Origin of the sequence: Kineococcus rugosus (assembly GCF_050871975.1) — a bacterium.
In the GTDB taxonomy this organism is placed as follows: Bacteria; Actinomycetota; Actinomycetes; order Actinomycetales; family Kineococcaceae; genus Kineococcus.
On the sequence record NZ_JBJLSJ010000004.1, the window covers coordinates 1 to 163442 of the forward strand.

Here is a 163442-nt window from a genome sequence, read left to right on the forward strand (position 1 = left end):
GTTACAGAGCCTCCCCCCAGAAGTGCTCCGACACCGAGGCCCCCACCGCACGGGGGTCCCGGGGCCGCCCGCCCCCGCGGGTCAGCAGCGCCCGCGCCACCAGCCCGCGCGTGTGCTTGGCGTGGTGCGAGACGACCTTGCCGCCGGCCACGACGCGGACGGCGACCGTGCGGGCCGCGGTCTCCGCGTCCGGCACCCACGCCGCGGCGTACGTGCTGGACCGGCAGTCCACGACGACCCCGGCCGGGTGCAGGACCTCCGTGAGGTGCCGTCGCCAGAACGCGGCCAGCGGGCCCACCCCCGGCAGCGACGTGCCCATCGACAGCCGGTAACCGGGCACGCGGTCGCGCGGCTGCAGGACCCCCCACAGCGCCGAGACGACGAGGACGCGGCGCGCGGCGCTCGCGGGCAGGGAGGGCAGGTCGAGGGCGTCGTACAGGACGCCGGTGTACACCTGCGCGGCCCGCGCGGCCGGGCGGGTCCGCAGCGTCGTGTTGGCCGCGACGACGTCGCGCAGGCTCGCCCCGACCCCCAGCAGCTCCGGCGCGTCGGGCCGAGCGGACACCTCGACGAGGGCGTCGAGGACCTGCTCGCGGGCGGCCGTCAGGTCGGGGTGGGACAGCGCGTCGAGACGGACCGCGGCGCCGCGCGGCGGCCCCGCCCACTTGGTCTCCGACGGGGGGAGCAGCACGAGCACGAGGGACGAGGGTACGGGTTCCCCTCCGACGCCGACGCCGACGCCGACGCCGGCGCGGCGATGGCCTAGGGTGTCCGGCGGACGAGTCGGCCGGGCGGCCGCGTCGGCCGGGGTCCGCCCCGGCCGCCGAGGAAAGTCCGGACTCCACAGGGCAGGGTGGTGGCTAACAGCCACCCGGCGTGAGCCGCGGGACAGTGCCACAGAAAGGAAACCGCCTCCCCGAGCGATCGGGGCGGTAAGGGTGAAACGGTGGTGCAAGAGACCACCAGCGCGCTGGGTGACCAGCGCGGCTCGGTAAACCCCACCCGGAGCAAGACCAGACAGGCAGCGTTCGAGGGCGGCCCGCCCGAGCTGCCGGGTAGGTCGCTTGAGGCGTGCGGCGACGCACGTCCTAGAGGGATGGTCGCCACCGCTCCCCCGGGAGCGGTACAGGATCCGGCTTACAGGCCGGCTCGTCCCCCCGCTCCTGCGCCGGTCACCACAGCTTGCCGCGCCAGCTCAGCCCCTTGAGCAGCCGCACGCTCACCCGGCCGGTCGAGGACACCGTCGCCCGGCCGAAGCGCTTGGACACGCTCAGCCCGGACCGGCCGGCGTTCAGCCGCACGCCCCTGCCCAGCGCCTTGGACCAGCGGAACGAGAACGGCACCGCACCCACCCACTCCCTCGAAGGACCTCCCGCCGATCCTGGCACGGGTCAGGCGTCCGCCGCCGGGGGACGGCGGTGCGCGCGCCACAGCCGGAGCAGCCGGGGGCTGTCCGGGGCCGGGTGCGCGGGGCAGACGACCTCGTGCCGCACCCGCGCCCCGACGGAGTCCTCGTCGTCGGGGTCGTGCTGCGGGACCGGCTGCGCCCGGCCCGCCACGACCCGCCAGCGCTCCTGCGCCGGGACGCCGGCGGCCAGGACCGGTTCCTTGGCCAGCCGCACCGGGGCGCCGTCGGGGCCGGGGTAGCGGTGCACGGCGTGCCCGCAGGCGGGGCAGTCCTCCTCGACGTACGGGCGCTCGGCGGCCCGGCGCTGCATGCGGCGCACGTGCTCCAGCACGGCCGAGGTCTGCTGGCCCAGCGTGGGGGGCAGGTCGGCGGCCTCGACGACGGGCGCGGGGCGGACGGCGGGGCGGGCGGCGAACCGTTCCCGGCAGCTGGCGCACACCGCGATGCGCACGCCCAGGCGCTCGGCGACCTGCACGTCCGCCTCGTCCCCGCCCGTCCCGCAGAACGCGCAGACCTCCTCACCCGCCACGGCCCCAGCATGCCCGGCACGGATCCCCGCCGGCGCGGGTGGTGCCTGGGCCGAGCGGGTGGCAGCGCCCCGCAACGCCTCCCCGTCCCCTTGCGGTGACGCACAGTGGTCAGGAGAGCAGTTCGCCCCGCACCAGGAGGATCCCCCGTGACCGGCCAGCCGTTCCGCGACGACCGGGCCCACCGGCCGGCCGAGGTGCCGTTCTTCGCCCCCGCCACCGGGGACTTCCCCCCGCAGCACCAGCCCGCGGGCGGCGCGCCGTTCGGCGCCGTCCCCACCGCCCGCTTCGGGAGCCCCGGCGGCCCCGCCCCGGCGCCCGCGCCCGTCGTCCACGGCCTGCAGCCGCTGGCCGGCCTCGGCAAGGCCGCCGTCGTGCTGGCCGGGGTGGTCGCGGCCACCGACGTGCTGTCGGCGCTGACCGCCTTCGCGGCGGACACCTCGCTGGTCGCCGCCGTCGCGACGCTCCTGGTCGGCCTGGCGTTCTTCGCCGCGCTCGTCGCGAACTGGGTCGTGGTCGCGCTGTGGCTGACCCGGGCCCGCGCCAACGCCGAGCGCCTCGCGCCGGGCGCCCGGCACCGCCGCCACCGCCTGTGGGCGTGGTTCGGCTGGATCGTCCCGATCGCCTGGCTGTTCGTGCCGCACCAGGTCGTCGCGGACGTGTGGGCCGCCTCGCGGCAGCACGCGCCCCGGGTGCCCGCGCCGCGGCTGGGGCTGTGGTGGGGGCTGTGGCTGGCGGGCCTGGCGGCCTCCAGCCTGAGCTTCCGGCTGTCCACGCAGGGGCTGGAGCAGGCCTCGACGGCACTGGGACTGGTCTCGGCGCTGCTGTGGACGGCGGCCGTCCCCGCCTTCGCCGGGGTGCTGCGCGCGATCACCGCGGCCCAGGCCCCCGGCCGCGGCTGAGGCGGCCGGGGCCCGGCCGGGGACTTCAGGCCCGCAGCGCGGGCACGACCTCGCGCTCGAACAGCTCCAGGCCGGAGGTGTCCGTCGCGATCTCGGGGAAGTAGAAGTTCGCGTACCCCAGGCCCGCGGCCACCAGCGGCCGCAGCTTCTCGACGATCTGCTCCGGGGTCCCCACCCCGGCCGAGGCCGGGCCCAGGCTCGCGGCCTCGCGGTCGGCGGCCTCCGGGCTCACGTGCCGGGCCAGCACGTCCCGGCGGGCCGCGACCCGGTCGGCGACCTCCTTCTCGTCCCGCCCGATCGCCACGTTGTAGTCGGCGGAGCGGGTGATGGAGGAGAAGTCGCGGCCGACGTCCTCGCAGTGCCCGCGCAGCACCTCCGACTTGTGGGTGAACCCCTCCAGCGTGCCGTCGAAGTTCGTGAAGTCGGCGTACTTCGCGGCCGTCCGCAGCGTCTTGCGCTCCCCGCCGCCGGCGATCCACAGCGGGATGCCGCCCGGCTGCAGCGGCAGCGGCCGGTTGAGGGCCCCGTCGGTCCGGTAGTGCTTCCCCTCGAACGTCGAGGTCCCCTCCGTCCACAGCTGCCGCATGATCTGGACGCCCTCGTCGAGGCGGGCCAGGCGCTCACCGGCGGAGGGGAAGCCGTACCCGTAGGCGCGCCACTCGTGCTCGTACCAGCCGCCGCCGATGCCCATCTCGACGCGGCCGCCGGAGACGACGTCCACGGTCGTGGCGACCTTCGCCAGGTAGGCCGGGTTGCGGTAGCTCATGCAGGTGCACATCTGCCCCAGCCGGATGCGCTGCGTCGAGGCGGCGAAGGCGGCCATCAGGCTCCACGCCTCGTGGGTGGCCTGGTCGGTCGGCTCGGGGACGGTGTGGAAGTGGTCGAAGACCCACAGCGAGTCCCACACGTCCCCGGCGTCGGCGCGTCGCGCCAGGCCGCTCATCACGTCCCAGTGCCGGGCCGGCTCAACCTCCGTGAGGTCGTGCTTCCAGCCCTGCGGGACGAACAGTCCCAGCCCCAACCGCGGCGTCGCGTCAGTCATGCCCGGACCCTAGGGCCCCCGGACCGGGTACCGGAAGGCCCCGGCCGGGGAACGTCCTCAGGGGACCGGCGCCGAGGCCAGCGACGCCGCCCCGATGATCCCGGCGTCGTTGCGCAGCTGCGCCGGCACGATGGGCGTGCGCAGGTCCAGCAGCGGCAGGAACTTCTCGTGCTTCTTGCTGACCCCGCCGCCCACCACGATGAGGTCCGGCCACAGCAGGTCCTCCACGTGGGAGTAGTAGCGCTGCAGCCGCTTCGCCCACTGCGACCACGACAGGTCGTGCCGCTCGCGCGCGGAGTCGGCCGCCTTCTTCTCCGCGTCGTGCCCGTCGATCTCCAGGTGCCCCAGCTCGGTGTTCGGCACGAGCTTGCCGTCGACGAACAGCGCGCTGCCGATCCCCGTGCCCAGGGTCGTCACCAGCACGACCCCGCGGACGCCCTTGGCCGCCCCGAACTGCACCTCGGCGAACCCCGCCGCGTCGGCGTCGTTGACGACGAGCACCTTGCGGCCCAGCGTCTCGGAGAACAGCGTGCCCGCGTCGGTGCCGATCCAGGAGGCGTCGACGTTCGCCGCGCTGCGGGCGATGCCGTGCTGGATCACCGCCGGGAAGGTGATGCCGACCGGGGTGTCGGCGGGGACGTCGAAGCCGGCCAGCACCTCGGCCACCACGGGTGCGATCGCCGCCGGGGTTGCCGGCTGCGGGGTCTCCAGCCGGACGCGCTCGGCGGAGAACGCCCCCGCGGCCAGGTCCACCGGCGCGGCCTTGATGCCGGAACCGCCGATGTCGACGCCCAGCCCCCTCACCGCCACCGCGGGCTGCGGCGCCCGCCGCGTCGTGCGGGGGCGGCTCGCGCTGGTGGACTGGGCCGACGGGTCGTTGGTCGTCTCGTTCACGCCAGGAGACTAGGGCGACCCACCCCCGGCGGCCACGCCACCGCGCCGCCGGTCAGCGGCCGTACCCGCCGGTGTCCTTCGGCAGCACCACCCACAGCGCCAGGTACACCAGCACCTGCGGGCCCGGCAGCACGCACGACAGCACGAACAGCAGCCGCACCACGTTGGCCGACAGGCCGAACCGGCGGCCCAGGCCGGCGCACACGCCGGCGATCAGCTTGCCGTTCCTCGGGCGGGACAGGACGGGGGTGCTCACGGCGGGCTCCTGGGTGGTCGGGGTGGTTCCGTACGCCCGTCCAACGCACGGGCGCCCCGATCGGTTGCGCCCGTCCCGTGCGCGCGCCGTCAGGGGAGCGTGAGGATCTCCGCGCCCGTCTCGGTCACCACGATCGTGTGCTCGAACTGCGCCGTCCGCCGGCGGTCCCGCGTCACCACGGTCCAGCCGTCCTCCCACATGTCCCACTCGTGGGTGCCCAGCGTCAGCATCGGCTCGATCGTGAACACCATGCCCGGCTCCATGATCAGCCCGTGCTGGGGCGCGGCGTCGTAGTGCGGCACGACCAGGCCGGAGTGGAACGCCGGCCCGACCCCGTGGCCGGTGAAGTCGCGCACGACGCCGTAGCCGAAGCGGGCGGCGTACTTCTCGATGACCCGGCCGATGACGTTCACGGCCCGGCCCGGCGCCACCGCCTTGATCCCGCGCATCGTCGCCTCGTGCGTCCGCTCCACGAGCAGGCGCGACTCCTCGTCCACGTCCCCGCACAGGAACGTCGCGTTGGTGTCGCCGTGCATGCCGTCGAGGTAGGCCGTGATGTCGATGTTCACGATGTCGCCGTCGGCCAGCACCGTGGAGTCCGGGATCCCGTGGCAGATGACCTCGTTGAGGCTGCTGCACAGCGACTTCGGGAAGCCCCGGTAGCCCAGCGTGGAGGGGTAGGCGCCGTGGTCGCAGAGGAACTCGTGCCCGATGCGGTCCAGCTCGTCCGTCGTCGTGCCCGGCACGACGTGCTCGCCCACCAGCGCCATCGCCCGCGCCGCCAGCTGCGAGGCCCGGCGGATGCGCTCGACGCCCTCGGGGTCGATGACGTGCGAGCCGGTGTACTGCGCGGGGGCGGGCCGGTCGACGTACTCGGGGCGGGCGATGCTCGCCGGGACCGGCCGGCGCGGGGTGGTCGTGCCGGGCACGAGGGTGCCCAGCGGTGCGGTGGAGGTCCCGGTGCTCATGGGCACCGAGTCTAGGTCGCGGCCCCGGGCGCGTGGTGCGCCCCGGACCCCGGCGGGCCAGGATGCCGCCATGGGCACGCAGTGGTTCTACGACACGAGCACCGGCCAGGTGCAGGAGCTGGAGAGGAAGGGGCAGGCCAAGGACCTGCTCGGTCCCTACGCGAGCCGGGAGGAGGCCGAGCAGGCGCTCGCGCGCGCACACGCCCGCACCGAGGAGAACGACCGCCGCGACCGCGAGGAGGACGACTGGTGAGCGGCGGCCGCGCCCCGGGCCGGCCCTGAGCCGGGCCGGGCGGCGGCCGGGGGAACCCCCGGGAGCACCCCGACGTCGTCCGGGGTGACCCGCTACGTCCGGGGTACGGGCCGCCGCGGATCCTCCACCGAGGGGTGGATGCCCGCGGCCGCACGGTGGGTCAGGATCGGGGGACCGCACGTGACGCCCCGGACCGCACCCGACCTAGGATCGGTGCACGCCCGGGGAGGCGCGGGTGGACCGCATGTCGAGGACGAGGGGAACCGCCTGATGTCGGAGTCGCTGGACCTGAGCAAGCCGCTGAACCCGCCGGCCGCGGCCGCACCGGCCCCGGCGGTCAGCGACCTGCAGCTGACGCCGCCGGCCCCGGTGCCCGTGGTCGCCGACGACACCGCCGAGGGCATGATCCCGCTGGACGAGGCGACCCGGGTCGAGCTGAACCGCAAGGCCCAGGCGTTCGTCGCCGACCTCGCCGCCCAGGACCCGCGCAGCCCCGCCTTCCAGAAGAAGGTCGACGACATCACGCGCATGGGCGAGCAGGAGGTCCGCTCCTCCGCGCAGGTCTCCAACCGGATGCTGGAGCGCCCGCAGTCCAGCCTCGCCGGCGCCAAGGGGCAGAAGGCGTCCGGGCCCGGCGCCGACGCGCAGGTGAAGGTGGCGAGCACCCTGCTGGAGCTGCGCCAGACCGTCACCGCCCTCGACCCCGGCCGCGCCGACCTCAAGGGCGTGAAGAAGATCCTCGGGATCATCCCGGCGGGCAACAAGATCCAGCGCTACTTCGAGCGCTACGCCGACGCCCAGTCCCAGCTCGACGCCATCATCAAGGCCCTCGCCAGCGGGCAGGACGAGCTGCGCAAGGACAACGCCTCCATCGAGTCCGAGAAGCAGAACCTGTGGACGACGATGGGCAAGCTCACCGAGTACGCCACGCTGGCCAAGGCGCTCGACGCCGCGACGGTCACCAAGATCGACGAGCTGCGGGCGACGAACCCGCAGGCCGCGGACGCGCTGACCTCCGACGCGCTGTTCCCCATCCGCCAGCGCCACCAGGACCTGCTGACCCAGCTGGCCGTCAGCGTGCAGGGCTACCTCGCCCTGGACCTGGTGCGCAAGAACAACATCGAGCTCATCAAGGGTGTGGACCGCGCCCAGACCACGACGGTCGCCGCGCTGCGCACCGCCGTCATCGTGGCGCAGGCGCTGGCGAACCAGAAGCTCGTCCTGGACCAGATCAACGCCCTGAACACCACGACGAACCAGATGATCCTGTCGACCTCGGAGATGCTCAAGCAGCAGACCGGGCAGATCCACCAGCAGGCCTCGTCGTCCACGATCGACGTCGCGACCCTGCAGAAGGCCTTCGACAACGTCTTCGCGACGATGGACGCCATCGACACCTTCAAGCAGCAGGCCGTCGTCAGCATGGCCAGCACCGTCGACGCGCTCGAGGGGCAGGTCCACCGCTCGCGGTCGTACCTGGAGCGGGCGCGCAACGGCGAGGGCGGCCCGGGCCCGGCTCTCGAGGGCCCCCGGTGACCCCCGAGACACCCTCGCGGTCCCTGCGGCGGGCCCGGCCCGCCGCGGTGCACGGGCACGTGGTCCGCCGGGGGGCCGCGCAGGCCCCGCCCGAGCTCGTCGCGCGCCGGCTGCGCAGCCGCACGTGGCGGGCGGCGAACTCCTGGTGGCTGGCGATCCCGGCCGTGGGGCTGCCGTGGCTGTCGTTCCTCTACATGGGGCTGCGCGCCCGCCGCCCGCAGTGGGTGCTGGCGGCCGTCGCGTACTTCGTGCTGTTCGGCGGGGCGGCGACCGGCCTGGGGGTCGGGATCGCCGCGGACGCGACGTTGTGGACGGTTCTCGGGGCCCTGGCGGGCACCGGGGCCTGGGGCCTGGGACTGGTGCACTCGATCATGGCGAACTCGGCGTGGCTGCGGATCAAGGCGGCGTTCACGGGGGAGGAGCTCACCCCCGCCCCGGCGCCGGTGGAGCCCCCGCCGCCGGCCGACCCGGTCCAGGCGCTGCAGCAGCGCCTGACCGAGGTCGTGGGCACCGCCAAGCGCCACGGCGGCCGGCTGCCCGACGGCGCCGTGCCCGCGGTGCGCGAGATCGAGGACGTGCTCGGGCCCCTGCTCGCGCACGTCGCCCGCCGCGGCGCCGAGGTGGAGGAGCTGCACAACCTCGAGGCCATCGTCACCGAGTACCTCCCGGGCGCCCTGGGCCACTACCTCGACCTGCCCGAGGACTACGCGCTGACCAACCGCGGCCCGGGCGGGGCGACGCCCGCCGAGGAGCTCGTCAGCCAGCTCCAGCTCCTCCTGCAGGGGGCCCGCGACCTCCAGCGCGCCGTCCACGACCAGGACGCGCGCAAGCTGTCGGTGCAGGGCAGGTTCCTCGACGCGAAGTTCCGGCGCTCGGACCTGGACCTGTAGGAGGACCGACGTGGGAGTCGAACTCGGCAAGGGCCTCGACGAGGGCGGGGAGGGCCGGGCGCGCGGGCGCCTCGACGCGCCGCCCCCGGTGCCCGCGGGAGCCTCCCCGGCGCGCACGACCCCACCACCGGCGCCGTACGTGAAGCGCGAGCCCTCGGTGCCGCCGCCGCCCGAGGAGCCGGCCGGCGGGCTGACCCCGCACGCGATGGGCCTGGCCAACGCGGTCTGGGTGGCGGCCTGGATCATCTCCTTCAGCCAGGGGTGGGTCGGGCTCGCGCTGGCGCTGCTGTTCACCCAGGGCGCGGCGATGGGCTACCTCAAGCACCAGGGCGTGCCGTGGGCCGGGCACGCCGCCGAGCGGCGCGCCCGCCGCCTCGAGCGCCACCGCGCCCGGGCCCTGCGCCGCGCGCCCGCTCCCGTGGCGGCGGCGGACCCGCCGGAGCTGCCGGACCCGCTGTCGGCGGCCGAGCGCGCGCTGGCCGGTGCCGTCGTGCGCGCCGAGACCTCCGGCGGCCGGATGGACGCCGAGGCCGTCGCCCTGGTCCGCGAGGTCGACCGCCTGCTGCGGCCGCTGCTGGCGCAGACGCGCACCCGCGAGACCGACCCGCAGGTCCTGCACGACCTGCGGACCCTGGCCGGTGAGCACCTGCCGCGCACCGTGGACGACTACCTCGTGCTGCCCGGCGACTACGCCCACGAGCACCGCACCGCGGCCGGGACGACACCGGCCGACGAGCTGCGCAGCCAGCTGCAGCTGCTCGTGGAGGGGTGCCGCCAGCTGCGCGAGGCCGTCCTGGCCCGCGACGTGGACCGCCAGCAGCAGCAGAGCCGGTTCCTGGAGGCCAAGTTCCGCAAGAGCGACCTGGACCTGTGAGAGCGGGGGAGGAGCCGTGGGCGTCGAGCTGAGCCGGCCGGAGGAGCCGGGCGAGCCGCGCGAGGAGCGCCGGCGGGTCGTGCTGCCCGACCGCGAGGTCGAGGTCGTGCGGCCCGAGGACCTCGAACCGCGCCTGGGCGGGAACCTGCCGGTGTTCGGTCGGGTCTCGGACGTGCAGTTCCAGCTGTTCCAGTTCGTCGGGCTCGGCGGCTGGATCGTGATGTACGCGTACCTGCCGTGGTGGATGGGCTTCCTCGCGATGTGGGCCTGGATCGCCCTCGTCGTCGCGTACGAGAACGAGGCCCACCGCCGTCGCCGGTTGCGTCGGCACTACCGCCGCGCGCTCAAGTACGGCCTGGCCGTCCTCGCGCTGCCCGCTGAGCCCGCGCCCCGTCGCCGCGAGCGGGCCCCCGAGCCGGCCGCCGCGCCCGTCGCGGCCGCCCCGCGGGTCAGCGCGGCCGAGAAGGCGCTGGTGGCGACCGTGCGCCGCGTCGACACCAGCGACCGGTTCGAGCGGACCGACGTCGTCCTGGTCCACGAGGTCGCCGACCTGCTCGGCCCGCTGCTGCTGCGGATCGCCGAGCGCGGCGGGGACCCGCAGGTCCGGCACGACCTGGAGACCCTGGCCGCCGAGCACCTGCCCCGCACCGTCGACGACTACCTCTCCCTGCCCCCCGACGTCGCCCACCGCGCCGGCGACGGCAGCACCCCGGCGCAGGAGCTGCGCAGCCAGCTGCACCTGCTCGTGGAGGGGTGCCGGCAGCTGCGGGACGCGGTGCTGGCCGCCGACGTGGACCGCCAGCAGCAGCAGAGCAGGTTCCTGGAGACCAAGTTCCGCCGCAGCGACCTGGACCTGTGACCCGCCCGCCGGGCCTCCCGCGCGCCCACCGGGTGCGGTAGGAAGGGTCCATGACGCTCGACGTCCAGCTCGTCGGCTCCACGACCCAGATGGCCGTGGTGACGCTGCGGCCCGGCCAGACGGTCTACTGCGAGGCGGGCAAGTTCCTCTTCTCCTCCGGCGACGTCGTGATGGAGACCAAGCTGACGGCGCCCAGCGACCCCCACGGCAAGCCCGACGGCGGCGGGCTCGGCAGCCTGCTGCGGGGGGCGGCCAACGCGGGCAAGCGCGTGCTGGCGGGGGAGTCGTTCGCCTTCCAGCACTTCCACACCCCCGGCGGCGACGGCCTGCTGGGCCTGGCCGGGGTCCTGCCCGGCGAGATGCGCGTCCTGGAGCTCGACGGCGGCACGACGTGGTTCGCCGAGAAGGACGCCTTCGTGGCGGCCGAGGCGGGCGTCCACTTCGACATCGCCTTCTCCGGCCTGGGCCAGGGCGTCATGGGCGGGGAGGGCTTCATCCTGGAGAAGTTCACCGGCCGCGGGTCCTTGATGATCGCCGGCGCGGGGGACTTCATCGACATCAACCCCGCCGACTACGGCGGCACGATCCGCGTCGACACCGGCTGCATCGTGGCCTGGGACGACCGCATCACCTACGGCGTCGAGACCGTCGGCCGGCTCAACCGGCAGGGCATCATGAGCGCGGTCTTCGGCGGCGAGGGGCTGACCCTGGCGACGCTGCGCGGCAACGGGCGCGTCATCCTGCAGTCGGTCACCATCGAGGCCTTCGCCAAGGCCCTCGTGAAGAGCAGCGCCAAACCCGACCAGCAGGGCCTGGGCGCGCTCGGCGGCCTGTTCTCCGGGTCCCGGGACTGACCGGGCACCCCGGGGCACTTCCCGGGGCCGGTGATCGTTGGACCGCACGTCGGAACACCACGACGACAGCACAACCACGCAGAAGGAGCGACACACCATGGGCGTCAGCCTCAGCAAGGGCGGCAACGTCTCCCTCTCGAAGGAAGCGCCGGGGATGACCAAGGCCGTCATCGGCCTGGGCTGGGACGCGAACTCGTTCACCGGTTCGGAGTTCGACCTCGACGCGCAGGCCATCATGGTCGGCCCCAACGGCAAGGTCCCCAACGACGGGTTCTTCGTCTTCTTCAACCAGCTGAAGTCCCCCGAGGGGTCCGTCGAGCACACCGGCGACAACCGCACCGGTGAGGGCGAGGGCGACGACGAGCAGATCAACGTCGACCTGTCGCGCATCCCGGCCGAGATCGACAAGGTCGTCTTCACCGTCGCCATCTACGACGCCGACACCCGTAAGCAGTCCTTCGGCCAGGTCCGCAACGCCTTCATCCGCGTCGTGAACGCCGAGGGCAACACCGAGGTCGCGCGCTACGACCTGTCCGAGGACGCCTCCACCGAGACCGCCATGGTCTTCGGCGAGCTGTACCGCAACGGCAGCGACTGGAAGTTCCGCGCCGTCGGCCAGGGCTACGCCGACGGCCTGCGCGGCATCGCGACCGACTTCGGCGTCAGCGTCTGACCCACCCCTCCCGCGCCGCGCGTCGTCCCCACCGGGGGACGACGCGCGGCGTTCTCCCGTGCGCGCGCCGGGCCCGGGATGAGAGGGTCGTCCCTGCTGCACGTCAGGCCCGCACCGGGCTCCGATCGACAAGAGAGTTCCCGTGATCCTCAAGACCTACCGCTGGTCGTTCATCGTGACGGCCCTGGGCATCGTGCTCGCGGCGTGGTACGGGCTGTCGGCCCACCTGGGCATCGGCCAGGCCGTCGCGCTCGTCCTGATCCTGTCGATCCTCGAGATCAGCCTGTCCTTCGACAACGCGGTCGTGAACGCCACGATCCTCGAACGGATGAGCGACTTCTGGCGCAAGATCTTCCTGTCGGTCGGCATCATCATCGCCGTCTTCGGCATGCGCCTGGTCTTCCCCATCGTGCTGGTGTGCGTCACCGCCGGCCTCAGCCCCGCCGAGGTCATCCGCCTCGCGCTGGCCGGCGGCGAGCCCGAGACCCCCGGGACCTACGGGTACGAGCTCAACCAGGCGCACCCGACCATCGCCGCCTTCGGCGGGATGTTCCTGCTCATGCTCTTCCTGAACTTCATCTTCGGGGAGAAGGAGCACCACTGGATCGGGCCGGTCGAGCGCCTGCTGGAGCGCGTCGGCAAGCTGGAGTACGTCCAGGTCATCGTGGCCGGCGGCGTGCTGCTGATCGTCGCCGAGACCTTCGCGACCGACCACGGCCGCACCGTGCTGGCCTCGGGCCTGGCCGGCATCGTGACGTACCTGCTGGTCAACGGCCTCGGTGAGCTGTTCAACGTCGAGGACCACCTCGAGCACGGGGAGCACCCCGACGGCGCCGACGCCGCCGCGGCCGGCGGCGGGGCCACGCCGGTCCGCAGCGGGCCCACCACGGCCGCGAAGGCCACCGGCAAGGCGGCGTTCTTCCTGTTCCTGTACCTGGAGGTCCTGGACGCGTCGTTCTCCTTCGACGGCGTCATCGGGGCCTTCGCCATCACCTCCGACCCGGTCATCATCGCGATCGGCCTCGGCGTGGGCGCCATGTACATCCGGTCCATGACCGTCCACCTCGTCGAGGAGGGCACGCTGGCCCAGTACCCGTACCTGGAGAACGGTGCGCTGTGGGCCATCGGCGCGCTGGCGACGATCCTGCTGCTGAGCATCGAGGTGCACATCCCCGAGGTCGTCACCGGGCTCATCGGCCTGGCCTTCATCGTGGCCTCGCTGATCAGCTCCATCCGCTACAACCGGGCCCACCCGGAGGAAGCGCACGTGGAGACGCACGCCGTGCACAGCTGACCGGCGTCGGGACGGACGGGGACGGGACGGGGGATCGGGAGGGGACGGCGGGTGAGCGGGACCGGGGGACAGCCGGCGGAGGCGGTCCACAACTTCCTGGGGCACCCCGTGCCGCGTCGCAGCACGCGCACGCTCGCCGACCACCTGCACCCCCGTCCCGCCCCGGCCCGGCCCCCGCGGCCGGCACCGGCTCCCGCCGCCCCACCCGCGACCCGGCCCGCTCCCGCGCCGGCGCCCCCGCCGGCCGCGGTCGTCGGGCGGGCCCGCGCCGCGGAGCGCCGCGTCGTCCTGGACGACGAGCGTCCCGTCCTGACCATCCCCGCGGCCGAGCGCGGGTCGGGGACCCTGCGGTTCACCCTGGAGTGGGACCAGCTGGTCACCGCCTCGGGCCTGCACCGCTCCACCGACCTGCACCTGGGCTGCTTCTGGCAGACCCGCGACCGGCACTCCGGCGCCCTGCAGTCCCTCGGCGACCTGCTCGCCGCCCCCGGCTTCGGCGCCCGGCAGGTCCTGCGGCTGGGCGCGCGCGGCGAGCAGACCGGGGAGGAGGTCCTCGGTGACGCCGCCCACCTGGGGCTGATGCGCCGGATGTTCTTCTACGCCTACGCCGTGGGGCCCCGCCCGCCGGACTACGCGCGGCTGGCGCCGCGGCTGACCATCGGCCGCCGCGGCGGGGGCAGCGTGCAGCTGTGGGCGCAGGACCCGCCCCCCGGGGCCCGCACCTGCGTGCTCGCCTCCCTGCACGACGTGGGCGGCGACCTCGTGGTGCGCCGCGAGAACGACTTCTTCCCCGGCCCGGCCCGCGAGGCCGGGCTCGCCCACGGGTTCGACGACCTCGACTGGAACGCCGAGGGCACGATCCCGCGGGCCTCCTGACCCCGACCACCCACCACCCGAGGAGAACCCGTGGCCGTCAGCCTCACCAAGGGCCAGAAGCTGTCGCTGAGCAAGTCCGGCGGCGGTGAACTCACCCGCGTCTTCATGGGTCTCGGCTGGGACGCCGTGGCCAAGGGCCTGTTCCGCAAGAAGGCCGTCGACATCGACCTCGACGCCAGCGTCCTGCTCTTCGACGCCCGCGGGAAGGTCGTCGACGAGGTGTGGTTCCAGCAGCTGCGCAGCAAGGACGGGTCGGTCACCCACACCGGGGACAACCTCACCGGCGAGGGCGAGGGCGACGACGAGGTCGTCTACGTCGACCTGCCCGCCGTGCCCGCCGCCGTCACCACGCTCGTCTTCGTCGTCTCCAGCTTCACCGGCCAGGACTTCTCCCAGGTCCAGAACGCCGTCTGCCGCCTCGTCGACGCCGCCGGGCCCACCCCCGTCGAGCTGGCCCGCTACGCGCTGTCCGACGCCGGCCCGCACACCGCGCAGGTCATGGCGAAGCTGACCCGCGAGGGGTCGGGCTGGGCGATGACCGCGATCGGCGCCCCCGCCAACGGCCGGCACATCCGCGACCTGCGCGACGCCGTCGCCGCGCACGTGTAGGACGCGCGACGCACGTGCGGCACTTCTCCACCCTCGACCCCGGACAGCACCGGCGGCTGTTCCTCCACCCCCCGCGGGCGCTCGACCTCGGCGCCGGCCGCGACGAGCTCGCGGTGGCGCTCGGGGCGACCCTGTACTGCCCGGCGACGCGCGAGCGGCTGGCCGGGGACCTGCTGAAGCTGGCCGGCCGCGGCGTCCTGTCCGCCGTGGCCTGCCTGGAGGACTCCGTGCCGGACGACGCCGTCGCCCGCGCCGAGGAGGTCCTCGTCCGGGAGCTGGCCGGGCTGGCCCGCACCCCGGCGTGGGTCGACGGGCCGCCGCTCATGCTGTTCGTGCGCCCGCGCACCCCCGAGCAGCTGCTCAGGGTCGTCGAGCGCGCCGGCGTCGGCCTCGACTGCCTGCTGGGGTTCGTCGTGCCGAAGTTCGGCGGCGCCGGGCAGCCCCCGCCCAAGGAGTGGCTGCAGGCCGTGCAGGCGGCCTCGGACCGCGCCGGGCGCCGGTTGTGGGCGATGCCCGTCCTGGAGAGCCGGGACATCGCGCACCTCGACACCCGGCAGGCGGCGCTGTTCGCCATCCGCGAGGTCCTCGACGCCCACCGCGACGTCGTCCTGGCCGTCCGCACCGGGGCCACGGACCTGTCCGCGGCCTACGGCCTGCGCCGCCCGCGCGGGCAGACGGTGTGGGACGTGCGGGTCGTGGCGGACGTGCTGGGCGACGTCATCAACGTCCTGGGCCGGGCCGACGGCACCGGGTACCCGATCACGGCGCCCGTCTGGGAGCACTTCAGCTCCGGCGAGCGCGTCTTCCGGACCTCCCTGTCGGCCGGGCCGTTCGCCGAGGGCGCCGAGGAGCTGCGCGAGCAGCTCATCGCCGACGACCTCGACGGCCTGGTCCGCGAGCTCGTCCTGGACCGGGTCAACGGCCTGCAGGGCAAGACCGTCATCCACCCCTCGCACGTCGCGGTGGTGCACGCCACGTCGGTGGTGACCCACGAGGACTTCTCCGACGCCAGCGACGTCGTGGCCCAGTCCGGGGGCGGGGCGATGGCCTCGTCGTACCGCAACAAGATGAACGAGGCCGGCCCGCACCGCGCGTGGGCCGAGAGGGTCCTGCGGCGCGCCGGGGCCTTCGGCGTCGCCCGCGAGGACGTGTCCTACGCGCACCTGCTGCAGGCCCAGGACGAGGCGTGGCGCGCCGTCCGCGCCCGGGGGGCGGACGCGTGAGGGGCACCGGCACGGGGGCGCCGACCGGGGCCTGGGTCGCCGACCGCCTCGGCGTCCGGGTCCACGGCGGGCCCGGCGTCGACGGCCTCGACGTCCACGACCTGCTGGGGCTGGCGCTGCGGCGCAACCCCCGCCGCGCGCACCTGCTCGTCAGCCGCGTCCTGGGCAAGCACGTCCCCACCGACCCGCGCCTGGTGCGGGCCGCGGGCCTGCGCCTCGGCGCGCAGGTCGCCGCCGTGCTGGGGTTCCCCGACGCCCCCGGGGCCGGCACCGGGACCTGGCGGGCGGCCCTGGACGGCGACCCGGTCGCCACCAGCGCCGTCCTGGCCGGGGCGCTGCGCTGCCCGGCCCGCCCCGACGCCGTCGTGGTCGGCTACGCCGAGACGGCCACCGGGCTGGGTCAGACCGTGGCCGAGGCCCTCGGCTGCGCCGGGCTGCACTCCACCCGCCGCGAGGTGCCGGGGGCGGTCGACTGGGCCGGGTTCGAGGAGGAGCACTCGCACGCCACCGGTCACCGCCTGCTGCCGGCCGACCCGGCCGTGCGGGCGGCGCTGGCCGACCCCGAGGCGCCGGTCGTCCTCGTCGACGACGAGCTGTCCACGGGCCGGACGGTCGCGAACACCCTGCGGGCCGTGCACGCGCTCACCGCGCACCGGCACTACGTCGTCGCGGGCCTGGTGGACCTGCGCTCGGCGGCCGACCGGGAGCGGCTGGCGGACCTGGCCGCCGAGCTCGGCGCACGCGTCGACGTCGTCGCGCTCGCGCGCGGCGGGGTCGACCTGCCCGCGGACGTCCTGCGCCGCGGCGCCGAGCTCGTCTCGGGCGTGCAGCCGGTCGTGCCGGCGGCGCGCCCGGAGGCCGCCGCCGAGCCCGTGCGGGTCGACTGGCCCGCGGGCCTGCCCACCACGGCGCGCTTCGGCACCGCCGGTGACCACGGGCTGCGGCTGAGCGGGGCCGACCTCGTGCGGCACCTGCTGCCCGAGCTGCCCGCGGGGGCCGAGGTCCTGGTGCTGGGGACCGAGGAGCTGATGCACGCCCCCCTGGCGGTGGCGACCCAGCTGGCGGAGCGGTTCGCCGGGACGGTGCGGTTCTCCTCCACGACCCGCTCACCGGTCCTGGCCGTCGACGACCCCGGGTACGCCGTGCGCGGGTCCGTCGCGTTCGCCTCCCACGACCCCGCCCAGGACGGCCCGGGCGTCCGGTACGCCCACAACGTCGCCCGCGACCGCCCCTGGGACGTCGTGCTGCTCGTCGTGGACTCGGCCTCGGACCCGGCGGCGCTGCACGCCCCCGACGGCGCGCTGGCCGCGCTGGCCCCGCACGCCGGGCGGCTGCTGCTCGCCACCCTGCCGGCCGACCGCTGGCCCACCGACCCCGTGAGGAACCCCGTGAGGAACACCGAGTGAACCTGCCCCCCGCCCTGTCGGGACCGCACTTCGGGTCCTACGCGCCGGACGAGGTGAGCTGGTTGCTCACCGACCTGTCGCACGCCGAGCTCGAGGCCCCCGCCGAGGAGCGCGAGGAGGCCATCCAGAGCGGCGGCGCGCACTACGCCGAGTCGCTGCCGGTGGAGTACCAGCCCAGCCCGGAGTACCAGCGGCTGTTCCTCGACGCGCTGGCGCGCGGGGCCCGCCGGGTGGCGCTGGGGGTGGGGGTGGTCGCCGAGCTGCTGCGCGCCGAGCGGGGCGAGGACCTGCTGCTGGCGTCGCTGGCGCGGGCCGGGACGCCGGTGGGGGTCCTGGTGCGGCGGTGGGCGGCCCGGCAGGGGCTGCACTGGCCGCACGTCGCGGTGTCCATCGTGCGCGGCAGGGGCATCGACGAGGTGGCGCTGGCCTGGATCGCGGCGCACCACGACCCGGCGCGGGTCGTCTTCGTGGACGGCTGGACGGGCAAGGGCGCCATCGTGCGGGAGCTGTCCGCGGCGCTGGCCCGGTTCCCCGGGTTCAGCGACGACCTGGCCGTGCTGGCCGACCCGGGGCGGTGCGTGCGGACGTTCGGGACCCGCGAGGACTACCTCGTCCCCTCGGCGTGCCTGAACTCGACGGTGTCGGGCCTGGTCTCGCGCACCGTCCTGAACGACCGGCTCACCGGCCCGGGGCAGTTCCACGGCGCGAAGTTCTACGCCGACCTCGCCGGGGCGGACCTGTCGAACCGGTTCCTCGACGAGGTGACGTCCTGGTTCGACGACGTCGCCGCCGAGGTCCCCGCCGCGGTGGAGGCGGTGCGCTCGGGGGACCGGGAGGCGGCGTTCACGGGCTGGGCCGAGGTCGAGCGGGTCAGCGAGCACTACGGCATCGGGGACGTGAACCTCGTCAAGCCGGGCGTGGGGGAGACGACGCGGGTCCTGCTGCGCCGCGTCCCGTGGCGGGTCCTGGTCCGGCCGGCGGCCGAGCTGACCCACCCCGACGACCTGGCCCACGTCCGGCTGCTGGCGCAGCAGCGCGGTGTCGCGGTCGAGGAGGTCCCGGGCCTGGCGTACTCGGCCATCGGCCTGATCCACCCGCGGTTCACCCGCGGGGCCACCGGCGCGGACGGCAGGGCCGTCTGATGGGGTTCCTCGCGGCCAGCGACCTGGACCAGACGCTGGTGTTCTCGGCGCGCTCGGCGCAGGCCGACGTCGCCTCGCTCGTGCCCGTCGAGGAGTACCGCGACGCGACGATCTCGTGGGTGACGCCCGCGGCGTGGTCGCTGTTCGCCGACCTCGTCGCCTCGGACCGGTTCGTGCCGGTGACGACGCGCACGGTGGAGCAGTACCGGCGGATCCGCTGGCCGGTGCGCCCGCCGCGGTTCGCGGTGTGCGCCAACGGGGGCGTCGTCCTCGTCGACGGCGAACCCGACGCCGCGTGGGCGGCCGCGGTGCGCGGGCGGCTGGCGGGGTGCGCGCCGCTGCCGGACGTCCTGGCGGCGCTGACCCGGCTGGCGCGCGAGCTCGTCGCCGTGGTCCCGGGGTCGCAGGAGCCGTCGGTGCGGGAGGTCCCCGGGTTGTTCGGGTACGTGGTGCTGCGCGACGGTCAGCGCGCGGCGCTGGAGGGGGCCCGGCTCGGGGAACTCACCCGGCTGCTCGACGGCTGGGGTTTCACGGTGTCGCTGCAGGGCCGCAAGCTGTACGCCGTCCCGCGGCCGCTGACGAAGTCCGCCGCGGTCGCCGAGGTCGTGTCCCGCTGCGGCGCGGAGGGTTTCGTCGCGGCGGGCGATTCGCTGCTGGACGTCGACCTGCTCGTCGCGGCCCGCGCGGCGCGCCGTCCCCGGCACGGGGAACTGCTGCGGACCGGGTGGGAGCACCCGGGCGCCGAGCTCACCGACGCGGTGGGGGCGGCGGCCGGAGAGGAGATCGCGCGCTGGCTGCTGGCCGCCACCGCGTGAGCAGCACCCCGGCCGCCGCGACCGCGGCCAGGCCGACGGCCCAGCGGACGGCCGGTCCGCCGGGCGGGTGGACCAGGACCTCGGCGAGCGCCCCCAGCGGGACGACGAGCCGGGCGAGCAGCCCGATCGGCCCGGCGTCGTGCAGGCGGGTCCCGGCCAGGCCCAGCAGCGGGCAGCACACCAGGGCCGCGGCCGCCCAGAACGGGAACCGGCCGGCGGCGGCGGTGAACGGCACGCCGCGCACGGCCGCGTCCACGACGTAGAACGACGCCAGCCCGATCGTCCCGGACAGCCAGCCGCCCACCGCCGCCCGCCACGGCGTGCGCAGGACCGCACCGGCCAGGACGGCGAGCCCGGCCCAGGCGAACCCCGCGTTCAGCACGAGGCCGGCGGTGCGCAGCGGGCCGGGGGCGCTGTCCAGGAGGGCGTTGAGGGCGCCGAAGGCCACCGCGACGGCCGGCACGAGGATCACGTCCCGGACGGTACGCAGCTCAGGGCGCCGCGGCGGGCCCGTGCGCCGGACCGGCCGCGCCTCAGCGCGAGATCTCCACGAGCACCGACAGGTGCCCGGCGCCAGGCACGGTGACGAGGTCGGCCCCGGGGACCGCGGCGGCCAGCCGGCGGGCGTGCGCGACCGGGACGACGAGGTCGGCCTCGCCGTGCACGAGGACCACCGGGGCGGTGATCGTCGCGAGGTCGAACCCCCACGGGGTCACGAGGGCGACGTCGTCGTCGACCTCGCCGCCCGGCCCGCCGGCGGTGGCCTCCTGCACGACCGTGCCGAACCACCCCCAGGGCCCGTCCAGCGCGGCGAGGTCGTCGGCGGTGAAGTCGGGCTCGCCGGGTGCGAACCCCTCGCGGGCCGCGCGGCCCTCCAGGGCCCGGGTGAGGGTGGCGCGCGAGGCCGGGCCCATCCCGGCGAACCAGTCCTCCCCGGTGAAGGGGGCCGGGCCGGAGACCGCCAGGACGGAGGTGACCCGGTCGGGCAGCAGGGCGGCGGTGGCCAGCGCGTGCGGTGCGCCGCCGGAGTGCCCGACCGCGCGGCAGGTCGCGACGCCGAGGTGGTCCAGGACGGCGCGCACGTCGGCGGCGACGTCGGCGACGGCGCGGCCCGGGGTGCGCGGGGACCGGGCGTAGCCGGGGCGGTCGACGCCGATCCAGCGGGTGGCGGTCTCCCGCCACGGCGCGGGTGGTTCCCCCGTGCCCGGGGTCCCGCCGTGCCAGAGCACCACGTCCCCGGAGCCGTCACCCGAAGCACCGGGGTCCGTGCCGGTGTCGTGGATCCCGAGGGTGCGCCCGTCGGGCAGGCGGAGCTCGGTGCGGGTCACGCTGCGGGTCACGGGAAGAAGGGTTCCACCGCGGCCCGCCCGGCGTCCAGGTCGAACCCCCTGGCCCGCAGCCAGTCGTCGTCCCAGTACGTGTCGAGGTAGCGGTTCCCGTCGTCGCAGACCAGCGTCACCACCGACCCGGCCCGGCCCTCCCGGCGCATGCGGTCCACCAGCCGCAGCGCGACCGACAGGTTCGTCCCCGTCGAGGCGCCCGCCCGGATCCCGGTGCGCTCGAACAGGATCCGCATCGCGGCGACGGACTCGTCGTCGGGGACGGTGAACACCTCGTCGATGACCGAGGGCACGAACGACGGCTCGACGCGGGGCCGCCCGATGCCCTCGATGCGCGAACCGCGCCCGGTGACCGTCCGCGAACCGGTGCGCCAGGCCTGCGCGAACGCCGAACCCTCCGGGTCGGCGACCGCGAGCCGCGTCGCGTGCTGGGCGTACCGGCAGTAGCGGCCGATGGTCGCGCTCGTCCCGCCGGTGCCGGCGCCGACGACGATCCACTCCGGTTCGGGGTGGGGTTCGAGGGCCAGCTGCTCGAAGATGGAGCAGGCGATGTTGTTGTTGCCGCGCCAGTCGGTGACGGTCGAGGCCATCGCGAACTGGTCGAGGTAGAACCAGCCGTCCTGCGCGCCGAGGTGCTCGGCGGCGGCGTAGACCTCCCCGGGGTCGTCGACGAGGTGCAGGCGCCCGCCCTGGCGCCGGATGAGGTCGAGCTTGGCGGCCGACGTCTGCGCCGGGACGACCGCGACGAACCCCAGGCCGAGCAGCCGCGCGAAGTAGGCCTCCGAGACGGCCGTGGACCCGCTGGAGGCCTCCACCAGCGTCGTCCCGGCGGTGATGTCGCCGTTGCTGAGCCCGAACAGGAACAGCGACCGCGCGAGCCGGTGCTTCAGCGACCCGGTGGGGTGCGTCGACTCGTCCTTGAGGTAGAGCCGCACCCCCCACTGCGCGGGGAGGTCGAACACCCGCAGGTGGGTGTCGGCGCTGCGGTTGGCGTCGGCCTGGACGACGCGCACGGCGTTGTGCACCCAGTCGCGGTCCTCGTGCGAGCTCATCGGGTGACGGTACCGGCCCTCCGCGACCGGGGACGCAGCTGTCCCCGACCGCGGGGGGCGGCAGGCTCACCGGGCTACTTGATGGCCCCGCGGGTGACGCCGCTCATGACCCACCGCTGGGCCAGGACGTAGACGAGGATCGTCGGCGCCATCGCCATCAGGTAGGACGCGAAGGCGACGTTGTAGTCGGTGCTGAAGGCGCGCTGGAAGATCTGCAGCAGCACCGGCAGGGTCTGCATGTCGGCCTCGGCGGTGATGAGCGAGGGCATCATGTAGTCGTTCCAGCTGGCCAGGAACGCGAAGATCCCGACGGTCGCGTTCATGGGGGCCAGCAGCGGGAAGACGATCCGCCAGAACACCTGCCACGTCGAGGCGCCGTCGATGCGGGCGCTCTCCTCCAGCTCGTCGGGGATGGACCGCAGGAACGCGGAGTACAGCAGCACGCTGAACGACATCTGGAACATGATGTGCAGCAGGACGACGCCGCCGGGGTTGTCCAGGCCCAGCGTCGCGGTGAGCTTGACCTGCGGCAGGGCCAGGACGGGGAACGGGATGAACATCGCCGCGAGCAGGTAGACGTAGGAGTACCGGAAGAGCTTGTGCTCCCAGTTGCGGACGATGGCGTACGAGGCCCAGCTGGCCAGCAGCAGGCAGCCGATGACGCTCAGCGCGCTGATGGCCGCCGAGATCGCCAGGCCGCGGCCGAACCCGGTGAGCGTCCACCCCTCGGCGAAGCTGCCGAAGTTCAGCGGCCACGGGAAGTCGAACCCGGAGCCGGCGACGGCCTCCTCGGGCGTCTTCAGGGCCATGGCGACGGAGAAGTACAGCGGGACGAGCACGGTGAGGGAGCAGACCCCGAGGACGATCGTCAGCGCCCAGCCCTTGCGGGGCTTGCGGCCGACGACGGCCAGGTCGTGGTGGGTGCGGGTCGTGGTGGGGATGGTGGTCGGGTCGATGGCGGTCATCAGAGCTGCACCCCTCGGCGACGGATCAGCTGCAGTTGCAGGATCGAGATGACGACGGTGAGGACGAAGAACACCAGGGCGTTCGCCATCTGGTAGGAGTAGTCGCCGTTGGTGAACCCGGAGAAGATCACCATCGAGACGCTGCGCGTCGCGGTGCCGGGGCCGCCGTCGGTGAGGCCGACGATGATGTCGTAGGTGCTGAGGAAACCCTTGAACCCGAGCACGGTGTTGATGATGACGTACCCCCACATGAGCGGCAGGGTGATCGAGAAGAACTGCCGCGAGGCTCCCGCGCCGTCGAGGGCGGCGGCCTCGTAGACCTCGTCGGGTACGGCGAGCAGCCCGGCGATGTAGATGATCATCGCGCCGGGGACGGCCTGCCAGGTCGTGACGATGACGACCGCGAACCACGCCCAGTCCGGGTTGGCCAGCAGGCTGGTCTGCAGGGCGGGGACGGCGTCGAACACCTGCGGGATCGACGTCGAGAACAGGTAGTTGAACACGAAGGCGATGACGATCCCGGACACGACCATCGGGATGAAGAAGACGCTGCGCAGGAACGTCTTGGCGTGGATCTTCGCGTTCAGGCCCAGCGCCAGCAGCAGGGCGATGACGTTGGTGAGGACGACCGTGACGAGCGCGAAAAGCAGGGTGAACCCGTAGGCGTCGCGGATGTTCGGGTCGGTGAACAGGACCCGGAAGTTGGAGAACCCCACGACGTCGAAGTCGCCGAACCCGATGTAGTTCGTGAGGCTGACCCCGGCCCCCAGCAGCGCGGGCACGGTGATGAACAGGGTGAACAGGGTGATCGTCGGCAGCAGGAACAGGTAGAAGGTGGGGTCGACACGCTTGCGGGGCCGGCGCTGGACCGCGAGGCGGTCGGCGGCGGTGCCGGTCGTGCGGGTGGTGGTGGCCATCGGGACTCCGTCGTCGTCGAGGGGTGTCGCTCGGCAGGGGGGATCAGACCGCGTCGCGTGCGGCGAGGCGCCCCCAGTCCTCGTCGAGCCGGCGCAGCATGGTGTCGGAGTCGCCGGTGAACACGGCGTCTTGGACGTAGTTCCCCACGGGGACGCCGGGCGGGATGTAGGTGTTGGCGCCCTGGTAGATCCGGCCCTCGGCCAGGCTCGCCTGCAGGCCCGCCATGCGCGGGTCCGTCTGCGGCGGGGCGCCCTTGAGCGGCGACGTGGCGAGGTTGTCGCCGTTGTACCGGCCGATGACGTCCGGCGACATCAGCCACGACACGAACGCGCGGGCCTCCTCCTGGTGCGGGGAGGACTTCGGGATCCACAGCGACAGGTCGAGGTTCACCCGGGTCCGGGCCTCGGCGGGGTCCTCGGTGGCCGGCATCGGGAAGGTGTCCACCGGCAGGTCGGGGTCGACCTTGGAGACCTCGTTGAGGGCCCACGGCCCCTGCAGGTACATGGCGGCCTCACCGCGCCCGAACGCGAGGTTCCCGTCGGGGTAGGTGCGGCTGGCGTTGTCGGGGTTGGCGTGCCGGGAGAACTCGACCATCTTGCGGCCGGCCTCCCCGAACGTCTCCAGGAACGTCACGTCCTCGCCGGACTTCAGCGCCTCGTAGAACGCGGCGACGTCGGCGGCGCTGCCGGTGGTGTAGTCGAACAGGCCCTGGGCCAGGGTCCACACCTCGGCGGAGGTCAGCTCGACGGGAACGACGCCGTTGGCGGCGAACGTCTCGCAGGCCGCGATGAGCTCGGACCAGGTGGTGGGGACCGCCACGCCGTTCTGCTCGAACAGCGCCTTGTTGTAGAGGACGCCGGCCGCGGTGATCGAGTAGGGCAGGACGCTCGTCTCGCCCCGGTGGTTGGCGAACTGGTCCACGAGGTCCTGGTACTGCGGGTCGACGCTGTCGGCCTCGGGGGTCCCGGCCAGGTCGACCAGGACGCCGGTGGAGACGAACGAGGCGGTCTCCAGGTTGTAGTTGAACATGCCCACGTCCGGCGGCGCGCCGCGGACGAACTGCGCGGTCAGCGACGTCTGCGAGGAGTCGTGGACGACCCAGATGTCGCTCTGGGACCGGTTGAACTCCTCCACCAGGCCCGAGACGTACTCGATGACCTCGGTCTTGGACTCGAACAAGCGGATCGTGGTCCGGCCCTGCGACCCCGCGGGCGCGCCGCAGGCGGCCAGTCCCGCCGTCGCGGCGGCGGCGCCGAGGAAGGTCCTCCGGCTGGTTCTCGATGGCACGAGCGGTCCCTCCGTCGAGTTCCCGCGCGGGCACCGTCGCCCGCGCGGGTCGTGCGGATCCCCCAGGGGGATCAGGCGGGCTCGTCCTCGAGCCACACCGTGGTGTCCTGGGGGACCAGGTTCCCCCGCAGCGGTCCGCTGCACAACACGACCCGCCCGGCGGGCAGTTCCACTCCCGGGTGGGAGAAGTTCGTCAGGACGGTCCAGCCACCCGGACGGGTGAAGGTCACGACGCCCTCGGGGGAGGGCAGCCAGGTCAGGTCGTCGCCGGTCCGCAACCGGCGCCGCGCGGCGAGGGCCTGCCGGTAGAATTCCAGCGTGGAGCCCTCCACGCCGTCCTGGCGGTCGACGGCGACGTCGGCGAACCACGACGGCTGCGGCAGGTGCGCGCCGCCGGACCCGAAACCGTGCGAGGGGCCGGCCGCGGTCCACGGGATCGGGACCCGGCAGCCGTCGCGGCCCTTCTGCTCGCCGCCGGAGCGGCGCCACGTGGGGTCCTGCAGGGCGGCCGGGGACAGGTCGGCGACCTCGGCCAGCCCCAGTTCCTCCCCCTGGTACAGGTAGGTGCTGCCGGGCAGGGCGAGGATGAACGCCGTCGCGGCCCGGGCGCGGCGCAGCCCGCCGTCGGCGTCGGGGACGGGGTCCTTGCCCTCGGACAGCAGCCAGGCGTTCTCGTCGGTCCCCGGCGGTAGCGCGTAGCGGCTGGCGTGGCGCACGACGTCGTGGTTGGACAGCACCCACGTCGAGGAGCTGCCGGCCTCCTCGGCGAACCGCAGGTTGTCGGTGACGACCTCGCGGAAGGCGGCGGCGTCGAAGTCGGCCTTGAGCAGGTCGAAGTTGAACGCCTGGCCCAGGCCCTCGGGGGAGGCGTAGCGGGCGCGGCGGTGCGCCGGGACCCAGGCCTCGGCGACGGCGGTGCGGGGCGGGTCGTAGCGGTCGAACAGCTCGCGCCACTGCGCGTAGACCTCGTGCACCTCGTCGCGGTCGAACAGGGGGTGCGAGCCGTCGAGGAGGCCGGCCAGCTCGGCCTTCGACGGCAGCGGCTCGGTGAGGTCCTTGGTGAGGGCGTGGGCGACGTCGATGCGGAAGCCGTCGACGCCGCGGTCGGCCCAGAACCGCAGGGTGCGCAGGTGGTCGGCGCGCACGTCGGGGTGGGCCCAGTTCCAGTCGGGCTGCTCGGGGGCGAACAGGTGCAGGTACCAGTCGCCGTCACCGACGGGTTCCCACGCCGGCCCGCCGAAGGCCGCGGTCCAGTCGCTGGGCGGCAGCTCGCCGTCGGCGCCGCCGCCGCGGCGGAACACGTACCGCTCCCGCTCGGGGGAGCCGGGCCCGGCGGCCAGCGCCTCCCGGAACCACGCGTGCCGGTCGGAGGAGTGGTTGGGGACGATGTCCACGACGAGCTTGATGCCGGCGCCGTGCAGCGCGGCGACCAGCTCGTCGAACTGCTCGAGGGTGCCGATGCGGGGGTCGACGTCGCGGTGGTCGTCGACGTCGTAGCCGCCGTCGGCCAGGGCCGAGGGGTAGAAGGGCGAGAGCCAGACGGCGTCGACGCCGAGCCGGCGCAGGTACGGCACCCGGGAGGTGATGCCGGGCAGGTCGCCGACGCCGTCGCCGTTCGAGTCGGCGTAGCTGCGCGGGTACACCTGGTAGACGACGGCCTCGCGCCACCAGTCGTTCGGGTTCGTGCTCACGCGGATCTCCGATGATCGACACTTGATCTGGGGCCTAAATCTAAGGGCTGGCTAAAGTGTGCCCAGCCGGTGGGAAGGGGTCAAGGGGTGGCGCAGGGGGTTTCGGTCACGCGGCGGCTGCGCGACGACAACGCGCTCGCCGTGCTGCACCACGTCTGGGACCTGCCCCCCGCGCCGGACGGCTCCGAACCCGGCGTCACCGGCACCGACCTCATGGCCGCCACCGGGCTGTCCCGCGCCACCGTGCACGACGTCTGCGACGAGCTCATCGGCCGCGGGTGGCTGCGCGAGCTGCCCAACGGCCGCGCCGCGGGGGACTACACCAAGGGCCGCCCCGCGCGCCGGTACGCCTTCGACGTCCTCGCCGGCACCGTCGTCGGCGTCGACGCCGGCCAGCACCGCATCGCCGCCCGCGTCGCCGACCTGCGCGGCCGGACCCTGGCCGAGGCGGCGCAGACCGTCGACCACGACCCCGCGCGCACCCCCGCCGCCGACCGGCTCGACGCCGTCGGCGCCACCGCCCGGCGGGCGCTGGCCGCCGCCGGGTCCCCGGCCGTCCTCGCCGTCGCCGTCGGGGTCCCGGCCCCCGTGGCCCCCTCCGGGCGCACCGAGTTCACCGGGAACCCGTACTGGCGGTTCATGAACCCCGACCTCGCCGCCCACCTGGCCGACCGCCACGGCTGGCGCGCGCTCGTCGAGAACGACGCCAACCTCGCCGCCCTGGCCGAGGGGTGGCTGGGCAGCGGCCGCGGGGTGCGCAACCAGGTCACGCTGCTGGCCGGCGAGCGCATCGGCGCCGGGGTCGTCGACGACGGCCGGCTGCTGCGCGGCGCCCGCGGCGGCGTCGGGGAGATGCGCTACCTCGACATCGTCGAGGGCGTCGGGTCGGCCGACGGCCTCGGGAAGGTCCTGCGCGACCTCGTGCGCGCCGCCGGCGGGACCGGCGCCGCCGAGGACGTCGTGGCCGCCGCGGAGGCGGGGGAGGAGCTCGCCGGGTCGCTGCTCGCGGTCGCCGCCGAGCGGCTCACCCGCGTCGTGGTCTCGCTGGCCAGCCTCTTCGACCCCGAGCGCGTCGTCGTGGCCGGCGGTGGCGCCGGCGCCGGCGGGGTCGTGGACCGCGTCAACGCCGCGCTGCCCCGGTTCCTCGACGAGCCGCACCCGGTGGTCGTGGCCTCCACCCTGGGCCGTGACGTCGTCGTCCTCGGGGCGGTGCGCCGGGCGCTGGACGAGGTGCGCCGCGACGCCCTCGTCCTGACCCTGGAGCGCTGAGCGCGCTCAGAAGGAGTGCTCGGGCCCGGGGAAGGAGGAGTCGCGCACCGCCGCGGCGTACTCCCGGGCCGCCGCGTCCAGCTGCCCGCGCAGGTCGGCGAACTTGCGGACGAACTTCGCCGTCCGGTCCGACAGGCCCGCGAAGTCCTGCCACACCAGGACCTGCGCGTCGCAGCCCGGACCCGCGCCGATGCCGACGGTCGGGATCGCCAGGGACCGGGTGACCTGCTCGGCCACCGCGGCCGGGACCATCTCCAGCACCACCGAGAACGCCCCCGCCTCCGCGACCGCGCGGGCGTCGGCGAGCACCTGCTCGGCCGCCTCGCCCCGGCCCTGCACGCGGTACCCGCCCAGCGCGTGCTCGGACTGCGGGGTGAACCCGACGTGGGCCATCACCGGCACCCCGGCCGCCACGACGGCCCGCACCCGCGAGGCCGTGCGCAGGCCGCCCTCCAGCTTCACCGCGTGCGCGCCGCCCTCCTTCATCAGCCGCACCGCCGAGAGCACCGCCTGCTCGTCGGAGGCCTCGTAGGAGCCGAACGGCAGGTCCGCCACCACCAGCGCGTGCGGCGCCCCGGCCACCACCGCCCGGGTCAGCGGCAGCAGGTGCTCCAGCGTGACCGGCAGGGTGCTCGACATCCCGAACACCGTGTTCGCCGCCGAGTCGCCCACCAGCAGCACCGGGATCCCGGCCTCGTCGAAGACCTGCGCCGTCATCGCGTCGTAGCTCGTGAGCATCGCCCACCTCTCCCCGGCGTCCTTCCACTCCCGCAGGTGGTGGACGCGGGTCCGGCGCCGCCGCGCGGGGGCCTCGGTGGCGTACGGCACCTCAGCGCTCCCCGGTCGTCGCGGCCGAGTGCACCGGCTCGACCGCCCGCGGCTCGCGCCAGCGGTTCGTGATGGGCAGCCGCCGGTCCCGGCCGAAGGCCTTGAAGGAGATCTTCGGGCCCGGGGCGAACTGCCGCCGCTTCCACTCCGCCCGGTCGACCAGCGTCACGATCGAGTCGACGAGCGTGCCGTCGAACCCGGCCGCCAGCATGTCCGCGCGGCCCTTGTCGCCCTCGACGTAGTCCTCCAGGATCGCGTCGAGCACGTCGTACGGCGGCAGGGAGTCCTGGTCGACCTGGCCCGGGCGCAGCTCGGCCGACGGCGGCTTGGTGATGGTGTTCTCCGGGATCGGCGGCCGCTCCCCGCGCGCCACCGCCTCGGCGTTGCGCCAGCGCGACAGCTCCCACACCAGCGTCTTGGGCACGTCCTTCAGCGGTGCGTACCCGCCGACGGAGTCCCCGTACAGCGTCGAGTACCCCACCGCGAGCTCGCTCTTGTTGCTCGTCGCCAGGGTCAGGTGCCCCTCCTGGTTGGCCAGGCCCATGATCGTCGTCCCGCGCACCCGCGCCTGCAGGTTCTCCTCCGCGACCCCCTGCAGCGGGACCGTCGCCAGGAACGCCTCGACCATCGGCGCGATCGCGAACTGCCGGTACTCGAAGCCGCAGCGGTCGGCCAGGTCCCGCGCGTCGTCCTGGGAGTGCTGGCTGGAGTACGCCGACGGCAGCGAGATGCCCACGACGTTCCCCGCGCCGATCGCGTCGCAGGCCAGGGAGGCCACCAGCGCCGAGTCGATGCCGCCGGAGACGGCGATGACGACCGAGCGGAAACCGTTCTTGCGCACGTAGTCCCGCAGGCCCAGGACGATCGCGGCGTGGACGTCGGCGACGTCGGGCAGCGGCTCGTGCACCGGCGCGGTGCGCGGCTCGTACGCCGGCACCGGGTCGGTGCTCACCGTGACGCGCGCGATGCGCTCCTCCCAGCCCGGCGTCCGCACCGCCTCGGGCAGGTCCAGGTCCGTCACCACCAGGGACTCCTCGAACTGCGGCCCGCGCGCCAGCACCGTCCCGTCCGCCGCGACGACCAGCGAGTCCCCGTCGAAGACCAGCTCGTCCTGGCCGCCGACGGCGTTGACGTAGGCGATCGGGCAACCGGCCTCCGCCGCGCGCCGCGCGACCAGCTCCAGCCGCACGTCGTCCTTGTTGCGCTCGTACGGCGAGCCGTTCAGGACCGCGAGCAGCCCCGCCCCGGCGTCGTCGGCCATCTGCACCGGGCCGCCGTCCTGCCACAGGTCCTCGCAGATCGCGATCGCCACGTCCACCCCGTGCACCCGCGCGACCAGCAGGTCGTCGCCGGGGGTGAAGATGCGGTACTCGTCGAACACGCCGTAGTTGGGCAGGTGGTGCTTGGCGTAGCGCCCCACGACCCGGCCCCCGTGCAGGACCGCCGCGCAGTTCTGCGGCCGCCCCTTCCCCTCGTGGTGGTCGACGTACCCCACCACGACCGTCACCTCGCCGTGGCCGTCGTCGGCCAGCTCGGCCGCCAGCCGCCCCACGGCCCGCCGGGAGGCGTCGACGAAGGACCGCCGCAGCGCCAGGTCCTCCACCGGGTAGCCCGTGACCGCCGTCTCGGGGAACAGCACCAGGTGCGCGCCCTCGCGCGCCGCCCGGCCCGTCCACTCCCGGATCGCCGCGACGTTCCCGTCGAGGTCGCCGACGGTCGTGTCGATCTGGGCCATGGCCACGCGCAGCTGGGGCATGGCACCAGCCTAGTGAGCCCGCCGCGCGGGCCCCGGCGCGGTCCGGCCGCGGCGCGGACCCGGGGTGCGGGACCGGCCCGGTGCCCCGGTGCGCGATGATGACCGCACCGACCCGCGCGGGGCAGCGGGGACCGCGCGGTCCCGGCGAACGGAGCGAGCAGAGAGGGTGCCATGGACCGCCAGCAGGAGTTCGTCCTCCGGACGCTGGAGGAGCGGGACATCCGCTTCGTCCGGCTCTGGTTCACCGACGTCATCGGGACGCTGAAGTCCGTCGCGATCGCCCCCGCCGAGCTCGAGGGCGCCTTCGGCGAGGGCATCGGCTTCGACGGCTCGGCCATCGAGGGGCTCAGCCGCGTCTCGGAGTCGGACATGCTCCTGCAGCCCGAGCCGTCCACGTTCCAGGTGCTGCCGTGGCGCTCCAGCGACGAGCACCAGGGCACCGCGCGCATCTTCTGCGACATCCTCACCCCCGACGGGCAGCCGGCGCGCTCGGACCCGCGGTTCGTCCTCAAGCGGGCCCTCGACAAGGCCGCCCAGGCGGGCTACACGTTCTACACGCACCCCGAGATCGAGTTCTACCTCTTCAAGGGGCCGCTGGAGCGGGGCCAGACGCCCGAGCCGGTCGACTACGTCGGGTACTTCGACAACCACCCCGGCAGCACCACGACGGACTTCCGCCGCACCGCCATCTCCACGCTGGAGAGCATGGGCATCTCGGTCGAGTTCAGCCACCACGAGGGCGGCCCCGGCCAGAACGAGATCGACCTGCGCTACGCCGACGCCCTGACGACCGCGGACAACATCATGACGTTCCGCACCGTCCTCAAGGAGGTCGCGCGCGACCAGGGCGTCTACGCCAGCTTCATGCCCAAGCCCCTCGCCGGGGAACCGGGGTCGGGCATGCACACCCACCTGTCGCTGTTCGACGGGGACTCCAACGCCTTCTACGAGGCCGGGGCGGAGTACCAGCTCTCCCGCACCGGCCGGCAGTTCATCGCCGGCATCCTGCGGCACGCCGCCGAGATCACCGCCGTCACCAACCAGTTCGTGAACTCCTACAAGCGGTTGTGGTCCGGCGGGGAGGCGCCCAGCTACATCTGCTGGGGGCACAACAACCGCTCCGCGCTCGTGCGCGTCCCCATGTACAAGCCGTCCAAGGGGCAGTCGGTGCGCGTGGAGTACCGCGCGCTGGACTCCGCCGCGAACCCGTACCTCGCGTTCGCCCTGCTGCTCAGCGCGGGCCTGAAGGGCATCGAGGAGGACTACGAGCTGCCCGACGGCGCCGAGGACGACGTGTGGTCGCTCACCGACGCCGAGCGCCGCTCCATGGGCATCGAGCCGCTGCCGCAGAGCCTGGAGCACGCCATCTACGTGATGGAGCGCTCCGAGCTCGTCGCCGAGACCCTCGGCGAGGGCGTCTTCGACTACTTCCTGCGCAACAAGCGCCAGGAGTGGGCCGACTACCGCGCCCAGGTGACCCCGTTCGAGCTCCAGCGGTACCTCCCGCTGCTGTGAGCGCCCCGCGATGAGCACCCCGGGCCGGCGGTCGTCGGCGGCCGCGCAGCTCGTCCGGGCCGGGTTCGCCGACCCCGAGCGCTCGCTGCGGCTGCTGCGCGACCCCGCCCTGGCCGGGGTCGTGCGGGCCGAGGGCGAGGCCGAGCTCGCCGCCGGCACCGGCGCGCTCGTGCGGGCGCTGGGCCGGACCGCCGACCCCGACCAGGCCCTGCTGGGCCTGGTCCGCTGGGCCGAGGCCCTCACCGCCGGGACCGACCGCGACACGCCCCCGGCCGACGCCGAGGTCGTGGCCGCCGCGCTCGACCTGCTGCGCGGCGGGGACGCCCCCGGGGCCGGCGGCACCCTCGCCCGGCTCCTCGGCGTCCTCGGCGGGTCGGTGGCCCTCGGCGACCACCTCGTGCGCCACCCCGGGCACTGGACGGTGCTCGTCTCGGCCGTGCCGCCGGACCCCGGCGAGCTGCGCGCCGAGCTGCTCACCGCCGTCGGCGCCGACCCCGGCGCCGCCGTCCCCGTCGCCGACCCCGGCCGCTGCCCGCGCGCCCCCGAGGACGAGCTGCGGATCGCCTACCGCCGCCGCCTGCTCGGGCTCGCCGGCCGCGACCTCGCCTCGCCCGACCCGCTGGCCGTCCTGCACGTCACCTCCGCCGAGCTCGCCGACCTCGCCGCGGCGGCCCTGGAAGCCGCCCTGGCCGTCGCCCGCGCCGAGCTGCCCGGCCACGACCCGGCCACCGGGCCCGGCTCCCACCGGGCCTGCCGGCTGGCCGTCATCGGCATGGGCAAGACCGGCGGCCGGGAGCTGAACTACCTGTCCGACGTCGACGTCGTGTACGTCGCCGAACCCGCGCCCGGGGCGGCCGAGGACGACGCCCTCGCCGTCGGCACCAAGCTGGCCGCCGCGCTGCAGCGGATCTGCTCGACCCCCACCGGCGAGGGCTCCCTGTGGGAGGTCGACGCCGCGCTGCGTCCCGAGGGCAAGGCCGGCCCGCTCGTGCGGACCCTGGCCAGCCACGTGGAGTACTACCGCCGCTGGGCCAAGACCTGGGAGTTCCAGGCCCTGCTGAAGGCCCGTCCCGTCGCCGGCGACGCCCACCTCGGCTGGGACTACCTCACCGCGATCGCCCCCATGGTGTGGAGCGCCAGCGAGCGCGACGGGTTCGTCGCCGAGGTGCAGGCCATGCGCCGACGCGTGGAGTCCCTCATCCCCTCCAAGGAGGCCGACCGGCAGCTGAAGCTGGGCTCGGGCGGGCTGCGCGACGTCGAGTTCAGCATCCAGCTGCTGCAGATGGTCCACGGCCGCAGCGACGAGCGGCTGCGGCGCAGCGCGAACACCCTCGAAGCCCTCGAGGCCCTCGCCGCCTACGGCTACGTCGGCCGCAGCGACGCCGGCGAGCTCGACCGCGACTACCGCCTGCTGCGGTCCCTGGAGCACCGCATCCAGGTCCACCGGATGCGCCGCACGCACGTCCTGCCCACCGCCGAGACCGACCTGCGCCGCCTCGGGCGGTCCCTGGGGCTGCGCCCGGACCCCGTCAAGGCCCTCGACGAGGTGTGGCGCGGCACCCGCCGCGACGTCCGGCGGCTGCACGAGAAGCTCTTCTACCGGCCGCTGCTGACCGCCGTCGCCAAGCTGCCCGCCGCCGACGCGCGCCTGGACGCGCAGCTGTCCACCGAGGCCGCCCGCGAACGGCTCGCCGCCCTCGGCTACCGCGACCCGGCCGGCGCCCTGCGCCACCTGCAGGCCCTCACCGGCGGGGTCAGCCGCCGCGCCAGCATCCAGCGCACCCTGCTGCCCGTCATGCTCGGCTGGTTCGCCGACGGCGCCGACCCCGACGCCGGGCTCCTCGCGTTCCGCCAGGTGTCCGAGGCGCTCGCCGGGACGCAGTGGTTCCTCACGATGCTGCGCGACGCCGGGGCCGCCGCCGAGCGCCTCGCCTACGTGCTCTCGGCCGCGCGGATGCCGACCGAGCTGCTGCTGCGCTCACCCGAGGCCGTCGCGGTGTTCGCCGACGACGACCGGCTCGCCGCCGAGGACGTCGACGAGGTCATCGCCGACGCCGAGGCCGCCGCCGGGCGCCGCGACGACCTCGACGCCGCGGTGCTCGCGGCCCGCGGGGTCCGCCGGCGCGAGCAGTTCCGCACCGTCGTCGCCGACCTCGTCGGCGCACGCGACCTCGCCGGGGTGGGCCGGGCCCTGGCCGACGCTGACCAGGCCGTCCTCGACGTCGCGCTGCGCCGCACCCTGCGCGAGGCCGAGCGCCGGTCCGGGCGGCCGCTGCCCACCCGCGTCCTCGTCGTCGGCATGGGCCGGCTCGGGGCGGGGGAGACGGGGTACGGCAGCGACGCCGACGTCCTGTTCGTCCACGACCCGCTGCCGGGCGCCGACGAGACGCACGCGCAGCAGGTCGCCACCGAGGTCGTCGCCGACCTGCGCCGCCGGCTGGGGGCCGCCGGACCCGAACCCGCGCTGGAGGTGGACGCCGACCTGCGCCCGGAGGGGCGCAACGGCCCGCTGGTGCGTTCCCTGGACAGCTACCGCGCCTACTACGGGCGCTGGTCGCTGTCCTGGGAGGCGCAGGCGCTGCTGCGGGCGCGCCCGGTCGCCGGCGACGCCGACCTCGGGGAACGCTTCCTGGCCCTCGTCGACCCGCTGCGCTGGCCCGCGGGGGGCCTGTCGGAGACCGACGTCCGCGAGGTGCGGCGCATCAAGGCCCGCGTCGAGGCCGAACGGCTGCCCCGCGGCGCCGACCCCGCCCGCCACCTGAAGCTGGGCCGCGGCGCGATCTCCGACGTCGAGTGGACCGCGCAGCTGCTGCAGCTGCAGCACGCCGCCGAGCACGAGGGGCTGCGCTCGCTGTCGACCCCCGGCGCCCTGCGCGCCGCGGCCGCGGCCGGGCTGGTGTCGGCCGAGGACGCCGACGTGCTGCTGACGGCGTGGGACCTCGCCTCCCGGGCCCGCAACGCCGTCGCGCTGTGGCGCGGGAAGCCCGGCGACTCCCTGCCCACCCAGGCCCGGGACCTGGACGGGGTGGCGCGCATGTTCGGCTTCGAGCCCGGCAGCTCCCGGGAGTTCGAGGAGCTGTACCTGCGCACCACCCGTCGCTGCCGGGCCGTCGTCGAACGCGTCTTCTACGGCCGCAGCGAGGTCTGAGCCGTCAGGGGCGCAGGAGCGGCACGACGTCGGCGGTGAACTGGGTCAGGAACCGGGACTGGTCGTGGCCGGGGGCGTGGAACACCAGGTGGGTGAACCCGGCGTCGACGTACTCCTGCACCCGGGCGGCGACCTCGGCGGGGTCGGAGGAGACGATCCAGCGCCTGGCGACCTGCTCGATGGGCAGCTCGTCGGCCAGCCGGGCCATCTCCACGGGGTCGTGCACCTGCGACTTCTGCTCCGCGGTCAGCGACAGCGGCGCCCAGAAGCGGGTGTTCTCCAGCGCCCGGTCGGGGTCCTCGTCGAAGGACAGCTTGATCTCGATGGTCCGGTCGATCCGGTCCTCGCCGCGCCCCGACGCCTCCAGCCCCTCCCGCAGCGCCGGCAGGAGCGTCTCGGAGTACAGGTCCATGCCCTTGCCGGAGGTGCAGATGTACCCGTCCCCGGCGCGGCCGGCGTACTTGGTGACGCCCGGCCCGCCGCCGGCGACGTAGATCGGGACCGGCTGCTCGGGGCGGTCGTAGACGGTGGCGTCGTGCAGGCGGTAGTAGTCGCCCTCGAAGGTGACGCGGTCCTCGGTCCACAGCCGCCGGATGAGCCGGACGGCCTCGCGCAGCCGGGCGAAGCGTTCCTTGACCTCGGGGAAGTCGACGCCGACGGCGTGCTCGTTGAGGGCCTCCCCGGTGCCGACGCCGAGGATCGCCCGGCCCGGGGCCAGGACCCCGAGGGTGGCGAAGGCCTGGGCGATGACGGCGGGGTTGTAGCGCAGGGTGGGGGTCAGGACGCTGGTGCCCAGCTGCACGCGGGACGTCTTCGCCGCGACCCACGGCAGCCAGGTCAGGGCCGAGGGGGCGTGCCCGTCGACGTGTCGCCAGGGCTGGAAGTGGTCGGAGATCCACACCGAGTCCAGGCCCTGCTCCTCGGCCTGCACGGCGAAGTCGGCCAGGGCGCCGGGGGTGAACTGCTCCGCGGACGCCTTGTAACCCAGCTTCAGAGGTTGACCGTGCGTGTCCACTGCTCGGCTCACGTTCTCCACCTTCTCCTCGTGCGGACGGCTGTGCGTACTGCGACAACCTACGGCCGCCCACCCCGCGCGCCCGACCGGGTTCCCCGGGGGTCAGGAGTTCGCGAACGCCACGTCGCTGATGGCGGTGCGGTCGAACCGCCCACCAGCGCCCGGACGGGTCACGTCCTCGATGGTGAGGTCCACCGACGTCGCCTCCACGGGCGTGACCGTCAGCCGCTGCACCCCGCGGTCACCGTCGCGCAGCGTCTGCCGCACCGGGACCGGTCCCGTGGCGGTCCGGAACGTCCACGTCACCGCGGTGATGCGCCGGCCCTGCGCGTAGCGGTCGGTCCCGTCGTACGGGTCGACCTTCGCGAAACCGTTGACCAGCCCGACCTCGGTGAGGCGGACCGCGCCGTCGAACGTGAACGTCAGCGTGGACCCCGTCGCGTCGCCCTCGGTCCGCCACGCCGTCGACGGCGAGCCGTCGAGCACGTTCTCGACGTCGTAGCCGGTGGTGCGCCCGGCGGCGTCGGCGCTGTCGGGGGAGGTGCTGGGCGCGCTCGCCCCGGTCGGGACGACGGGCCCGACGGGGTGGGTGGGCGCGGGGGCCGGGGCGCTCGCCACGGGCTCCACCGCGGGGACCGGTGCCGGCGCGGACGCGGTGGCCGACTCGGTGGCCGGTGCGGTGGCCGGTGCGGCGCTCGGGGAGGCGGCGACCGTGCGGGCGCTGTCGTCGGCAGGGCGCAGCAACCACCACAGGGACACCGCGACCGCCGCGACGAGCCCGAGGGCGAGCGCCGCCACCACGGGCCACGACCGGGAGCGGGCGCGCGGTGCGGTGACGACCTCCAGCCGTTGCGGGGCGACCGGTTCACGGCGTTCACCGCAGGTCCAGCAGAAGGTGTCGGCCTCGCGCATGCCGGCGCGGCACGCACGGCAGGTGGTGGTCGTCGGCACCGGGCACCCCGTCCTCGGGTCGTGTCGAAGCGGCGACGTCCTGTCACCGGAGATCCACAAGATACTCCCGGTGGTGGCACCCGGTCAGCAGCCCGACGCGCCCGGTCAGCGGCCCGGCCGCGGGGTGGCCCGCGAACGCCGAGGACCCCCACCCCCGGGAGGGGGTGGGGGTCCGGGCGACTCACCGCGGCAGCGGGCGCAGCGGGGGATCAGATGTCGTAGTAGAGCTCGAACTCGTGCGGGTGCGGGCGCAGCCGGATCGGGTCGATCTCGTTGGTGCGCTTGTAGTCGATCCACGTCTCGATGAGGTCGGCGGTGAACACGCCGCCCTCGAGGAGGTACTCGTGGTCGGCCTCGAGCGCGTCCAGCACGGACCCGAGGTCGTAGGGGACCGTCTTGATGTTCGCGTGCTCCTCGGGCGGGAGCTCGTAGAGGTCCTTGTCGACCGGGTCGGCCGGCTCGATGCGGTTCTTGATGCCGTCCAGGCCGGCCATCAGCTGCGCCGCGAACGCCAGGTACGGGTTGGCCGACGGGTCCGGCACGCGGAACTCGATGCGCTTGGCCTTGGGGGAGTTCCCGGTGATCGGGATGCGGATGCACGCCGAGCGGTTGCGGGCCGAGTAGACCAGGTTGACCGGGGCCTCGTAGCCGGGGACCAGGCGGTGGTAGGAGTTCACCGTCGGGTTCGTGAAGGCCAGCAGCGACGGCGCGTGGTGCAGCAGGCCGCCGATGTACCAGCGGGCCAGGTCGGACAGGCCGCCGTAGCCCTTCTCGTCGTAGAACAGCGGCTCGCCGTTCTTCCACAGCGACTGGTGGCAGTGCATGCCCGAGCCGTTGTCGCCGAACAGCGGCTTGGGCATGAAGGTCACGGTGTGACCGTTGCGCAGCGCCACGTTCTTGATGATGTACTTGAAGAGCAGCAGCTGGTCGCCGGCGTTCTTCAGGGTGTCGAACTTGTAGTTGATCTCGGCCTGGCCGGCGGTGCCCACCTCGTGGTGCGCGCGCTCGACCTGCAGGCCGGCCTTCTCCAGCTCCACGACCATCTCGTCGCGCAGGTCCGAGAAGTGGTCGATCGGGGCGACGGGGAAGTACCCGCCCTTGTAGCGGGTCTTGTACCCGAGGTTCCCACCCTCCTCCTTGCGGCCGGTGTTCCACGCGGCCTCGATGGAGTCGATGTGGTAGTACGACTCGCGCTGGTTCGTCTCGAACCGCACGTCGTCGAAGATGTAGAACTCGGCCTCGGGCCCGAAGAAGACGGTGTCCGCGATGCCGGTGGTCTTCAGGTACGCCTCGGCCTTGGCCGCGATGTTCCGCGGGTCGCGGCTGTACGCCTCGTTCGTGAACGGGTCCACGATCGAGTGGTTGATGACGAGGGTCTTCTCCTTCCGGAACGGGTCCAGGAAGGCCGACGTCGGGTCCGCGATGAGCTTCATGTCGGACTCGTGGATGGCCTGGAAGCCGCGGATCGAGGACCCGTCGAACATCTGGCCCTCGGACAGGGCGTCGACGTCCACCGTGCCGGCGGGGACGGTGAAGTGCTGCATGACACCGGGCAGGTCGCAGAACCGGATGTCGACGAACTTCACGTCCTCGCGCGCGATGAAGTCGACGACCTCTTGGGCGTTGCTGAACATCCAACCTCCAGGAACGGATCCGGCCCGGGTGTCGAGCCGCCGCGGACGCGCCGACCGTAGGGGCACGATGTTTCGTGCTCGTTACGCCGGCGTTTCCGCAACCTTACCGACGCGTCAGATCGGGCGACAGGGTGGACCGGGGGGCCCGGTGGACGGCACGTACCCTGGTGCCGTGGCCGACCCGACGACCAGCCAGACCCCCGAGCCCCCCGCCGGTGCCCGGCTCGGGCTGCCCGCCACCGGTCGCGGCGCCGTCGCGGGCTGGGGCCGACGCGTGGTCGGGCTCCTCGTCGACTGGGCCGTCGCGACGCTCATCGCGCGGGCCTTCCTGACCGGCCTGGGCCGGGACCTCGGCCCCCTGCTCGTCTTCCTCGCCATGCACGTGCTGCTCGTCTCGACCGTCGGCATGAGCATCGGCCACGCCGTCGCCGGTCTCGCGGTGCGACGGCTCGACGGTCGGCCGGTGGGCCTGGCCCTCGGCGCGGCCCGCGCGGTGCTGCTCACCCTGGTCATCCCCGCCGTCGTCTTCGACGGCGACCGCCGCGGGCTGCACGACCGCGCCTCCCGCACCGTCGTCGTCCGCCGCTGACCCCGGCCCCGACGCACGGAGCCCCCGACGCACGGAGCCCCCGCGACCGACCGGCCCGCGGGCCGGTGGTCACGGGGGCTCGACGCCTCCCGGCGGGTCAGCGCCCGCGCATGGCCCGGCGGTCGGGGCGGGCGTTCATCGGGTCGATGCCCTTGGGGACCGGCGGCCGGATCCCGCCCAGGGCCCGCAGCCGCTTCTGCACGGCGGCGACCTCCTGCTTCGTCAGCTGCGGCTTGAGGCGCTGGACGCGCGAGGCCAGCTTCCGCAGCGGCACCTCGCCCTCCGAGCCGCCGTCGCCGACGGTGAACAGGTGGACCGGCACGTTGGGGACGACCCGGGCGACCTTGCGCCGCTCCGCCTCCAGCAACCGGCGGACGCGGGTGGGCGGGCCGTCGCCGACCAGCACGATCCCGCCGCGCCCGAGGGCCCGGAAGACCATGTCCTGGTTGCGGGCCTCAGCCGCCACCGGCTCCTGCTCGACCGTCCAGCCCCGGCGGATCGAGGACAGCGCCGCGCCCGCGGCGCCCTTCTGGCCCTCGAGGTTCATGTAGGCCGCGCTCTCGGCGCGCCGCCCCAGCACGAACATCGCCGCCAGGACGCCCAGCAGCACGCCCAGGATCGTGAAGTAGATCGGGTGGTCCACCAGCAGGCCCACGACCAGCCCCAGGACGATCGGGCCCGCGAACGCCAGCAGCAGCCACCACTTGGCCGACGGGTCGACCCGCACGGTCATGTCGTAGACCTGCTTGAGCTGGCGGGTGCGCTTCCACCGCTGCTTCTTCGGCTTCGGCGCCGCTGTCGCGCCGGCTTTCTCCCGTCGTGCCATGAGGGCAAGGATAGGCCCGCACGGCCGGCCCCCGGTTCAGCGGGCGAGCAGGCTCGAGGCCTCCTGCGCCGCGGGGGACTCCTTGTCCAGGTGCGCCAGCTGCTCGGGGATCGCGACGCCGCGGTGGCGCATGGCCTGCGCCCACAACCGGCCCGCCCGGTAGGACGACCGGACCAGCGGGCCGGCCATGACGCCCGCGAAGCCCATCTCCTGCGCGGCCTGCGAGAACTCCACGAACGCCTGCGGCTTCACCCACCGCTCGACCGGGTGGTGCCGGGGCGTCGGGCGCAGGTACTGGGTGATCGTGATGATGTCGCAGCCGGCCTCGTGCAGGTCCCGCAGCGCGGCCAGGACCTCCTCGTCGGTCTCGCCCATCCCCAGGATGAGGTTCGACTTCGTCACCAGCCCCGCGTCCCGGCCGGCGGTGATGACGTCCAGGGACCGCTCGTAGCGGAAGGCCGGGCGGATCGACTTGAAGATGCGCGGCACCGTCTCGACGTTGTGCGCGAAGACCTCCGGCTGGGCGTCGAAGACCTGCTGCAGCAGCTCGGGCCGGCCGTTGAAGTCCGGGACGAGGATCTCCACGCCCGTGTGGAAGTCGCCGTCGGAGTTGAGGGCGTGGGTCTGCCGGATCGTCTCGGCGTACAGCCACGCCCCGCCGTCGGCGAGGTCGTCGCGCGCGACACCGGTGATGGTCGCGTAGCGCAGCCCCATCGTGCGGATGCTCTCGGCGACCCGGCGGGGCTCGTCGCGGTCCAGCGGCGACGGCTTGCCGGTGTCGATCTGGCAGAAGTCGCAGCGGCGGGTGCACTCGGAGCCGCCGATGAGGAACGTCGCCTCGCGGTCCTCCCAGCACTCGTAGATGTTGGGGCAGCCCGCCTCCTCGCACACCGTGTGCAGGCCGCCGGACTTCACCAGGCCCTTCAGCTCGGTGTAGTCCGGCCCCGTGCGGGCCCGGGTGCGGATCCAGTCCGGCTTCCGCTCGATCGGCGTCTCGGCGTTGCGCGCCTCGATGCGCAGCATCCGACGGCCTTCCGGTGCGATCGTCACCCCACCAGCGTACGTGGCGGTCACGACAGCGGCGTCCACCCCCGCCCGTCCACCCCGCCGGGCACGTCGGCCGCCGGGTCGTACGGCGTGCGGGTCAGCCGGAAGCTGGCCAGGTCCAGGTGCGACACCGCGCCGTCGCCGCCGCGGACCGGGCGCAGCAGCTCACCGGCGTAGTAGTGGTCCAGGCCCCGCCAGACCTGCTCGCCGGCCACCACGCGCTCGCGCACGAACCGCGACCCGCGACCGGACCCGTGCATCCCCGCCAGCTCGAACCCCGTGGCGCTCGCGCGCACCAGCAGCGGCGCCGGGCCCCAGTACCAGGGCCCCACCAGCTCCAGCACGTCGGCGGGCACCTCGCGCGGCACCCACGGCACCGGGGGGTGCGGCTCGGTCTCCCGCAGCGTCGACAGCAGCCGGGCGGGCAGGTCGCCGAAACCCGTCGTGGAGTTCGTCAGGGCGATCACCGCGTCACCGGTGGCGACGTCGACGCGCAGCATCGCCACGAAGCCGGGCATCGACCCCGAGTGCCCCGCGAACCGCCGGCCCCCGGCGTTCCACACCTGCAGCCCCAGCCCGTAGCCGCTCGCCCAGGCCCCGCCTCGGGTGTCGTCGACGCTCTGCGGCTCCCACATCGACTCCACCGTCGCGCGCTGCAGCACCGGTGAGTTCCCGGCCACCACCACCGCCCAGCGGGCGAGGTCCAGGACCGTCGACCAGATCTGCCCGGCCGGGGCCATCGCCCCGGCGTCGTGCTCCGGCTCGGGCAGGACGACGTCGGCCCACGGGTGCACCGCCAGCCCCTGCGCGGCCGGGGCCTGCGGGCGCAGCGACGTGCGCGCCATGGCCAGCGGCTCCAGGAACTGCGCGTGCACGACCTCGTGCCACGGCGCCGACCGCACCCGGGCGACGAGCTCACCGAGCACGCCGAACCCGACGTTGGAGTAGTGGAACCGGGTCCCCGGGCGGTGCCGCACGGCCCCCTCGCCCAGCAGCGGGACCAGCGAGGCCCAGTCCCCGCCCGGCGTCCGCTCCCACCACGGGCCGTCCGTCTCGGCCTGCACGCCACCGGCCTGCCCCAGCAGCTGACCGACCGTGACCCGCCCCACGCCGTCGGTCAGCTCCGGCAGGTGGGCGCGCACGGGGTCCTCCAGGCCCACGAGCCCGTCCTCCACCGCCCGCAGGACGGCCGCGGCCACGAACGTCTTCGTGATCGACCCGATGCGGTACTGCGTCTCCGGGCCCGGGTCGCCCGGAACCCCCGTCGTGCCCGCCGCCCCGGTCCAGACCAGCTCGCCGTCGCGCACCAGCCCGGCCACCACCGAGGGCAGCCGGGACGCGGACTGCGCACCGGAGAGCAGGTCGTCCAGGGTGCGGGCCGTCGAGGGCAGCAACAGGGTGGTCATGGACCGACCCTGCCAGAGGCCGCGCCGGGACGACGCGACAGGATGCCGTCGTGGACCTGCGCATCTTCACCGAACCCCAGCAAGGCGCCAGCTACGAGACCCTGCGCCGCATCGCCGTCCGGACCGAGGAGACCGGGTTCTCCGCGTTCTTCCGGTCCGACCACTACCTCACGATGGGCGGCGACGGGCTGCCCGGCCCGAGCGACGCCTGGACGACCCTGGCGGGCCTGGCCCGCGACACCACCTCGGTCCGGCTCGGCACGCTCGTCACCTCGGCCACGTTCCGCCACCCCGGCGTGCTCGCGATCCAGGTCGCCGGCGTCGACGAGATGTCCGGCGGCCGCGTCGAGCTCGGCCTCGGGGCCGGCTGGTACGAGGCCGAGCACACCGCCTACGGCATCCCCTTCCCGTCCGTGGGCGAGCGCTTCGACCGCTTCGAGGAGCAGCTCGCCCTCATCACCGGGATGTGGGCCACCCCGGTGGGGGAGACGTTCGACTTCCGGGGCCGGCACTACGCGCTGGCCGACTCCCCGGCGCTGCCCCGGCCCGTCCAGCCGAGCGTGCCGATCGTCGTCGGCGGCGCGGCGCGCCCCCGGGGAGCCGCGCTCGCGGCGCGGTACGCCACCGAGTTCAACGTCCCCTTCAGCTCCCCCCGGGAGACCTCCGAACGGTTCGAGCGGGTCCGCGCCGCCTGCACGGCCGCCGGGCGCGACCCGCAGGACCTGACGTACTCGGCCGCCCTGGTGCTGTGCGCCGGCCGCGACGAGGCCGAGTTCACCCGGCGGGCCGCGGCCATCGGCCGGGAGCCGGCGGACCTGCGCGAGAACGGGCTGGCCGGGACCGTCCCGGAGGTCGTCGACGCGATCGGCCGGTACGCCGAGGCGGGGGTCGAGCGCCTCTACCTGCAGGTCCTCGACCTGTCCGACCTCGACCACCTCGACCTCGTCGCCGGGCAGGTCGCGCCGCAGGTGTGACCGGTCAGCCCGGAGGCGGCGGGGTCGGGCCCGCTCCCGGCAGGTCCGCGCCGGGCAGCAGCTCGGTCACCACCGCCGCCGCCTCCGGCACCCCGACCCGCCGGCCCGCGCGGGCGCTGAGCGACGTCGCGCCCGCGTCCGGCAGCCCGCACGGCACGATGCGGCTGAAACCCCGCAGGTCCGTGTCGCAGTTCAGCGCGAAACCGTGCATGGTCACCCCGCGGGCGACCCGCACCCCGATCGCGGCGAGCTTGTTCTCCGCCCGCCAGCCCGGGGCCAGCGGCTCGTCCGCCGTCCATACCCCGGTCCGGTCCTCCACGCGGTAGCCCTCGACGCCGAACCGCGCCGCGACCGCGATGAGCAGCTCCTCCAGCCGGCGCACGTACCCCACGACGTCCAGCGCCCCGCGCAGCCGGACGACGGGGTACCCCACGAGCTGACCGGGGCCGTGCCAGGTGATCCGCCCCCCGCGGTCCACGTCCACGACCGGGGTCCCGTCGTCGGGACGTTCCCAGGAGTTCGTGCGGCGCCCCGCCGTGTACACCGGCGGGTGCTCCAGCAGCAGCACCGTGTCCGGGGCGTCGCCCGCGACCACCTGGGCGTGCCGGGCCCGCTGCAGCTCCCACGCCTCGGCGTAGTCCACCAGTCCCTCGCCGAGCCGCACCGGCTCGACGACCAGCTCCGCCACCCGCGTCACCCCCGCAGGTCCCGCGGTTCGACGCGCGTCTCCACGACCCCCTCGGGCCCGCGGCGCACCACGTAGGCGCCCTTGCCGGGGACCTCGGTGACGGCCTCGACGAGCTCGGTGCCCCGGTACACCAGGCCCACGCCGTCGTCGCTGCAGTGCGTCTCGCCCAGGACCCCCGACGCCACCAGCTCGTGCACGAGCGGACGGCGGCGCGCCTCGGAGTCGTAGTGCACCCCGTTGCCGTACGGCAGCAGGCCCAGCCCGTCCGTCACCGGGCGCAGCACCGGGCCGAAGGAGTCCGTGGTCCCGCCCTCGAACCAGCAGATCGACCCCGCGGACACCCCGCCGAGCACCACCCCGGCCTCCCACGCGGCGCGGAACGCCTCGCCCAGCCCGTGCACCCGCCACACCGCGAGCAGGTTCGCGACCGACCCGCCGCCGACCCACACCACGTCCGAGGCCAGCAGCTGCCCGGCCGGGTCCTCGACGCTCGGCATCGGGAACAGGTCCAGGACCGTCGTGCGGAAACCCGCACGCTCCCCGGCGGCGTGGACCTCCGCGGCCCACGACCGCTGGTCCCCGGCCGCCGTCCCCAGGTACGTCAGCCGCGGCGCCCGGCCGACCGGGACCCGGGCCAGCCCGGCCGCCAGGTGGACCGTCCCGGCCCAGTCCACGCCGCCACGGTCCCGGCGGACCAGGCCCCCGGACGTGGCGACGATCGTCGGCCGCTCAGCCGGCACGCTTGAAACCGTTGCGGCCGAACGCCTTGGTCAGCACGGCGTCGGCCGCGCGGCGACCGGACACCAGTGCCCCCTGCAGCGAGGAGTTCTCCCGGTGGTCACCGGCCACGAACACCCCGTCCCCGACGTCGACGGGCTGCGGACCCTCGAACGGCGGCGCCACGACCGGCAGCGCGTGCGGCAGCGCGTGCGCCGCGACCCGCGTCCACGCCGCCGTGTTCACGCCGTACACGCGGCCCAGCTGCCGGCGGACCTGCTCCTCGACCGCCGAGGAGACGTCCGCGCCGAGGACCTGCGCGCTCACCAGCGCCCGGTGCTCCGCGCCGGCCCGCAGGTACTGCGGGGCCACCTCCGAGATCACCGCCGAGTTCACGACCGGGCCGGTCCGGTCACCGTCGAGGTGCAGGAGCTTCGCCCGCGACGACGGCGCCGGCGACGTCGCCGCCCCGAACCAGAACGTCGAGATCGCGTGGCTGCCGGGCACCCGCAGCGCCGGGACCAGGTGCCCCGCCGCGTGCGCGTCGGTCGCCACCACGATCGCCTCGCAGTTCACCCCGCCGCCGGCGGTCTCCACCACCAGGGACCGGGGGGCCAGGCCGATGTGCCGGACCTCCACGCCCGTCACGACCGTGCCGGCCGGCAGGGCCGCGGCCATCTGGTCCGGCACCGCCTGCATCCCGCCCGCCGGCAGCCCCGGGGTGCCGCGCAGGAAGGTGCGCACCAGCAGGTCGACGAAGCGCCGCGACGTCGTCCCCTCGGCCTCCCCGACCACCCCGGCCAGGAACGGCTCCAGCACCGACCGGCGCAGCTCGCCGTCGACGTCCGCGGCGTCCAGCGCCTGCGCCCACCCCGTGTCCGGCTCCTTCAGGGCGGCGGCCGAGGTCGTCCCCAGCACCCAGCGCGCGGCGGCCGCCTTCTCCTTCGCCGTCCCCAGCGGGAAGCGCAGGGCGTCCAGCACCGCCCTCGGGTGCCGGCGCGGGTCGCGCAGGGTGCTGACGCGGCCACCGCGGTGCACGGCGACCCCGGCGTCGAACGGCTGCAGGTCCAGGGCGTCCAGGTCCAGGACCTTCACGACCTCGGGGTAGGCGGGGTTCAGCAGCTGGAACCCCCGGTCCACCCGGAAGCCGTCGACCGTCTCCGACCGCACCCGGCCGCCCACGGCCTCCGCCGCCTCCACGACCAGGACGTCGACGCCGGCGGCGCTCAGGTGCCGCGCGCAGGCCAGGCCGGCGAGGCCGGCGCCGATGACGACGACCTCGGCGGAACCCCGCAGCGCGGCGGGCGGGTGGTGGATGTCGGGAAGGGAGCCAACGGTCACGCCCCAGAGCGTATCGAGCCTGTGGACAACGAGCGCGGCAGTCCCCGCCGGTGCGTCACCCTGTCCCGGTGACCCTCACCGACCCGACCACCGGGCCCCTGCGGCAGTGGCGGCGCGACGCGCTGGCCGCCCTGGGCGACGACCCCCGCCGCCGCCCGCCCGTCGTCGACGGGTACGCGGTGGGCCGCCTCGTCGGGGCCGGCGGGTCGAGCGTGGTGTGGGCCGGCACGGGCGCCGACGGCGTCGAGCGGGCCCTGAAGGTGCTCGCCGCGCCGGAGGGTGCCGCTCCCGACGCGGACCTGCTGGCCGAGCTGTCGATGCTGCGGCGCGTCCGGCACCCGCGCGTCGTGGCCGTCCACGACATCTCCACCGACGCCGCGGGGCGCCCCGTCCTCGTCCTCGACCTGGCTCCCGGGGGGTCGCTGGCGGGGGTGCTCAGCGGCCGCCGGCGGCTGTCGGCCGGGGAGGTCTCCGGCCTCGTCCACGTCCTCGGGCCGGCGCTGGAGGACCTGCACGCCGCCGGTGTCGTCCACGGCGACATCGCGCCCGGCAACGTCCTGCTCGACGCCCGGGGGGAGCCGCTGCTGGCCGACCTCGGCGTCTCGCGCGCCCTCGGTCGCCGGCACGGCAGCGTCCTGGGCACGCCGGGGTTCGCCGACCCGGCGGCGCTCGCGGGGGAGGGGGTGGGCGCGGCCTCGGACGTCTACGGCCTCGCGGCGCTGGCGTGGTGGGCGCTCACCGGCGAGGCGCCGTCCGCCGCCGGCGTCCTCGGAGCCCGGTCCGCGCACCGCCGCGCGGTGGCCGGGCTGCCGGCGCAGAACGCCGCTGCGGTCCTCGCCGCGCTGCGCGAGGGGCTGCACCGCAAGCCGTCGCGCCGGCCCACGCCCGGCGAGCTCGCGACCGCCGTGGTGGCCGCGGCGCGTCCGCGCGCGGTCCGCGCGGCCGTGCCCGCAGCGACCGGGGTCCCCGGTGCGGTGCCGGGTCAGGGGTCGTGCCCCGACGCCGACGGCGGGACCGGGCCGGCTCCGGCGCCCGCGGCGGTGACGCGGCGGGTGCGCTCGGCCGCGCCGGTCGTGGCGCCCCCGCCGGCCAGTGCCCGGCCCGCTGCCGGAGGACGCCCCGCTGCCGGAGGACGCCGGTCCACCCGGTCCACCCGGTCGTCGCGGCGCCGGGTGCGTCCGCTGCTGGTGGCGGCGGTGGGGGTGCCCCTGGTCGCGGGGGCCGGCCTCGTCCTCGCGCTGCGCGGGGACGGTGGTGGCGCGTCCCCGGCGGCCGCACCCGTCGCGGCCGAGGCCGTGGCGGACCGCGCGCCGGCCGAACCCGCCGCGGCCGGGCCGGTCACGGTCGAGCCGCCGGCCGGAGCCGCGGCCGGGGCGGCTCCGGCCTGGGAGCCCACGGCCGCGGACCGGGTCGGGGCCGAGGTCCTGAGCGGCGACGACGCCCTCGCCGTCGTGTCGGAGCTGGCCGACCGCCGGGCGCGGGCGTTCACCAGCGGACGGGTGCAGGCCCTGGACGAGGTGGACGTCCCCGCCGGCCCGGCCCGGGCGGCCGACGAGGCCGCGCTCGCCGAGCTGGCCGCCACCGGGTCGCGGTTCGAGGCCCTCGCCTTCGACGTGGTCGCCGCCCGTGAGCTCTCCCGGGACGGTGACCGCTGGGTGCTGGAGGCCGACGTCACGACCGGTGAGCACGTCGTGGTCTCCGCGGCCGGGACCCGGTCGCGGGTGCCCGCGGGCGAACCTCGGACCTCGGTGCTGACCCTGCAGCGCGTCGCGGGGCAGTGGCGCGTCGCCTCGGTCGGCTGAGCGCCCCGGTCGGCCCGTCTCAGGCCTGCGCGAGCCAGGCGGTCACGGCGGGCACGTCGGGGTGGCGGAACCCGAACCCCGCCTCCAGCAGGACGCGCGGGACGACCCGCTGGCTGCCCAGGGGCTGAGCGGCGAACTCGCCGAGCGCCAGGCGCAGGGCGGCGGCGGGCACGGGCAGCACGGCGGGGCGGTGCAGCGCCGCGCCCAGGGCGGTGGTCAGGGCCTGGTTCGTGGCCGGTTCGGGGCAGACGAGGTTCACCGGCCCGGACACGTCGTGGGTGAGCAGGAACTCCAGCGCCGCGAGCTCGTCCGGCATGGTGATGGGACTCCACCACTGCAGCCCCGAACCCAGCGGTCCCCCCAGGCCCAGGCGGAAGAGGGTGAGCAGCTGCCCGAACGCCCCGCCGACGGGGTTGGCCAGCAGGCCCGTGCGGGCCAGCGCGACCCGGATCCCGGCGTCGGCGGCCGGCGCGGTGCACCCCTCCCACTCCTGCACGACGTGGGCGAGGAAGTCGTCCCCCCACGGGGAGGACTCGTCGAGGACGGTCGACCCGCCCTCGCCGTAGGCCCCGATCGCCGAGGCGTTCACCAGGACCCGCGGCGCCTGGTCCAGGCGGAGCAGGGCCTGCACGAGCGTCGCGGTGGTCGAGACCCGCGAGCGCAGGATCGTCTCCTTGTACCCCTCGTTCCAGCGGCGGTCGCCGACCCCGGCGCCGGACAGGTTCACGACCGCCTCCACCCCGCGCAGCGCGGCGGGGTCGAGGGAGCCGGTCGCGGGGTCCCACGTCACCTCGTGCGGTTCACGCGCGGGGCGCCGCACGAGGGTGAGGACGTCGTGGCCGGAGCGGCGGAGGTGGGCGACGAGGTGACGGCCGATGAGGCCGCTGGCCCCGCTGACGACGGTGCGCACTGGGACTCCTGGGGCTGGAGGGGAGGGGGAGACGGAACAGCCCCGTCCCTCGCAGGAGGGACGGGGCTGCCGGTGGGACGGTGGGCGAGCCTCAGAGACCGAGGTCGCCCTCGAAGGCGCCGCCCTCGACGCGCTTCTTGACGGTCTGCAGGAAGCGGGCCGCGTCGGCGCCGTCGACGATCTGGTGGTCGTAGGACAGCGCCAGGTACATCATCGAGCGGATCGCGATGGTCTCCTGGCCCTCGGCGTCGGTGAGGACGACGGGGCGCTTGACGATCGCGCCGGTGCCGAGGATGGCGACCTGCGGGGCGTTGAGGATCGGGGTGTCGAACAGGGCCCCGATGCTGCCGGTGTTGGTGATGGTGAACGTGCCGCCGGACAGGTCGTCGGGCGTGATCTTGCTGGCCCGGGTGCGGGCCGCGAGGTCGGCGATCTTGCGGGCGAGGCCGCCGAGGTTCAGGTCACCGGCGTCCTTGATCACCGGGGTGATCAGGCCCTTCGGGGTGTCCACCGCGAGGGAGATGTTCTCGCTGCCGTGGTAGACGATGTTCTCGCCGTCGATGCTGGCGTTCAGCGAGGGGTGCTGCTTGAGCGCCTCGACCGCGGCCTTGACGAAAAACGGCAGGAAGGTCAGCTTCGCGCCCTCGTTCGCCGCGAAAGAGTCCTTGGCCCGCGCGCGCAGCCGCGCGATGCGCGTGACGTCGACCTCGATGACGGTGGTCAGCTGCGCGGAGTTCTGCAGCGACTCCTTCATGCGCTGGGCGATGACCTTGCGCAGCCGCGACATCTTCTCGGTGGTGCCCCGCTTGGGGGAGACCTCCACGGCCGGGGCGGCCGGGGCGGACGACGACGGCGCTGCGGCGGGGGCCGGCGCGGCGGTCTTCTCCGCGGCCTTCTCCGCGGCGGCCTTCTCCGCGGCCGCCTTGGCCTTGTCCGCGGCCTCCTGGACGTCCTGCTTGCGGACGCGGCCGCCGACGCCGGTCCCGGTGAGCGAGGACAGGTCCACGCCGAGCTCCTTGGCGAGCTTGCGGACCAGCGGCGTCACGTAGGTGCTGCCGCCGGTGGCCTGCGCCTGCGGCGCGGGCGCGGCGGGGGCCTCGGCAGCGGGAGTCGCCGGGGCGGCGGGCTGGGCCGGGGCGGCGGCCGGTTCGGCGGCGGGGGTGGCCGACGGCTGGGTCGCCGCCTCGGCCTGGGTCCGCGCCGCTTCGCGCTCCTGGACCTCGTCGGCCAGCGACTCCTCGGCCGCCGGCGCCGCGGCCGGTTCGTCGGCGGGGGCCTGCGGAGCCGGGGCGGACTGGGCGGACGCGTCACCGATGCGGGCCAGGTCGGCGCCCACTTCGGCGGTCTCGTCCTCGCCGACCAGGACCTCCAGCAGGGTGCCGGCGACCGGGGAGGGGATCTCGGTGTCGACCTTGTCGGTGGACACCTCCAGCAGGGGTTCGTCGACCTCGACGGTGTCGCCCACGGACTTGAGCCAGCGCGTCACGGTGCCCTCGGTGACGGACTCGCCCAAGGCCGGCATCTTCACGGCCTGCCCGGCCCCCGAGCCGCCGGAGACGGCCGGCGCCCCGGCGGCCGGCTGCGCCGACGGCTCGGGCTGGGTCTGGGGCTCGGGCTGGGGTTCGGGCTGCGGTGCGGGAGCCGGTTCCGCGGCGGGAGCCGGGGCGTCCGCGGAGCCGCCCTGCTCGGACTCCTCGCCGATGCGGGCCAGGTCGGCGCCCACCTCGGCGGTCTCGTCCTCGGGGACCAGGATCTCCAGGAGCACCCCGGCGACCGGGGAGGGGATCTCGGTGTCGACCTTGTCGGTCGAGACCTCCAGCAGCGGCTCGTCCACGGCGACGGTGTCACCGACCTGCTTCAGCCACCGCGTCACGGTGCCCTCGGTCACGCTCTCGCCGAGAGCGGGCATCTGCACCGAGTTCGACATCTCTACGGTTCTCCTCACGGACGGTTCCGGCGCCCGTGGACGCCGCGGGTTCAGGGTTTCGGACGAGTGCCCGGGGGCTACGAGTGCGAGTGCAGGGGCTTGCCGGCCAGCGCCAGGAACGCCTCGCCGAGCGCCTCGTTCTGCGTCGGGTGCGTATGGACCAGGGCCGCCACGTCCTCGGGGAACGCCTCCCAGTTCACGATGAGCTGGGCCTCGCCGACCTGCTCGCTCATCCGCGAACCGATCATGTGCACGCCCACGACCGGACCGTCCTTCTGCCGCACCAGCTTCACGAAGCCGGTGGTGCCCAGGATCTGGCTCTTGCCGTTGCCGCCGAGGTTGTACTCGAGCACGTCGACGTCGCCGTGCTTCTCCCGGGCCTTGGCCTCGGTGAGCCCGACCGAGGCGATCTCGGGCTCGCAGTAGGTGACCTTCGGGATGCCGACCTCGTCGACGGGCTGGGGGTCGAGGCCGGCGATCTCCTCGGCCACGAAGATGCCCTGCGCGAACCCGCGGTGGGCCAGCTGCAGACCGGGGACGATGTCGCCGACGGCGTAGACGCCCTCGACGTTCGTCCGCAGGCGCTCGTCGGTCAGGACGAACCCGCGGTCCATGGTGATGCCCTGCTCCTCGTACCCCAGGCCGGCCGTGTTCGGGCCGCGGCCCACGGCGACGAGCAGGAGGTCGGCCTCGAACGTCTTGCCGTCCTCCAGGGTCACCACGACGCCGGAGTCGTTCTGCTCGACGCCCTTGAACCGGACGCCGAGGGAGAAGGCGATGCCGCGCTTGCGGAAGGCGCGCTCGAGGGCCTTGCTGATGGCCTCGTCCTCGAGCGGGGCGAGGTGGGGCAGGGCCTCGACGACGGTGACGTCGGCCCCGAAGGAGCGCCAGACGCTGGCGAACTCGACGCCGATGACCCCGCCGCCGAGGACGACGACCTTGCGCGGCACCGAGTCCAGGGCCAGGGCCTGCTCGCTGGTGATGACGCGGCCGCCGATCTCCAGACCGGGCAGGCTGCGGGAGTAGGAGCCGGAGGCGAGCACGACGCTCTTGCCCGTGTAGCGGACGCCGTCGACCTCGACGGTGTTCTTGCCCACGAGCCTGCCGGTCCCGGCGACCAGTTCGACCTTGCGCGACTTCACCAGGCCCTGCAGGCCCTTGTAGAGCCGGGCGATGACGCCGTCCTTGTACTTGTTCACGCCGGCCATGTCGATCGAGTCGAACGTGGCGCGGACGCCGAACGCCTCGGACTCCCTGGCCGTGTCGGCGACCTCGGCGGCGTGGAGCAGGGCCTTGGTCGGGATGCACCCGCGGTGCAGGCAGGTCCCTCCCAGCCGGTCCTTCTCCACCAGGGCCACGGACAGGCCCAGCTCGGCGGCGCGCAGCGCGGCGGCGTAGCCCCCACTGCCTCCCCCGAGGATGACGACGTCGTACTCCTGCTCGGCGGCACCTGCCACGAAATGCTCCTGAAGTCGGCTGTGCTGGTGACTGCTCCTTCGCGATCCTCTCACTGCGCCCCGGCGGGGGCGCGAGGGGGTGCGTGGTGGGCCGCGGGGCCGTGGGACGGCACCCGCCGGAGCCGGTGCCCGGACGCGAGAACGGCACCTCCCGAGCTCGGGAGGTGCCGTTCTGCGTGGCGTCGTGGCCGGGTGTCGGGGGGTCGACGTCGCGACGGGCCGCGGGGCTGCGCCCCCGGTCAGCGCTCCTTCTCGGCGGTGGTCGACTCCTTGCGGGCGACCGCGCTCTCCTTGCGCTCGACGGTGGACTCCTTGCGGGTCACCACGGACTCCTTGCGCGTCACCACGGACTCCTTGCGGGTGACGACCGACTCCTTGCGGGTGACCACGCCCTCCTTGCGGGCGGTGGAGGACTCCTTGCGCGCGGTGGACGACTCCTTGCGCTGGGTCTCCTGGACCGTCTTCCCGAGGCCGGGAGCGGTCTTGGTGACCGTCGTCGCGGAGCCGGGGGCCGCGGTGGCCGAGGCCGCGCCGAGCCCACCGCCGGCGATGACCGCGGCCGCGGTGAGGGACAGGGCCGCGCGGCGGGCGAAGGTCTGGACGGACTGACGCGTGGACATGGTGCCTCCGTGACACGTGCTCCGGTGCACACCGGGAGCTTGGGTGAGGGAGCCGAGCGGGTCGGCGGTGACGCCCCCGAACTAGGCCGTCACGGTGAGCATATATCTAGTAGCTGAACGTGCACGACGGGTGAGGGGTGAGGATCACCCGTTCGGCCTACTGGCGCTCCTGCGGAGCGGAAAGAGCCGCGAAACGGCTTCCCCTGCACGCGTTCTCGTCCCGGGAACGTTCCCAGGACGAGCTCGCGCAGGCCCCCGGCCCCTCAGGCGCGCGCGTGGTCCTCGGCCAGCGCCACCAGCGTGCGGACCGCCACGCCGGTGCCCCCGCGGTGGGTGTACCCCCACGGCTCGCCCGTCGCGAAGGCCGGGCCCGCGATGTCCAGGTGGGCCCACGGGATCGGGGTGCCGGCGGCGGAGTCGCCCACGAACTCGCGCAGGAAGACGGCCGCGACGAGCATCCCGCCCGCGCGGTCCCCGATGTTGGCGAGGTCCGCGACGGGGGAGTCGAGGGTCGCGCGCAGCTCGTCGGGCAGCGGCATCGGCCAGAACGACTCGCCGGCCCGCTCGGCCGCCGCCAGCACCGCGGCGCGGAAGGTGTCGTCGTTGCCCATGACCCCCGAGACGCGGTTGCCCAGCGCCACGACCTGCGCGCCGGTGAGGGTGGCGACGTCGACGATGGCGTCCGGCTGCTCCTGCGAGGCCGCGACGAGGGCGTCGCCCAGGACGAGCCGGCCCTCGGCGTCGGTGTTCAGGACCTCGACCGTCGTGCCGCCGAACATCGTCAGCACGTCGGAGGGGCGGATCGCCGTGCCCGAGGGCATGTTCTCGGCCACCGCCAGCCACCCCGTGACCTTGATCGGCAGCTTGAGCTCGGCGACCGCCCGCACGGCGGCCAGCACGGCCGCGGCGCCGGACATGTCGCTCTTCATCGTCTCCATGCCGGCCGCCGGCTTGATCGACAGCCCGCCGGAGTCGAAGGTGATGCCCTTGCCGACGAACGCCAGGTGGCCCTTCGCCCGCGCCGGCGCGTGCTCCAGCACGACGAGCCGCGGGGGGCGCGAGGACCCCTGCCCGACCCCGAGGATCCCGCCGTAGCCCCCGGCGGCGAGCGCGTCCTCGTCCAGGACGCGGACCGTCACCCCGGTGCCCTCGGCGGCCCGGACCGCGGCGTCGGCCAGGTCGGCCGGGGCCAGGTCGGCCGGTGCGGTGTTGATCAGGTCCCGCGCGGTGTGGACGGCGGCGGCGACGACGGCGGCGCGGTCGACGGCGGCCCGGAGCGCCTTGTCCCGCGGCTTGTCGACCAGCAGCGTCACCTCGGCCACCGGTTCGCGGGTGGCCGCGCGGTAGCGGGTGAAGGCGTAGGCGCCCAGCGCGGCCCCCTCGGCCACGGCGGCCGCGGTCGCCGCGTCCGGCAGCGGCAGCGCGAGGGCGACGCGGCGCGACCCGGCCAGCGCGCGCACGGCGGAGCCGGCGGCGCGGCGCAGCGTCTCGAGGTCCGCGTCGGTCCCGAGCCCGACCAGCGCGACGAGGCTGGTCGCCGTCCCGGCGACCCCCGGGACCAGGTGCACCTGACCGGCGTCGCCGGTCGCGCCGAGCGCCGCGGCGCCGTCGGCGAGCGCACCGCGCGTCGCCCGGGGCAGGTCCTCACCCCCCAGCAGGACCGGCGCGGTGGACTTCGCGCCCGCGGGTGCCGGCACCAGGCCCAGCACCAGGGCGTCCACCGACACGCTCTTGACCGACTTGCTGCTGAGGAGGAGACGCGGCACCCCGGCACCCTAACGTGACCGTGTGCGACAGGGCAGAGGGCCGGGACGGGGCGGGTCGGCCGGCGACGGTCGCGACGGGTGCGAGGAGGAGGTCCGGCCGGGGGTCCGGTGGCGGGCGGTCCGCGCCGAGGACGCCGCGGCCCTGTCGCGGATCTGCCGCCTCACCGGCGACGCGGGCCGCGACGCCAGCGACCTGACCGCCTTCCCCGACCTGCTCGGCGACGTCTACGCGGCCCCCTACGCCCACCACGAGGCGGCCTTCGGGACGCTGGTCCTGGACGAGGAGGGCCCCGCCGGGTACGTCCTGGGGTGCCTGGACACCGCCCGCTTCGAGCGCTGGCGCGCCGACCGCTGGTGGCCGCCGCTGCGCGAGCGCTACCCCCGCACCGGTGACCGCCCCCTCGACGCCGGTCTGCTGCGGTCCGTCCACGAGCCGGTGGTGCCGTCCCCGGTGTGGACCGCCTTCCCCTCCCACCTGCACGTCGACCTGCTGCCGCGCCTGCAGGGGCGGGGGGTCGGCCGGGCGCTGATCGAGCGGTTGTGCGGCCAGCTCGCGGCGGCCGGGTCACCGGGGGTGCACCTGGGCGTGTCGGCCGCCAACCCCGGCGCGGTGGCGTTCTACCGCCGCACCGGGTTCACCGAGCTCGAGGCCACCGCGACCGGTCACACGTTCGGGCGGGTGCTCTCCCCGGCGGGTCCGGCGGCGGCTCCGGGCGAGGGTTCGGGCTCGGGGGCGGGGGGAGGCTCGGGCGAGGCGCCCTGATCGTCCGGCCCGGCGAGGGCTCCGACGGCGACCGGGTCGGGCTCCGGGGCGGGCTCCGGGGCGGGCTCCGGGTCGGGCAGCGGGGGCAGCTCGGCCTCGTCGGCCTCGGCCAGCGCCTGCGCGGCCCGCAGCACCGGCAGCGCGGTCAGCGCCCCGGTGCCGCCGCCGCGACCGGCGCCCAGGTCCAGCAGGGGCGTCAGCTTCAGCCGGTCCACCGCCAGGGCCTGCGCGGGCTCGGCCGTGGCGGCACCGACCTGCCACCACTTCTCGGCCCCCGGCACGCCGCGGGAGGCGACCAGCGCGGCGGCCACGCCGACGGTCCCGTCGAGCAGCACGGGCGTGCGGCGCGCGGCGGCCCGCAGCAGGAACCCGACGGCCGCGCACACGTCGGCGCTGCCGACGGCCTGCAGCACCGCGGTCGGGCGGGTGGCCAGCTTGCGGGCCCGGCGCACGGCGTCGCGCACGGCCGCGGTCTTGCGCATCCACGCGTCGTCGTCGACGCCGCTGCCGCGCCCGACGACGTCGACCGCGCCCTTGCGCAGGCAGACCGCGACGAGGGTCGAGGCCACGGTCGTGGCGCCCGCGCCGAGGTCGCCGAGCAGCAGCAGGTCGACCCCCGCGTCGACGGCCGCGTCGGCCACGGCCGCCCCGGCGCGCACCGCGGCCTCGGTCTCCTCGGTGCTCAGCGCGTCCTCGACGGCGATGTCCCCGGAGGGCCGCACAGCCCGCTCGATCACGCCGGCCGGCACCCCGGACGGCCCCTGCCCGCCCCAGTCGACGCCCACCGCGTGCACCTCGACGGGCACCCCGACCCGCGCGGCCAGCTCGGCGTGCGGCCCGCGGCCGGCCACCAGGTCGCGCACGGCCCGGGCCGTCCAGCCCGGCTCCAGCCGGGAGACGCCGCGGGCGGCGACCCCGTGGTCACCGGCGAACACCACGAGGCGGACGCGGTCGACGGGGCGCGCCACGTCGCGGTCCTGCGCCCCGGCCAGCCAGCGGGCCAGCTGGTCGGCGCGCGAGGCCGGCAGCAGCGGGGCCACCCGGCGCGGCCGGGCCGCGGAGGTGTGCGGGGACCGCAGGCCCTCGGCGATCTCGCGCAGGTTCAACGGCCGCGGGCCGTCGGTCATCGGGACTCCTCGGGGACGGGACCGGCGTGTGCTCCCGGCATGCTCCCACCCCGTCCGGCCCCACCCGGTTCCCTCCCGTCCCCACCACCCGGTGGAGGGTTGTCCGACCGGCGGCCCCCGCCTACCGTTCCGGGTACCCGGGTCCGCCGGGGGGCCCGACGGGAGGTCACCGGTGTCGGCAGGTCCGTCCAGCGCGCGCGAGGACTGGCTGGCGTCCAGCGCCGGCGGGGTCGAGGGCACCCCGCTGCCCGGCGCCCGCGAACTGGTGTCCTCCTCGTGGTGGCGCGCGCGCAGCAGCGGCCTGGACCCCGACCGGGTCCTGCCGCCGGTGCTGGCCGACGCCGCTGACCTGCGGGCCCGCCGCGAGGCCCACCCGCTGGCCGCGGTCCTGCCGACCGCCCGCCACCTGCTGCTGGCCGAACCGCTCGGGGTGCCGGTGCTGATGGCCGTCAGCGACCGGGACGGCACCCTGCTGTGGGTCGAGGGCGACCCGGGGCTGCGCCGGGCCGCCGAGGCCATGGCCTTCGTCGAGGGCGCCCGCTGGAGCGAGGACGTCGCCGGGACGAACGCCCCGGGCACGGCGCTGGCGCTGAACCGCCCCGTCCGCGTCCGGCGCGGCGAGCACTACGCGACGGCCGTGTCGGGGTGGAGCTGCTCGGCCGCCCCGGTGCGCGACCCGCTGACCGGGCAGGTGCTCGGCGTCCTCGACCTGACCGGCGGTGACGACCTGGGCCGCGAACGCGCGCTGGAGCTCGTCCGCGCCGCCGTCGGCGCCGTCGAGGGGGAGCTGCGCGTCGCCGCGCTGCGCCGCCGGCTGGTCCCGCGGGCCGCGGACGCCCCCGCTCCGCCGCGGCTGACCGTCCTGGGGGCCGTTCCGGCCCTGGAGGCCGCCGGGCAGCGCCGGCCGCTGTCGCTGCGGCACAGCGAGCTGCTCCTGCTGCTGCGCACGGGGCCGGCCGGCGGGCAGTCGGCCGCGCAGCTGGCCGCCGACCTCGACGACCGCGAGCTGGCCCCGGTCTCGGTGCGGGCCGAGGTGCACCGGCTGCGGGCGGCCCTGGCCGAGCGCACCCGCGGCGCGCTGGACGTGTCCCCGGCGCCGTACCGGCTGCTGGGGACGCTGCGGTGCGACGCCCTGGACCTGCGGGAGGCGCTGCGCGCCGGACGGACCCGCGAGGCCGTGCGGGCCTGGACGGGGGACCTGCTGCCCGGTTCGGACGCCCCCGGCGTCCGCGACCTGCGCGAGGAGCTGCGGACGGAGCTGCGCTCGGCGGTCCTGGAGGGCGACGACGACCAGGCGCTGCTGGAGTTCTCCCGCACCGCCCCCGGGCGCGGGGACGCCGTCGTGGCCCACGACCTCGTCGCCCGGCTGCAGCCGGGCGACCCCGGCCGGGCCGAGGCCGTCGCCCGCCTGCACCGCCTGCGGGGCTGACCACCGCCCCCTGCAACGCGGTTGCAACGCGCCCCGCCGCAGGCTGGGACCACGGCGACGGAGCAGTCGCCGGTCCCTCACCGTGGAGGTCGCCATGACGGTCTACGAAGCGCCCGGACGCCCCGGCAGCGTGGTCCAGTACCAGGACCGCTACGACCACTGGATCGGCGGCGAGCGAGTCGCCCCCGCCGAGGGCCGCTACTTCGAGAACCCCAGCCCGGTCACCGGGCAGGTCTTCACCGAGGTCGCGCGCGGCACCGCCGCCGACGTCGAACGCGCCCTGGACGCCGCGCACGCCGCGGCCCCCGCCTGGGGGCGGACCCCGGTCGCCGAGCGCGCCCTGGTCCTGAACCGCATCGCCGACCGGATCGAGCAGAACCTCGAGAAGCTCGCGGTCGCCGAGACCTGGGACAACGGCAAACCCGTCCGGGAGTGCCTGGCCGCCGACCTGCCCCTCGTGGTGGACCACCTGCGCTACTTCGCCGGGGTGGTCCGCGCCCAGGAGGGCGGGATCTCGCAGATCGACGACGACACCGTCGCCTACCACTTCCACGAACCGCTCGGGGTCGTCGGGCAGATCATCCCGTGGAACTTCCCGCTGCTGATGGCGGTCTGGAAGCTGGCGCCGGCGCTCGCGGCCGGGAACGCGGTCGTCCTCAAGCCCGCCGAGCAGACCCCGGCGTCGATCATGCTGCTGATGGACCTCATCGGCGACCTGCTGCCACCGGGGGTGGTGAACGTCGTCAACGGGTTCGGCGCCGAGGCCGGCAAACCGCTGGCGAGCAACCCGCGGATCCGCAAGATCGCCTTCACCGGTGAGACGACGACGGGCCGGCTGATCATGCAGTACGCCAGCCAGAACCTCATCCCGGTCACGCTGGAGCTCGGCGGCAAGAGCCCGAACATCTTCTTCGACGACGTCGCGCGCTCGCGCGACGACTTCTACGACAAGGCCCTCGAGGGGTTCACGATGTTCGCCCTCAACCAGGGCGAGGTCTGCACCTGCCCGTCGCGGGCGCTCATCCAGGACGGCGTCTACGACACCTTCCTCGCCGACGCGCTGGAACGCACGAGGGCCGTGAAGCAGGGCAACCCGCTGGACACCGGCACGATGATCGGGGCCCAGGCCAGCAACGACCAGCTCGAGAAGATCCTGTCCTACATCGACATCGGGCAGAAGGAGGGCGCGAAGCTGCTCACCGGCGGGGAGCGCGCCGACCTCGGCGGGGAGCTGTCCGGCGGGTACTACGTCACGCCGACGGTGTTCGAGGGCGACAACTCGATGCGCATCTTCCAGGAGGAGATCTTCGGTCCCGTCGTCTCGGTCGCGCGGTTCGGCGACCCCGACGACGCCCTGAAGATCGCCAACGACACCCTCTACGGCCTCGGGGCGGGGGTGTGGTCCCGCGACATCCACCTCGCCTACCGGATGGGCCGCGGCATCCAGGCCGGCCGCGTCTGGACGAACAACTACCACGCCTACCCGGCTCACGCGGCGTTCGGCGGGTACAAGAGCTCGGGCATCGGGCGGGAGAACCACCGCATGATGCTCGACCACTACCAGCAGACGAAGAACCTGCTGGTCAGCTACTCCACCTCCAAGCTCGGGTTCTTCTGAGGTGCCCGTCGGTCTCACCCCGGAGGCCGCGGACGAGCTCCGCAGCCTCCGGGCGCGGCACGGGGAGCTGATGTTCCACCAGTCCGGCGGGTGCTGCGACGGCAGTTCCCCGATGTGCTTCCCCGACGGGGAGTTCATCGTCTCCGACGCCGACGAGTTCCTGGGCGACGTGCGGGTCCCGGCCCGCGACGGGGCGCAGGCCTTCACGGTGGGGGTGTGGATGTCCAAGGAGCAGTTCGCGCGGTGGTCGCACACCGAGCTCACCATCGACCTGGTCCCCGGCCGGGGCGCGGGGTTCTCCCTGGAGGCCCCGGACGGGGTCCGGTTCATCGTGCGCTCGGACCTCTGCCGCGTGTGAGCCGGCGCCGGGTGGGTAGCGTCCTGCCGTGACCGAGACCGTGACCGACCCCGTGACCTTCGCCCTCGTCGGCTACGGCGGGGGAGCCCGCTACTTCCACGCCCCGATCATCGAGGGCGCGGTGGGGGCGCGGCTGGGGTTCGTCGTCACGACGAACCCCGAGCGCGCCGCGCTGGCCCGGGCCGAGCACGAGGGCGTGCGGGTGGTGGCCTCGATGGCCGAGGCGGCGGCCGCGGGCGCGCGGGCCGTGGCGATCTCGACCCCGGCCGCCACCCACACCGCGCTGACGGACGAGGCGATCGCCCTGGGCCTGCCGGTGGTGTGCGACAAGCCGTTCGCGCTGGACGCCGCCTCGGCCGGGCGGACGATCGAGGCGGCGCGGGCGGCGGGGGTGCTGCTGTCGCCGTACCAGAACCGCCGCTGGGACTCGGACCTGCTGACCGTGCGTCGGGTGCTGGCCGACGGGGAGCTCGGGGACGTGGTGCGCTTCGAGTCCGCCTTCGAGCGCTGGGACCCGACGGACCCGCCGGCCGCGGGGGGCGGGCTGCTGCGCGACTTCGGGGCGCACCTGGTCGACCAGGCCCTGCACCTGTTCGGCCCCGCCCGGTCGGTGTCCGCCCAGGCCCGCGGCGCCGACGGCGCGGAGACGGACTTCCGCCTCCAGCTCGAGCACGTCGGCGGGGTGCGGACCGAGCTGTCGGGGTCCTGGAAGCAGTCCCTGCCGGCGCCGCGGTTCCGCCTGACGGGCACCCGGGGGACCTTCGTGCTCGACTCGCCCATCGACGTGCAGGAGGAGGTCCTGCTGTCGGGCCGCACCCCGCTGTCGGAGGGGGCGGCGTGGGGCGCGGAGCCGCGCAGCCGGTGGGGCGCCCTCGCCCTGGCCGGCGGCACGGTGCGGCGGGTGCCGTCCGAGCCGGGGCGCTGGCCGGACTTCTACACGGCCTTCGCGGCCGCGGTGCGCGGGGAGGGGCCGGTGCCGGTCGACCCGTGGGACGCGTTCGGCACCTGCGTCGTGGTGGACGCGGCCCGCGCCTCCATCGCGGACCGCGAGGTCGTCCATCTCAAGGATTGAGACAGCTGTCTCGGATCTTGGAAGGCCGACGGGTGGGGCGTAGGATCCGCGTCACACCCGGACGGCGACGGCGACCCCGGTGCACGACCCGGGTGTAGCCCGCCCGGCCAGGACGACCCCTGGGACGGCACCCCACCCACCGTCGTCCCCGAAGGTTCCTGGAGTCATGGGCCCCGCTTCGACCTCGGCGCAGACCGCCGCGCCCGCCGCCACCAACCCCGTCGGGAAGGTCGCGGCCGCCAGCCTCATCGGCACCACGATCGAGTTCTACGACTTCTACGTCTACGCCACCGCCGCCGTGCTGGTGTTCCCGGCGCTGTTCTTCCCCTCGGGCAACGACACCGCCGCCACCCTCGCGTCGCTGGCCACGTTCGCCATCGCGTTCGTCGCCCGCCCGATCGGCTCGATCTGCTTCGGCCACTTCGGCGACCGCATCGGCCGCAAGACGACCCTGGTCGCCGCGCTGCTCGTGATGGGCGTCTCGACCGTCCTCATCGGCGTCCTGCCCACCCACGCCAGCATCGGCAACCTCGCCCCGGCCCTGCTGTGCCTCCTGCGCTTCGGGCAGGGTTTCGGCCTCGGCGGGGAGTGGGGCGGTGCGGCGCTGCTGGCGACCGAGAACGCCCCGGCCAACCGGCGGGCGCTCTACGGGATGTTCCCCCAGCTCGGCGCCCCCTTCGGGTTCATCATCGCCAACACCCTGTTCATCGTGCTGGCCACCAACATGAGCGACGAGACGTTCATGTCGTGGGGCTGGCGGGTGCCGTTCCTGCTCAGCGCGCTCCTGGTGGTCCTCGGGCTGTGGATCCGGCTGAGCCTGTCCGAGACGCCGATCTTCGCCAAGGCCCTGGCCGAGAACAAGCAGGTCCGCGTCCCGGTCGCGGAGACGTTCCGGCGCAGCGGGAAGATCGTCGTCCTGGGCGCCTTCTCGGTCATGCTCACCTACACGCTCTTCTACCTGACCACCACGTGGTCGCTGAGCTACGGCACCAAGACGCTGACCTACGAGCGCCAGGACTTCCTGCTGATGCTCTGCGTCGCCGTCGTCTTCATGGCGATCGGGACCCCGCTGTCGGGGATCCTGTCCGACCGCTTCGGCCGCCGCCCGGTCCTGGCCACCGCGATGGTCGGCGGCGCCGTCGTCGGCCTGCTCACCGGACCGCTGCTCGGGTCGGGGGAGACCTGGAAGGTGATGGTCTGGCTGTGCGCCGGGTTGTTCTTCATGGGCCTGGTCTTCGGGCCGATCGGCGCCTACCTGCCCGAGCTGTTCCCGACCAACGTCCGGTACACCGGGGCCTCGCTGGCCTTCAACTCCGGCTCCATCCTCGGCGCCTCGCTCGCGCCGTACACCGCGGTCAAGCTCGCTGCGGCGCACGACGTCAGCTGGGTCGGCTACTACCTCGCCGGGACGGCCGTCGTCAGCCTCATCGCGCTGGCGCTGCTGCGGGAGACCCGCACGGCCTCCATCGGCTGAGGCCGACTAGGCTGCAGGACGTGGCCGGTGGTGGAAGCGTGTACAAGACCCTCTACCGGCACGTCCTGACCCGCATCGACCCCGAGGTCGCCCACCACTGGGCGTTCGCCGGGATGCGCCTGTCCGGCCGCGTCCCCGTCGCCCCGCAGGTGCTGCGCAGGGCGTTCGTCCAGGACGACGAACGGCTGCGCACCCGCGTCCTCGGCATCGACTTCCCGACCCCCCTGGGGCTGGCGGCGGGGTTCGACAAGAACGCCACGGGCCTGACGTCGCTGGGCCACTTCGGGTTCTCCTGCGTCGAGGTCGGCACCGTCACCGCCCTGCCCCAGCCGGGCAACCCCAAGCCGAGGTTGCACCGGCTCGTCGCCGACCGCGCCGTCGTGAACCGCATGGGTTTCAACAACGACGGCGCCGAGGTCGTCGCCAAGCGGCTGCGGCAGTTCCGCGCCGCCCCGCCGGCCCACCCCGTCGTCGTGGGCGTGAACATCGGCAAGAGCAAGGTCGTCGACGAGGCCGACGCCGCCGCCGACTACGCCACGTCCGCGCGGCTGCTGGCCCCCTACGCCGACTACCTCGTCGTCAACGTCTCCTCCCCGAACACCCCCGGCCTGCGGGACCTGCAGGCCGTCGAGAAGCTGCGCCCCGTCCTGACCGCCGTCCGCGAGGCCGCCGACGCCGCCGCGCACCGGCGCGTCCCGCTGCTCGTGAAGATCGCCCCGGACCTGTCCGACGAGGACGTCGACGCGGTCGCCGACCTCGCGGTCGAGACGGGCCTGGACGGCATCGTCGCGACGAACACCACGATCGGCCGCGAGGGGCTGCGCACGCCCGCGGCCGAGGTCGCGGCCGCCGGTGGCGGGGGCCTGTCGGGGGCCCCCTTGAAGGAGCGCTCGCTGGCCGTGCTGCGCCGGCTGTCCGCCCGCACCCACGGGTCGCTGGTCCTCATCGGGGTCGGGGGCATCGAGACCGCCGCCGACGTCGCCGAACGCCTCGAGGCCGGTGCCTCGCTGGTCCAGGCGTACACGGCGTTCATCTACGAGGGTCCGGGCTGGGCGCGGCGCGTCCTCGCCGAGCTGGCCGCCAGCCGCACGCGGCGGGAGACCGACCGCTAGACCGGTCCGCTCCGGGTTGTGGGGGCGTCCCCGTCGGGTGAGAGTCAGTTGCCCCGACGAACCCGCCCGAGGAGAGCAGTGACCGACGCCACGTCCGCACCGCCGGACCCGAACCGCTGGCGCGCCCTCGCCGTCTGCCTCGCCGTGGGGTTCATGACCCTGCTGGACGTCTCCATCGTCAACGTCGCGCTCCCGTCCATCGAGGGTTCCCTCGGCGCCGGCCCCAGCCAGGTCCAGTGGATCGTCGCCGGGTACGCCCTCGCCTTCGGGCTGGTGCTCGTCCCCGCCGGCCGCGTAGGGGACCTGTACTCCCGGCGCGCGATGTTCCTCGTGGGCCTGGCGGCGTTCGTGCTCACCAGCGCCGTCGCCGGTCTCGTCCAGGACGCCTGGCAGCTGTCGGTGGTCCGCGTCCTGCAGGGGATGTCGGCCGGTCTGGTCAACCCGCAGGTCCTCGCGCTGATCCAGCAGCTGTTCACCGGCGCCGAACGCGGCCGCGCCTTCGGCGCCTTCGGCACCACCATCGGGGTCTCCACAGCCGTCGGGCCGCTGCTCGGCGGGGCGATCCTGGCGGTCTTCGGCGAGGCCGAGGGGTGGCGCGGGGTGTTCCTCGTCAACGTGCCCCTCGGGCTGGTGCTGCTGCCGCTGGCCCGGCGGTGGCTGCCCGCGCCCCCGCCGCGGCAGCGCGGCCGGCTGCACCTGGACGCCGTCGGGCTGCTCCTGCTCGGCGCCGCCACCGTCGTCGGGATGCTGCCCTTCGTCCTCACCACCGGCCGCGACGACGCGCCCTGGCGCTGGGCCCTGCTGGCGCCGGGCCTCGCGCTGCTGATCGCGTTCGTCGGGTGGGAGCGCCGGGAGGGGCGCCTGCGCCGCGACCCCGTCGTGCCCGGCGCCCTGGTCCGCACACCCTCGTTCAGCGTCGGGGCCGCGGTGGGCATCGCCTACTTCGCCGGGTTCACCGGCATCTTCCTCGTCGTCACCCTGTACCTGCAGTCCGGGCTGGGCTTCGCCCCGTGGCAGGCCGGGCTCGTCCAGACGCCCTTCGCGGTCCTGTCCGCCCTCACCTCCCAGGTCGGGGGACGGCTGGTCTCCACCCGCGGGCGGACCGTCGTGGTCGTCGGTCTCGTCCTCGTCGCCCTCGGGCTGACGGCCGCGGACGTCGTCTCGGCGGCCGTCCAGGGCACCGCGGGGGCGATCGCGCTGTCGGCGTGCCTGGCCCTCACCGGCGCCGGCAGCGGGCTGGTCATCTCGCCGAACCAGACCCTCACGCTGGCCGACGTCCCCCGCTCCGTCGCCGGGGTGGCCGGCGGCGTCCTGCAGACCGGGCAGCGGGTCGGCTCGGCGGTGGGGGTCGCCGCCGCCACCGCCGTCTTCTTCTCGGCCCTCGCCGCGGACGGCGGGACCGGGGGGGAGGCGGCCGTCGGCGAGGCCCTGTCGCACGGGCTGCGGGTCTCCCTCGGCCTCGTGCTGCTGTCCCTGGTCCTCGCCGCGGTGGACCTGCGGCGCCGCACCGCGCCGCGCGACGGCGACCACGACGCGCCGGTCGCCAAGCACCGGGTGCACTGAGTAGCGTCGCCCGGGTGAGGGCGACGCAGTGGACGTGGACGTACGAGGACGCCGAGGGCCGGCCCGTCGAGGCCGGGGGGACGGTGTTCCCGACGCAGTCGGACGCCGAGACCTGGATCGGCGAGGCGTGGCGCGGGCTGCGCGAGCAGGGCGTCGAGAACGCGCACCTGTGGGCCGACGGGGCGAGGGCCTACGGCCCGCTGTCCCTGCGCCCGGCCGACTGAGCGCGGCCGGCCACCCCCGGGTGGCCGGCCGCGCCGACGGGCCGTCGATCCTCGCGGGTCAGGACGGACGTTCGGTGGGGGTCCCGGCCGCGGTGCGGCCCGGGTCGCGCTCCACGACGTCGCCGAGGACGGCGTCGATCTTGGCCATCAGCTCCTGGGGGATCCTCACCCCGGACGCCTTGACGTTCTCGTGCACCTGCTCGGGGCGCGAGGCGCCGATGATCGCCGCGGCGACGTTGTCGTTCTGCAGCACCCACGCCACGGCCAGCTGGGCCATGGACAGCTGCAGCTCGCTCGCCACCGACTTCAGCTCCTGGACCCGCGACAGCACGTCGTCGCGCATCCAGCGGCTGATCATCTGCTTGCCGCCCTTCTCGTCCGTCGCGCGGCTGCCCTCCGGCGGCGCCCCGCCCGGGGTGTACTTGCCGGTGAGGACGCCCTGCGCGACGGGGGAGAAGACGACCTGCGAGATCCCCAGCTCCTGGGAGGCCGGGACGACCTGCTCCTCGATGACCCGGTAGAGCGCCGAGTACTGGGGCTGGTTCGAGATGAGCTGGAACCCGAGCTGGTCGGCGAGCTCACGACCCCGCCGCAGCTGGTCGGCGGTCCACTCGCTGACGCCGATGTAGAGGGCCTTGCCGGAGCGCACGACGTCGGCGAACGCCTGCATCGTCTCCTCGACCGGGGTCGACACGTCCCAGCGGTGGGCCTGGTAGACGTCGACGTGGTCGGTGCCCAGCCGGCGCAGCGAGCCGTTGATCGACTCCAGGATGTGCTTGCGGGACAGGCCCGAGTCGTTGTGGCCGCGGGGGCCGGTCGGGAAGTAGACCTTGGTGAGGATCTCCAGGCTCTCGCGGCGCTGCCCCTTCAGCGCGGTGCCCAGGACCGTCTCGGCCGCGGTGTTGGCGTAGACGTCGGCGGTGTCGAAGGTCGAGATGCCCGCGTCGAGCGCCGCGTGCACGCACGCGACGGCCGCGTCGTTCTCGACCTGCGAGCCGTGGGTCAGCCAGTTGCCGTAGGTGATCTCCGAGATCTTCAAGCCGCTGCGGCCGAGGTGTCTGAACTCCATGGTCGCGAACCTAACGCCAGACGCCTCAGACGGCGAGGGCCGCCTGCCGCGCGCGGTCCACCGTGGTCGACCGCGCCGCCAGCAGCACGCGCGTGGCGCCCGCCGCGGTCAGGGCCGCCCCGCCGAGGTGCAGGACGACGGCCAGGCCCGGCAGGCCGTCGAGGCTCTGGTAGAGGCCGAGCGCGGCCTGGGCCGCGAACAGGGCCAGCAGGATGCCCGCGCGGCGGGCGACCAGCGCGTCCCCGGCGCGGCGGGCCACCACCACCACGAGGGCGGCCAGCACCAGCGCGAGGACGGCGGCGACCCCGTGGACCACCGTCACCAGCGTCCAGTCCACCGGGATGCGGTGGACGCTGGCGCTGTCGCCCGGGTGCGGGCCGGCGCCGGTGACGACGGTGCCGACGACCACGACGACGCCGGTGACCGCGACGAGCCACCGCGCGAGGCGGCGGGTGGCCGGGGCGGGGGCCGGGACCACGGAGCGGTGCGCGATGTCGTAGCTGACGGTCGCCGAGACGAGCAGCGCGATGGCGGCGATGAAGTGGGCGGCCACGACGTACGGGTTCAGGCCCGTCAGCACCGTGATGCCCCCGACGACGGCGTTGAGCAGGACGCCCAGGAACTGGCCCCAGCCCGACCACAGCAGGGCGCGGTGCCGCGGCCGCTGCAGCAGGCAGGCGATGATCACGGCGCCGACCGCGAGGCAGATGACCGTCGTCAGCATCCGGTTGCCGAACTCGATGGCGCCGTGCACGCCGGTGTCGACCGTGGCGGAGGTGAACGAGTCGTCGGTGCAGCGCGGCCAGGTGGGGCAGCCCAGGCCCGAGCCGGTGACCCGGACGACACCGCCCGTGACGATGATGAGGATGGTGACGGCCAGAGCGGCCGTCGTCGTCCAGCGGACGGCGCGGGAGTGCGTCACGGTTCTGTCCGGTCCTGCTCTGCTCGGTGGTGCTGCGGTCGGGTCAGCTCGGGTGCGCGCCGCGGGCGACCATCGGCACCGGGCGGCGCATGCGACGGATCTGCAGGGCCCGGGTCACCCCGTAGGAGACGAGCCCGCGCTCGGGCTCGGGGAACTTCTCGGCGACCCGGCGGCGGACGCGGCGGCCGAGCACCACGCTGTCGATCACCACGACGGCGAGCATCCCGTAGATCAGGGCCGTCGTGGCCAGCACCAGCGACGTGGAGCCGAGGGGCTGGGCGACCATCGACAGCACCAGGGAGATCCCGGCGATGATGAGGAAGTACTCCCCGACGTTGCGCCGCGCGTCGACGACGTCGCGCACGAAGCGCTTCTGCGGGCCGCGGTCGCGCAGCGGCAGGTAGCGCTCGTCCCCGGTCAGCAGGGCCGACTGCATCCGGGCCCGCTCCTCGCGCTGGGCCTCGCGGCTCAGCTTCTGGGCGGCCTTGCGGTCGGCGGGGACCAGGGGCCGGGCGTTGCGGGCCTGCGCCTCGCTGCGCCGGGGCGTCGGGCGCCCCTTGCCACCGACCTTCGTCAGCTCGACGGCGGGGGCCTCCGCGGTGGGGGCTGGCTTCTCCTTCGAGCGTCCGAACACGAGATGAAGGGTACGTCACCGGACGGGGGCCGGGACCGGGCCCGGCGCCCCGCCGGAGCGTTCGAGTAGCGTCGCGCCCGTGAGCGACCAGACCCCTGCCGACGACCGCCTCGAGTCCCTGCGCGCGGCCTCGGCGGCCCAGGACGCCGCGACGCGGGCCGACCTGGAGGCCCTGGTGCGGATCCCGAGCGTGTCCGCGCGCGCCTTCGACGCCGGGCACGTGCACGCCAGCGCCGCGGCCGTGGCCGAACTGCTGCGCGGCGCGGGGCTGCCCCGGGTCGACGTGCTGACCGCCCGCGCGGGGGAGCTGGAGTCGAACCCGGCCGTCGTGGGGCACCGGCCCGCCCCCGCCGGGGCGCCGACCGTCCTGCTCTACGCCCACCACGACGTCCAGCCCCCGGGCCGGGAGGAGGACTGGTCCAGCCCGCCCTTCGAGCCCACCGAGCGCGACGGCCGGCTCTTCGGCCGCGGCGCGGCGGACGACAAGGCCGGGGTCATGGCGCACGTGCACGCGCTGCGCACGCTGCTGCCCACCTGGGGGCCCGACGACGGCGTCGGCGTGACCGTCTTCGTCGAGGGGGAGGAGGAGATCGGCTCCCCGACCTTCGCGGCCTTCCTGGCCGAGCACCGCGAGGCGCTGGCCGCCGACGTCATCGTGGTGGCGGACTCGGGCAACTGGCGCGTGGGCGTGCCGGCCCTGACCACGACCCTGCGAGGGCTCGTGGACTGCGACGTGACGGTCGAGGTGCTCTCCCACGCGGTCCACTCCGGCGTCAACGGCGGCCCGGTGCTGGACGCCCTCACGGTCCTGGCGCGGTTGATCGCCACGCTGCACGACGAGAACGGCGACGTCGCGGTCGACGGGCTCCACGGCTCCGCCGCGCCGGTCGTCGACCTGGACGAGGCGACCTTCCGCGCCGACGCGGGCGTGCTGCCGGGGGTCCGGCTGGCCGGCACGGGCACCGTCGCCGACCGGCTGTGGACCAAGCCGGCGATCTCCGTCATCGGCCTGGACGCCACGCCGGTGGACCGGGCCAGCAACACCCTGGTGCCCTCGGCCCGCGCCAAGGTCAGCATGCGCATCGCCCCCGGGCAGGACCCGTCGGCCGCGATGACGGCGCTGCGCCGCCACCTGCTGGCCAACGCCCCCTTCGGCGCCCGGGTCCACGTCGCCGACGGCGAGGAGGGCAAGGCCTTCTCGGCCGACACCTCCTCGCGGGCGCACGCCGTGGCGCGCGAGGCGCTGAGCGCCGCCTTCGGGGCGCCCGCGGTGGAGATGGGCATGGGCGGCTCGATCCCCTTCGTCGCGGACCTGTCCGCCGCCTACCCGGCGGCCGCCATCCTCGTCACGGGGGTCGAGGACCCCGACTCGCGGGCCCACGGGGCCGACGAGTCCCTGCACCTGGCCGACTTCGCCCGCGCCTGCCTGGGCGAGGTGCTCCTGCTCGACGGCCTGTCCCGCGAGTCGTAACCTCGTCGGGGAACAGACCGCGGCTGGCCGCGGTTGCACCCGACGACAGCCCCGCGATCGCTTCCGGAGACGATGCACATGACCTCCACCACGGACACGACCCCCACCCACGGGGTCCTGCTGACCGACGTGGCCGCGACCAAGGTCCGCACGCTGCTCGAGCAGGAGGGGCGCGACGACCTGCGGCTGCGCATCGCCGTGCAGCCCGGTGGCTGCTCGGGCCTCATCTACCAGCTCTACTTCGACGAGCGGACCCTCGACGGGGACGCGCTGCGCGACTTCGACGGGGTCGAGGTCGTCGTGGACAAGATGAGCACCCCGTACCTCGACGGCGCGACGATCGACTTCGCCGACACCATCGAGAAGCAGGGCTTCACCATCGACAACCCGAACGCCGGGAGCAGCTGCGCCTGCGGTGACTCCTTCAGCTGACGGTCCGTCCCGCACCGCGGCCCCCGTACCCCTCCCGGGTGCGGGGGCCGATCGCGTGTGGGGCGCGCCCTTCCCCCGCACGCCGCCCGGCCGCTCCCGCTTCGACGTGGGCCCGGCGCGGTTCGGCTTCGAGGACCTGCGGACCGAGGAGGGGGAGGACCTCGTCGCCTCCGGCGGTGACCTGCACCCGGCGACGCTGCTGGACGCCTACCGCCACGGCTTCTTCCCCATGGGGCTGGGCGGGGGAGGCCGCGGGCCCCTCGGCTGGTGGTCGCCGGACCCGCGGGGCGTCCTGGTGCCCGGCCGGGTGCACGTGTCCCGGTCCCTGCGGCGGTCGCTGCGCCGCTTCGAGGTGCGGCTCGACACCGCCTTCGACGCCGTGGTCGCCGGCTGCGCCGACCCCGCGCGCCCCGGCGCCTGGATCACCGGGGGGATCGCGCTGGCCTACGGCCGCCTGCACCGCCTGGGCTGGGCCCACTCGGTGGAGGTGTGGCAGGACGGGGAGCTCGTCGGGGGGCTGTACGGCGTGAGCCTGGGCGGTCTGTTCGCCGCCGAGTCGAAGTTCCACCGCGTGACCGACGCGTCCAAGGCGGCCGTGGTGGCCCTGGCCGACGTGCTGGTCGCCGACGGCGTCGGCGGCCGGCTGGTGGACGTGCAGTGGCGCACCGACCACCTCGCCACGCTGGGGGTCGAGCAGGTCCCGCGCAGCGCCTACCAGGCGATGCTGAGGACGGCCCTGGCCCGCCCGGTGCCCCCGCTGCTGGACGGCCCGGAACTTCCTCGGACTTGACGCGCCCCGAACGGCCGATCGCCTACGACGGGGGGTAGTCTCTCCTCGGAGGGACGAGCCTGCCCAGGACCGACGCGTCACGGACACAGATCGTCCCCGTTCACTGCACGCACGTGGGAAGGCCGACGTTGGGCACGCGAGACTCGGGCGCGACGCGTCGTCGCCGTCCCCCCAAGGCGCTGGTCGCCGGCGCCCTCACCGGGGGCGCGGCGCTGTTGTTGACCGGTTGCGCGGGGGATTGGCCGGACGCCTCGGCGAGCAACTTCTTCCTCCCCGACGACAGCATCGGGGCCACGGACATGACCGGGCGCATCTCGGCGCTCTGGGACGGTTCGTGGATCGCCGCGCTGGTGGTCGGCGTCCTCGTCTGGGGGCTGACGATCTGGTGCGTGGTGGCCTACCGCCGCCGCAAGAACGACCCGGAGCTGCCCGCGCAGGTCCGGTACAACATGCCGATCGAGATCCTCTACACGATCGTCCCCGTCATGATGGTCGGGGTCCTCTTCTACTACGTGGCGCGGGACCAGCAGGCCATCCTCGACACGTCCAAGGACCCCGCCGTCACGGTCCAGGTCGTCGGCAAGAAGTGGTCCTGGGACTTCAACTACCTCGAGGGCAACGGCGAGTCCGCCCAGCCCGGGGTCTACGACACCGGTCGCCAGGCCGACCTCACCGGGCTGCCGGGGGTCGAGGAGTCGCTCCCGACCCTCTACCTGCCGGTCGACGAGACCGTGGAGTTCGAGCTGTACTCCCGCGACGTCATCCACTCCTTCTGGGTCCCCGCCTTCCTCATGAAGATGGACATGATCCCGGGCAGCCCCAACAAGTTCCAGGTCACCCCCACCAAGGAGGGCGACTTCAAGGGCAAGTGCGCCGAGCTCTGCGGCGAGTACCACTCCGAGATGCTCTTCAACGTCAAGGTCGTCTCGGCCGAGGAGTACCAGCAGCACCTGGACGACCTCGCAGCGGCCGGCCAGACCGGCTCGCTGCCGACCACCCTGGCCGGTGACGAGGAGCTCGCCAACGTCCAGGCCGACTCGGTCCACTCGAACGAGGAGGAGAACTGATGGCTGCTGAGAGCCTCGACCTTCCCGGCACCGCGGCGCGCGTGACGTCGCGCCAGCCGCTGGGGGCCGTCCTGCCGCGCTCGCGCGGTCGCGTCATGGCCAACTGGCTGTCCAGCACCGACCACAAGGTGATCGGCAACCTCTACTTCGTCACCTCGTTCATCTGGTTCCTCCTCGGCGGGATCATGGCGCTGCTCATCCGCGCCGAGCTGTTCGAGCCCGGCATGCAGGTGTTCGCCACCAAGAACGAGTACAACCAGGCCTTCACCATGCACGGCACGGTGATGCTGCTGCTGTTCGCGACGCCGCTGTTCTCCGCGTTCGCGAACGCGATCATGCCGCTGCAGATCGGCGCCCCGGACGTCGCCTTCCCGCGGCTGAACATGTTCGCGTACTGGCTCTTCCTCTTCGGGGGCCTCATCGCCGCCGCCGGGTTCATCACCCCCAACGGGGCCGCGAGCTTCGGCTGGTTCGCCTACGCGCCGCTGTCCGACGTCGTCCACTCCCCGGGGCTGGGCGGCAACCTGTGGGTCATGGGCCTGGCCTTCTCCGGGTTCGGCACGATCCTCGGTGCGGTCAACTTCATCACCACGATCATCTGCATGCGCGCCCCGGGCATGACGATGTTCCGGATGCCGATCTTCACCTGGAACACGCTCATCACCAGCGTGCTGATCCTCATGGCCTTCCCGGTCCTGGCCGCCGCGCTGCTCGCGCTGGCCGCCGACCGGATCATGGGCGCCCACGTCTTCGAGGCCGCCAACGGCGGCCCGATCCTGTGGCAGCACCTGTTCTGGTTCTTCGGGCACCCGGAGGTCTACATCATCGCGCTGCCGTTCTTCGGCATCGTGACCGAGATCTTCCCGGTGTTCAGCCGCAAGCCGGTCTTCGGCTACAAGGGCCTCGTCTTCGCGACGATCTCGATCGCCGGCCTGTCGGTGACCGTGTGGGCGCACCACATGTACGTGACCGGCAAGGTCCTGCTGCCGTTCTTCTCGTTCATGACGATGCTCATCGCCGTCCCGACCGGGGTGAAGTTCTTCAACTGGATCGGCACGATGTGGCGCGGGTCGTTGACCTTCGACACGCCGATGCTGTGGAGCGTCGGGTTCCTCGTGACCTTCCTCTTCGGCGGTCTGACCGGCGTCATCCTCGCCGCGCCGCCGCTGGACTTCCAGCTGTCGGACTCCTACTTCGTGGTCGCGCACTTCCACTACGTCGTCTTCGGCACGGTCGTGTTCGCGATGTTCGCCGGCTTCTACTTCTGGTGGCCCAAGCTCACCGGCAAGATGCTGCACGAGGGCTGGGGCAAGCTGCACTTCTGGCTGCTGTTCGTCGGGTTCCACTCCACCTTCCTCATCCAGCACTGGCTGGGTGCGGCGGGCATGCCGCGCCGCTACGCCGACTACCTCGTCGGTGAGGGCTTCACGACGATGAACCAGATCTCCACGATCGGGTCCTTCATCCTGGGCCTGTCCTTCCTGCCCTTCCTCTGGAACGTCTACCGGACCGCCCGCTTCGGCGAGAAGGTCACGGTCGACGACCCGTGGGGCTACGGCGCCTCCCTGGAGTGGGCGACCTCCTGCCCGCCCCCGCGGCACAACTTCACATCCCTGCCGCGCATCCGCTCCGAGCGTCCCGCCTTCGACCTGCACCACCCCGAGGTCGCGGCGCACGACAACCACGACGGTGGCGGCAACCTGCTGGATGCGGTGTACGGCGGCTCCGACCGTCGTGGCCGTGAAGACGTTCACGAGGGGCGCTGACACCGATGAAGCCTGAAACCTGGCTGTTCTCCGGCGGGATCCTCTTCTTCATCCCCGTCGCCTTCGTCTACGGACTGCTGACCCGCTGGGACGAGTGGGTGGGCTTCATCGCCCTGCTGCTCACCGGTGGTCTGGCCGTCCTCGTCGGCACCTACCTGACCATCACCGCCCGCCGGATCGACGAGCGGCCCGAGGACAACCCGCGGGCCGACATCTCCGAGGGCGCCGGCGAGCAGGGGTTCTTCTCCCCGCACTCGTGGTGGCCCTTGTACCTGGCCGCCGGCGGGGCGATCGCCTTCCTGGGGGTCGCCGTCGGGTGGTGGCTCTGGCTCATCGGCGTCGTGATCACGATCCCGATGATCGTCGGGTGGGTCTTCGAGTACTACAAGGGCGAGCACGCTCACTGAGCTTCGTCCGCGAAGGGCCCCGCACCACGGTGCGGGGCCCTTCGGCGTTCCCGGGCCCTGCAGATCACCGAACCGTGACCTGCCGTCGTGCAACAGGGCGGGTGCGCGCCGCGTCCTGTCTGTGGACCGCCGGGGTGCGAGGATGGCCGGTGGGGAGAGCACGAGGGGGCGTCCGCGTCCCGGGGGAGACACGGTGATCAACAACTTCAGGTCGTCGATGCGTCGACGCACACTGGTCGCGGCGCTCTTGACGGCGGCGGCCGCCCCGGCCGTGGCCGGCTGCCAGTCGAAGTCCGGAGCCGAGGGGACGACGCCGGCGAGCACGCCGGACGCCGCACCGGCCCGGATCACCGTGAGCCCGGCGAACGCCGCGCTCGACGTGCGTCCCGACGCGCCGGTGACCGTGACGGTCACCGACGGCGAGCTCACCGAGGTCACGGTCACCGCCGCCGACGGCACCACCGTGCCGGGCACCCTCGACGAGCCCAGCGGGACGTGGACCTCCTCGGCCGGCCTCACCGTCGGGACGGCCTACTCCGTGCACGCCGTGGCCACCGACCGCTCGGGACGGCCCACGACCCAGGACTCCACCCTGACGACGCTCACGCCCACGCAGACGGCGTTCCCCGCGGTCGCCCCGCTGTCGGGCAAGGAGGTCGGCGTGGGCATGCCGATCATCGTCACCTTCGACGCGCCCATCGCCGACGACCGTCGCAGCGCCGTCGAGCAGAACCTCACGGTCACCGCCTCGCCGCAGGCCGTCGAGGGCTCCTGGAACTGGCGCTCTGACACCAAGGTGGAGTTCCGGCCCGCCGACTACTGGCCGGCCCGTTCCGCGGTCCACCTCGACATCGACCTGGGGGGGATCGAGGTCTCCCCGGGCGTGTGGGGCACCACCCGCGACATCGACTTCACCATCGGCTCCGCCATGGTCAGCACCGTCGACATCGCCGCCCACACCCTGACCGTCACGCGGGACGGGGAGGTCCTCAGGACGATCCCGGTCACCCTCGGCCAGTCCGGCAGCGGTGGGAAGTTCGTCACGCGCAGCGGGACGAAGGTCATCATGAGCCTGGAGGAGTCGCGGGAGATGAACTCCGAGACGACCGGCATCGGCCAGGACGACCCCGACTACTACAACGTCGACGTGAAGTACGCGCTGCGCATCACCAACTCCGGGGAGTTCCTGCACGCCGCACCGTGGTCGGTGTCGTCCCAGGGGAGGGCGAACGTCAGCCACGGGTGCACCGGCATGAGCACCGAGGACGCCAAGTGGATGTACGACCACTCCAAGGTCGGTGACGTCGTCGTCTACACCGGCAGCGACCGCGGCATCGAACCCGGCAACGGCTTCAACGTGTGGAACGAGACGTACGAGCAGTGGCAGCAGGGCTCGGCGTTGCGGGCTTGAACCGGCCGGGTCGGGCCAGGTCGGTGCGCCGGTTCTGGCGCGTCGCCTTGGCGGTCGCCACCGTCGTGGCCGTCGCGGTGCTCGTCCGGCGGCTCGAAGCCGCGGACCTGGGGGAGCGGTTGCGGTCGGCGGACCCGGCCTGGCTGGGGGCGGCGGCGGTCTGCGCCCTCGTCCCGCTGCTCGGCAACGTCGCCTCGATGACCGCGCTGTCACCCGTGCGGCTCCCCGTGGTGCAGACCACCCTGGTGTGGCTGGCGACGTCCTTCGTCAACCTGGTGACGCCCTCCAGCACCGGCGGGGTGGCGCTCACCGTCCGCTACCTGCAGCAGCGGGGTCTGCCCCTGGCCGTGGCCGCCACGACGATCGGCATCGTCCAGTCGACCTCGTTCGTCGTGACGGCGGTGCTGATCCTCGGCTGCCTCGTGGCGGCCGGGCGCGACCCGGACACCGCCGTCCCGCTGCCCTGGCCCGTCCTGGGCGGTGCCGTCGTGGTGGTGGGCGTGCTCGTGCTCGTCGCGCGCCGGTGGCAGCGGGCACGGGCCGTCGTCACCGCCAAGGTCGTCGAGCCCGTCCGGGCCGAGTGGCCGGCGTTGCGGCGCGCCTTGACCCACCCGGGGCGGCTCCTGGTGGCGCTGCTGGGCCACCTGGCGGTGCCGCTGGGGTTCGCGGCCACCCTGGCCTGCTGCGCGCGGGCCGTGGGCGGGGAACCGTCCGTGGCGCTGCTCGTGCTGGTCGTCGTGGGAAGTTCAGCCGTCACCGCGGCCGTCCCGGTCCCGGGAGGCATCGGTGCCTCCGAGGCGGCGCTGGCGGCCGGGCTGGTGGCGACGGGCGTGCCCGCCGAGGCGGCGCTCTCCGCCGCCCTCCTGCACCGCGCGCTGACCTTCTGGTTGCGGGTCCCGCCCGCCTGGCTCGCGCTGCTGTGGCTGCGCCGGCGCCGGGCGGTCTGACCCCCCGGCCGGGTCGGTGGACCGCCGCGCGCCCGGGCGACGAGCGGGCGTGCGGCGGTCCGAGGACGGCCGGGTCAGGCCGTGAAGCTGGAGATGTCCCCGACGTAGCGGGTGTGGTCGGCCGGGATCGGCTCGACGGCGGCCAGCGCGACCTCGGCGGCGAACTCCGCGACGTCGTACAGCTTGCCCGCGGCCTCCTTGCGGGTCGCCAGGGCGCCGGGGTTCGAGCGCTCCAGCAGGGTGGCCGTGATCGTGCCCTCGATCATGTCACCGGAGACGACGACGAACTCGACCCCCGCGGCCTCGATCGTCGGGATGAGGGCGCGCAGCGCGTCCTCCCCGGCCCGCTTGCTGCGCGCGACGGGCTCGTACTCCGGCATCGTCTCGACGGTGTTGATGAAGTGCGCCTGGTGGCTCGTCACGAAGACGATGCGGGAGCCGGGCGCCATGAGGGGGAGAGCGGTCTCCAGCGCGTTGACCTGCGCGTCCCGGTTGAGCTGCATGGCGTAGTCCTCCGCCATGCCCTGCTCCATGCCCCCGGAGGCGTTGAGGAACAGCAGGTCCAGCCCGCCGAGCTCCTCCCGCACCCGGTCGAACATCGCGGTGACCGACCCGGCGTCGGTGAGGTCGGCGCCGACGGCGATCGCCTGCGCATCGGCCTCGGTGAGGGAGGCGACGAGCTTCTCGGCGCGCGGCGCCTTGCTCCGGTAGTTGATCACGACGGACGCGCCGGCCTCGGCGACGTAGGTCGCGGTCTGGGCGCCGATGCCCCGCGAGGAACCGGTGACGAGGGCGCGCTTGCCGGAGAGGCTGCCAGGGGCGAGGGGATTGGTCACGGGGTGGGAGCCTAACTGCTCGAAGGGGTGGGTCCTCCACTACAGAGGGGCCCCGAGCCGGTGGCTGGGGCCCCTTCTGTCGTGAGCTGATCAGCCGTGCGTCGTCTGGGACGTCGTGATGGCCGGGTTGCTCGCACGGTCGATCTCGTCGACGTGGCCGCCGCCGATCTCACCGTGGTGGTCGTGGTGCGAGGCGGCCAGTTCGGCCGGCGTCACCGGTTCGACGCGGTCCTCGAAGTAGAACTTGGAGAGGCGACGCTGGATCTTGCCGAACAGGGTGTTCGGGTTACCGGCGTCGACGCGGTCCTCGATCTCCATCGGGCGCAGGACGTCGTGCTGGACGAGGGTCCAGCGCTCCAGGTCCGTCAGGGGGGCGTGGACCTCGATGAACTCACCGTGCGGCAGGCGCACGATGCGGCCGGTCTCGCGGCCGTGCAGGGCCTTCTCCCGGTCCTTACGCTGCAGCCCGAGGCAGATGCGCTTGGTCACGACGAACGCCAGGGCCGGCAGCGCGAACACGAGGACGCGCAGGGTCCGGGTGATGTCGTTGATCGACAGCTGCATCATGTGGGCGACGATGTCGTTGCCGCCGGAGATCCACAGCAGGACGTAGAACGTGAGCGCCATGACGCCCAGGGCCGTGCGGGTCGGCTGGTTGCGCGGCCGGTCCAGCAGGTGGTGCTCACGACGGTCGCCCGTCGCGGCCTGCTCGATCCAGGGGTAGAGGACCATCACGCCCATCGTGAACAGGATCACCACCGTGGTGGGGATGAAGATGTTCATCGAGAAGGTGAAGCCCCACAGCGTGAACTCGAACCAGCCCGGCATGAGCCGGACCGCGCCGTCGAGCCAGCCCATGTACCAGTCCGGCTGCGAACCGGCGGTCACGGGGGAGGGGTCGTACGCGCCGTAGGCCCAGATCGCGTTGATCTGCACCAGCGCCCCCAGGGCGGCGATGACGCCGAAGACGATGAAGAAGAACCCGCCGGCCTTCGCCATGTACACCGGGAACAGCGGGAAGCCGACGACGTTGTCCTCGGTCCGGCCGGGACCGGGGTACTGGGTGTGCTTGTGCACGACGACCAGCATGAGGTGGACGGCGATGAGCGCCAGCAGGACGGCGGGCAGCAGCAGGATGTGGATGGTGAAGAACCGCGGGATGAAGTCGGTCCCGGGGAACTCACCACCGAACAGGAAGAAGCTGATGTAGCTGCCGACCACGGGCACCGCGAGGATGATCGCCTGGGCGATGCGGATGCCGGTGCCGGAGAGCAGGTCGTCCGGCAGCGAGTAGCCGGTGAAGCCCTCGAAGACCGCGAGGATCGCCAGCAGCGCACCGATGACCCAGTTGATCTCGCGCGGCTTGCGGAAGGCGCCGGTGAAGAACACGCGGGCCATGTGCACGATCGTCGCCGCGACGAAGACCAGGGCCGCCCAGTGGTGGATCTGCCGCATGAGCAGACCACCGCGGACGTCGAACGACAGCCGCAGCGAGGACTCGTACGCCTCGGAGACGTGCTGGCCGTACAACGGGATGTACTGGCCGTAGTAGGTCGTCTCGGCCGCGCTCGGTTCGTAGAAGAACGTGAGGAACGTGCCGGTGAGCAGCAGGATCACGAAGCTGTACAGCGTGATCTCGCCCAGCATGAACGACCAGTGGTCGGGGAAGATCTTGCGGGCGAAGCCGTTGACGACCTTGCTCGCGCCGACGGTGTCGTCGGCGAAGTTGGCGACGCCGCCGGCCGCCTTGTCGATGGTGCTCATCCGCGCTCCCAGAAGCTCGGGCCCACGGCTTCGTGGAAGCCGCTCGTCGCCACCAGGTACCCCTCGTCGTCAACCGCGATGGGCAGCTGGGGGAGAGGACGCTTGGCGGGGCCGAAGATCACCTTGCAGTCCTGCGTCAGGTCGAAGGTCGACTGGTGGCAGGGGCACAGCAGGTGGTGGGTCTGCTGTTCGTACAGGGCCACGGGGCAGCCCATGTGGGTGCAGATCTTGGAGTAGGCGACGGTGCCGTCGACCCCCCACTCGTTCTGCTTCTCGGTGAGCAGGCCCGCGTCCAGCCGCATGATCAGGACGGCCGACTTGGCCTTCTCGTTGAGCGGGTGGTCGACCTCCTCGATGCCCTCGGGCAGGACGTGGACGACCGAGCCCAGCGTCACGTCGGCGGCACGGATGCGCCCGCCCTCGGGGTCCTTGACCAGGTAGGTGCCTTCCTCCCACATCGTGACGGAGAGGTCGTCGCCCGGCAGCGGACCGGTGTCGCGGAAGAAGAAGACCGCGGGGATCGGGAACAGGGCCAGCGCGCCGATGAGCGTGTTGCGGATCAGCGGGCGGCGGCCCAGGCCGGCCTCCGCCGCACCCTCCTTGAGGATGGCGACGGCTTCCTCGCGCTCGGCGGTCGTGCCGCGCTGACGGTGACGCATGTCGATGCGCTCGTCGTCGGGCATGAGCGTCTTGGCCCAGTGCACCGCGCCGATCCCGAGGGCGAACAGCGACACGAACATCGACAGGCCGATGGCCTTGGTCGACAGGCTGACCTGCTCGAAGCTGCCGTCGTACTTGATCGCGACGATCGAGACGATGATCCCGATGGAGCCGAGGATCGACAGCAGCAGGAAGAAGGCGACCTGCCGCTCGGCGCGCCTGGCGGCCCGGGGGTCGGTGTCGCCCATGCGGTGCTGGTGCGGCGGCAGACCCGGGTTCTCGAAGCGGTCGGGAACGCCGCCCCCGGGCTTCGCCAGGGTGGTCCCCGGCTGCCCGTGCGCCTCGTCGGCGCGTTCGATGTCGCTCATGCTCCCTGCCCGTCCGGTTCCTTCGCGTTGTAGCCAGTGGTGGTGCTCATCAGGAGGACTTCATCCCCAGCCAGACCGAGACGCCGATCAGCGCGCCGATGCCCGCGATCCAGGCGACCAGGCCCTCGGAGACGGGGCCCAGGGAGCCCAGCGTCAGCCCGCCCGGGTCGACGCGGGTGTTCTCCCCGCCGCGGTCGGTCAGCCAGGCGATGATGGCCGTCTTGTCCTCGGGGCTGATGTTGTTGTCGTTGAAGACCGGCATCGACTGCGGGCCGGTCTGCATGGCCTCGTAGATGTGCTTGGCCGAGGTGTTCGTCAGGTCGGGGGCGTACTTGCCGGCGGTCAGCGCCCCGCCCTTGCCCTGCGAGTTGTGGCACATGGCGCAGTTGGTGCGGAAGATCGCCGCGCCGCGGGCGACCTGCTCGTCGGTGACGTCGTCGGTGGCGAGCTGCTCCGCGGTCGGGATGGCCGGGCCCGGGGCGAGGGAGGCGATGTACGCCGCCATCTGGTCGATCTGCTCCTGGGTGAAGCGGACCTTGTCGACCTCGGGGGCCTGCGCGCCCGACTGGGACAGCGGCATGCGGCCCGTGCCGACCTGGAAGTCGACGGCAGCGGCGCCCACGCCGATGAGCGAGGGGCCGGCGTTCTTCCCCTCGATCACGGGGGCGCCCTCGGCGTTGACGCCGTGGCAGGTGGCGCAGTTGGCCAGGAAGAGCTTCTTGCCCGCCTCGATGTCGTCGGCGGACGCGGTCGCGGTGGTGGCCTGCGCCTCGCGGGGAGCCAGGGCCGCGTAGAGGCCGCCGACGAGGAGGAGCGCCAACGCGATCAGCACGACGACGGCCATGGGGTGGCGCCGCCGGGCGCTGAGTGCGGTGAGGGTCCTGGTCACGGTGCTGGTGCTCGCTTCCTACGGGGCGTACGGGCTCTGCTGGTGCCCGGGACGGATCGGGCGGGCGTTCGTTACTTGAGGATGTAGATGACCGTGAACAGGCCGATCCACACCACGTCGACGAAGTGCCAGTAGTACGAGACGACGATGGCGCTGGTCGCCTCCTGGTGACCGAAGCGCTTGGAGGCGTACGACCGGCCGATGACCAGGAGGAACGCGACCAGACCGCCGAAGACGTGGATGCCGTGGAAGCCGGTGGCGAGGATGAAGACCGAGCCGTAGGCGTTCGTGGCGATCGTCAGGCCCTCGTGCGCCAGCTCGGCGTACTCGAAGACCTGACCGGCGACGAAGAGGCCGCCGAAGATGTAGGTGAGGATGAACCACTCCTGCATGCCCCACTTGGAGAACTGCAGGAGGCCGCCGGTGCGGCGCGGCTGGAAGCGCTCGGCGGCGAAGACGCCGAACTGGCACCAGAACGACGAGATCACGAGGATCGTCGTGTTGACGCTCGAGAACGGCACGTTCAGCAGCTCGGGGCCGGACTCCCACAAGGCCGGGGCGACGGACCTGATCGTGAAGTACATGGCGAAGAGCCCGGCGAAGAACATGAGTTCGCTGGACAGCCACACGATCACGCCGACCGAGACCATGTTGGGCCGGTTCACCGACCCGTGCGCCGGACTCGGGGTACTGCTCTGGACAGCCTGTGCACTCGCCACGTCGCCAATCATGCCCCACCCCTGCCGGGGTCCGCTGCCCGGCCCACCGACAACGTGTCGTAGATCTCCGTTCCGCCGTCCGGGGGAGGTTCCCGCACGGGTGTGCAGACCCCGTGTCGAGGGCGCGGAGCTGCGCAGGACGTGCGTGCGGGAGTCCGCGGTGAGGGTCGCCTCACCCGGTGAGGTCACGGATCGATCACGATTCGTCCGCGCCCTCCCGGGCGCGCGTCACGGCCCGTCCCGGGGGATCAGTAGGGTCGGGGCGCTGCGGCCGCCGCAGGTCCACCGACGCAGGGAGCCGACGACGCCATGACCACCGCCGCACCCACCTGGGCCGGGCTGCTGACCGAGCTGGTGGCCGGCCGCGACCTCACCGCCGACCAGGCCGGCTGGGCCATGGACCAGGTCATGCGCGGGGAGGCCAGCGACGTCCAGCTCGCCGGGTTCCTCGTCGCGCTGCGCGCCAAGGGCGAGACGAGCGCCGAGCTGGCCGGGCTGGCCGAGGCGATGCTCGCCCACGCCGTCCCGCTCACCGTGCCCGGTCCCCTCGTGGACCTCGTAGGCACCGGCGGCGACCGCGCCCACACCGTCAACATCTCCACGATGGGCTCGCTCGTCCTCGCCGGCACCGGCCGCCGCGTCGTCAAGCACGGCAACCGCGCCGCGACCTCCTCCTCCGGGTCCGCCGACGTCCTCGAGGCGCTCGGGGTGCGGCTCGACCTGCCGCCGCGGCGCGTGGGGGAGCTGGCCGTCGAGGTCGGCATCACCTTCTGCTTCGCCCAGGTCTTCCACCCCGCCATGCGCTACGCGGCCGGCGCCCGCGGTGGCCTGGGCATCCCCACGGCGTTCAACGTCCTCGGGCCCCTGACCAACCCCGCCCGGGCCGGGGCCGCGGCCATCGGCGTGGCCGACCGGCGGATCGCCCCGCTCGTCGCCGAGGTCCTGGCCGCGCGCGGGACGCAGGCGCTGGTCTTCCGCGGCGAGGGCGGGCTCGACGAGATCACCACGACCGAGGCGTCGCTGGTGTGGGTCGTCGACGCCGGGGCGGTCGTCCCGCTGCGGCTCGACCCCGTCGCCGACCTCGGGATGGCCCCGGCGACCCTGGCCGACCTGCGCGGCGCCGACGCCCGGTTCAACGCCCGCGTCGTGCGCGACCTGCTGGCCGGGGCGACCGGCCCGGTCCGCGACGCGGTCGTCCTGAACGCCGCCGCCGCCCTCGTGGCCAGCGGCGTGCGCGCCGAGGGCGCCGGCGACGTCGCCGCGTCCCTCGTGGAGCACCTGCGCGAAGGGGTGCGCCTGGCCACCGAGTCCCTGGACTCCGGGGCCGCGGCGGACGTCCTCGACCGGTGGGTGCGGGCCTCGCGCTGAGGCGCTCAGTCGAAGCCGAGGGCGAAGGCGGACTCCAGGTCGTGCCGGGAGTAGGCGCGGAAGGCGATGTTCGTCGTCGTCGACACCACGCCCTCGACCCGGCTGATGCCCCCGGCGATGACGTCGGCGAGGTGGTCGTGCTCGCGCACGCGCACCATGACGACCAGGTCGACGTCCCCGGTCACCGAGTAGACCTCGCTGACGCCGTCGAGCTCGGCCAGGGTCTGGGCGACCTCGGGGATGCGCCGGCCGTCGCAGGCCACGTTGACGATGGCGGTGATCACGCCGGTGAGGTTACCGGTGCCGCCGTCAGGCGGCTCCTCGCCCAGCCCGCCCCCCGCACCGGGCAGGCCCACGGCGCGACGTCGGGGTCCTGCACGGAGACCAGCCGGACGCCGGGCTGCTCCAGCCACCCCAGCAGGACGTCGGTCTCCTCCACCAGCAGCCCGGGGCGCCCCGGGCCCGGCGCCGGGACCACCTCGCCGGTGGCCCGCAGCGCCTCGATGTGCGGGAGGGGGTCGGCGCCGCGCGGCGTCAGGCAGGTCCCGGCGAGCCGGCCGTACCGGATCAGCACGACCTCCCAGCCGCCCGTGGGCCACCCCGGGGTCGGGGCACCGCGCCGGGCGGCGACGATCTCGGGGCTGCGCGCCAGCGGGTCCCGCCGCTGGGCCCGGTCGGCCGCCGTGAGGAACGCCTCCAGCCGGTCGCGCGCCGAGGCGGCCTCCTCGTAGCGCTGCTGCTCGGCGAGCGCCCGCAGCCGCTCCCGGCCGCGCTCCAGCGCGAGCGCGGCGTCGGCGCGCAACGAGCGCCGCACCGCCTCGACGACCTCGCCGTAGGACGCGGCGTCCTGCCCCCCGCGCTCCGCCCCCAGGCAGGGGGCGCCGCAGCGCCCGATCTCGGCCAGCACGCAGGCCCCCTGGCCGTCGGCCCGGGGCGCCTTGGGGATCTTGCGCGTGCACTGCCGCAGCGGGTGCACCTCGTGCAGGGCGGCCACCGCGAGCTCGGCCGTGGCCGCGGACCGGAACGGCCCCAGGTACTCCGCACCGTCGCGCGCGTCGTCGCGGACCTGCTTGACGAGCGAGAGCCGGGGCCAGTGCTCGGCCGTCAGCTTCACCCAGGTGACCTTCTCCGGCTGCTTGGACCGGCGGTTGTAGGGCGGGGAGTGCTCGGCGATGAGCCGCAGCTCCCGCACCCGCGCCTCCAGCGGCGTCTCGCACACGACGGGGACGACGGTCGTCGCCGCCCGCACCATCTCGGTCATCCGCGCCCGGGTCTCCGAGGCGGTGAAGTACGACCGGACGCGGCGCTGGACGTCGACGGACGTGCCCACGTACAGGACCCGGCCCGACCCGTCGCGGAACTGGTAGACGCCCGGTGCCGACGGCAGCCCCACCGCCAGGTGCTTCTTCGCCCGCCGCGCGGGGCTCACCGTCGTCGCGGTGAAGGCGCGCAGGTCCTCGTAGGTGTGGACCCCGCGGCTGCCGACCCGGCCCAGCAGCGCGTGCAGGACGTCGACCGTGGCCCGGGCGTCGTGCAGGGCCCGGTGGTCCGGGGTCGTCGACGTCCCGAAGAGCCGCGCGAGCGTCCCCAGCTTCCGGTTCGGCGCCTCGTCGCGGTCGACGAGCTGACGGGCCAGGGCGACCGTGTCGACCACCCGGGGCCCGGGCCACGGACGGCCCGTCAGCTCGCAGGCGGCCTTGAGGAAGGAGACGTCGTACGGCGCGTTGTGCGCCACCAGCACCGCGCCCCGGTCGAACCCCGCGAACTCCAGGAAGCTCGGCAGCACCTCGCGGGTGCTGGGCGAGGAGGCGACCATCCCGTTGGTGATGCCGGTCAGCACCTGCACGAACGCGGGGATCGGGGAGGCCGGGCGCACCAGCGTCTGGAACTCGCCCAGCACCTGCCCGCCGCGCACCTTCACCGCGCCGATCTCGGTGATCCCCGCCCCGGACGGCGGCCCGCCCGTCGTCTCCAGGTCCAGCACGACGAACGTGCAGTCCGCCAGGGGCTGCCCCAGCTCCTCGAAGCTGATCTGGACGCTCGTGGGACCGGCGGGCACAGCAGGACGGTAGGCGAGCGGTCCGACACGACCCCGCAGCGACACGGCGGCGACCCGGAGGCGACCCGGCGGCCGCCGTCCGGCGACGGTCCTCGAACGCCTGTTCGGGGTCGTGTCGGAGGTGGCTGCTCGAATGCGCAGCACCGGTCGCCAGGGCCGGTCCTGACGAGCTGGAGGTCCCGATGCCCGACGACTCGGCGAGCCGCGACTCGGTGCTCATCGACTGCGACCGCTGCACGGCCCGCCCGCTGGCCTGCTCCGAGTGCGTCGTCTCCGTCCTGCTGGGGATGCCCGGCCCGGCGGTGCTGGAGGCCGAGGAGGTCGGGGCGGTGGAGGTGCTGGCCGCCTCCGGCCTGGTGCCGCCGCTGCGCCTGCGGACCGACCGCCGGGCGGGATGATGTCGCCGTGCCCGCCGGACCGCCGATCCCGCGACGGTCCCTGCTGCTCGCGCCCCTGCTGCCCGCCGGGTGCTCGGCGCCGGGACCGGACGCCCGCGGCCTGCTGGCCGACCGGGGCCGGGCGCTGCTCGAGCGCGACCTGCCCGCCGCCGCCCGCGGCTACGCCGCCGACGACCGGCCGGCGCTGAGGCGCCACGACGCGCGGGCGCTCGCGGCCGGTCTGGTGGAGTGGTCGGTCGAGGACGTCCGGGTCGCCGGCCGGGACGTCACCGGGCTGCTGCGCGTGCGCGTCGAGGGCGAGGGGCGCGCCGTCGCCGGGGCCTTCCGCGCCGGCTGGGACGGCGAGCTGCACCTGGCCCCGGGCGCCCCGCAGCCCTGGGACCTCGGGGACGTCACCGCCGAGCGCGTCGCGGGGGGCGTCGTCCTGCACGTCGGCCGCACCGGCGACGTGGGGCGCCAGGTCGCGGCCGACCTCCCCGCGGCCACCGCGCGGGTCGACGCGGTGTGGGGCCCGGGCTGGCCGCGCGGGACGGCCGTCGTGGTCGTCCCCACCGCCGCGGACGTCACCCGGCTGGCCGGGGCCGGCGACGGCCTGGACGCCGTGGCCGTCGGCCTGGACGCCGCGCTGCCCGACGGGGCCCCGGCCGGGGTGCGCGTCGTGCTGTCCACCGAGCGCTTCGCCGCGCTCACCGGGCAGGGGCGGACCCTCACCCTCACCCACGAGCTCGTCCACGTCGCCACCCGCGCGACGCCCCGCCCGGCCGGGGCGGTGGTGCCGCGGTGGCTGATCGAGGGGTACGCCGACCACGTGGCGCGGCTGGGCACCGACGTGCCCGCCCCCGCCCTCGCCGCGGCGCTGCTGCGGGCCCCGGGCCCGCCCCGGGTCCCCGCGGACGCGGACTTCACCGACCCCGCGCGGGCGCAGGTGGCGTACGCCGCGGCGTGGACCCTCGTGACGTCCGCGGCGCGCGCCGGCGGCACCGGCACGGTGACCGCCCTCGTGCGGGCCGTCTGGACGGGCACCCCGGTCGCCGACGCCTGCCCGGCCGTCCTGGGCCGGTCCTTGCGGGACGTCGTCGCCACCTGGCGCGCGGACGTCGCGGCCGACCTGGTGGGGTGGGGGCCGTGAGCACGCTCGTCGTCACCAACGACTTCCCGCCCCGCACCGGTGGCATCGAGTCCTTCGTCCACGCCGTCGTCCGGCGGCTCCCGCAGGCCGGCGGCGACCGGGTCGTCGTGCACACCGCCCGCCAGCGCGGTGACGGGGCCACCGACGCCGCGCTCGCCGCCGCGGGCATCACGGTGGTGCGCGACCCGTCGCCGCTGATGGTCCCCACCCCCGCCATCACCCGGCGCGTGCAGCGCACGGCCCGCGAGCACGGTGCCGACCGGGTCTGGTTCGGGGCCGCAGCCCCCCTGGGCCTGATGGCCGGAGCCCTGCGCGCGGCCGGGGTCGGGCGCACCGTCGCCACGACCCACGGCCACGAGGTCTGGTGGTCCACCCTGCCGGGGTCGCGCACGGCGCTGCGGCGCATCGGGGAGCGCAACGACACCGTCACCTACCTCGGGGAGTGGTGCCGGTCCCGGATCGAGCGTCCGCTGAGCGCGCCGGCCCGGGCGCGGATGCGCCGCCTCACCCCCGGCGTCGACGTCGAGGTGTTCCGCCCGGACCCCGACGCCCGCGAGCGGGTCCGGGACCGGTACGGCCTGGGGGAGCGCCCCGTCGTGGTCTGCGTCTCGCGGGTCGTGGCCCGCAAGGGGCAGGACGTCCTCGTCGCGGCGCTCCCCGCGATCCGGCGCGCGGTCCCCGGCGCGGCGCTGCTCGTCGTGGGCGACGGCCCGCACCGCGCCGCCGTCGAGCGCCTCGCTGCGCGGCACGGGGTCCGCGAGCACGTCGTGCTGACCGGGGCGGTGCCCTGGGAGGAGGTCCCCGGCCTCTACGCCGCGGGCGACGTCTTCTGCATGCCCACCCGCACCCGCCTGGGCGGGCTCGAGCCGGAGGCCCTGGGCATCTGCTACCTGGAGGCCGCGGCCTGCGGCCTGCCGGTCGTCGCGGGCGACTCCGGCGGGGCCCCGGACGCCGTGCTGGACGGGGTCAACGGCGTCGTCGTCGACGGCCGCGACGTCGAGCGGGTCGCCCGCGAGGTCGCCGGGCTGCTGCGGGACCGGGAACGGGCGCGGGCGTACGGGGCGGCCGGGCGCGAGTGGGTCAGCCGCCGCTGGGGGTGGGCGGAGCAGACGCGCCGGCTGGCGGAGCTGCTGGCCGGGCGCGACGTTCCGGACGACCCCGCGGCGGGACCGGGCCGCTGAGGGCGCCCGCCGAGGCCGCCACGGCCAGCAGCAGCAGCGCCCCCACCAGCCAGAACTGGTTGTAGAACGCCTGCTTGTTCACCAGGTTCGCCACCAGGAGCACCGCCGCGCACCACGTCAGCAGGCCCGCGAGCCCCACCGGCCGGCGGTGCAGCGTCACGACCGCCGCGGCCAGCACCCCCAGGACGGCCAGACCCACCAGCGGCAGCGGCAGGCGCACGCCGGTCTCGTTCAGCACCAGCGTGTACAGCGTGTCGGCGAACCGCAGCGGCTCCAGCCGCAGCATCGTCAGGACCGTGTCGTGCCAGAACGCCCCGAACCCGGTGACGACCCACGGCGCCACCAGCAGCCCGGCCCCGCCGGCCGCGACGACCGACCGCCGCCACCCGAACCGCGGCCAGGCCGCCAGCAGCGGCAGCAGGGCCACGACGTGCTGCTTGCCGGCCAGCGCCACCGCCAGCGGCACCACCGACCACCAGGCCCGGTCCGTCCGCAGCAGCCACGCCCAGACCGCGAGCCCGACGAGGACCGTCGGCTCGGTCCAGGCCTGCTCGACCAGCGTGCTCGACCCCGGCGCCAGCAGCAGCAGGGCGGCCGCCGCCACGCCCCCGCGCCGCCAGCGGCCCACCGCGGCCACGGCCAGCGCGCTCACCAGCACCAGCGCCAGCATCGCCCACCGCACGTCCCCGGCCAGCCAGCGGCCCGGCGCGGCCAGCACCGCCGTCCACGGCAGGTAGGCGAACGCGTCGGAGATGCCGGGCGAGCCCACCCACTGCCGGCCGTAGAAGGACTCCCCGCGCCCCAGCGCGTCGGACGCCTGCTGCAGGATCACCCACACGTCGATGCGGGGTGCGGGGTCGCCGACGACCACGAGCGCGCCGACGGTGACGGCACCGGCCGCGGCCACCCCCAGGGCCAGCAGCCGGGAGGCGCCCCGGCCCGGCAGCAGCAGCCCCGCCACCGCGAAGCACGCGACGCCCAGGACGAGCTGCACCACCGACAGGGTCGCCGCGGTCACGTACGAGAACGGCGTGAGCCCCAGGTGGACGAGCCCGACGACCGCGAACACCGCCGAGGGGACCCACCCGCCGGAGCGGGGGGCGGGGGTGTCGCGGTCGTCGCGGGCCGTCCGGGCCAGCGCGACCACGACGGCCGCCACGACGACGTACCCGGCGACGATCCACCACCGGTAGCGGACCACGCTGTGCGTGGCCAGGGCCAGCAGCGCCGTCCACGCCGCGAGGGCGCAGGTGTCGCGGCGGCTCACCGGCGGACCCGTCCGAGGCGCCTCACGAGCTGTAGATCGCCTCCACCTCAGCGGCGAGGTCGTGCAGCACCTCGAAGCGCTTCACCTTCTGCGACGGCGTCAGGTAGCCGTTCTCGACGGTGAAGTCGTGCTCCAGCACGCGGAACCGGCGGATCGACTCCGCCCGGCTGACCGACTCGTTGGCCTTGTCGATCGCCGACTGCACCGCGGCCAGCACGTCGGCGTCGGTGCGCGCGCGGGTCAGGTCCAGGCCGTGCTTGCCGTGGTTGGCGCCCCAGGAGGGCAGCGCCTCCTCGTCGAGGGTCACGAGGCAGCCGACAAAGTGCCGGCCGTCGCCCACGACGACGGCCTGGGAGATCAGCGGGTGCGCCCGCAGCCGGTCCTCCAGCGCCGCCGGCACGACGTTCTTGCCGTTGGCGGTGACGATGATCTCCTTCTTGCGCCCGGTGATCGTCAGCAGGCCCGCGTCGTCGATGGACCCGAGGTCACCGGTCCGGAACCACCCGTCGGTGAACGCCTTGGCGGTCTCCTCGGGCCGTCCGCGGTACTCGGAGAAGACCCCCACCCCGCGGGCCAGCACCTCCCCGTCCTCGGCGATCCGCAGGTCGGTGCCGGGCAGCGGCGGGCCGACCGTGCCGATCTTGATCCGGGACGGGCGGTTGACCGCCAGCGGGGCGGTCGTCTCGGTCAGCCCGTACCCCTCCAGGACGACCAGCCCGGCCCCGCGGAAGAAGTGCGCCAGGTGCTCACCCATGGGGGCGCCGCCGGAGACGGCGTACTCGACGCGGCCGCCCAGCAGCGCCCGCAGCTTGGAGTAGACGAGGCGGTCGAACAGCAGGTGCCGCAGCCGCAGCGCCGGGGAGGGCCCGCCGGTGTCCTGCGCGCGCGACCACGCGTCGGCGGTCGCGGCGGCCTGCTCGAAGATGCGCGCCTTGAGCTTGCCGCCCGCCGCCGCCTTCTGCTCGGCGCCGTTGTAGACCTTCTGGAACACCCGCGGCACGGCGAGGATGAACGTCGGCCGGAACCCGGCGAGGTCGGTCAGCAGGTCCTTGGCGTCGGCGGTGTGCCCCACCCGGATGCGGCAGACCAGGCACAGCGCCTGGATGTAGCGGGCGAAGACGTGGGCCAGCGGGATGAACAGCAGCGTCGCGGCGTCGGGGCGGCGCAGGACCTCGGGGATGGCGGCCTCGGCGTTGCGGGACAGGTCGAGGAAGTTGCCGTGGGTCAGCAGGCAGCCCTTGGGGCGGCCGGTGGTCCCGGAGGTGTAGATGATCGTCATCGCGTCGCCCGGGCCGGCGACGGACCGCGCCCGGTCGACGTCGGCGTCGGGGACCTCGCGCCCGGCGGCGCGCAGCTCGCCCAGGGCCCCGGCCTCCAGCGTCCAGACGTCGCGCAGGGCGGGCAGCCGGTCCCGCACGGCGGCGATCCGGGCGGCGTTCTCGCCCGTCTCCACGAAGCAGGCCACCGCCCCGGCGTCGGACAGGATCCACTCGATCTGCTCGGGGGCGCTGGTCTCGTAGACCGGGACGGTGACCGCCCCGGCGAACCAGCCGGCGACGTCCACGACCGTCCACTCGTAGCTGGTCCGGCCCATCACCCCGATGCGGTCGCCGGGGGAGACCCCCGCCGCCAGCAGCCCCTTGGCCACCGACGTCACGTCGGCGAGGAACTCGGTCGCGGTGACGTCGCGCCAGCTGCCGTCCGCGGTCTTGCGGCTGGCGCTGACGTGCCCCGGGTCCTGCTGCGCGGTCTCGACCACGCAGTCGGTCATGTTCCCGGACGTGGCGGGCGGGACGAGCGGGGGCTCGCTGCTGCTCGGCACGGTGGTTCCTCCTGTTTCGCTCTCGCTGCCCCGCGAGGTCGCGATCGTTCCGGCGCCGCCGAGGCCAGCGGGTGCGGACGACCCTACCTGCGCGGACGCGTCGCACCGTTGCGGCGCAGCAGTCGCACTCGACGGCCTCAACGCGCGGACCTCAAGGTGCGGTTCCCGGGCGCCGATGACCCCCCGGTGAGCCAGGACCAGCGTCACGAGCCGACGGTCTCGTTCCTCGACGAGCTGTTCCCCGGCGGCGCCGGGGACCTGCCGCTCGTCCCGCGCGGCAGCGCCCGGGACGCGACGACGACGTCGGCCGCCTTCGGGGGCGTCGACGTCGGCCCGCCGGTGAGCCGGCTGAGCCCGCCGGACCCTCTCCCCGAGCCGGCGCCCGAGCCGGCGCCCGGGCCGGGCCCCGGGTCCGCGGCGCTCGCGGCCCGCCCCCAGCGGTGCCCGTCCTGCGGCGCCCGGGCCCGCGCCGAGCAGGACTGGTGCTCGCTGTGCCACACCTCGCTGCTGCCCGCCCCCGCGGCGCCCGCGCCCGTCGGGCAGCGCACCCCCGCCCCCACCGACCGGGCGGACGAGGCTCCCGGCGAGGTCCCCGGACCCGCTGCCGCCCGGGTGGTCGAGGGCGAGGACGGGCAGCTCGCCCTTGACTTCGGCCCCGCCGCGACCACCGGTGCCCGGGCGGTCCTCGACGAGGACGAGGTCGAGCGGATGCTGGGCGCCCTGGCCCGCTCCGGCGGGGCCGGGCCGCGGGGCCTGGGCACCCGCAGGGCGAAGGTCCTGCTGGCCGCCGGCGGGGCGCTCGGCCTGAGCGCGCTGCTGCTGGGGGCGATGACCGTCCTGGGTGCGGTCGTCGGCTGATCCGGGCACGGCCGCGGCGCGGTGACCCGGTAACCTCGCCGGGGCTGCGCGCTCGCGCGGCCGCCCTGCGCTGCGGGGCACACGTCGCAGGGAGAACCGCACCGGCATGGTCGAGCAGAACCTCCTTCCCCCCGCCCTGCCGAACGCGGTGGGCGTCGACATCGGCGGCACCAAGATCGCGGCCGGGGTCGTCGACCAGCACGGTGAGATCCTCGCCCAGACCCGGCGCGAGACCCCCGCCTCGCACTCGTCGGCGATCGCCGACGCGGTGGCCGACGCGGTCGCCGAGCTGCGCCGCACCCACGCCTTCGGCCCCGTCGGCGTCGCCGCCGCCGGGTTCGTCGACGCGACCCGCCGCAACGTCGTCTTCGCCCCCAACCTGGCCTGGCGCGACGAGCCCCTCGCCGACCACCTCGAGGCCCGCGTCGAGGCCCGGGTCGTGGTGGAGAACGACGCCAACGCCGCCGCCTGGGCCGAGTACCGCTTCGGCGGCGGGCTGGACGAGCACGGCAACGCCGTCGACGACCTCGTCATGCTGACCCTGGGCACGGGGCTGGGCGGCGGCATCGTCACCGGCGGGGTGCTGCAGCGCGGCGCCAACGGCGCCGCCGCCGAGCTCGGGCACGTCCGGGCCGTCCCGGGGGGCCGGGCCTGCGGCTGCGGGAACTCCGGCTGCTGGGAGCAGTACGTGGCCGGGAACGCGCTGGTCCGCGACGCCCGGGACCTGCTGCGCTCGGGCGACGACGAGGGCAAGGTGCTGCTCGAGGCGGTCGGCGGCGACCCCGAGAACGTCACCGGCCCGGTCATCACCCGCCTCGCGCAGGCCGGCGACCCCGGCTGCGCCCGCCTCATCGCCGACGTCGGCCGCTGGCTGGGGGAGGCCGTGGCGAGCTTCGTGGCGATGCTCGACCCCGAGGTCGTCGTCATCGGCGGGGGCGTCTCCAGCGCCGGTGACCTGCTGCTGGGGCCGGCGCGGATCAGCCTGGCCGAGAACCTGTCCGGCCGCACGCACCGCAAGCCGCCGCCGCTGCGCACCGCCCGCAAGGGCAACGACGCCGGGATCATCGGCGCCGCCGACCTCGCCCGCCTCTGAGCCCCCACCCCCCGGAGCCCGCGATGGCCACCGCCCGCACCCCCCGCACGCCCGGTCCGCTGCGCCGCCGGCGCGCGCCCGACCCCCGGCGCGTCGCGCTCCAGCAGCGGCTGCGGCAGCAGACGCGGCGCGTCTTCATCGGTGACGGGCCGGCCGTGGGCGTCGACATCGGCGGCACGAAGGTCGCCGCCGGCGTCGTCGACGGGGAGGGCCGCGTCGTCGCGCAGCTGCGCCGGGAGACGCCGACGACGAGCCCGCAGGGCGTCGAGGACACCATCGCCGAGGTGGTCGAGGAGCTCGCGGCGCACCACGACATCGTGTCCGTGGGCATCGGCGCGGCCGGGTTCGTCGACGCCGAGCGCGCCAACGTCCTGTTCGCCCCGCACCTGGCGTGGCGCAACGAGCCGCTGCGCGAGGCCGTCGAGCGGCGGGTGCGGGCCCGGCTGGGGCGGCGCGTGGGCCGGCGCACGGTCGTGGAGAACGACGCGAACGCCGCCGCGTGGGCCGAGTACCGCTTCGGCGCCGGGCGCGGGGAGTCCCGCCTGGTCTGCGTGACCATGGGCACCGGCATCGGGGGCGGCATCGTCACCCAGGGCCGGGTGGTGCGCGGCCGCTACGGCATCGCCGGCGAGTTCGGGCACATGATCGTCGTCCCCGGCGGGCACCGGTGCGAGTGCGGCAACCGCGGCTGCTGGGAGCAGTACGCCTCCGGCAACGCGCTGGTGCGCGAGGCCCGCGAGCTGGCCCGGTCGAACTCGCCGGTGGCCCACCACCTGCTGGAGCTGGCCGGGGGCAACCCCGAGGCCATCACCGGCCCGATGGTCACCGACGCCGCGCGGGCGGGCGACCCGGCCGCCGTGGAGCTGTTCGAGGACGTCGGCCGCTGGCTCGGGATCGGCGTCGCGAACCTCGCCGCCGCGCTGGACCCGGGCACCATCGTCATCGGCGGCGGGGTCTCCGACGCCGACGAGCTGCTGCTCGGGCCGTGCCGCGAGGCCTACCGCCGCACGCTGACGGGCCGGGGGTTCCGGCCCGAGCTGACGATCTCCCGCGCCAGCCTGGGACCGGCCGCCGGCCTGGTGGGGGCGGCGGACCTCTCCCGCGGCTGGGGCTGATGCACCGCGCGGGGGGCCGGGCGGTCGCGCCCCTGCGGGTGGCGACGTTCAACGTCCGCGAACTGCTCGACGACACCGACGCCGTGCGCCGGACCCTGCGGTCGCTGGCCGCCGACGTCGTGTGCCTGCAGGAGGTCCCCACGCACCCGCTGGCCCGCCACCGGCTCGGTGACCTGGCGGCCGCGACCGGTCTGTGGGTCGCCGCCGCCGGACCGGCGGGGGCGGGGACGGCCGTCCTGACCGCCGCCCGGGTCGACGTGCGCGCCGGGTCGGTGCGGTCCCTGCCGACCGCCCGGCGGCGGGGCTGGAGGCCGGTGCGCCGCCGCGGGACCGCGGAGGTGGCCGTGCGGGTCCCGCTGGCCGGTGGCTGGTCCACCGACGTCCTGGTCCGCAGCGTGCACCTGGGGCTGGAACCCGGTGAGCGGTTCGACCACGCGGTGCGGCTGCTGCCCGGGACGCCCGTGGCCGGCCCGGTGGGCCCGTGGTGCCACGCCCCGACCGTGCTGGCGGGCGACCTCAACGAGCAGCCCGGCGGTCCCGTGCACCAGCGCCTGTCGACCGTCCTCGTCGACACCGCCGAGGTCGTGGACGCCGCCGCACCGACCCACCCGGCCGCGGCGCCGCGGCGCCGGCTGGACGTGGTGCTGGCCGACCGGTTGCTGACGGTGGTGTCGGTGCGGACGCCGGGGGAGTCCGCCCGCGCGAGCGATCACCTGCCGGTCGTGGCGGACCTGCTGGTCCCGGCCCCCTGACCGCTGCGGCGGGGTCTCAGACGACGGCCCCGTCGTCCTCGTCGTCGTCGCGGCGGCTGGGCAGCCGGATCACCAGGGTCGCGAAACCGGCGACGAACACCCCGGCGGTGATCGCGGTCACCAGCGCCGGCACGTCGTCCCAGCCCAGCGCCACGACGAGCAGGAACAGCGGCGCGCCGACCACGGCGATCCACGCGGCCCAGCCGACGACGTCGCGGGGCAGCGGGGCGGGGTCGGCCGGGACGAAACCCTCCTCGCCGAGCGCGCGCAGCTCGGCCGGCTCGTCCTCCTGCGGTCGGCGGGGGGTCGCGAACCACTCGGGGTCGGGCACGTCCCCGGCGTCCGGGCCCGCGGGAGCGGCGGGGCGGATCAGCCGCGCCCGGTCCTCCGGCCCGTCGGCGCTGCCGGGACCGTCGGCGTCGTCGGCCAGGTGCCGGGGGGAGGGGTCCTCGTCGTCCTCGTCGTCCTCGTCGTCCTCGACGTCCTCCTCGACGGGGTCCTGCGCGTCGTCGCGGGCGTCGTCGCCGGCCTCGTCCCGGGGGGCCGCGCCGTCCTGGCGGGGACGGTCCGGTTCGACCGGGTCCTCGCCCCAGCGCGCGACGATCTCCGCGAACGCCGCGTCGACGTCGAGGGGGCCGGAACCGTCGTCCGGGGTCGGGGGCACGCTTCATCGTGGCACGCCGGGGGCGGACCGGTCGAGGTCTGGGCGTGGCGGAGTGCCGCGCGGCGGGCGCACCCGCCGGTAGCGTTCCACCGGTGCCCCGATTCCCGGTCCTGTACTGGCCGATCAAGCTGCTCGTCGCCGAGCCGCTGGTCACCGCGGTGTTCCGGCCCTGGGTCCGCGGGCTGGAGAACGTCCCCGCCACCGGCCCGGTGATCCTGGCCAGCAACCACCTCTCGGCCGCCGACACGGTGCTGCTGCCCACCGTCGTGCGGCGCCGGGTCACGTTCATCGCCAAGGCGGACCTGTTCCGCGGCAAGGGCGTGCGCGGCCGGCTGACCGCGGGGCTCATGCACGGCATCGGGCAGCTGCCCGTGGACCGCTCCGGGGGGCGGGCCTCCTCGGCCGCCATCGACAGCGCCGTGCAGGTCCTGCGGGACGGGGAGCTGTTCGGCATCTACCCCGAGGGGACCCGCTCGCGGGACGGCCGGCTGCACCGGGGCCGCACCGGCGTCGCGCGGATCGCGCTGCGGTCCGGGGCCCCCGTGGTCCCCGTCGCCATGATCGGCACCGGGGACCTGCTCCCGTCGGGCCGCCTGCTGCCCAAGGTGCGCCGGGTCGGCGTCGTCTTCGGCGAGCCGCTGGACTTCTCCCGCTACGCCGGCCGCGAGGACGACCAGTTCGTCGTCCGCTCCGTGACCGACGAGGTGATGGCCGCGATCCAGCAGCTGTCCCGGCAGGAGTACGTCGACGTGTACGCCGAGCGCAGCGAGCTGCGCGCGGAGCTGTCGCGCGGCACCGGCGTCCCCGAACCCCCGACCACCTCCGCCGGCGGCCCCGGCGGCCGCGCCGCTCCACCCGTTCCCCCCGGTCCCGCCGACGGCGACGCGCCGGGCCCCGGCGGCGCGCACGGCTGATCGCGCGGTGGCACGCTGGAGGCGCACCTGACGGGCACGCCGGCGACGACGCCGGGGAGCGGGGGAACGGGCATGCGGGTCGGGATCCTCACCGGGGGCGGCGACTGCCCCGGTCTGAACGCGGTGATCCGGGCGGCGGTGCTGGCCGGGACGCAGCGGCACGGCATGGAGTTCGTCGGGTTCCTCGACGGCTGGCGCGGGGTCCTGGAGGGGGACGTCACGCCCCTCGACGAGGCGGTCGTCCGGCCCCTGCTGGCCGTCGGCGGCACGATCCTGGGCTCGTCCCGGACCAACCCGCTGGCCGACGGCGTCCAGGAGGGCGTCGAGCGGGTCCGCGAGCGGCTGACGGCCCTCGGCGTCGACGCGCTGCTCGTCGTCGGGGGCGAGGACACCCTGGGGGTCGCCACGGCCCTGCACGAGGCCGGGGTCCCGGTCGTGGGGGCGCCCAAGACCATCGACGACGACCTGTCCGCGACCGACGCGACGTTCGGCTTCGACACGGCCGTCCAGACCGCCGTCGACGCCTGCGACCGGCTCGTGACGACCGGGGCCAGCCACCACCGCGCGATGATCGTCGAGGTGATGGGCCGGCACGCGGGCTGGATCGCGCTGCACACCGGTCTGGCGGCCGGGGCGCACGTCACGCTGCTGCCCGAGGAGGACGTCGACCTCGACGCCGTGGCGGCGACCGTCCGGGAGGTCCTGGACGGCGGCCGGGCTCCGCTGCTCGTCGTCAGCGAGGGTGCGAGGGTCCACGGCGCGGAGGCGGTGCGCAACGCCCCCCGCGACGCGTTCGGGCACGCCCAGCTCGGCGGCGCCGGTGACGCGCTGGAGCACGAGCTCACCGCCCGCGTCCCGGGGCTGTCGACCCGGGTGACCGTGCTGGGGCACCTGCTGCGCGGGGGCACGCCGTCGGCGGCGGACCGCGTCCTGGCGACCCGGTTCGGGCTCAGCGCCGTCGAGGCCCTCGCCGCCGGCGACTTCGGGACCATGGCCTCCCTGCACGGCCTGGACGTCACGCAGGTCCCGCTGGCCGACGCGACCGGCGTCCTGCGCACCGTGCCGCCCGGCCGCCGCGCCGAGACGGCCGGGCTGCGCTGGTGAGGGTGGCCTCCTGAGGACGCCGGGAGTGCGACACTGGCCCGTGTGAGCACTCCCACGACGAGCACGCCGTCGTCGGTCACGTCCAGCACGACGTGGCCCGACCTCCCCGCCGCGCAGCAGCCCCAGTGGCCGGACGCCGCCGCGCTGGCCGAGGTGCACGCGGAGCTCGCGTCGTATCCGCCGCTCGTGTTCGCCGGGGAGGCCGACCAGCTGCGCGCGCAGCTGGCCAAGGCCGCCCGCGGCGAGGCGTTCCTGCTCCAGGGCGGGGACTGCGCCGAGACGTTCGCCGGCGCGACGGCCGACGGCATCCGCCGCCGGCTCAAGACCATGCTGCAGATGTCCGCGGTCCTCACCTACGGCGCCTCCCTGCCGGTCGTGAAGGTCGGCCGGATGGCCGGGCAGTTCTCCAAGCCGCGCTCGTCCAACGACGAGACCCGCGACGGGGTGACGCTGCCGGCGTACCGCGGTGACGCCGTCAACGACTTCGCGTTCACCCCCGAGGCCCGCGTCCCGGACCCGCAGCGGCTGCTGCGCGCCTACCACACGTCCTCGGCGACGCTGAACCTCATCCGGGCGTTCACGACCGGCGGGTACGCCGACCTGCGCAAGGTGCACGAGTGGAACCGCGGCTTCGCCGCCACGGCCGCCAACGCGCGGTACGAGGCGCTGGCCCGGGACATCGACAAGGCGATGAAGTTCATGATCGCCTGCGGGGCCGACTTCGAGGCGCTGCAGACGGTGGACTTCTGGTCCAGCCACGAGGCGCTGCTGCTGGACTACGAGCGCCCGCTGACCCGCACCCTCGACGAGGAGCCGCCGCTGAGCGGCCCCGTCGGCGGCGACGCGCGCCAGGGCGGCCCGTACGACACGGCCGCGCACATGGTCTGGATCGGGGAGCGGACCCGTCAGCTCGACGGCGCGCACGTCGACTTCGCCTCGAAGATCCGCAACCCGATCGGGATCAAGCTGGGCCCGAAGACGTCCGTCGACGACGCGCTCGCGCTCATCGACAAGGTCGACCCGTACCGCGAACCGGGCCGGCTGACGTTCATCACCCGCATGGGCGCCTCGGTGGTCCGCGAGGCGCTGCCCGCGCTCGTGGACGGCGTCACGAGGTCCGGCGCCCAGGTCACCTGGGTGTGCGACCCGATGCACGGCAACACGATCACCTCGACCAGCGGGTACAAGACCCGCCGGTTCGACGACGTCGTGGACGAGGTCCGCGGGTTCTTCGAGGTCCACCACTCGCTGGGCACCGTGCCCGGCGGCCTGCACGTCGAGCTGACCGGCGACGACGTCACCGAGTGCCTCGGCGGGGCGATGGACATCGACGACGCGGCGCTCGCGACCCGCTACGAGTCGCTGTGCGACCCGCGCCTGAACCACCAGCAGTCCCTGGAGCTGGCGTTCCTGGCCGCGGAGATGCTCGCGAACCGCTGACGAGCACGAGAGGAGGGCCCGGTCCCCGCGGGGGCCGGGCCCTCCTCGCGTCCTCAGACGACGGTGAGCGTGATCGTCGACCCCTTGGGGATCGACTGGCCCGCGGCGGGGTCGCTGTCGCGGACGGTCCCGAAGATGCCGCCGAGGACGTTCTCGACCCTCACCGCGAAGCCGAGCCCCTCGAGCTGCTGACGCGCCGCGTCGACGTTCTTGCCCTGGACCCGGGGGACCTCCACCAGCGGCGGGCCGGAGGAGACGACGAGGGCGACGGGGTCCCCGCGGAACAGCGTCCCGTCGTCGGGGGCCTGGGAGATCACCTCGCCCTTCGGCACGGTCTCGCTGACCCGCTGCTCGACCTCGCCGACGGTGAGCCCGGCGTCGGTGATGGCCCTCGCCGCGGCGTCCTGGCCCTGGCCGACGACGGCCGGGACGTCGATCGGCTGCCGGCCCCGGGACACCACGAGGGCCACCGGGCTGTCGTGGGCGATGACCGTCCCCACCTGCGGGTCGGTGCGGATGACGGCGCCCCGCGGGACCTCCTCGTGGAACTCCTCGGTGACGGCGCCGACGGCGAGCCCGGTGGTGGTGATCTCGGCCTCGGCCTCGGCCCGGGGCGCACCGACGACGTCCGGAACGGGGAACTGCTCGACCCCGCGGCTGACCACGATCGTCACGGTGCCGTCCTTGCGGACCCGTTCCCCGGTGCCGGGATCGCTGGAGGCCACCAGGCCGGCGGGGACGTCGTCGCTGAAGCCCTGCTGCTCCTGCACGGCCAGGCCCTCGGCCCGCAGGACCGCGGCCGCGTCCTGCGGGGACCGCCCCGTCACCGCGGGGGTCGTGGTGTACGCGCCGGGCCCGGCCAGGAAGAACCAGGAGATCGCGGCGGCGACGGCGACGACGAGCAGCACCAGGCCGACGAGCAGCCCCCGGCGGGACCGGCGGCCCTCGTGCGGTTCCCCGGCCGGGGCCGCGCCGGCGGGCTCCTGCGCGGCGACGGCGCCCAGGCGCGTGGTGCTGCCCGGGGTCGCGGCGGCGGCGGGCCGGGCGGCGCGGGTCGCCAGCTGCTCGGGGGTCAGCGAGGAGCGGACCGCGCGCAGCTGCTCGAGCATCTCCCCGGCGTCGGCGGGACGTTCGTCGGGGTCCTTGGCCAGGGCGTCCAGGACGAGGGCGTCCAGGGCGGTGGGCAGGCCCGGGACCTTCGTCGACGGCGGCGGGACCGCTTCGTGGACGTGCTTGTAGGCGATGGTGAAGGGGCTGTCGCCGGTGAACGGCGGGGCGCCGGTGAGCATCTCGAAGAGCATCACGCCGACGCCGTAGACGTCGCTGCGGGCGTCGGGCTCGCCGGCCTCGAGCTGCTCGGGCGCCAGGTACTCGGCGGTGCCCATGAGGTCGCCCATGCCGACCGTGGTGCTCTGCCCGCCGCTGGAGGCGGCCCGGGCCAGCCCGAAGTCGGCGACCTTGACCCGGCCGTCGTGGGCGACGAGGACGTTCGCGGTCTTCACGTCGCGGTGCAGGACGCCCTTGCGGTGCGCCTCGGCGAGCGCGTCGAGGACGTCGGCGGTGACGCCCAGCGCCTCGCCCGGCGTCAGGGCGCCCTTGTCGAGCACGACGTCGCGCAGCGTGCGGCCGTCGACGAGCTCCATGACGAGGTACGCCGTCTCGGTCCCGCCCTCGTGGTCGACGCCCTGGTCCAGGACGGCGACGACCCCCGGGTGCGTCAGGCGCGCCGCGGACTTGGCCTCGCGGACGAACCGGGAGCGGGCCGTCGGGTCGTGCGCGAGGTCGGCCCGCAGCACCTTCAGGGCCACGGCCCGGTCGAGCCGCTCGTCCTCGGCGCGGTAGACGACGCCCATCCCGCCGCGCCCGACGCGGCCCAGCACGCGGTAGCGCCCGTCCAGGAGTCGTCCGACGAGCGGGTCGGAGAGGGTCGCGTCCACGGTCAGCGAGTCTAGGTCGGCTCCCGGCCGGCTCAGCTGAAGCGCGCCTGCAGCGTCTGCACGTTCGCGACGTAGCGCCGCGTGTCGTCGTACATCCCGCGGGAGCGGACCGAGGCCTGGCCCTGGTAGTAGGAGGCGATCGCGATGTCCGGCGGGTTGTTCGCCACCAGGGTGCGCAGGATCGCCACGCCGGCCTTGGCGTTGTCGCGCGCGTCGAACAGGTCGATCGGCTCCCCGAGCAGGTCCGAGGCCCACTGCCCGGAGCTGGGGATGACCTGCATCGCGCCGATGGCGTTGGCGTGGGAGACGACCTTCATCTGGAAGCCCGACTCCTGCATGCCGATGGCCAGCGCCAGCGAGGGGTCCACCCCCAGCCGCACGGCCGTCGACCGGATGATCTCGCGCATCTCGTCCTTGCCGGGCTGCTTGCTGGCCCGGATCCGCGCCCGGTTGGTGGCCACGGCGTCCGAGACGGTCGGGGCCTGCGCAGCCGGGGCGGCCGGGGCGGCGGGGCGGCGCGCCGGGGCGGGGCCGCCGGTCCGCAGGGTCTGCCCCTCGACGATGAACCCGGTCCCGTCGAGGTCGTTGAGCTCGACGAGGTCCTCGACGCTGGTGCCGGTGGCCAGGGAGATGTGCGAGAGCGTGTCGCCGGAGCGCACGGTGTACGTGCCCGGGCCCGTGCCGGTCGCGGTCGACGCGCTCGTCGCCGGGCCCGCACCGCCGGGCAGCGCCAGGACCTGCCCGGCGCGGATGAAGCCCTCGGCGCTCAGGCCGTTGGCCTCGCGCAGCGCGCCCACCGTGGTGCCGTTCGCCGCGGCGATGTGCGACAGCGTGTCGCCGTCGCGGACGGTGTGGGTGCCCCCGCCGCCGCCGGTCGCGCCGCTGCCGGGGCCGGGCACGCGCAGTTGCTGGCCCTCGACGACGAACGCGTCGGCGTCCAGGCCGTTGGCCTCGACGACGGCCTCGGTGGTGGTCCCGTGGGCGGCGGCGATCGCGCCGACGGTGTCCCCCGCGCGGACCGTGACGACCGTCTCGCCGGTGGCGGCCGCGGCGTGCGCGGCGGGGACCAGGGCGGTCGGGGCGGCGGCGCCGACGAGGGCGGCGGTGAGCCAGCGGCCGCGTCGCGACGTCGAGCTCGGCTTGTCAGTGGTCTCGTCGGCCATGGCATCCCTCGCAGGTCGTGACGGGTGGGGCGGGTGGGGCGGGTGCGACCGGTGGGGTCGTCGTGAACCTACCGGACCGGTCCCGGGGTCCACCTTCCACGATGCTGGACCGGCCGTGCGCGCGGTGGGAGGTGGGCGGGCATGTCGTCGCGCCGTCCGCACGGCAGACTGGTCCCGTGGTTGCACCGCTGAGAGCAGAGATCGCCCGCGAGACGGGCACCGACGAACTCGACGCCCTCGTCCCCGAGTGGCTGACGGTCCCGGACGTCGCCGAGGTCACCGGCCGCGACCAGCGCGAGGTCCGCCGCTGGCTGCAGGAGCGCGAGATCGTGGCCGTGCGCCGCGGCGAGCGCGCCGTGGCCAGCGTGCCCGCCGGGTTCGTGACGGCCGAGGGGCCCCTGCACCACCTCAAGGGCACCCTGTCGGTCCTGGCCGACTCCGGCTACTCCGACGTGGAGGCCCTGGCCTGGCTGCACACGGCCGACGACACGCTGCCGGGCACCCCGCTGGACGCGCTGCGCGCGAACCGCAAGACCGAGGTGCGCCGGCGGGCGCAGGCCTCCAGCTTCTGAGCCGCCCGGGGGCGGGCCCGCGACCACCGGGTCAGCGGGTCCGCCACCTCGCCTCGGCGGCCCGGGCCCGCCGGGCCCGGACCAGACCGGGCACGGCGACCGCGAGCCGGCGCGGCAGCCCCACCCGCACCCGCCGGCCCAGGACGTCGTAGCCGGCGGCCTCGACCTCGTCGAGGATGCCGCCGTACAGCAGGTACGCCGTGCGCAGGCAGTCCCGGCTCGTCGGGTGCACCATCGACAGGCCCGGCTCGGCGAACGCGTACAGCTCCCGGGTCCGCTCGGCCTCGTGCGCCAGCAGGGCCCGCACCGGCTCGGGGGTGCGCCCGGCCGCCCGCGCCGCGAACAGGTCCTCGCGGGTCAGCCCGTAGCGGTCGAGGTCTTCGGCCGGGAAGTAGACGCGGCCCCGGTCGAGGTCCTCGCCGACGTCGCGGACGAAGTTCGTCAGCTGGAACGCCTCACCCAGCGCCTGCGCGCGGGCGGCCGCGTCCGGGGTCAGCGGCTCCAGGATCGGCAGCATCTGCAGGCCGATGACCGCCGCCGAACCGTAGACGTACCGGCGCAGGTCCTCGTACGTCGCGTACCCGGTCTCGGTGATGTCCATCCGCATCGAGTCCAGGAACGCCTCGACGTGCTCGCGGGGCAGGTCCCAGCGGCGCATCGTGGCGGCCATCGCCCGCCCGACGGGCTCGGCCGGTTCGTGGTGGTCCAGCGACTTCAGGAAGTCGTCCGACCAGGCCACCAGCGCGTCCGGGTCCGGGTCGGTGAGGGAGTCGACGAACTCGTCGGCGTACCGCGCGAACCCGTACAGCGCCCACACGTAGGGCCGCTTCGCCGGGGGCAGCAGCAGCGTCGCGAGGTAGTACGTCTTGCCGTGCTCGGCGTGCAGCACCCGGCACGCCTCGAACGCCGCCCGCAGCTCCGGGTCGCGCAGCGCGGGGTCGTGCTCCGCGGCGGCGTCCAGGCAGGCCGCGCTGCTGCGCGGCAGGCGCGCGGCGGGGCTCACGAGCTGCGCCACGCGCGCGAGCGGTACGCGCGGTCGCGACCGGTCACCCGCTCGGCGGCCAGCCGGCCCGAGACGAGCACCATCGGCACCCCGACCCCGGGCTGGGTCCCGGACCCGGTGAACACCACGTTCTCGCCCCACAGGTTCCCCGGCCGGAACGGCCCGGTCTGCCGGAACGAGTGCGACGCCGCGAACGGCGCGCCGTCGGCCATCCCGCGCCGCTCCCAGTCCGCCGGGGTGGTGACGTCCTCGACCTCGATCCCCTCGGCGAAGCCCGGGTAGCCGCGCTCGGCCAGGACCTCCATCACGTGGTCGCGGTAGCGCGGCGCGAACCGGTCCCAGTCGATCCGCGAGCTGCCGGCCGACAGGGCCGGCGTCGGGAACAGCACGTAGTAGACGTGCTTGCCCGCCGGGGCCAGCGAGGGGTCCGAGACCGTGGGGCGGGACACCAGCACCGACGGGTCGCTCATGAGGCGGCCGTCGAGCAGCTCGGCGAACACCTCCTTCCACGCCGACCCGAAGTGGATCGAGTGGTGGACCGGGTCGGGGTAGTCGACGCTCGACCCCGCCAGCAGCAGGTAGCAGCTGGGGGAGTAGGACAGCGAGCGCCGCACCGGGGCGCCCAGCAGCTCGGTGCGGGCCACCGGCAGGTCCGGGTTCAGCACCACGACGTCGGCGGCGAACCGGCGCCCGTCGGTGGTGGTCACCGCGCGGGCGCGGCCACCGGACAGCTCCACCCCGTCGACGGTCGTGCCGTAGTGGAACTGCACGCCGTGCTTCTCGGCCGCCGCGGCCATCGCCGTCGGCAGCGCGTGCATCCCGCCCTTGGGGAAGAACACCCCCGCGACCGAGTCCATGTACGCGATGACGGCGTACAGGGCGAGCGCGTCGTACGGCGACAGGCCCGCGTACAGCGCCTGGAAGGAGAACATCCGCTGCGTGCGCGGGTCCTTGAGGAAGCGGCCCACCTCCGGGGCCATCTTCTTGAACCCGCCCGCGGCCAGCAGCCGCACGAGGTTCGGCTTGAGCAGGTCCAGCGGGGTGTCGATGTTGGAGTCGATGAAGTCGCGGATCTCGTACCGGTAGAGGTTCCCGACGTGCTCGACGAACCGGCGGTACCCGTCGGCCTCGGCCGCCCCGCACAGCTCGCCGATCGCCGTGGCGGTGCGCTCGACGTCCGCGGAGACGTGCAGGCTCGTCCCGTCCGCGAAGTTCCCGCGGTACAGCGGGTCGACCGGGTGCAGGTCCAGCCAGTCGTGCATGTCCTCGCCGAGGGCGTCGAAGCAGTCGGCGATCAGGTCCGGCATCGTCAGCACGGTCGGACCGGTGTCGAAGCGGTACCCGTCCTTGACGACCAGCCCCGCCCGCCCGCCCGGCACGTCCTCGCGCTCCAGGACGGTCACGGTGCGCCCGGCCCCGGCCAGGCGCATCGCCGCCGACAGCCCCGCCAGCCCGGCCCCGACCACGACGACGTCCTGCGTCGGCCCCGCGACGTGCCGGGTGCGGCCCGGCAGCCAGTCCAGGGTCCGGCTCAGCGCGCTCACGAGCGTCGGCTCGTCGCGGCGACGACGAGTTCGTGCAGGGCCGCGCGAGCGGTCGTGGTCAGTTCCGCGGCGTCGAGCGTGGCGCACGCCACGTCCACCTGCTGCACGATGAGCTCCTCCACACCGGCCAGGGCGCCGGTCTCGGTCAAGATGGTCCGCAGGGTCTGCACGCCCGCGGCGTCGAGGTCCGGCGCACCCAGCAGCCGTTCCAGCTCGGCGGCCTGGGCCGGGGTCGCGCTCTGCACCGCGAGACCCACCAGGACCGTCCGCTTCCCCTCGCGCAGGTCGTCGCCCGCCGGTTTGCCGGTCTCGGCCGGATCACCGAACACCCCCAGCACGTCGTCACGCAACTGGAACGCCTCGCCGAGGGCGAGACCGAACCGCGAGTAGTCGGCCAGCAGGTCCGTGGAGGCCCCCGCGAGCGAGCCGCCGAGCAGCAGCGGGTGCTCGATCGAGTACTTCGCGCTCTTGAACGTCAGGACGCGCCGCGCCCGGTCCACGGCCCCCGCCGCGCCCCGCTGCGTCGAGGAGGCCTGCTCCAGCATGTCGAGGTACTGCCCGCCCATGAGCTGGGTGCGCATGGTGTTGAAGACCTGCCGGCCGCGGGCCATCGCGTCGGCGGGCAACCGGCTGCGGGAGAACAGCTCGTCGCTCCAGCTCAGGCACAGGTCACCGGCCAGGACCGCCCCGGCCAGCCCGAAGCGGGCGCTGCTGCCGTCCCAGCCGCTGTCGCGGTGCAGCGCCTCGAACCGGCGGTGCACCGCCGGCTGGCCGCGCCGGGTGTCGGAGTCGTCCATCACGTCGTCGTGGATGAGCGCGGCGGCCTGGAACAGCTCCAGCGCGGCCGCGGCGGTGACGACCCCCTCGTCCGACAGCCCGTCCGCGGTCCCGTGGAACCCCCAGTAGCAGAACGCCGGCCGCAGCCGCTTGCCCCCGGCCAGCAGCGCCGCGATCGCGTCCAGCACGGGTGCGCAGTCGACGCTCACCTCGCGCAGGACCGCGCTCTGGTCGTGCAGGAAGTCCTCGAGGACGGTGGACACGGCCGAGCGCAGGTCGTCGCTCAGGCGCTTCTCATCGGGCTGGTGGGTGCTGGAGGCGGGCGGCACAGGGGCACTCTAGGCACCACCCCCTGCCGAGGCGAGCGGGTGTCTGCGCTGGTCACCGGCAGGTCACGGAGGGGTGGGTCCTACCGTGGGCGTCGTGGTGATGGACCGGGAGGCGTACCTGCGGCGCTGGAGCGCGCTGCACGGCGGCGCGCACGCCAACGCGCTCGTGCGCGGCTGGCTCGGCGGCGCGCACGCGCTCGCGCGGCCGATGGCGGGCGCGGGCGTCCCGCCCGCCGCGATCACCCTCGCCGGGGCGCTGCTCGCCGTCGCCGCCGCGCTGCTCGCCGTCGTCGGCGGGCGCGGCGGGTCCGCCGCGGTCGTGGCGGGTCTGCTGCTGGCCGCGGCCGGGGTCTTCGACAACCTCGACGGGGCCGTCGCGGTCATGACCGACCGCACCTCCCGGCGCGGGGCGCTGCTCGACGCCACCTGCGACCGCGTCGGCGACGCCGCCTGCGCCGTGGTCCTGTGGGCCTGCGGGGCACCGGCCTGGCTGGTCCTACTCGCCGGTGGTCTCGCCCAGCTGCAGGAGTACGTGCGCGCCCGGGGCCAGGGCCTCGGCGTCGACGACGTCGCGATCGTCTCCGTCGCCGAGCGCCCCGTGCGGCTGGCCCTCGCCGCCAGCTCCGCCATCGCCACCGCGATCGTCGTCTGGCTCGACTGGGCCACCCTCGGCGCCGGGGTGTGGGCCGTGCTCGGGGTCATCGGGTTCGTCCAGGTCGTCACCGCCGTCGGGCGCCGGCTCTAGGGCGCCCCGACCAGGTCCGCGACGATGCGGGCCGACAGCCCCACCAGCGGCAGCCCGCCACCGGGGTGGGCCGTCCCGCCGACCAGGAACAGGCCGGGCACGGGGGAGCGGTTCGCCGGCCGCAGGAACGCCGACCGCGCCCCGTTGCTGGCGGTGCCGTAGATCGCCCCGCCGTCGCTGCCGGTCCGCTCGGCCAGGTCCGCGGGCGTGCGGACCTCGCTCCAGCGCACCCGGTCCCGCACGTCCAGGCCCCGGCGGGCCATCGTCGCGAGCACCAGCTCGGCGTGCCGGGCCACGAGCTCCCCGTCCCGCCAGTCCGTCCCCCCGCCGGGGTCGTGGACGGGGGCGTTGACCAGCACGAACCACGCCTCGGAGTCCTCGTCCGGGCGCAGCGCCGGGTCGTCGGGCGCGCTGACGTACACCGTCGGGTCCGCCACCGGCCGGCCCGCGGCCAGGTCGGCGAACTCCGCGTCGTAGTCCTCCGGGAACAGCACCGTGTGGTGCCGCAGCCCCGGCGTGCGGCCCTCCAGCGCCAGCAGCAGCACGAAGCCCGACGACGACCGCAACCGCCGGCGCGGCCGCAACCGCGGCCGGGGGAGCAGCTCGCCGTACAGCCCCGCCGCGTCCACCGCCGAGACCACGACGTCGGCCCGCACCCGGGTCCCGTCGGCCAGTTCCACCCCCGACGCCCGGCCCCCGGTCTCCAGGACCCGCACGACCGGGGTGTGCGTCCGGATCCGGGCCCCGCGCTCGCGCGCGCGCTCGGCGACCGCCTGCGCCAGCAGGTGCAGCCCACCGCGCACGTACCAGGCGCCGAAGGCCTGCTCCACGAACGGGACGGTCGCCAGCGCCGCCGGCGCCTTCGCCGGGTGCGACCCCGAGTACGTCGCGTACCGGTCCAGCAGCGTCCGCAGCCGGGGATCGCGCAGGTACGTCCGCCCCAGCCCCCGCAGCGACGACCACGGCGCCACCGTCCGCAGGGCGGAGGTGTCGCGCGCCAGCGCCAGCAGCGTGCGCGGGCCCTCCAGCGCCGACTCCAGGAACGGCTCGCGGGCCACGTCCCAGATCCGCGCCGCCCGCCGCTGGAACGCCGTCCACTGCGCCCCCGCCCCGCCGCCCAGGGCCTCGTCGAGGGCGCGCGCCACCGCCGGCAGGCCCCCGCCGGGCAGGTCGAGCTCCGTGCCGTCGCCGAACCGGTAGTGCGCCACCGGGTCCAGCGGGACCACGTCGAGGACGTCCTCGATCGGGGTGCCGGTCTTCAGGAACAGGTCCCGCTGGACCGCCGGCAGGGTCAGCAGCGACGGACCGGTGTCGAAGGAGAAGCCGTCCCGGCTGAACCAGCCCAGCTTCCCGCCGACCTCCGGGCCCTGCTCGAACACCTCGACGTCGTGACCCAGGGCCGCCAGCCGCGCCGCGGCCGACAACCCCCCGAACCCCGCGCCGACGACGACGACGCGGCTCACAGCTCCCGCCCCTTCCAGCGCAGCCCGCCCCGGTCCCGGCGGCGCCAGGAATCGGCCAGCAGCCCCAGCAGCACCGCGACCGAGGCCGGGTGCGCGAACGCGTCCGGCAGCGACCGGCCCCCGGTGCGCTCGGCCGCGGCGTACCGGCCGACGACCCCGGCGAGGTAGCCGACCGCGCCCGCGCGCGAGCCCCCCAGGGCCGCGACCGGCGGCAGCAGGTACGTCACCGCCAGCCCCGCGCCGACCGCGACCGCCGCCGGCCGCGAGCCGAACGCCGACCACAGCGACTTCGCGTACCCCGCGCGCAGCTCGGCCCACCCCCGGTACATCCGGCACGTCCCCAGCGCCGTCCCGTCGACGACACCACCGCGACCCCCCGCCGCCTTCACCGCCCGCACCAGCGCCAGGTCCTCCAGCACCTCGCCCCGCACCGACCCGTGCCCCCCGGCGCGGCGGTACGCCGCGGCGTCCACCACGAGGAACTGCCCGTTGGCCGCCGCCAGCGAGGGCCGCGCGGACACCTCGGCCCGCCGCAGCGGCAGCGTCGTCAGCCACGACCACTGCAGCAGCGGCTGGACCAGGCGCTCGCTCCACGTCAGCGCCAGCTGCCGCGGGTACGGGCACACCACGTCCAGCCCCGCACCCCGCAGCAGCTCCACGGCCGCCGCCACCGCGTGCGGGGCCAGGACCACGTCGGCGTCCACGAACACCAGCACGTCGCCGCGCGCCCGCCGCGCCAGCACGTGGCAGGCGTGCGTCTTGCCCAGCCAGCCCGGCGGTGGTCCCTCGCCGCGCAGCAGCCGCACCCGCGGGTCACCGGCCGCGACCGCCTCGACGACGGCCGCGGTGCGGTCGGAGGAGTCGTCGTCGAGGACGAGGACCTCGTAGTCCGGCAGCTGCACCTGGTCGAGCAACGACGTCAGGCACTCCCGGACGACGTCCTCCTCGTCGCGGGCGGGCACCAGGACGCTGACCCGGCCCGGGACCGGCGGCGGGTCGAGCGAGGGCACCCGCAGGGCCCGGGCGTTCAGCAGCGAGTGGACCGTCAGCGCGACGGCGCTCGCCGACCCCGCCCACGTCAGGGCCCGCAGCGGCCTCACCGGCCCGACACCAGCGACCGCAGGTACGGCAGGACCGTCAGCCCCATCGCGACCCCGCCGTAGGCGGCGACCACGGGACGGCGGAAGAACGCCGCGTTGGCCAGCGTCGACCCGAGCCACGTCCAGCCGAGCAGGGCCGCCGGCACGGTCTGCGGGGTCGCCCGCTCGGCGGGCAGGGCCCGGTGCAGGGCCGCGCACATCACGGCCGAGGTCAGCAACCAGCCCGCGTAGTTGGACAGCGGGATCCCCGGGACCCCCGGCAGGTGCGGCCTCGGCGTCCCGAAGGTCCAGTGCCCCGCGGCGGTCATCTGCGGGTCGAGGAAGAGGTCCCAGGAGGCGAGCGTCCAGGCGGCGGCCGCGACGGTGACGACGTCCCGGCGCGCCCCCGGGAGGTCCCTCGCCAGGTGCCGCCCCAGCCGGACCGCGGGGTGCGCGAGCATCGTCCAGGCCAGCGGCACCACCACGGGCACGCCCAGGACCTGCGGGCCGAGGGTCCCGGCGTAGCGGTACCGGCCGAACGGCAGGCCCGTGCGGGTCCCGACCGCCTCCGCGGCCAGCCCCAGCCCGCCGGCGACCGCGAGCGTCGTCGCCGCCGCGCGCAGGCCGCCGCGCCGGGCCGCGTCGGCGACCGAGGCGGCGGCGAAGGCCGCGACCGACCCGATGGTGGTGCGCCGCAGGGCTTCCCCGCGCAGCAGCGGGTAGGCCACCTGGGACAGGACGGCACCCCCCGCGAGGGCGCCGGGCAGGACTCCGGTGAGCGTTCGGGCGCGGGGGGAGAGCACGTCCAGCACTCTAGGGACGCAGTGCGACACCGGCCGCGCGGGGCCCGGGAGCGCGCCGGGCCACCTCACGGGGTCCGGCCGCCCAGGGTGCCGCGCACCCCCACGACGTCGAACCGCGCGAACAGCTCCTCGGCGTACCAGCCCTCCCGCGGGGTGCGGACCATGACGTCGCGGTGCGCGGCCCCCCGGTGGGCGAACTCGCGCAGCGCCCGCGTGGAGTCCCACAGCGAGAACGTGCCCTGGAACCCCAGCGGGGCCTCACCGATCCCGAACGCGCAGCGCAGGCCCGGCACCGCGTGCAGCTCGGCGGCCACCGGCGGCACCGCCCGCCAGAACGAGGCGGCCCGGTGCGGGCGCAGGCGGGCGCGGGTGATGGAGGCCACCGGCCCGTCGCCGTCCGCCGCGGGGCCGGACCCCGAGCCGCCGAAGGGCTCGCGCCCCGACCAGCGACCGCGGCTGCTGCGCGGCGCGAGCCGGAACTGGGCGCGCTCGCGGGCGATGCCGGCCCACGCCCGGGCCGGTCGCGAGGTCTCGAACCGTTCGGCGTCGGCGGGGGAGTCCCACGCCACCAGGGCCGCCCAGCGCAGCGGGTCGGCGTCCCGGACGGTGAAGGTGCGGCCGTCGCCGGTGCCCAGGAGCTTGGCGAAGCGGGCCCCGGGCAGCCGGGGCAGGACCGGGCGGTCGGCGGCCATCCGCCACAGGGCGCGGGGGACGTCCTGCGCCGCAACGGTCCAGACGTCGAGCGTGACGAGCTGCGGGGCGGGCACCGGGTGAGGCTACCCGGGGACGGTGGTGCCGACCTGTTCGCGCACCACCACCGCGCAGTCGGCCGGCCGGTCCCACGGCGGGACGTGCCCGCACTCGGGCCAGACGATCCACCGCGCGTGCGCCGGGGCCGCCTCCCGGCGGCAGAACTGCGGGGGGAGCACCCTGTCCCGGCCGCCCGCGACGACCGTCACCGGTGCGCGGACGTCCTCGGCGCCGGTGAAGGCCCCCGCGGCGATGCCGGCGTCGGCGGCCACGTACCCGGGGGCCGTCGCGATGGCGGCCAGCGCGTCGCGGACGACCTCGACGGGCAGGCTGCGCGGTGCCGTGCTCGTCGCGGCCAGCGCGATCGTCACCCCGACCCGGGTGGTCGCGACCCGGCCGGGCAGCCGCCCGGCGAGCCGGGCGAACTGCTGCCCCGTCGGCAGCAGCGGCGGGCGGCGACGGGGCGTGGTCCACAACCCCGCGGGCGTGAAGGCCGTCACGTCGGCGACGGCGCCGTCCCGTTCCCCGGCCGCCGCCTCCAGGGTGATCCAGCCCCCCAGGGAGTGCCCCACCAGGTGCACCGGTTCCCCCTGCGCCGCGGCGAACCGCCGCAGCCGCGCCCCCAGGGCGCGGGGCGTCATGCTCTCCGGGGGGACCGGCGGGGCGCCCCCGTGACCGGGCAGGTCCACTAGGACGACCCGGTGGTCGGCGGCCAGGTGCGGCACCATCAGCGACCACGCCGAGGCGGCTCCGCCCAGGCCGTGCACGAGCACCAGGAGCGGGCGGGCGGGGTCGGACGACCCCGTGCGGTGGACGGCGAACCCCTCGATCAGCTCGGTCATCCGAGTTCGACGGGGTGGCCCCCCGTCAGGCGCAGGAGCTCGTCGTAGCGGGTGCGGAAGACGGCGTGCGGGTGGCCCGCCGGCACCCACACGTCCTGGTGCGGGGCCAGGGCGACGTCGACGAACGTCGGCAACGGCTCCGACAGGCCCAGGGGGGACGCCGAGCCCAGGACCGACCCGGTGCGCCGCAGGACGTCCGTGTCGTCGTCGCGGAACAGCTCCGGTTCGCACAGCACGGCCGCCAGCGCGGGGAGGAACAACGGGTGGGCCGCGGAGGAGATGACGAACAGGTGGCGGTCGTCGCGGGTGCGCAGGACCGCCGTGGCGGCGATCGCCGCCACCGGCACCCGCAGGTGCCGCGCCAGCGCGGCGGTGTCCCCCGGGGGGACCGGCACCTCCCGGACCTCACCGGCCGCGTCCAGGTCCAGCAGCGCTCCCGCCGTGCACTCGACGGCGGGCACGTGCAGCACGGAGGGCCGGTCGGAGGGGGCGGTCGTCAGGGAACCACCGCCCGTGGCCGGTTCCTGACGCGGCATCCACCTCATGCACCCTCAGCGTAGAACCGTTCCCGTTCCCCGTCGCCCCGAGCGGCCCGGTGGCCGGGGAGCGCCTCACCCCTCCTCGGCCACCAGCACGTTGCTCCCGCTGAGGACGTGCACGCCCACGGCCGGGGACGTCGTGGTCGCGGTCCCCTCGATGGGGCGGTAGGGCAGCCCGGCGATCGTGTACTCCCCGGACCAGGTGGTCGTGAGGGTGATCGCGCGGTCGCCGGGCTCGGTGTACGCGTGGGTCAGCGTCTGGTGCGGGTACGGCCGCCCCGGGTCGCTCGTCGGCCCGATCCTCCGCCCGTCCCCGAGGTCCCACGTCCAGCTGGTCGGGGTGGCGCGGATCGTGACCGGGAACCCCAGCACGGTCGTGTCCCGGGTGACCGTCCCGCCGGTGGTGTGCAGCACCAGGGGGACGTTCAGGATCGCCTCCCCGGTGCCCGGCTGCAGGTGCACCGGGCTGGGCGGCAGGCCGACCCGGCGCAGGTCGGAGACCGTGACGGCCGGGATGACCACGGGCTGACCCGCTGGGGCGTCGCTCGTGCACCGCGTTCCGTCGTTGGTCCAGCGGGCCTGCCCTGCGACCTGGATCCACGTCGTGGCGAAGGTCTGCCCCGGGGGGCACGTGTTGTCGGAGGCGCCGCAATAGTTGTCGTTGCGGAAGCCCTCCGGGCTGTTGCCGCCGCAGGCGGGCGTGCGTACGACGGTGACGGGCTGACCCGTCTTCCCGCCTCTAGCTGTTCTCCTGGGGGGCTGCGCTCCGCTTCCCGGATGCCTCTGCCAAGCACCGACCTTGACGCCATCGCCGTCCGCGTGGGCGCGGTCCGAGACCGAGGCGTGCGCGTTCGCGGGTGCCATCAGTGCAACTAGCAGGACTGCCGGAGCTACCGGCGTGATCGCTCTCACTCCACCTCCCGCACGGCCCAACGACCCTCGATCCACTTCAACCAGAGATAACCCGTGAGTTCTGGCGCTGCCGGGACGTCTTCGATCAAAGTGCCGTCCGAGCGGAGGAGCTGGTGCGCTGGCCGAGAGAGTTCGACGTCCATGTCGGTCTCTCCCGCTTCTGGATCCCAGGAGAGGATTCGCGTCCCGTGGAACTCCAAGATCGTTCCAGTGCTGACGTACCCCGCCTCTCGATAGGCGTCGATCTCATCGGCGTATGCCGCGCACCCGGTGCAGTCCTCGGTTGAGATGCGACGAAGCAGGGTCGAATCGCCTGTCTCTCTGGCGTGGTTCATCACGTGCTCGAAGTACGCCGCGAAGGCGCTCGCGCCGTCCGGAGTGAAGGTTTTGCTGAGCTCGCTCTGCGGTGGAGCAGGAGGAAGGGCCTCCGCCGAGGGGCGGGTTCCAAAGCTTGCAGTTCCGGCTTCTCCTGGCCGTTCAGTGCTTGTCGTGTCGGACCCTGCCGCAATGGGTGCCTGCGGCGCGGCTTCCTCGTTCGAACACCCGACGAGCAGTCCGAGGCACACGAGCCCGGTGGCGGTCGCGGTGAGGGGACGGAGCTGGATCACCGGCGCACGCTCCCACGTTCCCCGGGTCGCCGGGGGCGCCGGACGGCGCGCTGTGGACAACCTGTCGGCCGTTCGGGTGACGGTCCGGGAGGGGCCCCGGCCGGGTCACCCTCGGCGCTCGGACCGCGACTCCCCGTCGTGTGGACAACCCGTTCGGCGTTGACGGACGCCGAGGGCCGTGGTGTAGCTTCGAGGTGTGTTCGAACCGGTGTTCGAACACGACGAGGCCACTCGCGGTGCGGTCCGGTGGGAGGGGAAGCTCCCCGGGCCGCACCCGGGTGCGTCCTCGCGGGCCGCTTCCCCCGGCTCACCGCGCCGCGCGGTCCGCCGCGGCGCCGGCTCGAGTGGGGAGGGTGACGAAGGTGCGACGGTTCTCCGACGAGGTGCACGTCCGGTCCGGCGAACTGGCCGAGGGGGGCCGGGGTCCGGTCCAGTTCATCTGGCGCGGCAGGCTCTACGTGGTCCGCGAGGTCCTGTCCCGCTGGCGCGAGCGCAGCGCCTGGTGGGAGCACGCCGCGATCGCCGCCGTCCACGGCGACGCCACCGACCCCGGCGCCACCCGGGACCGTCGCGCGCGTCCCGTCCTGGAGATCGGCGACCTCGAGCGTGAGGTCTTCCGCGTGGAGGCCGGTTCCGGCCGCACCGGCGGCTGGGGCGTCTACGACCTGGCCCGGCCGGTGGCGCCGGGGACGGCGGTCGTGTCGGAGGTCGCTGGTAGTTCTTCCTCCGAAGCGTCGGAGGACTGGCAGTTGCTGCGGGTCAGCGACTGAGGCCGTCGACGAGAACCGATCAGACCGACCGGAGGTGCACGCGATGTCCACCCGCTTCGACGTCCCCGCTGGCGTCCCCCGTCCGCTGACGACGGCCGCTCTCGACCTCCTCGCCCGCTGCGAGGACGAACTGCTCACCGCGCTGCGCGCCGAGGACGTGGCCGAGCGGTACGTCCACGCCCACCTGGCCGCGCTCCGGGCCGGGGCCGCGCTCGTCGCGCTCAACGGCCGCCCCGCGCGGGGTCGTCGCGGCGGGGGTCCGCGCAGCGTGTGGGAGATGCTGCCCGCCTTCGACCCGGCGTTGCAGGGTTGGGCGGACCGGTTCGCGCTGACCGCCTCCGTCCGCGCGGCCGTCGAGGCGGGCCGCGTCGGGGTCGTGGACGCGGCGGCGGCCGACGACCTGCTCGCCGACGCCGAACGGTTCCACCGCGTGGTCGAGTCGATGCTCGGGCTGAGCGCCCTGCCGATCGCCGGCTGACCCCGCGGCGCCGCCGCTCCGGACCGCAGAACCAGGACCCACCCGGTCTTCCCCACGGGCACGTTCCGAAGGACGTCCCATGACCGCCCCACGCACCACCCCGTTCCCGCACCTGCACGTCGCGTCGGCGTACTCGTTGCGCTACGGGACCTCGACCCCCGCCGACCTCGTCTCCCGGGCGGCCGACCTCGGGATGTCGACCGTGGCCCTGACCGACCGCGACGGCCTGTACGGGGCGGTGAAGTTCGTCCGGGCCTGCGAGCGGGCCGGTCTCGCCCCCGTCCTCGGGGTCGACCTGGCCACCGCACCCACCGGGCTGGCCGACGACCTCCCCGGATGGGCCGACCCCTCGGTCCGCCTGCGGCGCGGGCCCGCGCGGACCCCTGCCCGGGGCGGCCCGGTGGTCGACCCGCGGTTCCCCCGCGCCACCGTCCTCGCGCTGGGGGCCGGCGACTGCGGCGCGGGCAACGGGTGGGCGGCGCTGTGCCGGCTGGTGAGCGCGACGCACCTCGGCGGGGAGCGCGGGAAACCCGTCAGCAGCCTGGAACTCGTCGGTTCCCACGCGGACGGGCCCAGCGGGCGCCCCGCCCTGGCCGTCCTGCTCGGCCCGGACTCCGAACTGGGGCGGGCGGTGCTCGCCCGGCGCGACGACCTGGCCCGCGCCGTCCTGCGGGCCTGGCGCGAGGTCCTCCCGGACGGTTCCCTGCACGTGGAGGTCGTCTGCCACCACGCCCCCCCGGGGACGGCCCGCAGCGTCGAGCACGCCGCCCGGGTGCTCGCCCTCGCGCGCGCCGCGGGGGTTCCCGCCGTGCTCACCGCGGCGGTGCGCTCGGCCGGCCCGGACGGCGCGCTGACCGCCGACCTGCTCGACGCGATCCGCCGGCTGGTGCCGCTGGGGGCCCGGCACACCGACCGGGTCAACGGCCAGGGGCACCTCGTGCCCACCCCCGGCATGGTGCGCACGGCGGTCGAGGTCGCCCGCGCCGCGGGTGACCCGGCCGCCGCCGCCGAACTCCTGGAGGCCACCCACCACCTCGCCGGACGGGCCCGGCAGGACCCCGCGAGCGACCTCGGTGTCGGGACCCACCACCTGCCCGACCCCGCCGCGCTCGGGCTGCGCGAGGACGCCGACCGGGACGCCGTCCTCGCCGCGCGGTGCGAGGCGGGGATCGCCCACCGGTACCCGGGCGCCGACCGCGGGCTCGAGAGGCGGGTCCGGGACCGCCTCGACCACGAACTCGCGATCGTCCGGACGACGGGGTTCGCCAGCTACTTCCTCACCGTCGCCGACGTCTGCGACCTCACCCGGGCGATGGGGGTCCGGGTCGCCGCCCGCGGTTCGGGCGCGGGCAGCATCGTCAACCACCTGCTGCGCGTCTCCGACGTCGAACCGCTCCAGCACCGCCTGCTCGTGGAACGGTTCCTCAACCCCCTGCGCCGGCAGTTGCCGGACATCGACCTCGACGTCGAGTCCGCCCGGCGCGAGGACGTCTACGCCGCGATCCTCGACCGGTTCGGGGCCGAGCGCGTGACCTGCGTCTCGATGATGGACAGCTACCGGGTCCGGCACGCCGTCCGCGACGTCGGCGCCGCGCTCGGACTGCCCCCCGGTGAGGTCGACGCCATCGCGACCTCGTTCCCGCACCTGCGCGCCCGCGACGCCCGCACCGCCATCGCCGAACTGCCCGAGCTCCGGCGCAGCGGCCTGGCCGAGGAACGCCTCGAGGTGTTCTTCGACCTCGTCGGGCGCCTCGACGGCCTGCCCCGGCACGTCGCCCTGCACCCCTGCGGCGTCGTGCTGTCCAACCCCGGCCTCCTGGGACGGATCCCGGTGGAGGCCAGCTGGAAGGGCTTCCCGATGAGCCAGTTCGACAAGGACGACGTCGAGGACCTGGGTCTGCTGAAGCTCGACGTCCTGGGGATCCGGATGCAGTCCGCGATGGCCCACGCCGTCCGGGAGGTCGCCCGGGTCGAGCAGGTCGAGGTGGACCTCGACGACCGCGGTCAGGTCCCCCTCGACGACCCCTCCACCTACGAGCTCATCCGGTCCACCCGGACCCTGGGGTGCTTCCAGATCGAGTCCCCGGGGCAGCGCGAACTGATCGGGAAGTTCGGGCCGCGGACCTTCGACGACGTCATCGTCGACATCTCCCTGTTCCGCCCCGGCCCGGTGAAGTCCGACATGGTCACCCCGTTCCTGGAGGTCCGGCAGGGCTGGGCCGCGCCCGACCACCTCGACGAGCGGCTGGCGCACGTCCTGGGACCCACCGGCGGGGTCGTCGTCTTCCACGAGCAGGTCATCGAGATCATCCGGGCCACCACCGGGCACGACCTGGCCCGGTCCGACGAGTACCGCCGCCACCTGGGGACCCGGGCCGGGCAGGAGGAGGTGGAACCGCAGTTCCGCCGGCTGGCCCTGGAGCGCGGTTACCCCCCGGCGACGGTCGACCGGATCTGGGACGTCCTCACCGCGTTCGCCTCGTTCGGCTTCTGCAAGGCGCACGCGGCGGCCTTCGCCCTCCCGACGTACCAGTCGGCGTGGCTCAAGGCGCACCACCCGGCGGCGTTCCTCGCGGGCGTCCTCACCCACGACCCGGGCATGTACCCCAAGCGGCTGATCCTCGACGACGCGCGGAACCTCGGCATCACCGTCCTCGGCCTCGACGTCAACGCCTCCGGCGACACCTACCGCGTCGAGAGGACCGACCCCCCCGAACCCCTCCCCGGCGACACCCTCGACCCCTGGCTCGGCGGTGGCGGCGCGCGCAACGCCGACGGCCTGGGGGAGGGCGTCGCGGACGGCACGGGTTTCGGGATCCGGCTCTCGCTCACCGACGTCAAGGGGATCTCGGCGGCGGAGGTGACGCGCCTCGTCGCCGGGCAGCCGTACCGGTCCCTGGCCGACCTGTGGCAGCGGGCGCGGCCGTCCCGGCCGGTCGCCGAACGCCTCGTCCTGGCCGGTGCGCTGGACTCCCTGCACGGCATGCGTCCGCTGGACCGCGTCGGTGCCCCCGCCCCCCGCCGCGGGAAGACCACCCGGCGCGACCTCCTCCTGCAGGTCGCCGAGCTGGAGCGCTGGAGCCGGTCCGGCGCGAACGGCTCCGCCCCGCGGCGGGCGGCGCGCCCGGCGCGCGGGCCCCTGGACGTCCGCGCCGCCGCCGCGGCCCAGTCGCGGGCGGCCCGTCCCGTCGACGACTCCGCCGGGGCGGTCCAGCTGGCCCTCGACCTCGGCGGGGCTCCCGAGGAGGTCGCCGTCAGCGGGCTGCCCGAGATGACCGGCCCCGAACGGGTCCGCGCCGAGCTCGACGTGCTCGGCCTGGACGTCAGCGCCCACGTCGTGGACCCCTACGTCCCGCTGCTGCGAGCCCTGGGGGTCACCCCGGCCCGGGAGCTGCGGTCGCGGCGCAGCAGGGCCGAGGTCCTCGTCGGCGGGGTCAAGGTCGCCACCCAGACCCCACCGGTCCGCTCCGGCCGGCGGGTCGTCTTCCTCACCCTCGACGACACCACCGGACCGGTCGACGCGACGTTCTTCGAGGACGCGCAGGGCCCCTACGCCGCGACGGTCTTTCACTCCTGGCTGCTCCTGGTGCGCGGGGTGCTGCGCCGGACCGGCCCGCGGGGGGTGTCCCTGCGGGCCACGGGCGCCTGGGAGCTGCCGGTGCTGCAGGAGGCATGGACCGCCGGTGGGGTCGACGCGGTCCACGCGCTCCTCGCCGCCGCCCCCGACCCGCGGTACTCGCACGCCGCCGCCGGGGCCGCGGCCGCCAGCAGGTCCAGCCGGCCGGTGGTGGTCCCCCCGCCCCTCGGGGACCGGGGGTCCTCGGCGCCGGGCCCGGGTGCCCGGCGGGTGCTGGTGCACGCCAGCGGCTTCCTGCAGTCGCCCTACGCCGACCTGCGGCCCGCGGGGGAGGACCCCCGCAACTCCCGTGCCCTCGGCCGGGTGGAGGGCGCCGGGGACGTCCCCGACCGCAAGCTGTGGCACTCCAGCTCCGGCAGCTCGGGGCGGTGACCCCGACGGTGACCCCGCCGGTGGCCGCAGCGGCGACCTCGGCGGCGAGCGCGGCGGCGACCACGGCGAGCGCGGCGACCGCGGCCGGTACGGCGCGCGGGCCCCTCCTCGCGGGGTGTCTAGGGTGGGGACGCGCAGCACCACCCGCACGAGGCTGGAGGAACGAGTGGCGAAGGACCGGGGTCGCCCCCGCACGTCGACGGTTCTCTGGGAGGGGGTCCAGCGGCTGCTCACCGAAGCCGCCGCCGACCGGGGCGGCGACGAGCTCGCCGTCGTCGACCTCGGTGGTGGTACGGGCGGGCTGGCCGTGCGCGTCGCCGGTCTCGGGCACCGCGTCGTCGTCGTCGACCCCTCGCCCGACGCCCTCGCCGCGCTGGAGCGCCGCACCGTCGAGGCCGGCCTGTCGGACCGGGTCCGCTCCGTCCAGGGGGACGCGACCGAGCTGTCCGACCTGCTCGCCCCCGGCAGCGCCGACGTCCTGCTGTGCCACGGCGTCCTGGAGGTCGTCGACGACCCGGTCGCGGCCCTGCGCGCCGCCCACGACACCCTGCGCCCCGGGGGGCGGCTCAGCCTCCTCGTCGCGCAGTGGCCCGCGAGCGTGCTCTCGCGCGTCCTGGCCGGTCAGCTCGCCCAGGCCCTGCACGTCCTGTCGGACGAGGGGCGGCGCTGGAGCCCCCACGACCCGCTGCGCCGCCGGTTCGACCGGGCCGGCGCGACGGCGCTGGCCGAGCAGGGGGGTTTCACCGTCACCGCGGTCGAAGGCACCCGCACGTTCAGCGACCTCGTGCCCCCGGCCAGCGCCGAGTCCGACGACGACCGCGCCCTGCTGCAGCAGCTGGAGTCGCTGGCCGCGGCGGAGGAGGAGCTCCTCGTCCTGGCCGCTCAGCTGCACCTGCACGCGACCCGCTGACGCCCCCGCGGCGGCGGGCCGGGGCGGGACCCGGTGAGCCGCCGCCCGGTGCCGCGCCCCGGCACTCCCGGGGGGTGGGGCCTGGACCGCGACGACACCGGGTGCACCGTGCTGCACGTCGACATGGACGCCTTCTACGCCTCGGTCGAGCTGCTGCGCCGTCCCGACCTCGTCGGGACGCCGGTCGTCGTCGGCGGCGGGAACCGCGGTGTCGTCCTGTCGGCGACCTACGAGGCCCGCCGGTTCGGGGTGCACGCGGCCATGCCGATGGCCCGCGCCCGACGGCTGTGCCCGGCGGCCACCGTCCTCGCCCCGCACCACGAGGACTACGCGCGGATCTCGGCCGGGGTCATGGAGGTCTTCCGCTCGGTCACCCCCCTCGTGGAGCCGCTCAGCCTCGACGAGGCGTTCCTGGACGTCGCCGGCGCGGTGCGCCGGCTCGGCAGCCCCGCCCGGATCGGGGAACTGCTGCGCGCGCGGATCGCCGACGAGCAGGGCATCACCTGCTCGGTGGGCGTCGCGTCGACGAAGTTCGTCGCGAAGCTCGCCTCCGGCGGGGCCAAGCCGGACGGTCTGCTCGTCGTCCCGCACGCCCAGACGGTCACCTTCCTGCACGCGCTGCCCGTCGGCGCCCTGTGGGGGGTGGGGGAGCGCACCGAGGAGGCCCTCACCCGCCTCGGTCTGCGCACCGTCGCCGACATCGCGCACACCCCCGTGGCGACCCTGACCCGGGGGCTGGGGGAGGCGACCGGCCGCCACCTGCACGCCCTGGCCTGGGGCCGGGACGAGCGGCGGGTCGTCGCCGCCGTCCCCGAGCGCAGCATCGGGTCCGAGGAGACCTTCCCCCGCGACGTCGACGACCCCCGGCACGTCCACCGGGAGCTGCTGCGCCTGGCCGAGCGGACCGCCGCCCGCGCCCGGGCGCAGGGGCTGGCCGGCCGGACGGTCGTCCTGAAGGTCCGGTTCTCCGACTTCACGACGATCACCCGGTCCCGGACCCTGCGGGAACGCACCGACGTCACGCGGGAGATCCACGCCACCGCCCGGGACCTGTTCGACGGGCTGGGTCTGGAACGCGCCCGGTTGCGGCTGGTCGGGGTCCGCCTCGAGGGGCTGGCGGACTCCGCCACCGCTCCCCGTCAGCTGGTCCTCGGCGAACGGGCTCACGGCTGGCGCGAAGCCGACGGGGCGGTGGACCGGGCCGGGGCCCGCTTCGGGGCGGGCAGTGTGAGACCCGCCACCCTGCTGCCGCCCCCCTGACCGGTCCGTGCCGGTCAGCAGGGCCGTGACCTGCGGTGGAACCCATCCCGGTGCTGTGTCGTTCCCCCGGCGGAGGGACGAGACACGCCAACCGCACTGCAGCACCAGCGGGTGTGAGGGACGATGTGGTAGGTCGAGTTTCGCCCACCGCCGCAGGGACATATCCTTGGACGACAACGTGCGCACGCCAGGAGGTACAGGTGCCGCTCTCGGAACATGAGCAGCGTCTGCTCGAGCAGATGGAACGTGCGCTGTCCGCGGACGATCCCAAGTTCGCCAACGCCATGAAGGGCTCCCGTCACGGACGCGCCGCCAAGCGGCGCCTCCTCGTCGGCATCGCTGCCGTCGTGGTGGGTCTCGTGCTCCTGATCATCGGGGCCAGCACGAGTCAGATCTGGCTGGGAGCAGGCGGTTTCATCGTCATGCTCGCCGGCACGATCTGGGCCTTCTCGCCGGCTCGGGGAACCCACGGCACGGCCAGCGGGCAGCCTCCCACCACGGGTGCACCGCGCCCGCCGCGACCGGGCCGGTCACGACGGAGCGGTTCGTTCATGGAACGTCTCGAGCAGCGATGGGACCGCCGACGCGGTCAGTGGTGATCGTTCCCCGCCCCGTCCGACGGGGTGGGGACCGGAACGAGGAACGGGCGCCGTGGGACTCCACGGCGCCCGTTCCTCGTTCCCGGCCGCCCCGACAGGTCCCGGAGCCGGAGGACCCGGCGCCCCGGCGGCCTCCCGCCGGGACGCCGGGCGGTCCGGGACGCCGGGCGGTGGGGGTCAGTCGCGGTCCCACCAGTCCAGCGCCCGCCGCACCCCGGCCATCGGCAGCAGCCGGGCCCGCCACCGCAGCCACCGCGGCCGACCCGCCGCCACCGCCTCGACGACGACGTCGACGTGCGAGCGCACGAGCCGCCCCGTCTGGCTCGCCGTCCGCTGCTCGACCATGACCCCGCCGGCCGGGACGTGGCCGCCGCTCCCGAACCGGGCGCCCTCGACCGCGGCCAGCAGCCGGCTCAGCTCGTCCGCCGCCGGTGACCCCGGCTCGGTGAACTCCGACAGGGTCGCCGCGCGCCGGCGCGGCGTCGTGGAGGCCGGCCAGCGCAGGCCGAGGTCGTGCACCCGGTCCTCCAGTTCCTCCCACGCGGCTTCCGCCGACCCCGCGGCTTCCGCCGACCCCGCGGCGTCGCCGACCCCCGCCCAGCGCCGTCGAGACACCCACGAGGAGGACACCCGCGGCGTCAGCGCGGCGACCACCAGGAGCAGCGCTCCCAGGACCCACCCCCAGGGCAGGGCCAGGAACCGGTCCCACCCGGTGGGTTCGGCCTGCGCCGCGGGGTCCGCCGTCGCGGAGGTCGACGTCGTCGCCGACCCGGCCGGTGCGCTCGCCGCGGCGCTGGGCAGCGGCGCGTTGGCCGACGCGGCCGGGGCCGAGGGGATCGGCTGCAGCGGCTGGGTGTACGCCGGGGACTGCCCGGTGCGGGTCGCCGGGGTCGGCTCGAAGCGCGTCCAGCCGACCCCCTCGAAGTACAGCTCCGGCCAGGCGTGCGCGTCCTGCGCGCTGATCCGGTAGCGCCCCGGGGAGGTCTCCTCCCCGGGCAGGAAGCCGATGGCCACCCGGGCCGGGATGTCCAACGAGCGGGCCATCACCGCCATCGCGGAGGCGAACTGCACGCAGAAGCCCGACTTCTCGGCCAGGAACGTCGCGACCGCGTTCGTCCCGCCGTCGTTCGGCGCCGTCGTGGAGTACGCGAAACCGCCGCTGGAGCGGAAGTAGCGCTGCAGGGCCGCGGCCCGCTCGTACGGGTCGCGGGCCCCGGCGGTCACCTGCTGGGCGGTCTCGGTGACGATCGCGGGCAGCTCGGGCAGTTCGGTGTACCGGTTCTGGACCTCCTCCGGCGCGCCCGAGGCCGACCGCAGCTCGCCCTCGGTCGGCTGGACCTCCAGGTGCGTGACCGCGTACTGCCGTCCCCGGGTGGTCTCCCCGTCCCCGACGACGTTGAGGCTGTCGGTCTCGTAGAGCCACTCGCCCGCGATGTCGACGCGCAGCGCCGGGTACGGCAGCGGCAGGTACGTCTGGTCCAGCCCGCGGATGGAGATCGACGTCGACCGGACGACCGAGGAGTCCCGCACGGCGTCGGACAGCCCCGGCGCCGGGGTCAGCCCGTCCTGCACCCGCTGGCTGCGGGGGATGTCGCCCCCGGTGCTGGGGGCCCAGGTCTCGCCGTCGAAGACGTCCGCCGTGACGATCCGCAACGGCGAGGGGTCCGGCTCGTCGGTCTCGTAGGTGACGATCGTCGCGGACGAGCGGGCCCCGAGCGAGGCCTTGAGGTTCAGGATGGGGTTGATCACCGCGATGGTGTCCCCCGGGCCGGTGTCGATCGTCAGGGGCCGCTCGTCCAGTCCCGGAACCGCCGCCGGGACGGCCACGGCCGCGACGAGCGCGACGGCCGCCGTGGCGCCCGCGGTCACCCCGGCGACGGTCCGCGGTCGACCGGAGCGGCCGGGGGCCGACCGCCAGACGGCGGTGCGCCCGCCGGCCAGCAGCACCAGGTACGGGATGCCGACGGCCACGAAGGCCAGGGCCCCGTACCCGCCGGGGGCCAGCGCCAGCGGGACGGCCATCACCGCCAGCAGGGGCAGGCCGGCCAGGGCCGGCCGGCGCAGCGTCACGGCGAACAGGTCCACGGCCAGGGCCACCAGCCCGGCCCCGGCGACCAGCAGCAGGCGCAGCCCGCGCAGGTCCACGGCCGGGACGCTGTAGCGCTGGATGACCTGGACCCCGTCGGTCGCGAGCGTCGCGAGGCGCTCGAACGTCGCGGGGGTGGGCACGACGCCGACCAGGGCCGTGCCGCCGCCGAAGAGGACCACCAGGACGCCCAGCAGGACGACGGCCTGCACCACGACGGCCACCGCGCGGCGGTGCAGGAGACCGCGCACGAGCAGCCCGGCCCCCGCGACGGCGCACACGGCCCCGAGGGCCCCGACCATCCAGCCGGAGGAGACGACCAGGGGCCGCATGCCGGCGACGGCGGCGGCGCTGGCGGCGGCGGCCCAGAGGGCGGCTCGGGCGCTGCGGGTCACGGGGCGACCTCCCGGGAGGACGGGGCCCCGGGAGCCGGGGCCGGTGGTGGGGTGGACGGGCCGCCGCGCGAACCGGGGCGGGTCAGGCGGGACCACACGTCGGGGACGCCGTCGTGCGGCCCGGCCACCGCGGTGCGCCAGCCGGCGCGGGCGAGCACGAGCCGGGCCCGCTCCAGGCCCGGGGACGGCTCGTCGGCACCGGCCCAGCTCCCAGTGTGCAACAGCACCGCCAGGGCGGGGACGCCCAGGGGGCGGGCGGCGAGCAAGGGGGCCACGTCGTCCTCGTCGACGCGACCGAGGACGGCGACCAGGAGCGTCGACTCCGCCCGGCCCAGCTCGGCGGTGGAGCGGGCCAGGCCGTCGGCCCCGCCGGGGCGCAGGCGGGCCAGGGACCGCATGAGCCCGCGCACGGCGGACGTCTCGTCGAGCTCGCGGGGCGGGTCGTAGGCGCCGTCGTGCAGGAGCCGTACGCGGTGCCGGCGCCGCTGCAGGTGCGCGGCGGCGGAGGCGGCCGCGCTGATGCCCCACTCCAGCGACGAGCCCGCGCCGCGGCCGGCGTGGGCCTGTGCGCGGGTGTCGAGCAGGACCACGACGTCGGGCCGGCCGGGGTGCTCGTCGGAGCGGACCATGACCGCGCCGCGGCGGGCGGTGGAGCGCCAGTGCACGCGGCGCAGGTCGTCGCCCACCCGGTACTCGCGGATCGAGACGTCGTCGGGGGCGGCGGCCGCCGAGGCGCTCGCCGAGGAACCGCGGGCGCCGCCCAGCTCGCCGAGCGCCACCTCCGACAGCGGGTGCACCCGGGGCAGCACGTCGAGCGTGACCGAGCTCCCGACGACGCGGTGGGCGCGGACGAGGCCGAAGACGTCGAGGGCGACGAGGCGGGCGGGACCGAGGGTGTAGGAGCCGCGCGCCTCCGCCCTGACCCTGTACTCCAGGTCGAAGGTGTCGCCCTCGTGCACGCGGGGGACCGCGAGGCGGGCCGTCCCGCCCAGGGCCAGCGGGGCGGGGTCCTCCACGACGAGCCGCACCCCGGCCCGGCCGCCGGCGGTCAGGTGCAGCCGGACCGGGCTCGTGGACCCGGCCTCCACCAGCTCGTCCTTCGACCTCGACACGAGGTCGAGGGTCCGGACGGCCCGCGCGGTGGACCACAGCGCGACCGCCACCAGCACCAGCACCAGCACGCCGACCCGCAGGACGTCGCGCTGCCCCAGGGCGGCACCGCCGACGACGGCCACGAGCCCCACGGCCGCGAAGGCCCACCCCCGCGCCGTGGGGCGGGCGAGCGCCCGGGAGCCGCCGGCGGGTGGCGTGCTCACCGCGGGGAGGGCAGGGCCGTGGTGCGCAGCACGTCCCGGACGACGTCCGCCCCGTCGCGGCCGGCCAGCAGCGCGTCGGCGGTCAGCAGCAGGCGGTGGGCGACGACGGGCACGGCCAGGGCCTGCACGTCGTCCGGCAGGACGTGGTCGCGCCCCTCCAGGGCGGCGCGGGAGCGGGCCGCGCGCAGCAGGTGCAGGGCGGCGCGGGGGGAGGCCCCCAGCCGCAGGTCGGGGTGGGCGCGGGTGCGGCGCACGAGGTCCACGACGTACTGCTTGAGCGCGTCGGCGGCGTGCACGCCGCGCACGGCCCGCGACAGCGCCCGCACCTCGGCGACGTCCACGACGGCCCCCACCTCGTCCAGCGGGTCGGTGGCCCCGTGCTCGCTGAGCATCGTGAGCTCGGCCTCGGCGGAGGGGTAGCCCATCGAGATGCGGGCCATGAAGCGGTCGCGCTGGGCCTCCGGCAGCGGGTACGTCCCGTCCATCTCAACGGGGTTCTGGGTCGCGAAGACGATGAAGGGCCGATCCAGGCGCCACGTGGTGCCGTCGACGGTGACCTGCCCCTCCTCCATGCACTCCAGCAGCGCGGACTGCGTCTTGGGGGAGGCGCGGTTGATCTCGTCCCCGATGACGACGTTGGCGAAGACCGCCCCGGGGCGGAACTCGAAGGCGGCGCGCTCCTGGTTCCAGATGCTGGACCCGGTCACGTCGCTGGGCAGCAGGTCGGGGGTGAACTGGATGCGCCGGACGGTGCCCTCGACGGCCCGGGCCAGCGACTTGGCCAGCATCGTCTTGCCGACGCCGGGGACGTCCTCGACGAGCAGGTGGCCCTCGGCGAACAGGACGGTCAGCGCGAGCCGCACGGTGTCGTCCTTGCCCTGGATGACCCGGTCGACGGCTGCGGCCAGCGCGTCGGCGGTCCCGCGCAGCCGTTCGAGCGCGGCCGGCAGCTCCCGGGCGTCCAGCGGCAGGGGGTCGGCGGGGTGTGAGCCGGGAAGTGCGCTCGTCGTGGTCACGTGCCCTCGTCTCGTTCGGTGGACGTCCGCGGGTCCGAACGTCCGGGGGCGACGCCCCGTGCCCGCCCACCGGGCCGCGGGGACCGGCGTCCGGGCACCGGCGCCGGACGCCCCCACTCTGCCCCACGGGGCACCCCCCGCGCCCGTTCACCGCCGGACCTGTCCCACCCCCCCGCCCCCGCGCCCCCCACTTCCCTCCACGGGAGCGCCCCGGGGCGCTCCGGAGCCGCTCCAGGAGGGGTCCGGGGGGCCTCACCGGCGGACGGTGGTCGTTCACGGCCGCGAGGGCCCCCCACCGCGCCCCACCTCTCTGACCTGCGCCGACGCGCAGTCACGCCGTCACTCTGGGTCGACTGACGTTGACGGTGGAGGAAAGTGGAGTACCGTGGAGGAGTGCGGTCCACACCGGACCGGACAGCAGGGCTCGACGAGGACGACAAGACCGTCCGGTGGGGGTTGCGCGGTGTTCCTGGGCACCCACACCCCCCGTCTGGACGACAAGGGGCGGTTGATCCTCCCGGCGCGCTTCCGGGACCAGCTGCTCGACGGACTGGTCATCACCCGGGGGCAGGACCGCTGCCTCTTCATCTTCACCATGCAGGAGTTCCAGCAGATGCACGAGGAGCTGCGGCGGGCGCCGCTCACCAGCAAGGAGGCACGCGACTACCAGCGCGTCTTCCTGTCGGGTGCCTCGAGCGAGATGCCGGACAAGCAGGGCCGCTTCACCATCCCACCGAACCTGCGGCAGTACGCGGGCCTGGACCGGGACGTCGCCGTCATCGGCGCCGGCAGCCGGGTCGAGGTCTGGGACGCCCCGACCTGGGACGCCTACCTGGCAGGTGCGGAGACCTCCTTCGCCGAACGCGACGGGGAGGTCCTGCCCGGGATCCTCTGATCCCCTCCCGAGCCCGACCGGGCTCGGGGGAACCGCCGGACGCGGCCTCCAGCCGCTCGGACCCGGCGGTCCTGACACCACTTCCCCGGTGCCAGGGCCGACGGGCACGAGCGGATGGGGACCGGGCCCGACGGCGCACGACGGCAGGACACGGGACAGGGAACGGCTCGGGCGGGTGGAGCAGGGGGTGGGCACGGTGGGCGAGCAGCGTCCCGTCGCCACCGCGCCCCGGGACGGTTCCGCCGACGACCTCGCCGCGCACGCCGCCGCCCGGCACGCCTCCGTGCTGCTCGCGCGCTGCACCGAGGTCCTGTCCCCGGCCCTGACCCGCCCGGGCGCCGTCAGCGTCGACCTCACCCTGGGCATGGGCGGGCACGCCGCCGACCTCCTGCGCCGCCACCCCGGTCTGCACGTGGTCGGCATGGACCGCGACCCGCAGGCGCTGGAACTGGCCGCGCACCGCCTGCACGAGTTCGCCGGCCGGGTCACCTTCGTGCACAGCGTCTCGGACCGGTTCACCGACGCGCTCGACGAACTCGGCCTCGACGAGGTCGACGCCGTGTTCCTCGACCTCGGGGTGTCCTCCCTCCAGCTCGACGACGACGAGCGGGGTTTCTCCTACGCGCGCGACACCGCGCTGGACATGCGCATGGACCCCACCACGGGACCGACGGCCGCCGACCTGCTGAACACCCTGTCGCACGGCGAGCTGACGCGGGTCCTGCGGGTGTACGGCGAGGAGAAGTTCGCCCCGCGGATCGCGTCGGCCGTCCTGCGCGAACGGGCGGCCGAACCCTTCACGAACTCCGCGCGACTCGTGGACCTGGTGCGCGCCAACGTCCCTGCCGCCGCCCGCCGCACCGGGGGGAACCCCGCCAAGCGGACCTTCCAGGCGTTGCGGATCGCCGTGAACGACGAACTCGGGGTCGTCGAGCGCACCCTGCCGGCGGCCTTCGAGCGACTCGCGCCCGACGGCCGGCTCGCCGTCCTGACGTTCCACTCCCTCGAGGACCGCATCACCAAGAACGTCCTGCGCGAACTGTCCACGAGTTCCGCGCCCCCGGACCTGCCGTTCGTCCCCGCCGGTTCCGGGCCCCGGGCCGAACTCCTCACCCGCGGGGGCGAACAGGCCGACGAGGACGAACTCGCGGAGAATCCCCGCGCGGCCTCGGCGCGCCTGCGTGCGGTGCGCCGGCTGCCGGACGAGGATCGAGACGGTTCCACCGGTCGCGGTCCAGGACGGGGCGCCCCGGGGAACCGCCGCCCGCAGTCGACGACGAAGAACCCCCGCCCGCACCAGCACCTCGAGCCGGACGAGCCCGGCACGACCGACGGAAGGACGCCGTGATGAGCCAGCCCCTGATCGCGGCCCGGAACGCTCCGGTCCGCCAGCTCAAGACGTCCCCGGACGCCCGTCCCGAACTCCAGGTCATCGCCCCGCCCGTCCGGCCCCGGCTGCGGCTGCCGCTCCCGGTCGCCTGCGTCGTGCTGCTGACCCTCGGGCTGCTCGGGCTGCTCATGACGAACATCGCCATCGCCGGCGACGCGTACGAGATCACCGACCTGCAGGTGACGTCCGGGCGCATCGCCGACCAGCAGCAGGCCGTCGCGGAGTCCCTCGCCCGGCAGTCCTCGCCCGAGCAGCTCGCCGCCCGCGCCGCCGAGCTCGGGATGGTCCCCGCGCCCGACGCGGTGCACCTGACGAGCTCGGGCGCGGTGGGCGAGGCCACCCCCGCTCCCACGCCGTCCGCCACCGCCGGGACCCAGGGCCGGACCCCGGCGAACTGACCGCAGCCGCCCACCCGTCCCGAGTCCGAGAGGTCACCGCGTGTCCCGTCCCCGTCGCTCCGGCGCGTCCCGTCCCGACGCCCCGCGCCCGGACATGCGGATGCGGGTCTACACCCTGGGCGTGCTGGGCGGGCTGACCGTGCTCGGCGGCCGCCTGGTCCAGCTCCAGGGCGCCGACGCCTCGCAACTGGCGAACGACGCGCTGAAGCAGCGGACCTCGAAGACGACGCTGTACGCCAAGCGCGGCGACATCCTCGACTCCTCGGGGGTCGTGCTGGCGACCTCGGTGGAACGGCGCGACGTCATCGCCGACCCGCGGACCATCGCCGGGTTCAACCTGCGCAACGGCAAGCCGTACGAGGAGGGACGCGGCACCGGCCCGGAGGGGGCGGCCGCGCTCCTGGCCCCGGTCCTGGGCATCGACCTCGCGACGCTGACGGCGAAGCTGACGGGCACCAACCGGTACGCGGTCGTCGCGATGGGCATCACCCCGCAGCTGTGGCAGCAGGTCTCCGACCTCGGGATCAGCGGCATCACCTCCCGGCGCCAGACCCAGCGCATCTACCCGACCGGCTCCGCGTCCTCGACCCTGGTCGGGGTCCTGGGCACCCCCGAGGAGACCGAGGGCGGCGAGTTCACCGACCGCCCCCTGTCGGGTCTGGAGATGGCGCGCAACTCCCTGCTGGTCGGCACCGACGGCTGGATGCGCTACGAGCGCAGCGCCGGCGGTCAGGAGATCCCGCTGGGCGACAGCGAGATCACCGAACCGGTCGACGGCACCTCGCTGCACCTGACGATCGACTCGGACCTGCAGTGGAAGGCGCAGAGCGCCATCGCGGCCAAGGTCGCCGAGACCGGTGCCGAGTCCGGCACCGTCGTCATCATGGACAAGCAGCAGCGGCTGCTCGCCCTGGCCAGCGCGCCGAGCCTGGACCCCGCGAACCTCGTCGGCTTCACCAACGACCAGCTGCAGAACACCGCGCTGACCAAGGTCTTCGAACCCGGGTCGACCGCGAAGGTCGTCACCCTGGCCGCGGCCCTGGAGGAGGGCGTCGTCACGGCGGACAGCCGGTTCACCGTCCCCGGGGAACTCGTCAAGTACGACAAGGCGTTCCACGACTCCCACGAGCACGGCGACGAGAAGCTCACCCTGGCCGGCATCCTCGCCGTCTCCAGCAACATCGGGACGATCCTGGCCGGGGAGAAGCTGGACGCCGACCTCAAGACGACGTCGAGGATCCTGCACGACTACCACCTGGCGTTCGGGTTCGGCGCCAAGACGACCCTGAAGTTCCCCGGCGAGAGCGGCGGCATCCTGGGCGACCCCGCGAAGTACTCCGGGACCCAGCGGTACACCGTCATGTTCGGCCAGGGCCTGTCGGTGACGGCCGTGCAGGCGGCCTCGGTGTTCGCGACCATCGCCAACGACGGCGTGCGCGTCGAGCCCACGCTCATCGCCGGGACCTCCGACCCGAACGGGAACTACCGGGCCGAACCGGGCGGGCAGACCTCCCGCGTGGTCAGCGCGGCGACCGCGAAGACGTTGCGGGACATGATGCAGTCCGTCGTCAGCGAAGCCGGCACGGCGGCCGCGGCCGAGATCCCCGGGTACCTGGTGGCCGGCAAGACGGGCACCGCCAACCGGTACGACGTCGACCTCGGCCGGTACGACGGGTACACCGCGTCCTTCATCGGCCTGGCTCCGGCCGACGACCCCGAACTCGTCGTCGCGGTGATCCTGCAGGACCCCAAGACGAACTACTACGGCGGCTCGGCGGCCGGCCCGGTGTTCAAGGACGTCATGACGTACGCGCTGGCGCGGCGCGGGATCGCCCCCTCCGCCGAACCCCCCGCGGACCTGCCCCTGACGTGGGGCGGCGACGAGGCGGCCGAGCAGAGCATCAGCACCGGTGCGGTCGGCGACACGGTGGGGCAGTGAGTCCGGCACGATGAGCGACACCACAACGGTGCGACACGGGGCGACCGGTGCGGGCCGGGCGTCCGGGACGGGTAGCCTCCCACCGTGCCGATGACCGACGGGGAACGACCCACCCTCGGGGACCTGGCCCAGGTCCTCGGCACCCCCCTCCCCGGTGCGTCGACCGCCCACCCCTCCACGACGGTCACCGGGGTCACCCTGGACTCCCGCCGCGTCCAGCCCGGTGACCTCTACGCGGCGCTGCCGGGCGCCAACGTCCACGGCGCGCGGTTCAGCGCGCAGGCCGCGGCCTCCGGCGCGGTGGCCGTGCTCACCGACCCCGCCGGGCAGCCCGACGCCGCCGCCACCGGACTGCCCGTCCTCGTGGTCGACGACCCCCGCGCCGTGCTGGGCGACCTGGCCGCCCGCGTCCACGGCCACCCCGGGCGGGCGCTGCGGACCGTCGGCGTCACCGGGACGAACGGCAAGACGACCACCGCCTACCTGGTCGAGTCGCTGCTGCGCGCCGCCGGCTGGACCACGGGACTGCTCGGCACGATCGAGACCCGCGTCGCCGGCGAGCGGATCAGCAGCGTCCGGACCACCCCCGAGGCCCCCGACCTGCACGCGCTGCTGGCGCGGATGGTCGCCGCGGGCGTGCGCGGGTGCGCGCTGGAGGTGTCCTCGCACGCCCTGGCCCTGCACCGGGTCGACGGGCTCGTCGTCGACGTCGCCGCGTTCACCAACCTGTCCCAGGACCACCTGGACTTCCACGGGTCCATGCAGGGGTACTTCGAGGCCAAGGCCGCCCTGTTCACCCCCGCGCACGCCCGGCGGGGGATCGTCTGGGTCGACCCCGCCGACCCCGACCGCTGGGGTGAACGGCTCGCCGCCCGCGCCACCGTGCCCGTCGCCACCGTCGGCCCCGAGGGGGACTGGCGGGTGCGGGACGTGCGCACCGGCCGGGCCCACAGCACGTTCCGGCTGACCGGGGGCGGACCGGGCCGCGAGGTCGACCTGCAGCTGCGCTGCCCGCTGCCGGGGGAGTTCAACGTCGCCAACGCCGCGCTCGCGGTCGTCGCCGCCCTCGAGCTCGGTCTCGACCCCGGGCTGCTGCCCGGCGCGCTGGCCGCGGCCGAGGGCGTCCCCGGCCGCATGCAGCCCGTGGAGCGCGAGGGGGCGCCGCTCGTCGTCGTCGACTACGCGCACACCCCCGACGCCCTCGACCGCGTGCTGCGCACGCTGCGGGCGGGCACCCCGGGCCGGCTGGTGGCCGTCTTCGGCGCCGGCGGGGACCGGGACCGCGGCAAGCGCCCGCTCATGGGGGCCGCCGTCGCCGCGGCCGCCGACGTCGCCGTCGTCACCGACGACAACCCGCGCTCGGAGGACCCCGCCGCCGTCCGCGCCGCCGTCCTGTCCGGGGCCCGGTCGGTGACCGGCGCTCCGGCCGAGGTCGTCGAGGTGCCCGACCGGCGCGCCGCGGTCGCCGCGGCCCTGGCCCGCTGCACCGGCCCGCAGGACACCGTCCTGCTCGCCGGCAAGGGTCACGAGCGGGGCCAGGAGACCGCCGGGACGGTCGCCCCGTTCGACGACCGCGAGGTCGCAGCCCGAGAACTCGAGGAATGGCTCGCGGTGCACGCCGCGCGAGGAGGTACGCAGTGATCGCGCTGACCGCGGCCGAGGTCGCGGAACTGGCCGGGGGCGAGGTCCGCAGCGGACCGCCCACGGCCCGGACGCAGGGACCGGTGGTCATCGACTCCCGCGCCGCCGCACCGGGTTCGCTGTTCGTGGCCCTGCCGGGGGAACGGGTCGACGGGGCCGAGTACGCCGCGGCCGCGGTGAGCGCCGGGGCGACCGTCGTCCTGGCCCAGCGCGTCGTCGACCTGCCCGAGGGGGCCGCCCTGGTGCTCGTCGAGGACGGCGTCGCCGCCCTCGGCCGGCTCGCCGCGGCGGTCCTCGACCGGCTGCGCCGGGACGGTGCCGGCCCGCTGGTGGTCGGGGTCACCGGCTCGCAGGGCAAGACCACGACCAAGGACCTGCTGGCCCAGGTGCTGCCCGGCCCGGTCGTCGCCCCGCGGGGCAGCTTCAACAACGAGATCGGCGCCCCCCTGACGGTGCTGCGCGCCGACGGCACGACCCGCTCCCTCGTCGTGGAGATGGGGGCCCGCGGCATCGGGCACATCGCGCAGCTGTGCGCCGTGGCCCGCCCCGACGTCGGGGTCGAGCTCGTCGTCGGCGCCGCCCACGCCGGGGAGTTCGGCTCCCTGGAGGCCACCGCGCAGGCCAAGGGCGAACTCGTCGAGGCCCTGCGCCCGGACGGGCTCGCGGTGCTCAACGCCGACGACGACCGCGTCGCCGCCATGGCCTCCCGCACCGCGGCACGGGTCCTGACCTTCGGCCGCAGCCCGCACGCCGACGTCCGCGCCGACGACGTCGCGCTCGACGAGCAGGCCCGCGCCCGGTTCGTCCTGCGGTCCGGGACCGAGGCCGCCGAGGTCCGGCTGCGCCTGCACGGGGAGCACCAGGTGACGAACGCGCTCGCCGCCGCCGCCGTCGCCGTCGGCACCGGGACCCCGCTGGCCGACGTCGCGCGGGCGCTGTCGCGGGCCGAGGTCACCAGCCCCGGCCGCATGCAGGTCGTCGAGCGCGCCGACGGCGTGACGGTCGTCCACGACGCCTACAACGCCAACCCCGACTCGATGCGGGCGGCGCTGAAGGCCCTCGTGCAGATGGCCGGGTCCCGCCGGACGTGGGCGGTGCTGGGGGAGATGCTCGAGCTGGGCCCCGCCTCCCGCGACGAGCACGACGTCGTGGGCCGCACGGTGGTCCGGCTCGACGTCGACCAGCTCCTCGTCGTCGGCGCCGGCGCGCGCCCCGTCTACACCGGCGCGGTGATGGAGGGCTCCTGGGGCGAGGAGGCCGCGTTCGCCGAGGACGTCGACGCGGCCCTGGAGTTCCTCCGGGACCGGCTCGAACCCGGGGACGTGGTCCTCGTGAAGTCGTCCAACGGGGCGGGCCTGGCCCGGCTCGCCCAGACCCTGATCAGTGCGGAGGCGTCGGAGAAGTGAGGACCGTCCTCATCGCGGGAGCGTTCTCGCTCGTCGTCGCCCTCTTCGGGACACCGCTCTACATCCGGTGGCTCGTGCACCGGAAGTACGGCCAGTTCGTCCGCGACGACGGGCCGACGACCCACCACACCAAGCGCGGCACCCCCACCATGGGCGGTGTCGTCATCATCCTGGCCGCGCTGCTGGCGTACGGCGCGGCGCACCTGTTCACCGGCCGGGCCCCGACCGCGTCCGGGCTGCTCGTCCTCGGGCTCATGACGGGGCTGGGGGTCGTCGGCTTCCTCGACGACTTCCTGAAGATCTCCAAGCAGCGCAGCCTGGGCCTGACCGCCCGGGCCAAGCTCATCGGCCAGGGGGTCGTCGGCATCGCGTTCGCCGTGCTGGCCCTGCAGTTCCCCGCCGACGACAAGGGCGGCGCGACCCCGGCGTCCACGCACATCTCGGTGCTGCGCGACACCCCGCTCGACCTCGCCTGGTTCGGCGCGATCGGCGGCACGATCGCCTTCGTCGTCTGGGTGCTGCTCATCACCTCGGCCGTCAGCAACGGCGTGAACCTCACCGACGGCCTCGACGGGCTCGCCACGGGGGCCACGACGATGGTCCTGGCCGCCTACGTCCTCATCTGCACGTTCCAGTCGAACCAGAGCTGCTACACCCTCGCCGAGGTCGAGGCCCGCTGCTACGAGGTGCGCGACCCCCGCGACCTCGCCGTCGTGGCGGCCGCCGTCATGGGGGCCTGCTTCGGGTTCCTGTGGTGGAACGCCAGCCCCGCGAAGATCTTCATGGGCGACACGGGCTCCCTGGCCCTCGGCGGGGCGCTGGCCGGGCTGGCCATCCTGTCGCGCACCCAGATCCTGCTGGTCATCCTCGGCGGGCTGTTCGTCATCATCACGCTGTCGGTCATCCTGCAGGTCGGCGGGTTCAAGCTCACCGGCAAGCGCCTGTTCCGGATGGCCCCGCTGCAGCACCACTTCGAGCTGGCCGGCTGGGGCGAGGTCACGATCGTCATCCGGTTCTGGATCGTCGCCGGGCTGTTCGTCTCCCTCGGCCTGGGCATCTTCTACGCGCAGTGGGTGACGGGCGCGTGACCGTCTTCGAGTCCTGGCTCGGCAACCCCAACCCGCGCGCCGACGACACCGACCGCGTCCGGGAGCTGCGGCACGCCACCTCGCGGTGGGCCGGGCTGCGCACCCTGGTCACCGGCATCGGCCTGTCCGGCTTCGCCGCGGCCGACGCCCTCCTGGAGGCCGGCGCCGAGGTCGTCGTCGTCGACGCCGCGACGGGGGAGGCGCAGCGCGAGAAGGCGCAGCTGCTGGAGGTCCTCGGCGCGCGCGTCCACCTCGGCCCCGGGCACGTGACCGCCCCGCCGGAGCCGTGGGACGCCTTCGACCTCGTCGTCACCTCCCCGGGCTGGCACCCCGACGCCCCGCTGCTCGTCTCCGCCGCCCTGGCGGGGGTCCCGGTGTGGGGCGACGTGGAACTGGCCTGGCGCCTGCGGCCCGAGACCGGCGCGGCGCCGTGGCTGACGCTGACGGGCACCAACGGCAAGACGACCGTCGTGGAGATGCTCGCCTCCATGCTGCGGGCCGCGGGCCTGCGCGCGACCAGCGCGGGGAACGTCGGCACGCCCCTGGTGGAGGCGCTGCGCCACCCCGCCGGGTACGAGGTCCTCGCCGTGGAGCTGTCCAGCTACCAGCTGCACTGGCTCTCGACCGACCTGGAGAGCTCCGTGCGCCCCCGGGCCGCGGCCGTCCTGAACATCGCCCCCGACCACCTGGACTGGCACGGCTCGGAGCGGGCCTACGCCCTGGCCAAGGGCCGGATCTACCAGAACACCGAGATCGCCTGCGTGTACAACGTCGCCGACCCGCGCACCGAGGACCTGGTGCGCGAGGCGGACGTGGTGGAGGGCGCCCGCGCGATCGGGTTCACCCGCGCCGCGCCGCGGCTCTCGATGCTCGGCCTGGTCGAGGACGTCCTGTGCGACCGCGCCTTCGTCGAACAGCGACAGTCCCACGCCGCGGAGCTGTGCTCGCTGCGGGACCTGCGGCCCGAGGGCTCGGACGACCCGGTGGCCCCGCACACCGTCGAGAACGTGCTGGCCGCCGCGGCGCTGGCCCGCGCGCACGGCGTCCCGCAGGTCGCGGTCCGCGACGGCGTCCTGGCCTTCCGCCCCGCCCCGCACCGGGTCGCGACCGTGCTGGACCCGCGGCGCTCGGCCGGGGTGCGGTACGTGGACGACTCCAAGGCCACCAACGCCCACGCCGCGAACGCCTCCCTGTCGGCGTTCGAGCACGTCGTCTGGGTCGCCGGCGGCGACGCCAAGGGCGCCGCGTTCGACGACCTCGTGAGCGCCCACGCGGGCCGGCTGCGGGCCGCGGTGCTCATCGGCCGCGACCGCGACCTGGTGGCGCAGGCGCTGCGGCGACACGCCCCCGAGGTCCCCGTGGTCCTGGTCGACCTCCCGCAGGATGGGTCCGTGAGCGAGCTGATGGACTCCGTCGTGGCGCGCGCCGCCGAGCACGCGCGCGCGGGGGACGCGGTGCTGCTGGCCCCGGCCTGCGCCTCGTGGGACCAGTTCCGCTCCTACGGGCACCGCGGCGACGAGTTCGCCGCCGCCGTCACCCGACGGTTCGCCGCGGGGGCCTGAGGTGGCCGTCGAGGGGACCCGCCAGCGCGTCCCGGGCTGGGTGGACCGCTCCCGCCGGCCGCAGTGGCTGGGTGCCACGGGGGACTGGGTCCGCGAGCGCACCCGCCTGCTGGACTCGCCGCTGGCGACCCACCACGTGCTGCTGGCCACCACGTCCGTGCTCGTCGTCATCGGGCTGGTCATGGTGCTGTCCAGCTCCAGCGTCGAGTCGCTCACCGCGAACGGGTCCCCCTACGCCATCTTCCGCAGCCAGGCGATGTTCGCCGTGCTCGGCGGCGTCGTCCTCGTCGTGGCCAGCCGCGTCCCGGCGCGGGCCTGGCAGCGGCTGGCGATCCCGGCGCTGCTCGGCTCGGCGCTGCTGCAGCTGCTGGTGTTCGTGCCGGGGATCGGCAAGGAGGTCGGCGGCAACCGCAACTGGATCCAGCTCGGGGGGCTGCAGGGGCAGCCGTCCGAGGCGGCCAAGGTGGCGCTGATCCTGGCCCTGTCCCTCGCCCTGACGCGGCGGCGGGACTGCCTGGGCGAACCGCTGAAGCTGGCCGGGGCGATGGCCCTGCCCGTGGGCCTCACCGTCGGCCTGGTGCTGCTGTCCCGCGACCTCGGGACCGCGCTGATCATGATCGCCGTGGTGGTGGTGATGCTGTGGGTCGCCGGCATCCCCGGCCGGTGGTTCGCGCTGGCCGGCGCCGGCGCCCTGGTGCTCGTCACGCTGCTCGTGGTGACGAGCGAGAACCGGATGAACCGCGTGCAGGACTGGCTCTCCGGTGCCGCGACGACCTCCGCGCAGATCCAGGGGCTGCAGTGGCAGCCCGTCCAGGGCAAGTACGCCCTGGCCTCCGGGGGGTTCTGGGGCCTGGGCCTGGGGGCCAGCCGGGAGAAGTGGTCGTGGCTGCCGGAGGCCCACAACGACTTCATCTTCGCCATCATCGGCGAGGAGCTCGGGCTGCCCGGGACGCTGACGATCCTCGTCCTGTTCGCCGTCCTGGCCCTGATGGTCCTGCGGCTGGTGCGGCGCTCGGAGAGCTTCTACGCCAAGCTCGTCGTCGCGGGCATCGGCGCGTGGATCCTCGGCCAGGCGGTCCTGAACATGGGTGTCGTGCTGAGCCTGCTGCCGGTCATCGGGGTCCCGCTGCCGCTCATCTCCCACGGCGGTTCCGCCCTGCTCCTGACGATGCTGGGCATCGGCATCCTGCTGTCCTTCGCCCGCGCCGAACCGGGCGCGCCCGAGGCGATCCGGGCCCGCGAGTCCGTGGTCGCCCGCTCCCTGGCCGTCCTCCCGCAGCGGGGGCGCTCCACCCGCACACGCACGACGAAGGGTCAGCGGTGAACGTCCTGCTCGCCGGCGGCGGCTCGACGGGGCACGTCGCCCCGTTGCTGGCCACCGCCGACCTCCTGCGCCGCCGCGACCCGGCGGCGGGGGTCCTCGTCCTGGGCACCGCCGAGGGGCTGGAAGCGCGCCTGGTGCCCCAGCGCGGGTACGACCTGGCCGTGGTGCCGCGGGTGCCGCTGCCGCGCAAGCCGTCGGGCGACCTGCTGCGGCTGCCCGGCCGGCTGCGCGCCGCCGTCGCCGGGGCGGCGCGGGCCCTGCGCGACGTGCGCGCCGACGTCGTCGTGGGCTACGGCGGCTACGTCGCCGTCCCCGCCTACCTCGCCGCCCGCCGCGCCGGGGTCCCGATCGTGGTGCACGAGCAGAACGCGCTGCCCGGGATCGCCAACCGCCTCGGGGCCCGGTGGGCCCGCAGCACCGCGGTCACCTTCCCCGGCACCCCCTTGCCGCACGCCGTCCACACCGGCATGCCGCTGCGCGCGGAGGTCGTCGCCCTGGCCGCGGCGACCGACCGGGACGCCCGGCGCCGCACCGCCCGCGCCGACCTCGGGCTCGACCCGGACGCCCCGACGCTGCTCGTCACCGGCGGCTCGCTGGGGGCTCAGCGCATCAACGACGTCCTCGGCGCCTGCGCGCAGGAGCTGACCGCGGCCGGGGTCCAGGTCCTGCACGCCTGCGGCCGGGGCAAGTCCGTCCCCCTCGCCGGCGACGTCGACCCCTCCCGGTACGTCGTGCGCGAGTACCTCGACGGGATGGACACCGCCTACGCCGCCGCCGACCTGGTGCTCGGGCGCAGCGGGGCCGGGACCGTCAGCGAGCTCACCGCCCTCGGCCTGCCCGGGGTGTACGTCCCGCTGCCCATCGGCAACGGCGAGCAGCGGCGCAACGCCGAGTCGGTCGTCGCGGCCGGCGGCGGGCTGCTGGTCGCCGACGCCGACCTCGACGTCGCGTTCGTGCGCTCGCGCGTGCTGCCGCTGCTGACCGACCCCGCCGCCCTGGCCGCCACCGCGCGCGCCGCGGCGGGGTTCGGGGTGCACGACGGGGCCGAGCGCCTCGTCGACCTCGTCGAGGCGGCGGCCCGGTGAGCGCGCTCGCGACCCTGGGCCGGGTCCACCTGCTGGGCCTCGGCGGCGTCGGGGTCTCCGGGGTGGCCCGTCTGCTCGCCGCCCGGGGCGTGACCGTCTCGGGCACCGACTCCGTCGACTCGCCCACGCTGGGGCGGCTCGGCGAGCTCGGCATCCGCACCTTCGTCGGGCACGACCCGGCGAACCTCGGCGACCTCGGGCCCGGGGACACCCTCGTGGTCAGCTCGGCCGTGCGCGCCGCGAACCCCGAGCTCGTCGCGGCCCGCGAGCGGGGGCTGCGCGTGCTGCACCGGTCCCAGGCCCTCGCCGCCCTGATGGCGGGCCGGCGGGGGGTCGCCGTGGCCGGCACGCACGGCAAGACGACGACCACCTCGATGCTGGCCGTGGCGCTCGTCGCCGCCGGTCTCGACCCCTCGTACGCGATCGGCGGGGAGCTGACCGGCGGCAGCGACGGGGGAGCGCGGCACGGGTCGGGGCCCTTCGTCGCCGAGGCCGACGAGTCCGACGGTTCCTTCCGCGAGTACGAGCCCGTCGTCGACGTCGTCACCAACGTCGAGCCCGACCACCTCGACCACTACGGCACCGCGCAGGCCTACGCCGCCGCGTTCGAGGAGTTCCTGGCCCGGCTGCAGCCGGGCGGGCTGCTCGTGGCGTGCGCCGACGACCCGGGGTCGGCGGCCCTGGCGCGCACGGCCCGCGAGCGGGGCGTCCGCGTCCGCACCTACGGCACCTCCGCGACCGCCGACGTCCGGCTGACCGACGTGCGGCTGGGCACCGCGCCGAGCGCGGTCCTGACCGACGACGGGGTCGCGCGAGAGCTGCGGCTCCGCGTCCCCGGCGAGCACAACCTGCGGAACGCGGCGGCGGCCTACTGCGCCGCCGTGGAGCTCGGGGCCGGCCCCGCCGCGGTGCTGGAGGGGCTGGCCGGGTTCGGCGGGGCCCGGCGCCGCTTCGAGCTGAAGGGCGAGGCCGCCGGGGTGCGCGTCGTCGACGACTACTCCCACCACCCCACCGAGGTCGAGGCGCTGCTGCGCGCGGCCCGGCCGGTCGCCGGCGACGGCCGCGTCGTCGTCGTGTTCCAGCCGCACCTGGTCAGCCGGACCCGCACTTTCGCGGCCGAGTTCGGCCGGGCGCTGGGACTGGCCGACGAGGTGGTCGTCCTCGACGTCTACGTGGCCCGCGAGGACCCCGACCCCCAGGTCACCGGGGCGCTGGTGGCCGACGCGGTCCCGCTCCCGCCGGGGCACGTGCGGTTCGTCCCCGGGCTCGAGGCGGCGACCGGGGTGCTCGCCGACCTGGTCCGCCCCGGGGACCTGCTGCTGACGGTGGGGGCCGGGGACGTCACGGCCCTGGGTCCGCGGGTCCTCGACGCGCTGGCGGCCCGCTGATGGCCTCGCGCCCGACGCGGCCGCGGCAGCCCCCGGCGGCCCCGCCCGAGCCGGAGCCGAAGGTGGCGGGCACCCCGCAGCGCCGCCGCGCGCTGCGGGCCGCGGGCACGTCCACGACGGTGTCCCGGGCTTCCTCGCCGGCCGCCCCCTCGCCGCGCCCGCGACCGGCGCCGCGCCGGGCCGCGGCCCCGCGCACCGCCCCGCCGGCCGCCGCGCGGTCGCGGGCGCGCGCGGGGGAGGACGTGGCCGACCTGGCCGGTGCGCGCGAGGCGCGCCGGTGGCGGCCGGGTCGGCGGGCGCTGGGCGCCCTGGGGGGCCTGCTCGTCCTGGCCGTCGCCGCCGGCTGGCTGCTGCTGGCCTCGCCGTGGCTGCGGGTGGAGACGATCCGCACGACCGGTCTGGAGCGCACCGACCCGGCTGCGGTGGCCTCGATCCTGGACCGGGCCCGCGGGAGCGCGCTGGCGGGGGTGAGCACCCGTTCGCTCAGCCGCGAGGTCGAGGACCTGCCGCTGGTCGAGCGGGTCGACGTCACCCGCTCCTGGCCCTCGACCCTCGTGGTCGCGGTGCACGAGCGCCAGGCCGTCGCGGCGGTCCCCTCGACCTCGGGGGGCGTGGACCTCGTCGACGGCGAGGGCAACGTCCTCGTCCACGAGGCGAGCGCCCCGGCCGGTGTGCCGACCCTCGACGTGGACGTCGCCGCCGCGGGCAGCGACGCGCTGACGACGGCGATCGCGGTGAACGCGACGTTGTCGAACGAGCTGCGCAGCCGGGTGTCGTCGATCTCCGCGACGGGTCCGGACGCCGTGACGCTGCACGTCGAGGGCGGTCCGGAGGTGTTCTGGGGCGACGACGGCCGCCCCGAGCGCAAGAGCGAGGTGCTGCTGCGCCTGCTGGCGGAGGACGCGGTGGCGGGGGCGCGGAGCGTGGACGTGTCCGCTCCCGACGCCCCGGCCGTCACCCCCTGACGCGCGGGTCCGCGAACGTCCGGGGTGCGGGGAGCCGGCTCTGTCCGGCAACTGCGCGTCACCTTCTGTTCACTCCGAGCGATTTGAGGGCTGGATCACCCGTCTGCTCGGGGTGTTGTCGCGACACGCCGCACGATCGGTTGCAGTCGGGCCGCTTCGCTCCCTACGGTCACGCCCAGAAGAAGATGACATAACGTTGACCCTCTACCTGAGGGTCAGGGTTGGCTCCATCGAACAGACAGATCAGGCGAAAGAGGCGAGAGGCAACCACCGTGGCAGCTCCGCAGAACTACCTAGCGGTCATCAAGGTCGTCGGCGTCGGCGGCGGTGGTGTGAACGCGGTCAACCGGATGATCGAGGTCGGCCTCAAGGGCGTCGAGTTCATCGCCGTCAACACCGATGCGCAGGCCCTCCTGATGTCGGACGCCGACGTCAAGCTCGACGTCGGCCGCGAGCTCACCCGCGGGCTCGGCGCCGGCGCGGACCCCGAGGTCGGCCGCAAGGCCGCCGAGGACCACGCCGAGGAGATCGAGGAGGTGCTCAAGGGCGCCGACATGGTCTTCGTCACCGCCGGCGAGGGCGGTGGCACCGGCACCGGCGGCGCCCCCGTCGTGGCGCGCATCGCCCGCTCCCTGGGCGCCCTGACCATCGGCGTCGTGACCCGCCCGTTCGTCTTCGAGGGCCGTCGCCGGGCCAACTCGGCCGAGAGCGGCATCGCCGAGCTGCGCGACGAGGTGGACACCCTCATCGTCATCCCCAACGACCGGCTGCTGTCGATCTCCGACAAGCAGGTCAGCATCCTCGACGCCTTCAAGTCGGCCGACCAGGTCCTGCTCTCCGGGGTCCAGGGCATCACCGACCTCATCACCACGCCCGGCCTGATCAACCTCGACTTCGCCGACGTGAAGTCGGTCATGCAGGGCGCCGGTTCGGCCCTCATGGGCATCGGCTCGGCCCGCGGTGACGACCGGGCCATCCACGCCGCGGAGTCCGCGGTCAACTCCCCGCTGCTCGAGGCGAGCATCGACGGCGCCCACGGCGTCCTGCTGTCCATCCAGGGCGGCTCCGACCTCGGCCTGTACGAGATCAACGAGGCGGCGCGGCTGGTCCAGGAGGCGGCCCACCCGGAGGCGAACATCATCTTCGGGACGGTCATCGACGACGCCCTGGGCGACGAGGTCCGCGTGACCGTCATCGCCGCGGGCTTCGACGCGGGCACCCCCAAGTCGCGTCGCGACGAGCGCGCCCTCGGCCAGGTCTCCGGCCGCCCGGTCCCGGCCAGCGCGGTGCCGCCGCGCGCCACCCGCCCGGCCGCGACGCCCGAGCCGGCGCACACCCCGGCCCCGCAGCCGCAGTACACCCAGGCGCAGCCGCAGCAGCCGGCGTACACCCCGCCGCAGCCCGCCCAGCCGGCCCCGCAGCCGCAGTACGCGCAGCCGCAGTACGCCCAGCAGCAGTACGCCCAGCAGCAGACCCCGCCGCCGGCCGCGCAGCACCGCTCGCCCGAGCCGCAGCAGCAGTACGCCCAGCAGGCGCCCCAGGTCGTGCCGACGCCCGACCCCGTCCAGGTGCCGCGCATCATCGAGCTGCCGCAGGACAACGCCGCCGTCCGCCGTCCCGGGCGCGTGCGCCCGGAGGAGGACGACCTGGACGTGCCCGACTTCCTCAAGTGAGGGCCGCGGTCCGCACGAGGTGAGCACGACGACCGTCCCGCTGCTGGACGCCGGCCTGCCGGCCGGCGTCCGCGGCGGGTTCACCACCCGGGCCGGCGGGACGAGCCGCGCCCCCTTCACCGGGCTCAACCTCGGCGACCACGTCGGGGACGACCCCGGGGTGGTCCGCGCGCACCGGGAGGCCCTGCGCCGCAGCCTGCCCGCCGACGCGCTCGTCGTGCCGCAGCAGGTGCACGGCGCCGACGTCGTCGAGGTCGTGAGCCCGCCCGCCGGGCCGCCGCGGGCCGACGCCCTGTTCACCCGGGTCCCCGGCATCGCCCTGGCCGTCGTCGTGGCCGACTGCGTGCCGGTGCTGGTCGTCGACGCCGCGGCCGGTGTGGTCGGGGTCGCCCACGCGGGCCGTCCCGGCCTGGTCGCCGGCGTCGTCCCCGCCCTGGTCCGGTCGATGCGCGCCGTGGGCGCCACCCGCCCCGTCGCGGTCCTGGGACCCTCCATCTGCGGCGGCTGCTACGAGGTGCCGCAGCGGATGGCCGACGACGTCGCCGCCGTCGAGCCCGCCGCCCGGGCCCGGACGCGCCGCGGCACCCCCGCCGTCGACGTCCCCGCCGGCGTCCTGGCCCAGCTGCGCGCGGCGCAGGTGCCGGTCACCCGCGTCGAGCGCTGCACGGCCGAGCACGAGGACCTGTTCTCGTACCGGCGCGACGGCTCCACCGGCCGCTCCGCCGGGGTGGTGGTGCTGGCGTGAGCCGCGAGCACGAGCTGTCCACGGCGCTGGCCGCGACCCGCGAGCGCGTCGCGCGCGCGGCGCGGGCCGCCGGTCGCGACCCCGCCGAGCTGACCCTCGTCGTGGTGACCAAGTTCTTCCCCGCCTCCGACGTGCGGGCCCTGGCCGGGCTCGGCGTGCGCGACGTGGGCGAGAACCGGGACCAGGAGGCCGGCGCGAAGGCCGCCGAGCTGTCCGACCTGCCGGACCTGCACTGGCACTTCGTCGGCCAGCTGCAGACCAACAAGGTGCGCTCGGTCGTCCGCTACGCGCGCGCGGTGCACTCGGTCGACCGCGCCCGCCTGGCGCAGGCCCTGGGGCGGGCCGCGGAGCAGGCCGGTCGCGACGTCGGCTGCTTCGTCCAGGTGGACCTGGCCCCCGCCCTCGGGCTGGAGCCGGACGCCGCGCGCGCGGGCGCCGCGGGGGAGGACGTCCTGCGGGTGGCCGACGCCGTCGCCGCGCACCCGGGCCTGCGGCTGCGCGGCCTGATGGCCGTCGCGCCCCGCGGGGTCGACCCCGCGCGGGCCTTCGCCGAGCTCGCACGCACCGCCGAGCGGGTGCGGCGGGTCCACCCCGGTGCGCGCGAGCTGTCGGCGGGGATGAGCGGGGACCTCGAGCAGGCCGTCGCGGCGGGTGCGACACACCTGCGTGTCGGCAGTGCGATCCTGGGATCTCGGCCCGGCGCGCGGTAGCGTCCCCGCATCGGTCCCCGTCCCCGGGAGACCGGCCGACGACACGACGAGCACGATCCCGAGGAGCCTGCGATGGCCGGCGCGCTGCGCAATGCGATGGTCTACCTCGGCCTCGCGGAGGACGACCGCTACGCCGAGGACGGTGAGGTCGAGCAGACCCGCCCGCGGCCCGAGGCCGCCCACCAGGTGCGGCACGAGCCCCGGGAGCAGCCGCGTCCCGAACCGCGCCTGGAGGTGCGGCACGAGCCCCGCCCCGAGCCGGCGGGCGAGCGGCGCACTCCCCCCACCACGACGGCCCAGGTGACCCCGATCAGGAAGCAGGTGGCCCACGTGGTCCCCCAGACCTCCAGCTCGTCGTCGGCGGCGTCCGAGCTCCACCGGATCACCACGATCCACCCGCGCACCTACAACGAGGCGAAGATCATCGGTGAGTCGTTCCGCGAGGGCGTCCCGGTCATCATGAACCTCACGGACATGGACGACTCCGACGCCAAGCGGCTCGTCGACTTCTCCGCCGGCCTGGTCTTCGGCCTGCACGGGGCGATCGAGCGCGTGACCGCCAAGGTCTTCCTCCTCTCGCCCCAAAACGTCGAGGTGGCGACGCAGGAGGAGGAGCGTCCGGTCGAGCGGACCTTCTTCAACCAGTCCTGACCACGCTCGGTCATCAGGCAGGATGAAGCAGTGGCCGTTGTCTTCAGCATCCTCGAGTTCGTCGTCCTGCTCTTCTTCATCTGCCTCATCGGCCGGCTGATCCTCGACTGGGTGCAGGCCCTATCGCGGGAGTGGCGCCCGCGGGGGGCCGTGCTCGTCGGCGCCGAGGCCGTCTACACCGTGACGGACCCGCCGTTGAAGGTCCTGCGCAAGGTGCTGCCGCCCCTGCGGCTGGGCGCGGTGCAGCTGGACCTGGCCTTCCTGGTGCTCGCGATCCTGTGCTCGATCCTCATGCCGACGTTCGACGGGCTGTCGAAGAGCTACGCCTGACCGCACCGCCCCGGGGGGTGCGGACGATCACGTCCGCTACCGTGAGGTCCGGACCGCTGCCCGACCGGGCGGCTCCGGCCACGACCAGCCCGTCAGCAGAGGTGTTGAAGATGCCGCTCACCCCCGAAGACGTCGTCGAGAAGCGTTTCAACCCCACGCGGGTGCGTGAGGGTTACGCCCAGGACGAGGTCGACGACTTCCTCGACGAGGTCGTCGCGGAGCTGCGCCGCCTCAACGGGGAGAACGCCGAGCTGCGCGGTCAGCTCAGCCAGTGCCAGGCCCGGGTCGCGGAGCTGACGCGCGCCGGGGCCCAGCCGGTCGAGGCGGAGGCTCCGGAGGTGCAGGAGGCGCCCGACGTGCAGGTCGTGGCCGAGCCCGAGCCCGCGCCCGAGCCCCCGCGACCGGTCGCGGCCGAGGCCGGGCCGGCGCCCGCCGCGACGGACGACGCGGCCGCCCGGGCGGCCGGCGTGATCGCGCTGGCCCAGCGGCTGCACGACGAGTACGTGCGCGAGGGCGAGGCGCAGCGCGACGCGCTCGTCCTGGCCGCCCAGGAGGAGGCCGAGCGCGTGGTGGCCGACGCCGAGGTCCGCCGGGACCGCGCGCTGGGGGAGCTGGAGAGCCGCAGGGGTGCCCTGGAGGACGTGATCCAGCAGCTGCACAGCCGGGAGACGACGTACCGCGAGCAGCTGGAGCAGTTCATCGCGACCCAGCTCGAGGACCTGCGCCGCGTCGCGCGGGTCGTGCCCGACGACGCCGTGAGCCGCTGACGCCCCACCGGTCCCCTCGACAGCCGCCACCCCCTCCGGGGGTGGCGGCTGTCGGCGTCCCGGGGGTGTCCGCCCCTCTCCGGGACCCCCGGACAGCCGAGCAGAGACAACTTTCTGTTTCCGGTTGCTCACACAGGGTGATTGTCCCTACTGTCTCCCCACGCGGCAGCACAGCCGCGCACGACGAGAGGGGGGACCACGATGCACGGAGTGTCCGCGGGGACGCCGGCGACGGCGCGGGCTGCGGCCGGGCCGGGCGTCACCGGGCGCGCCGCGCGCGCCGCGGCGGTGCGCGAGCTGCCGGTCAAGGACAGCGAGGAGGCCTGGACTCCCGACGAGCTCGCCGAGGTCCGGTCCGAGCTCATGGCCGAGGTCGACCGCCTCACCCGTCAGCTCGACGACGCCACCTCGTCCTTCTCGGCCCTGGTCCGCTCCAGCGCCGAGGGTGCCGGCGACGACCAGGTCGACCACGGCGCCACCACGGCCGGTCGCGAGCACGAGATGACCATCGTCAACAACGCCCGCGACCTGCTCGAGCAGACCCAGCGGGCGCTGGTGCGCATGTCCTCGGGCGCCTACGGCGTCTGCGAGGCGTGCGGCGGCGCGGTCGGCAAGGCCCGCCTGCAGGCCTTCCCGCGCGTGACTCTCTGCATGCCCTGCAAGTCCCGCGGCGAACGCCGCTGACCCCGTCCGCGGTGGTCGTGGCCCGGTCCGCCGGTCTGCGATCACCGCGGGGGCGACGGGCCGGTCGTGGGAGACTGGGCCCGCCATGAGCAAAGCCGAGAACGTCCCCCAGCGCCCCCGACGCGCCCTGTGGACCGTGGTGGTGTGGGCCGTCGTGTACGCGCTCGACCAGATCACCAAGGTCCTGGCCGTCGCGAACCTCGAACCGGCGACGGCCGAGCCGTTCCTCGGCGACTTCCTGCAGTTCTACCTGATCCGCAACCCCGGGGCCGCGTTCAGCTTCGCGACCGGTGCCACCTGGGTCTTCACCGTCCTCGCCGCCGCGGTCGTCGTCGTGGTGGTCCGCATGTCCCGCAGGCTGCGCAGCCTGCCGTGGGCCCTGGCGTTCGGGTTCCTGCTGGCCGGCGCCACCGGCAACCTCACCGACCGGCTGCTGCGCGAGCCCGGGTTCGCCCGCGGGCACGTCGTCGACTTCCTCATGCTGCCGAACTGGCCGATCTTCAACGTCGCCGACTCCAGCATCTGCGTGGCGGCGGTGTTCATCGCCGTCCTGGCCCTGCGCGGCGTCGGCCTCGACGGCGTGCGCGAGCGCGACCGCGCCGTGGCCCGGAGCGAGGCCGACGGTGCCTGAGCTGCGCAGCCTGCCCGTCCCCGACGGCCTCGAGGGCGAACGCGTCGACGCGGCGCTGTCCCGCCTGCTGGGCCTGTCCCGCACGCGGATCGCCGAGCTCACCGCGGACGGCCGGGTCGTGGTCGACGGCCGGGCCGTCGGCAAGTCCGACCGCCTGCGGGCGGGGTCCTGGCTGGAGGTCGAGGTCCCCGACCCGCCCGCCGCGCCGCAGGTCGTCGCCGAGACGGTCGAGGGCCTGACGATCGTGCACGACGACGACGACCTCGTCGTCGTCGACAAGCCCGTCGGGGTCGCGGCGCACCCGAGCCCGGGGTGGACCGGCCCGACCGTCGTGGGCGGCCTGGCCGGGGCCGGCTACCGGATCGCGACGTCGGGGTCGGCCGAGCGGCAGGGGGTCGTGCACCGCCTCGACGTCGGCACGTCGGGCCTCATGGTCGTCGCCAAGAGCGAGCACGCCTACTCCGCGCTCAAGCACGCCTTCAAGGAGCGCACGGTCGAGAAGGTCTACCACGCGCTGGTCCAGGGGCACCCGGACCCGCTGCGCGGCACGATCGACGCCCCCATCGGGCGGCACCCGGGCAGCGCCTGGAAGTTCGCCGTCACCGCCGAGGGCAAGCCCAGCGTCACGCACTACGAGGTCGTGGAGGCCTTCCGCGCGGCCGCGCTGGCCGAGGTCCACCTCGAGACCGGGCGGACCCACCAGATCCGCGTGCACTTCTCGGCGCTGAAGCACCCCTGCGTGGGGGACCTGACCTACGGGGCGGACCCGACCCTCGCGGCCCGCCTGGGGGTCTCGCGGCAGTGGCTGCACGCCGTCCGGCTGGGCTTCGAGCACCCCGGGACGGGGCAGCCGGTGGAGTTCACCAGCTCGTACCCGGCGGACCTGGCCACGGCGCTGGAGCGGCTCCAGGACTGACCCGGCAGCGTGTGTCGGGGCGAGGACGTGTCCGCCCGGGCGCCTACCATCGACACGCACGTCCGAACACCCTGCTCGACCTTCTGGAGGCGCTCCACCCATGGCTTCTGCGGACTCGTTCGTCCACCTGCACGTCCACACCGAGTACTCGATGCTCGACGGTGCGGCCAAGGTGGACGACCTCTTCCGCACCGCCGCGGAGATGGGCATGCCGGCCGTCGCGACGACCGACCACGGGTTCGTCTTCGGCGCCTACGACTTCTGGAAGACGGCCAAGAAGCACGGCGTGAAGCCGATCATCGGCGTCGAGGCGTACCTGACGCCGGGCACGGCCCGCCAGGACAAGACGCGCGTGAAGTGGGGCGACCCCAACGGCCGCTCCGGCGACGACGTGTCCGGCGCGGGGTCGTACACGCACATGACGATGCTCGCCCGCGACACCCGGGGCATGCACAACCTGTTCAAGATGAGCAGCCTGGCGAGCCTGGAGGGCTTCCTCTACAAGCCCCGCATGGACCGCGAGCTGCTCTCGCAGTACGCCGACGGCCTCATCGCCACGACGGGCTGCCCCTCGGGGGAGGTCCAGACGCGGCTGCGGCTGGGCCAGTACGACGAGGCCCGGCAGGCCGCGGCGGACTACCGCGACATCTTCGGGGCGGAGAACTTCTACGTCGAGCTCATGGACCACGGCCTCGACATCGAGCGCCGCGTCCAGGACGACCTGCTGAAGCTGGCCAAGGACCTCGACATCCCGCTGGTCGCGACCAACGACCTGCACTACACCCACGCCGAGGACGCCCGCGCCCACGAGGCCCTGCTGTGCGTGCAGTCCGGCTCGACGCTGGCCGACCCCAAGCGCTTCAAGTTCGACTCGACCGACTTCTACCTCAAGAGCCCGGCCGAGATGCGCCACCTGTGGCGCGACCACCCCGAGGCGTGCGACAACACGCTGCTCATCGCCGAGCGCTGCGAGGTGGAGTTCACCGAGTCGACCGGCGCGTACATGCCGCGCTTCCCCTGCCCCGAGGGGGAGAACGAGGAGAGCTGGTTCGTCAAGGAGGTGTGGTCGGGCCTGAACTACCGCTACGACGGCGCCATCCCCGACGACGTCCGCAAGCAGGCCGACTACGAGATCGAGGTCATCACCTCCAAGGGGTACGCCGGGTACTTCCTCGTCGTCGCCGACTTCATCAACTGGTCCAAGGAGAACGGCATCCGCGTGGGCCCGGGCCGCGGTTCGGGCGCGGGGTCGATGGCGGCCTACGCCATGAAGATCACCGACCTGGACCCGCTGCGGCACGGCCTGTTCTTCGAGCGGTTCCTCAACCCCGAGCGCATGTCGATGCCCGACTTCGACGTCGACTTCGACGAGCGCCGCCGCGGTGAGGTCATCCAGTACGTCGTGGAGAAGTACGGGACCGACCGCGTCGCGCAGATCGTCACGTACGGGACGATCAAGGCCAAGCAGGCCGTGAAGGACTCCTCGCGCGTCCTGGGGTTCCCGTTCTCGATGGGCGACCGGATCACCAAGGCGATGCCGCCGGCCGTCATGGGCAAGGACATCCCGCTGTCGGGGATCTTCGACCCGAACCACAAGCGGTACTCCGAGGCGGGGGAGTTCCGCGAGCTGTACAAGTCCGACCCCGAGGTCGTGAAGGTCGTCGACACCGCCCGCGGCCTGGAGGGCCTGAAGCGGCAGTGGGGCGTGCACGCCGCCGGCGTCATCATGTCGTCCGACCCGCTGATCGACCTCATCCCGATCATGAAGCGGGAAGCCGACGGGGCGATCATCACGCAGTTCGACTACCCGACGTGCGAGACGCTCGGGCTGGTCAAGATGGACTTCCTCGGCCTGCGCAACCTCACCATCCTCGACGACGCCCTGAAGAACGTCGTCGCCAACGGCAAGGAACCGGTCGACCTCGAGAAGCTCGACCTCGACGACAAGGCGACGTTCGACCTGCTCGGCCGGGGCGACACCCTGGGCGTCTTCCAGTTCGACGGCGGCCCGATGCGGTCGCTGCTGCGCCTCATGCGCCCCGACAACTTCGAGGACATCTCGGCCGTCGGCGCGCTGTACCGGCCCGGGCCGATGGGCGCCGGGTCGCACACGGCGTACGCGCGGCGCAAGAACGGCCAGGAACCGATCACGCCGATCCACCCCGAGCTGGAGGAACCCCTCAAGGACATCCTCGGCACGACCTACGGCCTGATCGTGTACCAGGAGCAGGTCATGTCGATCGCGCAGAAGGTCGCCGGGTACTCCCTGGGGTCCGCGGACCTGCTGCGCCGGGCGATGGGCAAGAAGAAGCGCGAGGTCCTCGACGCCGAGTACGTCGGCTTCGAGAAGGGGATGCTGGACAACGGGTTCAGCAAGGAGTGCGTCAAGGCGCTGTGGGACATCCTCGTCCCGTTCTCCGACTACGCGTTCAACAAGGCGCACTCGGCGGCGTACGGCCTGGTCTCCTACTGGACGGGCTACCTCAAGGCGAACTACCCGGCCGAGTACATGGCCGCGGTGCTGACCAGCGTGCGCGACGACAAGGACAAGTCGGCGCTGTACCTCAACGAGTGCCGCCGCATGGGGATCAAGGTCCTGCCGCCGGACGTCAACGAGTCGAGCGCGAACTTCACGGCCGTGGGCTCCGACATCCGCTTCGGCCTGACCGCGATCCGCAACGTCGGCGCCAACGTCGTCGACGCGATCGTCGCGGCCCGGCAGGAGAAGTCCCGCTACGAGTCGTTCCAGGACTTCCTCACCAAGGTCCCGGCCGTGGTGTGCAACAAGCGGACCATCGAGTCGCTCATCAAGGCCGGGGCGTTCGACTCCCTCGGCCACCGGCGCCGGGCCCTGGTGGCCAAGCACGAGGACGCCGTGGACGCGGTCGTGGACGTCAAGCGCAACGAGGCGATCGGGCAGTTCGACCTGTTCGCGGGTCTGGGCGGTGGTGACGACGGTGACGGGGTGGGCGGCTTCGAGGTCGTCATCCCCGACCTGCCGGAGTGGGAGAAGTCCGAGCTGCTGGCCCACGAGCGGCAGATGCTGGGCCTGTACGTCTCCGACCACCCGCTGTTCGGGCTGGAGCGGCTCCTGCAGAACGCCTCCGACGTCGGGATCTCGACGTTGCTGGAGGACGAGTCCCGTCCCGACGGCTCGCAGATCACCATCGCGGGCATGATCACGGGGTTGCAGCGCAAGACGACGAAGCAGGGCAACTACTGGGCCATCGTCACCGTCGAGGACCTCGCGGGCGCGATCGAGTGCCTGTTCTTCCCCCAGGCCTACGCGGACGTCGCCCAGCTGCTGGCCGAGGACCTCGTCGTCGTGGTCAAGGGCCGGCTGAACCGGCGCGACGAGGTGCCCACGATCTACGCCTCGGGGCTGACGGTCCCGGACATCTCCTCCACCGACGGGGTGCCGGTGACGGTGACCCTGCCGACCGCGCGCTGCACCACCCAGGTCGTCGAGCAGCTGAAGACGGTGCTGGAGACGCACCGGGGCGGCACCGAGGTGCGGTTGCGGCTGACGAGGAACGGGTCGGGCGGGGGCACGCTGATGCGCCTGGACGACTCGCTGCGGGTCACGCCGAGCCCGGCGCTGTTCGGCGACCTCAAGCAGCTGCTCGGCCCCGCGTGCCTGGTGTGACCGCCGCGCCGGCCCCCGCCCCGGCGGGGCGTCGGCTGGGGGTGGTCCTGCTGTTCGGGCAGGCGCTGGCGGGTCTGGCGGTCGGGGTCGTGTGGTGGGCGCTCACCCGGCACCCGGCGCCGTGGGTGGTGGGGGAGCCGGTCGTGACCTCCGGCGCCGTCTACCCGATCGCCCGCGACGGCGTCTTCAGCGTCCTGACCGGGCTGGTGGGCCTGGCCGCGGCGGTGGTCGTGGTGACGCGCGGCCGGCAGCGGCCGGTGCTGGCCCTGGGGACGGCGCTGGCCGGGGCGCTGGCCTCGGCGCTGCTGGCCCTGGGCGTGGGGGGTGCGCTGCCGCCGTCGGACGCGACGGACGTGGCCCACGTCACGGTCCACGCCGGGATCGTCCTGCTCGTGCAGCCGTTCGTGGTCGCCGCGGCTGTGGCTCTGGTCACACTCGTCGACGCGCTGTGGCACTGGGCCCGGACGGGGTGACCCGGACCTGAGGGAGAACGCCTGCGGCGTTTCTCACTCGTTCGGGCCAGCGACGGCCCGAAGCCCCCTGAATCCTCACTCTGCGTGATGCCGATCACGGGATCGCCCGGCATCCCGGTGAGGCCGGTCACGGACCGTGGAATCGGGGTCGACAACCGGAACAATGGATGCGTGAATGCGGACGGGTGATCGCCGGAGGTCGGCTCAAGGCGGCCGAGAACCCTCCCGATCCATTCATCGTGACCCCCTCCACGTTCGTTACCGCGTCCCCCCGCCGCCTCGTCGCTGCCCTCGGCGTCGTCGCCGCCTCCTGCACCTTCCTCGTGACCGCCGGCGACATCGCCCGGGCTGCAACGGCTTCGACCACCACCAAGGTGGTCGCCCAGGACTCCTTCGCCGGCAGCACCCGCACGGTCGGCGGCGCCGAGGTCGGCGGCGCCTGGGCCGTCCGTTCCGCCGGTGGCGCGGCGACCACCGGCGGTGGCCAGCTGAACTTCCCGACCGTCCCCCGCGGCGGCAGCTTCTCGGCCGTCCTGCCCGCCGTCTCCGCCGGTGACGTCACCGTCAAGCACGGCGTGAAACTGCCCTCGGTCGGCACCGCGAAGGTCGGTCTCTACGAGACCACCGAGATCCGCCGCCAGTCCGACGGCGACCGCTACGGCACGACCCTGAGCATCGGTGCGGGCGGTGCGCTGACCCTCAGCGCCGACCGCGTCGTCGACGGCGCCTCGACCCAGCTGTCGAAGACCAGCCTGGACGTCAAGGCCGCCTCCGACGCGTGGCTGAACGTGGAGACCAAGGTCTCGGGCACCTCGCCCGTCACCGTCCAGGCCCGCGTCTGGCTCGCCGGCCAGAACGCGCCCCAGTGGCAGGTCGTCGCCCAGGACACCAGCGCCGCGGCCGTGAAGAAGGCCGGCGCGGTCGGCGTGAACGGCTACCTGTCCGGCAGCGGCACCCCCACCGCCGTCGCGGTCAACGCCTTCCAGGCCGTGGCGACCGTGCAGCAGACCGCCCCCGTCCAGGCCCCGGCGCCGGCCCCCACGGCGACGGCCAGCCCGCGCCCGACCACCGCGACCCCGACGCCGGTCGCCACCACGAACCCGACCAGCACCGCGACGCCGGCCACCGGGTCCCCGGCCGGCCTGCCCACCCTCAAGCGCGTGGTCACCAACGGCTTCACCCACCCGGGCATCCTCAACGGCACCACCAACCTGGAGGAGTCGCGCGCCGCCGTCCGGGCCGGCCGCTCCCCGCAGAAGCCCGCCTTCGACAAGATGAAGGGCAGCCGCTTCGCGCGCCTGACGTGGGCCCCGAAGCCGACCGCGTACGTCGGCTGCGGTTCGTACAACGTCGTCGACGAGGGCTGCACCGCCGAGACCGACGACGCGCAGGCCGCCTACACGCACGCGCTCATGTGGTACTACACCGGCGACCAGCGCCACGCCGACAAGGCCATCGAGATCCTCAACGCCTACGGCCGCACGCTGAAGGACCACAAGTTCGACACCAGGGTCTACAAGAACGGCCTGCTGCAGGCCGGCTGGGCCGGCCAGACCTTCACCAAGGCCGCCGAGCTGATCCGCTACAGCGGCGCCGGCTGGAGCTCGGCGGACATCGCGAAGTTCGAGACCATGCTGAAGACCGCCTTCCTGCCCCGCGTCGTCAACGGCTGGACCTGGACGTCGGCGAACTGGCAGCTGACCATGGCCGAGGCCACCATGAACATCGGTGTCTTCACCAACGACCGCGCCGCCTGGGACAACGGGGTCGGCGACTGGCGCAACCACGTCAAGGGCTCGTTCTACCTGTCCTCCGACGGCAGCAAGCCGAACTTCCCGGCCAACACCATCATGAAGGACGGCAACTACCGCGAGTACTGGTCGAACCCGAAGCAGTTCGTCGACGGCCTCGCCGCCGAGACGTGCCGCGACGCCTCGCACGTCGCGATGGGCCTGGCCTCGGCCCTCGACGCCGCCGAGACCGCCCGCATCCAGGGCATGGACCTGTACGGCGAGCAGAAGACCCGCCTGGTGAAGGCCATGGAGTACAACCTGCGGTTCGTCAACAACTCCTCGGCTTCCGGCTGGGTCTGCCCGAAGGCGATGAACCTCGGTGGCACCGGCTACAAGCTGACCTACGCGCTGGGCTACAACCACTACGCCACGCGCGGCGGCGCGGCGATGCCCGAGACCAAGAAGTTCCTCGGCACCGTGACCCCGACCGGTAGCGGCATCTTCATGAACTGGGAGACGCTGACCCACTCGGCCGGCTGATCCGCCGACACCCCGTACACCCGGGCGCCCCGGAACCTCCTCGGTTCCGGGGCGTTCGCGCGTTCCGGGCCTCGCCGGGTGGGCCGGACGGCGCGGATGGTCACAATCTTCTAGATATCCTTCCCCAGCTCCTCACGATTGGGCTACCGTCATCACTCCGCGTACAGGAGTGAACGCGGATGGGGGGACAACTCGATGACCGTTCACGCCCGCGGGCCGTCCACCGACGGTCTGCGCATCGCCCTGCTCGGGACCCGGGGGGTCCCGGCCCGATACGGAGGCTTCGAGACCTGCGTGGAAGAGGTCGGCGCCCGGCTCGCCGACCGCGGCCACCACGTCGTCGTCCACTGCGCCGCGCCCCCGGGCGGCGGCTCCGCGCGCCGCGAGCAGCTCCGCCGGTACCGGGGCATGCAGCTCGTGCCGCTGCCCGCCGTCCGGCGCCGCTCGCTGGAGACGCTCAGCCGGTCCGCGCTCGGCGTGGGCCACCTCGCCGTCCAGCACGGCCTGCGGGCAGCGCTCGCCCGCGGGGGGCGGACGGACGCGGCCGTGGTCTTCAACGCCGCCAACGCCCCGTTCCTGCCGGTCCTGCGCGCCCTCGGGATCCCGGCCGCCACCCACGTCGACGGGCTGGAGTGGAAGCGCGCCAAGTGGGGCCCGGCCGGCAAGCGCTACTACCGCTGGGCCGAGGCCTTCGCCGTCCAGCACTCCGTCGCCCTCATCGCCGACGCCGAGGGCATCGCCAGCTACTACCGCCGGCGCTTCGACGCCGACACGACGCTCATCCGCTACGGCGCCCCGGTCGTCGACGGCGGCGGGGACCCGCGACGGCTGGCCGAGCTCGGCCTCGAACCCGGCGGGTACCACCTCGTGGTGGCCCGCTTCGAACCGGAGAACCACGTCGACGTCATCGTCGCCGGCTACGTCGCCTCCCGGGCCCGCAAGCCCCTCGTCGTCGTCGGCTCGGCGCCCTACTCCGACGCCCACACCGCCCGCATCCACGCCCTGGCCGACGACCGGGTCCGCCTCGTCGGCGGCGTGTGGGACCAGGACCTCCTCGACCAGCTCTACGCCGGGGCGGCCACCTACCTGCACGGGCACTCGGTCGGCGGGACCAACCCCTCGCTGCTGCGGGCCATCGGCGCCGGCACCGCCGTCGACGCCTACGACGTCGACTTCAACCGCGAGGTCCTCGGCCCGGCCGGCACGTACTGGTCGGACGCCGCCGGGGTCACCGCCGCCGTGGAGGCCGCCGAGGCCGACGAGGCCCGGCTGCGCGACCGCGGCCGCGCCAGCCGGTTCCGGGCCGCGAACTACGACTGGGACGACGTCGCCGACGGCTACGAGGACCTCTGCCTGCGCCTGGCCGGTCGCCCCGTCCCGGTCCGCGACCAGGCCGAGGCCTCGATCCTGGACCTGACCACCGACCTCACGGTCGACCTCGCGGCGGGGGACGCCCCCCGGGCCGCCACCGAACTCGACCTCGCGGCACCGGGCCGGTACGAGGCCGTCCAGCCCACGACCCAGGCACGTTGGAGCACCAGGTGAGCCGAACCCAGCCGTCCCGTCCGCCCCAGCGCCGGCTGCTCGCCGCCGGCGCCCTCTGCCTCGTCGCCCTGGCGGCGTGCTCGTCCCCGGGCCAGACCCGCACCGAGCTCGCCGGCGGCACGGCCACCACCGTCGACCCGGCCGCGACGGCGCCCGACCCCGCCGCGACCGGGTCCACCGCGACCGAGCCCGAGGCCCCGGCCACCGCCGACGTCGTCGGCACCCGCACCCTGGCCGCGGTCCCCGTCCAGCGCGAAGCCCGCTTCTCCGAGGGGCTCACCGTGAAGGTCACCTCCGTGACCGAGGCCGAGGTCACCGCCGTGCACCCCGGCGAGGTCAGCGGCCCCGGGATGCTCGTGGCCCTGACCTTCACGAACGGCTCGCCCGACCCCGTCGACCTCGACGGGGTCCGGGTCAACGCCTCCCGCCCCGACGGCACCCCCGCCTCCGGGCTGGAGGGCCCGCCGTACGCGGCGCCCACCGGGGTCCTGGAGGTCGGGGAGTCGGGGACGGCCACCTTCGTCTACTCCATCCCGAAGGGCACCGCCCGCTCCATGACGCTCGAGATCACCTCCGTGAGCTCGACCGACACCGTCATCGTCGACGTCTGATCCTGGACCGCCACGAGGGTCGCCGACAGGCGGCAGCAGGGGGAAACGCATGAACAGCCTCGGCGCCCGGAGGTCGCGCCACGCCGTGATCGCTGCGCTGGCCGCGCTGGTGGTCCTCGTCGGACTGCCCGGAGCCACCACCGTCACCGCAGTCGCGGCCGACCCGCCGGACGTCCCCGAGACCGTCACGGCCGACGCCCTGCCCACGGTGCAGGTCAACGGGGTCGTCTGGGCCCAGACCACCGTCGGGAACACCGTCTACGCCACCGGGAAGTTCACCGCGGCCCGCCCCGCCGGAGCCGCGGCCGGTACGAACGAGACGCCCCGCAGCAACATCCTCGCCTACGACCTGACGACCGGGGAGCTCGTCACGAGCTTCACCGCGTCGCTGAACTCGGAGGGTTTCGGCATCACCGCCTCGCCCGACGGCTCCCGGATCTACGTCGTCGGGAACTTCACGCAGGCCAACGGGCAGAACAGGTACCGCATCGCCGCGCTGGACGCGCAGACCGGCGCCCTGGTCCCCGGGTTCGCCGCCCAGGTCGACTACCGCGCCCGCGCCGTCGTCGCGACCGACGACGCCGTGTACGTCGGCGGGCAGTTCTCCGTCGCGAACAAGACCGCCCGCAGCCGCCTCGCCGCCTTCAGCCCCGCCAACGGGTCGCTGCTGCCGTGGGCTCCGGCGGCCGACAACGAGGTGTTCGCCCTCGTCGCCCCGTCCGGCGGGTCGATCGTCGCCTCCGGCCGCTTCACCACCCTGAACTCCGAGAACCACTACGGGATGGGGGCCCTGGACCCGGTGACGGGCCAAACCCGCCCGTGGGCCGCCACCGGCGTGGTGCGCAACGCCGGCTCCAGGGCTGCCATCTACTCCCTGGCCACCGACGGGGGCACCGTCTACGGCACGGGCTACCAGTTCCAGTCCGGCACCGCCGGGAACTTCGAGGGCAGTTTCGCCGCCGACGCCACCACCGGGGAGCTGCGGTGGGTCGTGGGGTGCCTCGGCGACTCGTACTCCGTCCAGCCCCTCGGCGGCGTCGTCTACACCGTCGGTCACGCCCACGACTGCTCTCCCATCGGCGGCTGGCCGCAAACGGATCCGCAGCAGTTCCAGCACGCCATGGCCACGACGGCCGACGCGCAGGGGACGAACAGCAAGGGCGTCTTCAAGGCGAAGCCAGCGCCGAAGCTGCTGAACTGGTGGCCGACCCTGAACGTCGGGACCTTCACCGGGCAGTCCCAGGCGGCTTGGTCGGTCACCGGCAACGATGAGTACGTCGCGCTCGGCGGGGAGTTCCCCACCGTGAACAACGTGCCCCAGCAAGGGCTGGTGCGGCTGGCCGTCCGCTCGATCGCTCCCAACGCCGAGGGCCCCCGCTACCAGGCCGACTTCGCCCCCAACCTGACGGTCACCGGTACGGGGGCGGTGCGCGTGCGTTGGCAGACGACGTGGGACCCCGAGACCAGGGACCTGACGTACCGGGTCGTGCGAGACGGTGATCAGGCAAACCCGGTCGGGACGGTCACCGCGTCCTCGACCTTCTGGAACCGTCCCACAGCGGAGTTCACCGACACGGGGCTGGCCCCGGGGTCGACGCACACCTACCGCGTCTACGCTGGCGACGCCGACGGGAACTCCACGAACAGCACCCTCGGGACGATCACCGTCGGTGCGGTGTCCCCACCGGCGACGCTGGCGGCGGACACGTTTGGACGTACCGTCTCCAACGGGTGGGGCGCCACGAGCCCCGGCGGGACCTGGACGGTCACCGGCGGCTCCTCCACATTCTCGGTGAGCGGCGGTCTGGGCCAGGTGGCGAGCCCGAGGAACGCGACGACAACCGCAACGCTCGGAGCCGTCCGCACGACGACCGCCGACGTGCAGGTGACCGCGTCGGCGAGTCCGCTGCCCACCGTCGGGGGTCTGGTGCTGACGTCAGTGGCGCGGCGGGTGGACGCCTCGAACGACTACCGGGTGACGGCGCGCCTGTACTCGGGGAAGGCCGTCAACCTGTCCCTCCTGCGCAAGGTCGCCGGGACCCAGACCACGCTGGGCACCACCAGCGTGGCGGGCCTGACGGTGGCGGCCGGGCAAAAGTTGCAACTGCGGACCCAGGTCACCAGCACCAACCCGACCACGGTGCGGGCCAAGGTGTGGGCGACGGGTACGCCGGAACCGGTGGACTGGCAGGTGAGCGCGACCGACTCCTCCCCGGCCTTGCAGGTTCCGGGCAACCCGACCCTGTCCACCTACCTGTCGAGCGGGGCGAACACGTCCTCGGTCAAGGTGGCTTTCGACGACTTCAGCGTCAAGGAGGTCATTCCGGCGACCGGCGCGGGCGGGTGACCGACCCGCTGCGCGTCCTGGTGACGCACCCCGGCGCCAGCCTGTACGGCTCGGACCGCATGCTGCTCGAAGCGGTCCGGGCCCTGGCCGCCGCCGGGGCCCGCGTCGACCTCGTCGTCCCGCAGGACGGTCCGCTGGTGGGCCGCGCCCGCGAGCTGGGGGCCGAGGTCCACGTCCGCGCCGTGCCGGTGCTGCGCAAGTCCGCGCTCGGGGTCCGGGGGGCGGCGGGCCTGCTGGCCCGCAGCGCGCTGGCGCTGGCCCGCGACAGCGCCCTGCTGCGGCGGCTGCGCCCCGACGTCGTCTACGTCAGCACCCTCACCACGCCCACCTGGGTCGTGCTGCCCCGCCTGCACCGGGTCCCGGTGGTCTGCCACGTCCACGAGGCCGAGGGCCGGGCCTCGCCGCTGGTGCAGCGCGCGCTGTCGGCGCCGCTGCTGGCCGCCTCGCAGCTGCTGGTGAACAGCGAGTACGCCCTCGGCCTCCTGCTGCGGTCCTGGCCGCGGCTGCGCCCGCGCGCCGCCGTCCTGCTCAACGGCGTCGAGGGTCCCGGGCGGCCCGTCGCGGTCCGCGCCGACCGCGACGGGGTCCTGCGCCTGCTGTACGTGGGGCGGCTGTCAGAGCGCAAGGGCGTCCTGGTCGCCCTCGACGCCCTCGCGCAGGTCCTGCGCGAGGGCCTGGACGCCCACCTCGACCTCGTGGGGGACGTGTTCGCCGAGCACGCGGAGTTCGGCCGCGAGCTGTCCCGGCGGCTGCGGCGGCCGGAGTTCGCCGGCCGCGTCGACGTCCACGGCTTCGACCCCGACGTCTTCGCCCACCTCGCCCGCTGCGACGTGCTGCTCGTCCCGTCGGTGCTGCCCGAACCGTTCGGGAACACCGCCGTCGAGGGCGTCCTGGCCGGCCGGCCCGTCATCGCCAGCGACGCCGGGGGGCTGCCGGAGGCGCTCGCGGGCGTCGCCAGCGTCCGGCTCGTCCCGGCCGGGGACGTCGCGGCCACCGCCCGCGCGATCGCGGAGGTCGCCGCCGCGCTGCCCGGGCTGGGCGAGCTCGCCCTGACCCAGGCCGCCGCCGCGGCCCGCCGGTTCAGCCCGCAGCGGTACCGCCGCGGGGTCCGCGACCACCTGCTGGCGGCGGCCCGGTGAGCGGGATCGGCGTGGTCGTCGTGAACTACGGCGACCCGGCGGTCCTGGAGGCGAACCTGCTGCGGCACGACCTGGGCGCGGTCAGCTCGGCCGTCGTCGTGGTCGACAACTTCTCCGGTGCGGCGCACCGCGAGGCGGTCGCGCGCCTGTGCGCGCGGCGGGGCCTGGAGTTCTGCCCGCTGCCGACGAACGCGGGGTTCGGCCCCGGGGTCAACGCCGGCGCGGCGCGGGCGCTGGACCTGGGCTGCGACGCCGTCCTCGTCGTGAACCCGGACCTGCGGGTGCCGCCGGAGGTGGTGGCCGCGCTGCACGCCGAGGTCGTGGCCGACCCGCGCCGGGTCGTCGCGCCGCGGATCGTGCGCGAGGACGGCCGGCTCTGGTTCGACGGGGCGGAGGTCTCGCTGCGCACCGGCCGCACCCGGCGGACCGGCCGGCTGCCGGGGCCGGACCTGCGGCCGTGGCTGACCGGTGCGTGCCTGGCCGTCCACCGCGACCTGTGGGCGCAGCTGGGGGGTTTCTCCGACGGGTACTTCCTGTACTGGGAGGACGTGGACCTGAGCCTGCGCGCGCTGGAACTGGGGGCGAGCCTGCACGTGCGCGCGGACCTGGAGGCGGTCCACCTCGTCGGGGCCACCCAGCAGCACGGCTTCAAGTCCGCGACCTACGTGGAGTTCAACTGCCGCAACCGGTTGCTGTTCGCCCGGCGCCACCTGCCGGCGCGGCGGGTCGCGCGGTTCGTGGTGAGCTCCCCGGTCTACGCCGCCGAGGTGCTGCGCCGCGACGGGTGGCGCCGGCTGCTGCGCGACCGGTCCCCGGTGCGGGCGGCGGTGCGGGGGACGGTGGCGGGGTGGCGGATCGCGCTCAGCCCGCGGCGGCGGCCCGTCGCCGGCCCCGCCCGGCCGGGGCCCGCGCCGCGGTGAGGCGGGGCGCGCGGGGCCGCAGCGCCAGCGCCAGGGCCAGCGCGACGTCGGGCAGGTTGGAGTACATCGGCCCGAACGCCAGGTCCCACAGCGCCCGCAGGCCCAGCAGCAGGACCAGGGCGTCGGCGGTCCGGTCGGTGAGGTGGTCCAGCAGGGCCCGCACGAGCAACCCGGCCAGCAGCAGCGCGAACGCCACCCCGACCCACCCGAAGTTCGACCACGCGTCGGCGACGGTGGAGTGCAGCCGGAACTGCCCGCCGAACATGTAGTTGTCGACGTAGCCGTTGTCGGCGCCCACGCCGACGGTCGCCAGCCCCTCGCGGGCGACGAGGACGTCCTGCGGGCGGGGGACCGCGCCGGGCCCGAAACCGGCGGGGTCGTGGCGCATCAGGCTCCAGGTGCCGGCCCACTCCGGGCGCCCGCCCGCCAGCAGCGACCCGGCGGCGCGCACCTGCGCCTGCGACCGTTCCTGCAGGACCGTGCCCAGCGCCCCGGACAGCAGCAGCTGCTCGGCGGCCCGGTAGAGGGTGAACCCCCCGACCGCGAGCAGGGTCCCGGAGGCGACCCACGTCGCCAGCGTCGCCCCGGGCCGGCGGCGGTGCCGGCGGCGGTGCCGGCGGCGGTGCCGGCGGCGGGCGGCCGAGACGGCCTGCCAGCCCACGACGAGGGCGGTGAGGGCGGCGAACCCGAAGAAGCTGCGGTAGTCGTGGACGATGCTCAGCGCCCCCAGGCCGGCCAGCGCCGCCAGCACCACCGCGGTGCCGGCCCGCCCCCGCACGCGCTGGGCCGCGGCGAGCACGACGATGGTCACCGGCAGCGCGAGCTGGTACTTCCAGCCGTTGGCCGACCCCGGCAGGTGCGTCAGGTTCACCGCCAGCGCGCCCGCGCCGTAGGCCAGGGCGACGGCCTCGCGCGGCAGGAACCACCGGCACCACAGGGTGAACCCGAACCCGAGGACCACGGCCAGGGTGCGGGTCGCGGTGGCCACGGCGTACCGCGGCTCGACCTCGCGGGCACCGGGCAGCAGCACCAGGACCAGGCCGCTGGCGAGCGCGGCCGCGGTGAGCAGCAGCACCGCGCGGGCCCCGGGGTAGCGGCCGAGCGCGACGGCCCAGACGGGGAGCAGCCCGGCCACCGCGACCCCGGCGACGGGCAGGACGTCCCCGACGGTGAGGTCGGCGCCCAGCAGGGCCAGGCCGAGCACGGCGACCAGCCGGGTCACGGCCAGGGCCCGCCCGCGCGGCAGGCCCCGGCCGGTCTCGACGGCGGCGCCGGCCGGGTCGGCGGGGCGCGCCGAGCCGCGCCACCAGGCCAGGACGGTGCCGGGGTGGACCCCGGCGACCGTGCCGACGCGGCGGCAGGCCCGGCGGGTGCTCGCCCCGGCGTCGACCTCGGCGCGCACCCGCCGGAGCACGTTCTCCCGGACCGGGTCCGCCGGGGCCGCCCCCGGCGACCTCACCGCCGGCCGTGCGGCAGGGGACGGTCCCGCGGGGGGGGCCCCCCCCCCGGCCCCGCCCCCGCCCCCACCACCGGGGGGGCGCCCGCGGCGGCGGGCCCCCCCCCCCCCCCCCCGGGCCCCACGCACCCCCCCCCCCCCCC

Annotated in this window: 145 protein-coding genes, 1 other RNA gene and 1 pseudogene; 86 read left to right on the forward strand and 61 right to left on the reverse strand. The window is 74.9% G+C overall.

Annotated elements, in window-relative coordinates:
* Position 1 precedes the first annotated feature (1 nt).
* Complete coding sequence (locus ACRYM6_RS02895; RefSeq protein WP_432541023.1) at positions 2 to 697, reverse strand: YaaA family protein; 696 nt, start codon at positions 695 to 697, stop codon at positions 2 to 4.
* Between the two features lie 82 nt (positions 698 to 779).
* Between ACRYM6_RS02895 and rnpB the strand changes: the two genes are divergently transcribed.
* Positions 780 to 1156, forward strand: an RNA gene (rnpB, locus tag ACRYM6_RS02900) — RNase P RNA component class A.
* A 16-nt stretch (positions 1157 to 1172) separates the two neighbouring features.
* Here rnpB and ACRYM6_RS02905 read toward each other — a convergent pair.
* Both ACRYM6_RS02905 and ACRYM6_RS02910 read right to left on the reverse strand, forming a co-directional pair.
* A complete protein-coding gene (locus ACRYM6_RS02905) occupies positions 1173 to 1343 on the reverse strand; it encodes a DUF4236 domain-containing protein (protein ID WP_432541024.1) in 171 nt (56 codons plus the stop codon).
* A gap of 48 nt (positions 1344 to 1391) precedes the next feature.
* Positions 1392 to 1937, reverse strand: coding sequence for a DUF6083 domain-containing protein (locus ACRYM6_RS02910; RefSeq protein ID WP_432541025.1), 546 nt, complete (start codon positions 1935 to 1937; stop codon positions 1392 to 1394).
* Positions 1938 to 2084: 147 nt separating this feature from the next.
* Between ACRYM6_RS02910 and ACRYM6_RS02915 the strand changes: the two genes are divergently transcribed.
* Complete coding sequence (locus ACRYM6_RS02915; protein WP_432541027.1) at positions 2085 to 2837, forward strand: DUF4328 domain-containing protein; 753 nt, start codon at positions 2085 to 2087, stop codon at positions 2835 to 2837.
* A 25-nt stretch (positions 2838 to 2862) separates the two neighbouring features.
* On the opposite strand, the gene ACRYM6_RS02920 is transcribed toward ACRYM6_RS02915, so the two are convergent.
* The 4 genes from ACRYM6_RS02920 to map all read right to left on the reverse strand — a co-directional run bounded on the left by ACRYM6_RS02920 (position 2863) and on the right by map (position 5997).
* A complete protein-coding gene (locus tag ACRYM6_RS02920; protein ID WP_432541224.1) occupies positions 2863 to 3858 on the reverse strand; it encodes an LLM class F420-dependent oxidoreductase in 996 nt (331 codons plus the stop codon).
* A gap of 78 nt (positions 3859 to 3936) precedes the next feature.
* On the reverse strand, positions 3937 to 4689 hold the full coding sequence (gene ppgK / locus ACRYM6_RS02925; RefSeq protein WP_432541226.1) for a polyphosphate--glucose phosphotransferase: 753 nt from the start codon (positions 4687 to 4689) through the stop codon (positions 3937 to 3939).
* A 136-nt stretch (positions 4690 to 4825) separates the two neighbouring features.
* Positions 4826 to 5029, reverse strand: a complete 204-nt coding sequence (locus tag ACRYM6_RS02930) for a PspC domain-containing protein (RefSeq protein ID WP_432541029.1) — start codon at positions 5027 to 5029, stop codon at positions 4826 to 4828.
* Positions 5030 to 5118: 89 nt separating this feature from the next.
* Positions 5119 to 5997 (reverse strand): type I methionyl aminopeptidase, encoded by an 879-nt coding sequence (map, locus tag ACRYM6_RS02935; RefSeq protein WP_432541031.1) that lies wholly within the window; start codon positions 5995 to 5997, stop codon positions 5119 to 5121.
* A 70-nt stretch (positions 5998 to 6067) separates the two neighbouring features.
* On the opposite strand from map, the gene ACRYM6_RS02940 reads away from it, so the two are divergent.
* From ACRYM6_RS02940 to ACRYM6_RS03000, 13 genes and pseudogenes are all read left to right on the forward strand, one after another.
* Complete coding sequence (locus ACRYM6_RS02940; protein ID WP_432541032.1) at positions 6068 to 6250, forward strand: SPOR domain-containing protein; 183 nt, start codon at positions 6068 to 6070, stop codon at positions 6248 to 6250.
* Between the two features lie 270 nt (positions 6251 to 6520).
* Positions 6521 to 7786, forward strand: a complete 1266-nt coding sequence (locus ACRYM6_RS02945) for a toxic anion resistance protein (RefSeq protein WP_432541034.1) — start codon at positions 6521 to 6523, stop codon at positions 7784 to 7786.
* Positions 7783 to 8676, forward strand: coding sequence for a hypothetical protein (locus tag ACRYM6_RS02950; RefSeq protein WP_432541035.1), 894 nt, complete (start codon positions 7783 to 7785; stop codon positions 8674 to 8676). Before ACRYM6_RS02945 ends, ACRYM6_RS02950 begins: the two co-directional genes overlap by 4 nt.
* A gap of 10 nt (positions 8677 to 8686) precedes the next feature.
* The gene (locus tag ACRYM6_RS02955; RefSeq protein WP_432541037.1) at positions 8687 to 9550 is read left to right on the forward strand and encodes a hypothetical protein; all 864 of its coding nucleotides are present in this window, start codon (positions 8687 to 8689) and stop codon (positions 9548 to 9550) included.
* A 16-nt stretch (positions 9551 to 9566) separates the two neighbouring features.
* Positions 9567 to 10409, forward strand: a complete 843-nt coding sequence (locus ACRYM6_RS02960) for a hypothetical protein (RefSeq protein ID WP_432541038.1) — start codon at positions 9567 to 9569, stop codon at positions 10407 to 10409.
* 50 nt (positions 10410 to 10459) lie between these two features.
* Complete coding sequence (locus ACRYM6_RS02965) at positions 10460 to 11263, forward strand: AIM24 family protein (protein WP_432541040.1); 804 nt, start codon at positions 10460 to 10462, stop codon at positions 11261 to 11263.
* Between the two features lie 97 nt (positions 11264 to 11360).
* Positions 11361 to 11936, forward strand: a complete 576-nt coding sequence (locus ACRYM6_RS02970; protein WP_432541042.1) for a TerD family protein — start codon at positions 11361 to 11363, stop codon at positions 11934 to 11936.
* A gap of 142 nt (positions 11937 to 12078) precedes the next feature.
* Entirely contained in the window at positions 12079 to 13230 is a 1152-nt protein-coding gene (locus ACRYM6_RS02975; RefSeq protein WP_432541043.1) for a DUF475 domain-containing protein, read from the forward strand.
* Positions 13231 to 13281: 51 nt separating this feature from the next.
* Complete coding sequence (locus ACRYM6_RS02980; protein WP_432541044.1) at positions 13282 to 14106, forward strand: hypothetical protein; 825 nt, start codon at positions 13282 to 13284, stop codon at positions 14104 to 14106.
* Positions 14107 to 14136: 30 nt separating this feature from the next.
* Complete coding sequence (locus tag ACRYM6_RS02985) at positions 14137 to 14715, forward strand: TerD family protein (protein WP_432541045.1); 579 nt, start codon at positions 14137 to 14139, stop codon at positions 14713 to 14715.
* A 14-nt stretch (positions 14716 to 14729) separates the two neighbouring features.
* Positions 14730 to 15938 carry an HpcH/HpaI aldolase/citrate lyase family protein gene (locus ACRYM6_RS02990; RefSeq protein ID WP_432541047.1) on the forward strand — a complete coding sequence of 403 codons (1209 nt, stop codon included), beginning with the start codon at positions 14730 to 14732 and terminating at the stop codon, positions 15936 to 15938.
* Positions 15935 to 18486, forward strand: a pseudogene (locus ACRYM6_RS02995) (phosphoribosyltransferase). Before ACRYM6_RS02990 ends, ACRYM6_RS02995 begins: the two are co-directional and overlap by 4 nt.
* The gene (locus ACRYM6_RS03000; RefSeq protein ID WP_432541048.1) at positions 18486 to 19301 is read left to right on the forward strand and encodes an HAD family hydrolase; all 816 of its coding nucleotides are present in this window, start codon (positions 18486 to 18488) and stop codon (positions 19299 to 19301) included. Before ACRYM6_RS02995 ends, ACRYM6_RS03000 begins: the two are co-directional and overlap by 1 nt.
* Here ACRYM6_RS03000 and ACRYM6_RS03005 read toward each other — a convergent pair.
* From ACRYM6_RS03005 to ACRYM6_RS03035, 7 genes are all read right to left on the reverse strand, one after another.
* Positions 19234 to 19773: a hypothetical protein gene (locus ACRYM6_RS03005; protein WP_432541050.1), complete on the reverse strand. Its 540-nt coding sequence runs from the start codon at positions 19771 to 19773 to the stop codon at positions 19234 to 19236. The genes ACRYM6_RS03000 and ACRYM6_RS03005 overlap by 68 nt on opposite strands.
* Before the next feature lie 61 nt (positions 19774 to 19834).
* Entirely contained in the window at positions 19835 to 20641 is an 807-nt protein-coding gene (locus ACRYM6_RS03010) for an alpha/beta fold hydrolase (protein WP_432541052.1), read from the reverse strand.
* Positions 20638 to 21693 carry a PLP-dependent cysteine synthase family protein gene (locus tag ACRYM6_RS03015; protein ID WP_432541053.1) on the reverse strand — a complete coding sequence of 352 codons (1056 nt, stop codon included), beginning with the start codon at positions 21691 to 21693 and terminating at the stop codon, positions 20638 to 20640. The genes ACRYM6_RS03010 and ACRYM6_RS03015 overlap by 4 nt, the downstream gene beginning before the upstream one ends.
* A 74-nt stretch (positions 21694 to 21767) precedes the next feature.
* Positions 21768 to 22658: a carbohydrate ABC transporter permease gene (locus ACRYM6_RS03020; RefSeq protein ID WP_432541054.1), complete on the reverse strand. Its 891-nt coding sequence runs from the start codon at positions 22656 to 22658 to the stop codon at positions 21768 to 21770.
* Positions 22658 to 23575 carry a carbohydrate ABC transporter permease gene (locus ACRYM6_RS03025; RefSeq protein WP_432541055.1) on the reverse strand — a complete coding sequence of 306 codons (918 nt, stop codon included), beginning with the start codon at positions 23573 to 23575 and terminating at the stop codon, positions 22658 to 22660. The genes ACRYM6_RS03020 and ACRYM6_RS03025 overlap by 1 nt, the downstream gene beginning before the upstream one ends.
* A 43-nt stretch (positions 23576 to 23618) precedes the next feature.
* Positions 23619 to 24863: an ABC transporter substrate-binding protein gene (locus ACRYM6_RS03030; protein ID WP_432541056.1), complete on the reverse strand. Its 1245-nt coding sequence runs from the start codon at positions 24861 to 24863 to the stop codon at positions 23619 to 23621.
* 71 nt (positions 24864 to 24934) lie between these two features.
* A complete protein-coding gene (locus ACRYM6_RS03035; protein ID WP_432541058.1) occupies positions 24935 to 26554 on the reverse strand; it encodes a glycoside hydrolase family 13 protein in 1620 nt (539 codons plus the stop codon).
* 87 nt (positions 26555 to 26641) lie between these two features.
* On the opposite strand from ACRYM6_RS03035, the gene ACRYM6_RS03040 reads away from it, so the two are divergent.
* Positions 26642 to 27823, forward strand: coding sequence for an ROK family protein (locus ACRYM6_RS03040; RefSeq protein ID WP_432541060.1), 1182 nt, complete (start codon positions 26642 to 26644; stop codon positions 27821 to 27823).
* 6 nt (positions 27824 to 27829) lie between these two features.
* Here the strand turns inward: ACRYM6_RS03040 and panB are convergent, their stop codons facing one another.
* Together panB and ACRYM6_RS03050 are read right to left on the reverse strand one after the other, a co-directional pair.
* Complete coding sequence (panB, locus tag ACRYM6_RS03045; protein ID WP_432541062.1) at positions 27830 to 28651, reverse strand: 3-methyl-2-oxobutanoate hydroxymethyltransferase; 822 nt, start codon at positions 28649 to 28651, stop codon at positions 27830 to 27832.
* Position 28652: 1 nt separating this feature from the next.
* Positions 28653 to 30407, reverse strand: a complete 1755-nt coding sequence (locus ACRYM6_RS03050; RefSeq protein WP_432541064.1) for an NAD+ synthase — start codon at positions 30405 to 30407, stop codon at positions 28653 to 28655.
* Positions 30408 to 30578: 171 nt separating this feature from the next.
* Between ACRYM6_RS03050 and ACRYM6_RS03055 the strand changes: the two genes are divergently transcribed.
* Complete coding sequence (locus ACRYM6_RS03055) at positions 30579 to 31922, forward strand: glutamine synthetase family protein (protein WP_432541065.1); 1344 nt, start codon at positions 30579 to 30581, stop codon at positions 31920 to 31922.
* A 10-nt stretch (positions 31923 to 31932) separates the two neighbouring features.
* Positions 31933 to 35070, forward strand: a complete 3138-nt coding sequence (locus ACRYM6_RS03060; RefSeq protein ID WP_432541067.1) for a bifunctional [glutamine synthetase] adenylyltransferase/[glutamine synthetase]-adenylyl-L-tyrosine phosphorylase — start codon at positions 31933 to 31935, stop codon at positions 35068 to 35070.
* A 4-nt stretch (positions 35071 to 35074) separates the two neighbouring features.
* Here the strand turns inward: ACRYM6_RS03060 and fgd are convergent, their stop codons facing one another.
* The 3 genes from fgd to glnA form a co-directional block, all read right to left on the reverse strand.
* Positions 35075 to 36097 carry a glucose-6-phosphate dehydrogenase (coenzyme-F420) gene (gene fgd, locus ACRYM6_RS03065; protein ID WP_432541068.1) on the reverse strand — a complete coding sequence of 341 codons (1023 nt, stop codon included), beginning with the start codon at positions 36095 to 36097 and terminating at the stop codon, positions 35075 to 35077.
* 90 nt (positions 36098 to 36187) lie between these two features.
* On the reverse strand, positions 36188 to 37036 hold the full coding sequence (locus ACRYM6_RS03070; RefSeq protein WP_432541069.1) for an NADase-type glycan-binding domain-containing protein: 849 nt from the start codon (positions 37034 to 37036) through the stop codon (positions 36188 to 36190).
* 209 nt (positions 37037 to 37245) lie between these two features.
* A complete protein-coding gene (gene glnA, locus ACRYM6_RS03075) occupies positions 37246 to 38670 on the reverse strand; it encodes a type I glutamate--ammonia ligase (RefSeq protein WP_432541070.1) in 1425 nt (474 codons plus the stop codon).
* Between the two features lie 172 nt (positions 38671 to 38842).
* Between glnA and ACRYM6_RS03080 the strand changes: the two genes are divergently transcribed.
* A complete protein-coding gene (locus ACRYM6_RS03080) occupies positions 38843 to 39259 on the forward strand; it encodes an RDD family protein (protein WP_432541071.1) in 417 nt (138 codons plus the stop codon).
* Positions 39260 to 39356: 97 nt separating this feature from the next.
* Here ACRYM6_RS03080 and ACRYM6_RS03085 read toward each other — a convergent pair whose 3' ends face one another.
* Genes ACRYM6_RS03085 through ACRYM6_RS03095 form a run of 3 tightly spaced genes read right to left on the reverse strand, consistent with a single transcriptional unit; the run spans position 39357 to position 42538 of the window.
* Positions 39357 to 40085, reverse strand: coding sequence for a DUF4191 domain-containing protein (locus tag ACRYM6_RS03085; RefSeq protein WP_432541073.1), 729 nt, complete (start codon positions 40083 to 40085; stop codon positions 39357 to 39359).
* Positions 40086 to 40121: 36 nt separating this feature from the next.
* The gene (gene lipA / locus ACRYM6_RS03090) at positions 40122 to 41135 is read right to left on the reverse strand and encodes a lipoyl synthase (RefSeq protein WP_432541075.1); all 1014 of its coding nucleotides are present in this window, start codon (positions 41133 to 41135) and stop codon (positions 40122 to 40124) included.
* A gap of 20 nt (positions 41136 to 41155) precedes the next feature.
* Positions 41156 to 42538, reverse strand: coding sequence for a serine hydrolase domain-containing protein (locus tag ACRYM6_RS03095; protein ID WP_432541077.1), 1383 nt, complete (start codon positions 42536 to 42538; stop codon positions 41156 to 41158).
* Positions 42539 to 42588: 50 nt separating this feature from the next.
* On the opposite strand from ACRYM6_RS03095, the gene ACRYM6_RS03100 reads away from it, so the two are divergent.
* Positions 42589 to 43512: an LLM class F420-dependent oxidoreductase gene (locus tag ACRYM6_RS03100; protein ID WP_432541078.1), complete on the forward strand. Its 924-nt coding sequence runs from the start codon at positions 42589 to 42591 to the stop codon at positions 43510 to 43512.
* Positions 43513 to 43516: 4 nt separating this feature from the next.
* Here the strand turns inward: ACRYM6_RS03100 and lipB are convergent, their stop codons facing one another.
* From lipB to ACRYM6_RS03115, 3 genes are read right to left on the reverse strand one after another with little or no spacing between them, the layout of a single operon-like run.
* Positions 43517 to 44191: a lipoyl(octanoyl) transferase LipB gene (gene lipB / locus ACRYM6_RS03105; protein ID WP_432541228.1), complete on the reverse strand. Its 675-nt coding sequence runs from the start codon at positions 44189 to 44191 to the stop codon at positions 43517 to 43519.
* A gap of 14 nt (positions 44192 to 44205) precedes the next feature.
* Positions 44206 to 44940: a Type 1 glutamine amidotransferase-like domain-containing protein gene (locus ACRYM6_RS03110; RefSeq protein ID WP_432541080.1), complete on the reverse strand. Its 735-nt coding sequence runs from the start codon at positions 44938 to 44940 to the stop codon at positions 44206 to 44208.
* Positions 44930 to 46258, reverse strand: a complete 1329-nt coding sequence (locus tag ACRYM6_RS03115) for an NAD(P)/FAD-dependent oxidoreductase (RefSeq protein WP_432541081.1) — start codon at positions 46256 to 46258, stop codon at positions 44930 to 44932. The genes ACRYM6_RS03110 and ACRYM6_RS03115 overlap by 11 nt, the downstream gene beginning before the upstream one ends.
* 68 nt (positions 46259 to 46326) lie before the next feature.
* Between ACRYM6_RS03115 and ACRYM6_RS03120 the strand changes: the two genes are divergently transcribed.
* Positions 46327 to 48060 (forward strand): protein kinase domain-containing protein, encoded by a 1734-nt coding sequence (locus ACRYM6_RS03120; RefSeq protein WP_432541083.1) that lies wholly within the window; start codon positions 46327 to 46329, stop codon positions 48058 to 48060.
* 19 nt (positions 48061 to 48079) lie between these two features.
* Here ACRYM6_RS03120 and ACRYM6_RS03125 read toward each other — a convergent pair whose 3' ends face one another.
* The 5 genes from ACRYM6_RS03125 to ACRYM6_RS03145 form a co-directional block, all read right to left on the reverse strand.
* Positions 48080 to 48970 (reverse strand): TIGR01777 family oxidoreductase, encoded by an 891-nt coding sequence (locus tag ACRYM6_RS03125; protein WP_432541085.1) that lies wholly within the window; start codon positions 48968 to 48970, stop codon positions 48080 to 48082.
* Between the two features lie 91 nt (positions 48971 to 49061).
* A complete protein-coding gene (sucB, locus tag ACRYM6_RS03130) occupies positions 49062 to 50897 on the reverse strand; it encodes a 2-oxoglutarate dehydrogenase, E2 component, dihydrolipoamide succinyltransferase (protein WP_432541087.1) in 1836 nt (611 codons plus the stop codon).
* 77 nt (positions 50898 to 50974) lie between these two features.
* Entirely contained in the window at positions 50975 to 52354 is a 1380-nt protein-coding gene (gene lpdA / locus ACRYM6_RS03135) for a dihydrolipoyl dehydrogenase (protein ID WP_432541088.1), read from the reverse strand.
* Positions 52355 to 52593: 239 nt separating this feature from the next.
* Positions 52594 to 52974: a hypothetical protein gene (locus ACRYM6_RS03140; protein WP_432541089.1), complete on the reverse strand. Its 381-nt coding sequence runs from the start codon at positions 52972 to 52974 to the stop codon at positions 52594 to 52596.
* Between the two features lie 263 nt (positions 52975 to 53237).
* Positions 53238 to 54740 (reverse strand): leucyl aminopeptidase, encoded by a 1503-nt coding sequence (locus ACRYM6_RS03145; protein ID WP_432541091.1) that lies wholly within the window; start codon positions 54738 to 54740, stop codon positions 53238 to 53240.
* Between the two features lie 22 nt (positions 54741 to 54762).
* Here ACRYM6_RS03145 and ACRYM6_RS03150 point away from each other — a divergent pair, with 22 nt between their 5' ends.
* Entirely contained in the window at positions 54763 to 55503 is a 741-nt protein-coding gene (locus tag ACRYM6_RS03150) for a GNAT family N-acetyltransferase (protein WP_432541092.1), read from the forward strand.
* Here the strand turns inward: ACRYM6_RS03150 and ACRYM6_RS03155 are convergent.
* Complete coding sequence (locus ACRYM6_RS03155; protein ID WP_432541093.1) at positions 55404 to 56630, reverse strand: nicotinate-nucleotide--dimethylbenzimidazole phosphoribosyltransferase; 1227 nt, start codon at positions 56628 to 56630, stop codon at positions 55404 to 55406. The genes ACRYM6_RS03150 and ACRYM6_RS03155 overlap by 100 nt on opposite strands.
* Positions 56631 to 56802: 172 nt before the next feature.
* Here ACRYM6_RS03155 and ACRYM6_RS03160 point away from each other — a divergent pair, with 172 nt between their 5' ends.
* From ACRYM6_RS03160 to ACRYM6_RS03195, 8 genes are all read left to right on the forward strand, one after another.
* A complete protein-coding gene (locus ACRYM6_RS03160) occupies positions 56803 to 58059 on the forward strand; it encodes a GAF domain-containing protein (protein WP_432541095.1) in 1257 nt (418 codons plus the stop codon).
* A gap of 94 nt (positions 58060 to 58153) precedes the next feature.
* Complete coding sequence (gene adh / locus ACRYM6_RS03165; RefSeq protein ID WP_432541096.1) at positions 58154 to 59677, forward strand: aldehyde dehydrogenase; 1524 nt, start codon at positions 58154 to 58156, stop codon at positions 59675 to 59677.
* A 1-nt stretch (position 59678) separates the two neighbouring features.
* Positions 59679 to 60035, forward strand: a complete 357-nt coding sequence (locus ACRYM6_RS03170) for a DUF779 domain-containing protein (RefSeq protein ID WP_432541097.1) — start codon at positions 59679 to 59681, stop codon at positions 60033 to 60035.
* Between the two features lie 28 nt (positions 60036 to 60063).
* Positions 60064 to 61107, forward strand: a complete 1044-nt coding sequence (locus ACRYM6_RS03175) for a Gfo/Idh/MocA family protein (RefSeq protein ID WP_432541098.1) — start codon at positions 60064 to 60066, stop codon at positions 61105 to 61107.
* Positions 61108 to 61273: 166 nt separating this feature from the next.
* A complete protein-coding gene (locus tag ACRYM6_RS03180; RefSeq protein ID WP_432541099.1) occupies positions 61274 to 62581 on the forward strand; it encodes an MFS transporter in 1308 nt (435 codons plus the stop codon).
* A 38-nt stretch (positions 62582 to 62619) separates the two neighbouring features.
* Positions 62620 to 63693: a quinone-dependent dihydroorotate dehydrogenase gene (locus ACRYM6_RS03185; RefSeq protein WP_432541101.1), complete on the forward strand. Its 1074-nt coding sequence runs from the start codon at positions 62620 to 62622 to the stop codon at positions 63691 to 63693.
* A 78-nt stretch (positions 63694 to 63771) separates the two neighbouring features.
* Positions 63772 to 65256 carry an MFS transporter gene (locus tag ACRYM6_RS03190; RefSeq protein ID WP_432541102.1) on the forward strand — a complete coding sequence of 495 codons (1485 nt, stop codon included), beginning with the start codon at positions 63772 to 63774 and terminating at the stop codon, positions 65254 to 65256.
* Between the two features lie 14 nt (positions 65257 to 65270).
* Positions 65271 to 65480 (forward strand): hypothetical protein, encoded by a 210-nt coding sequence (locus ACRYM6_RS03195; RefSeq protein ID WP_432541104.1) that lies wholly within the window; start codon positions 65271 to 65273, stop codon positions 65478 to 65480.
* Between the two features lie 58 nt (positions 65481 to 65538).
* On the opposite strand, the gene ACRYM6_RS03200 is transcribed toward ACRYM6_RS03195, so the two are convergent.
* The 3 genes from ACRYM6_RS03200 to ACRYM6_RS03210 are packed head-to-tail and all read right to left on the reverse strand — an operon-like array spanning position 65539 to position 68105.
* Positions 65539 to 66549, reverse strand: a complete 1011-nt coding sequence (locus ACRYM6_RS03200; protein WP_432541106.1) for an aldo/keto reductase family protein — start codon at positions 66547 to 66549, stop codon at positions 65539 to 65541.
* A 25-nt stretch (positions 66550 to 66574) separates the two neighbouring features.
* Positions 66575 to 67471, reverse strand: a complete 897-nt coding sequence (locus ACRYM6_RS03205; RefSeq protein WP_432541107.1) for a COX15/CtaA family protein — start codon at positions 67469 to 67471, stop codon at positions 66575 to 66577.
* A 43-nt stretch (positions 67472 to 67514) separates the two neighbouring features.
* Complete coding sequence (locus ACRYM6_RS03210) at positions 67515 to 68105, reverse strand: DUF3043 domain-containing protein (RefSeq protein WP_432541109.1); 591 nt, start codon at positions 68103 to 68105, stop codon at positions 67515 to 67517.
* Between the two features lie 79 nt (positions 68106 to 68184).
* Between ACRYM6_RS03210 and ACRYM6_RS03215 the strand changes: the two genes are divergently transcribed.
* The 8 genes from ACRYM6_RS03215 (at position 68185) to ACRYM6_RS03250 (ending at position 76396) form a co-directional block, all read left to right on the forward strand.
* Positions 68185 to 69576 (forward strand): dipeptidase, encoded by a 1392-nt coding sequence (locus tag ACRYM6_RS03215; RefSeq protein WP_432541111.1) that lies wholly within the window; start codon positions 68185 to 68187, stop codon positions 69574 to 69576.
* Between the two features lie 78 nt (positions 69577 to 69654).
* Positions 69655 to 70008 (forward strand): HesB/IscA family protein, encoded by a 354-nt coding sequence (locus ACRYM6_RS03220; RefSeq protein WP_432511863.1) that lies wholly within the window; start codon positions 69655 to 69657, stop codon positions 70006 to 70008.
* Positions 70009 to 70063: 55 nt separating this feature from the next.
* Complete coding sequence (gene aat, locus ACRYM6_RS03225) at positions 70064 to 70798, forward strand: leucyl/phenylalanyl-tRNA--protein transferase (protein WP_432541112.1); 735 nt, start codon at positions 70064 to 70066, stop codon at positions 70796 to 70798.
* 128 nt (positions 70799 to 70926) lie between these two features.
* A complete protein-coding gene (gene ctaC / locus ACRYM6_RS03230; RefSeq protein ID WP_432541114.1) occupies positions 70927 to 71865 on the forward strand; it encodes an aa3-type cytochrome oxidase subunit II in 939 nt (312 codons plus the stop codon).
* Complete coding sequence (gene ctaD, locus ACRYM6_RS03235) at positions 71865 to 73631, forward strand: aa3-type cytochrome oxidase subunit I (protein WP_432541115.1); 1767 nt, start codon at positions 71865 to 71867, stop codon at positions 73629 to 73631. Before ctaC ends, ctaD begins: the two co-directional genes overlap by 1 nt.
* Before the next feature lie 5 nt (positions 73632 to 73636).
* The gene (locus ACRYM6_RS03240; RefSeq protein WP_432541117.1) at positions 73637 to 74038 is read left to right on the forward strand and encodes a cytochrome c oxidase subunit 4; all 402 of its coding nucleotides are present in this window, start codon (positions 73637 to 73639) and stop codon (positions 74036 to 74038) included.
* A 217-nt stretch (positions 74039 to 74255) separates the two neighbouring features.
* On the forward strand, positions 74256 to 75449 hold the full coding sequence (locus ACRYM6_RS03245) for a L,D-transpeptidase (protein ID WP_432541118.1): 1194 nt from the start codon (positions 74256 to 74258) through the stop codon (positions 75447 to 75449).
* Positions 75450 to 75472: 23 nt separating this feature from the next.
* Positions 75473 to 76396 carry a lysylphosphatidylglycerol synthase transmembrane domain-containing protein gene (locus ACRYM6_RS03250; protein WP_432541119.1) on the forward strand — a complete coding sequence of 308 codons (924 nt, stop codon included), beginning with the start codon at positions 75473 to 75475 and terminating at the stop codon, positions 76394 to 76396.
* A gap of 74 nt (positions 76397 to 76470) precedes the next feature.
* Here ACRYM6_RS03250 and ACRYM6_RS03255 read toward each other — a convergent pair whose 3' ends face one another.
* The 5 genes from ACRYM6_RS03255 to ctaE all read right to left on the reverse strand — a co-directional run bounded on the left by ACRYM6_RS03255 (position 76471) and on the right by ctaE (position 81644).
* Complete coding sequence (locus tag ACRYM6_RS03255) at positions 76471 to 77232, reverse strand: SDR family oxidoreductase (protein ID WP_432541120.1); 762 nt, start codon at positions 77230 to 77232, stop codon at positions 76471 to 76473.
* Between the two features lie 90 nt (positions 77233 to 77322).
* On the reverse strand, positions 77323 to 78996 hold the full coding sequence (gene qcrB, locus ACRYM6_RS03260; RefSeq protein WP_432541121.1) for a cytochrome bc1 complex cytochrome b subunit: 1674 nt from the start codon (positions 78994 to 78996) through the stop codon (positions 77323 to 77325).
* Positions 78993 to 80024: a cytochrome bc1 complex Rieske iron-sulfur subunit gene (gene qcrA / locus ACRYM6_RS03265; RefSeq protein ID WP_432541123.1), complete on the reverse strand. Its 1032-nt coding sequence runs from the start codon at positions 80022 to 80024 to the stop codon at positions 78993 to 78995. The genes qcrB and qcrA overlap by 4 nt, the downstream gene beginning before the upstream one ends.
* A 49-nt stretch (positions 80025 to 80073) precedes the next feature.
* Positions 80074 to 80868: a cytochrome bc1 complex diheme cytochrome c subunit gene (gene qcrC / locus ACRYM6_RS03270; protein WP_432541230.1), complete on the reverse strand. Its 795-nt coding sequence runs from the start codon at positions 80866 to 80868 to the stop codon at positions 80074 to 80076.
* A 116-nt stretch (positions 80869 to 80984) separates the two neighbouring features.
* Positions 80985 to 81644: an aa3-type cytochrome oxidase subunit III gene (gene ctaE / locus ACRYM6_RS03275; protein ID WP_432511877.1), complete on the reverse strand. Its 660-nt coding sequence runs from the start codon at positions 81642 to 81644 to the stop codon at positions 80985 to 80987.
* A 297-nt stretch (positions 81645 to 81941) separates the two neighbouring features.
* Between ctaE and trpD the strand changes: the two genes are divergently transcribed.
* Complete coding sequence (trpD, locus tag ACRYM6_RS03280) at positions 81942 to 83000, forward strand: anthranilate phosphoribosyltransferase (protein WP_432541125.1); 1059 nt, start codon at positions 81942 to 81944, stop codon at positions 82998 to 83000.
* Positions 83001 to 83005: 5 nt separating this feature from the next.
* On the opposite strand, the gene ACRYM6_RS03285 is transcribed toward trpD, so the two are convergent.
* Both ACRYM6_RS03285 and ACRYM6_RS03290 read right to left on the reverse strand, forming a co-directional pair.
* Positions 83006 to 83284 carry an Lrp/AsnC family transcriptional regulator gene (locus ACRYM6_RS03285; RefSeq protein ID WP_432541127.1) on the reverse strand — a complete coding sequence of 93 codons (279 nt, stop codon included), beginning with the start codon at positions 83282 to 83284 and terminating at the stop codon, positions 83006 to 83008.
* The gene (locus ACRYM6_RS03290; protein WP_432541128.1) at positions 83281 to 85059 is read right to left on the reverse strand and encodes a DEDD exonuclease domain-containing protein; all 1779 of its coding nucleotides are present in this window, start codon (positions 85057 to 85059) and stop codon (positions 83281 to 83283) included. Before ACRYM6_RS03290 ends, ACRYM6_RS03285 begins: the two co-directional genes overlap by 4 nt.
* A gap of 182 nt (positions 85060 to 85241) precedes the next feature.
* On the opposite strand from ACRYM6_RS03290, the gene ACRYM6_RS03295 reads away from it, so the two are divergent.
* The 3 genes from ACRYM6_RS03295 to ACRYM6_RS03305 are packed head-to-tail and all read left to right on the forward strand — an operon-like array spanning position 85242 to position 87767.
* Positions 85242 to 85457: a hypothetical protein gene (locus tag ACRYM6_RS03295; RefSeq protein WP_432541129.1), complete on the forward strand. Its 216-nt coding sequence runs from the start codon at positions 85242 to 85244 to the stop codon at positions 85455 to 85457.
* 7 nt (positions 85458 to 85464) lie between these two features.
* Complete coding sequence (locus ACRYM6_RS03300; RefSeq protein ID WP_432541131.1) at positions 85465 to 86586, forward strand: serine/threonine-protein kinase; 1122 nt, start codon at positions 85465 to 85467, stop codon at positions 86584 to 86586.
* Positions 86583 to 87767, forward strand: coding sequence for a glycosyltransferase family 4 protein (locus tag ACRYM6_RS03305; RefSeq protein WP_432541132.1), 1185 nt, complete (start codon positions 86583 to 86585; stop codon positions 87765 to 87767). The genes ACRYM6_RS03300 and ACRYM6_RS03305 overlap by 4 nt, the downstream gene beginning before the upstream one ends.
* Here the strand turns inward: ACRYM6_RS03305 and ACRYM6_RS03310 are convergent.
* Complete coding sequence (locus ACRYM6_RS03310; RefSeq protein ID WP_432541133.1) at positions 87667 to 89034, reverse strand: hypothetical protein; 1368 nt, start codon at positions 89032 to 89034, stop codon at positions 87667 to 87669. The genes ACRYM6_RS03305 and ACRYM6_RS03310 overlap by 101 nt on opposite strands.
* 22 nt (positions 89035 to 89056) lie before the next feature.
* Entirely contained in the window at positions 89057 to 90805 is a 1749-nt protein-coding gene (locus ACRYM6_RS03315) for an AMP-dependent synthetase/ligase (protein ID WP_432541231.1), read from the reverse strand.
* 237 nt (positions 90806 to 91042) lie between these two features.
* Here ACRYM6_RS03315 and ACRYM6_RS03320 point away from each other — a divergent pair, with 237 nt between their 5' ends.
* The 4 genes from ACRYM6_RS03320 (at position 91043) to ACRYM6_RS03335 (ending at position 94674) form a co-directional block, all read left to right on the forward strand.
* A complete protein-coding gene (locus ACRYM6_RS03320; protein ID WP_432541135.1) occupies positions 91043 to 91714 on the forward strand; it encodes a hypothetical protein in 672 nt (223 codons plus the stop codon).
* A 106-nt stretch (positions 91715 to 91820) separates the two neighbouring features.
* Positions 91821 to 92807, forward strand: coding sequence for an ROK family glucokinase (locus ACRYM6_RS03325; protein ID WP_432541137.1), 987 nt, complete (start codon positions 91821 to 91823; stop codon positions 92805 to 92807).
* A 23-nt stretch (positions 92808 to 92830) separates the two neighbouring features.
* Positions 92831 to 93922, forward strand: a complete 1092-nt coding sequence (locus ACRYM6_RS03330; RefSeq protein ID WP_432541138.1) for an ROK family glucokinase — start codon at positions 92831 to 92833, stop codon at positions 93920 to 93922.
* On the forward strand, positions 93922 to 94674 hold the full coding sequence (locus tag ACRYM6_RS03335) for an endonuclease/exonuclease/phosphatase family protein (protein WP_432541139.1): 753 nt from the start codon (positions 93922 to 93924) through the stop codon (positions 94672 to 94674). Before ACRYM6_RS03330 ends, ACRYM6_RS03335 begins: the two co-directional genes overlap by 1 nt.
* Positions 94675 to 94690: 16 nt before the next feature.
* On the opposite strand, the gene ACRYM6_RS03340 is transcribed toward ACRYM6_RS03335, so the two are convergent.
* Positions 94691 to 95338 carry a hypothetical protein gene (locus ACRYM6_RS03340; RefSeq protein ID WP_432541140.1) on the reverse strand — a complete coding sequence of 216 codons (648 nt, stop codon included), beginning with the start codon at positions 95336 to 95338 and terminating at the stop codon, positions 94691 to 94693.
* Between the two features lie 92 nt (positions 95339 to 95430).
* On the opposite strand from ACRYM6_RS03340, the gene ACRYM6_RS03345 reads away from it, so the two are divergent.
* The 3 genes from ACRYM6_RS03345 (at position 95431) to ACRYM6_RS03355 (ending at position 98796) form a co-directional block, all read left to right on the forward strand.
* Positions 95431 to 96252 carry a lysophospholipid acyltransferase family protein gene (locus tag ACRYM6_RS03345; protein WP_432541142.1) on the forward strand — a complete coding sequence of 274 codons (822 nt, stop codon included), beginning with the start codon at positions 95431 to 95433 and terminating at the stop codon, positions 96250 to 96252.
* A gap of 72 nt (positions 96253 to 96324) precedes the next feature.
* Complete coding sequence (locus tag ACRYM6_RS03350; protein WP_432541144.1) at positions 96325 to 97356, forward strand: 6-phosphofructokinase; 1032 nt, start codon at positions 96325 to 96327, stop codon at positions 97354 to 97356.
* A 42-nt stretch (positions 97357 to 97398) separates the two neighbouring features.
* A complete protein-coding gene (locus ACRYM6_RS03355; RefSeq protein ID WP_432541145.1) occupies positions 97399 to 98796 on the forward strand; it encodes a class II 3-deoxy-7-phosphoheptulonate synthase in 1398 nt (465 codons plus the stop codon).
* 53 nt (positions 98797 to 98849) lie between these two features.
* On the opposite strand, the gene pknB is transcribed toward ACRYM6_RS03355, so the two are convergent.
* Positions 98850 to 100733 carry a Stk1 family PASTA domain-containing Ser/Thr kinase gene (gene pknB / locus ACRYM6_RS03360; RefSeq protein WP_432541147.1) on the reverse strand — a complete coding sequence of 628 codons (1884 nt, stop codon included), beginning with the start codon at positions 100731 to 100733 and terminating at the stop codon, positions 98850 to 98852.
* 32 nt (positions 100734 to 100765) lie between these two features.
* Positions 100766 to 101896, reverse strand: a complete 1131-nt coding sequence (locus tag ACRYM6_RS03365; RefSeq protein ID WP_432541149.1) for a lytic transglycosylase — start codon at positions 101894 to 101896, stop codon at positions 100766 to 100768.
* A gap of 176 nt (positions 101897 to 102072) precedes the next feature.
* Between ACRYM6_RS03365 and ACRYM6_RS03370 the strand changes: the two genes are divergently transcribed.
* On the forward strand, positions 102073 to 102468 hold the full coding sequence (locus ACRYM6_RS03370) for an Rv2175c family DNA-binding protein (RefSeq protein ID WP_432541150.1): 396 nt from the start codon (positions 102073 to 102075) through the stop codon (positions 102466 to 102468).
* A 31-nt stretch (positions 102469 to 102499) separates the two neighbouring features.
* Here ACRYM6_RS03370 and ACRYM6_RS03375 read toward each other — a convergent pair whose 3' ends face one another.
* Genes ACRYM6_RS03375 through ACRYM6_RS03385 form a run of 3 tightly spaced genes read right to left on the reverse strand, consistent with a single transcriptional unit; the run spans position 102500 to position 106121 of the window.
* Positions 102500 to 103483, reverse strand: a complete 984-nt coding sequence (locus tag ACRYM6_RS03375) for a phytoene/squalene synthase family protein (RefSeq protein ID WP_432541152.1) — start codon at positions 103481 to 103483, stop codon at positions 102500 to 102502.
* Positions 103468 to 105015, reverse strand: coding sequence for a phytoene desaturase family protein (gene crtI / locus ACRYM6_RS03380; protein ID WP_432541154.1), 1548 nt, complete (start codon positions 105013 to 105015; stop codon positions 103468 to 103470). The genes ACRYM6_RS03375 and crtI overlap by 16 nt, the downstream gene beginning before the upstream one ends.
* Entirely contained in the window at positions 105012 to 106121 is a 1110-nt protein-coding gene (locus tag ACRYM6_RS03385; RefSeq protein WP_432541156.1) for a polyprenyl synthetase family protein, read from the reverse strand. The genes crtI and ACRYM6_RS03385 overlap by 4 nt, the downstream gene beginning before the upstream one ends.
* 100 nt (positions 106122 to 106221) lie before the next feature.
* Between ACRYM6_RS03385 and ACRYM6_RS03390 the strand changes: the two genes are divergently transcribed.
* The gene (locus ACRYM6_RS03390; protein ID WP_432541233.1) at positions 106222 to 106866 is read left to right on the forward strand and encodes a CDP-alcohol phosphatidyltransferase family protein; all 645 of its coding nucleotides are present in this window, start codon (positions 106222 to 106224) and stop codon (positions 106864 to 106866) included.
* On the opposite strand, the gene ACRYM6_RS03395 is transcribed toward ACRYM6_RS03390, so the two are convergent.
* The 8 genes from ACRYM6_RS03395 to ACRYM6_RS03430 form a co-directional block, all read right to left on the reverse strand.
* Entirely contained in the window at positions 106863 to 108329 is a 1467-nt protein-coding gene (locus ACRYM6_RS03395; protein ID WP_432541157.1) for a phytoene desaturase family protein, read from the reverse strand. The two genes, ACRYM6_RS03390 and ACRYM6_RS03395, sit on opposite strands and share 4 nt — an antisense overlap.
* Positions 108326 to 109429, reverse strand: a complete 1104-nt coding sequence (locus ACRYM6_RS03400) for a glycosyltransferase family 2 protein (protein ID WP_432541159.1) — start codon at positions 109427 to 109429, stop codon at positions 108326 to 108328. Before ACRYM6_RS03400 ends, ACRYM6_RS03395 begins: the two co-directional genes overlap by 4 nt.
* Positions 109426 to 110211, reverse strand: coding sequence for a carotenoid biosynthesis protein (locus ACRYM6_RS03405; protein WP_432541160.1), 786 nt, complete (start codon positions 110209 to 110211; stop codon positions 109426 to 109428). The genes ACRYM6_RS03400 and ACRYM6_RS03405 overlap by 4 nt, the downstream gene beginning before the upstream one ends.
* A 65-nt stretch (positions 110212 to 110276) precedes the next feature.
* Positions 110277 to 110978 carry a monooxygenase gene (locus ACRYM6_RS03410; RefSeq protein WP_432541162.1) on the reverse strand — a complete coding sequence of 234 codons (702 nt, stop codon included), beginning with the start codon at positions 110976 to 110978 and terminating at the stop codon, positions 110277 to 110279.
* 9 nt (positions 110979 to 110987) lie between these two features.
* The gene (locus ACRYM6_RS03415) at positions 110988 to 111803 is read right to left on the reverse strand and encodes an alpha/beta fold hydrolase (protein WP_432541164.1); all 816 of its coding nucleotides are present in this window, start codon (positions 111801 to 111803) and stop codon (positions 110988 to 110990) included.
* Positions 111800 to 112348: an aminoacyl-tRNA deacylase gene (locus tag ACRYM6_RS03420; RefSeq protein WP_432541166.1), complete on the reverse strand. Its 549-nt coding sequence runs from the start codon at positions 112346 to 112348 to the stop codon at positions 111800 to 111802. The genes ACRYM6_RS03415 and ACRYM6_RS03420 overlap by 4 nt, the downstream gene beginning before the upstream one ends.
* A gap of 66 nt (positions 112349 to 112414) precedes the next feature.
* The gene (locus ACRYM6_RS03425) at positions 112415 to 112864 is read right to left on the reverse strand and encodes a hypothetical protein (protein ID WP_432541167.1); all 450 of its coding nucleotides are present in this window, start codon (positions 112862 to 112864) and stop codon (positions 112415 to 112417) included.
* A 386-nt stretch (positions 112865 to 113250) separates the two neighbouring features.
* Complete coding sequence (locus tag ACRYM6_RS03430; protein WP_432541168.1) at positions 113251 to 113862, reverse strand: DUF6318 family protein; 612 nt, start codon at positions 113860 to 113862, stop codon at positions 113251 to 113253.
* 353 nt (positions 113863 to 114215) lie between these two features.
* Between ACRYM6_RS03430 and ACRYM6_RS03435 the strand changes: the two genes are divergently transcribed.
* From ACRYM6_RS03435 to ACRYM6_RS03460, 6 genes are all read left to right on the forward strand, one after another.
* Positions 114216 to 114632: a DUF6504 family protein gene (locus ACRYM6_RS03435; RefSeq protein ID WP_432541170.1), complete on the forward strand. Its 417-nt coding sequence runs from the start codon at positions 114216 to 114218 to the stop codon at positions 114630 to 114632.
* A 43-nt stretch (positions 114633 to 114675) separates the two neighbouring features.
* Positions 114676 to 115110 (forward strand): SAV_6107 family HEPN domain-containing protein, encoded by a 435-nt coding sequence (locus ACRYM6_RS03440; protein ID WP_432541172.1) that lies wholly within the window; start codon positions 114676 to 114678, stop codon positions 115108 to 115110.
* Positions 115111 to 115189: 79 nt separating this feature from the next.
* A complete protein-coding gene (locus ACRYM6_RS03445; RefSeq protein WP_432541173.1) occupies positions 115190 to 119119 on the forward strand; it encodes a DNA polymerase III subunit alpha in 3930 nt (1309 codons plus the stop codon).
* Positions 119120 to 119285: 166 nt separating this feature from the next.
* Complete coding sequence (locus tag ACRYM6_RS03450; RefSeq protein ID WP_432541175.1) at positions 119286 to 120029, forward strand: methyltransferase domain-containing protein; 744 nt, start codon at positions 119286 to 119288, stop codon at positions 120027 to 120029.
* Between the two features lie 33 nt (positions 120030 to 120062).
* Complete coding sequence (gene dinB / locus ACRYM6_RS03455) at positions 120063 to 121289, forward strand: DNA polymerase IV (RefSeq protein ID WP_432541176.1); 1227 nt, start codon at positions 120063 to 120065, stop codon at positions 121287 to 121289.
* A 200-nt stretch (positions 121290 to 121489) separates the two neighbouring features.
* Complete coding sequence (locus tag ACRYM6_RS03460) at positions 121490 to 121888, forward strand: DUF3040 domain-containing protein (protein ID WP_432511940.1); 399 nt, start codon at positions 121490 to 121492, stop codon at positions 121886 to 121888.
* A gap of 177 nt (positions 121889 to 122065) precedes the next feature.
* On the opposite strand, the gene ACRYM6_RS03465 is transcribed toward ACRYM6_RS03460, so the two are convergent.
* Genes ACRYM6_RS03465 through ACRYM6_RS03475 form a run of 3 tightly spaced genes read right to left on the reverse strand, consistent with a single transcriptional unit; the run spans position 122066 to position 126656 of the window.
* The gene (locus ACRYM6_RS03465) at positions 122066 to 124369 is read right to left on the reverse strand and encodes a transglutaminase family protein (RefSeq protein ID WP_432541178.1); all 2304 of its coding nucleotides are present in this window, start codon (positions 124367 to 124369) and stop codon (positions 122066 to 122068) included.
* The gene (locus ACRYM6_RS03470; RefSeq protein WP_432541179.1) at positions 124366 to 125685 is read right to left on the reverse strand and encodes a DUF58 domain-containing protein; all 1320 of its coding nucleotides are present in this window, start codon (positions 125683 to 125685) and stop codon (positions 124366 to 124368) included. Before ACRYM6_RS03470 ends, ACRYM6_RS03465 begins: the two co-directional genes overlap by 4 nt.
* Entirely contained in the window at positions 125682 to 126656 is a 975-nt protein-coding gene (locus ACRYM6_RS03475; RefSeq protein ID WP_432541235.1) for an AAA family ATPase, read from the reverse strand. Before ACRYM6_RS03475 ends, ACRYM6_RS03470 begins: the two co-directional genes overlap by 4 nt.
* A 508-nt stretch (positions 126657 to 127164) precedes the next feature.
* On the opposite strand from ACRYM6_RS03475, the gene mraZ reads away from it, so the two are divergent.
* The 29 genes from mraZ (at position 127165) to ACRYM6_RS03620 (ending at position 161843) form a co-directional block, all read left to right on the forward strand.
* Positions 127165 to 127596, forward strand: coding sequence for a division/cell wall cluster transcriptional repressor MraZ (gene mraZ, locus ACRYM6_RS03480; RefSeq protein ID WP_432511944.1), 432 nt, complete (start codon positions 127165 to 127167; stop codon positions 127594 to 127596).
* 196 nt (positions 127597 to 127792) lie between these two features.
* Positions 127793 to 128944: a 16S rRNA (cytosine(1402)-N(4))-methyltransferase RsmH gene (rsmH, locus tag ACRYM6_RS03485; protein ID WP_432541237.1), complete on the forward strand. Its 1152-nt coding sequence runs from the start codon at positions 127793 to 127795 to the stop codon at positions 128942 to 128944.
* Positions 128944 to 129384, forward strand: a complete 441-nt coding sequence (locus ACRYM6_RS03490; protein ID WP_432541180.1) for a hypothetical protein — start codon at positions 128944 to 128946, stop codon at positions 129382 to 129384. The genes rsmH and ACRYM6_RS03490 overlap by 1 nt, the downstream gene beginning before the upstream one ends.
* A gap of 40 nt (positions 129385 to 129424) precedes the next feature.
* The gene (locus ACRYM6_RS03495; RefSeq protein ID WP_432541182.1) at positions 129425 to 131323 is read left to right on the forward strand and encodes a peptidoglycan D,D-transpeptidase FtsI family protein; all 1899 of its coding nucleotides are present in this window, start codon (positions 129425 to 129427) and stop codon (positions 131321 to 131323) included.
* 90 nt (positions 131324 to 131413) lie between these two features.
* Positions 131414 to 132964 carry a UDP-N-acetylmuramoyl-L-alanyl-D-glutamate--2,6-diaminopimelate ligase gene (locus ACRYM6_RS03500; RefSeq protein WP_432541238.1) on the forward strand — a complete coding sequence of 517 codons (1551 nt, stop codon included), beginning with the start codon at positions 131414 to 131416 and terminating at the stop codon, positions 132962 to 132964.
* Entirely contained in the window at positions 132961 to 134370 is a 1410-nt protein-coding gene (locus ACRYM6_RS03505; protein ID WP_432541183.1) for a UDP-N-acetylmuramoyl-tripeptide--D-alanyl-D-alanine ligase, read from the forward strand. Before ACRYM6_RS03500 ends, ACRYM6_RS03505 begins: the two co-directional genes overlap by 4 nt.
* Positions 134367 to 135458, forward strand: coding sequence for a phospho-N-acetylmuramoyl-pentapeptide-transferase (gene mraY / locus ACRYM6_RS03510; protein WP_432541185.1), 1092 nt, complete (start codon positions 134367 to 134369; stop codon positions 135456 to 135458). The genes ACRYM6_RS03505 and mraY overlap by 4 nt, the downstream gene beginning before the upstream one ends.
* Entirely contained in the window at positions 135455 to 137020 is a 1566-nt protein-coding gene (gene murD, locus ACRYM6_RS03515) for a UDP-N-acetylmuramoyl-L-alanine--D-glutamate ligase (RefSeq protein WP_432541186.1), read from the forward strand. Before mraY ends, murD begins: the two co-directional genes overlap by 4 nt.
* A gap of 1 nt (position 137021) precedes the next feature.
* Positions 137022 to 138344: a putative lipid II flippase FtsW gene (gene ftsW / locus ACRYM6_RS03520; RefSeq protein ID WP_432541188.1), complete on the forward strand. Its 1323-nt coding sequence runs from the start codon at positions 137022 to 137024 to the stop codon at positions 138342 to 138344.
* On the forward strand, positions 138341 to 139429 hold the full coding sequence (gene murG, locus ACRYM6_RS03525; RefSeq protein ID WP_432541190.1) for an undecaprenyldiphospho-muramoylpentapeptide beta-N-acetylglucosaminyltransferase: 1089 nt from the start codon (positions 138341 to 138343) through the stop codon (positions 139427 to 139429). The genes ftsW and murG overlap by 4 nt, the downstream gene beginning before the upstream one ends.
* Positions 139426 to 140817 (forward strand): UDP-N-acetylmuramate--L-alanine ligase, encoded by a 1392-nt coding sequence (gene murC / locus ACRYM6_RS03530; protein ID WP_432541191.1) that lies wholly within the window; start codon positions 139426 to 139428, stop codon positions 140815 to 140817. Before murG ends, murC begins: the two co-directional genes overlap by 4 nt.
* A gap of 62 nt (positions 140818 to 140879) precedes the next feature.
* Positions 140880 to 141782: a cell division protein FtsQ/DivIB gene (locus ACRYM6_RS03535; RefSeq protein WP_432541192.1), complete on the forward strand. Its 903-nt coding sequence runs from the start codon at positions 140880 to 140882 to the stop codon at positions 141780 to 141782.
* Between the two features lie 272 nt (positions 141783 to 142054).
* Positions 142055 to 143455 carry a cell division protein FtsZ gene (gene ftsZ / locus ACRYM6_RS03540; RefSeq protein ID WP_432541194.1) on the forward strand — a complete coding sequence of 467 codons (1401 nt, stop codon included), beginning with the start codon at positions 142055 to 142057 and terminating at the stop codon, positions 143453 to 143455.
* 19 nt (positions 143456 to 143474) lie between these two features.
* Positions 143475 to 144200 carry a peptidoglycan editing factor PgeF gene (gene pgeF, locus ACRYM6_RS03545; RefSeq protein WP_432541195.1) on the forward strand — a complete coding sequence of 242 codons (726 nt, stop codon included), beginning with the start codon at positions 143475 to 143477 and terminating at the stop codon, positions 144198 to 144200.
* Positions 144197 to 144910, forward strand: a complete 714-nt coding sequence (locus tag ACRYM6_RS03550) for a YggS family pyridoxal phosphate-dependent enzyme (protein ID WP_432541196.1) — start codon at positions 144197 to 144199, stop codon at positions 144908 to 144910. Before pgeF ends, ACRYM6_RS03550 begins: the two co-directional genes overlap by 4 nt.
* Positions 144911 to 144982: 72 nt before the next feature.
* Positions 144983 to 145561, forward strand: a complete 579-nt coding sequence (locus ACRYM6_RS03555; protein WP_432541198.1) for a cell division protein SepF — start codon at positions 144983 to 144985, stop codon at positions 145559 to 145561.
* A gap of 30 nt (positions 145562 to 145591) precedes the next feature.
* Positions 145592 to 145891, forward strand: coding sequence for a YggT family protein (locus ACRYM6_RS03560; protein WP_432541200.1), 300 nt, complete (start codon positions 145592 to 145594; stop codon positions 145889 to 145891).
* A 110-nt stretch (positions 145892 to 146001) separates the two neighbouring features.
* The gene (locus ACRYM6_RS03565; protein WP_432541202.1) at positions 146002 to 146658 is read left to right on the forward strand and encodes a DivIVA domain-containing protein; all 657 of its coding nucleotides are present in this window, start codon (positions 146002 to 146004) and stop codon (positions 146656 to 146658) included.
* 201 nt (positions 146659 to 146859) lie between these two features.
* The gene (locus ACRYM6_RS03570) at positions 146860 to 147342 is read left to right on the forward strand and encodes a TraR/DksA family transcriptional regulator (protein WP_432541204.1); all 483 of its coding nucleotides are present in this window, start codon (positions 146860 to 146862) and stop codon (positions 147340 to 147342) included.
* Between the two features lie 85 nt (positions 147343 to 147427).
* Complete coding sequence (lspA, locus tag ACRYM6_RS03575) at positions 147428 to 147973, forward strand: signal peptidase II (protein WP_432541205.1); 546 nt, start codon at positions 147428 to 147430, stop codon at positions 147971 to 147973.
* Positions 147966 to 148889, forward strand: a complete 924-nt coding sequence (locus ACRYM6_RS03580; protein WP_432541206.1) for an RluA family pseudouridine synthase — start codon at positions 147966 to 147968, stop codon at positions 148887 to 148889. Before lspA ends, ACRYM6_RS03580 begins: the two co-directional genes overlap by 8 nt.
* Before the next feature lie 100 nt (positions 148890 to 148989).
* On the forward strand, positions 148990 to 152535 hold the full coding sequence (dnaE, locus tag ACRYM6_RS03585; protein ID WP_432541208.1) for a DNA polymerase III subunit alpha: 3546 nt from the start codon (positions 148990 to 148992) through the stop codon (positions 152533 to 152535).
* Positions 152523 to 153008: a hypothetical protein gene (locus ACRYM6_RS03590; RefSeq protein WP_432541209.1), complete on the forward strand. Its 486-nt coding sequence runs from the start codon at positions 152523 to 152525 to the stop codon at positions 153006 to 153008. Before dnaE ends, ACRYM6_RS03590 begins: the two co-directional genes overlap by 13 nt.
* A 239-nt stretch (positions 153009 to 153247) precedes the next feature.
* Positions 153248 to 155281: an alginate lyase family protein gene (locus tag ACRYM6_RS03595; protein WP_432541211.1), complete on the forward strand. Its 2034-nt coding sequence runs from the start codon at positions 153248 to 153250 to the stop codon at positions 155279 to 155281.
* A 195-nt stretch (positions 155282 to 155476) separates the two neighbouring features.
* Positions 155477 to 156826 carry a DUF1972 domain-containing protein gene (locus ACRYM6_RS03600; protein WP_432541213.1) on the forward strand — a complete coding sequence of 450 codons (1350 nt, stop codon included), beginning with the start codon at positions 155477 to 155479 and terminating at the stop codon, positions 156824 to 156826.
* Positions 156823 to 157437: a hypothetical protein gene (locus ACRYM6_RS03605; protein ID WP_432541215.1), complete on the forward strand. Its 615-nt coding sequence runs from the start codon at positions 156823 to 156825 to the stop codon at positions 157435 to 157437. Before ACRYM6_RS03600 ends, ACRYM6_RS03605 begins: the two co-directional genes overlap by 4 nt.
* Before the next feature lie 85 nt (positions 157438 to 157522).
* Positions 157523 to 159784, forward strand: coding sequence for a hypothetical protein (locus ACRYM6_RS03610; RefSeq protein WP_432541216.1), 2262 nt, complete (start codon positions 157523 to 157525; stop codon positions 159782 to 159784).
* Complete coding sequence (locus ACRYM6_RS03615) at positions 159781 to 160923, forward strand: glycosyltransferase family 4 protein (RefSeq protein ID WP_432541218.1); 1143 nt, start codon at positions 159781 to 159783, stop codon at positions 160921 to 160923. The genes ACRYM6_RS03610 and ACRYM6_RS03615 overlap by 4 nt, the downstream gene beginning before the upstream one ends.
* Positions 160920 to 161843 (forward strand): glycosyltransferase family 2 protein, encoded by a 924-nt coding sequence (locus tag ACRYM6_RS03620; RefSeq protein WP_432541220.1) that lies wholly within the window; start codon positions 160920 to 160922, stop codon positions 161841 to 161843. Before ACRYM6_RS03615 ends, ACRYM6_RS03620 begins: the two co-directional genes overlap by 4 nt.
* On the opposite strand, the gene ACRYM6_RS03625 is transcribed toward ACRYM6_RS03620, so the two are convergent.
* Positions 161785 to 163245 (reverse strand): hypothetical protein, encoded by a 1461-nt coding sequence (locus ACRYM6_RS03625; RefSeq protein WP_432541222.1) that lies wholly within the window; start codon positions 163243 to 163245, stop codon positions 161785 to 161787. The two genes, ACRYM6_RS03620 and ACRYM6_RS03625, sit on opposite strands and share 59 nt — an antisense overlap.
* Positions 163246 to 163442: the final 197 nt, after the last annotated feature.

Coding starts and splice junctions, on each gene's coding strand:
- map (WP_432541031.1), bottom strand. CDS start 5,997: ATGAGCACCGGGACCTCCACCGCACCGCTGGGCACCCTCGTGCCCGGC.
- ACRYM6_RS02940 (WP_432541032.1), top strand. CDS start 6,068: ATGGGCACGCAGTGGTTCTACGACACGAGCACCGGCCAGGTGCAGGAG.
- ACRYM6_RS02945 (WP_432541034.1), top strand. CDS start 6,521: ATGTCGGAGTCGCTGGACCTGAGCAAGCCGCTGAACCCGCCGGCCGCG.
- ACRYM6_RS02965 (WP_432541040.1), top strand. CDS start 10,460: ATGACGCTCGACGTCCAGCTCGTCGGCTCCACGACCCAGATGGCCGTG.
- ACRYM6_RS02970 (WP_432541042.1), top strand. CDS start 11,361: ATGGGCGTCAGCCTCAGCAAGGGCGGCAACGTCTCCCTCTCGAAGGAA.
- ACRYM6_RS03000 (WP_432541048.1), top strand. CDS start 18,486: ATGGGGTTCCTCGCGGCCAGCGACCTGGACCAGACGCTGGTGTTCTCG.
- ACRYM6_RS03015 (WP_432541053.1), bottom strand. CDS start 21,693: ATGAGCTCGCACGAGGACCGCGACTGGGTGCACAACGCCGTGCGCGTC.
- ACRYM6_RS03020 (WP_432541054.1), bottom strand. CDS start 22,658: ATGACCGCCATCGACCCGACCACCATCCCCACCACGACCCGCACCCAC.
- ACRYM6_RS03025 (WP_432541055.1), bottom strand. CDS start 23,575: ATGGCCACCACCACCCGCACGACCGGCACCGCCGCCGACCGCCTCGCG.
- ACRYM6_RS03050 (WP_432541064.1), bottom strand. CDS start 30,407: ATGCCCCAGCTGCGCGTGGCCATGGCCCAGATCGACACGACCGTCGGC.
- ACRYM6_RS03055 (WP_432541065.1), top strand. CDS start 30,579: ATGGACCGCCAGCAGGAGTTCGTCCTCCGGACGCTGGAGGAGCGGGAC.
- ACRYM6_RS03060 (WP_432541067.1), top strand. CDS start 31,933: ATGAGCACCCCGGGCCGGCGGTCGTCGGCGGCCGCGCAGCTCGTCCGG.
- glnA (WP_432541070.1), bottom strand. CDS start 38,670: ATGTTCAGCAACGCCCAAGAGGTCGTCGACTTCATCGCGCGCGAGGAC.
- ACRYM6_RS03085 (WP_432541073.1), bottom strand. CDS start 40,085: ATGGCACGACGGGAGAAAGCCGGCGCGACAGCGGCGCCGAAGCCGAAG.
- ACRYM6_RS03095 (WP_432541077.1), bottom strand. CDS start 42,538: ATGACCACCCTGTTGCTGCCCTCGACGGCCCGCACCCTGGACGACCTG.
- sucB (WP_432541087.1), bottom strand. CDS start 50,897: ATGTCGAACTCGGTGCAGATGCCCGCTCTCGGCGAGAGCGTGACCGAG.
- ACRYM6_RS03140 (WP_432541089.1), bottom strand. CDS start 52,974: ATGTCCACGCGTCAGTCCGTCCAGACCTTCGCCCGCCGCGCGGCCCTG.
- ACRYM6_RS03155 (WP_432541093.1), bottom strand. CDS start 56,630: ATGACCGACGGCCCGCGGCCGTTGAACCTGCGCGAGATCGCCGAGGGC.
- adh (WP_432541096.1), top strand. CDS start 58,154: ATGACGGTCTACGAAGCGCCCGGACGCCCCGGCAGCGTGGTCCAGTAC.
- ACRYM6_RS03180 (WP_432541099.1), top strand. CDS start 61,274: ATGGGCCCCGCTTCGACCTCGGCGCAGACCGCCGCGCCCGCCGCCACC.
- ACRYM6_RS03200 (WP_432541106.1), bottom strand. CDS start 66,549: ATGGAGTTCAGACACCTCGGCCGCAGCGGCTTGAAGATCTCGGAGATC.
- ACRYM6_RS03220 (WP_432511863.1), top strand. CDS start 69,655: ATGACCTCCACCACGGACACGACCCCCACCCACGGGGTCCTGCTGACC.
- ctaD (WP_432541115.1), top strand. CDS start 71,865: ATGGCTGCTGAGAGCCTCGACCTTCCCGGCACCGCGGCGCGCGTGACG.
- ACRYM6_RS03240 (WP_432541117.1), top strand. CDS start 73,637: ATGAAGCCTGAAACCTGGCTGTTCTCCGGCGGGATCCTCTTCTTCATC.
- ACRYM6_RS03245 (WP_432541118.1), top strand. CDS start 74,256: ATGCGTCGACGCACACTGGTCGCGGCGCTCTTGACGGCGGCGGCCGCC.
- qcrB (WP_432541121.1), bottom strand. CDS start 78,996: ATGAGCACCATCGACAAGGCGGCCGGCGGCGTCGCCAACTTCGCCGAC.
- qcrA (WP_432541123.1), bottom strand. CDS start 80,024: ATGAGCGACATCGAACGCGCCGACGAGGCGCACGGGCAGCCGGGGACC.
- qcrC (WP_432541230.1), bottom strand. CDS start 80,868: ATGGCCGTCGTCGTGCTGATCGCGTTGGCGCTCCTCCTCGTCGGCGGC.
- ctaE (WP_432511877.1), bottom strand. CDS start 81,644: ATGATTGGCGACGTGGCGAGTGCACAGGCTGTCCAGAGCAGTACCCCG.
- trpD (WP_432541125.1), top strand. CDS start 81,942: ATGACCACCGCCGCACCCACCTGGGCCGGGCTGCTGACCGAGCTGGTG.
- ACRYM6_RS03295 (WP_432541129.1), top strand. CDS start 85,242: ATGCCCGACGACTCGGCGAGCCGCGACTCGGTGCTCATCGACTGCGAC.
- ACRYM6_RS03315 (WP_432541231.1), bottom strand. CDS start 90,805: ATGACCGACTGCGTGGTCGAGACCGCGCAGCAGGACCCGGGGCACGTC.
- ACRYM6_RS03325 (WP_432541137.1), top strand. CDS start 91,821: ATGGTCGAGCAGAACCTCCTTCCCCCCGCCCTGCCGAACGCGGTGGGC.
- ACRYM6_RS03330 (WP_432541138.1), top strand. CDS start 92,831: ATGGCCACCGCCCGCACCCCCCGCACGCCCGGTCCGCTGCGCCGCCGG.
- ACRYM6_RS03335 (WP_432541139.1), top strand. CDS start 93,922: ATGCACCGCGCGGGGGGCCGGGCGGTCGCGCCCCTGCGGGTGGCGACG.
- ACRYM6_RS03350 (WP_432541144.1), top strand. CDS start 96,325: ATGCGGGTCGGGATCCTCACCGGGGGCGGCGACTGCCCCGGTCTGAAC.
- ACRYM6_RS03365 (WP_432541149.1), bottom strand. CDS start 101,896: ATGGCCGACGAGACCACTGACAAGCCGAGCTCGACGTCGCGACGCGGC.
- ACRYM6_RS03390 (WP_432541233.1), top strand. CDS start 106,222: ATGGACCGGGAGGCGTACCTGCGGCGCTGGAGCGCGCTGCACGGCGGC.
- ACRYM6_RS03415 (WP_432541164.1), bottom strand. CDS start 111,803: ATGACCGAGCTGATCGAGGGGTTCGCCGTCCACCGCACGGGGTCGTCC.
- ACRYM6_RS03420 (WP_432541166.1), bottom strand. CDS start 112,348: ATGAGGTGGATGCCGCGTCAGGAACCGGCCACGGGCGGTGGTTCCCTG.
- ACRYM6_RS03440 (WP_432541172.1), top strand. CDS start 114,676: ATGTCCACCCGCTTCGACGTCCCCGCTGGCGTCCCCCGTCCGCTGACG.
- ACRYM6_RS03445 (WP_432541173.1), top strand. CDS start 115,190: ATGACCGCCCCACGCACCACCCCGTTCCCGCACCTGCACGTCGCGTCG.
- ACRYM6_RS03490 (WP_432541180.1), top strand. CDS start 128,944: ATGAGCCAGCCCCTGATCGCGGCCCGGAACGCTCCGGTCCGCCAGCTC.
- ACRYM6_RS03500 (WP_432541238.1), top strand. CDS start 131,414: ATGACCGACGGGGAACGACCCACCCTCGGGGACCTGGCCCAGGTCCTC.
- ACRYM6_RS03555 (WP_432541198.1), top strand. CDS start 144,983: ATGGCCGGCGCGCTGCGCAATGCGATGGTCTACCTCGGCCTCGCGGAG.
- ACRYM6_RS03565 (WP_432541202.1), top strand. CDS start 146,002: ATGCCGCTCACCCCCGAAGACGTCGTCGAGAAGCGTTTCAACCCCACG.
- ACRYM6_RS03570 (WP_432541204.1), top strand. CDS start 146,860: ATGCACGGAGTGTCCGCGGGGACGCCGGCGACGGCGCGGGCTGCGGCC.
- lspA (WP_432541205.1), top strand. CDS start 147,428: ATGAGCAAAGCCGAGAACGTCCCCCAGCGCCCCCGACGCGCCCTGTGG.
- dnaE (WP_432541208.1), top strand. CDS start 148,990: ATGGCTTCTGCGGACTCGTTCGTCCACCTGCACGTCCACACCGAGTAC.
- ACRYM6_RS03600 (WP_432541213.1), top strand. CDS start 155,477: ATGACCGTTCACGCCCGCGGGCCGTCCACCGACGGTCTGCGCATCGCC.